At 69.9% G+C, this 181243-nt stretch carries 168 protein-coding genes and 4 pseudogenes; 71 read left to right on the top strand and 101 right to left on the bottom strand.

The features are described from left to right. Positions 1–122: 122 nt before the first annotated feature. The 3 genes from ABT186_RS07015 to ABT186_RS07005 form a co-directional block, all read right to left on the bottom strand. Positions 123–560 carry a hypothetical protein gene (locus tag ABT186_RS07015; protein ID WP_351923942.1) on the bottom strand — a complete coding sequence of 146 codons (438 nt, stop codon included), beginning with the start codon at positions 558–560 and terminating at the stop codon, positions 123–125. Between the two features lie 214 nt (positions 561–774). After that, on the bottom strand, positions 775–2343 hold the full coding sequence (locus tag ABT186_RS07010) for a recombinase family protein (RefSeq protein WP_351923940.1): 1569 nt from the start codon (positions 2341–2343) through the stop codon (positions 775–777). A 306-nt stretch (positions 2344–2649) separates the two neighbouring features. Continuing rightward, a complete protein-coding gene (locus tag ABT186_RS07005) occupies positions 2650–5274 on the bottom strand; it encodes a helix-turn-helix transcriptional regulator (protein ID WP_351923938.1) in 2625 nt (874 codons plus the stop codon). Between the two features lie 129 nt (positions 5275–5403). Between ABT186_RS07005 and ABT186_RS07000 the strand changes: the two genes are divergently transcribed. From ABT186_RS07000 to ABT186_RS06980, 5 genes are all read left to right on the top strand, one after another. Then, entirely contained in the window at positions 5404–5880 is a 477-nt protein-coding gene (locus tag ABT186_RS07000) for a DUF6294 family protein (protein ID WP_351232285.1), read from the top strand. A 127-nt stretch (positions 5881–6007) separates the two neighbouring features. Further along, on the top strand, positions 6008–7420 hold the full coding sequence (locus ABT186_RS06995) for a class II fumarate hydratase (protein ID WP_351923936.1): 1413 nt from the start codon (positions 6008–6010) through the stop codon (positions 7418–7420). Between the two features lie 84 nt (positions 7421–7504). Then, on the top strand, positions 7505–8197 hold the full coding sequence (fomD, locus tag ABT186_RS06990; RefSeq protein WP_351232283.1) for a cytidylyl-2-hydroxypropylphosphonate hydrolase: 693 nt from the start codon (positions 7505–7507) through the stop codon (positions 8195–8197). 277 nt (positions 8198–8474) lie between these two features. Further along, the gene (locus ABT186_RS06985) at positions 8475–10595 is read left to right on the top strand and encodes a SpoIIE family protein phosphatase (RefSeq protein ID WP_351232281.1); all 2121 of its coding nucleotides are present in this window, start codon (positions 8475–8477) and stop codon (positions 10593–10595) included. Between the two features lie 147 nt (positions 10596–10742). Beyond that, the gene (locus tag ABT186_RS06980) at positions 10743–12206 is read left to right on the top strand and encodes a catalase (protein ID WP_351232279.1); all 1464 of its coding nucleotides are present in this window, start codon (positions 10743–10745) and stop codon (positions 12204–12206) included. Between the two features lie 59 nt (positions 12207–12265). Here ABT186_RS06980 and ABT186_RS06975 read toward each other — a convergent pair whose 3' ends face one another. After that, positions 12266–14644, bottom strand: coding sequence for a transglycosylase domain-containing protein (locus tag ABT186_RS06975; RefSeq protein WP_351232277.1), 2379 nt, complete (start codon positions 14642–14644; stop codon positions 12266–12268). 238 nt (positions 14645–14882) lie between these two features. Between ABT186_RS06975 and ABT186_RS06970 the strand changes: the two genes are divergently transcribed. From ABT186_RS06970 to ABT186_RS06950, 5 genes are all read left to right on the top strand, one after another. Then, positions 14883–15818, top strand: a complete 936-nt coding sequence (locus ABT186_RS06970; protein WP_351232275.1) for an SPFH domain-containing protein — start codon at positions 14883–14885, stop codon at positions 15816–15818. Further along, the gene (locus ABT186_RS06965) at positions 15815–16063 is read left to right on the top strand and encodes a type II toxin-antitoxin system antitoxin (protein ID WP_351232273.1); all 249 of its coding nucleotides are present in this window, start codon (positions 15815–15817) and stop codon (positions 16061–16063) included. Before ABT186_RS06970 ends, ABT186_RS06965 begins: the two co-directional genes overlap by 4 nt. Before the next feature lie 535 nt (positions 16064–16598). After that, entirely contained in the window at positions 16599–17123 is a 525-nt protein-coding gene (locus tag ABT186_RS06960; RefSeq protein WP_351232271.1) for a PadR family transcriptional regulator, read from the top strand. Next, positions 17120–17809, top strand: coding sequence for an ABC transporter ATP-binding protein (locus ABT186_RS06955; RefSeq protein ID WP_351232269.1), 690 nt, complete (start codon positions 17120–17122; stop codon positions 17807–17809). The genes ABT186_RS06960 and ABT186_RS06955 overlap by 4 nt, the downstream gene beginning before the upstream one ends. 140 nt (positions 17810–17949) lie before the next feature. Next, the gene (locus ABT186_RS06950) at positions 17950–20247 is read left to right on the top strand and encodes an ABC transporter permease (protein WP_351923934.1); all 2298 of its coding nucleotides are present in this window, start codon (positions 17950–17952) and stop codon (positions 20245–20247) included. 56 nt (positions 20248–20303) lie between these two features. Here the strand turns inward: ABT186_RS06950 and ABT186_RS06945 are convergent, their stop codons facing one another. From ABT186_RS06945 to ABT186_RS06930, 4 genes and pseudogenes are all read right to left on the bottom strand, one after another. Continuing rightward, complete coding sequence (locus ABT186_RS06945) at positions 20304–20732, bottom strand: hypothetical protein (protein WP_351232266.1); 429 nt, start codon at positions 20730–20732, stop codon at positions 20304–20306. Between the two features lie 4 nt (positions 20733–20736). Next, positions 20737–21123 carry a roadblock/LC7 domain-containing protein gene (locus tag ABT186_RS06940; RefSeq protein ID WP_351232264.1) on the bottom strand — a complete coding sequence of 129 codons (387 nt, stop codon included), beginning with the start codon at positions 21121–21123 and terminating at the stop codon, positions 20737–20739. A gap of 97 nt (positions 21124–21220) precedes the next feature. Continuing rightward, positions 21221–22090, bottom strand: a complete 870-nt coding sequence (locus tag ABT186_RS06935; RefSeq protein ID WP_351923932.1) for a MarR family transcriptional regulator — start codon at positions 22088–22090, stop codon at positions 21221–21223. A 218-nt stretch (positions 22091–22308) separates the two neighbouring features. Beyond that, positions 22309–22563: pseudogene (locus tag ABT186_RS06930) on the bottom strand (LysR family transcriptional regulator); the annotation flags it as partial. Between the two features lie 102 nt (positions 22564–22665). Here ABT186_RS06930 and ABT186_RS06925 point away from each other — a divergent pair. Together ABT186_RS06925 and ABT186_RS06920 are read left to right on the top strand one after the other, a co-directional pair. Next, a complete protein-coding gene (locus ABT186_RS06925; RefSeq protein ID WP_351232260.1) occupies positions 22666–23220 on the top strand; it encodes a peroxiredoxin in 555 nt (184 codons plus the stop codon). 3 nt (positions 23221–23223) lie between these two features. After that, positions 23224–23757, top strand: a complete 534-nt coding sequence (locus ABT186_RS06920; RefSeq protein WP_351232258.1) for an alkyl hydroperoxide reductase — start codon at positions 23224–23226, stop codon at positions 23755–23757. 21 nt (positions 23758–23778) lie between these two features. On the opposite strand, the gene ABT186_RS06915 is transcribed toward ABT186_RS06920, so the two are convergent. The 4 genes from ABT186_RS06915 to ABT186_RS06900 all read right to left on the bottom strand — a co-directional run bounded on the left by ABT186_RS06915 (position 23779) and on the right by ABT186_RS06900 (position 28892). Beyond that, a complete protein-coding gene (locus tag ABT186_RS06915) occupies positions 23779–25083 on the bottom strand; it encodes an AI-2E family transporter (protein WP_351923930.1) in 1305 nt (434 codons plus the stop codon). A 230-nt stretch (positions 25084–25313) separates the two neighbouring features. After that, positions 25314–26003: an aggregation-promoting factor C-terminal-like domain-containing protein gene (locus ABT186_RS06910; RefSeq protein ID WP_351221884.1), complete on the bottom strand. Its 690-nt coding sequence runs from the start codon at positions 26001–26003 to the stop codon at positions 25314–25316. Positions 26004–26416: 413 nt separating this feature from the next. Then, positions 26417–27742, bottom strand: a complete 1326-nt coding sequence (phoH2, locus tag ABT186_RS06905; RefSeq protein WP_351221885.1) for an RNA 5'-3' helicase PhoH2 — start codon at positions 27740–27742, stop codon at positions 26417–26419. A 376-nt stretch (positions 27743–28118) separates the two neighbouring features. Continuing rightward, on the bottom strand, positions 28119–28892 hold the full coding sequence (locus ABT186_RS06900; protein ID WP_351923928.1) for an isoprenyl transferase: 774 nt from the start codon (positions 28890–28892) through the stop codon (positions 28119–28121). Positions 28893–29377: 485 nt separating this feature from the next. On the opposite strand from ABT186_RS06900, the gene ABT186_RS06895 reads away from it, so the two are divergent. After that, a complete protein-coding gene (locus tag ABT186_RS06895; RefSeq protein WP_351221887.1) occupies positions 29378–29713 on the top strand; it encodes a DUF192 domain-containing protein in 336 nt (111 codons plus the stop codon). A gap of 206 nt (positions 29714–29919) precedes the next feature. Here ABT186_RS06895 and ABT186_RS06890 read toward each other — a convergent pair whose 3' ends face one another. From ABT186_RS06890 to ABT186_RS06805, 18 genes are all read right to left on the bottom strand, one after another. Continuing rightward, on the bottom strand, positions 29920–30690 hold the full coding sequence (locus ABT186_RS06890) for a class I SAM-dependent methyltransferase (RefSeq protein ID WP_351221888.1): 771 nt from the start codon (positions 30688–30690) through the stop codon (positions 29920–29922). A 108-nt stretch (positions 30691–30798) separates the two neighbouring features. Continuing rightward, the gene (locus ABT186_RS06885) at positions 30799–31671 is read right to left on the bottom strand and encodes an LLM class flavin-dependent oxidoreductase (protein ID WP_351221889.1); all 873 of its coding nucleotides are present in this window, start codon (positions 31669–31671) and stop codon (positions 30799–30801) included. Positions 31672–31711: 40 nt separating this feature from the next. Then, on the bottom strand, positions 31712–32287 hold the full coding sequence (locus ABT186_RS06880; protein ID WP_351221890.1) for a dihydrofolate reductase family protein: 576 nt from the start codon (positions 32285–32287) through the stop codon (positions 31712–31714). 113 nt (positions 32288–32400) lie between these two features. Continuing rightward, positions 32401–34185: an ABC transporter ATP-binding protein gene (locus ABT186_RS06875; protein ID WP_351923926.1), complete on the bottom strand. Its 1785-nt coding sequence runs from the start codon at positions 34183–34185 to the stop codon at positions 32401–32403. 118 nt (positions 34186–34303) lie between these two features. Next, a complete protein-coding gene (locus ABT186_RS06870; protein ID WP_351221892.1) occupies positions 34304–34432 on the bottom strand; it encodes a hypothetical protein in 129 nt (42 codons plus the stop codon). Positions 34433–34607: 175 nt separating this feature from the next. Next, positions 34608–35252, bottom strand: a complete 645-nt coding sequence (locus ABT186_RS06865; RefSeq protein WP_351923924.1) for an OmpA family protein — start codon at positions 35250–35252, stop codon at positions 34608–34610. A gap of 5 nt (positions 35253–35257) precedes the next feature. Continuing rightward, the gene (locus ABT186_RS06860) at positions 35258–35851 is read right to left on the bottom strand and encodes a hypothetical protein (RefSeq protein WP_351923922.1); all 594 of its coding nucleotides are present in this window, start codon (positions 35849–35851) and stop codon (positions 35258–35260) included. A gap of 16 nt (positions 35852–35867) precedes the next feature. Next, on the bottom strand, positions 35868–36440 hold the full coding sequence (locus tag ABT186_RS06855) for a pilus assembly protein TadG-related protein (RefSeq protein WP_351923920.1): 573 nt from the start codon (positions 36438–36440) through the stop codon (positions 35868–35870). A gap of 32 nt (positions 36441–36472) precedes the next feature. Further along, positions 36473–36679 (bottom strand): hypothetical protein, encoded by a 207-nt coding sequence (locus ABT186_RS06850; protein WP_351923958.1) that lies wholly within the window; start codon positions 36677–36679, stop codon positions 36473–36475. 120 nt (positions 36680–36799) lie between these two features. Next, entirely contained in the window at positions 36800–37606 is an 807-nt protein-coding gene (locus tag ABT186_RS06845; protein ID WP_351923918.1) for a response regulator, read from the bottom strand. Then, entirely contained in the window at positions 37599–38927 is a 1329-nt protein-coding gene (locus ABT186_RS06840; protein ID WP_502973147.1) for a sensor histidine kinase, read from the bottom strand. The genes ABT186_RS06845 and ABT186_RS06840 overlap by 8 nt, the downstream gene beginning before the upstream one ends. After that, the gene (locus tag ABT186_RS06835; protein WP_351923914.1) at positions 38927–39817 is read right to left on the bottom strand and encodes a DUF5936 domain-containing protein; all 891 of its coding nucleotides are present in this window, start codon (positions 39815–39817) and stop codon (positions 38927–38929) included. Before ABT186_RS06835 ends, ABT186_RS06840 begins: the two co-directional genes overlap by 1 nt. A gap of 13 nt (positions 39818–39830) precedes the next feature. Continuing rightward, positions 39831–40778, bottom strand: coding sequence for a type II secretion system F family protein (locus ABT186_RS06830; RefSeq protein ID WP_351221898.1), 948 nt, complete (start codon positions 40776–40778; stop codon positions 39831–39833). A 25-nt stretch (positions 40779–40803) separates the two neighbouring features. Beyond that, positions 40804–42144, bottom strand: coding sequence for a TadA family conjugal transfer-associated ATPase (locus ABT186_RS06825; RefSeq protein WP_351221899.1), 1341 nt, complete (start codon positions 42142–42144; stop codon positions 40804–40806). 34 nt (positions 42145–42178) lie between these two features. Next, positions 42179–42568, bottom strand: coding sequence for a TadE family protein (locus ABT186_RS06820; protein WP_351923912.1), 390 nt, complete (start codon positions 42566–42568; stop codon positions 42179–42181). Continuing rightward, a complete protein-coding gene (locus ABT186_RS06815; protein ID WP_351923910.1) occupies positions 42565–44178 on the bottom strand; it encodes a CpaE/TadZ family protein in 1614 nt (537 codons plus the stop codon). Before ABT186_RS06815 ends, ABT186_RS06820 begins: the two co-directional genes overlap by 4 nt. 429 nt (positions 44179–44607) lie before the next feature. Then, the gene (gene cpaB, locus ABT186_RS06810) at positions 44608–45321 is read right to left on the bottom strand and encodes a Flp pilus assembly protein CpaB (RefSeq protein WP_351221902.1); all 714 of its coding nucleotides are present in this window, start codon (positions 45319–45321) and stop codon (positions 44608–44610) included. Positions 45322–45422: 101 nt separating this feature from the next. After that, positions 45423–46283: a hypothetical protein gene (locus tag ABT186_RS06805; protein ID WP_351221903.1), complete on the bottom strand. Its 861-nt coding sequence runs from the start codon at positions 46281–46283 to the stop codon at positions 45423–45425. A gap of 347 nt (positions 46284–46630) precedes the next feature. On the opposite strand from ABT186_RS06805, the gene ABT186_RS06800 reads away from it, so the two are divergent. After that, positions 46631–48316 (top strand): chitinase, encoded by a 1686-nt coding sequence (locus tag ABT186_RS06800; protein ID WP_351923954.1) that lies wholly within the window; start codon positions 46631–46633, stop codon positions 48314–48316. Positions 48317–48423: 107 nt separating this feature from the next. Here the strand turns inward: ABT186_RS06800 and ABT186_RS06795 are convergent, their stop codons facing one another. Continuing rightward, positions 48424–48825 carry a hypothetical protein gene (locus tag ABT186_RS06795; RefSeq protein WP_351923908.1) on the bottom strand — a complete coding sequence of 134 codons (402 nt, stop codon included), beginning with the start codon at positions 48823–48825 and terminating at the stop codon, positions 48424–48426. 159 nt (positions 48826–48984) lie between these two features. Between ABT186_RS06795 and ABT186_RS06790 the strand changes: the two genes are divergently transcribed. The 3 genes from ABT186_RS06790 (at position 48985) to ABT186_RS06780 (ending at position 52441) form a co-directional block, all read left to right on the top strand. Then, positions 48985–49500 (top strand): SigE family RNA polymerase sigma factor, encoded by a 516-nt coding sequence (locus tag ABT186_RS06790; protein ID WP_351923906.1) that lies wholly within the window; start codon positions 48985–48987, stop codon positions 49498–49500. Positions 49501–49596: 96 nt separating this feature from the next. Then, on the top strand, positions 49597–50856 hold the full coding sequence (locus ABT186_RS06785) for a hypothetical protein (RefSeq protein ID WP_351221906.1): 1260 nt from the start codon (positions 49597–49599) through the stop codon (positions 50854–50856). Between the two features lie 223 nt (positions 50857–51079). Continuing rightward, the gene (locus ABT186_RS06780; protein WP_351923904.1) at positions 51080–52441 is read left to right on the top strand and encodes a M14 family metallopeptidase; all 1362 of its coding nucleotides are present in this window, start codon (positions 51080–51082) and stop codon (positions 52439–52441) included. Positions 52442–52450: 9 nt separating this feature from the next. Here ABT186_RS06780 and ABT186_RS06775 read toward each other — a convergent pair whose 3' ends face one another. From ABT186_RS06775 to ABT186_RS06760, 4 genes are all read right to left on the bottom strand, one after another. After that, positions 52451–52999 (bottom strand): hypothetical protein, encoded by a 549-nt coding sequence (locus ABT186_RS06775; RefSeq protein ID WP_351923902.1) that lies wholly within the window; start codon positions 52997–52999, stop codon positions 52451–52453. A gap of 199 nt (positions 53000–53198) precedes the next feature. Beyond that, positions 53199–53609: a RidA family protein gene (locus tag ABT186_RS06770; RefSeq protein WP_351221909.1), complete on the bottom strand. Its 411-nt coding sequence runs from the start codon at positions 53607–53609 to the stop codon at positions 53199–53201. Between the two features lie 16 nt (positions 53610–53625). Further along, on the bottom strand, positions 53626–54387 hold the full coding sequence (locus ABT186_RS06765) for an IclR family transcriptional regulator (RefSeq protein WP_351923900.1): 762 nt from the start codon (positions 54385–54387) through the stop codon (positions 53626–53628). Further along, positions 54384–55418: a sugar kinase gene (locus ABT186_RS06760; RefSeq protein ID WP_351923898.1), complete on the bottom strand. Its 1035-nt coding sequence runs from the start codon at positions 55416–55418 to the stop codon at positions 54384–54386. The genes ABT186_RS06765 and ABT186_RS06760 overlap by 4 nt, the downstream gene beginning before the upstream one ends. 168 nt (positions 55419–55586) lie before the next feature. On the opposite strand from ABT186_RS06760, the gene ABT186_RS06755 reads away from it, so the two are divergent. Further along, on the top strand, positions 55587–56852 hold the full coding sequence (locus ABT186_RS06755) for an alanine racemase (RefSeq protein ID WP_351923896.1): 1266 nt from the start codon (positions 55587–55589) through the stop codon (positions 56850–56852). 9 nt (positions 56853–56861) lie between these two features. Then, positions 56862–58505, top strand: coding sequence for an N-acyl-D-amino-acid deacylase family protein (locus tag ABT186_RS06750; RefSeq protein ID WP_351923895.1), 1644 nt, complete (start codon positions 56862–56864; stop codon positions 58503–58505). Positions 58506–58523: 18 nt separating this feature from the next. On the opposite strand, the gene ABT186_RS06745 is transcribed toward ABT186_RS06750, so the two are convergent. After that, positions 58524–59393 carry a S1 family peptidase gene (locus ABT186_RS06745; RefSeq protein ID WP_351923893.1) on the bottom strand — a complete coding sequence of 290 codons (870 nt, stop codon included), beginning with the start codon at positions 59391–59393 and terminating at the stop codon, positions 58524–58526. A 152-nt stretch (positions 59394–59545) separates the two neighbouring features. Next, the gene (locus ABT186_RS06740) at positions 59546–60235 is read right to left on the bottom strand and encodes a hypothetical protein (RefSeq protein WP_351923891.1); all 690 of its coding nucleotides are present in this window, start codon (positions 60233–60235) and stop codon (positions 59546–59548) included. A gap of 126 nt (positions 60236–60361) precedes the next feature. Between ABT186_RS06740 and ABT186_RS06735 the strand changes: the two genes are divergently transcribed. Together ABT186_RS06735 and ABT186_RS06730 are read left to right on the top strand one after the other, a co-directional pair. After that, positions 60362–61573 carry a pyridoxal phosphate-dependent aminotransferase gene (locus ABT186_RS06735; protein ID WP_351221916.1) on the top strand — a complete coding sequence of 404 codons (1212 nt, stop codon included), beginning with the start codon at positions 60362–60364 and terminating at the stop codon, positions 61571–61573. A 103-nt stretch (positions 61574–61676) separates the two neighbouring features. Then, a complete protein-coding gene (locus ABT186_RS06730; protein WP_351221917.1) occupies positions 61677–62171 on the top strand; it encodes an SCO4983 family protein in 495 nt (164 codons plus the stop codon). Between the two features lie 159 nt (positions 62172–62330). Here ABT186_RS06730 and ABT186_RS06725 read toward each other — a convergent pair whose 3' ends face one another. The 8 genes from ABT186_RS06725 to ABT186_RS06690 all read right to left on the bottom strand — a co-directional run bounded on the left by ABT186_RS06725 (position 62331) and on the right by ABT186_RS06690 (position 70429). Further along, entirely contained in the window at positions 62331–62702 is a 372-nt protein-coding gene (locus ABT186_RS06725; RefSeq protein WP_351221918.1) for a hypothetical protein, read from the bottom strand. A 366-nt stretch (positions 62703–63068) separates the two neighbouring features. Further along, positions 63069–64232 carry a hypothetical protein gene (locus ABT186_RS06720; RefSeq protein ID WP_351221919.1) on the bottom strand — a complete coding sequence of 388 codons (1164 nt, stop codon included), beginning with the start codon at positions 64230–64232 and terminating at the stop codon, positions 63069–63071. After that, entirely contained in the window at positions 64229–65035 is an 807-nt protein-coding gene (locus ABT186_RS06715) for a PP2C family serine/threonine-protein phosphatase (protein WP_351923889.1), read from the bottom strand. The genes ABT186_RS06720 and ABT186_RS06715 overlap by 4 nt, the downstream gene beginning before the upstream one ends. 23 nt (positions 65036–65058) lie before the next feature. Continuing rightward, a complete protein-coding gene (locus tag ABT186_RS06710; protein ID WP_351923887.1) occupies positions 65059–65820 on the bottom strand; it encodes a vWA domain-containing protein in 762 nt (253 codons plus the stop codon). Positions 65821–65844: 24 nt separating this feature from the next. Then, positions 65845–66801 carry a hypothetical protein gene (locus tag ABT186_RS06705; RefSeq protein WP_351923885.1) on the bottom strand — a complete coding sequence of 319 codons (957 nt, stop codon included), beginning with the start codon at positions 66799–66801 and terminating at the stop codon, positions 65845–65847. A 115-nt stretch (positions 66802–66916) separates the two neighbouring features. After that, positions 66917–67366 carry a hypothetical protein gene (locus ABT186_RS06700; RefSeq protein WP_351221923.1) on the bottom strand — a complete coding sequence of 150 codons (450 nt, stop codon included), beginning with the start codon at positions 67364–67366 and terminating at the stop codon, positions 66917–66919. Further along, positions 67359–68348, bottom strand: coding sequence for a serine/threonine-protein kinase (locus ABT186_RS06695; protein ID WP_351221924.1), 990 nt, complete (start codon positions 68346–68348; stop codon positions 67359–67361). The genes ABT186_RS06700 and ABT186_RS06695 overlap by 8 nt, the downstream gene beginning before the upstream one ends. Positions 68349–68605: 257 nt before the next feature. Beyond that, on the bottom strand, positions 68606–70429 hold the full coding sequence (locus ABT186_RS06690; protein ID WP_351923883.1) for a phosphoenolpyruvate carboxykinase (GTP): 1824 nt from the start codon (positions 70427–70429) through the stop codon (positions 68606–68608). Positions 70430–70736: 307 nt separating this feature from the next. Here ABT186_RS06690 and trhA point away from each other — a divergent pair, with 307 nt between their 5' ends. The 4 genes from trhA to ABT186_RS06670 all read left to right on the top strand — a co-directional run bounded on the left by trhA (position 70737) and on the right by ABT186_RS06670 (position 74589). Continuing rightward, positions 70737–71450: a PAQR family membrane homeostasis protein TrhA gene (trhA, locus tag ABT186_RS06685; protein WP_351221926.1), complete on the top strand. Its 714-nt coding sequence runs from the start codon at positions 70737–70739 to the stop codon at positions 71448–71450. A gap of 160 nt (positions 71451–71610) precedes the next feature. Further along, the gene (locus ABT186_RS06680; RefSeq protein WP_351923881.1) at positions 71611–73176 is read left to right on the top strand and encodes an MFS transporter; all 1566 of its coding nucleotides are present in this window, start codon (positions 71611–71613) and stop codon (positions 73174–73176) included. Beyond that, positions 73173–73835 carry a TetR/AcrR family transcriptional regulator gene (locus ABT186_RS06675; RefSeq protein WP_351923879.1) on the top strand — a complete coding sequence of 221 codons (663 nt, stop codon included), beginning with the start codon at positions 73173–73175 and terminating at the stop codon, positions 73833–73835. The genes ABT186_RS06680 and ABT186_RS06675 overlap by 4 nt, the downstream gene beginning before the upstream one ends. Positions 73836–73860: 25 nt before the next feature. Continuing rightward, positions 73861–74589 (top strand): Mut7-C RNAse domain-containing protein, encoded by a 729-nt coding sequence (locus tag ABT186_RS06670; protein WP_351221929.1) that lies wholly within the window; start codon positions 73861–73863, stop codon positions 74587–74589. Here ABT186_RS06670 and ABT186_RS06665 read toward each other — a convergent pair. The 6 genes from ABT186_RS06665 to ABT186_RS06640 form a co-directional block, all read right to left on the bottom strand. After that, the gene (locus ABT186_RS06665) at positions 74586–77015 is read right to left on the bottom strand and encodes a galactose oxidase family protein (RefSeq protein WP_351923877.1); all 2430 of its coding nucleotides are present in this window, start codon (positions 77013–77015) and stop codon (positions 74586–74588) included. The two genes, ABT186_RS06670 and ABT186_RS06665, sit on opposite strands and share 4 nt — an antisense overlap. An 85-nt stretch (positions 77016–77100) precedes the next feature. Then, positions 77101–78270 carry a glycosyltransferase gene (locus ABT186_RS06660; protein ID WP_351221931.1) on the bottom strand — a complete coding sequence of 390 codons (1170 nt, stop codon included), beginning with the start codon at positions 78268–78270 and terminating at the stop codon, positions 77101–77103. Then, positions 78267–79907, bottom strand: a complete 1641-nt coding sequence (locus ABT186_RS06655; protein WP_351923875.1) for an ArnT family glycosyltransferase — start codon at positions 79905–79907, stop codon at positions 78267–78269. The genes ABT186_RS06660 and ABT186_RS06655 overlap by 4 nt, the downstream gene beginning before the upstream one ends. Next, on the bottom strand, positions 79904–81181 hold the full coding sequence (locus tag ABT186_RS06650; protein WP_351221933.1) for a glycosyltransferase: 1278 nt from the start codon (positions 81179–81181) through the stop codon (positions 79904–79906). Before ABT186_RS06650 ends, ABT186_RS06655 begins: the two co-directional genes overlap by 4 nt. Before the next feature lie 202 nt (positions 81182–81383). Then, positions 81384–83411 (bottom strand): thioredoxin domain-containing protein, encoded by a 2028-nt coding sequence (locus ABT186_RS06645; protein WP_351221934.1) that lies wholly within the window; start codon positions 83409–83411, stop codon positions 81384–81386. After that, the gene (locus ABT186_RS06640; RefSeq protein ID WP_502973146.1) at positions 83392–83913 is read right to left on the bottom strand and encodes a winged helix-turn-helix domain-containing protein; all 522 of its coding nucleotides are present in this window, start codon (positions 83911–83913) and stop codon (positions 83392–83394) included. The genes ABT186_RS06645 and ABT186_RS06640 overlap by 20 nt, the downstream gene beginning before the upstream one ends. 26 nt (positions 83914–83939) lie before the next feature. Between ABT186_RS06640 and ABT186_RS06635 the strand changes: the two genes are divergently transcribed. After that, positions 83940–84173: a hypothetical protein gene (locus tag ABT186_RS06635; protein ID WP_351923956.1), complete on the top strand. Its 234-nt coding sequence runs from the start codon at positions 83940–83942 to the stop codon at positions 84171–84173. 24 nt (positions 84174–84197) lie between these two features. Here ABT186_RS06635 and ABT186_RS06630 read toward each other — a convergent pair whose 3' ends face one another. Beyond that, a complete protein-coding gene (locus tag ABT186_RS06630) occupies positions 84198–84845 on the bottom strand; it encodes a hypothetical protein (RefSeq protein ID WP_351221936.1) in 648 nt (215 codons plus the stop codon). Between the two features lie 193 nt (positions 84846–85038). On the opposite strand from ABT186_RS06630, the pseudogene ABT186_RS06625 reads away from it, so the two are divergent. Beyond that, positions 85039–88219: pseudogene (locus tag ABT186_RS06625) on the top strand (tetratricopeptide repeat protein). Between the two features lie 109 nt (positions 88220–88328). Here ABT186_RS06625 and ABT186_RS06620 read toward each other — a convergent pair. Both ABT186_RS06620 and mca read right to left on the bottom strand, forming a co-directional pair. After that, complete coding sequence (locus ABT186_RS06620) at positions 88329–88592, bottom strand: hypothetical protein (RefSeq protein WP_351221938.1); 264 nt, start codon at positions 88590–88592, stop codon at positions 88329–88331. A 6-nt stretch (positions 88593–88598) separates the two neighbouring features. After that, positions 88599–89477 carry a mycothiol conjugate amidase Mca gene (gene mca, locus ABT186_RS06615; protein WP_351221939.1) on the bottom strand — a complete coding sequence of 293 codons (879 nt, stop codon included), beginning with the start codon at positions 89475–89477 and terminating at the stop codon, positions 88599–88601. 155 nt (positions 89478–89632) lie between these two features. On the opposite strand from mca, the gene ABT186_RS06610 reads away from it, so the two are divergent. Both ABT186_RS06610 and greA read left to right on the top strand, forming a co-directional pair. Beyond that, entirely contained in the window at positions 89633–90031 is a 399-nt protein-coding gene (locus ABT186_RS06610) for a DUF4307 domain-containing protein (RefSeq protein ID WP_351221940.1), read from the top strand. A gap of 168 nt (positions 90032–90199) precedes the next feature. Then, complete coding sequence (gene greA / locus ABT186_RS06605; RefSeq protein ID WP_351221941.1) at positions 90200–90697, top strand: transcription elongation factor GreA; 498 nt, start codon at positions 90200–90202, stop codon at positions 90695–90697. Positions 90698–90777: 80 nt separating this feature from the next. Here the strand turns inward: greA and ABT186_RS06600 are convergent, their stop codons facing one another. From ABT186_RS06600 to ilvA, 3 genes are all read right to left on the bottom strand, one after another. Further along, complete coding sequence (locus ABT186_RS06600) at positions 90778–91635, bottom strand: ABC transporter permease (RefSeq protein ID WP_351923873.1); 858 nt, start codon at positions 91633–91635, stop codon at positions 90778–90780. Further along, complete coding sequence (locus tag ABT186_RS06595) at positions 91632–92642, bottom strand: ATP-binding cassette domain-containing protein (protein ID WP_351221943.1); 1011 nt, start codon at positions 92640–92642, stop codon at positions 91632–91634. Before ABT186_RS06595 ends, ABT186_RS06600 begins: the two co-directional genes overlap by 4 nt. Before the next feature lie 288 nt (positions 92643–92930). Continuing rightward, entirely contained in the window at positions 92931–94160 is a 1230-nt protein-coding gene (gene ilvA / locus ABT186_RS06590) for a threonine ammonia-lyase (protein ID WP_351923871.1), read from the bottom strand. Between the two features lie 163 nt (positions 94161–94323). On the opposite strand from ilvA, the gene ABT186_RS06585 reads away from it, so the two are divergent. From ABT186_RS06585 to ABT186_RS06575, 3 genes are all read left to right on the top strand, one after another. Next, positions 94324–94830 (top strand): MarR family winged helix-turn-helix transcriptional regulator, encoded by a 507-nt coding sequence (locus ABT186_RS06585; RefSeq protein ID WP_351221970.1) that lies wholly within the window; start codon positions 94324–94326, stop codon positions 94828–94830. 446 nt (positions 94831–95276) lie between these two features. Further along, positions 95277–95780, top strand: a complete 504-nt coding sequence (locus tag ABT186_RS06580; protein ID WP_351923869.1) for a sigma factor-like helix-turn-helix DNA-binding protein — start codon at positions 95277–95279, stop codon at positions 95778–95780. A 52-nt stretch (positions 95781–95832) separates the two neighbouring features. Then, complete coding sequence (locus ABT186_RS06575) at positions 95833–96081, top strand: hypothetical protein (RefSeq protein ID WP_351221946.1); 249 nt, start codon at positions 95833–95835, stop codon at positions 96079–96081. Positions 96082–96091: 10 nt separating this feature from the next. Here ABT186_RS06575 and ABT186_RS06570 read toward each other — a convergent pair whose 3' ends face one another. Then, the gene (locus tag ABT186_RS06570; RefSeq protein WP_351221947.1) at positions 96092–97246 is read right to left on the bottom strand and encodes a cystathionine gamma-synthase; all 1155 of its coding nucleotides are present in this window, start codon (positions 97244–97246) and stop codon (positions 96092–96094) included. A 176-nt stretch (positions 97247–97422) separates the two neighbouring features. Between ABT186_RS06570 and ABT186_RS06565 the strand changes: the two genes are divergently transcribed. From ABT186_RS06565 to ABT186_RS06550, 4 genes are all read left to right on the top strand, one after another. Continuing rightward, positions 97423–98541: a hypothetical protein gene (locus ABT186_RS06565; RefSeq protein WP_351923867.1), complete on the top strand. Its 1119-nt coding sequence runs from the start codon at positions 97423–97425 to the stop codon at positions 98539–98541. A gap of 147 nt (positions 98542–98688) precedes the next feature. Further along, on the top strand, positions 98689–98838 hold the full coding sequence (locus tag ABT186_RS06560) for a hypothetical protein (protein WP_351221949.1): 150 nt from the start codon (positions 98689–98691) through the stop codon (positions 98836–98838). A 7-nt stretch (positions 98839–98845) separates the two neighbouring features. Further along, the gene (locus ABT186_RS06555) at positions 98846–99766 is read left to right on the top strand and encodes an MBL fold metallo-hydrolase (RefSeq protein WP_351221950.1); all 921 of its coding nucleotides are present in this window, start codon (positions 98846–98848) and stop codon (positions 99764–99766) included. Positions 99767–99930: 164 nt separating this feature from the next. After that, on the top strand, positions 99931–101148 hold the full coding sequence (locus tag ABT186_RS06550; protein ID WP_351923865.1) for a PP2C family protein-serine/threonine phosphatase: 1218 nt from the start codon (positions 99931–99933) through the stop codon (positions 101146–101148). Positions 101149–101560: 412 nt separating this feature from the next. Here ABT186_RS06550 and ABT186_RS06545 read toward each other — a convergent pair whose 3' ends face one another. Beyond that, entirely contained in the window at positions 101561–103720 is a 2160-nt protein-coding gene (locus ABT186_RS06545) for a protein kinase domain-containing protein (protein ID WP_351923952.1), read from the bottom strand. 340 nt (positions 103721–104060) lie between these two features. Further along, positions 104061–104540: a hypothetical protein gene (locus ABT186_RS06540; RefSeq protein WP_351923862.1), complete on the bottom strand. Its 480-nt coding sequence runs from the start codon at positions 104538–104540 to the stop codon at positions 104061–104063. Between the two features lie 91 nt (positions 104541–104631). Here ABT186_RS06540 and ABT186_RS06535 point away from each other — a divergent pair, with 91 nt between their 5' ends. Further along, positions 104632–105051, top strand: a complete 420-nt coding sequence (locus ABT186_RS06535) for a MerR family transcriptional regulator (RefSeq protein WP_351221953.1) — start codon at positions 104632–104634, stop codon at positions 105049–105051. Between the two features lie 813 nt (positions 105052–105864). Here the strand turns inward: ABT186_RS06535 and ABT186_RS06530 are convergent. The 4 genes from ABT186_RS06530 to tgmA all read right to left on the bottom strand — a co-directional run bounded on the left by ABT186_RS06530 (position 105865) and on the right by tgmA (position 108683). Then, positions 105865–106215: a hypothetical protein gene (locus tag ABT186_RS06530; RefSeq protein WP_351221954.1), complete on the bottom strand. Its 351-nt coding sequence runs from the start codon at positions 106213–106215 to the stop codon at positions 105865–105867. A gap of 188 nt (positions 106216–106403) precedes the next feature. Then, the gene (locus ABT186_RS06525; RefSeq protein WP_351221955.1) at positions 106404–107279 is read right to left on the bottom strand and encodes a YhjD/YihY/BrkB family envelope integrity protein; all 876 of its coding nucleotides are present in this window, start codon (positions 107277–107279) and stop codon (positions 106404–106406) included. 241 nt (positions 107280–107520) lie between these two features. Further along, entirely contained in the window at positions 107521–108477 is a 957-nt protein-coding gene (locus ABT186_RS06520) for an MvdC/MvdD family ATP grasp protein (protein WP_351221956.1), read from the bottom strand. 14 nt (positions 108478–108491) lie between these two features. After that, positions 108492–108683 (bottom strand): putative ATP-grasp-modified RiPP, encoded by a 192-nt coding sequence (gene tgmA, locus ABT186_RS06515; RefSeq protein WP_351221957.1) that lies wholly within the window; start codon positions 108681–108683, stop codon positions 108492–108494. Between the two features lie 299 nt (positions 108684–108982). Here tgmA and ABT186_RS06510 point away from each other — a divergent pair, with 299 nt between their 5' ends. The 5 genes and pseudogenes from ABT186_RS06510 to msrA all read left to right on the top strand — a co-directional run bounded on the left by ABT186_RS06510 (position 108983) and on the right by msrA (position 112036). Then, a complete protein-coding gene (locus tag ABT186_RS06510) occupies positions 108983–110089 on the top strand; it encodes a serine hydrolase domain-containing protein (RefSeq protein WP_351923860.1) in 1107 nt (368 codons plus the stop codon). 5 nt (positions 110090–110094) lie between these two features. After that, positions 110095–110205 (top strand): annotated as a pseudogene (locus ABT186_RS06505) (class I SAM-dependent methyltransferase); the annotation flags it as partial. A 163-nt stretch (positions 110206–110368) separates the two neighbouring features. After that, on the top strand, positions 110369–110542 hold the full coding sequence (locus ABT186_RS06500; RefSeq protein ID WP_351221959.1) for a hypothetical protein: 174 nt from the start codon (positions 110369–110371) through the stop codon (positions 110540–110542). A 24-nt stretch (positions 110543–110566) separates the two neighbouring features. Next, complete coding sequence (locus ABT186_RS06495) at positions 110567–111289, top strand: DUF2637 domain-containing protein (protein WP_351221960.1); 723 nt, start codon at positions 110567–110569, stop codon at positions 111287–111289. A gap of 126 nt (positions 111290–111415) precedes the next feature. Then, on the top strand, positions 111416–112036 hold the full coding sequence (gene msrA / locus ABT186_RS06490; RefSeq protein ID WP_351923858.1) for a peptide-methionine (S)-S-oxide reductase MsrA: 621 nt from the start codon (positions 111416–111418) through the stop codon (positions 112034–112036). A gap of 164 nt (positions 112037–112200) precedes the next feature. Here msrA and ABT186_RS06485 read toward each other — a convergent pair whose 3' ends face one another. The 3 genes from ABT186_RS06485 to ABT186_RS06475 form a co-directional block, all read right to left on the bottom strand. After that, entirely contained in the window at positions 112201–113937 is a 1737-nt protein-coding gene (locus tag ABT186_RS06485) for a S8 family serine peptidase (protein ID WP_351221962.1), read from the bottom strand. Positions 113938–114078: 141 nt separating this feature from the next. Further along, positions 114079–114516 carry a hypothetical protein gene (locus tag ABT186_RS06480; protein ID WP_351221963.1) on the bottom strand — a complete coding sequence of 146 codons (438 nt, stop codon included), beginning with the start codon at positions 114514–114516 and terminating at the stop codon, positions 114079–114081. 355 nt (positions 114517–114871) lie between these two features. Further along, on the bottom strand, positions 114872–115258 hold the full coding sequence (locus ABT186_RS06475) for a VOC family protein (RefSeq protein ID WP_351221964.1): 387 nt from the start codon (positions 115256–115258) through the stop codon (positions 114872–114874). 100 nt (positions 115259–115358) lie between these two features. On the opposite strand from ABT186_RS06475, the gene ABT186_RS06470 reads away from it, so the two are divergent. After that, positions 115359–115778 (top strand): hypothetical protein, encoded by a 420-nt coding sequence (locus ABT186_RS06470; RefSeq protein WP_351221965.1) that lies wholly within the window; start codon positions 115359–115361, stop codon positions 115776–115778. A gap of 59 nt (positions 115779–115837) precedes the next feature. Here the strand turns inward: ABT186_RS06470 and ABT186_RS06465 are convergent, their stop codons facing one another. Further along, the gene (locus tag ABT186_RS06465) at positions 115838–116878 is read right to left on the bottom strand and encodes an NAD(P)-dependent alcohol dehydrogenase (protein WP_351221966.1); all 1041 of its coding nucleotides are present in this window, start codon (positions 116876–116878) and stop codon (positions 115838–115840) included. 170 nt (positions 116879–117048) lie between these two features. On the opposite strand from ABT186_RS06465, the gene ABT186_RS06460 reads away from it, so the two are divergent. After that, on the top strand, positions 117049–117972 hold the full coding sequence (locus ABT186_RS06460; protein WP_351221967.1) for a helix-turn-helix domain-containing protein: 924 nt from the start codon (positions 117049–117051) through the stop codon (positions 117970–117972). Positions 117973–118098: 126 nt separating this feature from the next. Here ABT186_RS06460 and ABT186_RS06455 read toward each other — a convergent pair whose 3' ends face one another. The 5 genes from ABT186_RS06455 to ABT186_RS06435 form a co-directional block, all read right to left on the bottom strand. Then, positions 118099–121365 (bottom strand): S8 family peptidase, encoded by a 3267-nt coding sequence (locus ABT186_RS06455; protein ID WP_351923856.1) that lies wholly within the window; start codon positions 121363–121365, stop codon positions 118099–118101. A gap of 222 nt (positions 121366–121587) precedes the next feature. Next, positions 121588–122271, bottom strand: a complete 684-nt coding sequence (locus tag ABT186_RS06450) for an ABC transporter ATP-binding protein (RefSeq protein WP_351234498.1) — start codon at positions 122269–122271, stop codon at positions 121588–121590. 121 nt (positions 122272–122392) lie between these two features. Further along, positions 122393–123880, bottom strand: a complete 1488-nt coding sequence (locus ABT186_RS06445; RefSeq protein ID WP_351923854.1) for an ABC transporter permease — start codon at positions 123878–123880, stop codon at positions 122393–122395. 213 nt (positions 123881–124093) lie between these two features. Continuing rightward, positions 124094–125365 carry a L,D-transpeptidase gene (locus ABT186_RS06440; protein WP_351234502.1) on the bottom strand — a complete coding sequence of 424 codons (1272 nt, stop codon included), beginning with the start codon at positions 125363–125365 and terminating at the stop codon, positions 124094–124096. 224 nt (positions 125366–125589) lie between these two features. After that, positions 125590–125943, bottom strand: coding sequence for a hypothetical protein (locus ABT186_RS06435; RefSeq protein WP_351234504.1), 354 nt, complete (start codon positions 125941–125943; stop codon positions 125590–125592). Positions 125944–126053: 110 nt separating this feature from the next. Here ABT186_RS06435 and ABT186_RS06430 point away from each other — a divergent pair, with 110 nt between their 5' ends. Next, the gene (locus ABT186_RS06430; protein WP_351234506.1) at positions 126054–126371 is read left to right on the top strand and encodes a hypothetical protein; all 318 of its coding nucleotides are present in this window, start codon (positions 126054–126056) and stop codon (positions 126369–126371) included. A 66-nt stretch (positions 126372–126437) separates the two neighbouring features. Here the strand turns inward: ABT186_RS06430 and hutH are convergent, their stop codons facing one another. From hutH to ABT186_RS06415, 3 genes are all read right to left on the bottom strand, one after another. After that, entirely contained in the window at positions 126438–127976 is a 1539-nt protein-coding gene (gene hutH, locus ABT186_RS06425; protein ID WP_351234520.1) for a histidine ammonia-lyase, read from the bottom strand. A gap of 176 nt (positions 127977–128152) precedes the next feature. Continuing rightward, positions 128153–129295, bottom strand: a complete 1143-nt coding sequence (locus ABT186_RS06420; RefSeq protein ID WP_351234508.1) for a GGDEF domain-containing protein — start codon at positions 129293–129295, stop codon at positions 128153–128155. A gap of 146 nt (positions 129296–129441) precedes the next feature. Next, the gene (locus ABT186_RS06415) at positions 129442–130257 is read right to left on the bottom strand and encodes an enoyl-CoA hydratase/isomerase family protein (protein ID WP_351234510.1); all 816 of its coding nucleotides are present in this window, start codon (positions 130255–130257) and stop codon (positions 129442–129444) included. A 230-nt stretch (positions 130258–130487) separates the two neighbouring features. Between ABT186_RS06415 and ABT186_RS06410 the strand changes: the two genes are divergently transcribed. After that, complete coding sequence (locus ABT186_RS06410; protein WP_351923852.1) at positions 130488–131075, top strand: hypothetical protein; 588 nt, start codon at positions 130488–130490, stop codon at positions 131073–131075. A 93-nt stretch (positions 131076–131168) separates the two neighbouring features. Here the strand turns inward: ABT186_RS06410 and ABT186_RS06405 are convergent, their stop codons facing one another. Together ABT186_RS06405 and ABT186_RS06400 are read right to left on the bottom strand one after the other, a co-directional pair. Continuing rightward, positions 131169–132311, bottom strand: coding sequence for an adenylate/guanylate cyclase domain-containing protein (locus ABT186_RS06405; RefSeq protein WP_351234514.1), 1143 nt, complete (start codon positions 132309–132311; stop codon positions 131169–131171). A gap of 161 nt (positions 132312–132472) precedes the next feature. Beyond that, a complete protein-coding gene (locus tag ABT186_RS06400; RefSeq protein WP_351923950.1) occupies positions 132473–133369 on the bottom strand; it encodes a biotin--[acetyl-CoA-carboxylase] ligase in 897 nt (298 codons plus the stop codon). Positions 133370–133753: 384 nt separating this feature from the next. Here ABT186_RS06400 and ABT186_RS06395 point away from each other — a divergent pair, with 384 nt between their 5' ends. From ABT186_RS06395 to ABT186_RS06380, 4 genes are all read left to right on the top strand, one after another. After that, a complete protein-coding gene (locus ABT186_RS06395) occupies positions 133754–135346 on the top strand; it encodes an acyl-CoA carboxylase subunit beta (RefSeq protein ID WP_351234516.1) in 1593 nt (530 codons plus the stop codon). Between the two features lie 9 nt (positions 135347–135355). Continuing rightward, complete coding sequence (locus ABT186_RS06390; RefSeq protein WP_351234518.1) at positions 135356–135565, top strand: acyl-CoA carboxylase epsilon subunit; 210 nt, start codon at positions 135356–135358, stop codon at positions 135563–135565. Between the two features lie 1325 nt (positions 135566–136890). Then, complete coding sequence (mmpB, locus tag ABT186_RS06385; protein WP_351923850.1) at positions 136891–137019, top strand: morphogenic membrane protein MmpB; 129 nt, start codon at positions 136891–136893, stop codon at positions 137017–137019. Between the two features lie 22 nt (positions 137020–137041). Beyond that, the gene (locus ABT186_RS06380) at positions 137042–137659 is read left to right on the top strand and encodes a Maf family protein (protein WP_351923848.1); all 618 of its coding nucleotides are present in this window, start codon (positions 137042–137044) and stop codon (positions 137657–137659) included. A gap of 38 nt (positions 137660–137697) precedes the next feature. On the opposite strand, the gene ABT186_RS06375 is transcribed toward ABT186_RS06380, so the two are convergent. Beyond that, positions 137698–138228, bottom strand: a complete 531-nt coding sequence (locus ABT186_RS06375; RefSeq protein ID WP_351235931.1) for a hypothetical protein — start codon at positions 138226–138228, stop codon at positions 137698–137700. 364 nt (positions 138229–138592) lie between these two features. On the opposite strand from ABT186_RS06375, the gene ABT186_RS06370 reads away from it, so the two are divergent. Beyond that, positions 138593–140365 carry an acetyl/propionyl/methylcrotonyl-CoA carboxylase subunit alpha gene (locus ABT186_RS06370; protein ID WP_351235929.1) on the top strand — a complete coding sequence of 591 codons (1773 nt, stop codon included), beginning with the start codon at positions 138593–138595 and terminating at the stop codon, positions 140363–140365. A gap of 427 nt (positions 140366–140792) precedes the next feature. Here ABT186_RS06370 and ABT186_RS06365 read toward each other — a convergent pair whose 3' ends face one another. Further along, a complete protein-coding gene (locus ABT186_RS06365; RefSeq protein ID WP_351235927.1) occupies positions 140793–141758 on the bottom strand; it encodes a DeoR/GlpR family DNA-binding transcription regulator in 966 nt (321 codons plus the stop codon). Positions 141759–141936: 178 nt separating this feature from the next. Further along, positions 141937–143385: an NAD(P)H-quinone dehydrogenase gene (locus tag ABT186_RS06360; RefSeq protein ID WP_351235925.1), complete on the bottom strand. Its 1449-nt coding sequence runs from the start codon at positions 143383–143385 to the stop codon at positions 141937–141939. A gap of 96 nt (positions 143386–143481) precedes the next feature. On the opposite strand from ABT186_RS06360, the gene ABT186_RS06355 reads away from it, so the two are divergent. From ABT186_RS06355 to ABT186_RS06340, 4 genes are all read left to right on the top strand, one after another. Beyond that, positions 143482–143919, top strand: coding sequence for a gamma-glutamylcyclotransferase family protein (locus tag ABT186_RS06355; RefSeq protein WP_351235923.1), 438 nt, complete (start codon positions 143482–143484; stop codon positions 143917–143919). Positions 143920–143974: 55 nt separating this feature from the next. Continuing rightward, positions 143975–144259 carry a type II toxin-antitoxin system RelE family toxin gene (locus ABT186_RS06350; RefSeq protein ID WP_351235921.1) on the top strand — a complete coding sequence of 95 codons (285 nt, stop codon included), beginning with the start codon at positions 143975–143977 and terminating at the stop codon, positions 144257–144259. Positions 144260–144358: 99 nt separating this feature from the next. After that, on the top strand, positions 144359–145183 hold the full coding sequence (locus tag ABT186_RS06345; RefSeq protein WP_351235919.1) for a purine-nucleoside phosphorylase: 825 nt from the start codon (positions 144359–144361) through the stop codon (positions 145181–145183). Between the two features lie 243 nt (positions 145184–145426). Further along, positions 145427–147058 (top strand): phospho-sugar mutase, encoded by a 1632-nt coding sequence (locus tag ABT186_RS06340; RefSeq protein WP_351235917.1) that lies wholly within the window; start codon positions 145427–145429, stop codon positions 147056–147058. 155 nt (positions 147059–147213) lie between these two features. On the opposite strand, the pseudogene ABT186_RS06335 reads toward ABT186_RS06340, so the two are convergent. From ABT186_RS06335 to ABT186_RS06325, 3 genes and pseudogenes are all read right to left on the bottom strand, one after another. Beyond that, positions 147214–147560: pseudogene (locus ABT186_RS06335) on the bottom strand (hypothetical protein). 80 nt (positions 147561–147640) lie between these two features. Next, positions 147641–148483 (bottom strand): helix-turn-helix domain-containing protein, encoded by an 843-nt coding sequence (locus ABT186_RS06330; protein ID WP_351923846.1) that lies wholly within the window; start codon positions 148481–148483, stop codon positions 147641–147643. Between the two features lie 273 nt (positions 148484–148756). Continuing rightward, a complete protein-coding gene (locus tag ABT186_RS06325; protein ID WP_351224849.1) occupies positions 148757–149188 on the bottom strand; it encodes an ATP-binding protein in 432 nt (143 codons plus the stop codon). Between the two features lie 164 nt (positions 149189–149352). Between ABT186_RS06325 and ABT186_RS06320 the strand changes: the two genes are divergently transcribed. Together ABT186_RS06320 and ABT186_RS06315 are read left to right on the top strand one after the other, a co-directional pair. Further along, positions 149353–150228 (top strand): helix-turn-helix domain-containing protein, encoded by an 876-nt coding sequence (locus ABT186_RS06320; protein WP_351923948.1) that lies wholly within the window; start codon positions 149353–149355, stop codon positions 150226–150228. After that, positions 150225–150431 (top strand): DUF397 domain-containing protein, encoded by a 207-nt coding sequence (locus ABT186_RS06315; RefSeq protein WP_351224847.1) that lies wholly within the window; start codon positions 150225–150227, stop codon positions 150429–150431. Before ABT186_RS06320 ends, ABT186_RS06315 begins: the two co-directional genes overlap by 4 nt. Positions 150432–150504: 73 nt before the next feature. Here the strand turns inward: ABT186_RS06315 and ABT186_RS06310 are convergent, their stop codons facing one another. After that, a complete protein-coding gene (locus tag ABT186_RS06310; protein WP_351224845.1) occupies positions 150505–151170 on the bottom strand; it encodes a PH domain-containing protein in 666 nt (221 codons plus the stop codon). A 137-nt stretch (positions 151171–151307) separates the two neighbouring features. Here ABT186_RS06310 and deoC point away from each other — a divergent pair, with 137 nt between their 5' ends. From deoC to ABT186_RS06295, 3 genes are read left to right on the top strand one after another with little or no spacing between them, the layout of a single operon-like run. Further along, a complete protein-coding gene (gene deoC, locus ABT186_RS06305) occupies positions 151308–152264 on the top strand; it encodes a deoxyribose-phosphate aldolase (RefSeq protein ID WP_351923946.1) in 957 nt (318 codons plus the stop codon). A gap of 12 nt (positions 152265–152276) precedes the next feature. Beyond that, positions 152277–153722: an aldehyde dehydrogenase family protein gene (locus ABT186_RS06300; protein ID WP_351224843.1), complete on the top strand. Its 1446-nt coding sequence runs from the start codon at positions 152277–152279 to the stop codon at positions 153720–153722. Further along, positions 153715–154647: an aldehyde dehydrogenase family protein gene (locus ABT186_RS06295; protein ID WP_351923844.1), complete on the top strand. Its 933-nt coding sequence runs from the start codon at positions 153715–153717 to the stop codon at positions 154645–154647. Before ABT186_RS06300 ends, ABT186_RS06295 begins: the two co-directional genes overlap by 8 nt. 93 nt (positions 154648–154740) lie before the next feature. Here the strand turns inward: ABT186_RS06295 and ABT186_RS06290 are convergent, their stop codons facing one another. Then, entirely contained in the window at positions 154741–155142 is a 402-nt protein-coding gene (locus ABT186_RS06290; protein ID WP_351224839.1) for a hypothetical protein, read from the bottom strand. A 128-nt stretch (positions 155143–155270) separates the two neighbouring features. Between ABT186_RS06290 and ABT186_RS06285 the strand changes: the two genes are divergently transcribed. Beyond that, positions 155271–155906 (top strand): uridine kinase family protein, encoded by a 636-nt coding sequence (locus tag ABT186_RS06285; protein ID WP_502973145.1) that lies wholly within the window; start codon positions 155271–155273, stop codon positions 155904–155906. 257 nt (positions 155907–156163) lie between these two features. Here ABT186_RS06285 and ABT186_RS06280 read toward each other — a convergent pair whose 3' ends face one another. Next, positions 156164–156916: a SigE family RNA polymerase sigma factor gene (locus ABT186_RS06280; RefSeq protein ID WP_351224837.1), complete on the bottom strand. Its 753-nt coding sequence runs from the start codon at positions 156914–156916 to the stop codon at positions 156164–156166. Between the two features lie 261 nt (positions 156917–157177). On the opposite strand from ABT186_RS06280, the gene afsQ1 reads away from it, so the two are divergent. The 5 genes from afsQ1 to ABT186_RS06255 all read left to right on the top strand — a co-directional run bounded on the left by afsQ1 (position 157178) and on the right by ABT186_RS06255 (position 161167). Then, positions 157178–157855: a two-component system response regulator AfsQ1 gene (afsQ1, locus tag ABT186_RS06275; protein WP_121887427.1), complete on the top strand. Its 678-nt coding sequence runs from the start codon at positions 157178–157180 to the stop codon at positions 157853–157855. Further along, positions 157852–159417, top strand: coding sequence for an ATP-binding protein (locus ABT186_RS06270; RefSeq protein ID WP_351224835.1), 1566 nt, complete (start codon positions 157852–157854; stop codon positions 159415–159417). Before afsQ1 ends, ABT186_RS06270 begins: the two co-directional genes overlap by 4 nt. Next, positions 159414–160028: a hypothetical protein gene (locus ABT186_RS06265; RefSeq protein WP_351224833.1), complete on the top strand. Its 615-nt coding sequence runs from the start codon at positions 159414–159416 to the stop codon at positions 160026–160028. Before ABT186_RS06270 ends, ABT186_RS06265 begins: the two co-directional genes overlap by 4 nt. 305 nt (positions 160029–160333) lie before the next feature. After that, positions 160334–160885: a VanZ family protein gene (locus ABT186_RS06260; RefSeq protein WP_351923842.1), complete on the top strand. Its 552-nt coding sequence runs from the start codon at positions 160334–160336 to the stop codon at positions 160883–160885. Positions 160886–160960: 75 nt separating this feature from the next. After that, a complete protein-coding gene (locus ABT186_RS06255; RefSeq protein ID WP_351923840.1) occupies positions 160961–161167 on the top strand; it encodes a PspC domain-containing protein in 207 nt (68 codons plus the stop codon). A gap of 86 nt (positions 161168–161253) precedes the next feature. Here the strand turns inward: ABT186_RS06255 and ABT186_RS06250 are convergent, their stop codons facing one another. Together ABT186_RS06250 and ABT186_RS06245 are read right to left on the bottom strand one after the other, a co-directional pair. Then, positions 161254–161604 (bottom strand): ATP-binding protein, encoded by a 351-nt coding sequence (locus ABT186_RS06250; RefSeq protein ID WP_351224827.1) that lies wholly within the window; start codon positions 161602–161604, stop codon positions 161254–161256. A gap of 128 nt (positions 161605–161732) precedes the next feature. Continuing rightward, positions 161733–162887 (bottom strand): adenosine deaminase, encoded by a 1155-nt coding sequence (locus ABT186_RS06245; protein ID WP_351224825.1) that lies wholly within the window; start codon positions 162885–162887, stop codon positions 161733–161735. A 113-nt stretch (positions 162888–163000) separates the two neighbouring features. On the opposite strand from ABT186_RS06245, the gene ABT186_RS06240 reads away from it, so the two are divergent. Continuing rightward, positions 163001–163762, top strand: a complete 762-nt coding sequence (locus tag ABT186_RS06240; RefSeq protein ID WP_351224823.1) for an alpha/beta hydrolase — start codon at positions 163001–163003, stop codon at positions 163760–163762. A gap of 124 nt (positions 163763–163886) precedes the next feature. Here ABT186_RS06240 and ABT186_RS06235 read toward each other — a convergent pair whose 3' ends face one another. Beyond that, complete coding sequence (locus ABT186_RS06235) at positions 163887–164849, bottom strand: LysR family transcriptional regulator (RefSeq protein WP_351224821.1); 963 nt, start codon at positions 164847–164849, stop codon at positions 163887–163889. A 63-nt stretch (positions 164850–164912) separates the two neighbouring features. Here ABT186_RS06235 and ABT186_RS06230 point away from each other — a divergent pair, with 63 nt between their 5' ends. From ABT186_RS06230 to ABT186_RS06220, 3 genes are all read left to right on the top strand, one after another. Next, positions 164913–166178: an MFS transporter gene (locus tag ABT186_RS06230; protein ID WP_351224819.1), complete on the top strand. Its 1266-nt coding sequence runs from the start codon at positions 164913–164915 to the stop codon at positions 166176–166178. 102 nt (positions 166179–166280) lie between these two features. Continuing rightward, positions 166281–167429, top strand: coding sequence for a DNA polymerase III subunit beta (dnaN, locus tag ABT186_RS06225; protein WP_351923838.1), 1149 nt, complete (start codon positions 166281–166283; stop codon positions 167427–167429). A gap of 108 nt (positions 167430–167537) precedes the next feature. Next, positions 167538–168545, top strand: coding sequence for a sigma-70 family RNA polymerase sigma factor (locus ABT186_RS06220; RefSeq protein ID WP_351923836.1), 1008 nt, complete (start codon positions 167538–167540; stop codon positions 168543–168545). Here the strand turns inward: ABT186_RS06220 and ABT186_RS06215 are convergent. From ABT186_RS06215 to ABT186_RS06175, 9 genes are all read right to left on the bottom strand, one after another. Further along, positions 168438–168824, bottom strand: coding sequence for an STAS domain-containing protein (locus ABT186_RS06215; RefSeq protein ID WP_351923834.1), 387 nt, complete (start codon positions 168822–168824; stop codon positions 168438–168440). The two genes, ABT186_RS06220 and ABT186_RS06215, sit on opposite strands and share 108 nt — an antisense overlap. Before the next feature lie 20 nt (positions 168825–168844). Continuing rightward, positions 168845–169420 carry a Uma2 family endonuclease gene (locus tag ABT186_RS06210; protein WP_351224811.1) on the bottom strand — a complete coding sequence of 192 codons (576 nt, stop codon included), beginning with the start codon at positions 169418–169420 and terminating at the stop codon, positions 168845–168847. 96 nt (positions 169421–169516) lie between these two features. Further along, positions 169517–170794, bottom strand: coding sequence for a thymidine phosphorylase (locus tag ABT186_RS06205; protein WP_351923832.1), 1278 nt, complete (start codon positions 170792–170794; stop codon positions 169517–169519). Positions 170795–170876: 82 nt separating this feature from the next. Continuing rightward, on the bottom strand, positions 170877–171281 hold the full coding sequence (locus ABT186_RS06200; protein ID WP_351224807.1) for a cytidine deaminase: 405 nt from the start codon (positions 171279–171281) through the stop codon (positions 170877–170879). Next, on the bottom strand, positions 171278–172564 hold the full coding sequence (locus ABT186_RS06195; RefSeq protein ID WP_351224805.1) for an ABC transporter permease: 1287 nt from the start codon (positions 172562–172564) through the stop codon (positions 171278–171280). The genes ABT186_RS06200 and ABT186_RS06195 overlap by 4 nt, the downstream gene beginning before the upstream one ends. Next, entirely contained in the window at positions 172564–173691 is a 1128-nt protein-coding gene (locus tag ABT186_RS06190) for an ABC transporter permease (protein ID WP_351224803.1), read from the bottom strand. Before ABT186_RS06190 ends, ABT186_RS06195 begins: the two co-directional genes overlap by 1 nt. Then, the gene (locus ABT186_RS06185; RefSeq protein WP_351224857.1) at positions 173688–175214 is read right to left on the bottom strand and encodes an ABC transporter ATP-binding protein; all 1527 of its coding nucleotides are present in this window, start codon (positions 175212–175214) and stop codon (positions 173688–173690) included. Before ABT186_RS06185 ends, ABT186_RS06190 begins: the two co-directional genes overlap by 4 nt. Before the next feature lie 199 nt (positions 175215–175413). After that, positions 175414–176481: a BMP family lipoprotein gene (locus ABT186_RS06180; protein ID WP_351224801.1), complete on the bottom strand. Its 1068-nt coding sequence runs from the start codon at positions 176479–176481 to the stop codon at positions 175414–175416. Positions 176482–176757: 276 nt separating this feature from the next. Further along, positions 176758–177981 (bottom strand): amidohydrolase, encoded by a 1224-nt coding sequence (locus ABT186_RS06175; protein WP_351224799.1) that lies wholly within the window; start codon positions 177979–177981, stop codon positions 176758–176760. A 420-nt stretch (positions 177982–178401) separates the two neighbouring features. Between ABT186_RS06175 and ABT186_RS06170 the strand changes: the two genes are divergently transcribed. Next, on the top strand, positions 178402–179067 hold the full coding sequence (locus ABT186_RS06170) for a class I SAM-dependent DNA methyltransferase (protein ID WP_351923830.1): 666 nt from the start codon (positions 178402–178404) through the stop codon (positions 179065–179067). Positions 179068–179349: 282 nt separating this feature from the next. On the opposite strand, the gene ABT186_RS06165 is transcribed toward ABT186_RS06170, so the two are convergent. Together ABT186_RS06165 and ABT186_RS06160 are read right to left on the bottom strand one after the other, a co-directional pair. Further along, positions 179350–180132: a phosphate ABC transporter ATP-binding protein gene (locus ABT186_RS06165; RefSeq protein WP_351923944.1), complete on the bottom strand. Its 783-nt coding sequence runs from the start codon at positions 180130–180132 to the stop codon at positions 179350–179352. A gap of 114 nt (positions 180133–180246) precedes the next feature. Continuing rightward, positions 180247–181062 (bottom strand): sortase, encoded by an 816-nt coding sequence (locus ABT186_RS06160; protein ID WP_351923828.1) that lies wholly within the window; start codon positions 181060–181062, stop codon positions 180247–180249. Positions 181063–181243 lie beyond the last annotated feature (181 nt).

The raw sequence follows: 181243 nt of genomic DNA, 5'->3' as shown, positions 1-181243 counted from the left end.
ACCTGGACCCTAGACAAGTCCCATCGTTGCAGGTCAGGAGCACTCTTCGCGTTTCTGATCACCCACTGGACGCCCCGCCGTGTGAAAGCGCGAGGCTAAGGCCATAAGTCGCCGAGGGCCGTTCAGGCAGCCTCGGTGAACCATTCCCGGTCATCGATCCAGCCCAGGCACTCCGAGGAACGGTCACCCGCCAGGAGGCGGAACGTCGTCTTCGCCCCGCGCTTGCTCCCAACCGTCTCGACTTCGAGCCATCCGGCATCGATCAGGGCCTTCACTCCACGCTCGGTATAGCGGCGAAGGTTCCGGGCCCGGTCGCGTACGCCGACAGCATCGGCAAGCGAACACCACGGAACAGTCACCTCGGATTCGTCGCCGCAGAGGCGGGCTATCTGCCGGGCCACGGCCTGACCGCTACGTGGCACGCATAGAACCGCGTCGACATACCACAGGGCGGCTTGCCCGGTCGGGGGAGCCGTCTCGGCCGCAAGGGCGAACCCGCGCTTTCGCAGCTTCACTCTGCGCCCGGCGATAGCGTCCGCGTACTGTTCGGCAAAGGTCATCGGTCAGGTTTCCTTTCGGGGGATGCGGGAACAGAAAAGGCCCCGGTTATCCGGGGCCGCTGTGCGGTCTTCTATGCCTAGGTTTTAACCTGCCAGGGGTGGCGGAATCAAGGAAGAGCGTTTAAACGGTCAGGGGGCCGAGCGTGGGCATGGAAAGGCCCCCGAAGCGTTTACACGCGACGGGGGCAAGGGTTGGGAGCGTGGGCGGCCCCACCTACTTCCGCTTATAAGCCATCTGCTTCGGCAGAATGTATTCCGCTTCCGGCTCGATCAACCAGTATCCCTCGGGAACTTGAAGCCCGGTTTCCTTGGCGATCTCGGCAAGCTCAGCCATCTTGCAGACGACTCGTCGGCTCCCGTCTTCCGTGGCCCCCACCGTCACAGTTATGCCGTGCCGTTGCAGGAACACACGCTTCTGTTCGTCATCCTTAGTCGTCCACTCTTCGGAGTAAGTCCGACCCGTCTCCTTCCAGGCCGGGGCATCCTCGGCAGTCTTGATTTCCTCCCTCAAGCGTTCAACCTTGGCCGACTGGAATTCGTGTTGCCCCCAGTAGCGTTCAACCTGAACGTCGGTCTTGAACCGTCCAGCTAGGTAATCGGCTTCCAGTCGGTCTAGCGTCGCTTCGGCCTCGGCAAGCTCGACCTTGGCCTGACTGATCGAATTACCGGCCCGCTCCATAACCGGGAGCGGGCCGAGAGTGAACTTCACGAAAGTCCCAACGGCCATGTCTAGGTCATCGCGGCGAATGCGGCCAGGGTTTGAGCACGTTCCGGTGTTGACGTTGTTGCAGGCGTAGTAGTGATGCACGCGGCCGTTCGGCTTCGTCTTCTTGTTGGACGACATCCGGGCGCCGCATCCCTGGCAGGCAGCCACACCGCCCAGCATCGACCGTGAAGGGGTGGACCGTCTAACCGGACGATCACTCTTGAGGGCAGCCACGAATTCTGACCACTCGGCAAAATCCATCAACGGATCATCAGTGATCCGAACGTTCTCGCCGTTTTCGTCTACGACGTTCTCGCCCTTGTACGTGTAGATGCCGGCCACCGTGGGATTCATAGCTATGGCGCGAATCGCGTTGGCAGTCCAGGCAACGCCCCTCGGATCTTCCCCCTTCACGATTCGAAGATGATCCCGCCAAGTGAGAACACCACGCTTATTCAGATCAAGTGCGATCTTGTACGACGACCAGTCGCCCTTTAGTCGCTCGACAATCTCTCGGAACAGTTCCGCATACGTGTGGTCCTGAACGAGCTTCTTTCCGCCGCCTTCCTGCCGTTCGAAGCGGTACCCGTACGGCTCGACGCCACCGATCCAAACGCCCTTGGCCTTGCGGGCGGCCGAGCCAGAAAGCGCGCGGGCGCGAATGGTGTCCAACTCGCCTTCGGCAAAGGCGGCGATGATCTGAGCGAACATCTTGCCCATGGGGGTGGACATGTCGATGCCCTCGGTCACGGACACGATGGACTTCCCGTGCTTCTGGCACCACTCGAAGACCTCGGCGAAGTGGCCCGCCTTCCTGCTGAGGCGGTCGAGCTTCCAGACGGCCAACACGTCCCACTCGTCGGCCCGCTCGTTGAACCAAGGACCGAGGCCCGGTCGCTTGAAGGGGTGCATCGCACCGGACACGTCCAGGTCTTCCGCCCAGCCCGCAATGCGACCGTCCACGGTGGGGCCAGCAGTCCAGTGCTCTACGGCCTGCCGCTGCTTCTCGGGACTGGTGGTGTCGTCCTTGAGGATGGACAGGCGGACAGCGCCCAGGACCCTCGGATGCTTGATCATGGCGGCGATCGTACGAGGGTCCACGCAAGATGAACAAGTTGAACGACTTCTTCCAGGACCCGGCACCGCAGCCGACGTTCACTTCGATCCCCGTGCGTGGGCCGGGGCTGGCGTAGGGCCTCCGGTGCGGCGGGGGACGGCGGCCTGCGGCGGAGCCGCTGTGGATGCTGCGCCCCCGCCGCCCCTGCCCTTCCCGTCCCAGGGGCTCCGCCCCTGGACCCCGCTTCCGCCTGAACGGCCTGTCCTCAGACGCCGGACGGGCTGACCAGTGCCGTCGGACGGACAAGTCGGCCGAGAAGCGCGGGATCAGCCGTCCAGCAGCAGTGCGGCCAGCTCCCTCCTGTTCGTGATGCCGAGCTTGTTGCCGATCCGGTAGAGGTGGCCCTCCACCGTTCGTACGGAGACGATCAACCGGTCGGCGATCTGCTGGTTGGTCAGGCCACGGGCCACCAGGACGGCTATCTCGCGCTCCCGCCGGGTCAGCGGCACGGGCCGGGCCGCCTCCAGCAGCGCGGGCGTACGGACCCCCTGGCACTCCTGAGCGAGCCGGTGGGCCCGGGCGGCAGCGGCGTGGGCCGGGGCTCGCTCTCCGCGGCGCAGATGCGTGCTCGCGGACTGCGCGGCGGCATCCGCGGCCGCCAACAGGTCGCCCGTCTCCTCCCATTGGGCCGAGACGGCGCGCAGCCCCTCGCCGTTTCCGGTGCTCAGCGCGGCCGCATGGGCGGCGGCAGCCCGCACCCGGGGACCGTCGACCCGGCCGGCCAGCTCGGCCAGCCGCCCGGCGACCGAGGCGTCCCCCAGGCAGACCGCGGTCTGCAGGGCCAGCACCTCGTGCGCGTACTGGCCGCGCCGGGCCGCGCCGTCGGCTCCCTCGTGGGCCAGGGTGATCGCGTCGCTGAGCGCCCCCTCGACTGCGGTCACCCACGCCCTCACGAGGGCGAGTTCGGGATCGAGGACGGCGAACGACGGGCTCCGCTCGGCCTCCAGTTCGGCCAGGGAACCTCGGGCACCGGGCAGGTCACCGGCGAGGGCCAGGGCGCGGGTGAGCGACAGCAGGCAGAAGTACACGAACCCGCCGGCGTTGCCGTGTTCCCGCAGGCCCACGAGCGACTCCCGGAGCCGGCGCGTGGCGTCGGCCACCCGGCCCCGCGCGAGTTCGGCATCGCCCATGATGAAACCGCTGAGTTCGTTGCCGAACTCCTGGTCCTTGACCTCTTCCCGGAACGCGGCCGCGAGGTCCTCCGCGTCCTGCAGGTAACCCGCCAGGCTGAGCCCCATCGTCTGGGCCATGGTCAACGGCGCGCGCAGAAATCCGAGTTGACTTGACCGCGCCGCTGCCTCGTGGCCGCGGGCGGCGGCCGGGGCCAGGTCGTCGGCGCGGCCCGTCACTCCCAGAGCGGCCACCAGCGCGACCGAGGCCAGGATGACCGGCTCGTCCGGCAGATCCGGCGCGTCCAGTGCCGTGGTGGCGCACTCGACGGCGCGAGCCAGTCGCCCCTGGGTCGCTTCGAGGTAGGCGCGCAGCGCGGTCAGCTGGAGCCTGAAGCCGTCCTCCTCGACGCGCGCCTCCGCTTCGTCCAGCACGGCTTCCGCCTCGGCGGGCCCGCTCGTCACATAGGCCAGCGCCGGCACCCTGACCAGAGTCGCCCGTACGAGTTCGGCATCCGTGACGGCCATGGCCGTCAGGACGGCCAGCTCGTCCTTGACGTCCTCGTGGCGGGTGGTTGCGGCGAGGGCGGTCGTGACCAGCAGCTGTGCCTCGAACCCGGCACCCGCGGCGACCGCCGCCCCGGCCAGCCGTTCGACCAGCGGCATGTCCATGAGAAGCGCGGCGTGTGCGGCCGCCTCGGTGAAAAGCGCCGGATCCGGCGGCAGGTCCGAGTCCACGGCGAGCACGGCCCGGCGCAGCGTGTTGTCACCGTGGTGTTCGGGGTGGTCGGCCAGCGCCATCGCCATCCGGCCGCGCAGCCGGCGCGCGCGCAGAGTGCCGAGGGCCACGCGGCGCGCCTCGCCGTACAGGGGGTGGGCGAGCCCGGCCCATAGGGTGTCTCCCGCCTGTTCCACTGTCACCAGCCCCCGCGCCTCGGCCTCCTCGATCGCCGCCGCGTCCGCCAGTTGGGCGAGAAGCGCGATGTCGAAGGGCTCACCGAGCGCGAGCAGATCCACCACATCCCGTACGGGGCCGGAGAGTTCGCCCATGCGCGTCGCGACCAGGTCCACCAGCACCGGTGAGACGGACGGCGTCCCGGACCACCGCCAGGTCCCCCGCACACAGCGCAGGTTGCGCGCCTCCAGTTCGCTCTCGACCACATGGCGCAGGATCAGAGCGTTGCCCCGGGTCAGTTTCCACAGCCGGCCGGCGGTGGTGCTGTCCACGGGCCCGCCGAGAACCGCTTCGAGCACGGCGGCGGTCTGAGGTTCGGACAGCGGCTGCACTTCCAGCCGTTCCAGGTGTCCGTCCTTCCACAGTGCTGTCACGGCGTCCGGGGCCGGGCGGCCGGCCCGCACCGTGATCACGACCGCAGCCGCCTGCCGCAGCACCAACTGGTGCACCAGCAGTGCGGAGAGGTCGTCGAGCAGATGCGCGTCGTCCACCGCGACCACCGCTCCCGCGGGGCCCGCGCCGTGGAGCAGCGCGTCCAGGGTCCGGTTCAGCGTCCAGGAGGCGTCCCCGCCGCCGGGTTCGGTCCACGCGGCGAAGGCCCCCAGCGGCAGTGCCCTCGCCGAAGCCGTGCCCGTCGCCCATCTGGTGACGGCCCCGCGTCGCACGGCCGCGGCGACCGCTTCCCGGGCGAGCCGGGTCTTGCCCACCCCGGCCGCTCCGGAGAGCAGCACGCCGCGCGTGCCACGACCGCTTTGCCCCGCCCTGTCGATGAATCGCAGTTCTTCCGTACGGCCGGTCAACGGCCATTCCCGCCCCAGTTCCCCCACACCAGGATCCTACAAACCCGGACATCCATCACGAAACCCAATTCGAGTAGCCAACTACTCGTGACCGCCCGTACCGGCGCCGTGATCCTGGTCCAGCACCCCCACCAACGGTGACGAAAGGAACATTCAGTGAGCAACATCCGGAGCACCGGCGGGATACGTCGGTCCCGCAAGCTCGTGGCCACCGCCGTGGCCACCGCCGCCCTGACCGCCGGCGCCCTGGTCCCCACTGTGGGAACGGCCGACGCCACGGTCCGTGCGGCGGCCTCGAAGTCCTTCACGTGGGGCACCCTGCGCAGCGGCGACTGCACCATGTTCTCGGGTGCGAGGTGGACCGTGTACCCGGACGGTACGGCCTACTTCCGGGCCACCGTCACCAGTAGTCACAACAACGACGCCTGGCTGATGCGAGTACGTCTGAAGGACGGGAACGGAGCCGTTCTCACGGCTCTGCGCAACGCGCGCATACAGGACCCGGCGAGCCCGACCAAGTTCGTGAAGAACCTGCCCGACCGCACCCAGCGGTACGTGTGGACGGCGAAGGGCACCTTCGACCCCGGCTGGTACGACGAAATCCAGCGCATGTCCCTCGTCAACAGCTGCTGACCGGGGCCCACGGGAACGCGCCGTCGAGGTTGCCGCGACAACGGCAGCAGTACGTCTGATCCTGGAACGGGAGTACGGGAATAGTCCTCGCACATCACGTGCTCCTGTTCCAGGAGGTATGACGACGATGACCACAACGGCCGGCGCAGACGGCAGCGGGCGATACCGCATCGAGCACGACTCCATGGGCGAGGTCCAGGTCCCCGTCGACGCCAAGTGGCGGGCCCAGACCCAGCGGGCCGTCGAGAACTTCCCCGTCTCCGGTCAGCGGATCGAGCGCGCCCACATCGAGGCGCTCGCGCGGATCAAGGGTGCCGCCGCCAAGGTCAACGCGGAGCTCGGCGTGCTCGACAAGGACGTTGCCGACGCCATCCAGGAGGCGGCCGCCGAGGTGGCCGAGGGGCGGTGGGACGAGCACTTTCCCGTGGATGTGTTCCAGACCGGGTCGGGCACCTCGTCCAACATGAACACCAACGAGGTCATCGCCACCCTCGCCGGTGAGCGGCTCGGGCGCGACGTGCATCCGAACGACCACGTGAACGCCTCACAGTCGTCCAACGACGTCTTCCCGTCGTCGATTCACATCGCCGCCACCGCCGCCGTCACCCACGACCTCGTCCCTACCCTCGAACACCTCGCCGCCTCTCTCGAACGCAAGGCCGACGAGTTCGCCGATGTGGTGAAGTCGGGGCGCACTCACCTCATGGACGCCACGCCTGTGACGCTCGGGCAGGAGTTCGGCGGGTACGCCGCCCAGGTGCGCCACGGCGTCGAGCGGCTGAGCGCCTCGCTGCCGCGGCTCGCCGAACTGCCGCTGGGCGGAACCGCCGTCGGAACGGGGATCAACACTCCGCCCGGCTTCTCCGCCGCGGTCATCGCCGAGGTCGCCCGGGCCACCGGGCTGCCGCTCACCGAGGCCCGCAACCACTTCGAGGCCCAGGGCGCACGGGACGGGATCGTCGAGACGAGTGGGCAGCTCAGGACCATCGCCGTCGGACTGACCAAGATCTCCAACGACCTCCGGTGGATGGCCTCCGGACCCCGGACCGGACTCGCCGAGATCAGCCTTCCCGACCTGCAGCCCGGCTCCTCGATCATGCCCGGCAAGGTCAATCCCGTCATCCCCGAAGCCGTTCTCATGGTCGCCGCGCAGGTCATCGGGAACGACGCGACCATCGCCACCGCCGGCGCCTCCGGCAACTTCGAGCTCAATGTGATGCTGCCGGTGATCGCGAAGAACGTGCTCGAGTCCATCCGGTTGCTCGCCAACGTGTCACGGCTGCTGGCCGACCGCACCATCGACGGCATCGTCGCCCACCGCGAACGCGCCCGTGAATACGCCGAGTCGTCGCCCTCCGTCGTCACTCCGCTCAACAAGTACATCGGATACGAGGAAGCCGCCAAGGTCGCCAAGAAGGCGCTCGCCGAGCGAAGGACCATCCGTCAAGTCGTCCTGGAATCCGGGTATGTGGAGCGCGGAGACCTCACGCTCGAACAGCTCGACGAGGCGCTTGATGTCCTGCGGATGACGCATCCGTAACGTCTCGTGACATGTCACCCGCCCGTGGGGCGAACCGTGACCGGCACCGCAGCGTCGTATGCCTGGGGCACCTAATATCTGTGCATGGCAGACGGTGGAGCGGTGAGACGAATGGAAGCGGACGGGTCGACGACACACTGGGAGCCGGGGGAACGGATCCTCTGGCGGTACCGGGAGAACGCCGGTGAGCGCTTCCACATCGCCCGCCCCGTCACCGTCGTACGCGACGACTCCGATCTGCTCGCCGTGTGGATGGCGCCGGGCACCCAGTGTGTGAAGCCCGTCCTCGCCGACGGCACGCCGCTGCACGCCGAGCCGCTGGAGTCCCGCTACACCAAGCCGCGGGCCGTGCAGCTGGACCGCTGGTTCGGCACCGGGGTGCTCAAGCTGGCGCGGCCCGGCGAGCCCTGGTCGGTGTGGCTGTTCTGGGAACAGGGCTGGCGGTTCAAGAACTGGTACGTCAATCTGGAGGCGCCACTGGTCCGCTGGGCCGGCGGGGTCGACTCCGAGGACTACTTTCTGGACATCTGCGTCTACCCGGACCGCAGTTGGGGCTGGCGCGACGAGGACGAGTTCGCGCAGGCCCAGCGGGACGGCCTGATGGACCATCGGCTCGCCGACCGGGTACGGGAGGCGGGGCGGTCCGCGGTGGAGGTGATCGACGCCTGGGGGCCACCGTTCTCGGACGGCTGGCAGCACTGGCGCCCGGATCCCTCCTGGGTGGTGCCGCCGCTGCCGGACGACTGGGACCGTACCCCTGCGTACGTGACCTCATGAGACCCTTGTTGCGCCCCCGCGGTACAACCGTAGGATCGTCCTCCGCAAGGGCACACAGCAGCAGCAACTCCCGCACTATGGGCTGAGCTTGACCGAACGTCACCGAGGGGCGGCAGGACGTGAGCGAGGGGTACGAGGGCCACACCGGGACGGCTACCGGACAGCCGGCCGGTGGATCATGGACTGACCGCGCGGGAATTCCGTTCCTGGGGCACGTATTCCGGGTATCGGCTTCTCGGCGGGACGAACTGCACGCACGGCGCGCAGCCCCGGACGGATGGATTCGACACGCGTGACGGAGCACCCGACCTCCCACGAACGCCCCCAGCAGGGCGTCGGCCCCGCGGACCCCCGCGGGGCGCTCCTGCGTACCCCGGAGCCCATGCCCACCCCGCCGCCGGCCACGGCCTTACCGGCACAGACCCGGGCGGGCGACGCACCCACCGGACCGGCCTCGACGCCGCCGTACGCCAAGCAGGGAGCCTCCGGCAACCAGGGCGGCACGCCCACGTCGCCGCCCGCGACCGGCGGCAGCGAGCACTCCCAGCCCGCCGCCGACGAGCCCGACGCACACCGGCCGCGCCCCGCTCCCGAGGTCATCCCGGCCCAGCCGGGCACCGACCAGGACCGCGCCGCCGTCCTGCCCGGCGGCAAGGACCGGCGCACCGGTCAGACGCCGCCGAGCGGCCCCATGCCCATGCGGCGCGACGGGGACCGGCTGCGCTTCGTGGGCGCCGCGACCCGGCGGATCGCCCGTGGCATCGATCTCGACGAGATCGTGATGGGCCTGTGCCGGGCCACCGTGCCGACGTTCTCGGACGCGATCCTCGTCTATCTGCGCGACCCGCTGCCCGTGGGCGACGAGCGGCCCACCGGGCCCCTGGTGCTGCGGCTGCGGCGCACCGACCGCATCCCGCAGGACCGGGACCTGGAGGACGGGATCCTGCCGGTGCCGGTGCCGGAGAACTCCGGCCTCGCGGCGCTGAGCAACGATCTGTGCGAGGTGCGGCCCGGCGGTGCCCTCGCCGAGGTGCTGCGCGGGGTGCGGCCCGTGTTCGCGGACGCGCCCGCCGCCCGCGCCGCGCTGCCCGAGCTGCTCGGCGACGAGCTCCCGATTCCCGCGGGCCAGCGCGCGATCCTCGCCCCGCTGCGCGGCCGCCGCCGGGTCATCGGCGCCGCGCTGTTCCTGCGCCGCCCGGAGCGCATGGCGTTCGAGCCGGACGATCTGCTGGTCGCCGCACAGCTCGCCACGCACAGCGCGCTGGGCATCGACAAGGCGGTGCTGTACGGCCGCGAGGCGTACATCGCCGACGAGCTGCAGCGGACGATGCTGCCCGAGACCCTGCCGAACCCGACGGGCGTACGACTGGCGTCCCGCTATCTGCCGGCCGCCGAGACCGCGCGGGTCGGCGGCGACTGGTACGACGCCATTCCGCTGCCGGGCAGCCGGGTGGCGCTGGTGGTCGGTGACGTCATGGGGCACTCCATGACCTCCGCCGCGATCATGGGGCAGCTGAGGACGACGGCCCAGACGCTCGCCGGGCTCGACCTGCCGCCGCAGGAGGTGCTGCACCACCTCGACGAGCAGGCCCAGCGACTCGGCACCGACCGCATGGCGACCTGCCTGTACGCGGTGTACGACCCGGTCTCGCACCGGATCACCATCGCCAACGCCGGCCATCCCCCGCCGGTCCTGCTGCACCTGGGCGGCCGGGCCGAGGTGCTGCGGGTACCGGCCGGCGCCCCCATCGGCGTGGGCGGCGTGGACTTCGAGGCGGTCGAGCTGGACGCGCCCGCCGGGGCCACGCTCCTGCTCTACACCGACGGTCTCGTCGAGTCCCGGCTTCGGGACGTGTGGACCGGTATAGAACAACTGCGGGAGAAGCTCGCCGCGACCGCCCAGCTCACCGGCGCCGACCATCCGCCGCCACTGGAGGCGCTGTGCGACGAGGTGCTCGACATGCTCGGCCCCGGCGACCGCGACGACGACATCGCGCTGCTCGCCGCGCGCTTCGACGGGATCGCGCCGAGCGATGTCGCGTACTGGTTCCTGGAGCCCGAGGACGCGGCCCCGGGCCGGGCCCGGCGCCTGGCCCGCCGGGCGCTGGCCCGCTGGGGCATGGAGGAGCTGACGGACTCGGTGGAGCTGCTGGTCAGCGAGGTGGTGACCAATGCCGTGCGCTATGCGTCACGGCCCATCACGCTGCGCCTGCTGCGCACCGATGTGCTGCGCTGCGAGGTCGGCGACGACGTGCCTCAGCTGCCGCGCCTGAGGCAGGCGCGGGCCACGGACGAGGGTGGCCGCGGACTCTATCTGGTGAACCGGCTGGCCCGACGCTGGGGTGCGACCCGGCTGAGCACCGGAAAGGTGGTCTGGTTCGAGCTGAACCGGGGCTGACGCCGTCAGGGGTCGGCCCCGGGCTCGGACGAGCACCTGAATTGGACCCCGTCCAAAAGTTGCCGACATCCCGTGGGCGGAGTTGACTGCTGGGGTGGGCGAAGCGACCCGACCGACACCCTCGAGTCTCGACGGGAGGACGCTCTCGTGACCCAGGCACCCCAGCAGATTCCGTTCACCACAAGCAACTCGGGCATCCCGGTGGAGAGCGATGAGCACTCGCTGACCGTCGGCCCCAACGGCCCGATCCTGCTCCAGGATCACTACCTGATCGAGAAGATGGCCCAGTTCAACCGGGAGCGGGTCCCCGAGCGGGTGGTGCACGCCAAGGGCAGTGGTGCATACGGATTCTTCGAAGTCACCAACGACGTCAGCCAGTTCACCAAGGCCGACCTCTTCCAGCCGGGCAGGCGCACCGAGATGCTGGCGCGCTTCTCGACGGTGGCCGGTGAACAGGGCTCCCCGGACACCTGGCGCGACCCGCGTGGTTTCGCGCTGAAGTTCTACACGGAATACGGCAACTACGACCTGGTAGGCAACAACACGCCGATCTTCTTCGTCCGTGACCCGCAGAAGTTCCAGGACTTCATCCGCTCGCAGAAGCGCCGCCCCGACAACGGGCTGCGCGACAACGACATGCAGTGGGACTTCTGGACCCTCTCCCCCGAGTCCGCGCACATGGTGACGTGGCTCATGGGAGATCGCGGCATTCCGAAGACGTACCGCAACATGAACGGGTACTCCTCGCACACCTACATGTGGGTCAACGGCGGCGGCGAGAGGTTCTGGGTCAAGTACCACATCAAGACCGATCAGGGCATCGACTTCCTCACCCAGGAGGACGCCGACCGCCTGGCCGGCGAGGACGCCGATCTGCACCGCCGCGACCTCTTCCGGGCGATCGACCGCGGCGAGCACCCGTCCTGGACGATGTACGTCCAGGTGATGCCGTTCGACGACGCGCCGGACTACCGGTTCAACCCGTTCGACCTGACCAAGGTGTGGCCGCACGGCGACTACCCGCTGATCGAGGTCGGCCGGATGACCCTCGACAAGAACCCGGAGGACTACTTCATCCACATCGAGCAGGCCGCGTTCGAGCCGTCCAACATGGTGCCGGGCATCGGGCCGTCCCCGGACAAGATGCTGCTGGGCAGGCTGTTCTCGTACCCGGACACGCACCGCTACCGCATCGGCCCGAACTACGCCCAGCTGCCGCCCAACCGGCCGCGTTCGCGGGTGTCCTCGTACGCGAAGGACGGCCCGATGCGCTACGAGCCCGCTCGCACCGGTGCCCCGTACGCGCCCAACTCCTACGGCGGTCCGGCGGCGGCCACCGACCGGTTCGGTGACATCGCGGGCTGGCAGACGGCGGGCGAGATGGTCCGCGAGGCGTACAAGCTGCACCCCGAGGACGACGACTTCGGCCAGCCGGGCACGATGGTCCGCCAGGTGCTGGACGACGCGGCCCGTGACCGGCTGGTCTCCAACGTCAGCGGCCACCTGCTGAACGGCGTCACCCGCCCCGTTGTCGACCGCGCGCTGCAGTACTGGCGCAACATCGACAAGGAGATCGGCGACCGCATCGCCCACAAGGTCAACGGCGGCTGATGAAGTGAACGCAGAAACGCGAAGAGCGCCCGGTGGCCGGTCCACCGGGCGCTCTCGCGCTACTGCGGGTTGTTCGGATTGAGCGGGTTCTGTGGCGGCGTCGTCGTGGTGTCCGGCGGCGTCGTCGTGGTGTCGGGCGGCGTCGTCGTGGTGTCCGGCGGCGTCGTCGGCGGCTTGCTGGTCGGAGGCTGGGACGTCGGCGGCTTGGTCGTCGGCTTGTTCGACGCGGTCGGCGACGACGACGGCGAGGAGGTCGGCGACTTGGAGATCGTCGGCGACACGCTCGGCTGGACCGCCGCACCCTGCGTGGTCTCCAGGTCGAACTTGGTGACGCTGCCCATCGCGTCGAAGGTGTACGCGGCCCAGATCTGTGCCGGGTAGCCACCGCCGTTGATACGGCCGCTGCCCGGGATGAGGCCCGTGGCACCCGTCAGGCTGACCTGGGTGTGCTTCTGCGCGTCCTCGCCGAACAGGCCGACCGAGGTGACCATGCTCGGCGTGTAGCCGGTGAACCAGGCCGACTTGTTGCTGTCGGACGTACCCGTCTTGCCGGCGACCTGCTGGCCGTCGCGGGCAGGGTTGTCCGCCACCGATGTCTTGGCCGTACCGTCGTCGACCACGCCGGTCAGCACCGAGGTCACCGTGTCGGCGGCCTCGCGGCTGATCACCTGGTCGCCGATCGGGTTCGGGAGATTGACCGTGTGATCCGTGTGCTCGGCCGATTTGAGGATCGCCGGGGTGACCTTCCTGCCGTGGTTGTCGAGGGTCGCGTAGACGCCCGCCATCTCCAGCGGGCTGGCGCCCATGGTGCCGAGGGTCTGCGCGGGCACGGCCGGCAGGCCCTTGGTGTCCATGCCGAGCGCGTTCGCGACCTTCAGCACGTTGGACATGCCCACGTCGACGCCCATCTGCGCGAAGACCGAGTTGACGGACTGGTTCATCGCCGTCTGGACGGGGATGTTGCCGTAGTCCTGTTTGTCCTCGTTCGGCGGGGAGAAGGGGATGTCGCTGCCCTTGACCGGGCGGCCGCTCGTGCCGTCGTACATCGTGTTCGCGTCGATGGCCCGGCCGTCCTGCGTCTTGGCATGCTCGTCCAGGGCGGCCGCGAAGATCAGCGGCTTGAAGGTGGAGGCGGGCTGGTAGTCGCGGCGGGTCGCGTTGTTCACAAAGTGCTTGATGTAGTTCTGGCCGCCGTAGAGCGCGAGGACCTTGCCCGTCTTCGGATCGACGGAGGCGGCACCGGCCTGGACGTCACCGTCGACGGAACGCTTCTTCGGGTTCAGCTTGCTGGTCAGCTTGTCCTTGACGGCCTGCTCCAGCTGGGCCTGCTTCTTCTTGTCGATGTTGACCGTGATGGTCCAGCCGCCCTGCTTCACCAGGGCCTCGGCGTCACCGAGGGAGGAGGCGGTGCCCTGGGCCACGAGCTGCTTCTCCAGCGCCGCGTTGGCCGCGTCCACCAGGTAGCCGGTCTGTCCCTCCATACCCGGTGCCGGCTTGGGCGCCTTCGGGACCTCGAACTTCATGGCCTGGCGTTTGCTCGCGTCCAGCCAGTGCTGGCCGACCATGTTGTCCAGGACGTAGTTCCAGCGGGCCTGGGCCAGCTGCTTGCCGGTGGGCGTGGCGATCGCCCAGTCGTACTGGCTCGGCGCCTGGAGCAGGGCGGCCAGGTAGGCGCCCTCCTCGACCGTGAGGTTCTTGGCGTCCTTGCGGTAGTACGCCTGCGCCGCGGCCTGGATGCCGTAGGCGCCGCGGCCGTAGTAGCTGGTGTTGATGTAGCCCCGGAGGATGTAGTCCTTGGACTTCTTACGGTCCAGCTTCAGCGAGATGATCAGCTCTTTGAGCTTGCGCGTGACGGTCTGGTTCTGCGTCAGGTAGTAGTTCTTGACGTACTGCTGGGTGATCGTCGAACCACCCTGCGCGCCCTTGCCGGAGAGGGTGTTGAGGATGCCGCGGGCCGTGCCCTTCAGGTCGACACCGGCGTCCTGGTAGAAGGTCTTGTTCTCGGCGGCGACGAACGTGCGCTGGACGTCCTTGGGGACCTCGGTGAGGTCGACGTTCTCACGGTTGACGTCGCCGGTGCGGGCGAGGACCGAGCCGTCGCTGTACTTGTAGACGTTGCTCTGCAGCTTGGCCGCCGCGTTCCCCGCCGGTATGGGGGTCATCATGTACAGCACGACGAACGCGCCCATACCCAGCAGCACGAAGCCGAACATCGTGCCGAGGATCTTCTTCCAGGTGAAGAGCCGGCGTATGAAGCTCTTGTCGTTCTTACCGTTCTTGGCGCTCCTGGCGGCGCGGGCGCGCGCGGCGGCCCGGCCGCCGGCCGGCGCGGGGCCAGTGGTGGCGACCGACGGGGAGGCCGTCGTTCCGGACGAGCGCTTGGGCGCCGCGCGGCGGCCACCGCGCTGCCGCGCTCGTCTCTCTTCCGCTCGTCCCATCGCTCGATCCGCTCCGCTTCGTTCTCGTGTGCCACACAGGTTCGTCGCTCAGGTCAGCTCAGAAAGCTAACACCGCGCGGTATGACAAAGAGGCGTCGATCATGCCTTTTGCGGGCGTGAGATCCAGCACCCGCCTCATCGGAACCGACGATCAGGAGGAGCGAATGGTTGTTCCCTGCGGTAAAGTGATATCACTTAGCTAGACTCAAGCTATGAGACGAAACGGGGGACACCACCCATGTCGACACACGAAGCTTCCGCCACGGCCGACATACCCGAGATGCCGAAGCCGCGGGTACGGGAGTTCCCGGCGCACAGCATCGGCGGGGGACTCGCGCTGGTGCTCGGACTGGCCGGCCTTGCGCTGGGCGTCTGCCTGGTCGTCGCGGGCTCGACGGTCACCGCGACCGGAACCAAGGCCGCGCTGATCGTCGTCGGCGTACTGATCGGCCTCGCGGCGTTCATCGCGATGTGCGGCCTGAACACGGTGGCGCCGGGCGAGGCCCGCGTCGTCCAGCTCTTCGGGCGCTACCGAGGCACGATCCGGCAGGACGGGCTGCGCTGGGTGAACCCCTTCACCTCGCGTACGAAGATCTCGACGCGGGTCCGCAACCACGAGACCGCCGTCCTCAAGGTCAACGACGCCTACGGAAACCCGATCGAGCTGGCCGCGGTGGTGGTCTGGAGGGTCGAGGACACCGCACAGGCGACGTTCGAGGTGGACGACTTCCTGGAGTTCGTCGCCACGCAGACCGAGGCGGCCGTGCGGCACATCGCCATCGAGTACCCGTACGACGCCCACGACGAGGGCGGGCTCTCGCTGCGCGGCAACGCCGAGGAGATCACCGAGAAGCTCGCGGTCGAGCTGCACGCGCGCGTGGAGGCCGCAGGGGTGCAGATCATCGAGTCGCGCTTCACGCATCTCGCGTACGCCCCGGAGATCGCGTCGGCGATGCTCCAGCGGCAGCAGGCCGGCGCGGTGGTGGCCGCGCGGCGGCAGATCGTCGACGGTGCGGTGGGGATGGTCGAGGCGGCGCTCGCCCGGATCGCCGAGCGGGACGTCGTCGAGCTGGACGAGGAACGGAAGGCGGCGATGGTGTCGAACCTGATGGTGGTGCTGTGCGGGGACCGGGCGCCGCAGCCGGTACTGAACACGGGGTCCCTTTACCAGTGACGGCTCCCTCCGGAGGCTCGGGCCCCCAGCGTCGGCCGCAGCAGCGCAAGCAGGTGCTGCTGCGGCTGGACCCTTTGGTGTACGAGGCGCTCGCGCGCTGGGCCGGCGACGAACTGCGCTCGGCCAACGCCCAGATCGAGTTCCTGTTGCGCCGCGCCCTGGCGGAGGCGGGCCGCCTGCCCGGCGGCACAAAGCCGATCCCCCGCCGGGGACGCCCACCGGCCTCGGGCGAGCCGGAGACATAGGGGGCCACGCGGGGCTGCACCCCGGCACCCCTGCCCCTGCCCCTGCCCCTGCCCCTGGGAACTGTCGCTGCCAAGTTCCCGCGCCGGGCCGCCACACCCTCACGAAAGCGGGCCGCCCGCCCGGGGCGCCCACCGACTTCGGACGAGCCGAAGACATGGGCACCGCCTCGGGTTCCCTGGAGGGGGCTGCGTCCCCTGGTCCAGGTCGCCGCTTGGTCCAAGTCCCCGCTCCGCCACGCCCTGACGAAGGCAGGCCGCCCACCCGGCCACACAAAGCCGCCCCCGCCTTGGGGAACTGTCGCCGCCCAACCCCACCCGGACCAGGGTCCCGGTCCTCCCCGCCCCCGCAAGACCGCCCCCACCCGGGGCGCCCACCGACTTGGGACGAGCCGGAGGCATGGGCACCGCCCGAGGGCTGCGAATCCGTGTAGCAGAACCGTGACAATCGGCCTCCACCTGCGAAAACGCGACCCTCCTCCAGATCTATACATGCCACGTATACGTACGGTGTATACGCCCTGTGTACAGTGCTCCCATGTCCATCGGTCACACCCTCCTAGGACTCCTGGAGTCCGGGCCCCGTCACGGTTACGACCTGAAGCGGGCCTTCGACGAGAAGTTCGGTCATGACCGGCCGCTGCACTATGGCCAGGTCTACTCGACGATGTCCCGGCTGCTGAAGAACGGGCTCGTCGAAGTCGACGGGATCGAGGCGGGCGGCGGGCCCGAGCGGAAGCGGTACGCCATCACCGAGGCCGGGATCACCGACGTACAGCGGTGGCTCGCGACCCCGGAGAAGCCCGAGCCGTATCTGCAGTCGACGCTCTACACCAAGGTCGTCCTCGCCCTGCTCACGCACCGCAACGCGGCCGACATCCTCGACACGCAACGCGCCGAGCATCTGCGGATGATGCGGATCCTGACCGACCGCAAGCGCAGGGGCGATCTGGCCGACCAGCTGATCTGCGACCACGCCCTGTTCCACCTCGAGGCCGACCTGCGCTGGCTGGAGCTGACCGCCGCGCGTCTCGACAAGCTCGCCGAGGCGGTGGCCGAGTGACGCCTCCTCCCGGTTCCCTGCTCGCCGCGACGGACCTGCGCAAGGTGTACGGGGCGACCGTGGCCCTCGACAGCGCCGAGTTCTCGATCCACCCCGGCGAGGTCGTCGCCGTGATGGGCCCCTCCGGCTCCGGCAAGTCGACGCTGCTGCACTGTCTCGCCGGGATCGTCACGCCCGACTCCGGCTCGATCATCTACAACGGGCGCGAGATGGCGACCATGAACGACGCCGAGCGCAGCGCGCTGCGGCGCTCCGAGTTCGGGTTCGTCTTCCAGTTCGGGCAGCTCGTGCCGGAACTGACCTGTGTCGAGAACGTGGCCCTTCCGCTGCGGCTGAACGGAACGTCCCGCAAGGAGGCCGAGCGGACCGCCCTGGCCTGGATGGCGCGGCTGGAGGTCGACGACCTGGCGAAGAAGCGGCCGGGTGAGATATCCGGCGGTCAGGGGCAGCGGGTCGCCGTCGCCCGCGCCCTGGTCACGAGCCCGCGTGTGCTGTTCGCCGACGAGCCCACCGGCGCCCTCGACTCCCTCAACGGCGAGCGTGTGATGGAACTGCTCACCGAGGCCGCCCGCTCCACCAACGCGGCCGTCGTGCTGGTCACGCACGAGGCACGGGTGGCCGCCTACTCCGACCGCGAGATCGTGGTACGGGACGGGAAGTCCCGGGACATGGAGCGCGTCGTATGAAAGCGCGATGGGGGCGCCTGTCTGCTCATGGGGGTCCCCCCGCTCATGGGGGTCCCCCCGCTCATGGGGGTCCCCCCGCTCGAGCGAAGTCGAGAGTGGGGGAGGAGTCGAGAGCTTGGGGGAGGTCCAGGGATCTGGCCATGGGGGTCCGGTTCGCCTTCGCCGGCGGACGCGAGGGGTGGGTCCGGGTCCTGCTGACGGCCGTCGGCGTCGGTCTGGGCGTGGCGCTGCTGCTGCTCACCACCGCGATACCGAACGCGCTGGCGGTGCGGCACGACCGCGAACGCGCGCGCCTGGACTTCACGTACAGCCAGACGCACCTGCGCAAGGCCGACAACACCCTGGTGATCGCCGACGTCGACACGACCTACCACCGCAAGGACGTCCGCGGGCGGCTGATGCAGCCCGAGGGCGTGAAGGCGCCGCTGCCTCCGGGGCTGGCCAAGTTCCCGGCACCCGGCGACATGGTCGTCTCCCCCGCGCTGAAGGAACTGCTCGCGTCGGCGGACGGGAAGCTGCTGCGGGAGCGGCTGCCGTACCGGATCGTCGGGACCATCGGCGAGACCGGGCTGATCGGCTCGGCCGAACTCTCCTACTACGCGGGCGCCGACGGGCTCGCGGCGAAGATCAGCAGCCCGGACATAGCCCGGATCAACAGCTTCGGGGATCCGCACCCGACGCCCGACAAGACGGATCCGGTGCTGGTCCTCCTGTCGCTCGTCGTCTTCGTGGTGCTGCTGACGCCGGTCGCCGTGTTCATCGCCGCCGCCGTGCGGTTCGGCGGCGAGCGGCGCGACCGCAGGCTCGCGGCGCTCCGCCTGGTCGGCTCCGACAGCGCGATGACCCGGCGGATCGCGGCTGGTGAGGCGCTCGCGGGGGCCCTGCTCGGCCTGGTCCTCGGCACGGCCTTCTTCCTGATCGGCCGTCAGATCGCGGGCTCCGTGGAGATCCTCGACGTCAGCGTCTTCCCCAGCTATCTCAACCCCTCGCCCGCCCTCGCCGTGCTCGTCGCGGTCGCGGTGCCGGCGGCCGCGGTGTTTGTCACGCTGTTCGCGCTGCGCGGGGTCGTCATCGAGCCGCTCGGCGTGGTGCGTACGGCGCGGCCCTCGCGGCGCCGGCTGTGGTGGCGGCTGCTGCTGCCGCTGGCCGGACTCGCCATGCTCTACCCGATGATCGGGCAGGGGCGGACCCATGGGGCGTTCAACCAGTACCTGGTCAGCGGTGGCGTCATCCTGCTGCTCATCGGCGTGACCGCGCTGCTGCCGTGGATCGTCGAGACGGTCGTCGCCCGGCTCGGCTCCGGCGGTGTCGCCTGGCAACTGGCCGTGCGCAGGCTGCAGTTGAGCAGCGGCACCGCGGCCCGCATGGTCAACGGCATCGCGGTGGCGGTGGCCGGGGCGATCGCGCTGCAGATGCTGTTCGCCGGGGTCGAGAGCGACTACACCAAGCCGTCGAAGAACGACCTTTCGCGGGCGCAGCTCGGGGTGAACCTGCCGAGGGGGGTGCCGGTCGACGCGATCGCCGGGAAGTTCGCCGCGACCAAGGGAGTGCGGAAGGTCACGGCAATCTCCGAAGCCGGCCTGGGCGACAGGCGCAAGGAGCCGAAAAGTGTGATGGACCTCAATATCGGCGACTGCGCCGCCCTGCGCGAGATGGCGACGCTGCCCTCGTGCCGCGACGGTGACGTCTTCGTCGTCTCGGGAGGCGAGTACGACACCGACACACCGAAGGTGGGCAGGCCGGGCCGGACGCTGTACATCGATCCGTCCTACGAAGACTCGCCCGGCAGCGAGATCGCCTGGACCGTCCCGCAGACCGTGAAGCAGGCCCGGTCGATCAAGGACCCGACGGGCACGATGCGCGGTGGTGTCCTGATGACCAGGGGCGCCGTCCCCACGCGGGCGGCCGGGCTGGTCCGGGGGATGATCTACCTGTCGGTCGACCAGTCCGTGCCGAACGTGCTCGAGTACGTGCGGAACACGGCGGCCCGGACCGACTGGCGGGCGTACGTCAACATGTGGACGTCCGTCGAGCAGTCCAAGAAGTACACCTCGATCCGCACGGGCCTGTTCGTCGGCGCCACCTGCGTACTGGCGCTGATCGGGGCGAGCATGCTGGTCTCGCAGCTGGAGCAGCTGCGCGAGCGCAAGAAGCTGCTGTCGTCGCTGGTCGCCTTCGGTACGCGGCGCCGCACCCTGAGTATGTCGGTGCTGTGGCAGACGGCGATCCCGATCGCGCTGGGTCTGGCGCTGGCCGCGGTGGTGGGGCTGATGCTGGGCACGGTACTGCTGAAGATGACGGGCCAGACGGTGAGCGTGGACTGGCCGGGCGTGCTGGTGATGACCGGCATCGGCGCCGGGATCGTGCTGGCGGTGACGCTGCTGAGCCTTCCGCCGCTGCTGCGGCTGATGCGACCGGACGGTCTGCGTACGGAGTGACCGGCGGCCGGGCACACGGGCCCCTCCCCCTGCGACCGGGAGGGGCCCGTGCGCGTTCACAGGCTGTATTCCTTCACCACCCGGCGGACCTGGGCGAAGAGCATGCCGACGTTCACGGACTTGCGGCAGACGACCACCGCGACGACGTCCTGCTGCTCGTTCATACGCACGAACAGATGGGTGAGGTTATCGCTGTTGACGAGGATCTCCTGGAAGAAGTGGCCGTCGCTGGTGATCCCCCGGCGTTCCTTGAACACGTCCTCGATCATCACGACCGTACGTCCCTGGAACAGATCGAGGGTCGCTCCCGCCAGCAGATCGAGGACCTCGGGCGGGTGGTTCTCCACGGTCTCGTAGGACAGCAGCATCCCCGTCGACATGTCGACCACGCCCGCGGCGACGCAGTCGGGGGCGTCGGTACGGAGGGACTTGACCAGGCCCATCACCTGGTCGGAAAAACCGGGAGTCATACGCTTCGTCGCCATCCCTTCACACTCCCTCGGGTGTCTTGTCGGTGAGGATCGAGCCGATGCGGTCGAGGGCGGGTCGCGTCTCCCGGTGCAGCCGGTCCACGTCCATCCCCTCGTCGCCCAGTACGACCATCAGTGCTGTGTCGCCGACCGCGTAGAACGCGGCGCAGCCGTGGCTGCCGTAGGCGACCGTGCCGTGCAGGGTGCCGCGGGCCGTCGCCTCGGTGGTGCGCCGGGCGACGCCGAGGCCGGCCGCCGCGAGGGCGGCAAGTCCCTCCGGGTCGATACCGCTCGCCGTGTCGGCCGCGATGAGCATTCCGTCGGCCGCGGCGACCGCGGTGTCCGTAATTCCTGTCACCTGCTCGCGCAGGCCGCGCATTTCGAGTGCCAGTGCTTTGTGATCCATGTACTCAACTCCCCTGCGAATGGTCCGTCACTGATCGCATGTGTTCGTCTTTCATCTGTCTCGCGGTTGTCATGTCTTCGTTGTCATGTCGTCGTTGTCATTTCGCGGTTCCGCTCCGCAGCCGGAAGAACCCTTTCCAACTCGCCCCGTGCTTTTCGGAGGCGAGAGTCTCGGTGATGCCGCTGGCGCCGGGCGTGCGGCGCGGCAGGGCGGGGGCCGGGCCCGGGGGTAGGGGTGGAAGTGGGGTTGGGGATGCCGCCACGACCGCCCGCTCCGCCGTCGGTGGGGTCCGGCGACGCAGGCCCTCCGGCGGCATGCGGAGCTGTATCCGGACCGCCGGCGCGGCCCACTCGACGCACTCGAGAAAGCCCGCGCCCAGCAGACGGGCCATCTCGACGGTGACCGGGTAGACCGCGCGCCCGGTACGGAAGGCGATGTCCCGGGCGGTGCGCCGGCCATCGGACTGGATGAGCAACTCCCTCTGTAACTCACCGAATTGAGTGACGTCGACCTCGATGGCGGGCACCGGGCGCTCGCGGTCCGGCCGTACCGGATGCGGCATGACGTCCAGCGCGGCCAGCTTGCGCGCCGCCTGCTGCAGCAGCCGCGTGGCGCCCTCTCCGACGACGAGCGCGTCGGGGGGCTCGGCAGGGTCTTCCAGTTCCACGCAGCCGTCGACGCACCCGGCGACCATCGCGAACACCGCGTCCTGCATCGCCATCATGCGGACCACCCTGAGCTCGGCCGCCCCGGCGCCCGACCGGCCCGAACGCATGAGCAGCGTTCCTGGACCGGGGGCGCCGGGGCTCGCGACGGCGACCACGAGACCGTCGCGCAGATGGACGACTCCCCCGGGCTGCCCGGAAACCCGGAGCCCGCCGTCGCCCTTTTCACGCGCGTACTGCGTCACCGCGCGCGACAGCAGGTCGTATCCGGCCCGCCCAAGGGAATCCCGTATGCCCGCCACATCTCCCCTTGGAATGTCGCACACACGCCTGACGCGTCACGCTGAGGAAGTATGTGTATCAGCTCGGGCACATATTCCAGCGAAATTCGCACTACCTGACGGAAGTTGAATTTCTCTCGCCGTTCGAGGTGCGTAATCGGACACCTGAATGACCGAGTGTGCGTGCGTGGTTGCCCGGATGCTCAGTCGCCGCGGCCCAGCACCCGTACGGGCAAGGGCCGCAGCGCCCCGGTGAAGGGGACCCGCACGGCTTCGGCCTCCTCCATGAGCGCGCCGACCTCCGCCGGCACCGCCTTGGCCCGTACGGCGAGGCGCTCACCGGCGGGCGAGAGGAGCACCTTGCGGGTGGTGCGCTCCCGCAAGGTGACGCCTAGGACCTCCTCCAGGGCGGAGACGGCACCCGACAGCGCGGGCCGGCTCATGCCGGTCGCGGCGGCGGCGTCGCGGAAGTGAAGGTGCCCGGCGACGGCGGCCGGCTATTTCCCGAATCAATGCACCCTGTGCCAGGATCCTGATCGTCCAACCCATGAGAAACACCTTGCTTTCCCGGTGTTTCTGTGCTGTAAGGAGCGCGTGTGCTCACCGTCGGTGACAAGTTCCCCGAGTTCGAACTGACCGCCTGTGTCTCGCTGGAGAAGGGCAAGGAGTTCGAGGAGATCAACCACAAGACCTACGAGGGCAAGTGGAAGATCGTCTTTGCATGGCCCAAGGACTTCACCTTCGTGTGCCCGACCGAGATCGCGGCCTTCGGCAGGCTGAACGACGAGTTCGCCGACCGTGACGCCCAGATCCTCGGCTTCTCCGGCGACTCCGAGTTTGTGCACCACGCCTGGCGCAAGGACCACGACGATCTGCGCGACCTGCCGTTCCCGATGATGGCCGACTCGAAGCACGAGCTGATGCGCGACCTCGGCATCGAGGACGAGGACGGCTTCGCCAAGCGCGCGGTCTTCATCGTCGACCAGAACAACGAGATCCAGTTCTCCATGGTGACCGCGGGTTCGGTGGGCCGTAACCCGAAGGAGGTCCTCCGGGTCCTGGACGCTCTCCAGACGGACGAGCTCTGCCCCTGCAACTGGGCCAAGGGCGACGAGACCCTCGACCCGGTCAAGCTGCTGGCCGGTGAGTGAGCGATGTCCCTCGACTCCCTCAAGTCCGCCCTGCCGGACTACGCCAAGGACCTGAAGCTCAATCTGGGCTCGGTGATCGGCAACTCCGACCTTTCTGCGCAGCAGCTGTGGGGCACGGTGCTGGCGACCGCGATCGCGTCGCGTTCCCCGATCGTGCTGCGCGAGCTGGCTCCGGAGGCGAAGGCGAGCCTCACGCCGGAGGCGTACACCGCGGCGAAGTCCGCAGCCGCCGTCATGGCGATGAACAACGTCTTCTACCGCACGCGCCATCTGCTCTCGGACCACGAGTACGGCACCCTGCGTGCGGGCCTGCGGATGAACGTCATCGGCAACCCCGGGGTCGACAAGGTCGACTTCGAACTGTGGTCGTTCGCGGTGTCCGCGATCAACGGCTGCGGGCTGTGCCTGGACTCGCACGAGCAGGTGCTGCGGAAGGCCGGGGTCGACCGTGAGGTGATCCAGGAGGCGTTCAAGATCGCCTCTGTGGTCCAGGCGGTCGGTGTCACGCTGGAAGCCGAGGCTGTTCTGGCCGAGTGACCCGGTTGTCGGGGGCCCCGCTCACTCCTGGTGGGCGGGGTCTTCCGTGTTCTCCTCGACGGCCTCGTCCGCGACCTCCGGAGGGGCCTGGCGCTGCTGGACCTCCAGCGAGTACTGCCGTAGATAGCCGACCACGGTGTTCGTCACCGCCACCAGGGGTACGGCCACCACCGCGCCGCCGATGCCCGCCACCATGCCGCCGGCCGCCACCGTCAGGACCACGGCCAGCGGGTGGACGCGGACCGCGCGGCCCAGGATGAACGGCTGCAGGACGTGGCCCTCGATCTGCTGGACCGCGAGCACCACGACCAGGGTCATGACCGCCGTGAAGACACCCTGCGTCACCAGCGCCACGATGACCGCCAGCGCGCCGGAGGCGACGGCGCCCACCAGGGGGATGAAGGAGAACAGGAAGATGAAGACGGCCAGCGGGACGGCCATCGGCACGTTGAGGAAATAGATGCCGATGCCGATGAAGATCGCGTCGATGAGGGCGACCAGGACCGTGCCCCGGACGTAGGCGGTCAGCGTGCGCCAGGCGCGCGGACCGGCGCCGGCCACGCCCGGGCGGGCTGCGCCGGGCACCAGCTTCAGGAACCACTGCCAGATGCGTTCGCCGTCGTAGAGCAGGAAAAGCGTCGAGAAGAACACCAGCAGGATGCCGGTCAGGGCCTCGACGATGACCTGAACGCCCTCCAGGCCCGCGGAGGTTATCTGGTCGGTGTTCGCCCCGATCGCCTCGCGGAGGTTCTTGGCGATCTGGTTGATCTGCTTGTCGGTGACGTGGAACGGGCTCTTCAGCAGCCAGTTGCGCAGGTCGTCGATGCCGTTCTGGATCTGCGTGGAGAGCGCGTCGATGTTCTCCATGACCTGCCAGGTCACGAACCAGCCGAGCAGGCCCAACAGGACGAAGCCCAGGATCACGGTGAGCGCGGTGGCCGGACCGCGCGGCACGCCATGACGTTTCAGCCGGGCGACCAAGGGCTGGAGCAGTGCGGTCATCAACAGCGCGATGACGAAGGCGAAGACCACCAGCTGGACGGCGCTGATCACCCGCATCAGCACCCAGACCGTGCCGGCGAGGACGAGCAGCCGCCAGCCCGCCTCGGCCGCGACCCGTACGCCCCACGGCACGGCCTCGACGGGATGGGGGCGTTCCTGTGCGGGGGGCGCGTACACCGCCGGCGGCGGGACGCTGTCCGCCACCGGGGGCGGCTCGGGCTCGGCGTGCTCCTTCTCGACCTCGGCGCGGCGTTCGTCCAACCGATCCCCCATCTCGGTCAGTCCGGCGCCGATCCGGGAAAGCCACCCTGGCACTTGCGACATGATCCGTCCTCTTCCCCCGTGTCCCCGGGTGATCCCCACCACTCCCCCCTGGAGTCGTCGGATCCGACCGTACATGCCGGGCGCCTGGGGCCGTTAGGGCCTGTTCTGAGTTCCCCGTCGTCCGCGCGGAGCGCGGGCGGGGCACTCAGAACAGGCCCTGAGCGGCCGAAGCCCCTCACCCAAAGACGGTGAGGGGCTTCGTGAGGTTGAGCGGCCGGAACGGCGTCGGCTCAGTAGTTGCCGTGGGCCTGCCAGTACCCCCAGGCATCACAAGGGCTGCCGTAGCGCTCGTTCATGTAGCTGAGGCCCCACTTGATCTGCGTGGCCGGGTTGGTCTGCCAGTCGGCACCCGCGGACGCCATCTTGTCGCCGGGCAGGGCCTGGACAAGACCGTAGGCGCCCGAGGAGGGGTTGGTCGCCTTGTAGTTCCAGGTGGACTCACGAGTCACGATGTTGCTGAAGCACTGGAACTGGTCGGACGGCACGATCTGGCGGGCGATCGCCTGGATCTGCGCGACGGTGTACGAGGGCTGGAGCGAGAAGGTGGTGGACGTGTCGCGCGTGGAACGGGTGGCCGCAGCCTCCGCGTCCGCGCGTTCCTTCGCGGCCTTCTCGGCAGCCGCCTTCTTGGCGACAGCGGTCTCGGCGGCAGCCTTGCGGGCCGCCTCCTCGGCGTCCTTCTTGGCGCTCGCGTCGGCCTGGATGGCCTGGGCGTCGGCCTGCTGCGTCAGGGAAGCGGTCTGCACCTGCGCCTGCTGCCCTGCGGGTATGTCCGCAAGGAGCGTCGAGTCGCTTGCCGTTGCCTCGGCGTCGTTCCCGGGCTGCCCGGTGTTGCCCGAGGCAACACCAGTGACGGCGCCGACAGCGGTGACCGCCGTGGCCGAGGCCACTGCGAATCCCCGGACCGAAATCCGGCTCACACGGTTTCCTTCCAGCATCGCCCGCTTCGGTGACCCTGGCGGACGCAATCGTGCCCCTGACGCTGGCCTCCCAACTGCGGGGTCACGGGAGGCACGGGCCCGGTGGGCAACTCCCTGACGGGAGCGCCGCGTGGTGCTCGGGCGGCATACGACGGCTCTATGGAGTTCTGATGCTTCTGTTGTGCCGTACCGCTGGGGGTACAGGTGTGTCGTATGCGGGGCCTGACAGGAGTGAGACTCTGCCGTAACCCGACGCCGGGTGGCAATTCTGAGTTGCGTGTGAAAGCTCACATCCCGTTTGGCCTACGGGATTCCGAGAAACGCCCACACGCGAAGGCGCCGCCCGGCTAGGCTCTAGGCCTTTGCCGGGCGGCGCCAACCAACGAGTAACTACCTCAGGTTGAGCACTCGGGTCAGATCTGCCCCTCTTCGAGCATTTCGGTCACAAGCGCAGCGATCTGGGACCTCTCGGACCGTGTGAGCGTGACATGAGCGAAGAGCGGATGACCCTTCAGCTTCTCCACGACGGCGACGACTCCGTCGTACCGGCCCACCCGCAGGTTGTCCCGCTGGGCCACGTCATGGGTCAGAACCACCCGTGAATTGGCGCCGATCCGGGACAGAACGGTCAGCAGGACGTTCCTCTCGAGCGACTGGGCCTCATCCACGATCACGAACGCGTCATGGAGCGAGCGGCCGCGGATGTGGGTGAGCGGGAGGACCTCCAGCATTCCGCGGGCGGTGACCTCTTCGATGACCTCGCGGCTGGTGACCGCGGACAGCGTGTCGAAGACCGCCTGGGCCCAGGGGCTCATCTTCTCGGCCTCGGTGCCGGGCAGATAGCCGAGTTCCTGCCCGCCGACCGCGTACAGCGGCCGGAAGACCATGACCTTCTGATGCTGCCTGCGCTCCAGCACCGCCTCCAGGCCCGCGCACAGGGCCAGCGCCGACTTGCCGGTGCCGGCCCGGCCGCCCATCGACATGATCCCGACGTCGGGGTCGAGCAGCAGGTCGAGGGCGATGCGCTGCTCGGCGCTTCGGCCCTTGATGCCGAACGCCTCCCGGTCGCCGCGCACCAGACGGACGTTGCCCTCCGCCGTGACCCGGCCCAGCGCCTTGCCCCGCTCCGACTGGATCGTCAGTCCGGTGTGCACGGGGAGACCGGCAGCCTCGGGGACGTACGCGTGTCCCTCTTCGAAGAGGATGTCCACCTGCTCGCCCGACAGGGTCAGTTCGGACATTCCGGTCCAGCCGGAGGAGTCCGTGATGGCCAGCTCCGCGCGGTACTCCTCGGCGAGGAGGCCGACCGAGGACGCTTTGATCCTCAGCGGCAGGTCCTTCGAGACGACGGTGACGTCGAACCCCTCCGCCTGCAGGTTGCGGGCGACCGCGAGGATGCGGGAGTCGTTGTCCCCCAGGCGGTAGCCGGTGGGCAGCACGCTGGGGTCCGAGTGGTTGAGCTCGACCCGGAGGGTCCCGCCGAGGTCCCCGATCGGAATGGGGGCGTCGAGGCGGCCGTACCGCACCCGGTAGTCGTCGAGCAGACGCAGGGCCTGCCGGGCGAAGTAACCGAGTTCGGGATGGTGCCGCTTGGCCTCCAGCTCCGTGACCACGACGATCGGGAGCACTACCTCGTGCTCGTCGAAACGGCTCATGGCGTTCGGGTCGGCCAGCAGGACGCTGGTGTCGAGAACATAGGTGCGCCGGTCTGGCTTGTGGCGCTTTGTGCTGGTCACCACGGAAGGACGTACCCCCTCGGATGAGGTCGGGGAGCGACGGAGTGGAGTGCCGGGTTGGGCTGGGCGGGAGATATCCCGACCGGTCGACGGCCGCGATGCACGGGCCGAGAACCGGCCCTCCACTGCTTCTTCCGTGCCGAAACCGCACGGTCGGGCTGGTGCAAAGGGCCTCCCGGGCGGACGGCCCCGAGCCGTCCGCTGAGATACGACACCCGTGGTTCGGGTGTCGACCTGCTTGGCTTATGCCCTCGAACATGCGCCGCCATGCCACGGCGTACGACGGCGCCCCGGTGAACTCCTTGTTACTTCTACCCCCGAGAGGGTGATAACACGGGTCACGGCGAGAGAGTGCCGAGCCCCCGTGACAAGGGGTTTTTCAGCCTCCGTAGCGGCGGTGTCGCGCCGCGTAGTCGCGCAGGGCGCGCAGGAAGTCGACCTTGCGGAAGGCCGGCCAGAAGACCTCACAGAAGTAGTACTCCGAATGAGCGGTCTGCCACAGCATGAAACCGGACAGACGCTGCTCACCGCTGGTACGGATCACCAGGTCGGGGTCGGGCTGGTCACTGGTGTAGAGGTGCCTGCCGATCAGGTCGACGTCGACGGAGTCCGCGAGGTCCTCCATCGAGGTGCCCTTCTCCTGGGCATCGAGAAGCATCGAACGCACGGCGTCGGCGATCTCCTGGCGGCCGCCGTAGCCGATGGCGACGTTGACGAGTATCCCCTTGACGTGTGCGGTGGTCTCCTCGGCGTCCTTGAGGACGGACTGCATCTGCGAGGGCAGCAGGTCGAGCGCGCCCACGTGGTGCACACGCCAGCGGCCGTCGGCGGCGAGCGAGCGGACGACGTCCTCGATGATCCCGAGGAGCGGGACCAGCTCCTCCTTCGGCCGGTCGAAGTTGTCCGTCGACAGCAGCCAGAGCGTGACGACCTCGACGTCCGTCTCGTCGCACCAGCCGAGGAACTCCTCGATCTTGTCGGCCCCGGCCCGGTGGCCCTGCGCGGTGGTCGAGCCCGCCGCCTTCGCCCAGCGACGGTTGCCGTCCATGATGACGCCGATGTGCTTGGGCACCTGAGCGTGGTCCAGGTGGCCCTCCACCCGGCGTGCGTACACCCTGACCAGCAGGCTGCGCAGCTTGTCGCGCAGGTTCACGTGATTGTCAGCCCCTCCGTGCGGATCAGACGGGTGCAGGCATGCGCGATCCCCGTCAGATGGCGGCCCCCGGAGGCGAAGCCTACCCCCGCACTCCCAAGGCGCCGCCCATGGCCCGGCGTTCCAGAACGCTACCCCGAAGAGGCAAAGGGAGGGGAAAGGAAACGGGCCGGTCCGTGGGGGGGAGACGGACCGGCCCGAGGGGGGGTTTCCACCATAACCCTTCGTAAGTGATGCTGCGTGCATTGCCGCGCCACAACTACTCTCCGGAGTCACCCGACGACACGGCGATGACTCCGGAAGCGCCCATTCAGGGCGTGATCATGGCTGATTCACTGCGGATTCCAAGGAGATCCGGCCGAATCCTGTGGGATCCAAGGGATGTGCACCTCGTTGTGGGGCGATTGGCGACACGCCCGGGCGTACCCCCGGTGGGTGACCCGCGGCTTCACCGCTCACTTGACGCCGTCGCTAACTTCGCAGTCATGGCCATGCTCATGACGGCGGGAACGCCCGGCCCGGTGCCGCTGGAGGTCGCCCGGTCGGCACGGGCCCGACGGCGCGGACTGCTCGGACGCGACGGGATCGAGGGGGCGCTGCTGCTGAGCCCGGCGAACTCGGTGCACACCCTGGGGATGCGGTTCGCGATCGACGTCGCCTATCTCGACCGGGCGATGCGGGTGATGGCGGTACGGACGATGCGGCCGGGGCGGATCGGCCTGCCGCGCCCCCGCGCGCGCCACGTACTGGAGGCGGAGGCCGGGGCGCTGGCGCGGTGGGGGATACGGCCCGGAGTGCGGGTCGTCCTGGAGGAGGCCTGATGGCGGTCCGGGCGGTGAGCCGGGCACCGCGCAGCGCGGTGAGCCGGGCATCGCGCAGCCCCCTCCTCTGCGCGATGCCGACCGCGCAGCTTTGCTCACGCGAATTACCTTGGTCTGAACTTACGTGAGCCACGGACACGAAACGATCCGTCCGCGATAACGATGTGGAAACCCCGTGCGTGCCAAGGCCGGTGGGAGGGCGTACGTCACGTGCGCGGCTTGCGGGCCTCGATCAGGAAGCGGGTGCTGTGGGCGACGAAGGGTCCCTCGGATTCGATCCGCCGGTGCAGGGAACGGAGTTGAGGCTCGTACCGCTCGACGGTGAAGTCCGGGACCATCCAGATCACCTTGCGCAGAAAGTGGACGACGGCGCCGATGTCGTGGAACTCCATGCGCAGCCGGGCCTCCCGGAGGTCGGTGACCTGCAGTCCGGCCGCTTCGGCCTCGGCCCGCGCCCGCCCGGGGTCGCGCCCGGTGCGGACCTCGTGCGGCTGCGGCCCGAGGAAGTACTCGACGACCTCGAAGGCGCTCGCCGGGCCGACCTGCTGGGAGAAGTACGTGCCGCCGGGGCGCAGGACGCGGGCGATCTCGGTCCAGTACGTGCGCACCGGGTGCCGGCTGGTGACGAGGTCGAAGGCGGCGTCCGCGAACGGCAGCGGCGCATCCTCCGGCGAGGCGACCACCACGGCGCCGCGCGGGTGGAGCAGTTCGGTGGCCTTGGCGACGTTCGGCGGCCGGCCCTCGGTGGCGACGGTGAGCGGCGGAAGCATCGCGGCGGAGGCCAGGACCTCCCCTCCCCCGGTCTGGACGTCGAGCGCGGCGGACGCGTGCGCGAGCCGCTCGGCCATCGACCGAGCGTACCCCCACGAGGGCCGTTCCTCCGTGGCCCGGCCCTCGAACCAGGAGAAGTCCCAGCCGTCGACGGAGGCGTCGACGGCTTCGCGGACGAGGTCTTCGAAGGTACGGCGGGCGGTCATGCGGAGAGCTTCCCAGCGGCGGCACGGGGACGCGACCGAATTGGCGGCCGTCGGCAGCCGGTTGCCGGTTGCCGGTTGCCGGTTGCCGACGCCCCCTCGGCCCGGGCGCTACGGCACCAGGGGCCGTACCTCGTCGGCCACGAACCGGATGAACGCCTCCGGGTCCGGCTCGTCCGCGGTCGGCTGGAGGATCACGGTGTCGGCGCCCGCGTCGGCGAGCCGGTGGACGGCCTTGGCGACCGTACCCGCGTCACCGGCCACTCCGTGCTCGGGCAACGGGTCCTCCCCGTTGGCCTCGATCTCGGCGCGCAGCCGGGCGGCGGCGTCCGGGCCGGTGGCGGTGTGCAGATAGACGACGACGTGGTGGGGGTCGGGGCGACCGGCCGCCGCCCGCCCCTCGTCGATGAGCCCACGGGCCCGTCGTACGCCCTCGGGAGCCGTGGCCGCGGTCAGGATCGTGCCGTCCGCCGCCTCGCCCGAAAGGCGCAGCGAGCGCGGTCCGGTGGCGCCGGCGAGGACGCGGACCGCCTCCGCGGGCGGCCAGTCCAGTGCGACGCCGTCCAGTTTCACGTACCGCCCGTCGGTGGTGACGCGCTCGCCGCGGAGCAGGGCCCGCAGCGCGTCGAGGTACTCGCGCAGCAGCGTCACGGGCGACTCGGCGCGCGCTCCGACCTGCCCCATCCAGCTCTGGACGCCGTGACCGACGCCGAGAATCGCCCGGCCGGGGAACAGCCGCTCCAGCGTGGCCGCCTCCATCGCGGTGACCGCGACGTTGCGCAACGGCACCGGCAGCAGTCCGACGCCCACGCGCAGCCGCTCGGTCCAGGCGAGCGCGGCGGACGCGGCGGAGATCCCCCCTTCCAGGAAGCAGTCCTCCCACAGCCACAGCTCCTCGAGGCCCGACTCGTCCGCGAGCCGCGCGATCGTGCGCAGCCGCTCCGGAGGCAGTTGGGGCCGGAACACAGCACCGAGACCAGTCATGCGGCCTTCCTACCCAGGGGCCCCGGACGGGACAACCGATTTACCGGCCGCCGGACTGCGGGCGTTCGTAGTGCAGGAGGACGACCCCGTTGCCGAACCGGTGGGAGTCGATCAGTCGCAGCGAGGTCAGTGTGTCGGTCTCGGGGAAGAGGGGCTTGCCGCGGCCGATGAGGACCGGATGGACGTATACCCGGAACTCGTCGACGAGGTCGTGCCTCAGGAACTCGGCGGCGAGGTCGGCCCCGCCGAGCGCGAGGTCGCCGCCCTCCTGCGCCTTGAGCGCGAGGACGTCCTCGACGACGACGTCCCGGACGATGGTGGTGTGCCAGTCGGCGTGCTGCAGGGTCCGGGAGAACACGACCTTCGGCATGTTCCGCCAGATCTGCGCGAACTCGACCATGGGTCCCGCGAGGTGCGGATCGACGTCGGCGGTGGGCCAGAAACGGGCCATGAGCTGGTAGGTCACGCGCCCGTTGAGGAAGGCGCCCATGTTCTGCAGGACGTCATTGAAGTGCTGGTGCAGTTCGTCGTCGACCTGGTGCCAGTCGATCTCGCGGTTCGGGCCCTCGATGAAGCCGTCGAGAGACACCGACATCATCAGGACGATCTTCCTCATCGCGCACCTCGCCGACGTCGGTCCCTGCCCCCGCCGCCCACGGTACTCACGCGGAGCCGCCCGCGACCCCGTTGCCACGCCGCCCGCCGGGGGAACCGCGGGATTCGGCCTGCTCAGGCCGCTTCGACCGCGGCCTCCGACTGCGGACCGGGAACCACTACCGTGACGGCACCCTCGGCCAGGTGCAGGACCAGATCGGCCTGAGCCGTCAGGCGCAAGTCGTGGGTGATGAGGAACGTGGTGCGGCCTGTCGTGAGACGGCGCAGGGGCGCCATGATGCGGGCGGTGGAGGCATCGTCGAGGCCCGTGCTGGGCTCGTCGAGGATCAGCACGGGTGCGGTGCGCAGCATGGCCCGGGCCAGGGCGATCCTGCGGCGCTGGCCGCCGGAGAGTTGGCCGCCGCGCTTGCCGACGGGGGTGTCGTAGCCCTCGGCCAGGCCGCTGATGAACTCATGGGCGTCGGCTGCGGCGGCAGCGGCGAGCACCTCCTCCTCGGAGGCGTCGGGACGGCCGTAGATGATGTTGTCCCGGACCGTGCCGTCGAACAGCATGCTGTCCTGGGGCAGCAGGGTGATGTGCCGGCGCAGTTCGTCCACGTCGAGCTCCGAGATGTCCCGGCCGTCGAGCAGGATGCGACCCTGTGAGGGCTCGTGGAAGCGGAGCAGCAGCTTGCCGAAGGTGGACTTGCCGGCGCCGCTGGGGCCGGTGACCGCCACCAGCAGGCCGGGGGCGATGTCCAGGTCGACCTGGTGGAGCACGGTGCGCGAACTGCCGGGATAGCAGAAGCCGACCCCCTGGAAGGTGACGGCACCGCGGACCGGCTCGGCGAGCGGCGGCGCGTCCGGCCGGAGCTCGGGTTCGGCGACGGGGCGCGTGCGCAGCACTTCCAGCAGGCGTTCCGATGCGGCGGTGGCGGAGGACGCATTGACCAGGAGTTCACCCAGCTCCTGCAGCCGTGGATGGAGGTAGCCGAGGTAGGCGGCGAAGGAGAGCAGGCCGCCGACGCTGAGGTGGTGCTCGGAGATCTGCCATGCTCCGGCGCCGAGGACAGCCAGCACAGTGAGGGTTTCGATCAGTTCGCCGAGCGGCCCGTACAGCGAATGGAGCCTGATCTGCCGCAGGCCCGCGCGCATCCAGGTGCGCCCCTCGCGGTGGAGTTTGCTGCGCTCCGCCTGCTGTCTGCCGTACGCCTGCACCAGGGGCATGTTGGCCAGACTCTCCTCCAGTACGGTGGCGAGCCGGCCGTTGCTGTCGCGTTCCGCGCGGGTGGCGGTACGCATCAGGGTGCCGAACACCCGGGCGCCGATCCAGATCACCGGCGCGAGGACCAGGGTGATCAGCGCCAGCTGCCAGCTGGTCCAGAAGGCGGCGACCGCGAAGACGAGGGCGCCGACGGCGGAGGTGATCAGCTCGACGGGTGCGGAGGCCACCAGCGTTTCCACGGCTTCGATGTCACCGGTGAGGCGGGAGACCAGATCGCCCGTGCCGTATCGGTCCAAGGAGTCCGGCGGCAGCTGCTGGAGGTGCTGGAAGACCCGGTCACGCAGCCCGAGCAGGAAGTGTTCGCTGGTCCAGCCCGCGAGATAGCTGCCTGCGGAGGAAGCCACCGCACCCGCCGCGGCGAGCCCCAGCCACAGGGCGGCAGGCCCCCAGAAGGCGCCCAGGTCGCCGGGGGCCAGTACGTCGTCCGTCAGGACGCCGACGATGCCGATGGCGGCCGTGTCGCACCCCGCGGAAACCACCAGCAGCAGGGCGGACGCCAGAACGGCGACACGGTTCACGCGTACCAGCGGCCAGAACTTCCGGAACGCGGCGGAGGGCGATATGCGGGCGTGGCGTATCCGGGCGCGGGTGCCGGCATCGGCCACGGGGGTGGTTATCTGTGCGGCGGTACTCATGGGTGGCCGATGCTCCCTGGGCGCAGCCCGGTCAAAGGGTGCGCCGGAATCCGTCCGCTCCCGGCTTTGCGGACGGTGCGGACGGATCCCGGCGCGGGATGGCTTTTTGCCGGTCCTCTTACTTGGCGGCCTTCTTGTGCTTGCGGTGGTGCTTCTTGTGGTGGTTCTTCTTGTGGCCTTCCTTGGCGGCGCAGCCGGCTTCCTTCTTCTTCGCCTTCTTGCCCAGCATGATCTTGTCGAATGCCATGGGTTACGGCTCCTTTCTCGTGGCCCGTCACCGGGGCTGTCCTGCTTGTTGCCGATGAATACGAGAAAGGGGCACAGTCCGTTCAAAGGAATTCAGGTTTAATTTTAAAGATCTCCCTCTTACTGAATTCCTACGCAATTGAGGAGATCCCTTTGTTCTGCTTTTAGAAAGCGCATCACCCCGCGGAGATGCCCGAGCCCGCACCGTGCGACGACCCGCCCCTCGGGAACGACACCTCCACACGGCGGTTCTTGCGGCGGCCCTCCTCCGTGGAATTGTCGGCGATCGGGTAGTCCTCGCTGTAGCCGCGCACCTCGAAGGTGATGTTCCCGCCGAGCGTCGCGGCCAGCTGGTCGTGCACGGCCTCCGCGCGCTGTTTGGAGAGGACCAGGCCGTGGGCGTACGTGCCCAGATTGTCGGTGAAGCCGAAAACGCGGATGCTTGTGGCGTTCTGCTTCTTGATCTCGTCCGCGATGGCGTCGATACGGGAACGGGCCTCCGGGTTCAGCTTGGCGCTGTCCTTGGAGAACAACACCTCCGCCTGGAGCGCGAACGTGACGCTCGCGTTGGTGTCCGACCGCCGCTCCTCACCGCCGAGGTCCTCCACGACGGACTTGATGTCCAGCACCTTGGCGGGCGCGAGGGTGGCCCCGTCGGCGAGCTTCAGCCCGGGGCTCTTGGGGTCGACGGACGGAGGTGGGGAGGTGGCGACGGTGCCGGGCGGTGCGCTGGGGTTGTCGTCGGCGATGGCCTGGGGGCCGGTGGCGAGAGTGAGGGCGGTGAGGAGCGAGAGGGTGGCGGCGGTGGGGGTGAGACGCATGGGGCTCACCCCTGTGAGAGGTTGATGGGGGCGGGGGGCATGGAGCCGACCTGGAAGTCGACCTTGGTGGTGCCTTCGGGCGGGGCGGGGAACTGGGCGAACCAGTCGGCCGACTTCCCCGCGGCCACGCCGCCACCGTCGAACTTGGTACAGAGGCAGCGCCCCTGGGTGTCCCGCAGGACGAGGTACTTCTTCTTGCCCGTGCTGTCGATCAGGGCAGCCCCGGCCAAGGAGGCGCCGTTCCTGCTCAACTCGCGCTCGTCGCCCCGCCAGTTCGACGCGATCCAGAACTGGCCGCCGTTATTGGTGACCGTGCCGCTTACGGTCACGAAGCCGCCCTGGTCGCGGACCGCGGAGGTCACCGAGAGCGTGATGTCACCGCTCTTCACCTCCACAAGCACCTTGTCCGCAGGGGGTGCGGAGGACTGCTGACTCCCACTGCCGCCGGCCCCCGCAGTGGACTTGGCGGAAGAGTTCGTGGCGCTGGGTTTCCCGCCACCGCCTCCACCGCCACACCCGGCCACCGTGAGGAGCAGCCCGGTCGTGATCGCCACTGCGGACAGCGCCCTGCGGCCCTTCATGGTGCGCCGAAGAAACATCTGTACGGCTTTCCTCTCACTCGGCCAGATGCACAGAGAACAGCACGGACGCGTCAGGAAGGTCGTCCGAATGGAAATCTTCGGGATTGATGTCGACGGACCGGCCGTCGCAGTCGAGCCGCACGGGCTTCTTCGGATCGGCGTCCTGGGCGAAGGTGCAGCGCGGCTGGATCACCGCGGTGGCCTCGGCCTTGGCGTGCCGCGTCTCCGTGCCCGGGATGATGGAGTTCCCGACCGTGTAGCGCGTCTCGATCGCCACCCGGTATCCGGGATAGCCGTTCACCGTTGTGGGGTCGACGCCCTGCACGGTCGAGTCGTTCGCGGCGGCGAGCCGTTCGGCTGCCGCTGGGGCTCCCGCGCCCTTGAAGAGATCGCCCTTCAACCAGTTCAGCCACTTGTCGTCATGGCCGCCGACGGCGTCTGCCAGACCGGTCATCAGCTCGTCGCGCGAGTCCTGCGCAGCCGCCAACGCAGCAGCGTCCGCCGCGGATTGAGCTCCATTGCGGGCGGACGCTGCTTGAGCGAAGGCGAAAAAGGCGAACGCGACGAACAGCAGGATCCCCGTCAGCCAGATGTAGAGGGGGAGCATCTGCCCTCGGTCGTCGCGAAGCCTCGGCGGTGTCAGCCGCCGCCGGTGACCGACATGACGGCGTTCCGGATCGCCCCGGAGATCAGCCCGTCCAGGCCGATCTGGTCGATCAACGTGAAGATCCCGGCGATGATGATCATCAAGCCGGCGTACTCCACGAACCCGGCCCCCGCATCCCGCCCGTCCCCCCGCATCCGGGACACCACGGTCCGCCCCCACACACCGACCCTCTGCCTCACCCTGGTCACCACGGCCCCTGCCCTCCCGCCCGATGCGGCCAAGCCCAACCCATGCACCGTACGTGAAAGCGCCTTCACTCCGAGTGGGTCCAGGGGCCCAACTTCCGCGCGGCCGGCCGGTCATCGGCTCCACCCCTCCCGCGCCGTGCCCAGCCAGTGGGCGATCGCTTCGCTCCGCGAAGAACTGTGCAGCTTTGCGAAGATGCGATTGATGTGGTTCTTGACCGTCTTCTCGCTGATGAAGCAGGCGGCGGCGATCTGCCGGTTGTTCATACCGGACGCGATGAGATCCATGACCTCCACCTCCCTTGAACTCAGACCGAAGTCCAGCCACCTCACGGCACGGCGCCGAGGACCCCCCGCACGGGCTGCCCGAGCCTTCGACGAATGTGCCACAACTGGTTGCAGGTGCGAAGCGCTTTCCTTCTGTTCGTACGAAACACCGAGCGAAGACGAGACATTGGGACCAGTGGGACCAGTGGGACCAGTGGGAGACGAGGCAGGGAGGGAAGAGGCGGACACGGCCGACGAGACCGTCGCGCGTCCATCCCGCATGCCCCGTACCGCTGTGATCAGTTCGGCCGCCGTGAACTCGCCGTGCACCAGATAGCCGCAGGCCCCGAGGCTCAGCGCCTGCGCCACCACCTCGGCTTCCCGGCTGTACGTCAGCATCATCACGGGGGCCACGCGGGCCAGTTCGGGCAGCGCCGTCAGGCCGTCCGTGCCGGGCATGCGGACGTCCAGGAGGACGACGTCCGGGCGGTGGTGGGCGGCGCAGTCGAGCGCCTGTGCGCCGTCCGCCGCCTCCGCCACCACCTCGATGTCACGGTGGACGGACAGCAGGGCGGCCAGGCCGGCCCGTACGACCGGGTTGTCGTCGACCACGAGGACACGCAGGGGCGGGCCGGGAAGTGCCTGTTCAGGCATGTGCGGCCTCCTCTTGGGGGCTGTGGGGAGCGGTTGTGGAGCGGGGGACGTACAGATCGATCTCGGCGCCGCCCAGCGGTGAGCGGCCCAGGCGGAGACGGCCGCCCAGAGATGCGGCGCGCTCCGCCATGCCGAGCAGACCGAAGTGGCCGGTTTTCGCCAGGTCCTCGGGCCTGGCGGTCGAGGGCAGGCCGACACCGTTGTCCTCGATCCGTAGCCCGAAGGCCGTGTCGCCGACGACGTCGGCGTCGTCGTCGGCGGCGGCGGCGGCGAGGGTGATCCGTACACGGGTCGCGTGGGCGTGGCGGTGCGTGTTCTCCAGTGCCTCCGAGGCGATGGCCAGGACGTGGTGTGCCGTCGCGTACGGCAGGAGCAGCGGGGCGTCCGGCTTCCTCAGGTCGGCCTCCACCCCGGTACGCCCCGCGAACTCCCGTACCTGGACACCGAGTTCGGCCGTCACATCCAGGTTCGCCGACGTGAAGTCCGTACGCCGGCGCAGGTCCGACAACAGGTCGCGGGACTCCGCCGCCGCCCGGCGCGCCGCATCGGCCACCAGGGTCGCCTGGCGCCTGAGCGTCTCGGGATCGCCATGGTCCGCCGAGGCCGCGAGGGCCTCGGCCGCCAGGGCCATACCGTGCAGCGTCTTCGCCACCGAGTCGTGCATCTCCCGGGCCAGCCGGGCGCGTTCGGACTCGACGGCCTCCGCCGCCGCGAGGCGGGAATTCGCCTCCGACAGCGCCTCGCTGGCCGCGCCGAAGCGGAACATCAGGTTGCGCAGGGTCACGCCGATGATGCCCGCGGCGACACAGAACCCGGCGATGAGGAGGGTGCTGACACCGGCGCCGGGGCGGTGCGCCCAGGCCCGGAACACCGCCAGCACGACCGCCAGTTGGAGACCGGTGATTACACCGGCGCCCCGCCAGCCGTAGAGCAGACCGGAGAGCAGGGGGGTGCAGACCGTGGCGTACGCGAGCGGAGAGGCGGGGGACGCGGTGAGGAGCAGGGTGGCCACGAAGAGGAGATCCAGCGCCATCAGGGTGGGATGGGCGAGGAGACGGGGGCCCACCCGCTCCCAGTCGCGCAGCACGGCGTACGAGGCCATGACACCGAGGACGGCTGCCGCAAGGGCCGCGTAGCGGGCTGCGCCGTCCGGGGCATGGGCCAGGGCGAAGGGCGCGCCGATCACCACCATGGCGAGCCGCACGGCGACCGTCTGGCGGCACAGGGCCTGGAGCGCGCTCAGCTGGAGGCGGACGCTGGCGGGCGGCGGGGCGTCGTCCTCGAGGTACCCGGGAGTGGGCCGACCGGCACGGCTGCTCATCATCGGCCCAGGATCGATCCGAAGTTCGTCCCCGAGCCCAGGAACATGCCCGTGGCGATCAGGATCATCGTCGCGGGGAGCATGAACACCAGGGTGACCAGCGTGGCCTTGGGGATGGTCTTCGCGGCGCGGCGGCGGGCGTTCTGGGCGTCCGTACGCCGCATGTCCGTGGCCAGCAGGATCAGGGTCTCGGCGATCGGGGAGCCCAGCTCCTCCCCCTGCTGAAGGGCCGAGACGAACTGGGCGACCTGCTCGGAGGAGTTGCGCCTGCGGAGTTCGTCGAAGGCCTGGCGGCGGCTCACGCCCATGTCCATCTGGCGCAGGGTGATGCGCAGTTCGTCCGCCCAGGGGCCCTCGTACTTCTCCGCGACGCGGTCCAGGGCCTGGCGGAAGCCGAGGCCCGCCGAGACGACGACCGCGAGGACGTCGAGGAAGTCCGGCAGGGTGCGGTCGATGACGTCCTTGCGTTCCCGGATGGCCTGCCAGATCAGGGCGTCGGCGGCCAGCAACCCGAAGGCGAACGTGGCCACGGAGAAGATCAGCTGACCATTCGTCAGGAAGATCAGACCCATGACGAGGCCGAAGGTGCCGTACACCGCCCGGCGCGCGGCGTATCTGTTGAGGGTGAGACCACCCGGGTTGCCCGCCATGTCGATACGGCGGCGCTTGGCGTCGACGCGGCGCGGGCCCATCAGGCGCAGGACGAGCGGGGCGAAGCGCATTCCGAGGCGGTCGATCGCCGAACCCGCCGTGGAGACCCGGCCGGCGCCGACCTCCAGGGCGAGCGCCAGGTCGCTCGGCAGTTTCGCGTCCGCGCGGATCATACGGATGCCCAGGAGGGTCCCGGCGACCGAAACCGCCGTCAGCAGGGCCAGGAGCAAGGGCAGCATCGCGGTCTCCCCCTCACACTTCGATCTTGCCGAGTCGGCGGATGACGAAGAAGCCGACCGCGTAGAGGCCCAGGGAGAGGAGGACCAGTCCCTGGCCGAGCGGGGAGCCGGTGACACGCTCCAGCGCACCCTTGTTCGAGGAGTTGACCAGAATCAGGGAGCCCAGGCCGAGCATCGGCACCGTGAACGCCGTCGCGTTGACCTCGGAGAGCATGGTGCGGACCTCGCGCCGTGTCTCCTTGCGGTCCTCCAGGGTCTGGGTGAGGTTGCGCAGTGAACTCACCACCGAGCCGCCCGCCTTGTTGGCCAGGACGAGCGTGGTGACCAGGACGATCAGCTCCCGGGACGGCAGGCGTTCGGCCAGTTCGTCGAGGGTGTCGTCCACCGAACGGCCCAGCGTCAACTGGTCGGCGACCCGGGCGAGTTCCTCGCCGGCCGGGGCCTCCAGCTCCTCCGCCGCCATGGCGAGGGCGGTGCGCAGGGCGAGTCCGGCGGCGGTGGCGTTGGCCAGGAGGCGGGCCACGTCCGGGAGCTGGTTGATGAAGGCCTCGATGCGTTTCTGCCGCTGCCAGTTGAGGAAGATGACCGCGCTCCACACCGCGACCAGCGCGGCGATCGGGCCGAAGAACGGGGCCAGCGTCGACGCCGCGATCAGCCACAGCGCGACGACGACGGCGCTGACGTAGGTGAAGAACTCCCCCGCCGTCAGATCCAGTCCGGTCGCCGAGAGGCGCAGTTGGATGGTGCGGCCCAGACGGGTGCGGCGCAGCCGCCGGTCGATGCTCGTGAAACGCCGTATCCGGCCCGCCGCCGTACGGATCGGGCTCGCTTGGGCGCCGGAGAGCCGGTCGACGAGCGCCTGGCGCTGGGCGCGGCCGGAAACGTAGCTGTGCACGCCGGCGACGGCGAGCGTGCCGGTGAGGACGGTGGCGCCGAGGGCGAGGAGGGCGGGGTCGTTCATGGCTCGCTCCTCTCGTGAACGGGGATCATCCGATGGCCTGCCTCGTGTTGAGTACGTCGATGGCCTCCGCGACGCCGAAGGCCGGCGGGAGCGGTTCACCCGCGCCGTACAGCTTCTCCGCGACCGGGCGCGGCAGCGGGAGGTGCTCGAAACGGCCGCGGACGATCCGGTCGGGGCCGAGGGGCTGGGGGACGAAACGGGACACGGTGGTGATCCGGAACTGGTCCCGGCCGTGCGACACGACGAGGGCGACCTCCACGACCTTGCGGGAGCCGTCGGCGTACCGGGCGAGCTGGACGACCACGTCCACCGCGGAGTTGATCTGGTCCTTGAGCGCCTCGAAGGGGATCATCACCTCGGACATGGAGCCGAGGGTCTGCAGCCGCATCAGCGCGTCCTCGGCGGAGTTGGCGTGGACGGTCGCCAGCGATCCGTCGTGGCCGGTCGACATCGCCTGGAGCATGTCGAGGGTCTCGCCGCCGCGGACCTCACCGACGATGATGCGGTCGGGGCGCATCCGGAGGCTGTTGCGGACCAGGTCGCGGATGGTGATCCGGCCCTTGCCCTCGACGTTCGGCGGGCGGGACTCCAGGCGGATCACATGCTCCTGCTGGAGCTGGAGCTCGGCGGAGTCCTCGATGGTGATGATGCGCTCGTGGGACGGGATGAGCCCGGACAGGGCGTTGAGCAGGGTCGTCTTCCCGGAGCCCGTACCGCCGCTGACGATGAGGTTGAAGCGGGCGCGGACGAAGGCGGCGAGCAGCATCAGCATCTGCTCGTCGAGCGAGCCGAGGCCGATGAGTTCGGGCAACGTGTACGCGCGCGGGAAGCGGCGGATGGTGAGGGTGGGGCCGGTCAGCGCGAGCGGCGGGATGATGACGTTGACGCGTTCGCCGGTGGGGAGGCGGGCATCGACCATCGGGTTCGACTCGTCGACGCGCCGGTTGACGGTCGAGACGATCCGCTCGATCGTCTGCATCAGCTGCTCGGTGGAGGCGAAGCGGAGCGGAAGCTGTTCCACACGGCCCGCCCGCTCCACGAAGATCGAGTCCGGGCCGTTCACCATGATTTCGGTGATCGACGCGTCCGCGAGAAGTGGTTCGAGGACGCCGAGTCCGAGGGCCTCGTCGACGACCCGGCGGATCAGCTGGGAGCGCTCGGCGGAGGAGAGGACCGGCCCTTCCCGGCTGATGATGTGGCCGAGGACGCGTTCCAGACGGACCCGGCGTTCGGCCGTCGCGAGGCCGGACATCTCGGCGAGGTCGATCTCTTCGAGGAGCTTGGCGCGGTAGACCGCGACGAGATGTCCGTCCTCGCGGGCGGCTCCGCCGTCGTCGGGGGCGGCGATACGGGAGCGGAGGCTCATGTCGGTCGTCAGCTCCTCTCTGTTCGTGAGGGGTTCAGTGGTCGGAGGGCATGGTGGCGTGGCGGGTGACGTCCCAGCCGCGGAAGAGGGGGATGACGGCGGGGACGTGGACGGTGACGGTGGCGGTCGTGGTGTCGGGGCCCTTGGGGGCGTTCACCTGGGGGCTGAGCCAGCCGCTGACGGCCGCCGCACCCGCTGCCGCCCCGTCGCCGTTCTGGGAGGCGACGCGGGCTGCGGCCCGGGCGGCGGTGCCGGCCTGGTTGATGCCATAGCCGATGAGGCCGAGCTGGATGGCGGCCATGCCGATCACGAGAAGGATGGGCAGGAAACCGGCGAACTCCAGCATGGAGACGCCGCGGTCGTTCCAGCGACGGGCCCACCTTCGGGGCGGGGCCGCCTCACGGCGACGGAGAAGAGCCCTCATTGACCGTTCCCCTCCAGCGCGGCCCCCGCCGAGCCGTTCACCGACCAGCCGGGGTTGACGCCCGGGAAGAACAGCGGGACGTTCGCCGTGACCGTCGCCTTCATCACCGAACCCGCCGGGGTGCAGCTGATGTCGGCGCCCTTCCACGCACCCGGCAGATGCGCGGCACCCGCCGACCGGCACGCCCCCGCCACATCGCCCTGTACGGCGTACGCCGCCGTGGCCGCCCGCGCCGCCTCGTCCGCCGCGTTGCCCGCCAGCGAGTAGGTGTAGCCGTACAGCGCGCACTCCCACAGGAGCGCCATCACGACCAGCAGGAGCGGGAACATCCCGGCGAACTCCAGGGTCACCGCGCCCCGGTCGCCGCCCTTGCGCCACAGGGTCAGCGCTCCCCGGTCCGACGACACCTTCCGCCGCCGCCCGCCGCCGCCCTCCTGCACCGCCACCAGACCGAGTTCGCCCGCCAGCGCCCACAGCGCCTGTTTCACCGTGGAGCGGGCGTCGAGGTCCTGGAGGCGCCCGGCGTCCACGACCGACTGGAGTTCCTTGAAGGCGGCCGGGACCGCTGCGCGGGCCACCTTCGTACCGGTGACGCGTTCGACGAGGGCGGGCTGGATCTCCGTACCGCGCGAGAGACGGTTGACGACCGTGAGCGTCTCCTCGGCCTTGCGGATCTGGAGCCGGTCCCAGAGGCGGACCATGCGTTTGGCGGCTCGGACGGCGACCACGTCCGGGGTGACCACCAGCAGCGCGTGATCGGCGACCTCGACGGCGGCGGCGGTCGCGGAGTTCATCTGGGAGCCGCAGTCGACGATCACCACGTCGTGGCGGGAACGAAGCGTGCCCAGGACCTGGCGGGCCACCCGGTCGGTGACCTCCTCGCCGCGTTCGCCCTCGGCGGGGGCGAGCAGGAGTCCGATGCCGCTGTCGTGGGTGTAGACCGCGTCCTGGAGGACGCGGGGGTTGATGTCCGTGATCCCGGCGAGGTCGGCGACAGAGCGCCGGAACTGCACGTCCAGGTACGAGGCGACGTCGCCGGACTGCAGATCGAGGTCGACCAGGGCGACCGTACGGCCCGAGGCGCGTGCCGCGAGCGCCAGCTGGACCGCCGCGACCGTCGCGCCGACGCCGCCCTTCGCACCGGACACCGTGACCAGGGTGCCGCCGGGGCCGGCGTACAGCTCGGGGGTGCCGCTGCTCAGATGGCGCCGCATACCGGCCGACCAGGCGGCGGCGGCCTGGACGCGTTCGGCGAGGGCGTCGTAGCCGAGGGGCAGGGTGACGATGCCGCGGGCGCCGGAGTCCATCGCCGCGGTGAGTACGCCCGTGCTGGTGTCGGCGGTGATCAGGACGACCCCGACCGCCGGGAACCGCATCACCAGATCGCGGATCAGGTCGAGCGCGGGAACCGGCCCGATCCGCTCATGCACGACCACGACCTCGGGCAGCTCGTCGAGGGACTCTCCGGCCAGGCGCGCCAGCGTGTCGAGCAGGGCCGTGGAGTCGTGGACCGGAGGCGCCGGCTCGGCGTCGGCGAGCCGGCTGAGCAGGGTGGTGAGCGCGCGGGCGGAGTCGAGGTCGGAGACGGCGGGGAGGATGCGGATGGTCATCGGCGGGACTCCGTAGGGGCGGAGACGGCGGAGACCGTGGGGGCGGGCTCGGCGGAGGCGGTCACCCCGGGGGCGCACACCGCGGGGGCGCACACCGCGGGGGCGCACACCGCGGGGGCGCACACCGCGGGGGCGGTCACCGCAGGGACGAAGCCGGCGGCGAAGGCCCTCGTGGGGATGACACCCCGGCGGGAGCAATCAGCGCCGACGAACCCCGCAGGAACGGACCCCCGACGGAAACAACCGGCAGCAACGAACCCCGCAGGGACCGACCCCCGACGGAAACAACCGGCAGCAACGAACCCCGCAGGGACCGACCCCCGACGGAAACAACCGGCAGCGACGAACCCGGTGGGGGCGCCCCCAGCGGGCACGGCCCCCCTGGGAACAGGCCCGCTGTGGGCCGGAACGGACCTCATGCGTGGCCTCCTACTTGTCCTGGTCGAGGGTGTAGGTGCGGTCGCCCGGGGCGATCACGGTCTGGGAGCCGCCCGCGACCAGCGCGAGCCGGACGTGTTCGGCGAACGACTCGGCGTACGCGACCCGTTGGGCGTCCGCCGTGTCGAGCGCGAAGGTGATGGGGACGGCCTCGGTGGCGGTGCGGCGGCGGTCGTCGCTCGACTGCCCCGGATCCAGCGCGGTGAGCTTTCCGACGTCGAGGACGCGGGCGTTGGTCACGATGACCTTGGACTCGTCCTTGCTCTTGTCGTTCGCGGCCTTGAAGGTGGCGTAGATGTTGACCCGCGACCCGGGGTCGATCTTTCCGGCGACACCGGTCGACGCATCGATCATGATCGCGATCTCCTGCTGTCCCGGCTGGAGTTCGGGCCGGTCGACGATCATGTCGGTCTGGAGCAGCGACCCCTGCTCCAGCTTGGTCACCGCGATCTTGCCCCGGATCTGGCTGAGACTGGTGACGGCGGTGGCGGACAGCCATCGTCTGGGCATGGAGATCTTCTGGAACTGGTCGGCCGTGAGCTCCTTGTAGGGCGCGATGTCGCTCTTGAGCCGGTACGCCGTGACCTCGGGGCCGACCTTCGAGTTCACGTCGCGGATCACCGACAGCACTCCGGCGAACGCGCCGACGGCGGCGAGGGCCGAGAGGACCAGCAGGATGACGCCGCGGCGCTGGCGTGAGTTCATAAGCGCGGACAACCTCGATCGGAGCGTGGGGACGGCGGGTCGGGCGGTCGAGCGGGCTAGCCGTGGGCTTGGTCGTTTGCTGTGGAGTTGTACGTACGGGCCTACGTGCCGCCTCGGGGCAGGGCACGGACGGTGGCGGACGGCTGCTGTTCGGGGGGCGGTGGCAGGGGCGCGGCACAGAACCCGCAACGGTCACCGATGAGTTCGAGACCGCACCAGTGGCACACCTCGCGTCGTACGGACGAGACGAGTTGATACAGCACGGACACGTCGTGCAGGCCCGCCGCGAACTCGACGAGCCGGTTGGTGCCCCACCAGCGCGCGGACTCCTCCGGCAGAGGCACCGTCGCGACGCCCTGCACGGCCCAGGCGGGCGCGAGTGAGGCGGTGACCCAGTCCGAGGGCGGCTGCCCGGAGGCGACGAGCATCCGGGTGCCGAACTCGGGGCCCGGTAACTCCTCCTGCGCGACGCGTACGAGCTGCGGACGCGGATTGGCGAGTACGGCGAACTGAGCGCTCGGCACCCAGGACTTGGCGTGGGACGAAAGTGGGACGGCGACCCGGTCGAGCTTGGCGACCGAGCCGAGGAGGGCCCCGGCGTAGATGTAGTGGGCGAGCAGGCGGGCGGAGGACGCCAGCACCCCCGGACTGAAGTCGCAGACGGAGAGTTGTCGTAACTGCTGTGCCAGCAGGGCGAGTCCCAGCGGTGGCAGGTCGATGCCGAGCAGCGCGATGCGGTCGCTCTCCAGGACGGAACGGACGGTACGCAGGCGCTGTACGGCCGGGTCGTCCCCGTCCGCGGGATGCAGGGCGATGACATACCCGTGCTGCTCGATCAGCGCGTGCATCCCGTTGAGGGACTGTTCGAGCGTGGGCTGCGGCTGGACGGCGGCGGGCGGGGTCTGCCGGTCGAGCGGCGGCAGCACCAGATCGGAACTGGTGACGGCTATCGCGGTCGGCACGGCTGCACACCACCCCGTTCACTGCGGCGGGGTGGTCGACCACCGCCCCAGTTGGCCCCTGTGACGTCCAATTGCATCGTCCTGCAACAGCACCATATCCACGGCATGCCCGGCTCAACACAGAATCCGGAAGATCATCTCACCGAAGGTGCGGACATGATCGACACAGAGTAGGGGCATATGCCTCAACTCGACCCGGATGTAAGGCCGTTGGCGCTGCCAGAGGTCTTGACAAGCCAATTGGTCTGGACCAAATTCGTTTCACCAGGCGGTGGCCACCGTTCCGCAATGCCCTCCTGCCCTTTCCTCTCCCCACATCGGAGGCTGAAGTGGACCGTGTACCAGGCATGCTCCGCCGCAGACGGACACTGGCCGGGGCCGCCGTCGCCGCGCTCGCCCTCTCCTTCCTGAGCGCCGGCCATGCGTCGGCCGCGGACGTGAACAACGTCAAGAACGCCGGCTTCGAGTCGGGCCTGAACAACTGGACCTGTTCGGCGGGCAGCGGCACGACGGTGTCGTCCCCGGTGCACGGCGGCGCGGCCGCGCTGAAGGCGACCCCGGCGGGCCAGGACTACGCCCAGTGCGCACAGACGGTCGCGGTCACGCCCAACTCGACGTACACGCTGAGCGCGTGGGTGCAGGGCGGATACGCCTTCCTGGGCGCGACGGGCACGGGCACGACGGATGTGTCGACGTGGACACCGGACTCGACGAGCTGGAAGCAACTGTCGACGACCTTCACCACCGGCGCCTCGACGACATCGGTGACGGTGTACCTGCACGGCTGGTACGGCCAGGCGGCGTACTACGCGGACGACGTGTCGGTGTACGGCCCGGACGGGGGCGGTGGCGGCGACCCGGCACCGACGGTGCCCGCGGCCCCGACGGGCCTGTCGGTCGCTTCCACGACGTCCTCGTCGGTGTCCCTGTCCTGGACCGCGGCATCGGGCGCGACGGGCTACAACGTGTACCGGTCCGGCACGAAGGTGGCGTCCGTGACGGGCACATCGGCGACGGTGACGGGCCTGTCCCCGTCGACGTCGTACTCCTTCCAGGTGACGGCGACGAACGCGGCGGGTGAGTCGCCGAAGTCCTCGACGGTGACGGCGACGACTTCGGCCTCCGGCGGGGGCGGCGGAGGCGGATCGCTCCCGAAGCACGCGGTGACGGGCTACTGGCAGAACTTCAACAACGGCGCGACGGTCCAGAAGATCTCGGACGTCCCGTCGCAGTACGACATCATCGCGGTGGCGTTCGCGGACGCGACGACCACGCCGGGCGCGGTGTCCTTCACCCTCGATTCGTCCGGTCTGGGCGGCTACACGGTGGACCAGTTCAAGGCGGACATCGCTGCCAGGCACGCGGCCGGGAAGAAGGTCGTCATCTCGGTCGGCGGCCAGAACGGCACGGTCTCGGTGAGCGACTCGACGTCGGCGGCGAACTTCGCGAACTCGGTGTACTCGCTGATGCAGACGTACGGCTTCGACGGCGTCGACATCGACCTGGAGAACGGGCTGAACGCGACCTACATGACGCAGGCGCTGCGCCAACTGTCCACGAAGGCGGGCTCGTCACTGATCATCACGATGGCCCCGCAGACCATCGACATGCAGTCGACGTCGAACGCGTACTTCCAGACGGCGCTGAACATCAAGGACATCCTGACGGTCGTCAACACCCAGTACTACAACAGCGGTTCGATGCTGGGCTGCGACGGCAAGGTCTACAGCCAGGGCTCGGTGGACTTCCTGACGGCTCTGGCCTGCATCCAGCTCGAAGGCGGCCTGTCCCCGTCCCAGGTGGGCCTGGGCGTCCCGGCCTCGACGAGCGCGGCGGGCAGCGGGTACGTGTCACCGACGGTGGTGAACAACGCCCTGGACTGCCTGACGAGGACCACGAACTGCGGCTCGTTCAAGCCGTCGAGTACGTACCCGGACCTGCGGGGCGCGATGACGTGGTCGACCAACTGGGATGCGGCGGCGGGGAATGCGTGGTCGAACGCCGTGGGGCCGCATGTGCATGCGCTGCCGTAGGCGGGGCGTGAGCTGACCTGGATGCGGTGCCGCCGCGTGATCGAGCGAGGCGGCACCGCGCATCCGTCATCCGCGGTCGGGCGCCCGGCCTCCGGCTCTGCCGCGGGTCAGCCCATCGGGCGGTAGTGCCCCAGCACCGCCGCCAGTTGGCCGAACCACTCCTGCAGTCCCTCCCGGCGCTTCGCGTCCACCACGCACTCGTACACCCTGCCGTCGACGTGCACCACCCCCACCATCAGCAGCGTCCTGCCGTTGGGGCTCTCGCGATAGTGGACGCTGCGGATCACCGGCCACGGGAAGTCCGCCGTCATGCCGAGCATTTCGAAGGAGACGCCCGCCGCGTCCACCACGACCGAGTTGTGGCGGTCGGCGGCCAGGAAGTCCGGTCCGGGCGGAACTTGGAGGGCCGGGGCCGGAAATGACGGGTACGGCGCGTAGGCCGGTGGTGGCGGGCCGAAACCCGGCGGACCCGCCTGCGGTGGCTGGTGGCCGTACCCCGGCTGCTGCATCGTCCTCGTTCCCCTCGTGTCCCGTCCCGCTCGCACGGCGAGTCGTGGATGATCAGTATCCCGGGCCCCGAATCGTGTTGAAACATTCCCGGGGGTCCACCGCATCAATGAAGTGAGGGCGGTACAGAGGGACCGGTGAAACGGGGAATCGGGGGACGTATGAGACTACGGCGCAGCGACGGATACCCGGAGTTCGCCTCCGCGCGCGCCGGGCATCTGTACCGGTCCGCCTGTCTGCTGACCGGTGGCGACACCCACCTCGCCGAGGACCTCGTCCAGGAGACCCTCGGCCGGGTGTATCTGCGCTGGGGCCGTATCTCCCGCGTCGACAACCCCGCCGGGTACGCCCAGACCGTCCTCACCCGTACGTTCCTCGCCCATCAGCGGCGCCACAGCAGCCGCAGGGAACGCACCACCGATGTGCTCCCCGACGTCCCCGATCCGGAGACGTCGGGCGACACCCCGCTGCGGCTCACCCTCGTCGAGGCGCTCGGGCGGCTGTCCGCCAAGGACCGTGCCGTGGTCGTCCTGCGGTACTGGGAGGACCGCAGCATCGAGGAGACCGCTGCCGCGATGAACACCAGCTCGGCCGCCGTACGCACCCGCTGCGTCCGCGCACTCGCCCGGCTGCGCGCCCTGCTCGGCGACGCCCTCAGTGAGTACGCGAGACCCTGACCCACCTCCGGGATCCCCGGGATTTCCGGGGATCCCGGGTCACCCCGCCCAACCGGCCACGACCACCACCCAATCCGCAGAAACGGCGGTTTTGCCATGCCCGTTGAAGAGCACGACCCCTTCGAGGACCGGTTCGCCGCAGCCCTGCGTCACGCCGGCGGTACCTTCGAGAGCCACCAGCTGGACCTGGCCGCCCGCGGCGAGACGCGGGGCCGCAGACTCCGCCACCGCCGGGCCGCCATCGCGGGGGGCGTGACCGGGGTCGCACTCGTCGGGCTGGGCGGGACGCTCGTCCTGCCCGGCGTCCAGGCGGACGGCGGACGGCGGCACTCCGTGGCCGGCAGCACGTCGGCCCCGTCGACCGTGGCCGCCTCGTCCTCGCGGCCGTCCGCCGTGACCGGCGACGATCTCGTCCGCACCCTGAAGAAGCTGCTTCCCAAGGGGAAGTTCAGCAACGAAGAGGGGCGGGGAACAGGCGACCTGCTGACGCCGTACGCCCGGGTCGTGTACGACGACGGCAAGGGAAAGTCCGCCGTCTCCGTCTCGGTGGACCACGTCAGGCCCGGCAGCAGCCAGGCCCGCGAGACCACCGCATGCCCCGACAAGGTGTTCATTCCGTACGACGCCTGCACTGCGAGCACGCTCGCCGACGGATCGACGCTCATGGTTCTCCAGGGGTACGAGTATCCGGACCGCCGCGTCGACACAAAGCTGTGGACCGCCGAACTCGTCACTCCGAAGGGGCAGCACATCAGCGTCCAGGAGTGGAACGCCGCCGCCGAGAAGGACGCGCCCATCAGCCGAGAGCTGCCTCCCCTCTCCCCCGCCCAGCTGAAGACGCTCGTCACCGCGCCTGAGTGGCGTGCTGTCGCCGACGCCATCCCCGTGGCTCCGGGCACGCCGACGGCCGAGCCGAGCGTGTCGGGGGCTGTCCCCGGCGGTTCGGCGTCGTCCACCCTCGCCTCCCTCCTGCCGAAGGGGGTCAAGGTCGTCTCCAAGGGGGTCGCGGACCCCGGTTTCGGGTACGTCGTCCTCGACGACGGCAAGGGTGCGAGCATGGTCCAGGTCAACGTCCAGGCGGACATGTCCGACGTCGCGGGCCAGCTCTTCGGATCCGGCTCCAGGACCCTGCCCGACGGCACCAAGGTCGCCACGCACCAGGGGCCCGGCGAGAAGGGCGGCCAGGGAGTCGTCATGTGGACCGTCGACACCATGCGCACCGACGGTCGCCGTGTGGTGATCAGCGCCTTCAACTCCGGCACCCAGCACACCGCCGCGACCCGTACGGCCCCCGCGCTCACCTTGAAGCAGATGGAGGCCATCGCCACCAGCGCGAAGTGGTGGACCCACGGCTGAGGCCACGCCGAGCACCCGGGCCCCGGGGCTGGTCGCACCCCCCGGGGCCCGAACCACGTACTGACCGGTTCTCGCCCCGGACCCTTTGCCGACTCTTGACCTGGTCATGCCATTTCCGCACCATGAGCGTCGCGATACCCGCACGTACGTCGCTGAACGAACCACCCCCGGCTCCACCCCACATCCGGCGACCCCGGAACCCCTGGAGAAACGAGGAGACTTCATGCGACTTCGCATACGCGGTTCTGGTGCCCGTGGCGGCAGACGCACCGCCGCCCTCGCCGCCCTGCTGGCGCTCGCCCTCGCGGCGCCCGTGTCCGCGACCACCGGCGCCGTGGCGAACGGTGCATCCGATGCCCGGAAGGCGGCGCCCTCGTCCGACGACGTCCGCCAGTACGAGATCCACCAGAGCACGACTCCGGTGACCCGTACGGCGATTCAGCAGACCGGCGTGACGGTCGACGAGGCGGACGAGGAGACGGTCGTCGTCTCCGGCCGCGCGGACCAGGTCAAGAAGCTGCGGGCGCTCGGCTACGAGGTCAGCCCGCTCGGCGCCGCCCCGGACCGCTCGGGCGGCGCGGACGGCCTACGGCTCTTCGATTTCCCCCCGGCGGACTCGAAATACCACAACTACGCCGAGATGAACGCGGAGATCGACCAGCGGCTCGCGGCCTACCCGAACATCATGAGCAAGCAGGTGATCGGCAAGTCGTACCAGGGCCGGGACATCGTCGCCATCAAGGTCAGCGACAACGTGGCGACCGACGAGAACGAGCCCGAGGTGCTGTTCACGTTCCATCAGCACGCGCGTGAGCACCTGACCGTGGAAATGGCGCTGTACCTGCTGCGCGAGCTGGGCGCCGGATACGGCAGCGACCCCCGGATCACCAACATCGTCAACAGCCGCGAGATCTGGATCGTCCCGGACCTCAACCCGGACGGCGGCGAGTACGACATCGCGACCGGCTCGTACCGCTCGTGGCGCAAGAACCGCCAGCCCAACTCCGGTTCGTCGTACGTCGGTACGGACCTGAACCGGAACTGGAACTACAAGTGGGGCTGCTGCGGGGGTTCGTCAGGGTCCACGTCGTCGGAGACGTACCGGGGCGCGTCCGCCGAGTCGGCGCCCGAGGTGAAGGTGGTCTCGGACTTCGTGCGCAGCCGGGTCGTCGGCGGGAAGCAGCAGATCAAGGCGGGCATCGACTTCCACACGTACAGCGAACTGGTGCTGTGGCCCTTCGGGTACACGACCGCCGACACCGCGACCGGAATGACGGCGGACGACGCCGCGGCCTTCAAGGCCGTGGGCCAAAAGATGGCCGCGAGCAACGGCTACACGCCCGAGCAGTCGAGCGACCTGTACATCACGGACGGTTCGATCGACGACTACCTCTGGGGTGTGCACAAGATCTTCGACTACACCTTCGAGATGTATCCGACGTCCAGTGCGGGCGGCGGCTTCTACCCGCCCGACGAGGTCATCGAGCGGGAGACGTCGCGGAACCGGGACGCGGTGTTGCAGTTGCTGGAGAACGCCGACTGCATGTACCGGTCCATCGGCAAGGAGGCGCAGTACTGCAGCTGACGGCGCAGATCAGTCGTCGTCCTTCTCGGGGGCGGCGGGTTCTTCCTCGCCGTCCTCGAAGTAGGCGTCCAGGACCTCGTCCAGTTGCGCCTCCCACTCGCTGAAGCGCGCGCGGGAGTCGGCCTCGACCTCGATGGGGTACCAACGGCGGTCCGGCGTGTGCACGGTCACCGTGAACCGCTTCCCGAAACGCGCGGTCTCCGTCTCCACGGCCCCGACCTCGTCCCAGCGGAACTCGCACTCCTGGTCGTCCAGGCTCAGTCGTACGCCGCTGTGGTCCGCGACGATCCTCGCGCGGCGGTCGGAGGCCTCGAAGACGGGGCCGTCGGGGGCGGACTCCTTCTCGGGCTCCTCCTCGGGCTCCTCGGCCTTCTCCCGGGGCTCCTCGGCGGACTTCTCCTCGGAGGCGGCCTCCTGCTTCACCGCCTCGGGCCCGGTGTCCTCCGGCTTCGCGTCCTCCGGTTCGCCGGACACGGGTGAGATGAGCCCGGGGATGAAGGCCGGGTCGATCCCGGCGCCCTCCAGGGGCTGGCTGCTCGAACCAATGCGCTGCTCCACAGCGGGCAGTATGGTCCAAGATCCTGTGCCGGACACAGTCGGCCCCACCATCGTTATACGAATCTTCGCTCCACCGCGACATGGCGACGCGGCTGTACGGCGGCGGGGGGAACGCGGCAGGGCGCCCCGGGGTGGAGACAGGGGCGCCGTGCCGTTTCCGGCGTACGGAGTGCGGGAGCGGTGGCGGGGTGACGCCGGGTCAGCCGAGTACGGCCAGCGCGTCGATCTCGATGAGGAGGCCGGCCGGGAGACCCACGTAGACGGTGGTCCGGGCGGCGGGGGGCTGGGTGAGGCCCTGCTCCTCGAAATAGTTGTTGTAGATCTCGTTCATCTCGGCGAAGTGATCCACGTCGGTCAGATAGACGCGGATCATCATCACGTCGTCCCAGTCGGCGCCGCCCTCCTCCAGGATCGCCTTGACGTTGGCGAGGGTCTGAAGGGTCTGCTCGCGCAGGGTCGGGCCCGCAGGCGTGGGCGGCCTGCCCTCCTCGGCGGGCAGGAAGCCGACCTGTCCGGCGACCTGGAGGATGTTCCCCTTCTTCACACCGTGCGAGAACTTGGCGGGGGGCGTGGTGTGGGTCTTCGGGGTCAGAGCGATCTTGTCCGTCATACTGCGTCCTTGTCGGTCATGCGGTGTCCTTCGCCGGTGCGTTGCCGGAGTACTCCCGGCTGATGGCGTCCGCGGTACGGCGTACCAGGGGGAGCAGGGTCAGGAGTTCGTCGGCGGTGACGACGACGTTGGGCGCGGAGACCGACATGGCCGCGACGGCCCGTCCGTCGGCGCCGCGGATGGGGGCGGCGACGCAGTTGATGGACTCCTCGTGGCCGCCGAGGTCGGTGGCCCAGCCCTGGTCGCGTACGCGTGCCAGTTCCTTCAGGTAGGCGGCGGCGTTCGGTGTCGAACGGGCCGTGTGGAGGGGGTAGTCGAGCTTCTCCGCGACGGCCCGGCGCTCGGGTTCCGGCAGGTCGGCGAGGAGGAGCTTGGCGACGGCGGCGACGGTGATGGCCACCGGCTTCCCGATCCGGGAGTACATCCGCACCGGGTAGCGGCTCTCCACCTTGTCGATGTAGAGGACCTCGTTCTCCTCGTACACGGCGAGGTGGACGGTGTGACCGCACTCCTCGTTGAGCCGGACCAGGTGGGGGTGGGCGATCTCGCGGACGTCGAGGTTCTCCACGGCCTGCTGGGCGAGGGCGAAGAGGCGGGCGCCGAGGCGGTAGCGCTGGTCGGACTGGCGGTAGACCAGTCCGTGCTCGTGCAGGGTGCGCAGGAGGCGGAGCGCGGTGGACTTGTGCACGCCGAGCCGGTCGGCGACCTGCCCGAGATCGGCGGGTCCCTCGGCGAGCAGCGGCAGGATGCTCAGCGCCCGGTCGACGGTCTGGCTCATGGCGTACGTACCTCCTCATCGGCCCGCGCGTCGGCTTCGGTCCAGCCTGGGCCGAGTCGAAGTGTCTCCCACTCGTGGTCGTCCAGTGCGGCCATGCGGTCGGCGTGGTCGCGGGCCGGCGGGGCGGCGAGGTCCCCGGGGACGGTGAGCGCGGCGGCGGCCATGAGGTGGCCATGGCGGAGGCGGTCGCGGACGGGCAGCCCGCGCAGGGTGGCGGAGAGGAAACCGGCGGCGAACGCGTCCCCGGCGCCGACGGCGGCGACGACGTCGACACGCAGGGCGGGAACGACGGTGGCGGTGCCGTCGGCGTCCTCCAGTCCATCGGTGTCCTGGTCGAACGCGACGGCCCCGCCCCTGCCCTGCTTGACGACCACGAGCTCCGGTTCGCGCAGCTCGCCCGCGATGGCGCCCGCTCCGTGCAGCCCCCAGGCGGCCCGTGCCTCGTCGGCGCCGACGAAGACGATGTCGGCGCGGCGCGCGAGGTCGAGCAGGACGCGCGGGCCGTCGGCGTCGCGCCACAGACCCGGCCGGTAGTTGACGTCGAAGGAGACGAGCGGCCGTCCCGGCCGGGGCTCGGTCAGTTCCCACATGAGGTCGAGACAGTCGCCGGACAGCGCGGCCGTGATCCCGGACAGATGCAGGACGCGGCCGGCCCGCACCGCGTCCAGGTCCACGTTCCCCACCGCCATCGCCGACGCCGCCGACCCGGCCCGGTAGTACGCCACCTCGTGGGCGTCGGTCGCCCGGTCCCCCGCCGTGCGGAAGTAGATCCCGGTCGGGCGCGCCGGATCCCGCCGTACGGACGCGACGTCGACCCCGTACGCCCCGATCGCCTCGACGAGATGGTCGCCGAAGCCGTCTGCACCGACCCGGCCGACCCACCGCACGGAGTGCCCCACGGCGGCGAGCACGCACGCCACGTTGGACTCCGCGCCGCCGATCCCCCGCTCGAAGGACGGCACGTCGGCGAGCCGCCCGGGCCGCGACGGCAGGAACGTGACCATGGACTCCCCGAGCGCGACGACGTCCACGACGGCGGGGGCAGCGACCGAACCGTAAGTAGCACCGAGAATGATGACTCCTGTCGATATCCGAGCGGCGACAGCTCCGTTGACCCGATGTCGGCGAGATGCTAGACACCATTCAGCACCATACGCAATAGACGTTGCATATGTTGCAACACCTGACAGGGAGGCTCCATGAGCACCGAAGCGCTCGCCCGCCTGGCCGAGGAACGCGTCGACCACCGCTTCAAGGGCCTCCCGCCGGACGCCGAGGGCCTGACGCTCGCCGAACTGACGGCCCAGCGCCGCAACCTCTTCACCGGCGGCTTCACCACCCCGGTCCTCGCCCTCTCCGCCGAGCGACTGGACCACAACCTCAGGCTCATGGAGACGTACGCCGCCCGGCACGGCCTGGCCTTCGCGCCGCACGGCAAGACCTCCATGGCCCCGCAGCTCTTCCACCGTCAGATTCAGCACGGCGCATGGGGCATCACGCTCGCGATGCCGCACCAGGTGCGGGTGGCGCGGGCGTTCGGGATCCAGCGGATCTTCCTGGCCAACGAGCTGGTGGACGCTGCGGCCCTGCGCCGGCTCGCCGCCGAGCTGGCTGCCGACCCGGACTTCCGCCTCGTCTGCTACGTCGACTCCGTACGCGGGGTGGAGTTGATGGACGCCGCTCTCAAGGGGGCCGCCCGCCCGGTGGACGTGGTTGTCGAGCTGGGCGCGGGCGAGGGAGCCCGCACCGGCGTGCGCACAGAGGCGGATGCCACCGCGGTCGCCGACGCGGTGGCGGGCGCAGGGACGCTGCGCCTGGTGGGCGTGGCGGGTTACGAGGCCCAGGTCCCCGGGGCCTCCCCTGAGCGGGTGCGGGCCTGGCTGCGCCGGCTGGTCGGGATCGCCGCCGAGTTCGACAAGGCGGGACGGTTCGCGGGGGCGGACGAGATCGTGCTGAGCGCCGGCGGGAGCGAGTGGTTCGACGCGGTCGCCGACGTCTTCGCCGGTATCCCCGAACTCTCGCTGCCGGTGCTGAAGTTGCTGCGCTCGGGGGCCTACGTCTCGCACGACGACGTCCACTACCGCAGGCTGACGCCGTTCAACCGGGTGCCCGAGGAGGGCGCGCTGGAGTCCGCGTTCCGGCTGTGGGCCCAGGTGGTGTCGCGTCCGTCCGCTGAACAGGCGTTCGTCAACGCGGGGAAGCGGGATGCCGCCCACGACCTCGATCTGCCCGTCGCCCAGGTGGTACGCCGGGACGGTACCGAGCGCCCGGCGGCCGGGATCGAGGTGACGGCCCTGTCCGACCAGCACATCTGGCTGCGCACGACCCCGGAGGCTGACGTCGAGGTCGGCGACTGGATCGGCATGGGTCTGTCCCATCCATGCACGTCCTTCGACAAGTGGCAGCTCATCCCGGTGGCCGAGGCGGACGGCACGGTCGTCGACTACATCCGCACCTTCTTCTAGGAGGCCGCCGTGGATCTCGTCGATCTCGCCGATCTCGCCGATCTCGCCGATCTCGTCATCCGGGACGCGGACGTCGTCGACGGCAGCGCCGCCCCCTCCTACCGCGCCGATGTGGCGATCAAGAACGGCACGATCGTCTCGATCGTCAAGGAGGCCGCGGCGGCGGGCTGCCAACGCCCCAGGGCCGTACGGGAGCTGGACGCCGAGGGTCTCGTCCTCTCCCCCGGCTTCATCGACATGCACGCCCACAGCGATCTCGCCCTTCTGCGCGACCCGGACCACAGCGCCAAGGCCGCGCAGGGCGTGACGCTCGAAGTCATCGGGCAGGACGGGCTGTCGTACGCCCCGGTCGACGACCGCACGCTCGCCGAGGTGCGGCGTGCCATCACCGGCTGGAACGGGTACGGCGACGACGCCGACTTCACCTGGCGGTCCGTGGGCGAGTACCTGGACCGTCTCGACGAGGGCATCGCGGTCAACGCGGCATATCTGATCCCGCAGGGCACGGTCCGGATGCTGGCCGTCGGCTGGAAGGACCGGGAGGCCACGCCCGAGGAGCTGGAGCGGATGCGCCGGCTGGTCGCCGAGGGGATGGAGCAGGGCGCGGTCGGCATGTCGTCCGGGCTCACCTACACGCCCGGCATGTACGCCAAGGACGCCGAACTCACCGAACTGTGCCGGGTGGTGGCCTCCTACGGCGGCTACTACTGCCCCCACCACCGCTCCTACGGGGCGGGCGCCCTGGAGGCGTACGAGGAGATGGTGGCCCTGACCCGCGAGGCCGGCTGCGCGCTGCATCTGGCGCACGCCACCATGAACTTCGGCGTCAACAAGGGCCGCGCCCCCGAGCTGCTGTGCCTGCTCGACGAGGCGCTGACGGCGGGCGCGGACATCACGCTGGACACGTACCCCTACACCCCGGGCTGTACGACGCTGGCCGCGATGCTGCCGAGCTGGGCGAGCGAGGGCGGTCCGCAGGAGATCCTCCAGCGGCTCGGCGACGACGCGGTGGCCGAGCGGATCCGGCACGACTTGGAGGTCGTCGGCTCCGACGGCTGCCACGGCGTCCCCATCGAGTGGGACACCGTCGAGATCTCGGGGGTGAGCGACCCGGGGCTCGCGTCGTACGTCGGCAGGACGGTGCGGGAGTCGGCGGACCTGCGCGGCGAGTCCCCGTGGGCGACCGCCCGCCGACTGCTGGTCGAGGACCGGCTGGGCTCGACGATCCTGCAGCATGTGGGCCACGAGGAGAACGTGCGGGCGATCATGCGGCACCGGGTCCACACCGGCGGCTCCGACGGCATCCTCCAGGGCACGAAACCGCACCCGCGCGCGTTCGGCACGTTCCCGCAGTATCTCGGCCGGTATGTGCGGGAGTTGGGGGTGCTGTCGCTGGAGGAGTGCGTGGCGCATCTGAGCGGCCGCCCCGCGGCGCGGCTGCGGCTGCCGGACCGCGGGCTGGTCCGCGAGGGGTACCGCGCCGACCTGGTGCTCTTCGACCCGGCGACGGTCGCGGCGGGCGCCACCTTCGAGCGACCGCGCACGCTGCCGACGGGTATCCCGTACGTCCTGATCGACGGCCGTTTCGTGATCGAGGACGGGCGGCGGACGGACGTGCTGGCGGGGCGGGCGGTACGCAGGACTCCCCTGTGACCGCCCGCCCGGCGCCTGCTACGGCTTGGGCAGGACGCAGCCGCTCGCGCTCAGGTCGAGCTTGTTTCCGGTCCCGAAGCACGCCGGGATCTGGTAGGTCTCCTCGGCGTAGTTGATGCCCTGACGGACGGTCACGTTGCCGCTCGCGTCGACCTCGCAGGGGTTGTTCTCGGTGCAGCGCTCGCCGTCCTCGTTACCGGTGTTGTTGACGGCGACGACCTTGCCGGTGGTGTTGTCGATGACGGGCGAGCCCGACGTGCCGCCGATGGTGTTGCAGGCGGAGGTGTAGCGGACCGAGTCCTTCCAGGTCCAGTCGCCCTCGTTCAGCCGGTAGACGAACCCGTCGATGTTGCAGCTGTAGATCCGCTTCCAGTACCCGGAGACGACCTTGATGGCTGTGCCTGCGACCGGGTGCGTGTCGGAGACGGTGAGCGCGCTGATGCCGTACGAGCTCTTGATCTGCGCATAGGTGCGGGTGAGCTGGTAGATCGTGATGTCCGTGTCGGTCATGGTCGAGTAGGCGACCTTGCTCGCGCGGAGTGTGCCGACCCTCGTGCCGGCCGAGTTGAGCAGGCCGAAGCTGCGGCTGGAGGACTGGTCGACGATGACCTCACCGGGCTCCGGGAAGCCGGTCTCCAGGCAGTGGCCGTTGGTGAGCACGAGCGCCGGGTCGGTGTCCGCGGAGTTCGGGAAGCGGATGACGGAGCCGGAGCAGTTGCTGAGCGAGACGGTCCCGGCGAAGTCGACGGCCTGGATCGTCGCCGTCCTGGAAGCCGTGGTCGTCGTCCTGGAAGCCGTGGTCGCGGGCTGGGGAGCCGCGACCGCCGGTGCCGCACCGGCTCCGGTGATCACCAGAGCGAAGAGCGCGGCAACGAGAGGCTTTCTCATGTGGGGGGTCCCCTCTTGATGAGGTTGCGATGACGTGGACGGCCGGAGGTCTTCCGGCCATCACCTGTTTTTGTCATGCGCATTGTGAGTGGAGGGGCGTGTGGGAGCAAGGAGTTGTTTTCGGCCGCGCCGGAACTCCCCGCGCGCCTCCGTTACTTGGGCCGCTTGCTGTGCCCACGTCCAGGCTTGCCGTCGGAGTTGCCCGGCACGGACGCGCTCGTGGCTTCCGAGGGATAGGCGGAGGGGGGCCGGGCAGTGGACGGGGTCGCCGAGGTCGCGCTCTGCGCCGGGGAAGCGCTCTGCGCACCGCCCGCCGTGGGGGACGCCCCGGTGCCGGTGGCCGGATCGACGGCGGCGGACGGCTCCGTGGAGGCCGGGGCCGAATCCGTGGACGCCGCCTTCGGCCCTGCTGACCCCGGCGCGCCGCCCGGTGCGCCGGAGGAACCGGAACCGAAGGCCCCGGCGAGTGCGACGGCAATGCCCACCGCACCGAGCGCACCGACCGCGACGGCCGCACCACGAGGTATCCGGAAGCGGTGCGGCGCGGGCCGGGCCCGGCGGCGCGATCCGCCCTCCGGTCGCGACGCCGAGGGACCGGGACCACCCGGGACCGGGGGCAGCTGCTGCGTCTCGTCGTAGGCGTTCTGCCAGCCGTGGGCGGCCGCGGGGTCGGCGTACTGCTCGTACTCGGGCGTCGCCTCGGCGTACGGGCGGTAGACGTTCGGCGGCCCCTGGGACGGGCCGCTCCCCTGATGCACTCCATCGGCGGTATGTGCGCCTGTCGCGTTGTTCGCGGCATTCGCGCCGTACGCCCCGTCGCCGGGCTGCTGCTCCCATGACATGGCCGCGAATTCTAGGGGCGACAGGGACGCGTGATGCAGTTACCGGCGATAACGGATCAAACGGCTCGGTCTCACGTGGTGGAAAACACGCCGCGCGATGCGTTACGTGGCCGTAAGCTCACGGATATGCAGGTGATCCAGTCCACGAAGCTCGCCAACGTCTGCTACGAGATCCGGGGCCCGGTTCTCGAGGAGGCGATGCGGCTGGAGGCAGCGGGTCACCGCATCCTCAAGCTCAACACCGGCAACCCGGCCGCCTTCGGCTTCGAGTGCCCGCCCGAGATCCTCGAGGACATCCTCCGCAATGTCTCGACGGCCCACGGCTACGGCGACGCGAAGGGCCTGCTCGCCGCGCGCCGGGCCGTCGTGATGCACAACCAGACCCTCGGCATCGAGACGGACGTCGAGCACGTCTTCATCGGCAACGGCGTTTCCGAGCTGATCGTGATGGCCATGCAGGGCCTGCTGGACGACGGCGACGAGGTGCTCGTACCGGCGCCGGACTACCCCCTGTGGACGGCGGCGGTGTCGCTGTCGGGCGGCACGGCCGTGCACTACCGCTGCGACGAGCAGTCGGACTGGATGCCCGACCTCGCGGACATAGAGCGGAAGGTCACCGACCGCACCAAGGCGATCGTCATCATCAACCCGAACAACCCGACGGGCGCGGTGTACGACGCGACGGTGCTGAGGGGCCTGACGGACATCGCGCGCCGGCACAACCTGCTCGTCTGCTCCGACGAGATCTACGACAAGATCCTCTACGACGGCGCGACGCACACGCCCACGGCGGCGGTGGCCCCGGACCTGCTGACCCTCACCTTCAACGGCATGTCGAAGGCGTACCGGGTGGCGGGATACCGGGTCGGCTGGATGTCGGTCTCGGGCCCCCGGGCGCACGCAGAGTCGTACATCGAGGGACTGACGATCCTCGCCAACATGCGGCTGTGCGCGAACATGCCGGGCCAGCACGGTGTGGTGGCGGCGCTCAGCGGCCGCCAGTCGATCAACGACCTGGTGCTGCCGGGCGGGCGGCTGAAGGAGCAGCGGGACGCGGCGTACGAGCTCCTGACCCAGATCCCGGGTGTGACGTGCGTGAAGCCCAAAGGCGCGCTGTACCTCTTCCCCCGCCTCGATCCGAACGTCTTCAAGATCAAGGACGACCGGCAGATGGTCCTGGACCTGCTGCGACGCGAGAAGATCATGGTCGTGCAGGGTACGGGCTTCAACTGGCCGGAACCCGATCACTTCCGTGTGGTGACGCTGCCGACGGTGGCGGACCTGACGTCTGCCGTCACACGGATCGGGAACTTCCTGGACGGATACAGCCAGCCCTGACGCTCACCCCTGTGTGATCGGCGCACGTGTTTCCCGATCCGGCTCAACTTTAGACGAAATCCAAGCTAGGATGGCTTCCTGTCAGAGCACAGGAGTCCATCCCATGTACGAACCGATCCGCACCAAGTCGGTCCACACGGTGGCCGGCACCACTCCCGACTTCCCGCACCGTTCGCGCGAGGAGGAGCTGGACATCCAGCTCGCGGGCCATCTGGCGGCGCTGCTCGCGGTGACGGACGAGTTGCGTGCACTGGAGCCCTCCGCGGAGCTGGACAGGGCGGCCGAGCGGCTCGTTCAGCAGGTGACGCGGCTGCGATGGGGGTCCCCCCTGCTCATGGGGGTCCCCCCGCTCGAGCGGAGCCGAGAGTGGGGGAGCAGCCGAGAGCTTGGGGAAGGCGCATCGCCGGTCCGTGCGGCGCCGACCGCGCGCGACCACGAACCGCATGCCGCGGAGCTCCACCGACGCGCCCACGCGCTGGCGGGCCGCGCCCTGGTGGTGGCGGCGTCCCGCGCGGACACGGCGGCGGCGATCCTGTCGGCGCAGTGCATGGACGCACACGCGGCGGCGACGTCCGCGGAGCTGAGCCCCGCCGGCTGACACCCACCCGAGCCGCACGCAGCGGCTCCCTCATACGGCCCCGGTCCGCGTGCACCCGCAGCGACGCGCGGACCGGGCGCCACAGCACTGCGGGCGCGGGCGAAACGCAAACGGTGCCCGCGAGACCGAAGCCCCGAGGCACCGTCGCTCATTCCATCTCTACTCACAGAGCACGTAGGCGGTGATCGGACCGGTCTGGCCCAACTCCAGGGTGGCCACCCACGCGTTGGCGGTGCCGAAGGGGCCGGGTACGGCGGTCGGCCGGTTCTCGCTGACGCCGAAGCTGGTGGTGGTCTGGTATCCACCGCCGGTGGCGACATCACCGGGGTCGCACACGGCAGTCGCCGTGGTGTCTCCGGAGACGGACCGAACGTAATGGTTGTCGTGGTGCGGCATCCCGAGGCCGCTCAGCACCACCGCCGCGGTGCCGTCGTCGGAACCGCGGATCGAGTCCGCGACGGCCGCCGTGCTCGGCACAATGTTGAGCGCTACGGCGAGCGCGCCCGCGGTCACCAGCCCGGCGGTGTTCATACGTGAACTTCGGATCGTTCTACGACTCACTTGAGAACCTTCCTCATGGACTTGGAGGGATCGGACCGCAAGCGCGCGCACTCGGTGCGCTTCTTTTCTTTCGCGTGCGTCTCATGTCGCCTCCGACTGTGGACAGCACGATCATCTACTCTCCGTGATCAAATGGTTACGATCGTGTCCATGTCCCAGGCGAAGATCACCTGAGGAGCCCCATTGGCATACGATCCGCACCTGGTCGCAGGTGGAGCAGGCCGGGGCGGAAGCCGACCTCGGGTTCGTCGGGTCGGCCGGCGACGCGAACTCCCGTTCCCGGGCGGCCGTTTCGTCGCCGAGGGCTGCTCCGGGGGCGGTCCGGCCGAGGCCGGGCTAGACGCCCACCCTCGCCACGATCAACACGATCAGCAGCAGCACGATCACCACGCCCGCCACCTGCGCCGGCCCGAACCGGCGGCCCGACCGCCCGGCGGGCGGAGCCGGTGAGGCCACGACGGGAACGTGCGGCGGGTTGAAGACGTCGTGACCGACGAGCGCGGCCCGCACGCACCAGGGGCAGGTCGGCAGATGGGCGCCGTAGGCGTGCAGTGGCCGGTTCTGGCACACCCGTACCTGTCGGCGTTCCTGGTCCAGGGCGCGCAGCCAGTCCTGGGCCTGGGGACGGGCGGCAGGGGTGTGGACTCCGGGGCCGAAGGCGGCGCGGGCCAGGGTGAGCAGGCCGGGCGGCAGCACGGAGGGGTCGAGGGTGCCGCGCGGGATGGTGACCAGCTCCGGGCGGACGACATAGGAGACGCTGGCGGCGATGTTGTCCTTGACCGTCGACTCGGAGGCGCTGTCGTGCGGGACGCCCCCGAAGGGGTGGTTGCCGGCGGTCAGCAGCTGGTAGATCAGCACGGCGAGCGCGAAGTCGTCGCTGGCCCGGGTGGCCGCCCCGCCCGCCTGCCGCTCCGGCGAGGAGTAGTCGGTGGTGTGCATCAGGCATGGGAAGGTCTCGCCGGTGACCGGGTCGGTGAAGGCGATGGAGTCGCAGTCGAGGAAGGTGACGAAGCCATTGGCGTCGACGACGACGTTGCTGCTGGAGAAGTCACCGATGACGAGGTCGTCGTAGTGCATGCGGGCGGTCATGAAGGCGAGGTTCCAGGCGACGCCGAGCAGGAAGCGCCAGTCGGCCCGGTCCTGGAAGAGCCTCAGCCTCTGGGAGCGGGTGAACAGGCCGATCAGCTGGACGTGGTGGGGCTCGCCGAAGCGGCGCATGGCGTAGCCCAGGAACCCGCCCTCGGGTCCGCGGGCGAGCGCAGTGGGCCAGGCCAGCTCGGGCGGCTGGTTGGCATCGGTGGGGCGGGCGGCGAGCGGGGACATGGTCAGCATCCGGGTCAGCCGCCGCTCCTGGTCGGGTCCGGGCCGCTCGCGGTAGAGCTTGACCACGATCGTGTCGTCGCCCTCGACCGGGAAGACGGCTGCCTGGCCGCCGCCCTTGAGCGGGAGCTCGGCGAGCCTGACGGGCTTTCCGTCCAGGTACACCGTGCGGCCGCTCATGGCGCCACCGTGCGCACGGCCCGCAGCAGGGTCTTGTCGTCGGCGTTCAGGCTGGTCAGACGGTCCGAGCGGAGCAATGCGGCCAGGCTCTCGTGCGCGCTGTCGGACACCGGTCCCGGGGTGTCGAGGGAGCGGAAGACGGCGTCGGCGAAGGAGGCGTTGGGCAGTTGCGTGCCGCTGCCCGAGCGGGACAGCGCCGCCTGGGCGAGCCCGTCGGTGGACAGCAGCACCCCGTCGACGCCCTCGTCGGACACGCAGTCGGTGTGCGTCCAGCGTGCCGCGTCCGGCGAGGTGAGGAACACCGTCTCGTTGCTGTACTCGCTGGCGGCAGCCGGCTGTGGCAGCAGGTGGAACTGCCGTTCGCCGTCCTCCGTACCGGCTCGTACGACGACGAAGCCGTCGCCGACGCTCAAGTGGCCGAGCCAGCCGGGGGCGAGGACCACGACTGTCAGCGTGGTCGCGAAGTCGCCGGCGGCGGCACCGGTCTGGTCCAGGAACACCTTGGTGACGTCGTGGAAGGCATCGGTGAGCAGGTCGTGGACGGCCTCCCCCGGCTCGCATTCCGCGGCCGCGGCCGCCCGGCGCCCGAAGTGCTCGGCGGCCAGGTCGACCGCGAGCCGCGCGCCCTCGTCGGAGCGCGGTCGGCTGCCCGCCCCGTCCGCGACCGCGAGCACCGCCACCACCCCCGACACCGTGTAGGCGCAGGCGTCCTGGCAGGGCTGCCCGGCGCGGCGGTGCCGGTAGCCCTCGACGCTCAGGCCGTGGATCCGCCACGGCGGCTCGCCCTCGCCCTTGCCGCTCATGACCGCACCGTCCTGGCCACGACTCAGCTCTCCCAGGCCGGACGCTGCGTCTTGAACTGGCTGAAGATCTTCTCGAAGACCTCGTCGCCCGCGCCCTTCTGCTCGGCGTTCGCGCTGGCCGACATCATCTGGAGCAGTTCGCGGAACGGGAATCCCTGGATCCGGGCGTTGAACTTCGGCGCGAACGCCCGCAGCACCTGCTCGCCCCGGTCGGTGATGCCGCCCACCCCGATCGCGTACAGCCGGAAGCGGCGGGCGCGCTGCTCCTCGTCGAGAACGGGCAGCAGCCGGTGCCAGGAGTCGGTGAAGTGGCCGGTGCCGTCGGTCGGGAGGCCGTCGGTGACCAGGCAGATCTGCGGTCGGTAGTACTGCAGCCCGGAGGCGCGCAGCTCGGCCTTGCGGGCGGCGACGATATGCATCGACAGCTCGAGGGCCTCCGTCATCAGGGTCACTCCGGACGCGGTGAGGCGGGGCGCCTGGAAGGCGTGGGCGGGCACGAAGGGGCTCACCCGGGAGCGCGGGGCCAGGAGTTGGGGGCCGCGCCAGGCGCCGACACCCTGTCCGCCGAAGGTGATCACGGCGACCTCGACGCTGTAGCTGAGGGAGACGTCGTCGTGCAGTTCGCGCGTCCACTCGGCGAGGGCGTCGTTGAGGGTCTGGATCGGCAGGCCCGCCATGGAGCTGGAGGTGTCGAGACACAGCACCAGCGGCAGCCGCTGCGCGTTGTTCTCGAACTCGATGTCGGCGTACTCCGCCGGCACCGTGGGCGGGTATTCGCTGGGCATGGGCGTCTCCTGGTGAACAAGGTGTCACGAGTTGCTGCGGGCGTGCCGTCCGGCGGCGGGCGGAAAGGCGTACAGGACGTCGGTGTCGGGCAGGCGGCCGTCGGTGACGTCGACGACGGAGCCCGGCGCGGGCGGCCGCTGCCCGGGCTCGGCCCACACCGCCCGGTACAGGACGCGGTCGAGCTCCACGTATCCCTGCGGATGCAGGGCGGTACGGACCACGGCGGTCCGTGCCGGTCCGCTCCGGGGGCCGACCCGGCGACCGTACGACCGCGCCGGCGCCGTCCGCAGCAGGGCGGTCGTCTCGTCGGCCCCTGCGGATGTCGCGGCGGCGGACACCGCCCCGACGCCGGGTGCGGCGGGGGCGCGGGAGCGGCGGACGGCGAAGAGCAGGACGAGGAGGAGGACGGTGAGCAGACCGGTCAGGGCGAGCAGGAGGATCCTGGTGGTGTCGGACCAGGAGCTTTCGGAGGGCGGTCCCCCTACGGCGTAGGTGTACCGGGTGAGGTCGATGACGCCGTCGTTCTTGCCGATCAGGTCACGGCCGGTCATCGCGCCCTTGTGTTTGGTCGCATCGAGCAGGTCGCACAGCGCGTCGCAGACCCCCTTGAGTTCCGTCAGCGTCTGCGGATCGAGGCGGTCGATGCGGGCGTCCGGGTCGACGAGCCGGCGGCCCGCCAGCACGAGCAGTGCCGTACCTCCCTGGCCGGTGGAGGCACCGGCCGACACCTGGACCACCAGGTTGCCGCGATGGTTCTTCGCGCCGTCGATGGCGGCCGTGCGGTCCTGCTTGCTTCCGTCGAACTGCAGTTGCCGGTTCAGGGTGACGGTGACGGGGCCGTCGTCGAGCGACCGGGCCCAGCACCGGAGCCTGTCGGGGAGCGTCCCCGCACACGGCTCGTCCGCACCGGCCGCCGCTCCCGCGGACACGACGGCGATCAGCATCCCGAGCAGCACGGTGACGAGAAAGGAACGCCTCATGGCCAAACCCCCGTGGCCGGAAAGCCACGCCCCCCGCGGCCTTTCAGGCACGCGCCATTGTGGCGGCAAACAGCCCTGGCCCGAAAGGGGTCGAGGCCCCTCACGCGCGTCACTTCTACAACTGGAAAACCTGGTGGCATCGGGTGAACATCTGCCGCGCCCGTTCCACCCAGTCACCGGCCAGCACATCGAAGTCGGCCTGGGTGATCCGGCAGGTCAGAGGGAGATCGCAGACCCCGGCCAGGCAGGGCTGCGGCCCCCGGACATCCCACACCGAGAGCATGGGGTTCAGCTGTTCGGTATTCCACGCGTTCGAGGCTGCGGCGGCAACGGCCAATTGGTCCTGGCGCAGATAATGGCCGTCCGTGACAAAGGCGACCAGGAGCCTTTTCGTGGTCATGAAACGCACCGTGAGCACGCGCCCCGACGCCTTGAGATCGAATTGCAGGGAAACCGAATCGTTCTCGCTGACGGTGAGGTAATTCCGCCGCGCTCCCCAGCTGTGCACCAGCTGCCGCCAGTGCGTGCCGATGTTGTAGTCCCGGCCGGGGTGGGTCTCAGGCATCGCCACGGGCCACCGCCTGAGCGACCATCGCGTCGGTCAACCCGGCGTCGAGCAGGGCCTGGGCGTGCAACAGCAGACAGGAGGGCACGGACACGCTCGTACCGGCACCACGGCGGCGGTCGGCCAGCTCGCTGATGCGGACCTCGATCGTGCGGGCCACGGCGGGCGGCGGCCAGGACGCGGCACGCGGGGCCTGCTCCACCAACTCGGCCAGCAGCTCCCCGAGTCGGGGCCGGTCCTCGGGCCGCTTGGCCAGGCAGCGCGCGATCAGCGGGCGCAGCCCGGGAGGTACGCCGTTCAGATCCGGTTCGCCGTGCACGACCTGGTAGCGGACCGACTCGCCCGTGCCGTGCGGCGGGCGGCCGGTGAGCGCGTACGTCAGGACGCCGCCGAGGGAGAACACGTCGCTGGGCGGGCCGACCGGCGCCCCCGTCATCTGCTCCGGCGACATGAACGGCGGGGTGCCGACGACGATGCCGGTGCGGGTGAGGCGGGGCGCCCCGTCGACGCGGGAGATACCGAAGTCGATGACCCGGGGTCCGTCGGCGGCCAGCAGGACGTTGGACGGCTTGAGGTCGCGGTGCACCACCTTGGCGGCGTGGATCGCCTGCAGCGCCTCGACCAGGAATGCGCCGAGCCGGCGCACCTGGGGCTCGGACAGCGGCCCGTCGGCGCGGACGGCCTCGCCCAGCGAGGGGCCGGGCACGTACATCGTGGCCAGCCAGGGCAGTTCGGCCTCCGTGTCGGCGTCGACCACCGCCGCGGTGTAGGCGCCGCTCACCACGCGGGCGGCGGCGACCTCACGGGCGAAGCGCTCCCGGAACTCGGGCTCGGCCGCCAGTTCGGGGCGGACCACCTTCACCGCCACCTCGCGCCCGGCGGGCGAGCGGCCGAGATAGACCCAGCCCATGCCGCCGGAGCCGAGCCGCCCGACGATCCGGTACGGCCCCACCTTCAGGGGATCGCTGACCGGTGTGCGCACCCCGCTCACCTCATTTCGGGGTTCGGTGCAGGTTGCCCCGAGTGTCCCGCGAAATCCGGTCCGGGGCGGAGGTGATGCGCGAAATGGGAGCCGGGACTACGCGCGGGAGCGGAGGGTGGGGCGCACGCAACAGGCCCGGGGCCCCGCACTCCGTTGTGCGTGGCCCCGGGCCTGTTCGTCGTGCTGTCACCGCGGCCGGCCTTCGTGACGACATCGCTGGTCAGGGCATGCCGGACCGGCCGCGGAGTTCTCGGGGCTCAGCCCAGGCGCTGCATCAGCGCGCGGTACTCGTCCCACAGCTCCTTCGGCGTGTGGTCACCGAAGGTGTTGAGGTGCTCGGGGATCAGGGCCGCCTCCTCGCGCCACACGTCCTTGTCGACGGTGAGCAGGAAGTCCAGGTCGGACTCGGACAGCTCCAGGCCCTTCGTGTCCAGGGCCGCCTTCGCCGGCAGGATGCCGATCGGGGTCTCGACGCCCTCGGCCTTGCCCTCCAGGCGCTCCACGATCCACTTCAGGACGCGGCTGTTCTCGCCGAAGCCCGGCCAGACGAACTTGCCCTCGTCGTTCTTGCGGAACCAGTTGACGTAGTAGATCTTCGGCAGCTTGGACTGGTCCTTGTCCTTGGCGACCTCGACCCAGTGGGCCATGTAGTCGCCCATGTTGTAGCCGCAGAAGGGCAGCATCGCGAACGGGTCGCGGCGCAGCTCGCCGACCTTGCCCTCGGCCGCGGCGGTCTTCTCGGAGGCGACGTTCGCGCCGAGGAAGACGCCGTGGTTCCAGTCGAAGGACTCGGTCACCAGCGGCACCGCGCTGGCGCGGCGGCCACCGAAGAGGATCGCCGAGATCGGCACGCCCTTCGGGTCCTCCCACTCCGGCGCGATGATCGGGCACTGCGAGGCCGGGACGGTGAAGCGGGCGTTGGGGTGGGCGGCCGGGGTCTCGGACGCCGGCGTCCAGTCGTTGCCCTTCCAGTCGGTGAGGTGGGCCGGAGTCTCCTCCGTCATGCCCTCCCACCAGATGTCGTTGTCGTCGGTCAGCGCGACGTTGGTGAAGACGGAGTTGCCCCACAGCGTCTTCATCGCATTGGCGTTGGTGTGCTCACCGGTGCCGGGCGCGACGCCGAAGAAGCCGGCCTCGGGGTTGATCGCGTACAGGCGGCCGTCCTGGCCGAACCGCATCCACGCGATGTCGTCGCCGATCGTCTCGACCGTCCAGCCGGAGATCGTCGGCTCCAGCATGGCGAGGTTCGTCTTGCCACAGGCGCTCGGGAAGGCGGCGGCGACGTACTTGGACTCGCCCTGCGGGGGCGTGAGTTTGAGGATCAGCATGTGCTCGGCGAGCCAGCCCTCGTCGCGCGCCATCACGGAGGCGATGCGCAGGGCGTAGCACTTCTTGCCGAGCAGGGCGTTGCCGCCGTAGCCGGAGCCGTACGACCAGATCTCGCGGGTCTCGGGGAAGTGCGAGATGTACTTGGTCTGGTTGCAGGGCCAGGGGACGTCCTCCTGGCCGGGCTCCAGCGGGGCGCCCAGTGAGTGGACGGCCTTGACGAAGAAGCCCTCCGTGCCGAGTTCGTCGAGGACCGCCTGGCCCATGCGCGTCATCGTGCGCATGGAGACGGCGACGTACGCGGAGTCGGTGATCTCCACACCGATCGCGGAGAGCGGCGAGCCGAGCGGGCCCATGCAGAAGGGCACGACGTACATCGTGCGGCCGCGCATGGAGCCGCGGAACAGGCCCTGCTCGCCCTGGAAGATCTCCCGCATCTCCGCGGGGGCCTTCCAGTGGTTGGTCGGGCCGGCGTCCTTCTCCTGCTCGGAGCAGATGAATGTCCGGTCCTCGACCCGGGCGACATCGGTCGGGTCGGAGGCTGCGTAGTAGGAGTTGGGGCGCTTGATCGGGTCGAGCTTCTTGAAGGTGCCCTTGCGGACAAGCTCCTCGCAAAGGCGCTCGTATTCTGCCTCGGATCCGTCACACCAGACCACGCTGTCCGGCTGCGTCAGTTCGGCGATCTCGTTGACCCACGAGATCAGGTCCTTGTGCTGGGTGGGGACGGTTGAGGGAGCCGCGATGTCGCGCGCCACGATTGCTCCTAGAAGAGGGATTTTTTGTTGACTGCCCCGTGGGGGCTGCGACCCGGATGCTTCGTAGCCGCTCATCCGGTGCCGACTGCACTCATTTGATCATCCGACGTGATTGCCCATCTGTCCAGAGGAGCGCACACCTGAGCAAAGTGAGGATCGCCACGCGTCTCCGCGTTTCTTTGCGTGCACGTAAGCTTCAGCCGAAGGTTTTTTGCGGTGCCACCGTCCCCGCACAGGCCGGACAGCCCGGGTGATATCGGTCGCACTTTGATCCGTAACTTACGGTTCCGTAGGTACCATGCCGCGCATGACTGCGTCCGTCCCCGACGCGCCCACGGACTCGCCGGCAGCAGGCCGCGGTCCCGTCGCGCCCTCCGCACCCCACCCCATCAAGCCGAAACTCCGCGGCTGGCTGCACCTCGGGATGTTCCCGGCCGTACTCGTCGCGGGCCTGGTCCTCACAGCCCTCGCGAACTCGACCCGCGGGCGGATCGCCTGCGGCATCTACGTTCTGACGGCCTGTCTGCTCTTCGGCGTCAGCGCGCTCTACCACCGCGGCAACTGGAGTCCGCGCATGGACGGCGTGCTGCGCAGACTCGACCACGCGAACATCTTCCTGATCATCGCGGGCACGTACACCCCGCTGACACTGCTGCTTCTGCCGGGCGCGAAGGGGCAGTGGCTGCTGTGGGGCATCTGGGGCGCGGCCGCGGCCGGCATCGTCTTCCGGGTCTTCTGGGTCGGCGCCCCCCGCTGGCTCTACACGCCCTGCTACATCGCGATGGGCTGGGCGGCCGTCTTCTTCCTCCCGGACTTCATGCACACGGGCGGGATCGCGGTCCTGGTGCTCGTCATCGTCGGCGGACTGCTCTACAGCGCCGGCGGCGTCATCTACGGCATCAAGCGACCGAATCCGTCACCGCGTTGGTTCGGCTTCCACGAGGTCTTCCACTCCTTCACCCTCGCGGCGTTCGTCGTGCACTACGTGGGGATCTCCCTGGTGGCTTACCAGCACGGATAGCCCTTCCTCATCAGGCTGTTCCCCCAAGGCCGCGGCTTTCGAGCCGCGGCCTTTCGTCATGTCCGGGGCCGGCCGGCCCCGGGGCGTGAACCCCTCCCTCCACTTCTCGGGAGTCACTGGCTATTGACTGTCTACATCTTTTGAGAGTTACTCTCATTTCATGGTTACCGTCACTCAAGACGAAGATGCGCGGCGCGACTCCCGCCGCTGGTGGGCCCTCGGTGCCCTGGTCGCGAGCATGCTCGTGCTCGGTTTCGACATGACGATCCTCAACGTGGCGCTGCCGACGATGGCCCGGGACCTCGGCGCCTCCACCGGTCAGCAGCAGTGGATGGCGGACGCGTACGTCGTCGTCTTCGCCTCGCTGATGCTCCCGGCGGGCCTGCTCGGCGACCGGTTCGGACGCCGCCGGATGCTGATCACGGGCCTCGCGGTGTTCCTGGCCGGTTCGCTCGTGGGTGCGCTGGTCGACGACGTGACGCCGGTGATCCTCGCCCGCGCGGTCATGGGCGTCGGCGGAGCGCTGGTGATGCCGCTCGCGATGGCCGTGCTGCCCTCGCTGTTCGGTCCCGACGAGCGCACCAAGGCGGTCGGCGCCGTCTCGGCGGCGTCCGCGCTGGGCCTGCCCCTCGGGCCGATCATCGGCGGCTGGCTGCTGGATCACTTCTGGTGGGGCTCGGTCTTCCTGATCAACGTGCCGATGGCCGCGATCGGCATCACCGCCTGCGTCTTCCTGCTGCCCGAGACCCGCGACCCCGCCTCCCCCAAGGTCGACGCCGTCTCCACGGCGCTCACCGCGGCCGGGCTCGGCATCCTGATCTACGCGATCATCGAGGCCCCCGACCGCGGCTGGGGCGACCCGCTGATCCTGGGCTTCTTCGCCGCCTCCGCGGTGCTCATCGCGCTGCTCGTCGGCCGGGAACGCCGCATCGTCCGCCCGATGCTGGACCTCTCCCTGCTCACCCAGCGGGGCTTCCTGCTCAACACGCTCGCCGCGACCCTCGTGATGTTCGTACTGTCCGGACTGATGTTCGTGCTGCCGCAGTATCTGCAGGCGGTGCTCGGACACGACGCGTTCGCCACCGGGGTGCGGATGCTGCCGATGATGGGCGGGCTGCTGGTCGCAGCGCGCGGTGCGGCGCCGGTCGTCGCGAAGTTCGGGCCGCGCGCGGTGATCAGCTCGGGGCTCGTGGTCCTCGCCTTCGCCGCGCTCCTCGGCAGCCGTACGGGCGTCCACGACGGATACGGCTTCACCGCGCTGTGGCTGTCGATCGCGGGCGCCGGCTTCGGTTTCGCGGTGGTCCCGGCGATGGACACGGCGCTCGGCGCACTGCCCAGGGACCGGGCGGGCAGCGGCTCCGGGCTGCTGATGACGGTCCGCCAGGTGGGCAGCGCCATCGGTATCGCCCTGCTGGGCTCGCTGCTGGCGAGCGCGTACTCCGGCAGGCTCGACACCTCCGCCCTTCCGCACTCGGCCGCGCAGACCGCCTCCGACTCGGTGGTCGGCGCGCATGTGGTCGCCGCACAGCTCGGCGACCGGGCGCTCGCCGCCTCCGCGAACGCCGCGTACGTCCACGGCATGGGCCTGGTATTGCTGGTCAGCGGTATCGCGGCGCTGGTCACGGCCTTGCTCGCCGCGGCCCTCCTGCCGAACCCGGGAGCCGTTCGAACCCTGCACGAGGAGAACCCCGACGTGGTCTCCGCCCCGGAGAATGCCCGACAATGACCACCATGGCCGCCAGCACCGCAAACAGCTCGACCCCCGCCGCCGAACCCCGTCTGGGGCTCCGCGAGCGGAAGAAGATCAAGACTCGTATGGCGATCCGCAAGGCGACGTACCGGCTGGTCCAGGAGCAGGGGTACGACGCCACCACCATCGAGCAGATCGCGGAGGCGGCCGAGGTCTCCCCCTCCACGGTGTTCCGGTACTTCCCCACCAAGGAGGACATCGTCGTCACCGACGAGTACGACCCGATCCTGGAGGAGGAACTGCGCGCGCGGCCCGCGGACGAGCCACTGATGCGGTCATTGCGGCACGTGGTGGCCACCGCCGTCGAACGGGCCATGTCGGGCGAGTACGAGACGCCCGAGGAGATGCGACTGCGCGGGCGCCTCATGGTCGAGGTGCCCGCGGTCCGCTCCCGTATGAACGACAACATGTCCGTGTCCGGTCAGATGCTGTGCCGGGTGGTGGCCGAGCGCACCGGGTACGACCCCGACGGCCTGGAGGTGCGCGTGTACTGCATGGGTGTCGTCGGCGCGCTGATGGAGGCCTCCCGGTACTGGGCGGAGCACGAGCAGCAGGGGGACCTCGGTGAGTACGTCGCCCGTACGCTGGACGTACTGGAGCACGGTCTCGAGCGGCGGAAATCCGAGGCCTCCTGAGGCGTCCCCGTGCCATCCTGACCAGGTGAACGGACCGGAGATCCACGTCGACTTCGCCCCCGAGCTGGGGCTCTTCGTCCCGCACGGGCGGCGCGGGCGCGCCACGAAAGTCGTCACCGACGGAGCTTCCACGCTCGGCCATGTCGTCGAGTCGCTGGGTGTGCCGCTGACCGAGGTCGGGGTGCTCCTCGTGGACGGCCGTGCCTCGGCCTTCTCCCATGTGCCCACCGCCGGCGAATCCGTCGAGGTACGCCCCGTCGAGCGCCCCCAGCAGGTGCCCGGCCCGCTCCGTTTCCTCCTCGACGTCCACCTCGGCACCCTGGCCCGACGGCTGCGGCTGCTCGGCGTGGACACGGCCTACGAGTCCACGGACATCGGCGACGCCGCGCTCGCCGCCCGCTCGGCGGCCGAGCAGCGCGTGATGCTCAGCCGCGACCGGGGCCTGCTGCGCCGCCGCGAGCTGTGGGCGGGCGCGTTCGTCTACAGCACCCGGCCGGAGGACCAACTCCGGGACGTGCTCGCCCGGTTCGCGCCCGATCTGCGGCCGTGGACGCGGTGCACGGCCTGCAACGGACTGCTGAAGGACGCCACGAAGGAAGAGGTCGCCGACCAGCTCGAACACGGCACCAGGCGCTCGTACGACGTCTTCGCACAGTGCCGTGAGTGCGGCCGCGCGTACTGGAAGGGCGCGCACCACGAACAGCTCGAGGCCATCGTGGAGCGCGCCCTGACCGAGTTCCCGAGCCGGGCCTAGCGCTTCTTCTTCACATCACCGTTCCCGCACGCGATCCCGTCCTTGTTCGGATCGAGGCCGAGCGGATCGTCCTTGCCGTTGACCTTCAGACGGCCGTAGTTGTTCTGCTTCAGCCAGGTACAGCGAGCGGCCGTCGTCTTCTTGACCTCCGGCGGGAACACCGTCGGCACGCACACGTTGGCCGAGCCGTAGTGCCGGTCACAGCCCGAGATCGTGGTGCTGACCTTCTGCGAGGTGCGCTTGGCGCCCGCGCCGGTGGTCGTGCCCTCCAGGGAGTCGGCGAAGGAGTGGACGTGGGCCGTGGCCGTGGTCGCGGAGAGCGCCGCCGGGCCCTGCAGATGGACCCACTGCGCCACCGACGGGACCCCGTTCGCGTCGACCGCGAAGAGCATGTACCAGCCGGGCGGGGCCAGGTTGGGGTTGCTCGTCACATTCAGGTCGACGTTGTTGCCGTTCACCGACAACGGCAGGTCCACGAACCGCTGGTTGGGGTCCGAGGAGTGGGTGACCGCCGCAGGACGGATCAGCTCCGCCTTCGCGATGGGCCGGTCGACCGTGATGCGCTGCGTGGTGCCGTACGTCCACTGGTTGTTGATCACCGAGGTGATCGTCGGGCGGGGGCCCTTGAACAGGTACGGCGGGGAGTAGATCGACACGTTGTGGTTCCACGTGCCGTTGCCCGGGTTGTCGCCGGTCGCCATGATGCGGCCGTCCGGCAGCAGGAACGCGGAGGAGTGGTAGCCGCGGGACTCGGGGTCGGCGGCCACCGGGTCGAAGGTGGAGGTGTTCGGGTCGAAGATCGACGCCTCGTATACGGGGTTGGCACGGTTGTGCAGACCGCCGCCCGTCTCCAGCACCTTGCCGTCCGGCATGAGCACCGCGGAGACGTACATCTTGCCCTGGTTGCCGGTCTCGGCGACCGGCCCGTTGCCGAGGTCGACCGCTCCCTGCGGGAGCGGCGGCCCGGCCACGTACTGCGGGCTGGCCTGCTTGAGGTCGATGATGTCCGTCAGGCGGTTGGCATCGGGGTTGGATTCGATGTTGCCGCCGCCGATGGTGAGAACCTTCTGGTCCTGGGCCGGAGGCAGCAGCACGCTCGCCGACTGGTCGCGCTCGTCCTTGTTCTGCAGGCCCGGGATCTGGGTGATCGTGTTCGCGTTGTAGTCGTAGACGGCCGAGCCGGTCCCCGGGATGTTGTTGCCGAAGACATGGCTGCCCGAGTAGAAGAGGCGGCCGTCCTGCATCAGGATCATCGACGGGTACAGACCCCAGTACGACCAGGTCTGGTTGACCTTCCACAGCGGCTGCCACTGCTGGTCCTTGTCCGACCAGTACTCGGTGGTCACCGAGCCCGTGGAGTCCTCGCGCAGCCCGCCGAAGGAGATCACGTCACCGTTGCCGAGTTCGGTCGCCGACGGGTACCAGTGGCCGTCGTTGAGGTCGTTCGTCTTGGTGTACGTCTCGGTCGCCGGGTCGAAGATGTACGAGTCCTTGAACCCCTCGTAGCCGTGACCGCCCGGGACCGGGTACGCCTTGTTGCCGCTCAGCACGAGCACGCGCCCGTCCTGGAGCTGGACGTGCCCGGAGCAGAACATGTCCTTCGGGGTCGGGATCACCTTGTACGAGCCGTTGGAGGGGTCGTAGACCGCGCTCGTGAACGTGCCCGCGTTGAAGTTCTCCTCGCTGTTGCCGGAGCCGGCGATCAGCAGCACCTTGCCGTTGTTGAGGACGACGGAGTGCATGGAGCGGACCGGGTTCTGCGTGGGCAGGACCTCCCAGCTGCCGTTCGCGCACTGCTGCGCGGTCCCCGTGCACTGGGCGGGCGGCAGCGGGTCGGGGACCTGGTCCATGGTGTAGTCGTCGGTGGTGACGGACCCCGTGCCGTACACCGAGACACCCCAGGTGATCATGTCCGTCCCGGCCGGGACCTCGGGCGTACGGACGCTCGCCTGGGCCCAGTCCGCGCTCATGTCGAGCGTCTTGAGGTCGGTCCAGTACTGCCACCCCGCGGTCGTGTCGTGCCGGAAGAGGGTGACCGCGGTGTCCGGGGTCGTCGACTTGTACCAGACGCCGAGGTCGTACTGCTTGCCCGGCGTCACCACGGGCGCGCAGTCGGCGGACTCGGTGATGAGCGCCTTGCGGTCGCCGTCGACACGGCGGGTCAGCTCGACCTTCATGGCCTTGCTTCCCGTATGGGCGTCGCTGGTGGTGGTGAAGGTGAAGTCGTTGTCACCCCAGCCCGACTTCTCCCAGCAGTACGGCATCCCGCCGGTGCCGTCGGTCTCGAATCCGGGGTTCTTGACGAGGTTGGCGGCGGAGGCGGGCTGCGGCGAGGTGAGGAGCAGGCCCGCGGTCAGGCCGGTCACAGCCAGCAGGGCGGTTCTGCGTCTGTGGAATATGCGGAATCTGTGGACGACGGTCTTCACATGGATCTCCTTGCTGTACGACTCCCGCCCGCGGCGCGGTTCATCTGCCGGCCTCCGGGGCGCTCCGGTCGGTGTCGGGAGCCCCTCAGGCCCTGCGACCCCGGCGCGGCAGATAGACCAGCGCTTCGGTCCCCACGAAGCGCAGAACGAACGTCATCACCAGCGCCAGCGCGGTGGCGGGCAGTGCGCCCATCCCGAACTCGTGCACCAGCAGTGCGATCAGCGGGATGCGCAGCACCAGATCGGCGTTGGCGAGGAGCGCGAACCGGCCCACCCGGTCCCACCAGTGGCGGTGCCGACGGCGCTCGCGGAACAGCAGATGCTCGATGAGCAGGAAGTTCCAGGCCACACCGAACTGGTTGGCGAGGATCTCCGCCGGGACGTAGTGCAGGCCGAGCTTGGTCAGGGCCCACAGGCCCGCCAGGTTCGGTACGAAGCCGGTCGCGCCGATCAGTCCGAAGACCACCATCCGCGCGACGGGCGAGGCGGTGCGCAGCCCGACCAGATGGCGCAGAAAGCGGAAGCCCTCCTGCGCGGTCGACTTGGACTCGCCCGCGAACCGGTCCTGGAAGACGAACGGCACCTCGGTGACCTGGCGCGGTCTGCTGCGCACGGCCAGTTCGAGCAGGATCTTGTAGCCGAGCGGCTGGAGGATCTCCGCGGTGACCGCGCTGCGGCGGATGGCGAAGAATCCGCTCATGGGGTCGCTGATGCCACGCAGTCTGCGCGGGAAGAGGGTCTTGGTCAGCCAGGTCGCGCCACGCGAGACGGCGATGCGGTAGCCGCCCGCGAGCCCGGCGCGGCTGCCGCCCTTGATGTAGCGGGAGGCGACGACGAGACCGGCGTTCGCGCGCTCGCCGGTGCCGACCAACTCCGGTACCAGGGACGGCGGATGCTGCAGATCCCCGTCCATGACGACGATCCATTCGGAGCTCGCCGCCTTCATGCCCTCGACGACCGCGCCGCCGAGCCCGCCCACCGGTTCGTCGCGGTGCAGCACGGTGACCGGGAACGGGCAGTCCTGCGCCGCCTGGAAGATCACCTCCGGGGTGTCGTCCGTGGAGTCGTCGACGAAGACGACCTCGCAGGGCACCCGCGCAGGCACCGACTCCGTGATCCGGTGCAGCAGCTCCCGGACGTTCCCGGACTCGTTGAAGGTCGGCACGACGATGGTGACGGCCCCCGGCTCGGACACCTCCGCCGCACGTACCGCCGGATCGCCGAGCTCCCCGGGGACGGTGGATTCATGGCTCATCGGGCGCCTCCGCCGGTCTGGATCTGCCGGATCTCGATCCGGTCTGCGCCGGTGCCGAAGGTGGCGACCGGTGTGGAGTGCTTGATCGCCGCCCTGACGTTCGGCAGGTTGACCGCATCGCGCCGTACCGTCGGGGAGGCGACCACATAGTCGAGGTCGCGCCAGCCGCGCGGCATCGTCTTCGTCACGGCGGGGTCGAGGTCGGCCTTGTAGAACCAGATGACGCCGAGCCCGGGCCGGTACCCGGCGTGCACGAGGTCGAGCCAGAGCGCGTCGTCGACGAGCACCCGGGTGTCCTTCGGGTCCTTCACCTCGCTGGTGAGCCAGTGCGAGGCGGCCCGGTAGGGGGCGTTGGCGTCGGCGGTGACGGCGGTGCGGTCGCCGTCGTACCAGCGGGGCACCACGTACGCCCCGGCGGCGGCCACGAGGAGCGCCGCCACGGCGTACCGTCCCCGGGTGACGTACGGCCTCTCGGTCCTGCCCCGCCACCTGTGCAGCACCATGTGGACGATGCTCGCGGCGGCGCCGGCCAGGACGAGCCCGAGGAACGGCAGGGCCTGGATGACGTACATCGCAGGCAGATAGCCGCTCGGCCGCATGGCGACCAGGGTGAGGATCGCCACCGCGAGCGCGGGTCCGGCGAGCGCCCGTGCGGTGACCGACCAGCGCCAGGTGACGAGGACCAGCAGTGCTCCGGCGACGCCGCCGATCGGCAGGACACGGTCGTAGTAGAGCCAGGAGTGCAGCACTCCGTACGAGCCGGAGCCGGGGTCGAGGATGAATCCGGAGCCGGCCCTGCTCATCTGGTAGGAGATCCCGTCCCACAGGGAGACATGGCCCGCGCCCGGCAGCAGCTCGCCCTTCAGCAGGGCGAAGAGCGGATAGGACATGCCGATCAGGACGCATGCCGTGACCGCGCCGGTGAGCGCGAACTTCCGTGTGTCGCGGTGGCTGTGGCGCCACATGGTCAGGAAGACGGCGGGCAGGACGACGAGCATCGTCTCCTTGGTCAGGACACCCGCCGCGGCCGCGAGGCCCGCCCCGAAGTGGTGCCAGAGGTGGCGGCTCGGGGATGCGGCCAGGGTGAACGCGAGGAGCGTCCACATCACGGCGATGTTGTCCAGGAAGATCTCCCGCTGGAGGACCACCGAGAGCGGGGAGAGCCCGAACAGGACCATCGCGAGCCCGGCGGCCCAGGCAGGCAGCAGCAGGCGGCGGGCGAGGACGTAGACGAGGACCGCGCTCACCGCGCTGATGAGCAGCATCGCGACCCGCATCGTGCCGACCGTCATCAGTCCGGCGTCGATGTGGGCGGGGATCCAGGTCAGCAGAGCTATCTGGATCCAGCCGAACGGCGGGTGGTCGTACCAGTACGTGTAGTGGGCGAGCCCGTGGCCGTTCTGCACGGCCCACGCCTGGGCCAGATAGGTGCCCTCGTCGTCGCTGAGGGTCGGGTAGTCGGAGATGTTCCAGCCCTGCACCGTGAGGATCGCCGCGAGGAGCACTCCGCACAGTGCCAGATCGGGACGAGAGCTACGGAAACGGAACACCGGACGGGGGGCGGGGACGCTGATGGGGACACGTGTGTCCTGCGCGGGGACCTTGGTCTCGGTCGCCGCGGGAAGGGTGGTGGTCACGCAGGAACGTCCTCTCGGGACTCGCGGATCACGCCGTCCGCGCCAAGATGCGCGCCGACGTGGCTGGTCAGCTCCCAGTCGTTGCGGCCGCGCTGCTCGCGCCAGACGGCACGGACGGCGGCGCCCGCGAGGAGCACCTGGTAGAAGGGGCCGCCCACGATGAGCTTCACGTAGTGGATGAATCGGATCCGCAGCCCGTACTGCTTGCCGAAGTCGTGCAGCCCCACGACCTCGAAGACGAAGGTGACCGCGGCGGTGACGAGCGGAAGGAAGGTGAGGAAGGCGACGCCGACCGGCACGTCCAGAAAGAGGGCGACGGCGGCGTTGAGCGGGATGATGACGCCCGAGAAGGCCTGCAGGAACGGCGTCATGAGCGTGTAGCGGGCGAGCAGCCGCTGCCCGAAGCCGGGGAGCTGCTTCCAGTCCTTCTTGCGGTAGACCTGCAGGAAGCCCTGGTTCCAGCGGGTGCGCTGCTTGAGCAGCGACATCAGCGAGCCGGGGGTCTCCTCCCGGGTCACCATGTCGGAGTCGTAGGCGACGACGACCTTCTTGCCGGCGCTGGACAGCCGCACGCCCAGATCACAGTCCTCGGCAAGGCAGTTGGGGTCCCATCCGTCGGCCTGCCGCAGGACGTCCGTCCGTACGAAGACGGTGTTGCCCCCGAGCGGGATGAACCCCTTCTGCGCGTGCAGGTGCAGCCGGGAACGGAACCAGAAGAAGTACTCCAGGCAGTTGCGCAGGCTGTACCAGCTGGAATGGAAGTTGATGAGCTGTACCCCGCCCTGGACGACGTCCGCGCCGGTGGTGCGGAAGGCGTGGTCGACGTGGGCCAACAGCTCCGGATGGACCTGGTCCTCGGCGTCGAAGACCCCGACGACATCGCCGCGGCAGTGCGGCAGTGCCGTGTTCATGGCCTTCGGCTTGTTCTTCTTCTCGTGGTGGTCGACGACGACGCGGACGCGTTCGTCGCGGGCCTCGGCCCTCCGGGCGACCTCGGTGGTCTCCGGGTCGTCGTGCCCCACGATGACGATGATCTCGAAGTCGGTGTGCGTGGACTCCAGCAGCCGCTGGATCGTGTGGTCCAGTACGGCCTGTTCATGCCGTGCCGGCAGCAGCAGCGAGAACGACAGATGCTCGGCACCGTCCGGGCTGCTGAACCGGGTGGAGGCGAGCACCTCGGGCGTGCGCCACGCGTGCATCTGCCACCACAGGGTGAAGGCCGCCATCCAGAACAAAGCCAGCGAAACGGCCGCGATTAAGGCAGACGTCAGCAAAAGATCCCCCCAGATCCCCAAAACCCCTGTCGCGACAGTGAGTTACTTCTGTCGCGTCACCGTGGAGAGACTAGGAGGGAACTGTGAAGCCAGGGAGCTCCTCAGATAAATAGCTTGTTTCGGAACGGTAGGTCGTCAACCGGGATCTATCCGAACACACACCCAATTGCACTATCTGGAACGGATCGTTCCATGATGCGTTTTACCTGCTCAGCGCCCCGCGAAGCCGCTCCGAGTCGGTGGTCGGGGCATCACAGGTGAAGTTACGGCAGACGTACGCCGTCGGTTCACCGTTGACAAGATTTCGGTCAACAAGGAGCGGCAGCTCATCACTCTCCGGGGTACCCACGGCCACGACCGCGCCCGGGGCGGTGCCCAGAAGTGCCGTGCGGTGCAGGGACCTTGTGGCCGGATCGTCCAGAGCAGGTCCGACGATCGCGACCTCGCGAGGCCCGTCCAGGAACGCCTCGGCGACGGCGAGCCCCCAGCCGATGAAGCGGGGCACGCGCGGCCCGAGCGCCCTGACGACGCCCAACGCCCTTTCCGCCACGGTGCGATGGGGTTCGGAGCCGGTCTGCGCGGCGTACGACAGGAGGGCACCCGCGGCGGCGGTCCAGCCGGACGGGGTGGCGTTGTCGGTGGGATCCTGGGGGCGGCGGATGAGCTTCTCGGCGTCGGCGGCGGTGTCGTACAGCGCTCCGCTCTCGTCGGTGAACTGCACGAGCACGTGATCGAGCAGGAAACCGGCGAACTCCAGCCAGACACCCTCGCCGGTGACGGAGGCGAGGGCGAGGAAGCCCTCTGCGACATCGGCATAGTCCTCCAACACACCCGCGTTGGCGCCCGCCTGCCCGTCCTTCGACGTACGGGCGAGCCGGGCGTGCTCGTCCATGTGCAGCCGTACGAGGAGGTCGGCGGCGCCGATCGCGGCGTCCACGAGGTCGGGGCGGTCGAAGTACGCGCCGGTCTCGGCGAGGGCCGCGACGGCCAGGCCGTTCCAGGCGGCCACCACCTTGTCGTCGCGGCCGGGGGCGGGGCGTTCCGCTCGCGTGCGCAGCAGGCGCTCACGGATGGACGCCACCTTCTCGGCATCGAACACACCCTCGTGCTGCGGGAGTTGCAGAACGGAGGAGCCGTGCTCGAAGGTCCCGTCCTCGGTCACGCCGAAGTAGGAGGCGGCGAGTTCGGCGTCGTCCGCGCCAAGGGCTTCCGTCAGCTGCTGCGGCGTCCACACGTAGTACGCGCCTTCTACGTGCTTCCCGGTCCCGTCGTCACTGTCGGCGTCGATGGCGGAGGCGAACCCGCCCTCGGCGGTACGGAGTTCACGCACCATGAAGTCAGCCGTCTCCAGGGCGACTCGACGGGCAAGCTCGGAGCCTGTGGCGCGCCAGAGGTGGGCATAGATGCGGCACAAAAGGGAATTATCATAGAGCATCTTCTCAAAATGTGGCACGCCCCAGTCCCGGTCGACGGAATACCGAGCAAACCCACCTCCGAGTTGGTCGTAGATCCCACCGCGCGCCATGCGCTCGCAAGTGTCCTGAGCCATCTGGAGGGCACCCTCGGAGCCAGTCCGGGCGTGATGGCGGAGGAGGAACTCGATGACCATGGACGGCGGGAACTTCGGCGCCCCGCCGAAACCGCCGCGCTGCGGGTCGTACTCGCGGGTGAGGCCGAGGAGGGCCTGGCTGAGCTCCTGCTCGCCGGGGGCCTGCGCGGCGCCGTAGCCGATCTCGCGCCCGGCGAGATCGCGGACGATCTTCCCCGCGACCTCCGCCACCTCGTCCCGGCGCTCGGCCCAGGCATGGCGGACGCCTTCGAGGACCTGACGGAAGGACGGCATGCCGTGGCGGGGGGCGGGCGGGAAGTACGTCCCGAAGTAGAAGGGCTCTGCGTCCGGGGTGAGGAAGACGGTCATGGGCCAGCCGCCCTGGCCGGTGGCGGCTTGTACCGCCTCCATGTACACCGCGTCCACGTCCGGTCGCTCTTCGCGGTCGACCTTGACGCTGACGAAGTGCTCATTCAGGTAGGCGGCGATGGATTCGTCCTCGAATGACTCGGAAGCCATGACATGACACCAATGGCAGCTCGCATAGCCGACGCTCAGCAGTACGGGAACGTTGCGCCGCCGCGCCTCCTGGAATGCCTCGCCAGACCAGGGCCACCAGTCGACCGGGTTGTCGGCGTGCTGGAGCAGGTACGGGGACGTCTCATGGGCCAGTCGGTTCACTCCCCCACTCTCCCACGGGGTCGGGCACCGCGTAGAACCGCAGATTGACCTGGCGCGCTCCTTCGGGGGCATCCTCGCGCTCGTGGCCGTACCGGTCCACGAGGGCCTGGTACTCGCGCACGAAGTCCACCAGCTCCTCCCTGGTCATCCAGGTACCGGCCCGCATGATCTGGGCCCAGCCCTCGGCGCCCCGGTACTCCCCGTGGGCGCGGCGGAAGAGGTCGGTGTCCACCTCGATCTTCGGGAGGGCGAGGTGCTCCGCGACCGCGTACTCCTCGGGGGGCATCGTGGCCGGGTCGGGTGTGGTGTGACGGAAGGGCAGGGCCCGCCACCACCGCTCACGGCCGCCGGACTTCTCGGGGATCTCCTCGATGAGGCGCTGCTCGGCGAGCTTGCGCAGGCGGTAGCTGGTCGTTCCCGAGCTCTCGCCGAGGACCTTGGCGAGCACGGTCGAGTTCGCCTCCGCGTGTGTGCCCAGGTACTCGAGGATGCGGCGACGCAGCGGGTTGCCGAGGCGTCCTGCTGGCAGTGGGCTGCGCGGCCACGGCCCTGCTCGGCTTCCGCGGCCATATGTACGCACGCCTGACAGCTTCGGCGACGGCCGCGATCGCGGTCATCGACGCGTGGTTCGACATAACCACCTCGTCGTCGAGCAGGGCCCTCGCCCAGGCTGTGGCCTGCGCGGCGGCGGAGGCGACGCCGGTGGGGGGCTGCGTGTTCCTGGCGGTGTCGAAATGGCTGCCGGGGGCGGGGGCGGGGTGACGGGACCGGACGGCCCGGCGCGCCTCACGCGGCAGGAGTGTCCCAGACGGTGACCTCGAACTTCACCGTGGCGCCAACCGCGCCCGGGGTCGCCGTGATGACCTTCAGGTAGGCGGTGCGGCCTTCACCGGTCGTCAGACAGAAGCGGGAGCCCGCAGGCGCCTCGGCGGTGTACGTACCGTTGCTCCGGACGGCCTCGGCACACTGCGCCTCGGTGGGCGCGGAGGAGGACGCGGGCAGTGGGGCGAGCGTGTTGGCGCTGTCCGGAGTGCCCAGGTCCGGGGCGCCCGTGGTCGCGCCGATCCGGAGGTCCGCGCCCTTGATGTCATCCGCGACGACCGGCCCGCTCGAGTCGAGCTCGACCGCCGGACCTCCGTGGCTCATGTCGGCCTGGAAGACGACCGGCCCATAGCGGACGCGGGCGGCGGGCGCGGCCGAGGCTCCCGGTGCGGGGGAGGAAGCCGCCGTCGTGGCCTGGGCCGCCGTGGAACCCCCGGCAGCCGGGGGCTGCCCTGCGGCGCCCCGGGAGCCGGCCCCGCCCGCCCCGCTCACCAGGATCGAGACGATGATCCCCGCCACCGGTATGACAATGCCGACCACCCACCAGGCCCAGCGCGGCTGCTGCGGCATCCCGGGTGAAGCGCCGTGTCCGGCGCCGATGTCCGAACTCATGACCGTCCCCCTCGGTTGACTTGATCACGATAGACAAGGAAGGAGGGATACGTCACTCACGCCCTCGTACCGCGTCCCTCCCAACATCCCCCCGCCACAAGGGAAGTGCCGCTCACCGGTAGCGCTCTCGCGCTCGCGTCCTGCTCGAAGGACACTGAAGAGCCAAGTAGTTGACGCCGGAGGGGGACGTGACATGCGGGACAGCCACCGGGCGGAGGCCGAGCGGCTGTTGGCACGGGCCGTGGAGGAGGAGGTGCGCCGCTCTGGCGGCCGTACCGACGGCGCCGTACTCCTGTCGCGGGCGCGCGCGGCGCTCGACGCCATGGCGCAGACAGCGGCGGAGGAGTACGAGGCGTACACGCGCGCCCTCGACGAGACGGAAGCGGGCAGGCTGACCTTCGGTCAGCGGTATGCGCAGGAAGGTGCCGGAACTGCGCTTCTGGTGGCGGCAGTTGCCGCAGTCGCGGCCTGCGTAGCGGACCTCGCACTGGGCACGGGCACGGGCACGGCACTCGGCGCCGGTGCCACCGCCGGGGTCGTGGGCGCCGCGGCCACGGTGGTGAAGGTGACCGCGTCCCATCTGCCGGCGGCCAGCCGGCGGGCCGGCGCCCTCGGCCAGCCCGGCGGACCCGAACAGCTGCGACTGCAGTGGCTGACCGCCCTCGAGGTGCGGGGCATCCGCCCCTTCCTCGACCAGCAGCGGGTGATCGCCTCCACCACCCCCAAGAAGAGCTCGCCCCAGCTGCGCCGCACCGACAAGAGCGCGGCGGCCCGCAGGCGCACGGTGCTTGAGCAGTCGTTCGGTCAACTGGGGCACCCGGTAGGCCCGTTCGCGGGCAGACGGCGGGAGCTGGCCCGTATCCAGCAGTGGGTCCAGGCGGCCCGCGCGAGTACGGAGACCAGGCCGTCGGTGGTCGTTCTGCACGGCGCGCCGGGCTCCGGGCGCACCACGCTCGCGATCCGCGCCGCGCACGAGGTGAAGGACCACTTCCGCGGCGCGTGCGTCGTGAACCTGCGCGGTGACAGCGCCGAGGAGCCCCCGCTGTCCACCCGCGACGCCCTGCTCCATCTGCTCAACCGGCTCGGTGCGCCCCGCGAACAGCTCCTGTTCCGCGAGCGCTCCGCACCGGACCAGCAGGTCAAGCGGCTGAGCGAGCTGTACCACCAGCAGCTGACGGGGCTTGCGGTCACGATCGTGCTGGACGACGCCTCGGACCCCGAGCAGGTCCGCACCCTCATCCCCGAGCGCTCCGAGAGCCTCGTCCTCGTCACCGCCCGCGAGCCCCTCGACCTGCCCGCGGATGCCGGCGTGGGTGCACCACCTCCCGGTCGACCCGCTGGACGCGGCGGGCGCGGAGGAGTTGCTGAACGCTGCGGCCCAGGACCACTCGGCGCCGTACGACGCGGAGGCCGCCGACCGCACCAGGGAGCTGTGCGGCGGACTGCCGCTGGCGCTGCGCATCGCGGGCTCGTCCCTCGGTCCGCGCACCCCGCGGCAACTGGCCGCGGACCTCGGCGCGTACGGCCCGGTGGAGCCGGTGGAACGCGCCCTGTGGCTGCGCTACACGGACCAGTCGGAGGCCGCGCGGCGCCTGCTGCGGCGGCTCGCGCTGGCGGGCCGGACCTCACTGGGCGCGGCCGCCGCGGCGGCCCTGCTGGCCACGGACGAGCAGGAGGCGACGCGGTATCTGCAGACGCTGTCCCGTGCGGGACTGATCGACCACGTACGCGGCAGCCGCTATCGCCTGCACGACGTCGTCCGGGCCTTCGCCCGGGGCCGTCTGCTGGACGAGGAGGAGCCGGCCGAGCGCACGGCCGCCCAGGAACGCCTGATCGTGAACTACGCGGAGCTGGCGGACTCGGTGCTGCGCCTGGTGGACGGGAACATGTCGACCCGCTCGGACCGCTTCGGTCCGCACGGATTCACCTCCCTGGACGCGGCCCTGCGCTGGCTGGACGACGAGTCGAGCTTCATCACCGCCGCCCTGCGGCATGCGGAGGGCGTCGACCAGGCCGCCGTGCTGAACCTCCTGGGCGCCCTGTGCGACTACTGTCTGCTGCGCGGCGACCTCTACCGACTGGGCGAGATAAGCGAGCTGACGCAGGCCGTCGACCAGGGCCTGCTGATGCGCTCGGTGCAGTGGCGTACGGGCATCGCGGCCCGCCAGCTGGGCGAGCTGGACAAGGCGCGGACGACGCTGGCCTCGGTGGTGGACCTGTACTTCGAGGCGCACCACGACGCGGGCGCGGCCAGGGCGCTGTGTTCCCTTGGCATCACCCTCCACCACCAGGGCAACCTCACCGAGGCGGCGGCCAGGCTCCAGGAGGCGCTGGACCTCCAGGCCGCTCCGGAGCTGGCGGCGGACCGCGCGTGGACCATGCACGCGCTGGCCGCGGTGGAGCGGGACCGGGCACGGCCGGCCCGGGCGCTGGACCTGCTCACCCGCGCCCTGGTCCTGCACCGGGAGAACGACTCGGTGCACGGGGAGGCGTGGACCCGTTTCCACTCGGGCCAGCTGGCGCTGCGCATGGGCGACGTGCAGCGCGCCATGGCGGAACTGCGCGAGGCCCACGGCCTCTACACCCGGACACAGGACGCCCGCGGCGAGGCGTGGGCCTCGACCGAACTGGCCCGCGCCCACCTGGTCTCCGGCGACCTGCTCGCGGCGCTGGACGAACTGACCGTCGCGGCGATGCGCCACCACGAGAACGAGGACGCGCGGGGCGAGGCCTGGACCGTCTACTACTTGGGCCTGGTCACCGAGGAGCACGGCAGGCTGGGCGAGGCGGTCCACAATCTGGAACGCTCCCGCACGATGTTCTCGCGCATGCGGGACGTGTACGGCCTGGCCTGCGCCCGTCACCACCTGGCGCGTGTGACCCGCGACCAGAAGGCGGCCCAGACGGGATCGCTCCGCAACTCCGGCTTCGCCCGCCAGCTGCTGGTGGATGCGAAGGCGGACTTCCAGCGCATCGGAGTGCCCCACGGCGAGGCGTGGACCTGCCTTGAACTGGCGGTGGTGGACGCGGGCAACACCCGCACCCAGCAGGCGCTGGCGCTGTGCGACGAGGCGATCGGCCTGTTCACCTCGTACGGCGACCGCAGAGGCGAGGACTGGGCCAGATTCCTGCGCTGCACCCTCCTGCCCTACGCCTCACCGGGAGGGTCGGAAGTGGGCACCGCGGTGGCCCAGGAGGAACTCGCCCAGCTGTCCCGCGCAAACCACCTGGCGAGGGACGAGAAGCTGGACGACTGCGTGGGGGCGTACCAGCTGCTGCTGGAGCGGGGCGTGAACCTGGAGGGCGGCTGGCAGGCCTGGAACCTGGGCATGGTGCCGGGACGGCGCGCACGTGAGGTGATGGGGGTGGGGTGACGGCCGGGAGCTGACGGGCACGCCCCGAACGGGGCCACGCCCGGCACCGGTCGTGCGCGGCCCCCGTGAAGGCGGCCCCGGGGAAGCGGCCCCCGGAAAGGGGGGACGCTCAGCCCTGCTGGGCCTTGGGCGCCCTCTTGGCCGTACCCGAGCCCTTCTTGGCGGCGCCCTCGTCGGAGGCGCCGCCGTCCTCCTCGAAGTCCACCTTGCCCATGTGCTTGCTCATGGACTTCATCAGGCCCCACACCGCCAGGGCCATCACCGCGAAGACGATGAAGCCGAGGACGCCGGGGGTGACCTTGTTCTGATCGACCTCGGCCAGCGGCACGAGGTGCGTCACGGTCAGGCTCACGCTTGCGCTCATGTCAGGCATTGTCCCTCAGGACCAGCGGATGCCTGCAAAGAGGTCGTCCTCCGGGAGGGAGGTGTCCACGAGGGACTTCGCAAGCTCGTACTCCTCCGTCGGCCAGACCTCCTTCTGGAGCTCCATCGGGACACGGAACCAGCCGCCGTCGGGGTCGATCTGCGTCGCGTGCGCGATCAGTGCCTTGTCGCGGATCTCGAAGAAGTCCGCGCACGGGATGTGGGTGGTCAGCGTGCGCTCGGCGCGCTCGAACTCGTCCCACCGCTTCAGCCAGTCCCCGTACGGCGACTCCAGACCGCGCTCCAGCATCGCGTTGTGCAGCGCCTCGGTGCGCGGCCGGTTGAAGCCCTGGTTGTAGTACAGCTTCTGCGGCTGCCACGCCGGGCCGAACTCCGCCTCCGGGTACTTCTCGGTGTCCGCCGCGCCCTCGAACGCCACCATCGAGATCTTGTGGGTCATGATGTGGTCGGGGTGCGGGTACCCGCCGTTCTCGTCGTAGGTGGTGATCACCTGCGGACGGAACGCGCGGATCTTGCGGACCAGCTCGCCGGCCGCCTTGTCGACGTCCTCCAGGGCGAAGCAGCCGTCGGGCAGCGGGGGCAGCGGGTCGCCCTCCGGCAGACCGGAGTCGACGAAGCCGAGCCACTCCTGCTTGACGCCGAGGATCTCCCTGGCCTCGTCCATCTCCTTCTTGCGTACCTCGTGGATGTGCTCCTCGATGTACTTGTCGCCCTGGAGCTTCGGGTTGAGGATGGAGCCGCGTTCCCCGCCTGTGCAGGTCACCACCAGCACGTCCACCCCCTCGGACACGTACTTCGCCATGGTGGCCGCGCCCTTGCTCGACTCGTCGTCGGGGTGCGCGTGAACGGCCATCAGTCGCAGTTGGTCAGTCAAGACTCGATCCTCAGTAAGTCGGCAAGTCGGCGCCCGGTGTGATTCGGCGCTTCGGGCGGCTTCTATAGTGACCGAATCGGGGGGTGAAAAATTCCGGGTCCGGTCCCTGGACGTCCCTTTCGGGACCTCCGTCCGGCCCTGCCGAGAGGACGATCATGAGTACGGCGAGCATGCGGTTGCCCGAGGGCCGTTACGGCCGCTCAGCCGACGAACGCACCGACCGCACGCTCAAGATCGCCGGCAGTGTGCTGGGGGCGTTGCTGCTCGTCGTGGTCGGCTGGTTCGCGTACCACTATGTCGCACAGAACAAGATCAGCGGCGAGGTCATCACCTTCGAAGCCTCGCACGACGCAGTCAAGATCCATCTGGAAGTGCGCAAGGACGCGAAAGCCACCGGCTACTGCACCCTGCGCTCCCAGGCGGCGGACGGCTCCGAGGTGGGCCGCGCGGACTTCCGGTTCGGCGGACACGCCACGCGTATCGACAGAGTCGTCACGCTGCGTACCACCGCCCCGGGCACCACGGCGGAGCTGCTCGGCTGCCACGCGGACTGACGTCACTCTTGTCACGTACTCCCTGACCTGCGTTGACGAAAATCTGATGGCTTATGTCCTCCCCCTTCTGCCTCTGAATTGTTAGGCTCGTGGTTTCGCCCACCCGTGAAAGAACATTCTTCTGGGTAGGGCGATGCTTTGTATTCCCAGTACCGACGAGGAGCACCTGTGACCCAGACCAGCGAGAACGTCACCTGGCTGACCCAGGAGGCGTACAACCAGCTCAAGGCCGAGCTGGAGTACCTGTCTGGTCCTGCGCGCACGGAGATCGCCGCCAAGATCGCCGCCGCGCGCGAGGAGGGCGACCTGCGCGAGAACGGCGGGTACCACGCGGCCAAGGAAGAGCAGGGCAAGCAGGAGCTCCGCGTGCGCCAGCTGACCCAGCTCCTGGAGAACGCCAAGGTCGGCGAGGCCCCGGCGGCCAACGGTGCGGTGGCGCCCGGCATGGTCGTCACGATCGCCTTCGACGGTGACGAGGACGACACGCTGACGTTCCTGCTCGCTTCCCGCGAGTACGCGAGCGCCGACATCGAGACGTACTCCCCCCAGTCCCCGCTGGGCTCCGGCGTGACCGGCAAGAAGGTCGGCGAGGACGCCGAGTACGAGCTGCCGAACGGCAAGAAGGCCACGGTGAAGATCCTCAAGGCCGAGCCCTACCAGGGCTGAGCCTCCGCCTCACCTTCAGCACGCCCCCGGTGCCCCGGCGGCACCGGGGGCATCGTCATGCCCATCCGGCCCCGGTCGCGTCATGCCGTCGCCGAGCGGTACTTCCGTACCGCCAGCGTCCGGAATATCGCGATGATCAGGACCGAGTAGATCAGCGAGGCCCAGACGGGGTGAGCCATGGGCCAGGCGTCCGACGGCGACACCCCCGGGTTGCCGAACAGCGTGCGGCAGGCCTGCACGGTGGCGCTGAACGGGTTCCACTCGGCGATGTGCCTCAGCCAGGGCGTCATATGGCCGGTGTCCACGAAGGCGTTCGAGATGAACGTGACCGGGAACAGCCAGATCAGTCCGCCCGAGGTGGCCGCCTCCGGTGTACGCACGGACAGGCCGATCAGCGCGCCGATCCAGGTGAACGCGTACCCCGTCAGGAGCAGCAGCCCGAAGGCGGCCAGCACCTTTCCCGCGTTGGTGCCCGCGTCGGAGCCCACGCGCCAGCCGACCAGCAGGGCGACGATCGCGAGGACCAGCAGCGTCAGCGCGGTCTGCACGAGGTCCGCCAGAGTCCGCCCGGTGAGCACCGCACCCCGGGCCATGGGCAGGGAGCGGAAGCGGTCGATGAGCCCCTTGTGCATGTCGTCGGCAATGCCCGCGCCGGCGCCCGCCGTGGCGAACGTGACGGTCTGGGCGAAGATGCCGGCCATCAGGAAGTTGCGGTAGTCGGTGGAGCTGGTACTGCCGCCGATCTGCATCGAGCCGCCGAAGACGTAGCTGAACAGCACGACGAACATGATCGGCTGGATCAGCCCGAAGATCACCATCTCGGGGATCCGGGTCATGCGGATCAGATTCCGCTGGGCGACGACCAGTGAGTCACGGACGGACTGGCTGACGGGGTTCGCGGGCGCCGCGACGGGCGCGGCGTCGGTGACGACACTCACTTGGCGGTCTCCTTCGTGCGCTTGCGGGCCCTGGGGTCCGCGGCCGCGCCGTTGTCCTCGGGCTTCTCCTCGGCGACATGGCCGGTCAGGGACAGGAAGACGTCGTCCAGGGTGGGCCGGCGCAGTCCGATGTCGTCTATCTCGATACCGCGGGTGTCCAGCTCGCGGATGACCTCGGCGAGGAGCTTGGCGCCACCGGTGACGGGGACGGTCAGTTTGCGGGTGTGCTCCTCGACGGTGGTGTCCCCCTTGCCGAAGCCGCTGAGGACCCCGGCGGCAGCTGTGATGTGCTCGCGCGCGTGGACGACGACTTCGACTCGCTCGCCGCCTGTGCGCGCCTTGAGCTGGTCGGAGGTGCCGCGGGCGATGACGCGGCCGTGGTCGACGACACAGATGTCGTGCGCCAGGTGGTCGGCCTCTTCGAGGTACTGGGTGGTCAGGAGCAGCGTCGTACCGCCAGAGACGAGCTGTTTGATGACGTCCCACAGCTGCTGGCGGTTGCGCGGGTCGAGGCCGGTCGTCGGCTCGTCCATGAACATCACGGGCGGCCGGACCACCAGCGCGGCCGCCAGGTCGAGGCGGCGGCGCATACCGCCGGAGTACGTCTTCGTGGGGCGGTCGGCGGCGTCCGTGAGGTGGAACTGCTCCAGCAGCTCGACTGCCCGCTGCTTCGCCGCCTTCGCCCTCATCTGGTAGAGCCGGCCCACCATCTGGAGGTTCTCGCGGCCGGTCAGATACTCGTCGACCGCGGCGAACTGCCCGGACAGGCCGACCGAGCGCCGCACGGCGTCGGGGTGCTTGAGCACGTCGATCCCGGCGACGACCGCCGTGCCGCTGTCGGGGCGCAGCAGGGTCGTCAGGCAGCGCACCGCGGTGGTCTTGCCCGCACCGTTGGGCCCGAGGAGGCCGAGCACGGTGCCCTCCGGGACGTCGAGGTCGACGCCGTCCAGAGCCCTTACGTCGCCGAAGGTCTTCACCAGGCCTTCGGCGTAGATGGCGCCTGGCATATGGGTCTCCACGTCATTGGGGATGGGACAAAGAGGGTAGTTTCCGGTTTTCGTTCGTTCGAGGAGTTTTCGCACATTCGACGGCATACGGGATTTCGTAAACCGCGGCGAACGCCCGCGGCACGGGCGGGCGTGACGAGATGACGAGATACAGGGCGAGATGCAGGACGAGCAGATGCAGAGCAGCGAACTGTACACACCATAACGCGATGTATCGCGTCTCTCAATAGTTTTCCACAGGGGTGTTACACAGGGGGTGTGACAACGGCCCCGGGCCCGGTCCCGACCTCAGTCGATGACCGTGTAACCCGCCTCCCGCAGCGCCTGGCCGACCTCCGCGCAGTGCTCCGGGCCCTTCGTCTCCAGGTGCAGCTCGACCTCGGCCTCCGCGAGCCCGAGCCGTGGGTCGGTCCGTACGTGACTCACGTCGAGGACGTTGGCGTCGACCACGGTCAACACCCCGAGGAGCGTCGCGAGGGCGCCCGGGCGGTCGGTCAGCCGCAGCCGCACCGCGAGATAGCGGCCCTGCGCGGCCATGCCGTGCCGCAGGATGCGCTGCATCAGCACCGGGTCGACGTTTCCGCCGGACAGCACGGCGACCACCGGGCCCTCGAAGTCGCCCGGATCGCTCAGCAGCGCCGCGACCGGGCTCGCGCCGGCCGGCTCGACGACCAGCTTGGCCCGCTCCAGACAGAGCAGGAGCGCGGCGGACAACGCGTCCTCGGACACCGTACGGACCTCGTCGACCAGGTCCTGGACGATGCGGAACGGCACGTCGCCGGGCCGCCCCACCTTGATGCCGTCGGCCATCGTGGCCGGGTTCCGGACCGGCACCGGACGCCCGGCCGCCAGCGAGGGCGGATACGCGGCCGCACCCTCCGCCTGCACCCCGACCACCCGCACGTCGGGGCGCAGCGCCTTCACCGCGGTCGCGATACCCGCGATCAGCCCGCCGCCGCCGACGCCCACGATGATCGTGCCCACCTCGGGGCACTGCTCCAGGATCTCGAGACCGACCGTTCCCTGGCCCGCAATGATGTCCGGGTGGTCGAAGGGGTGGATGAACACCGCGCCCGTCCCGGCCGCGTACTCCTGCGCGGCGGCCAGCGTTTCGTCCACCACCTGTCCGTACAGCCGTACGTCTGCGCCGTACTCCCGGGTCGCGCTGATCTTCGGGAGCGGGGCGCCCTTCGGCATGAAGACCGTGGAGTGCACACCGAGCAGCGCCGACGCGAGGGCGACGCCCTGCGCGTGGTTGCCCGCGCTCGCGGCGACGACGCCCGCGGCGCGTTCCTCGGGCAGCAGCCCCGCGATGCGCACGTACGCGCCGCGCAGCTTGAACGAGCCGGTCCGCTGGAGGTTCTCGCACTTGAAGTGCACCGGCGCACCGACCAGCTGGGACAGATGCCTGCTGCCTTCCATGGCGGTGACACGTGCGACGCCCGAGAGCATCTTCTGGGCGCCCCGTACGTCGTCCAGCGTCACCGGCGGCAGGGAGTCGGCCGTGCTGTAGCTCATGACCACCAGTCTCGCAGTTCACGCCCGTCCACAGCGGGTGTGACCAAGGCGCGGGACGGGTTTGCGCAGCGCCGGTACGACCCGCGCCCCGGCCGCGTACTCTGTCCCCCAATCAGCTCCCCACGCATGAAGTGAGCCCCCGGCCATGCCCACAACACCTGAAATGTCGATGGACATGACGACCGTCGGTGACACCGGTCTTCTGGACACGCTGCAGCACGAGGTCGCGGTGTTCGCGCGCCGTGCCGAACAGACTCGGCTCGGCGGGGTCGGGCAGGTGCGCAACTCCATGGACCGCGCCGCGTACCTGCTGCTCAACCGCCTCGACAAGGAAGGCCCGATGGGCGTCAAGGCCCTCGCCGCAAGCATGGGGATCGACTCGTCGACGGTCACCCGGCAGGTCGCCCCGCTGGTCGACACCGGTCTCGTCAAGCGCACCTCTCACCCGGAGGACGGGCGCGCGGTGGTGCTCCAGCTCTCTCCGCGCGGGCAGTCCCGCCTGGAGGAAGTCCGTTCGTCCAGGCGGCAGTTGATGGCCGAGCTGACGCACGACTGGACGCCGGAGGAGCGCGAGGCGTTCTGCACGCTGCTCACGCGGTTCAATGTCGCCCTCTCCGCACGGCAGGCCGCGCAGGGGGTTCCAGGGGCGGAGTCACAGCCGACGTCCTGAGGTGCGGGCGCGTCGTGCGTCATGACCTTGGCCGCCGTACGTCATGACCTTGGCCGTCGTGCGTCGTGACTTGGCCGTCGTGCGTCGTGACCTGGCCGTCGTGCGTCGTGACCTGGCCGTCGTGCGTCGTGACCTGGCCGTCGTGCGTCGTGACCTGGCCGTCGTGCGTCGTGACCTTGACCGCCGTAACTCATGACCCCGGCAGTCGCACGTCGACAGTCGCACGTTGTCACGTCGGCAGTCGCATGTCGTGACGGTGGGCACGCGCGCGTGCCGTCGTTCCCCGGCTCTTGACCCGGGGGGTTCGGCCGGTCTCATATGAGACCAGGTCCCCGTCGTACGCGATCCGGCCTGCCGTACACACCCCCCTTGTCGTGCGTGCGCGGCGCCGCCCGTACGCGGCGGGGTCCCGTTCCCCTCAGGGTCGCCCTCAGGCGGGAGGCGCGGTGCGAGAACGGCATGCGTCCCAAGGCGCCCGCCGGGCCCGCGAGTTCGAGGCGTTCGTCGCGGGCGCGGCCGGGCGGCTGCTGCATGCCGCCACACTGCTCACCGCGGAGGCCCCCGACGACAACCCGCGCGCGCGGCACCTGCTGACGCTGGCCCTCGCCGAAACGTACGCCTCCTGGGACCGGCTGCGCGGCGAGGACCCCTACGACCGGGCCCGCCAGCATCTGGCCACCCGCTTCGCGCGCGGGGCGTGGCACCAGTACGGGGCGCTCGGCCGGCACCGGCCGGACTCGGGGAGCGTGCTCGCGGACCTGTCGCCCCAGGAGCGGCTGATCCTCGTCCTCAGGCTGTACGAGGGTGTCGCCGAGGAACAGACGGCGGCGCTGCTGGGTCTGCCCGCAGAGCGGGTACGGGCGATCTGCACCCGGGCGATGGCTACGGTGCTGCACCCGCCTCGGGGGGCGGCACCGGCGGTGCCGGTCCCGAAGGTGGCGCCGTCGTGAGGGGGCCGTACGGGAGCGGCCTCCAGAAGCCGTACGGGAACGGAGTGGGCCGGTGAACATGCCCGAGCGGGAGGCAGCCGTGCGGCGGATGCTGGAGCGGACGCCGCCCCAGGTGCCGCCCGACCTGTACCCGGAGGTGGTGCGGCGCGGCAGCCGTATCCTGCGCCGCCGGACGGCAGGCCGCCGCCTGCTGTGGCTGGTGCTGCTTGTCGCCGCCCTCACGTTCGTGATCTGGGCGTCGATCGCGCGCCCGTGGGTGGAGCCGCCGTCGACGACGACTCCACCGGTCAGCAACTGGTGAGACCAGGCTGCTAGCCGAGGGCCTGCTGCAGGTCCTCCAGAAGGTCGTCCAGGTTCTCAATGCCCACGGAGAGCCGGACGAGGTCGCCGGGGACCTCCAGGGCCGAGCCGACCACGGACGCGTGCGTCATCCGCCCGGGGTGCTCGATCAGGGACTCCACACCGCCCAGGGACTCGCCGAGCGTGAACACCTTCGCGCGGTTGCAGACCTCGACGGCCGCCTCCTCGCCGCCCGCGACCTGGAAGGAGACCATGCCGCCGAACGACTTCATCTGCTTCGCGGCGACCTCGTGACCAGGGTGCTCCGGCAGGCCCGGGTACAGAACGCGCGTCACGCGCGCGTGCCGCGTGAGCATGTCGGCGACCCTCGTGGCGTTCTCGCTGTGCCGGTCCATGCGGACGGCAAGCGTCTTGGCACCGCGCAGCACCAGCCAGGAATCGAAGGGACCGGCGACCGCGCCCATCGCGTTCTGGTGGTAGGCCAGCTGCTCGCCGAGCTCCGGGTCGTTCACGATCAGCGCACCGCCCACCACGTCGGAGTGGCCGCCCATGTACTTCGTCAGGGAGTGCACGACGACGTCCGCGCCGAGCGAGAGCGGCTGCTGCAGGTAGGGGGTCGCGAACGTGTTGTCGACGACGAGCCTGGCGCCCGCCTCACGGGCGATCTGGGCGATGGCGGCGATGTCCGTGATGCCGAGCAGCGGGTTGGAGGGGGTCTCCACCCACACGGCCTTGGTCTTCGGGGTGATCGCGGCTTGTACGGCGGACGGATCGCTGGTGTCGGCGACCGACCATTCCACACCCCATCGCGAGACGACCTTGGCGAAGAGGCGGAACGTACCGCCGTACGCGTCGTTCGGGATGACCACGTGGTCGCCGGGGCTGAGCAGCGTACGCAACAGGCAGTCCTCGGCCGCCAGTCCGGACGCGAACGCGAGGCCACGGCGGCCGCCCTCGAGGGCTGCGAGGTTCTCCTCCAGGGCGGTCCTGGTGGGGTTGGCGCTGCGGCTGTATTCGTAGCCGCCGCGCAGCCCGCCGACGCCGTCCTGCTTGTAGGTGGAAACCTGGTAGATCGGCGGGACGACCGCACCCGTGAGGGGGTCGGCGGTGTTCCCCGCGTGAATCGCGAGGGTTTCGAAATGCTGACTGATGTGCCTGTCACTCATGGGCACCGAGCGTAGTGCGCCCGCGGCGAGGCTGACGGCGCGCGAGGCCGGGGTGCGGGGGGAGTGAGCGGGCACGTGGGGAGAAGGGACCGGGTGAACGGAGTGCCCCGGTGGGTTTTCCACAGGCCCGGCGACCGGGTTGGCCAAGTGTCGGACCCGTCTGGTTCGCTTGAGCCATGGAGATTCTTTGGGTCCTGATGGCGCTGGCCATGTTCAGCATGGTCCTGCTGCCCGTCCTCAGGCGCAGGCGCGCGGGCATCCAGCTGGTCTCGCCGGGCGACCCGGACGCCGCGGACCCGGCGAACTACGGCTTCCTGCGCCAGGAGGAACTCGACGTCCGGATGCCCGGCCCGGACCAGGATCTCCTGGACGTCCTGGACGTGGTGCAGCGCACGCAGGACTATCGCGCGGCCGCACAGCTCCTGGTCGGCACCGAGAAGGAGGGCGAGACGCGCTGGCAGCGTGTGCAGGCCTTCGCGGGCGCCGCCTCCCTGGAGCTGCAGCAGCGGCCGGGCGGGGTGAGCGAGACGCCGGGCGGTCAGTGGCTGCGGGTGTGGCGGGCCGAGGCCCCCAAGGACCCGGGCGGTGCCGCCGTGCACGCGGAGTTCCTCGTCCAGCAGGCGTGGCGAACGTCCACACCGGGGACGGACGATTTCCGGATCATCATGGAGGAGGCGAAGGCCGCCTGCGCTGAAGCGGCCCTGCTGGCCCCCGGCGACCCGATCCCGTACATCATCGAGCTCTCGGTGGCCCGCGGACTCGCCTACCCTCAGCCGGAGTTCGAGCGGCTGTGGCTGACGATCGTGGACCGCGCTCCGGCCCATATGGGGGCGCACCTCGCGGCGCTGCACTACTGGTGCGAGAAGTGGCACGGCTCGCGGGAGCTGGCGTACTCCTTCGCGGAAGCCGCCGCGAGCCGCGCCCCGCAGGGCTCGCTCCTGGCCGCGATGCCCCTGTTCGCGGTCTTCGAGCACCTCCCCGAGGTGAACCTGGTCCGCAGCTTCTACCAGAGCGAGGTCGTGACCAAGGCGATCCACGGCGCGCTCTTCGCGGTGCAGTCCGCCCGCCCCGACGACCCGATGCTGGCGCACGTCCGCCATCTCCTGGTGTTCTTCCTGGTCCGCAGCGAGCGCTGGGCGGAGGCGATGGCCCAGCTGGTCCATGTCGACGGCCACGTGGGCGCGCTCCCCTGGACTCTGACCTCCGACCCGGCTGGGGACTACGCGATATTCCGCGCGCTGGCCGTGGCGGGGTACGAGGCGAACGGGGGAAGCCCGGCAACACTGCTGCACTGAGGACGGACGCCGCGGCCGCGGAGGGGTGCGGTGCGTGCCCGGGACGGCGATCGAGGCATCGTGCCCGCGGTCGCCCGCCGCGGGACGCGGCACAGGGCGGGACACCTGCCGGTCTCCCCCCTCACACCGAACCTTGCGGAGGCAACGATGACGGACAGCGCCGGCCCCGTGGGGTTGTGGTGCTCGCAGCCACCACCGGTGCGCCCGGAGCCGTGGCCCGACGTACAGCCGCAGACCAGCCACGTCTGCCTCGAACGTCCGCAGCTCGTCCTGGTCCAGCTGCGTGGGTGGAGGTGACAGCGCCGTGAGATTGCTGTTCGGTCGTCCGAGTCTGCGCCCCTACCACATGTACATGCAGCGTTCGGTGCTCACTCCTGATGGTCTGACCGCGCGCTTCCTGGGAACCACTTCGCTGTTGCTCTCCGATGGGGACACCACATTGCTCTGTGACGGATTCGTCACCAGGCCCGGGTTGTTGCGCGTCTTGCTGGGCCGGATCAGACCTGATCGGGCGCTGGTCAGGGATGCGATCGAGCGGTCGGATGCCCACTCACTCGCGGCGGTGTTCTGCGCGCATACTCACTACGACCACGCTCTCGACGCTCCGGTGTGGTGTCTGGAGACGGGTGCTGATCTGGTCGGTTCGGAGTCAACGGCCAATGTTGGACGCGGTGTGGGTGTGCCCGAGTCATCACTGAAGGTGGTCCGGGGCGGCGACGTGCTCACCTACGGTCGGTTCGAGTTGACCTTCCTGGACTCCGTGCACAGCCCCGGCGACCACTACCCGGGTACCGTCGACAAACCACTGGTCCCGCCCGCTCGGACGCGGGCTTGGAAGACCGGCACGGCTTTCTCCGTGCACGTTTCCCACCCGCGGGGCAGTGTGCTGCTGCACGCCAGTGCGAATCACCGGCCTGGAATGCTCGCCGACTACCAGGCTGACGTGGTCTACCTTGGCGTAGGGATTCTCGGCAAACAGTCGCCCGAGTTCGTGCACACGTACTGGGATGAGGTCGTGGGCGCGACCGGCGCACGCCGGGTCGTCCTGGTGCACTGGGACGATTTCTTCATCAGTCTGGACCGCCCGCTGCGGCCGATGCGCTACTTCGCCGACCGGTTCGATACGACCCTGGACCAACTGCTGCCTTTGGCCCGCAGAGACGGTGTCGATGTAGTGCTCCCGACTGTCCGGAAGCCCACCGACCCGCTTGCTGGGCTGACCTGAGCGGTGATCTTGATGGCGGACCCGCTGATCACGTGGCCGGCGTATCAGCCGGCGTATCAGGTGTGCCCGCTCGAGCTCAGCTGTCCGCCATGGCCGCCGTTCTCTCCCTCGCAAAGGGCTGACGTGAGGGAGGACGGGATCGGTGTGAAACGGGCAGGGAAGGGGTGATCCCCGTGTCGGACCCACCGCACGCCTGCTCCGGTCCCGACACTGCCGTCGACGAGAATCTACTGGAAGATCTGATCATCGAGGCGCAGACGGCCCTGCCGGTCGAACTGCCCGCCCCGGTGAAACGCTGCGCCTCGGCGCTTGGCCTGGGCACCGCGCTGATCTACCTCGTCGACCTGCAACAACGGCTGCTCATCCCACTCGATGAGGAGTTGGATCCGCTGCCGGTGAGCCGCTCGTCCGGCGGCTGGGCGTACCGAACGGTCTCCCCGCACGTGGCCGAGGCCGACGGCGGCCTGATCGTCTGGATGCCTCTGGTCGACGGTGCGGAGCGGCTGGGCGTGCTGGAGGTGCGTACCGTCACCCTCGACGGGACACGGATGCGCCGCACCCGGATGCTGGCCCATCTGTTCGCCATGCTGATCACCTCCAAGCGCGCCTACAGCGACTGGCTCGCCGCCCGCACCCGCACCGCGACCATGCGGTTGCCCGCCGAGATGCTGCGGGCCTTCCTGCCACCCCCCACCATCGGCAGCAGCAGGTGCGTCTCGACCGCGGTCCTGGAACCGGCGTACGGCATCGCCGGCGACGCCTTCGACCACTCGGTGGTCAAGAACATCCTGCACACCATGATCCTCGACGCCATGGGTCACGATCTGACCGCCGGCCTGACCACGTCGGTCGCCATGGCGGCGGCGCGCAACGCCCGCCGCTGCGGTGGCGACCTGGCCGACGTCGTCAGCGCCGTCGACCAGGCGCTCGCCCAGTGGCTGCCCGACCACTTCTGCACAGGCGTGCTGTGCCGGCTCGACGCCGAGGCCGGAGTGCTGCGCCGGGTCAATTGCGGTCACCCCCCACCGCTGCTGATCCGCGCCGAGCGGGTGCTCGCCGGGGCACTGGACACCCCCCCGCAGCCGCCGATCGGCCTCGCCGGCGCACTCGCCCCGGCAGCCCGGCAGGTCCACGAGACGACGCTCGAACCGGGCGATTGCGTCCTGCTCTACACCGACGGTGTCGTGGAGGCTCGCGCCGCCGACGGTGCGGAGTTCGGCCTCGACCGGTTCACCGACTTCATCATCCGCTCCAACGCCGCCGGCCAGCGCCCGGCTGAGGTGCTGCGGCTGCTCATCCACGCCATCCTCGATTACCAGCGCAACCAGCTGCGGGACGACGTGACCATCCTGCTGTTCGAATGGCGCCCGCAGTACCGGTGACGCGGTACTGCGCACAGGTAAGGGAGCGGTGCGGGGCAAGATCGGATGAGAGGGGACAGCAGCCGACGCGGCACTGGGCCGCACTGTCCAAACGGGCGCCATTCGCGGGCGGACGAGTGGACGGTGTCCATCAACGACGTGACTCCACCTGCCCACGAGATCCACACGCTCGTCAGCAGCGGCGACCTGGACTCCGCGACCCGACTGCTGCCCAAGAAGCGGCCAGGCGGGGCATCCGTGCCGGCGGCGACTTGTCGCAGGTACAAATCGTAAGACTGCGACGTGTCATGGACGAGCACCCTCCCGGCCGTATGCCAGTACCTGAGAGGAAGAACCTCACGGAACCTGGCGATGTCCTCGGCCGACGCTTCAACAACAGCGCCGGGCGCGGGCATCGTACGTTGCGCCTGGGTCAGACAGGGGGCAGGCCGAAGACATTCCCCGCGGTGCAGGCGACGATGCAGTTGCCTCCATCAGCCAGTTCCCAGATGCCTTTGGTTGTCGAGATCTGGCTGGTGCGAAAGTTCCAGACTGTTTTCCCCGTACGGCGGTCCAGTGCGTAAATGCCGCTGGTTTGATCGCCGCTGGCGACGTACACGGCGGTGTCGGTCACCACCAGGTCGTTGCCGTTGGCTCCTCCGTCGATGCTCCTGGACCAGATTTGCCGTCCATCGGAGGCGTCAAGAGCGCGTACGCCACGGTCGCTGTCGCCGATGTACAGCACGCCACCCTTGACCCGTGGGGCGCTGAAGAATCCCTCTGAGCTGTGGCTGAGCTTCGTCCACTTCTTTGTTCCCGTAGCGAGATCACAGGCGACGACGTGTTGGTCGGTGGCGAATACCGTGCCGTTGTCCACTGCCGGAAGGATGTAGTTTCCCGACCGCCCGAAAGGCACGGACCAGGCTTTGCTGCCGTCGGCTGTATTGCGGACGTTCAATGCGTTGGTGCCGTCGTCGGTATGGACGAGATAGCTGCCTGCCACGGTCCCCAAGGCAACTGTGACCGGGCCCTTTCCGTCAGGAACCACACGCCAGCGTTCGCGCCTGGTACTGATGTCGATGCTCAGCAGCACCGTACGGCGCTTGCCAGGCCCCGGGTCGGGACCGTCGATGGTGGGACTGCCTGAGCCGAAGGCGTAGATGGCCTTGTCATCGGCAGCAACGAATGCGGAGATGCCGACCAGATTCGAAGGCAGGGGCCATTGCCACGTCGGCCTGCCGGTGGACGGGTCCACCCGGATGACGTGTCCCTTCTGGTCCAGGGCGACGAAGGCATTCGCGTCCACGAACATGGGGATCAGACCCGTCGTGTGACCGAAGGTGCCTGAGCCCGACCACTTGCGTCGGCCCGTGGCCACGGCAAGGCCGAGCGGCTGGAGCTGCGGCAGGATCACCGTGCTTCCGGAGGCGGCCACGAGCGAGTTCTTCGGGTCGCCGGCGGTGTATGCCCAGAGCGCCGGTGCCACACCACCCGGCCATTGTGTACGCCGTGGAGTCGCTGTGCCGCTGTTCGTCGGGGTGGGCTTCGGCGCCGGCTTGTCGCCATCCCTCATCGCAATGGCGGCTCCGGCACCCGCAAGGCCCACCGTCCCGACCGTGGCCGCGACCGCCAGGAACCGCCGTCGCGAAGGACTTCCTCCAGCGGACTTGAGGCTCGCCGGGCCGCCCGACGGAGGGACGACCTGTGTCGGCGTATACGACTGCCGAGCCGGTGGGGTCGAGCCCTCCGGCGGCGTGTCCAGGTCGAGGATCCGAGCGGCGTGCTGGGCGATCGTCGACGCCACCTGTGTCGGCAGCCAGGCACCCGCTACGACCGAGAACCCGAGGCGTGCAACGCCCTCGGCGATCTGCTCGGGCGTCGGGCGCCGGCCCGGATCCTTTGCAAGACATGCGGCGACCAGCGCCTGCAACGCCTCGGGCACTTTGCTCAAATCGGGCTGCTCGTGCACCACTTGGTAGAGCAGCGATGCCGGAGCGCCCATCCCGAACGGCATCTGCCCGGAGGCGGAGTACGCGAGGACGACGCCGAGAGAGAAGACGTCGCCCTCCGGCCCGACCGCCTTCCCCATGGCCTGCTCCGGCGACATGAAACCGGGAGAACCCACCACGACTCCGGTACTGGTGAGGCGCTCGCCGTCGATGGCCCGGGCGATACCGAAATCAATCACCCGCGGCCCATCCGCAGTCAGGAGGATGTTGGACGGCTTGAGATCCCGGTGCACCAAACCCGCTCCGTGGATGCCGCGCAGTGCCTCGGCCAATCCGCCGGCCAGCGCCCACACGCTTGTCTCCGGCAACGGCCCATGCTGGGCAACCACGTCCTCCAGAGATGGTCCGAGCACGTACACCGTGGCCAGCCAGGGAAGTTGTCCTTCGGTGTCCGCGTCCACCACCGGAGCGGTATACGGCCCGGAGACGGCCCGCGCCACCTCCACTTCCTGCCTGAACCGCCGTCGGAATTCCCCGTCCTCGGCCAAGTCGGCCCGTACGACCTTCACCGCGACGGTACGCCCACCTCCGCTGCGCGCGAGATAGACACGGCCCATGCCACCTGCCCCGAGCCGCCCGATCATCCGGTACGCCCCGAGCACACTCGGATCTTCCGGCCGCAACGGCTCCACCAGCCAGCCCCCGTCTCAAGCACCACGAGCGTTCGACATACGCCCGCATGATCATGGATCCCGCAGCTTAGCCAACACACTCGCCGGAGGATTCGGCAGTCTCCGCGTGCCGAGGTCAAGCCAAGTGATCAGTGCACTGAGCCCAGGCGCCTGACGAGGGCGGCCCTGGCACGGCAACCCGCACGATGCTGCAGCCGGTGGTCTCCTCGCAGCGGACGGCAGTCGACCGCCGGCGGGAACGGGAAGACGGACACGCCCACCGGTGAACGGCACGGGTGGGCGTGCCCCCACGTCACCGACTCGCTGTGCCGAGCGGGCGTTCGTCGGTCGGGCCTGCATCGTTGACTGCCAGGTTTGCGTTTCGGGCCCATCTCCACGGCACAAGCTGGAGGACGCCGAACGCCACCTCGGCACCGAAGAACAGCCACAGGAGCCGCGACACACCGTGGGCCAGTGCGTACGCCTGCCACGTCGCGAACAGGGTACGTGCGATGCCGTCGAACAGTCCGTGCTCCGGCAGCGGCCTGACGATGCGCAGAACGGCCCAGACAACCACCACCGAGCCCATCAGATTGGCGAACAGGACCTGCCACGGGTCGAGTTCGGGCAGAGCTCCAAGACCGAGCGCGTTGCCGCACGACGACAGCGCGCCGTGCACCAGGGCATAGGTCCACGGAGTTGCGAATCCGGCCGTGACGGCCAGGTCGTACCAGGCGCTCGCGCGTACGACGCGCAGGTAGGCGGGGTGCGCGGGGATGCGAAGACGGCTCACGATGAGGCTCCTGCTGGTCTCGTGGCAGCGATGCCTCACGCTAAACAGTGGAGTACGCTCCAAGGTCAAGCCCGGTATCCGATGGAGGGGCATGCGCATCGGCGAGCTTGCCGCGCAGGCAGGCATGACCAGAGACACGATCCGGTTCTACGAGAAGGTCGGCCTTGTCGAAGGTCGGCGTCTGCCCAACGGGTATCGCGACTTCCCGCCCGAGACGGTGGCCTGGCTGCAGTACATCCGCACCGCGCAGGCACTCGGTTTCTCCCTGGCGGAGATCGCGCGGAACGGCGAGAAATTGCGCGAAGCACCGGACACCGCGGAAGCGCTGTCCGCGCTCTTCGAGGAGAAGATTCAGGTCATCGACACCCGTATCGCCGAATTGGCCACTCTGCGGGCCGACCTGGCGACTCGTGCGGGCACTGGATGCCCACTGCGGGCGGCCGACCGGCCCGCCGGAGCGGACGTTGGAAGCGACGCTGTTCCGACCAGTATGTGGCAACCGACGCAATAGTCGACTGAACGGGTTTGCCGATCACCAAGGACACGCACGGGAATGATCGACGGTCGGCCTCCGCGACGTGACCCCACTCGCCCACGCGGTTCACGCCCTCGGCAGCGGTGGTGACCTGGACCCTGCCGCCCGACTGCTGCCCCAGGAACGCCCGCGAGCCGATACCGCGTCGGCGTGCGCCGATGGTGGCCGTCCCGGTCCAGGGCCTGTCGTCACATTCCCGTCGTCGCCCGAAGGGCGGCCCCGCGGCGTCTGGTGCGTGCTCTCGGCGTGCCGGGCAGAAGTCCTCGTACTGGACGTACTTGGGCTTTCCCGGTCGTAGGCGGTGGTGCGCTGTGAGCACCGGAACGGCTATCGAGTGGACCGAGGTTCTCTGCGCCGGCAGCCTCCGGCGCAACTGCCTTCCCGCAGCAATGTCCATCACTGCGCGTGATCTTTCCGGGGGCGGCGTTGAGAACCACGACGAAGATCGAGTGGACGCGCGGCGACGACGGCGCTGCCGGAGCGACCTGGAATCCGGTGACCGGTGATGTGCATGGCTTCCATCAGGCCGGCGGAGTGCGTGGCCAGCCAGGATTACTCTCCATGTACAGTGGTAGCGCATTGTGACATGGCGGTGCGGCAGGCGCGCCTGCCACCACGTCGCGTGATCAGCCCGGCGCCTGCCCTACGGCGTCGGCCCCGCCGGCAGGTCAGCGGACCGGAGTCATGCGCCGCGGCCGGGGTGCTGCCGGGGCATGGTGGGCACGCCCCGATCCGCCCTGCCCGTCGCGGCGGTGCGGTGGGCCTGAGCGCGCTTGCTCCGCAGGAACATCAGAGTGAGGTCGAGTCCTCCGACCTCGCCGCGCCGGCCTTCGTCGGTCGCTCACCGGCGGCGGGCCGGCAGATCGCAAGTCCGCGCACCCAGGGGGTGCAGTCGCTGCCGGTCGGGTTCGGGCCGGCGTACTCGCGGCGCTCGGTGACGCGGCCTCGGGCGTCCTTGATGGTCAGCGTGCCCGAGCCGCCCTTGGCTGCGGTGACCGCGATCTGGTCGCCCTGGCCGTTGGTCTCGATGCGCCACCATTCTTGGCCGTTGACGCGGTGGACGGAGTCCGTGGGGCGTCCGGCGCCGTCGTCGGTGAGGACACGGCGCCGCTCTCGTTGGTGATCTTGCGGATGCGCCACTTGATGTAGCGGAGGGTGTCGCCGCCTTCGACGTGGTTGGGCAGCTGAATGCCGTCGAAGCTGACGGTGGGCAGGCTGACGTCGGTGTTGCCGGGGGGCGCAGAATGCGTCAATCGCCCGACCGTGACGGGAAGGGGGAGCACCCACGTCGATACAGCGTTCATGGGCCTCACGACTCCGGACAGGCCCTAGGGGCGATCCGAGTCCTGGGACCGGTGTTGTGAGCCGTGTTCCCGTGCGGTGCGCCAACGGGACCGGGTCTGTTCTACGAGGCCATCCCACTGGCGGCGTACCTCGTTGTCGGAAGGACGGTGGCCCTGACGGATCCGGGTGAGCTCGTCCCGTACCTCCCGCCCCAGTGCCGCCGATGCGACGATGACGAGCATGGCACTGAAGAGGGCCGAGATCATTGCGAAGACGACACCGACCGATCCATAGCGCGAGGCGGAGGTGTTGAAGTGATGCGGCAGGTAGACGCTCGCGCCCACCGAATAGACCGCCGTCAGCACGGCCGCGATGACGCCGAACGGGAGCAGGCCCCGCCAGGTGACCCGCTTGGCCGACAGAAGCCGGCCGCTCCAGACGAGGAAGACGGCGGTCAGCGGTACCTCGCACACCGTGGCCGCCAGACGTAGCCGTCCACCACCGAGGACCGCGTGGAGCCACCCGGTGACCGCCATGTAGCCGCCGAGAGACAGGATCCACCACAAGCCGTTACGTGTGTTGCGGACGCCCAGGGGCTTGAGCTCCCAGGTCTGCTCGATCAGCCGCTGGGAGGCTCGTGCGAAGCTCAGCATGGAGATCGTCAGAAACACGGCCCCGAGGACACCCACGCTCGCACTGGTGCCTTCGGCAGGGGAGAAGAGGGACTTGACTGCCTCGGCGCCTTGTCCGGTGAGGTCGTAGCGCCTGATGATCCGCTCCGCGGCGTCGTAGCTCACGAAATTGCCCAGGACGGCACTGCTGAGAATCAGGAGTGGGACCAGTGCGGTCAGAGCGCTGGATGCCAGCGCCATCGAGCGGTCGAAGCCCACGATCTTCTGGAACCGGTTGATGACCCGCAACGCGAAGGCGGGACGCAGCCAGAACGTCAGCGTTCTGACGAGGCGCTCGAGACTGATCCCCGACGTCCTGCCCTCCGAGAAAATCGGGAACTCTGTGGCGAAGCGAGCCTAACGGAGGGGCACGGGTCTGAAGAACGGCGACACGGGAAGCAGGGTGGCGGCCGAACAGCTGTCTGTCTCCTCGTCCCATCCCTGAGTACGGCAGGCACGCACGCTTCGGCTGAAAGGCCGGGTGGCCGCCTCACCAGGGGCTCTCGCGAACGTGGCGATCCGCCTTTCGCCGGGACAGCCACAGGGCGACCGCTTCCGAGACCGGCAGTCCGGTCTCCAGTTCGACGAAGCCGAACTGGCCGCCCTGATTGCACTCCAGGAACCACCAGATGCCGTCCTCGTCCTCGGCGAAGTCGAAGGCGGCGTACGCCAGTCCGGCAAGGGCGACGTACTCATGCACCGACGTGCCGATGCGCTCCGGTACCGGGATCGCCTCCCAGGCGTGCTCGGTGTCGCCGTAGCGGCCGTCGACCTGGCCGGGCTCGGCAATCTTCCGCGCGGCGAACATCCGGGTGCCGACACAGGTCAGACGAATGTCGGCGCGCTTGGGTATGTAACGCTGCAGCAGCGCGGGGCCGGCCGCGACGGCGGAGAAGTCCGCGTCGGGTCCGATCAGGGTGGTGGGCAGGGCCAGCGCGGGGTCACCGGGCGGCGGCCCCGAGGCGGACTTCACCACCACGTCCCGGTGCTCCTCGGCGAACTGCTGTGCCAGGCGTGGGGCCGTGGTGAAGACGGTCGGTGGTACGGCGAAGCCGCTGCGGTGAGCGATCTTCAACTGCCATGGCTTCAGGCGGGCCCGGTCGGCGTTGCGCGGATGGTTCATCCATCGTGTCGAGGCGGAGAAGAGCATGCCGAACAGCGCCTGACGGGTCTCGGCGGTCAGCCACGGCGAGGGGTGTGCGGCATGCGCCGCCGGTTCGCCGGGCCTGCGTACCCATACGGAGCGCAGGCCTCCCATGCTGAGCACATGTCCGTTCACCGACAGGTGCCCGTCGAAGTCGCCGTGGGCGTAGTACGCGGACAACACGACCTTGTCCGGAAGGTCGGCGGGGTCCAGCCGCATGACGGGTGTCCCCATCTCGTGCAGCTTGGCCACCACCATGTCGGCGGTCACGTCCTCCTCGGACGTGAGGATCAGTACGGTCATTCGGTTACGGGTCGTCAGTCGTCGAAGTGCGTCTGGGAACCGGCGGTGGATGTGGTCGTGCCGACCGCCAGCAGCAGGTCCGGGTCACTGACGGCCGGGCGGCCGTCGGGAAGCACGTTCAACTGACGCGACTCGTCGAAGTGGTACGGCGTCACCACGGCCGGAATCCCCTTGGGGAGAGCGTAGTTGAGGGTGAACGGTCGCACTCGAAACCTCCACGGGTGCACATGGCCTGCATGCGGTTAAGCGCCATTGCGTAAGGAATTCATCACGTTCTGTCATGCCGCGGTGAAGGCCATCACTTGTACACGACATCATTCGCATCGCCTGCACCAATGGCATCGCTGTTCTCACCTTCCCCACAAGTCACACATCGAATGGAGCGTCAGAACTGTCACAGAGGTACGAACGGTGACCGCTCCCTCACTCCCGGGGGGAGTCCAACAGGCGCGCCGACCGGGAAATTCGGTTGCCTCTGGCGGACCCGTGCGCGCTAATACCCCGCATGGCCTACATTCAGGGCTCATACGATGATCTGTTCACCGCAGTGCCCAGTGCGCTGGCCGGATTGCTGGACGACGGAGACGCGGGCGCCTCGGTTGCGGTCTTCGTGGACGGCGAGCCGGTGGTGGACGTCTGGGGTGGGTTCGCCGACGCGGACCGCACGATCCCGTGGCAGCGGGACACGATCACCAACGTGTGGTCCGTCACCAAGACGATGACGGCGCTGTGCGCACTGACCCTGGCCGACCGCGGCGAGCTCGACCTGGCCGCACCGGTCGGCCGGTACTGGCCCGAGTTCACCAGGGCGGGCAAGGAGAAGGTGCTGGTGCGGCATCTGCTCGCCCACACTGCAGGACTGCCCGACTGGGACGGGGCGGTCGAGGAACTCCACGACTGGCCGTCCGCCACGGCACGTCTGGCCGCGCAGGCTCCGCAATGGGAACCGGGAAGCACGGCCGGATACCACTCGCTCACCCAGGGGTTTCTGGTGGGCGAGGTCGTACGCCGGATCACCGGCCGGAGCCTGGGCGCGTTCTTCGCTGAGGAAGTGGCCGCACCGCTGGGTGCCGACTTCCACATCGGACTGCCCGCCGAGCACGACCACCGGGTGGCGCTCACGGTCCCGCCGTCGTCCCGGGACGAGGACTACGCCGCGAGCGCGCCCGGCAGCGGCACGTCCCCCGCCGCCGCCACCGCCATACGGGTCCGTGACGGGAACAGTGCGGCCTGGCGTCGTGCGGAGATCCCCGCCGCGAGCGGATTCGGCAACGCCCACTCGGTCGCCCTCGTGCAGTCGGTGATGGCCTGCGGAGGGGCGGTGCGTGGGGTGCGGCTGCTGTCGCAGGCAGGCTGTGACTTGGCACGGGAGGAGCAGTTCCACGGAGAGGACCGACTTCTGGGCATGCCGGTCCGTTACGGCCTGGGCTACGGGCTGTTCGGCAACACCTTCGGGTGGGGTGGTTGGGGCGGCTCCTTGGTCGTGATCGATCCCGACGGCCGTATGGCGGTGGCGTACGTGACGAACCAGATGCGCGAACCCGCAGACGACAACCGGGGACTGGAGATCGTGATGGCCGCCTACGACGGGCTCAAGGGTCTGCGGGCTTGATCCAACTCGACCTTGGTTGCGGCGGCGGGGAGTGGCTGCTGCGCGCCCTGGCCACGCACCCGGAGCTGCGCGCCGAGGGCGTCGACGTCTCCGAGAACGCCCTGGAACAGGCCCGATTACTCAGAGCAGCATGAAATGCTATTCACCGAATGATGGTTTGCACGCATATTCATAATTACTCCGAACGCGTACTGTCATCTGACTGCCGGAACGATTCTTCATGGAATCATTCCCCCGAATGCAGGATAGCCACCGCGCCGTGGCGCTCGTTAGGTGATCGTGACTTGGAACGAACCAGAAGATCAGATCTCGGCCGGAAGCAGCGCCTCCTGGCACGAGCCGGCAGGGGGCGACGTGCTTGTCAAGGGCTGTTCGGACATTCTTGAAGATTTCCTCAAGGCCATCGGTGAGATGGAACGTGATTACCTGCGCGCGCTAGACGGAACGTCCTGACCGAGGGCCGCGGAGGAGCAGAGAATGGACAGGCTGCAAGGCGAGCCAAGCCTCTACGACATTCAGTTCGCCCTCAGGACCGACTACGACACGCTGGGGCAGCATTCCTACCATGCTGATCCGCTCGAGGCGCATCACGTCTGGAGCGCCCCCGGTCCGGACATCGCGCCGAACGGCTGGGATCCGGACGAAGAGCTGGCCCAGATGCTGTCCACCGTGACCAGCGCGGATCCCGTTCCGACCACGCTGGACGGGCATCATCGCCACCGGAGCGACCGCCGACGGCCCCGGCCGGGATCCCACATCCTCGACAGCGGCCACAAAGTCACCCCTGTCACGATCCTGGTCGCCACCATCGCCGCGTGCGCTGTGGCCATGCTCGGTTGGTCCATCGCTTATTCGTACAATCAGCTGCGCGCCATCGCTTCGACCGTACTTCCGGCGCCACTGGCGCAATGGTGGCCGCTGACGGTCTACGGCCCCTGGTTCGTGGCGGCGCTGTCCGTCCTGCGGGCGGCGTTTCAGCACCGCACCGCCCGGCGATCCTGGGGTGTTCTCCTGGTCGCCTCCGCCACAGCGGTCGTCCTGTGCGTCAGCCACTCATCACATTCTCTGCTCTCGATGGTGATCGTCGGAATTCCGCCGATCACCGCACTTGTATGTTTCCGGGAGCTCGTCGGCCAGGTTTCGTCCAAGTACCGCCCCCGGCATGCCGCACACAGCAAAGACCAGTCCAGCGGCGGCTGACACGAAGACCTGAGTGACGCCCCGTGGCGGGCCGGTGCTCCCGGGTGGCATGGTCATGAGGCGGAGTGTCATGACCGTTCGCGAAGGGGGTCTGTCGTGTTGTACGCGCGGAGTCGGGCGGTGCGCATGCCCACGCGGGAGGAGGCTCCGCCGGGGCGGGCGGCGCTTGCGTACGAGGTACCGAAAACGCATGCGGTGCTCGGCACCGCGTTGCAGGGCCCTTACCCCGAGGGTTTCGAGGTCATGAACTTCGCCCTCGGGTGCTTCTGGGGAGCCGAGCGGCGGTTCTGGGAAGTTCCGGGCGTGTGGACGACCCTGACCGGGTTTCAGGGCGGGTTCACGCCGTTCCCCGTCGACGACGAGGTGCGGACGGGGCGCACCGGGCACGCGGAGACCGTGCGCGTCGTGTTCGATCCGGCGAAGGTCTCCTGTCCCGACCTGCTGAGGGTGTTCTGGGAGGGGCACGACCCCACACAGGGCTTCCGGCAGGGCAATGACGTCGGCACCCATGTCCGTTCGGTCCTCTTCACCCACTCCCCCGCGCAGCGCGAGGCGGCCGAGCGCACCCGCGCCCGCTACCAGGAGGCCCTCGCCTCCTTCGGGCACGGCACGATCACCACGGAGATCATGCCGGCCGACGCACACCCCTTCTATCCTGCGCGCGCCCACCATCAGCAGTACCTGCACAGGAATCCGGCCGGCTACTGCGGGCTCGGCGGTACGGGGATCACGCTGCGCACGCCCTGACGCACATCCGAACGGCACCCGCCCCTTGGGGCGGGTGCCGTTGTTCGGGTATGGCGTGTGGATCATCCCAACCGGCCATGGCTGGGCCCAACCGGCCATGGACGGGCCGAACCGGCCCGTCCCAATCCGGCCATGTACGCGCCCAACCCCGGCCATGTACGGGCCTAACCGGCCATGGACGGGGCGAACACCGAAAAGGCCGGGGCGAGTTGTACTCCGGGGGCCAGGCCCAGGGCGACGAGTGCGTCGGGCAGGCCGCGTCCGACGCGCGTCGCCTCCACCGTCGCCGGGGTGGCCAGTTGGCGGCAGCTGGAGGCGATGATCTCGAACAAGTGCTGAACGCGGCCAGGTCCGCGAGGCAGCAGCTGGCCGTGGAACTCCTCATGGTGAGCCAGAACCAGGGCGGCGAGGCCGGCGACATGGGCCGAGGCCGTGCCGGTGCCGTCGAGGGCCGCGTATCCGCCCTGCGGCGCGCACGACAGGACCGCAACGCCGGGGGCCGCCGCGTCGACCCCGGGGCCGTAGCAGCTGAACGGCGCGGCGAACAGGCCTTCCGGTGTCAACTGCGCCCCTGAATGGGTGGCTTGGGAGGTGTCCTGCGGGTACGAGCCGAAGACGCCGAGCGCGCCCACGGTGAACACGGTGGGCAGCGAGCCCGGGAAGGCGACCGGTCCGCCGGTGTCCCCCGCCGGGGCGACACAGGCGACGCCCGCCGCGTTGGCATCGGCGAGCTTGCGCGAGACCAGCGCCGACGAGTACGGGGACGCAACCCCGATATGGGCGACGTCGACCTCGCGTTCGATGCAGTGGTCCAGGGCGGCGATCAGATCGCTGAAGTGCCCGTCCGGCATCACCTGACAGACCTCGATCTCGGCGTCGACCGCGATGCCGATGACGCCCTTGCCGGTGTCCGCCCCGGCGATGATGCCCGCCGCATGGGTGCCGGTGCCCACCGGGTCATGGGCCCAGCCCTCGTCCGAGCCGCGCACGAGGTCGACCCCGGAGCGCACCCGCTCCTTCAGATCGGGGTGCTCGGCGCTGACGCCCGTACCGATGACCGCGATCCTGACCCCGAAGGCGCGGAACGTGGGGGGCAGCCGGTCCAGCCGCATGGCCTGCTGGCCCCAGCCGTACTGCTGCCGCCGCTCCAGCTCGGGGTACACCTTGGCCAGCGGAGTGAGGGTGACGAGGTTCTCCTGGGTCGCCGACAGATCGGGGCGGCGGATCCAGCGGTCCGTGTAACCGCCCGCGGGGCGGACGTACAGGGACTGAATGGACTCCGCGGTCTCCGTCGCCAGGGTGACGGTGGCCGTTCCGTCGGCGCCGGTGACGCCCTGGCTCGGCCAGGTCGACCCGATCAGGAAAACGCCCGCGCCGGCCAGCGGTTCGCCGTCCGGGCCGCAGACACGCAACGAGATCTCCACGGGCTCTTCCAGCGGTACGACCAGCCCCGGATCGCGGAGCGGCAGGATCCCCGCGGTCCGCGTGGCGGCGGGTCCGGTTCCGGACAGCGGCAGGTCCGGTTCGATGTGCACGTGCAGCGACCGCATCGCCGGCACCTGGGCCTCGGCCGCCTCGACGACCGCGATGTCCGGGCAGGAGGGGCGCACCCCGGCCGACTGGAGCTTCTCCGACGGCTGGAGCCTGCGGACCACTCTGACCTCGGGCATCCGGTCCAGCCGGTCACACACCGCGTCCATGCTCAGTTCGGGCACTCCCGGCGGGAGCAGATGCTGCGGCAGCGGCGTGACCATGTACCGCTCGCGGCGCGGCTGCACCGTGATCGGTGACTGCGCGCCCTTCCTGCGTGCCCCCGGCTCCTTGCCCTCGGGTCCCGGCCCACCCGCCCCCGCGCCCTCGGTCCCGCTCTCGCGGTTGTTTCCGGGCCTTTCCTTGACCATTGCGTCCACCTTCACCACGCCTACGTCGGTCGTTGGTCGTAACTGTGCGCCTGATCCGGCGACGGGCGGCTTGCGCTTCCACGGTGATGCGGTGTGCCCGGGAGGACTCCCGGGGCACACCGCATCGCGCGCCGCCAGGGGTCAGCCGATACCGAAGGGCTGACCCATCTGGCCGAAGCCGAATCCGGGCTGCTGCTGGTACTGCGGGAACTGCTGGCCGAACTGCTGGCCGAACCCGCCGCCCCACTGCTGACCCTGCTGGCTCTGCTGGACGAGGTGCGCGATCGTGATCGGCAGCGCCTGCTGCACGGCCTGCTCCACAGCGGACCTTACGCCCTGACGCAGCGTGTGCTGGAGCGCGACGGCCACGTACGGGTGCGCCTGGTGGGCCAGGCCCTGCTGCTGGAGCTGCTGCTGGACCTGCTGCAGCTGCTGCAGCGTCTGCTGCATGCGCTGTGCGATCTGCTGGCTCGCCTGCTGACAGGCCTGCTGGATCGTCTGCTGGACGACCTGCGCGATCGGCCCCTGGGGAGTACCGATCTGCTGGCCGAACTGCTGGAGGGGTTGGGTACCGGTCATGACCGACATGAATGCTCCATTCGATGCCATGGGAAAGCCGACATAGGGGTCTACGTAGGCTTTGTCGGGAGAAGTCCGACGCCATGAAGCTAAGTTGGCCCCGCAGCGGCCGCAATCGGAAGGCACCCTCCGGACGGCCGTCACCCCGGGCGACCCCGCCCGGAGGCCGGGTTCCGCTCCCAGGGGATCGCTCCGCCGACCAGGTGAACGTCCTCGGCGGCAGCGGCGGGCCCCGCCGTGACGAGCGGCCCCGGACCCCCGCCACCGCCACCGCCACCGCCACCGCCCATGAAACAACTACCCGGCGGACCAAGGCAGTTCGCCGTTCACGGGAGTTGGATGGTCACGGGAGTTCTCAGTCGTCACCGCTCCCGTACGGCCTGGTGAGAATCTCCAGCTTGTGGCCGTTCGGGTCGTCGAAGTACGCCCCGCGGCCGCCGTCGTTGTGGTTGATCTCGCCGGGGCGGTGGTGGTACGGGTCCGCCCAGTACGTCAGGCCCGCCGCGCGGATGCGGGCGAAGATCGCGTCGAAGTCGTTCTCGGAGACCAGAAACGCGTAGTGCTGCGGTGTGATCTCGCCGGACGTCTCCATGTAGTCCAGAGTCACGCCGTTCGTGATCTGCACCGGGGTGAACGGGCCGAACCGCGGTGCCACCTCCAGGCCCAGCAGATCCGCGAGGAAACGCGCGGAAGTCTCCTTGTCATGCGCTGCGACGATCGTGTGGTTGAGCTCGACGGACATCGGTCGGCCTCCTGTCCTCTGGATGCCCATGACCACTTTCCACGCTAGGCAGCCGAGACCGGGCGGGGAACCCTGCCGGGGGCGCCAGGCGTCTCGGACCGTGATCACCTACGGGATCGGGGGACGGGACATGGCCATGGCCGACAGCGACAGACAGGTGACACCGGCCTCGAGGCACCCGCGGGCGGCGGCCCTCGCCTCGGCCCTGCTGCTCGGGCTGGGCGCGCTCTGTGTCTACGGCTACGGCGTCGCCGAGCACCACCACTGGGCCGCCGAGACGGCCCGGTGCGGCACGGTCCTGCCGATCAGCCGGGTGATGTGGGCGACCGCCTACGCGGGGCCGCTGTTCACCCTCGCCGCCGTCGTCCTTTCCGCACGGGCGCTGCGCCGGTCGACCGGGCGCGTGTGGCCGGCGGCCCTCGTCTTCACGCTCTCGCTCCTGCTGTTCCTCTACCAGGTGCTGGGAGTGTGGTTCATGTACCACCCCGCCGTCCCCGATGTCGGGATCAGCTGCGCGTAGTCACCGAAACACAACGCGAGGCGGCCGCAAGGCCGCCTCGCGTCATCGTCACCGGATCCTCAGATGGTGGCCGTGTCGATCACGAACCGGTACCGCACATCGCTGTTCAGCACCCGCTCGTAGGCCTCGTTGATCTCGGAGGCGCTGATCAGTTCGATCTCGGAGCCGATGCCGTGCTCCGCACAGAAGTCGAGCATCTCCTGGGTCTCACGGATCCCGCCGATCATGGAGCCGGCGAGGGTCTTGCGGCCGCCGATCACCGAGAACAGGTTGAGCGAGATGGGCTCCTCGGGCGCACCCACGTTCACCAGCGCGCCGTCCACCTTCAGCAGCGACAGCAACGCGCCGAAGTCCATCGGCGCCGACACGGTCGAAACGATCAGGTCGAAGGTGCCGCGCAGCTCCTCGAAGGTCTTCGGGTCGCTGGTGGCGTAGTAGTGGTCGGCGCCCAGCTTCAGCCCGTCGTCCTTCTTGCGCAGGGACTGCGAGAGCACGGTCACCTCGGCGCCGAGCGCGTGCGCGATCTTGACGCCCATGTGGCCGAGGCCGCCCAGGCCGACGATCGCGACCTTCTTGCCGGGGCCGGCGTTCCAATGCCGCAGCGGGGAGTACGTGGTGATGCCGGCGCACAGCAGCGGGGCGGCGACGTCCAGGGAGAGTCCGTCCGGGATACGGACGACGAAGTTCTCGTCGACGACGATCTTCTCGGAGTAGCCGCCGTAGGTGGGCTCGCCGTCCTTGCCGATGGCGTTGTAGGTGCCCACGCCGCCCTTGAGGCAGTACTGCTCCAGGCCGGCCTGGCAGTTCTCGCACTCACGGCAGGAGTCAACCATGCAGCCGACGCCCACGCGGTCGCCGACCTGGTACTTGGTGACACCGGAGCCGACCGCGGAGACGACGCCCGCGATCTCGTGGCCCGGAACCATCGGGAAGATCGCCTCGCCCCAGCCCTCGCGGGCCTGGTGGATGTCCGAGTGGCAGATGCCGGCGAACTTGATGTCGATCAGGACGTCGAACTCGCCGACCTCCCGGCGCTCGATCGTGGTGCGCTCGAGCGGAGCCTTGGCGGCGGGTGCGGCGTAAGCAGCAACAGTGGTCATGCCGGGGGTTCTCCTAGAGGGGGTCGCGTGGCCGGCTGTCTTGCGCCGGGCACGGCATCCAGCCTGCCGTAGGGCACCGGGCTCACCCAGACCACGGCTCTGCCTACGTCCAGCGTTCCTACCACTGGCGGGGTCAGGCTCACCGTCCTACGACCAGGAATACTGGACGTATGGACGAACAGCCCGACTCCGTGCAGGCGCCCGCCGAGGGAGCCGGTCAGGCCCTGGACCGGCGTGCCGAGCTCAGCGAGTTCCTGCGCACCCGGCGGGCCCGGCTCAAGCCCGAGGACGTGGGCCTGCCGACGTTCGGGCGGCACCGGCGGGTGCCGGGGCTGCGGCGCGAGGAGCTGGCACAGCTGGCCGGGGTGTCCGTGGCGTACTACACGCGTCTGGAGCAGGGCAACGGACGGAACGTGTCCGCGGAGGTACTCGACGCAATCGCCCGTGCGCTGCGGCTGAGCGAGGCCGAGCACGCGCATCTGACGCATCTCGCCAAGCCGAAGGCGCACAAGAAGAAGCCGTCGGCGCGGGTGCAACAGGTGAGGTCCTCGCTGCGGCAGTTGCTGGACTCCTTCGACGGCGTCCCGGCGTACATCGTGGGGCGGCACGCGGACATCCTGGCCTGGAACCGCATGGCCGCGGCCGTCTTCGGGGACTGGGCGGAGCTGCCTCAGCAGGAGCGGAACTGGGCGCGTATGGCGTTCCTGCGGCCGGAGTACCACGATCTGTTCGTCGACTGGGAGCAGAAGGCGATCGACATCGTGTGTCAGCTGCGGTACCAGGCGGGATGCCACCCGGACGATCCGCGGCTGTCGGCGCTGGTCGGGGAGCTGTCGGTGAAGAGCGAGGAGTTCCGCCGGCTGTGGGCGACGCACGACGTCAAGGAGAAGAGCCACGGGCTGAAGCTGCTGCGGCATCCACTGGTGGGCGATCTCGCACTGCAGTTTGAGTCGTTCAGGTTGCCGGACGACGGTGAGCTGGCCCTGGTGACGTACCACGCCGAGCCGGAGTCCGCGTCGGCTCAGGCGCTGCGGCTGCTGGCGAGCTGGGGTACGGACGCGACCCGCGCGGGCACGACCGCTCCCCGGCCCTGAGCCTGAGCCGACCGCTGCTCGGGAACGCGGTACCTGACGTACTCGACGATGTGAGCGGTCATGGGCTCACGGAAACACGGACGGCCCGCCGGAAGCTTCACTTCCGGCGGGCCGTCCGCTATCGGCTCACTTGCCGTAGAACGCGTTGTAGATCGAGATCGTCGACTTGTTGCCCTTCTTGTCGGCGATCTTGGCGTGGAACGAGAGACCCTCGCCCTTCGCCGGGTTCTTGTAGGTGACCGTGCCGTTCCTGACCGTCAGCTGGGTCCATGTCGTGCCGTAGTCGTACGACACCCACACCGCCAGCGACTGGAGGTTGCGGCCCGCGGCCGAGCCCTCGACGGTGACGGGGATCGTGACCTTCTTGCCGGCCTCGACGCGGCTGTCCAGACCGGTGCTCGCGCCGAAGTGGACCGACGAGGTGGGCAGCCTGGCCTCGTCCACCTTCTTCGACGTGAAGGTCCAGCTCGCGTCGATGCGGGTGGAGGCGGCGGCGACCTTCACGCTGCGGATGACCGAGGTCGTCAGCTTGTACGAGGCCTCGCCCGAGGGGACCTTGAAGGGCTTGAGGCCGAACAGCGGGTCGTCGTTCGAGCCGACCTTGCTGCCGTTGCGGTACAGCGTCGTCTTCACCGACATGAAGGCGGAGGATCCGGCGTGCGTCTGGCTGTCCGCGAACAGCGGCAGATAGCCGTAGATCTCGTTGCCCACGCGGAAGATGCCGAACTCGGAGCTGATGTGCGGCCCGAACACGGCCGTGTTGAAGGTCTTGGTGTAACTCTTGCCCGCCTTGAAGGTCCCCGGGTTGCCCAGCGTGTAGTACGCCTCGGGGACCGGGAGGCCCTGCGCGTCCTTCTTGCCCGAGTACTGCGAGAGGTCGAGCCCCCACCGGGCCTGCTCCCCGGTCGACACGTACAGCGTGCGCGTGCTGCGCAGCTTCTGCTCGATCGGGCTGTTGAAGCCCATGTCGTCCGGCAATTCGGCGTAGGCGCCGACCCCTCCGGTCTTACCGCTCGACGGGGAGCCGAGGTTCACCTTCAGCGTGGCCAGTTCGCCCGCCTTGTAGTGGCGGACGTGCGCGCCTTCGAGCTTCTTGACGTGGGCGCCGGTGAACACGTCGTACTCCGCCGCGTCACCCTTGCTCCACTGTCCGAACCAGCTCTGCCAGAGCCCGGAGGACACCGCGGGGCCGACGTGTGCCACCCGCAGGTCCTGGAAGGACGGCACGAGGAGGCTGTTGCCGGTACCCGTCGAATCGTCCGTGTACGTGATCGTCGCCGACACCGGCTTGGCCGTGGCGTCCGGCACCGTGATGTCGGCTGCCTTGGCCTTGGTCAGGTCGAGGGTGACTGTGGTGTTCCTGGTGACGCTCAGCTTGGGCTGGACCAGCCAGTCGGCGCCGCCCTCGATGGAGGCCGGGTCCTTCACCGAGATGGAGTCGAGCAGATAGGTGCCCTTGGGGACCCGCATGGTCACGGTGGTCGCGGGGCTCTGGGAGAGGTACTCCCGGCCGTCGCCCGTGTTCGAGATGTCCGCCAGGGTGGTGAGGTGGACAGGTGTCTGCCCGTCACGGTTGACGTACTTGAGGGTGACGTCGTACGACTCCGCCTCGCGCTCCACGGCCGCGGCCGTCCGCACGGTCTGTCCGCCGCCCGTCGCCGTCACATACGCCGAGTACGCGCCGTTCAGGCTGCCGCCCAGCTTGCTGTCGGCAGTGACGTCGACCGACGCCGTGCCGCCCGCCGGGACGGTGACCTTCTTCGCGCCGAGCGAGAAGAAGCCGGCCGGCGCCGCCTGGCCCTTGGGGTTGGTGGCCGTCAGTGCGAGCGACAGGGTGACCGCGGTCTTGCCGCGATTGCGGTACGTCAGCTTCTTGGTGACCGGCTTGTCGTCGGTGTGCGGCCACTGCGCGATGCCGAAGCTCACCGACGACGGGTCGGCGAGAACGGTCTGCTTGATCGCCCGGTCCACGGCGATCCGGCCCGCGCCCTGCTGGAACGGGGTGTACTTGCCGCCCTTCGCGGAGCCCGTCAGAGCGGACTTCAGCTCGGCGAAGGTCCAGTCGGGGTGCTCCTGCTTGAGGATGGCGGCGGCGCCCGCGACATGCGGGGTCGCCATCGACGTACCCGAGATGGTCAGGTAGCCGGCCGGCTTCTCGCCGACCTCGTTGTCGATGAGGCTGCCCGGGGCCGCGGCGGCGGTGATGTCCACGCCGGGCGCGGTGACGTCGGGCTTGATGGCACCGTCGAGGCCGGGGCCGCGGCTGGAGAACGACGCCAGCTTGTCGTTGTCGTCGACGGCCCCGACGGTGAGCGCGTCGGCCGCGCTGCCCGGGGAGCCGATGGTCCGGTCGCCCGCCTCGCCTTCGTTGCCCGCGGCGATGGCGAAGAGGATGCCCTTCTGCTCGGAGAGCTTGTTCACCTCCGCCTCGAGCGGGTCGATCTCGGGCGTGTCGGTGCCGCCCAGGCTGAGGTTGACGATGTCGGCGCCCTGCTGGGCGGCCCACTCCATGCCCGCGAGGATGCCGGAGTCGTCGCCGTACCCGTCGTCGTCCAGGACCTTGCCGCTGAGGATCTTCGCCCCCGGCGCGACGCCCTTGTACTTGCCGTGCGACTTCGCGCCGGTGCCTGCCGCGATGGACGCCACGTGCGTACCGTGCCCGACCTTGTCGTCGGCGGTGGCGGCGGTGGAGAAGTTCTTGGCCTCGATCACCTGGCCCTTGAGGTCCGGGTGGCTCGCGTCGACGCCGGTGTCCAGGACGGCGATCTTGACACCCTTGCCGTCGTACCCCGCGGCCCAGGCCGTGGGGGCACCGATCTGCGGCACCGACTTGTCGAGGCTGGCCTTGCGGACGCCGTCGAGCCAGACGTGCGCGATGCCGGAGGCGGGGGCGTCGCCGTTGGTGACCGCCTTCCACAGCTCGTTCGCGTCCCGCTGGGGCGTCTGCACCGCGTCCGCGTTCAGGGACTTGAGGCTCTGGCGGATCGTGCCCGCCTCGCGGACGTCGGTCTTCGCGGCGCTCGCCGTGCCCTCGTAGCCGACGATGACCTTCAGGCCGTTCTTCTGGTCCTTGCGGATGCGCGCCGAGTTGAGTTCGGTGACGTCGAACAGCCGCCGGTCGAGCTTCCCGGAGGCGATCATGGCGGCCGCGTCGACCGGCACCACATAGGTGTGGCCATGGGCCTTGCGGACCTGCACCGGAACGTTTTCGCGGCCCTTGGCGCGCTCCAGGCCGACGACACGGCCCTTGGTGTCGACGACGACGCGGTCACCGGTGATCAGCGTGATGCGGTGCTTGGCAGTGAGACCGGCGCCGGCCGGGGCCGACGCGGTCTCGGGTTTCGCCGATGCCGGGCTGGTCATGCCCGCCGCCAACGCAACGGCGGCCGCCATGGCAACGGTCGCCGCGCATGCTCTTTTCACTTGTCTGCGCAAGATCCCCCCTGGAGGCGAAGTACCGGGTGAATCCCCATACACCCGGCCGGGGGCAGTCCCGAACACATGCACGTCAACCCCCCGGGCCAGTCAGTATGCCGGGGGGTGATCAACGACCTCAATAGAGGTGTGGATAACGAGTTGAGGCGCCCCGTCAGCTCCCGGCTTCGCCGAGGAGATCTACGACGCGGCGTTCTCCTTGACGGTGATCTTCCCCTTGCGGATGGTCGCGAGCCGCGGGGCCTTCTTCGCGATCGACGAGTCGTGGGTGACCATGATGAAGGTCAGCCCGTGCTCCTTCCACATGCGTTCGAGTACGTCCATGATCTCGTCGCGCATCGACTCGTCGAGGTTTCCGGTGGGTTCGTCGGCGAGCAGTACCTTCGGCTGCTTCACCAGCGCGCGGGCGATCGCGACACGCTGCTGCTGACCGCCCGACATCTCGCCCGGCAGATGCCCGAGCCGCTCACCGAGGCCGACGGACCTCAGCGCCTCGGCGGCCCGTTCCCGCCGCTCCTTCACCTTCACGCCGAGCGGGACGAGGGCGGTCTCGACGTTCTCCTGCGCGGTGAGCGTCGGGATCAGGTTGAAGGACTGGAAGACGAAGCCGATGTTCTCGCTGCGCACCTTGGTGAGCCTGGCCTCGGAGAGCCTGGCGAGGTCGGTGCCGTCGAGTTCGACCTGGCCGGAGGTCGGCTTGTCCAGTCCGCCGAGCATCTGCAGCAGCGTGGACTTGCCGCCGCCGGTGGGGCCCTGGATGACCAGCCGGTCACCGTCGCCGATGGTGAGGTCGACGCCGTCGAGGGCGTTGATGGTCTCCTTGCCCCGCGTGTAGCGCTTGGTGACGCCTCTGAGTTCGTACATGGGTGCAACTCCTGGGATGCGTAAGGGGGGTGGGGCCTGCCGTCACGACAGGCCCCGGGGTTGCGCGAGAGGGCCGGACCGCGCGAGAGGGCCGGACCGCGCGAGAGGTTCCAGGCCGCTGCTACTCGACGCGGCGCAGGGCGTCTGCCGGGCGCAGCCGGGAGGCGCGCCAGCCGCCGAAGGCACCGGCGATCAGACCGCCGGCCACGGCGAGGGCGACCGCGAGGGCGATGGTGGTGAGGCTGACCGGCGCGGTGAGCGCAACCTCCAGGGTCTTCGCGGCACCTCGGCCGGGGCCACCGAAGCCACCGCCCCCGCCACCGCCACCGCCACCGAAGCCACCGCCCCCGCCGCCGAAGCCTCCGCCTCCACCGCCTCCGAGTTGCGCCTGAAGCGTCGGGCTGATCGCGGTGATGGCGTACGCGCCCGCCAGGCCGAGCGCGATGCCGAGGGCACCTCCGACCAGTCCGTTGACGACGGCCTCACCGACCACCTGGCGGGTCACCCGGCCCGACTTCCAGCCCAGCGCCTTGAGCGTGCCGAATTCACGGACCCGGCGGGAGACGGCGGAGGACGTGAGGAGGCCGGCGACGAGGAACGCGGCCACGAGCACCACGATGGACAGCCACTTGCCCACGTTGGTGGCGAGGCTCGAGGCGGTGGACAGCGAACCGGAGACGGTCTTGGCGAGGTCAGCGGAGGTGGTGACCGTGGTCCCCGAGATGTTCTTCTGGATGGCCGTCTTGACGCTGTCGATCTGCTGCGAGTCGGTCGTCTTGACGTAGATCGTGGTGACCTTGTCCTTCGAGTCGGCGAGCGTCTGTGCCTGCTGCAGCGGGATGTAGAGGTTGGCCGCCGAGTCACCGCTGTCGGCCGTGGCGATGCCGATGACCGTGAACTTGACGCTCTTGATGGTGACGGTGCTGCCGGCCTTGAGCTGCTTCTCCTTGGCGTACGCCGAGTCCGCGACGACGACCTTGGCGTCGGTCTCCGAGGTCTTGAAGGTACGGCCGCTGGTGATCTTCGAGGAGGTCAGCGGGCCGAGGGCGGGCTTGGTGACGTCGGTGCCGTAGACGGAGTAGTTGTTGACGTCGAAGTTGGCGCCGCCGCCCTCGACGCGGCCCTGGGGCTGTCCGGTGGGGGCACCGCCCCGGCCACCGCCCTGCCCGCCGTTGTTCTGGTCCTGCCGGAACTGGCCCTGTGTGAACTGGCCGCTGATCTTGATGACCCGGAGGCTGAGCCCGCCCACGGCGTCCGAGACGCCGCTCTGCGAGCCGACCTTGGTGACCGTGCTGCTTGCCAGGGTCTGGAAGCCCTGGACCATGACGCGGTCGCTGCTCTGCGTCTCGTTGGAGTCGTTGCTGCGGGCGCCGAAGTTGAAGCGCGGCCCACCGGAGCCGTCCGCCGTGGGGGTGGCCGCCTTGGTGACGGTCATGTCGGTGCCGAGGCCGTACAGCGACTGCAGAACCTTGTCCTGCGCCTTCCCCATCCCGGAGGACACGGAGTTGACCACGATGACCAGAGCGATGCCCAGCGCAAGCCCGGAGGCGACGACGAGGGCCGCCTTTCTCCGGCGGCGCAGTTCGCGCCTCAGGTAGGTGAAGAACATGGCCGCAAGCTAGGGACACACCCTGATGAACCCATAAGCCGGACATAAAAGAACGATGAGAAGCCTGTGCCGGGCCTCGGTCCCGCCGTGAGAAGGCCCCTGAGAAGGCCCCTGAGACTGTGCGGACCTGTGAGAACACCGAGGCGCCCGCCTCCCCCTGAGGGGGCGGCGGGCGCCTCGGTGAAGTGGTGGGGACTCGCGGGGCCTTCGGCGTCAGACCGCCGAACCCGCCTTCCACTGGGCCCAGTCCATGTTCCAGCCGTTGAGGCCGTTGTCCGGGGCGACCGTCTTGTCGCCGGTGTTGGAGACGACCACGACGTCACCGACGATCGAGTGGCTGTAGAACCATGCGGCCGGCATGCTCGGGTCGCCCGCGCCCTTCTGGTCCTGCAGGCCGACGCAGCCGTGGCTGGTGTTGACGCTGCCGAAGACGGAGGGCGAGCCCCAGTAGTTGCCGTGGATGAAGGTGCCGGACGTGGTCAGGCGCATGGCGTGCGGCACGTCCTTGATGTCGTACTCGCCCTTGCCGTCGGAGTCCTTGAAACCGACCGTCGCGCCGTTCATCCGGGTCTGGGTGAACTTCTCCGAGATCACCATCTGGCCCTGGTACGTGGTGTGCTCGGGCGCGCCGGCGGAGATCGGGATGGTCTTGACGACCTTGCCGTCCTGGGTGACCTTCATCTCCTTGGTCTTCGCGTCGACGTACGAGACCTGGTTGCGGCCGATCTTGAAGGTGACCGTCTTCTGCTGCACGCCGTACACGCCGCTCGTGCCCTCGACGCCGTCGAGGTTGAGCTTCAGCGTGACGGTGGAGCCTTCCTTCCAGTACTGCTCGGGACGGAAGTCGAGCCGGTTGGCGCCGAACCAGTGCCCGACGACCTCCTGGCCGCTGCTGGAGGTGACGGTGATCCCCTTCTGGACGGCGGCCTTGTTGGTGATGGCCTTGTCGAAGTTGATCGAGACGGGCATGCCGACGCCGACGGTGGAGCCGTCCTCCGGCGTGAAGCTGCCTATGAAGGAGTGGGCCGGGGCGACCGTCGTGAACGAGGCGTTCTCGTGGGCTTCGCGACCGGCGGAGTCCTTGGCGGTCGCGGCGACCTTGTAGGTCGTGGCCCGCTCCAGCTGGTTGGTGGGCGCCCAGCTCTTCTTGTCGGCGGATATCTGCCCGGCGACAGGGGTTCCGGACGCGGTGGTCATGGTGACGCTGCTGAGCGTGCCCTTGGCGACCGTGACCTTGGCGGCGTTGTGGATGGAGGCGTTGTCGGAACCGTCGGCCGGCGTGATCTTGATCTGTGCCTCGGAGGTCTTCTTGGCGGCCGCCTCGTCGACCTTGGCCTGCGAGGTGGAGTCACCACCGCCGCTGCCACCGGCCTTGCTGCCTCCGCTGCACGCAGAGAGCACCAGCACACCGCCGAGCAGAGCGGACGCGGCCATCAGGCCCTTGCGCCGCTTGCTGTCCGTTATTACACGCACACGCTTCTCCATCGTTGCCGAATCATCCCCAAAACCCCGTGAGCCCCCGTAAGAACAAACAACGCTACGGTCGGCTCGCCCGGTTCCACACCCAATGGATGTGTGGGGCACACCACGTCGGTCCGACGGGTGCCCAGGAGGCCTGCGCGTCCCGCGGGACGCCAGGGAACGCCTCTTGAGACGACGGAACCCCGGGCGCCGGTTGCCGCCCGGGGTCACGATTTTCCCAAGGCACGTCAGCCGAGTACGACCTCCTCGTCGTCCTCGCCATCATCGGCCTCATCATCCTGGTCGAGGGCCCATTCCGGCGAATCGGGGTCGTAGTCGATCAGCTCGCTGCTCCAGGAGGCCTGGGCGAGTTCGACGCCCGGCACCTCGTTGACCAGGTCGGACGGGTCGACGAGATATGCGAGGGCCTCGGCAGTGTCTTCCGTCACCGCGCTCGCGGTGTAGGCCCGCTCGGCGTCGGGCATGTCCGGGTCGTCCTCGATGTGGCGCAGCGCGCCCTTGGTGACTGCGTCGGTGTCGACGACCTCGACGACCAGCTCCACACGAAGCCGGACAAACCGTGATGTCTCAGGAGTACTCATGGCGGGCAGCGTACGGCCCGAGGGGTGCGCGACTTTCCCACGACCCGCGCCTTTCACTAGCATCGCCCCACACGGCCAATTCGCAAGCGCCACAGGGGGATCGGAATTTCGTGTCCGCCGCACGTCGATCGTCGTCCACCGCACGCCGGACGCTGCTGACCGCCACCGCCGCGGGGACCCTGCTCGGGGCCCTGTGGTTCGTCCCGTCCGCCAACGCGACACAGGAGGCACCCGAGCAGCACACGTCGACGTCCACACAGGCGTCCACGGACGGAAGCGCCACCACGGACTCCGCGGGGACGGGCACCCAACTGGCCGACACGGGAAGCGTGGACACGACGCCCTACGTAGTGGGCGGCACCCTCTTCCTCTGCCTGGGCGCAGGATTCGTGACGTACTCGGTGCGCAGAGAACGCATGGATTCTTGAATCGCTCGACGTTTCCTTGAGGGGCCCCGTCCCACGACAGGGCCCCGAACGTCGTACCCGACCGCCTTACTGCAGCGCCCCGGTGACCGTCTCCACCGCCGCGACCAGCTGCCCGTCGCGCACGAAGGCGTCCGCGGCGGCCAGGTCGGGCGCCAGGAAGCGGTCCGGGCCCGGTCCCTCTGCGCCCGCCTTGCGCAGGGACGTGATCGCCGCCTGGCTCGCGGGGGCCGGGGTCAGGCCCTCGCGCAGTTCGATCGCGCGGGTCGCCGCGTACAGCTCGACCGCCAGCACCCGGGTCAGGTTGTCCACCGCCGTGCGCAGCTTGCGGGCGGCCGACCAGCCCATCGAGACATGGTCCTCCTGCATCGCGGAGGACGGGATCGAGTCGGCGGAGGCCGGGACGGCCAGCCGCTTCATCTCGCTCACCAGCGCCGCCTGCGTGTACTGAGCGATCATCAGACCCGAGTCGACGCCCGCGTCGTCCGCCAGGAACGGCGGCAGACCGTGCGAGCGGTTCTTGTCGAGCAGACGGTCGGTGCGGCGCTCCGCGATGGACGCCAGGTCCGCCGCCGCGATCGCCAGGAAGTCCAGGACGTACGCCACCGGCGCACCGTGGAAGTTGCCGTTGGACTCGACACGGCCGTCGGGCAGGACCACCGGGTTGTCGACGGCCGAGGCCAGCTCGCGCTCGGCGACCAGACGGGCGTGCGCCAGCGTGTCCCGTCCGGCGCCCGCGACCTGCGGGGCGCACCGCACCGAGTAGGCGTCCTGGACGCGCGGGGCGTCGTCCTGGTGATGGCCCGTCAGGCCCGACCCCTTCAGCACGGCCAGCATGTTGGCGGCCGATGCACCCTGTCCGGGGTGCGGGCGGATGGCGTGCAGCTCCGGCGCGAGGACCTTGTCCGTGCCCAGCAGCGCCTCCAGCGAGAGAGCCGCCGTGATGTCGGCCGACTTGTACAGCTTCTCCAGGTCCGCGAGGGCCATGATCAGCATGCCGAGCATGCCGTCGGTGCCGTTGAGGAGCGCGAGGCCCTCCTTCTCGCGCAGCTCGACGGGGTCGATGCCGTGCTCGGCGAGGAGTTCGCCGGCGGGTCGTACGACACCGTCGGGACCCTCGGCCTCGCCTTCGCCCATGAGCGTCAGCGCACAGTGGGACAGCGGCGCGAGGTCGCCGGAGCAGCCGAGCGAGCCGTACTCGTGCACGACCGGGGTGATGCCGGCGTTGAGGATGTCGGCCATGGTCTGCGCCACCTCGGGGCGGACGCCGGTGTGCCCCGAGCAGACGGTCTTCAACCGCAGGAACATCAGGGCGCGGACGACCTCCCGCTCGACCCGCGGGCCCATTCCGGCCGCGTGCGAACGGACGATGTTGCGCTGCAGCTGGGTGCGAAGCTCCTGGCTGATGTGCCGGGTCGCCAGCGCGCCGAACCCGGTGCTGACCCCGTAGACGGGATCCGGCTTCGCCGCCAGCGCGTCCACGATGCCGCGGGCCGCCGCGAGGGCCGTCAGGGCCTCCTCGGAGAGCTCGATCCGGGCGTCTGCGCGCGCCACGGCGAGAACGTCGGACGCGGTCACCCCGGACGTCCCCACCACCACAGTGTGCATATCCATATTCAGGAGCGTACGCAGTGAATTCGATGATGTCACTAGTGGGGTGCCGGGTTGCCCCTTACCCGGGTGAGCAAAATCAGCCCGTCCGGGGATTGAGGACGAGGCCGTACAGGCGGAAAGCGCGGGTCCGGGGGCGCAGCCCCCGGCACGGCAGGGCAGCCAAGCCGTGCTCAGAGCCTTCGGCCACGGAACCGACGGCGCTCCCCCGCGGCAGGCGGGGGCGCGTCGGCCAGACGCAGGACCGGGTCGTCGGGCCCCTCCCGCCCCGCGACCACCGGCTTCGCCGCCCGCAGGGCCTTGGCGCGGTACTGGGCCGCGTCCGCGAGCCGGAACAGACGGCGGGCCGAGCGCACCGGACCGATCGGGTCCTGGGTCGAGGCGACCCCGCAGGCGACACCGTCGCCGAGCTCCAACTCGGCCGCGCGGCGGCAGACTTCGTCGGCGATCCGGACGACCTCGTCGGACGGCGGGCCGACGGCGAGGAGACAGAACTCGTCGCCACCGAGCCGGGCGACGAGGGCGCCCGGCAGCATGGCACCGCACAGCGAGAGGACCGACCCGAAGCGTTCCAGCAGCCGGTCGCCCATGGCGTGCCCCTGTGTGTCGTTGACCCGTTTGAGCCCGTTGAGGTCGCAGACGACGAGCGAGACCGCGACCCCGTCGCCGCGGTGCCGTTCGACGGCCTCGTCGAGGCGTACGTCGACGGCGCGGCGGTTGGCGAGGCCGGTGAGGGCGTCGGTGAAGGCGAGCCGGCGGGCCTCCTCCAGACGTTCGGTCTGGGCGATACCGGCGGCGACGACCGAGGCGAGGACGGTGGCGAAGTCGGCGTCGGCCGCGCCGAAGAGGGGGGCGCCGGCCCGGCGGGCGACGTACAGCTCCCCCCAGGCACGGCCGTGCAGCACCACGGGGGCGACCACGCAGCAGCCGCGCCCGCGCCGGCGCAGGGCGGCAACACGCTGATGGCAGTACCCGGCCTCCCCCGTGGCCGACCCGTCCGCGGTCTCCACCCATGCGCTGGGCCCGCCGCCGCCCGCCCAGCGTTCGTGCAGGAACTCCGTGATCTCCGGGAACTGATGCACCGGATACGCCTCGTGCTCCGGGAACTCCTCCTCGTCGGGCGCACGGTCCCCCACATTGACGAGGACCCGCAGCCGACCGCGCTCGCGCTCCCACACCGAGAGCGCGGCGAAGTTCCCGGCGAGCGCCCGGCAGGCGCCGAGCGCGGCGGCCCGCCAGGACTCCCGGGGGTTGTGCGCCGCTGCCATGCCCTGGGCCAGCGCCACCACGGCCCTCAGCCGACTGTCCTCACCCATCACTCCAGGCTAGGGACGATCAGGACAATATGAGACATTGGTGCGGCGATCAGGGGTGTGGGCCGCAGAGGAGCGCGGAACACCGCGGAATGCCGGGCCGCGCGCGGCCACGCGCGACGGCGAACCGGGGCACGGACACACCGCGGTCACTCGCCCGGCCACTGCGGGCTGCGCTTCTCGTTGAAGGCCGCCACTCCCTCCGCACGGTCCCCCGAGAACGCCACCGACCGCCACGCCGCGTCCTCGACCTCGAGACCGGCCCGCAGATCGAGCCCGTGCCCCAGCCGCAGGGCGCGCTTCGCTGCGCGCAGGCCCACCGGGGAGTTCGCGGCGATACGGGCCGCGAGGGCGAGCGCCTCCTCCCGGTCCCGGCCCTCCGGTACGAGCTCGTCGACCAGACCCAACTCCCGCGCCTCGGCCGCCTCCAGGCGCCGCGCCGTGAAGATCAGCTCGGCCGCGCGCGCCGCACCCACCCGGCGGGGCAGCAGCTGCGTACCGCCGCCTCCGGGGATCACCCCGACGGACACCTCCGGCAGCCCGACCACCGCCGTGCGGTCCGCCACGATCAGGTCGCAGGACAGGGCCAGCTCGAAGCCGCCGCCCAGCGCGAATCCGTGCACGGCGGCGATCGTCGGCATCGGCAGCTCCAGGACGCCGGTGTACGCGGCGCGCGCGACCGGCCGCTGGCGCACGAGGTCGGCGTCCGTGAAGGAGTTCCGCTCCTTCAGGTCCGCGCCCACGCAGAAAGCCCGCTCGTGCGTCGACGTCAGCACCGTCACCCGCGCGTCCCGGTCGGCGGCGAGGTGCTCGCACGCCGCGGCGATCGAGCGCGCCATCTCCGTGGACACCGCGTTCATCGCCTTGGGCCGGTCGAGCGCCAGCTCCGCGACGTACCCGTGCCGCCGTACGACCACGAACTCGCCGAACCGCCGCTCGTCCCGCTCGTCCCCCTGCTCCGCCATGACACCCTCCCGGTTAACGCGGGTTAACTACCGACGCCCCGATCATCGCAGCCGAAGCGGCCCTGCGAAAGCAGCCGCGAGTCTTCCGCGAGTGCGGGCCACTTAAGGCCGCCCGTCCCCGTTCGGGTGACATTCGGTCCGTCTCCGCAGCACCCACCCCCAATCGGCACATAACCTGCGCACCGCCGGAGCGCATCGGGGGAGCGCGGGCACATCGGGGAGGGATGGGTATGACGAGCGAAACGACCACCACCGAGATCACGACAACGGTGCACGGCGCCTCCCGCCCCCTCCGGTTGCGGCCGGTCGGCCGGCACCGCAAGCCCCGTCGTCGGCGTATGGTCCTCGCCGTCGGCGGGTTCGCGCTCGCCGCCGGGGCGCTGAGCCTCGTGCACATCGCGCCCGAGTCGGTGACGGGGGGAGGCGGGACCGCGGAGGCCGAGCCCCGGATCGACCCCACCGACACGGCGGCCACGGTCGCAACGGTGCCGTCCACGCATGCCGCGTACCGCTCCACGACCGCCATCGCAAAGGAGGCGAGTGGAATCCTGGCCGCGACGGCCACCGCGAGCCCGCCCGCGCCTCCGTCCGCGCCGTCGTCCGCGTCGGCCCCGCGCGTCACCGACCCCGCAACCGGCATCCCGGAAGCGCCGTCGACGCCGACGGCCTCCCGCACACCCGCTCCCCCGGCGGCCGCGGCGCCCACCGCACCGCGGCCCACGACGTCCCCGACCGAGCCCGCGCACACGCCGACCCCGGCACCGAACCCACCGGGTCTGTGCGTACCGCTCGTCGGACTGTGCGTCAACGGGCTGTAGGGGCGCGGCGGTTGAGGGGGACTGAGCTTCCCCCGGCCGGGTTGAACCCGCCCGGGAGTGCAGCCCCCAGATACGGGAGCCGCGGCCCACGGACTACGACGACGCCCCGTCCCGCCGCGCCAGCAGCCACGGTTCGATCACACCGAGGCCGCGCACCGGGCGCTGCCACATCGGCTGGAGCGCGAAGCGGTACGTGGGCGGCTCCTCGCCCTCCTTCTCCGCGGCGGCCGCGGCCTCGGCGGCCTCCGTCTCGGAGGCGGGCGCGTCGCCCGAGCGGATCAACTCCTCCGCGAAGGCGCCGTCGACCAGGACCGCGTCCCGGGGAGCTATCGAGGTGAGCCGGCTCGCCAGGTTCACCGTCGTGCCGAAGACATCGCCCATCCGGGTGGTCACCGTGCCGAAGGCGATACCCACGCGCAGTTCCGGCATGGTCTCGTCGTGCGCCATCGTCTCGATGAGGCGGAGCGCGATCTCCGCGGCCGTACCGGCGTCGTCCGCCGCGTACAGCACCTCGTCGCCGAGCGTCTTGATGAGCCGGCCGCCGTGCGCGGCCACCAGGTCGGCCGCGGTCGTCTCGAACGCCTCGACGAGTTCGCCGAGTTCCTCCTCCTCCATGCGGCGCGTCAGCCGCGTGAAGCCCACGAGGTCCGCGAAGCCGACGGCGAGTCGGCGGTCGACCATCTCCTCGTCGTCCCCCGCCTGGACGACCCGGCCGGTCGCCGCGGCGAGCTGGCGCCGCCAGACATAGACGATGAACTCCTCCAGCTCGGGCAGGAGCAGCTCGACCAGGGGGTAGGTCACCTCGGTGCGGGTCATACCGGGCTCGGGGGGCTCGGTGAGACCCTCCAGGAAGGAGTCGATCTGCCACTCGGCCAGCCGGGCGGTGGTCTGCCCGGTCGAACGGGCCACCTGCACCGCCATCGCCTCGCTCAGCAGGCCGGCCTCGACCAGACCGGCGAGTCGGCGCAGGGCCAGGACGTCTGCCTCCGTGAGCGCCTTGGCCTGCCCGATGTCCGCGAAGCCCATCGCCCGCCAGAATCGGGACGCCAGTTCCATGGAGACGCCCGCGCTACGGGCCGCCTGGAAGGGGGTGTAGCGGCGCTCCGCCCCCAGGATCAGCTGCTCCAGGCGGAGCGCGAGGGGGTTCTCCTCGGGCTCTTGGTGTGCGTCCCGCCCCGGCTCACCGTCGGGGGCGGGATGTACGCCCGTGCCCGAGCCCGTGTCGTCGACGGTCACGCGTGCTGCCCTTCCGATCTGCCGCGGTCAGGTATCGACCGCGGTCAACTCTACGGCAGGTGTGCGGTAGCTCACTCCTGCAGGAGCCGTCGACGGCAGGTCAATCGGAGCTCCCGGCTCCGGGTGAGCAGGGGGGAATCCCCATGACGGGCCGATTTCGGCTATGCCGGTCGCAGATGCACGATGTCGCCCGCGCCCACCGGCTCCTGCACCCCGTCCTCCGTCGCCAGTACCAGCCGGCCGTCGCCGTCGACCGCCACCGCCTCCCCTGTGATGGACCGGTCTCCGGGCAGTTCGGCGCGTACGAGGCGGCCCAGGGTCGCACTGCCCGCCGCGTACGTCTCCTGGAGGCCGCTCGCCGCCGGGTCGCCGCCCGCGGTGCGCCACCGGCCGTACCACTCCTCCAACGAGCGCAGGACCGCCCGCAGGAGCGTGTCGCGGTCCGTGGTGCGGGCGCCCGCGAGGGCCAGGGAGCCCGCCGTGGGCACCGGCAGCTCGTCCTCACGGAGGGTGACGTTGATGCCGATCCCGATCACGACCGTGTCCTGTCCGGCCGGGCCCGCACGCTCGGCGAGGATCCCGCCGGCCTTGCGCTCCTCGCCGCCCACGGTGACCAGGAGGTCGTTGGGCCACTTGAGTGCCGTGTCGACGCCCGCGGCCCGTGCGAGCCCGGTCGCGACGGCGACCCCGGCGAGCAGCGGCAGCCACCCCCAGCGGGCCACGGGCACCTCGGCCGGCTCCAGCAGGACCGAGAAGAACAGGCCCGAGCGGGGCGGGGCCGTCCAGGTGCGGTCGAGGCGCCCGCGTCCGGCGTTCTGCTCCTCGGCGACCAGGACGGCGCCCTCGGCGGCCTGCCCGGCCGCCGCGCGGGCGACCAGGTCGGTGTTGGTGGACCCGGTGCGCTGCACCAGGTCGATCCCGGTCCACAGCCCGCCCTCCCGCACCAGCGCCCGCCGCAGCGCTGCGGCGTTCAGGGGTGGGCGGTCGAGGTCGGACCAGCGGTCCGACCTCGGCTCACGACCCCCGTTGGGCGGGTTACCTTGTTCATCCGGCGGCATCTTCATGCAAGCCACCCTAGGTTTGACATCCTCCATCCCGCAGCCGGGATGGATTCCAGCCCGCGAGGGCTGAGGTTCACGGGCGCTCGACCACTCTCGTGGTGTCACCCCTCCGGCGTGTCCCGCCGCGACGCCGCGATCGTAGGCGCGGCTGCAGCCTCCGCGCTGCTACTTCTGGAGATCTCACTCCTCCGCTGTGAACTCGCTCCTCCGCTGTGAAGAGGAAAGGAGTGTGGTAAACGCCGCACTGCTGATCGGTAGGCACGCCACTACGCTACGGATGAGTAACCGTACTTACTTCTGAGCAGACACCTAGTACTTCTGAGCAATCCCCCAGCACCTCACCCTCACGTCCCCACTGAGCAGGCAGGGAGCCGCATCCCGATGTCCGAGCCGGAAGAGATCGACATTCACACCACCGCGGGCAAGCTGGCGGACCTCCAGCGCCGCGTCCAGGAGGCGACGCACGCGGGCTCGGAGCGCGCCGTCGAGAAGCAGCACGCCAAAGGCAAGCTGACGGCCCGTGAGCGGATCGAGCTGCTGCTGGACGAGGGCTCGTTCGTCGAGCTGGACGAGTTCGCCCGGCACCGGTCCACCAATTTCGGGCTGGAGAAGAACCGCCCGTACGGGGACGGCGTCGTGACTGGTTACGGCACCGTCGACGGCCGCCCGGTCGCGGTGTTCTCGCAGGACTTCACGGTCTTCGGCGGGGCGCTGGGCGAGGTCTACGGCCAGAAGATCGTCAAGGTGATGGACTTCGCGCTGAAGACGGGCTGTCCGGTCATCGGCATCAACGACTCCGGCGGCGCCCGGATCCAGGAGGGCGTCGCGTCGCTGGGCGCGTACGGCGAGATCTTCCGCCGCAACACCCACGCCTCCGGAGTGATTCCGCAGATCAGCCTGGTCGTCGGCCCGTGCGCGGGCGGTGCGGTGTACTCGCCCGCGATCACCGACTTCACGGTCATGGTCGACCAGACCTCGCACATGTTCATCACCGGCCCGGACGTGATCAAGACCGTCACCGGTGAGGACGTCGGCTTCGAGGAGCTGGGCGGCGCGCGCACCCACAACTCCACCTCGGGTGTGGCGCACCACATGGCCGGGGACGAGAAGGACGCCATCGAGTACGTCAAGCAGCTGCTGTCGTACCTGCCGTCCAACAACCTGTCCGAGCCCCCGGTCTTCCCGGAGGAGGCGGACCTGGCGGTCACCGACGAGGACCGCGAGCTGGATGTGCTGGTGCCGGACAGCGCGAACCAGCCGTACGACATGCATACGGTGATCGAACACATCCTGGACGACGCCGAGTTCTTCGAGACGCAGCCGCTGTTCGCACCGAACATCCTCACCGGGTTCGGCCGGGTGGAGGGCCACCCCGTCGGGATCGTCGCCAACCAGCCCATGCAGTTCGCGGGCTGCCTCGACATCGACGCGTCCGAGAAGGCCGCGCGGTTCGTGCGGACCTGCGACGCCTTCAACATCCCGGTGATCACGTTCGTGGACGTGCCCGGATTCCTCCCCGGCGTGGGCCAGGAGCACGAGGGCATCATCCGGCGCGGCGCCAAGCTGATCTACGCGTACGCCGAGGCGACCGTCCCGCTGATCACGGTGATCACGCGGAAGGCGTTCGGCGGGGCGTACGACGTCATGGGCTCCAAGCACCTGGGCGCGGACCTGAACCTGGCCTGGCCCACCGCGCAGATCGCCGTCATGGGCGCGCAGGGCGCGGTCAACATCCTGCACCGCCGCACCATCGCCGAGGCCGAGGCGGCCGGGGAGGCGGAGGCGACCCGGGCCCGGCTGATCCAGGAGTACGAGGACACCCTCCTCAACCCCTACATCGCGGCCGAGCGGGGCTACATCGACGCGGTGATCATGCCGTCCGACACCCGCCGCCATGTCGTCCGCGGCCTGCGCCAGTTGCGCACCAAGCGGGAGTCCCTGCCGCCGAAGAAGCACGGCAACATCCCCCTGTAAGGAGACGCTGTGACGATCAAGGTCGTACGGGGCAACCCGACCCCGGAGGAGCTGGCCGCCGCACTGGCGGTGGTACGCGCCCGCGCCGCGGCGGCAGCCTCCATACCGCCCGGCGCGGCACGCCCCCGGGACTCCTGGGCCGACCCGTCCCGCATCGCCGCCCATCGGCTGCCCCAACCGGGCCCGACGGCATGGGGCCGCACGTACTGGCCCGGCTAGGCACACCAGCGCAGCGAACGGGGCCGGCCCGAGCCGTCCGGGACCGGCCCCTTCGCCCCGCGGAGCGCCGCTCCGCGGCCTGACCGGTTCCTTGAACGCGGGACCGGCTGCTCCGCCGCCCGGCCGGGTCCACCAAAGCCCGACCGGCCTCGACGCCGACCGGCGACTTCGACGTCTCGGAAGCCCGACTGACGAGTCCGCCGCCGCCCGAACGGCGACGCCGCCACTGACCGGCATTCACGGCGGCGCTTGCTCGGCAATTGCGACGATCAACCGGACCGGCGTGATCGCCGGGGGACCGACGATTCCGCTGCACGACCGGTGTCTTCAACATCTGGCCGGGCTCTCCGCGACCTGACCGGCTTCTTCGACGCCAACCGGGCTGCTTCTGCACCCGCCCAGGCCTTCCACGTCTCCGACGCCCGGCGGCGACTTCGACGTCTCCGCCGCGGGACCGGCAAAACCGCCCGGAGACCGGCATCTGCGCAGCTCAGTCAACATTCACGACAGATAACCGGCATCTCCGTTGCCCGACCGACGACTCCGCCGCAGAACCGGAAATTTCGACACCCGACCGGACTCCCCGCGACCTCACCGCCTCTTCGCGGCCGACCTGCCTCTACTCCGAGACCTGACCAGGCCTTCGACGTCTCCGCCGCCTGACCGGCAAGACCGGACGAAGACCGGCATCTGCGCAGGTTCATCAGCATTCCCGACAATCAACTGGCATCCCCGCCGCTAGAGCGACCACCCCGCCGCAGAACCGGATTCTTCGACACCCGACCGGACTCCCCGCGACCTCACCGGCCTCCTCGACACCGACCGGCAGCTTCGGCACCCGACCAGGCCCCCGACGTCCCCGCCGCTCGACGGCGACTTCGACATCCCGCCCGCCGACCGGCCACACCGCCCCTGGACCGACATTCCCGCAGTTTTATCAGCAATCACGACAATCAAGCGGCATCCCCGCCACGAGACCGACCACCCCGCCGCAGAACCGGATTCTTCGACACCCGACCGGACTCCCCGCGACCTCACCGCCTCTTCGCCGCCGACCTGCCCCTACTCCGACACCTGACCAGGCCTTCGACGTCTCCGCCGCCTGACCGGCAACACCGGCCGAAGACCGGCATCTGCGCAGGTTCATCAGCATTCCCGACAATCAACTGGCATCCCCGCCGCAAGAGCGACCACCCCGCCGCAGAACCGGATTCTTCGACATCCGACCGAGTGCTTCGGCCCTCAATGGGGCCGCGGAACCGTTCGGCCAAGTTGAGTACGCGTACTCAGGCGCCCGCGCACGTCATCGACGCACGATCGAAGGCATGCTGTGGTCCGACCCCGAGAACGAGCCGCCGAAAGAACTCCGCGACATGCAGGAGATGTTGCGGCGGCTGGGGGTCCTCATGGCGCTGGCGATGCTGCTGGCGATGATCGTCATCGGCATCCGATGAGGGGCGCCGATACGCTGAGCGCATGACCGATCAGCCGCGTCGCCGTCTCGTGCTCGCATCCCAGTCCCCCGCCCGGCTCGGACTGCTCCGGCAGGCCGGACTCGACCCCGAGGTCATGGTGAGCGGGGTCGACGAGGACGCGATCACCGCCCCCACCCCCGCCGAGCTCGCGCTCGCCCTGGCCGAGGCGAAGGCCTCCGTGGTGGCTGCGAAGCCCGAGGTCATGGGTGCGCTGGTGATCGGCTGCGACTCCGTGCTCGACCTGGACGGCGAGGCCCTCGGCAAGCCCGCGGACGCGGAGGAGGCGACAGCCCGCTGGAAGTCGATGCGCGGCCGGGCGGGCACGCTCCAGACCGGGCACTGCGTCTACGACACGGTCAGCGGCCGGTACGCGTCCGGGACGGCGTCCACCGTGGTCCGCTTCGGCGAGCCGACGGACGAGGAGATCGCCGCGTACGTCGCCTCCGGCGAACCCCTCTACGTGGCCGGGGCGTTCACGCTCGACGGCCGCTCGGCGCCCTTCATCGACGGCATCGACGGCGACCACGGCAACGTCATCGGCATCTCCCTGCCGCTCGTCCGCCGACTGCTGGCCGAACTGGGCGTCGGTATCACAGAGTTGTGGGCGCCGGAGAATTGAGCGACACCGGCCGGGGGCGACCGGTGTGAGACAGGCGTTCAGGGGGTGACCGGTGCGGGGCCGCCGTTCTCCGGGGTCTCACCCCTCTCCGGGGCCGACGGGGCCGGCGGGGCCTGCTTCACCGTCGCGTCGCCGCCCTCGGGGCCGTCGTCCACGGGCGGCGCGCCGGCCGGGCCCTCCTGGTCGTCGTACGTCATGAGGGTGAGCAGGATCAGCCCGAACACCACCATCATGAACGCGAACGCGCCCCAGCCGACCAGGCCGACCGTGAAGGCACCCAGCAGACCGTGGACCACGGCGGCGCTGATCAGGAGGATGCGCCAGATACCGGACGGGGAGCGGTCGCGCACGGCGACCAGCAGGGCGGCGAGCGCGCACAGCGCGAAGTAGAGACCGAAGACGACACCGCCCGCCTTCGACGACACGGACATCGCGTCCGGGTCGAGTCCGGCCAGGGACATGTTCTGCCGGTCGACGACCACTCCGAGGAACCAGTTCACCAGTGCGATACCGAACGCCTCCGCGAGGAGGATGATCGCGACGATCCATGCCACCGGTCTGCGGACCACCGGGTCCCCACCCACTTTCGAGCGCGTTGCGTGTTACCTCAAGTACGTTCGAGACATCGCGAACGCTACTAACGGGTAAACCTCCGGACAAGAGGTCTGGCAGCGGCAAAGATTGATTGGGCCATTAGTAGGGACTGCACAAAGAAACACGACCGGCGGCAGGACTACTTCATAGAGACCTTGACCACATCGGAGGGCTAGGGTTTTCCGGTGGATTCCCATGTACGGCGGTGCGACAAGGGATTTCGCAGGTTGAGTGAGCCTGGTTTCACGCTCCGTGTGGGCAAGCTCACCACTGGGGACGGGTCGAAACGTCGTGTCGGCAGTCCCTAAACTCGGCTTGTTTCAAGGAGAGGGAGCCATCGTGCGCAAGGTGTTGATCGCCAACCGTGGCGAAATCGCTGTCCGTGTCGCCCGGGCCTGTCGTGACGCCGGGATCGCGAGCGTGGCCGTGTACGCCGACCCGGACCGGGACGCCCTGCACGTCCGCGCGGCGGACGAGGCGTTCGCCCTGGGCGGTGACACCCCCGCCACCAGCTACCTGGACATCGACAAGGTGTTGCAGGCAGCCAAGGACTCGGGAGCGGACGCGATCCACCCCGGTTACGGCTTCCTCTCCGAGAACGCGCACTTCGCCCAGGCCGTCCTGGACGCCGGGCTGATCTGGATCGGCCCGCCGCCGCAGGCCATCCGCGACCTCGGTGACAAGGTCGCCGCCCGGCACATCGCCCAGCGCGCCGGCGCCCCGCTGGTCGCCGGCACCCCCGACCCGGTCTCCGGCGCCGACGAGGTCGTCGCCTTCGCCCAGGAGCACGGCCTGCCGATCGCCATCAAGGCCGCCTTCGGCGGCGGCGGTCGCGGTCTTAAGGTCGCCCGCACCCTCGAAGAGGTCCCCGAGCTGTACGAGTCGGCCGTCCGGGAGGCGGTCGCCGCCTTCGGCCGCGGCGAGTGCTTCGTCGAGCGCTACCTCGACAAGCCCCGCCACGTGGAGACCCAGTGCCTGGCCGACTCCCACGGCAACGTGGTCGTCGTCTCCACCCGTGACTGCTCCCTCCAGCGCCGCCACCAGAAACTCGTTGAGGAGGCCCCCGCGCCATTCCTGAGCGAGGCACAGGTCGCCGAGCTGTACTCCGCTTCGAAGGCCATCCTCAAGGAAGCCGGATACGTCGGCGCCGGCACCGTCGAGTTCCTGGTCGGCAACGACGGCACGATCTCCTTCCTGGAGGTCAACACCCGCCTCCAGGTCGAGCACCCGGTCACCGAGGAAGTCGCCGGCATCGACCTGGTCCGCGAGATGTTCCGCATCGCCGACGGCGAGGAACTCGGCTACGGCGACCCCGAACTGCGCGGCCACTCCTTCGAGTTCCGTATCAACGGCGAGGACCCCGGCCGCAACTTCCTCCCGGCCCCCGGCACGGTCACCCGGTTCGCCCCGCCGTCCGGCCCGGGCGTACGACTGGACGCCGGTGTGGAGTCCGGTTCGGTCATCGGCCCGGCGTGGGACTCGCTGCTGGCCAAGCTGATCGTGACCGGCCGCACCCGCAAGGAGGCCCTGCAGCGGGCCGCCCGCGCCCTGGAGGAGTTCCAGGTCGAGGGCATGGCCACCGCGGTCCCGTTCCACCGCGCGGTCGTCAAGGACCCGGCCTTCGCACCCGAACTGACCGGCTCGACCGACCCGTTCACGGTCCACACCCGCTGGATCGAGACCGAGTTCGTCAACGAGATCAAGCCGTTCGCGGCCCCCGCCGAGGCGGAGGCCGAGGAGGAGCCGGGCCGCGAGACGGTCGTCGTCGAGGTCGGCGGCAAGCGTCTGGAGGTCTCGCTGCCCGCGTCGCTGGGCATGTCGCTGGCCCGTACGGGACTTGCGGCGGGCGCCAAGCCGAAGCGGCGCGCGGCCAAGAAGTCCGGCCCGGTCGCCTCCGGCGACACCCTCGCCTCCCCGATGCAGGGCACCATCGTCAAGGTCGCCGTCGAGGAGGGCCAGGAGGTCAAGGAGGGCGACCTGGTCGTCGTCCTGGAAGCCATGAAGATGGAGCAGCCGCTGAACGCGCACAAGGCGGGCACCATCAAGGGCCTCAGCGCGGAGGTCGGCGCGTCCATCACCTCCGGCGCCGCGATCTGCGAGATCAAGGACTGACGCGCGCGTACGTAGGTACATAGTTAAGTAGGTATGTAGGTACGTAGGTAGTCAGAAGCGCCTGGCGGACCGGAGCAGTCGGTCGTCCGCCGGGCGCTTCTTCTGCTGCCGACCATGCGGTGGTCCGAGGCGCTGGGCGCGGAGAAGTGCGCAGATAAAGTGCGCAGACAAGAGGCCGTGGGCGCCTCGAGAGGGGCGGCGGGGCGGTCCGAGGAGCGGTCGGCCTCCGCTGTCGCGGGGCACGAGACACGGGTTCCGGGGCAGGGGGCACGGATCGCCTACGACCGTCAGGTGTCCATTTCCGGCGGGTGCCTACGACCGCCAGATGCCCATTTCCGGCGGGTGCCTACGACCGCCAGGTACTCACTACCGGCTGGTGCCCGCGGGGCCGGGCACCGGTCGACCGTCGACGCCGAGTGCGGTGGGCCTAGCGGCGACGCAGGTCCGCGACTCGTGCGCGCTCCCCCGTGGGCGGTTCCCCGAGGACCGTCGCGCTGCGCAACTGCGGGCCGGCGCCCGGGACCTGGCTGCGGCGTGGACCCGGGAGGGGCACGTCCCGGCGCGGCTGCCGCCCCGCCGGGGCCGCATCGCCTCCCGCCGCCGCGCCGCCCGCCGCCCCGGCCACCGCGATCTGCACGCCCTGATCGGCCAGGGCCTGCAGTTCGGTGGCCGCGCGGTCGTCGTGCGCGGGCGGCTCGTCCGTCACCAGCCGGGTGATCACGTCGGTCGGCACGGTCTGGAACATCGTGTCCGTACCGAGCTTGGTGTGGTCGGCGAGGACGACGACCTCCGCGGCCGCCTGCACCAACGCCCGGTCGACGGACGCCGACAGCATGTTGGACGTGGACAGCCCCCGCTCGGCGGTGAGCCCGCTTCCGGAGAGGAAGGCCCTGGAGACCCTGAGGCCCTGGAGCGACTGTTCGGCACCGCTGCCGACGAGGGCATAGTTGGAGCCGCGCAGAGTGCCGCCGGTCATCACGACCTCGACGCGGTTGGCGTGGGCCAACGCCTGAGCCACCAACAGGGAGTTGGTGACGACGGTCAGCCCGGGCACCCGTGCGAGCCGGCGTGCCAGCTCCTGCGTGGTGGTGCCCGCCCCGACCACGATGGCCTCGCCCTCTTCGACGAGACCCGCGGCGAGGTCGGCGATGGCCGTCTTCTCGGCGGTCGCGAGATGTGACTTCTGCGGAAAGCCGGACTCCCGCGTGAACCCGCCCGGCAATACCGCACCGCCGTGCCGGCGGTCGAGGAGTCCTTCTGCCTCCAGTGCGCGCACGTCCCGCCGTACGGTCACTTCGGAGGTCTGGACGACGCGGGCGAGCTCACGGAGCGACACGGCCCCGTTCGCACGCACCATTTCGAGGATCAATTGGCGACGTTCTGCAGCGAACACGAAACTGACAGTAACCCCAACGACCGTCTGGTTTCAGCAGTTTGCGCCGAATAACAGAAGTTGTTCGCACGGCAGGGCGGAAAGTGGTATAGGCGCCTACTCCCGGCGCCTATGCCGTGCGCATCGTCGGCGACTCCCCGTGATCGCCGTACACCCGCCCCTGACCGGGCGCGGGCCGTCAGACCTCGCCCGTGGCCTTCCGGGTGTGCAACTGCCGTGCCACCTCGGCGATCGAGCCCGACAGAGAGGGGTACACGGTGAAGGCGTTCGCGATCTGTTCGACCGTCAGATTGTTGTCGACCGCGATCGAGATGGGGTGGATCAGTTCCGATGCGCGCGGCGACACGACCACACCGCCGACGACGATGCCCGTGCCCGGACGGCAGAAGAGCTTCACGAAGCCGTCGCGGATGCCCTGCATCTTGGCGCGCGGGTTGCGCAGCAGCGGCAGCTTGACGACCCGGGCGTCGATCTTGCCCGCGTCCACGTCGGCCTGGGTGTAGCCGACGGTGGCGATCTCGGGGTCCGTGAAGACGTTCGAGGAGACGGTCTTCAGGTTGAGCGGGGCCACCGCGTCGCCCAGGAAGTGGTACATGGCGATACGGCCCTGCATGGCGGCGACGGACGCGAGGGCGAAGACGCCGGTGACGTCACCGGCGGCGTACACGCCCGGGGCCGTGGTCCTGGAGACCTTGTCGGTCCAGATGTGCCCGGACTCCCGGAGCCTGACCCCGGCCTCCTCCAGGCCCATCCCGCTGCTGTTCGGAATGGCGCCGACGGCCATGAGGCAGTGCGAGCCGGTGATGACGCGGCCGTCGGCGAGGGTGACCTCCACCTTGTCGCCGACCCGCTTGGCCGACTCGGCGCGGGAGCGGGCCATGACGTTCATGCCGCGGCGGCGGAAGACGTCCTCGAGGACGGCGGCGGCGTCGGGGTCCTCGCCGGGCAGCACGCGGTCGCGGGAGGAGACGAGGGTGACCTTGGAGCCGAGGGCCTGGTAGGCGCCGGCGAACTCGGCACCGGTGACACCGGAACCGACCACTATGAGCTCCTCGGGCAGCTCGTCGAGGTCGTAGACCTGGGTCCAGTTGAGGATCCGCTCGCCGTCGGGCTGGGCGTCGGGCAGCTCGCGCGGGTGACCACCGGTGGCGATGAGCACGGCGTCGGCGGTGAGGGTCTCCTCGCTGCCGTCCGCGGCCCGTACGACGACCTTGCGCGACCCGTCCAGTGCCTGCATGCCCTCCAGCCGGCCGCGGCCGCGCATGACCCGGGCGCCGGCGCGTGTGACGGACGCGGTGATGTCGTGGGACTGGGCGAGAGCGAGCCGCTTCACCCGTCGGTTGACCTTCCCGAGGTCGACCCCGACCACGCGGGCGGCCTGCTCCAGGGGAGGTGTGTCGTCGGCAACGATGATGCCGAGCTCTTCGTACGACGAATCGAAGGTGGTCATCACCTCGGCCGTCGCGATGAGCGTCTTCGACGGCACGCAGTCGGTGAGCACCGACGCCCCGCCCAGACCGTCGCAGTCGACGACGGTCACCTCCGCGCCGAGCTGCGCGGCCACCAGCGCCGCTTCGTATCCGCCGGGTCCGCCACCGATGATCACGATCCGAGTCACGTACCCCATTGTCCCGCACGATTCGGGTGGCTCTCCTCCGGGGGCCGGGCGGTGGTGCAGCTGTTACAGAAGAGACGGACGGGGTGCTGTCGTACCCTCGACTCCATGTCGCTCTATGCCGCGTACGCCGGCAACCTCGACGCCCGGCTGATGACCCGCCGCGCTCCGCACTCGCCGCTGCGCGCCACCGGCTGGCTCAATGGCTGGCGGCTGACCTTCGGGGGTGAGCACATGGGCTGGGAGGGCGCCCTCGCGACTCTCGTCGAGGACCCGGTCTCCCAGGTCTTCGTCGCGCTGTACGACATCGCCCCGATGGACGAGGACTCCATGGACCGCTGGGAAAGCGTGGGGCTCGACGTCTACCGCCGTATGCGCGTCCGCGTCCACACCCTGGACGGCGAGGAGCCGGCCTGGACCTACGTCCTGAACGGTTACGAGGGCGGCCTCCCCTCCGCGCGCTACCTGGGCGAGATCGCGGACGCGGCGGAGTCGGCCGGGGCACCACACGATTACGTGATGGAGCTGCGCAAGCGGCCCTGCTGAGGGTGCGCGGTCCCTAAACTCCATGGGGACCGGACGCATGAACGGAAGAGGCGCAATGACCGGCACGCGTACGTACCAGGTCTTCTACACCGAGCAGGCCGCCACGGCACGCGACCGGCTCGACGACCGGCAGCGTGCCGCGTTCGACAAGGGAATCGCCGTACTGGCGCGCGACCCCTTCCTCCCGGCATCCCGCGCCATAAGCTCCACGGGCGACGACCGCACGGTCCGGCTCACCCAGAACATCCTGGTGGAGTACACGATCAGCCTGGGCCGACTGCTGGTCTTCATCGTCGAGGTCTTCAACGACAAGGACATCGTCATCACGGACGAGGACTGATCGCCCCCCGTTTTTCGTCGGAAACGACAAGACAACGATCGCATTGCCGTGAGCTCCCTCATCTACGCGCGTAGGCCGAGACCGGCTACTCTCATGCGCGTGAACGCATCTCTTCTTCCGGACGACATCCAGGGCGACCCCTACGCCGCCGCCGACGCCGCCGCCGCGCGCCTGCGCGAGCTGACCGGTGCCGAGACCCACGACGTCGCCCTCGTGATGGGCTCCGGCTGGGCTCCGGCCGTCGACGCCCTCGGCGAGGCCGAGGCCGAGTTCCAGGTCACCGAGCTGCCCGGCTTCCCGCCGCCGGCCGTGGAGGGGCACGGCGGCAAGATCCGCTCGTACAGGATCGGCGACAAGCGCGCACTGGTCTTCCTGGGCCGTACGCACTACTACGAGGGCCGTGGCGTCGCCGCGGTGGCGCACGGCGTCCGCACCGCCGTCGCCGCCGGCGCCAAGACGATCGTCCTCACCAACGGCTGCGGCGGTCTGCGCGAGACCATGCGCCCCGGTCAGCCGGTCCTGATCAGCGACCACATCAACCTGACCGCGACCTCCCCGATCGTCGGCGCCAACTTCGTCGACCTCACCGACCTGTACTCCCCGCGCCTGCGCGCCCTGTGCAAGGAGATCGACCCCTCTCTCGAGGAGGGCGTCTACGCGCAGTTCACCGGCCCGCACTACGAGACCCCGGCGGAGATCCGCATGGCCCGCGTCATCGGCGCGGACCTGGTCGGCATGTCCACGGTCCTGGAGGCGATCGCCGCGCGCGAGGCCGGTGCCGAGGTCCTGGGCATCTCCCTGGTCACGAACCTGGCCGCCGGTATGACGGGCGAGCCGCTGAACCACGAGGAGGTCCTCCAGGCGGGCCGCGACAGCGCCACGCGGATGGGGGCCCTGCTGGCCCAGGTCCTGCACCGGCTGTAGGGCACCGCCGCCGGGGTGACCGCCTCTGGGGCCGAGCCCCCGCCCGGCCCGGGCCGAAGCTGTCGACCGGACATGGAAGTAGTGCCGGACGGCCCCAGTGGTGCTGGACTGTACGCCAACGACGATGCGCCGCACGCCCCCGTGCCCGCAGCCGCCCAGCGCGGGCCGGGAACGGGGCGGGGGGTGTCCGCCCACCGAACGGGCGACGCTCCCCACCAACACACAACGAGAGGTTGACCCGACGTGCACGACGAACTCATCGCACGGGCCAAGGCGTGGCTGGCCGAGGACCCCGACGCGGACACCCGTGAGGAACTCGCCAAGCTCATCGATGCCGAGGACCACGCCGAGCTCGCCGCACGCTTCAGCGGCACCCTCCAGTTCGGCACCGCCGGCCTCCGCGGCGAACTCGGCGCGGGCCCCATGCGTATGAACCGCGCCGTGGTCATCCGTGCCGCCGCGGGCCTCGCCGCGTACCTGAAGAAGAAGGGCCGGACCGACGGCCCCGTCGTCATCGGCTACGACGCCCGCCACAAGTCGGCCGACTTCGCCCGGGACACCGCGGCGGTCATGACGGGCGCGGGTCTGCGTGCGGCCGTCCTTCCGCGTCCCCTCCCCACCCCCGTCCTCGCCTTCGCCATACGGCACCTCGGCGCGGTCGCCGGCGTGGAGGTCACCGCGAGCCACAACCCGCCGCGCGACAACGGCTACAAGGTCTACCTCGGCGACGGATCCCAGATCGTGCCGCCTGCCGACGCCGAGATCGCGGCCGAGATCGACGCGATCACCTCGCTCGACGCGATCCCCCGCCCGGACGGCGGCTGGGACACGCTCGACGACAGCGTCCTCGACGCCTACCTCGCCCGTACGGACGCAGTACTCGCCCCGGACTCCCCCCGCACCGCGCGCACCGTCTACACCGCGATGCACGGCGTGGGCAAGGACGTCGTCCTCGCCGCCTTCGCCCGGGCCGGCTTCCCGGCCCCTGTCCTGGTCACCGAGCAGGCCGAACCGGACCCGGACTTCCCGACCGTCGCCTTCCCCAACCCGGAAGAACCGGGTGCCATGGACCTGGCCTTCGCCAAGGCCCGCGAGACGGACCCCGACCTCATCGTCGCCAACGACCCCGACGCCGACCGCTGTGCCGTGGCGGTCAAGGACGGGGGCGACTGGCGCATGCTGCGAGGCGACGAGGTCGGCGCGCTGCTCGCCGCCCACCTGGTAGGACGCGGCGCGCGCGGCACCTTCGCCGAGTCGATCGTCTCCTCCTCCCTCCTCGGCCGCATCGCCGAGAAGGCGGGCCTCCCGTACGAGGAGACCCTCACCGGCTTCAAGTGGATCGCCCGCGTCGAGGGCCTGCGCTACGGCTACGAGGAGGCGCTCGGCTACTGCGTCGACCCGGACGGCGTACGCGACAAGGACGGCATCACGGCCGCACTCCTGGTCACCGAGCTCGCCTCCGGCCTCAAGGAGCAGAACCGCACGCTCCTCGACCTCCTGGACGACCTCGCGGTCGAGCACGGCCTGCACGCCACCGACCAGCTCTCGGTCCGCGTCGAGGACCTGTCGGTCATCGCGAACGCGATGCGCCGCCTGCGCGAGCAGCCCCCGACCGGCCTCGCGGGCCTGCCCATCACCAGGTCCGAGGACCTCACCAAGGGCACGGACAGGCTGCCGCCCACGGACGGCCTGCGCTACACGCTCGACGGCGCCCGGGTGATCGTCCGCCCCAGCGGCACGGAACCGAAGCTGAAGTGCTACCTGGAGGTCGTGGTCCCGGTCGCGGGCCACGCGGACCTTCCGGCGGCGCGCGCCGAGGCGGCCGACCTTCTGACGTCGATCAAGCGGGACCTGTCGGCTGCCGCCGGCATCTGATCAGCACCCGGCCCGCGGCTCCTGCAGCCGCGGGCACGGCGGCTCCCTTACGGCAGCAGTTCAGAAGCCCGCCCTTCGTTCCACCTCGCCGAGGAAGTCGGCGGGCGCGGTGCGGGCGGCTTCCTCCGCGCCGAAGGCGTACTCCCACTTCCAGCTCACTCGCTGACTGCCTTCATGGCTTCGTCCAGGACGGCGTTCAGCTCTCGCAGTGCTTCCTGCGCAACGGTCGAGTCCTCGTGTTCCAGATCGCCCTTCGCGCGGGTGTAACGAGCGGACAGGTCGGGGCGGCGAGCGATCTCGATGTCCCGGGCCCACATCAGGACCCAGCTGCGCACCGGGCTCAGGACTGCCACTCGACGGCCTTGGCGAACGCTTCGTCCTTTGTCGCCTGCATCTCCTCCAGCCGGGTCGGGTCGACGACAGCCAGGGCCGCGCGCAGGGCGTCGGGAGTCTGTGCGGGACGGGGGACCAGCTCGCGTCCGTGATCGGCCTGAGTGCTCATGTCGTCCTCCAGAGAGTGCCCCGGCCAGCGTATCCGGCTGAGACTGCGGTGAAGTTGGATCACGAACGCGGCGGATTCCATCAGGCGACTTCCAGAAGATCGGATCGGCAGTCCCGGCAGCGGCCGGGGACGGGAGCGCGAAAGGCTCGGTCGCAGCCGTCACAGGTCTGCAGGGGATGGCGACGAGGTGCCGTCGGCCCGGGCGAGGCCGTGGGCGGGGGCATGTGGGTGGTCAGGCGGTGGGCAAGGAAGGCGGCCGGGTGGCGCAGTGGCTCTGCGGGGAGGTTCGCGGTCAGGGCGTTGCGTACGGCTTCGGGCCTGGCACCGCGATCCAGCCAGGTCGTGACGGCGGGGGCGAGGCAGCGCACGTCTCGTTCGGAAAGCAGGAGACGGGGATCGTCGTGGCGGAGCGAGGCGAGGAGGGCGCTCGCGGTGCGGTGCTGAGGAAGGTTGGCGAGCGGGGGCTTGGGTTCGGCCGGAACCGGGGGCTGTTGCTGTGTGGCGAGCGGGGGCTCTGAGCCGCCCTCTCCATCCTCGTCGAGGAGTGCGGGCGAGGGACCGTCCGGGATGGGGGTGGTGCCGGACGGTTGGTTGTACGACACCGTGTGCGTGACGATGCGGCCGTTCGGAAGACGCTCGCGGGTGCGAGCGAGGTAGCCGTGCTCCTCCAGCTCCCGCAGGGCCGCGGCGATCCGGACCTCGCCTTCCGGGAAGCGGGCGGCGAGCGTCTTGATGTCGACGCGGGAGCCCGCGGGCAGCGACTGGATGTGGGCGGCGAGGCCGATCGCGGTGAGGCTCAGCTCGCGGTGCTGGACGAGGTGGTTGCCGATCACCGTGTAGTGGGCCGTGTGACGGACGTTGACGTGCGTGACGCCGGTGGGGGTGATTCGGCCGGGAACGGCCGTCTGGGCGTGCGCGGGCACGCTAGGGTTTTGAGCATCCATCGGGAAGGTGTCTTCTTCCTAGGTGGTCAGGCCCTCGCACTGGGATGCCAGTCCCGGCGGGGGCCGTCGTATGTGTGCGGTTACCCGCTGTGGTCGCCGCGACATATGCCCGCCAACCGGTCCGGAAGCCAGCCGAGTTCGCCAACCTCACCCGTCCGGGTGATGGACTCCGAGGGGATGGCCGGTCGGGTTGGGTTGGGTAATTTCCCCTGGTCATTTGGTGTTTTATGTCGCGCCCGCCCGAGTCACCACTCACCGGTTCGCGACGGACCGCGGCACGGTCAGCTCGGCCCAGACCGTCTTGCGTGGATGCGGCCCCGGGGCCACGCCCCATCGGTCGGCAAGCGCGTCGACGAGGACCAGCCCTCGGCCGGACTCGGCGTCGAGGGGCGGGCGCCGGCGCTCGGGGAGGCGGTCTCCCCGGGTGTCGGTGACCTCGATCCGGAGGGTGTCGGCGACGACGTAGAGGGTGAGCCGGAAATCGCGGCCGGGGACACGGCCGTGCGTGATGGCGTTGGCGGCCAGCTCGGCCACGACCTGGCTCGCCCGGTCCAAGGGCAGCCCCCAGGAGCGGAGTTGCTCGGCGGCGAGCAGACGGGCGAGCCGGGCTCCGCGCGGCGTGGGGGACAACTGCAGGCTGAAGTTGCGGATCGCGGTGCCGAGTTCGGCGGATTTCTGGTTCACGTCACTCAGCGTGGCGCTCCGCACCTACCGTGAACAGTGACGACGCTGATACGTACGGTGACTGTCCGGCACTTGTCCGGTGCTGTCCGGGCTTGTCGGAGCGGAGCGTACGGGTACGGGGCGTTGCGGCACGACGGTACGACGGCACGATGGAGGGGCGCGGGATGACGGTCGACGGCGAGGCGGTACGGCTCAAGACCGAGGCGGACGAGCCGGGCTGGGAAGTGGATCCCGACGACGAGTGGGGGCTGGCGGTCATCGCGACCGTCGGACGGCAGCTGAAGTTACGCCGGGAGGCGGTGGGGATGCGGGCCGCCGACTTCGGCGTCACCGTCGGGTACGGCGAGGACATGGTCTACAAGATCGAGGGCGGGAAGCGGATCCCGCGGCCCGAGTATCTGGACAGGGCGGACGAGGTGTTGGGGGCGGGTGGGTTGCTCGCCGCTATGAAGGAGGACGTGAAGAAGGTCCGCTATCCCAAGAAGGTGCGGGACCTGGCGAAGCTGGAGGACAAGGCGGTCGAGATCGGGGTGTACGTGTGCAGCAGCATCCCTGGCCTGTTGCAGACGCCTGAGCACGCGCGAGCCCTGCTGGAATCGTGGCAGCCCGCTTATTCACACGAGGACCTGGAGAGGCGAGTGGCCGCCCGCATGGCCCGGCAGTCCATCTACGAGCGATCGCCCGCCCCCGCTCTTGGTTTCGTCCTGGAAGAGGCGACGCTGCACCGCAAGGTCGGAGGCACAATGGTGCGGCGACAGCAGTTCGAACGTCTGCAGGAGGTGGGGCACCTGCACAATGTCACGCTTCAAGTGATGCCGTTGGACAGTTCGCCGCATCCCGGCATGAGCGGCAGGATCGAGTTGCTCAAGTTCGAGGACGGTACGGCTGTAGGTCGTTCCGACGGTGCTTTCAACGGCCGACCGGTTTCGGACCTGAGGGAGCTGCGGGTTCTTGAGCTGCGGTATGGCACCATCCGGGCTCAGGCTCTTCCCCCCGGGGAGTCGCTGGCCCTCATCGAGCAACTGCCGGGAGAAACATGATCCGCAAGTCCACTGCCGGTGACGCCTCCGACCTGGCGTGGTTCAAGAGCAGCTACAGCGACGGCCCCGACGGCGACTCTTGCGTCGAGATCGCGATAGCGCACCGCATCATCCACGTCCGCGACTCCAAGAACCAGCAGGGCCCCCGGCTCACTCTGTCCCCCACGGCGTGGTCCGCCTTCCTCCCGTACGCCGGGAAGTGACCGCAGAGGCCGCCCGCTACTTCGCCGGTGTCGTGCCTCCGCGGCCAGAGTAGGCGGGCGGCCCGGAGTCCCCTCAGCCCACCGCCAGCAAGATCGCCAGCACGACCGCCCCGGCCGCCGCCGGCCCCAGCACCTCGTACGCCCAGCGGACGGTCGGCTCGCCCTGGGCGCGCTCGGACTTCTCGTGGGTCTCGGCCAGCTCGCGCAGGTCGTCCATGATCTGGTCGGTGTGGGCGCGGGCGGGCCCGGCGGCCGGGACGGACGCGAGCGCGTCCGTGTGGCTTCGCTCGCCCGCGCGGGTGGCCTGCGCGGCGGACCGGCTCTGCTGCCTGGCCGCCCTCTTGCGGGCGCGCAGCGAGACGGGCACCGCCCACAACTGGTACTTGGTGCCGGAGGTGGTGACGACCTCGTTCGAGTAGCCGGAGCGGAGCGCGGCGACCGAGCTCCAGGGCAGCACGATCACCCGGAACGGGTTGCGGATGCGCAGCCGCTCGTCGTTCGCGTACACGGCTGGACGCAGGGTGAAGGCGGTCACCAGCGGGATGACCAGGATCAGCCCGGCGAGCGCCAGCCAGGGGGCGCGGCCGTGACCCGAGACCAGTGCGTCGATGCCGAGCCAGAGCGCGAGTGCGAGCAGCATCACACCGGACGCGATGCCGGCGGATGACCGGTAGACCCGGTCCCGGAACTCGGGTCCCGAGTGGTCCGGCGCGGGCGACTGGTGATCGGGGGTCGTCATGGTCCCGATTCTGCACGACGGGGACGACCGGTCCCGTAGCCGGTACGCGACCGTGGCCCGCGCGGCGACGGTGACGCACCCGAGCCCTCCTGGGGGTGTACAGCTGCTACGCGCGTAGATATGCTCGGCTGGTGACCATGCCCACCCATGCCCCAGCACACTCGCTCTCAGACGTCACCGCGTCCGACAGCACGCTGCGCCGCTTCCTCCACGGGCTGCCCGGCGTCGACGCGGTCGGCCTGGAGGCGCGCGCCGCCTCTCTCGGCACCCGTTCCATCAAGACCACCGCGAAGGCGTACGCCATCGACCTCGCCATCTCGATGGTCGACCTGACGACGCTGGAAGGCGCGGACACCCCGGGCAAGGTCCGGGCGCTCGGCGCCAAGGCGGTCCACCCCGACCCGACGGACCGTACGACCCCCACGACCGCGGCCGTCTGCGTCTACCCCGACATGGTGGCCGTCGCCAAGGAGGCCGTCGCGGGATCCGGCGTGAAGGTCGCCTCCGTCGCCACCGCCTTCCCCGCGGGCCGCGCCGCGCTCGACGTGAAGCTGGCCGACGTGCGCGAGGCCGTGGCCGCGGGCGCGGACGAGATCGACATGGTCATCGACCGCGGGGCGTTCCTCGCGGGCAACTACATGAAGGTGTACGACGAGATCATCGCCGTGAAGGAGGCCTGCGGGACGTCCGCCCGTCTGAAGGTCATCTTCGAGACCGGTGAGCTGTCGACGTACGACAACATCCGGCGGGCCTCCTGGCTCGGCATGCTCGCCGGTGCCGACTTCATCAAGACCTCGACCGGCAAGGTCGCGGTGAACGCCACGCCCGCCAACACCCTCCTCATGCTGGAGGCCGTGCGCGACTTCCGGACGCAGACCGGCGTCCAGGTCGGTGTGAAGCCGGCCGGCGGCATCCGGACCAGCAAGGACGCGATCAAGTTCCTCGTCCTGGTCAACGAGACCGCCGGCGAGGACTGGCTGGACAACCACTGGTTCCGCTTCGGCGCCTCCTCGCTCCTGAACGACCTGCTGATGCAGCGTCAGAAGCTGGCCACCGGCCGCTACTCCGGCCCCGACTACGTGACGGTGGACTGAGACCCCATGAACATGAAAATGCAGACATCCGCATTCGAGTACGCACCGGCACCCGAGTCCCGCTCCGTCGTCGACATCGCCCCTTCGTACGGCCTGTTCATCGACGGCGAGTTCAGCGAGGCGGCCGACGGCAAGGTCTTCAAGACGGTCAGCCCGTCCACCGAGGAGGTCCTCTCCGAGGTCGCCCAGGCCGGTGAGGCTGACGTCGACCGCGCGGTGAAGGCCGCCCGCAAGGCGTTCGAGAAGTGGTCGGCGCTGCCCGGCTCCGAGCGCGCCAAGTACCTGTTCCGCATCGCCCGCATCATCCAGGAGCGCAGCCGTGAGCTGGCGGTCCTGGAGACGCTGGACAACGGCAAGCCCATCAAGGAGACCCGCGACGCCGACCTCCCCCTGGTCGCCGCGCACTTCTTCTACTACGCGGGCTGGGCCGACAAGCTCGACCACGCCGGGTTCGGCGCGAACCCGCGGCCCCTCGGCGTCGCGGGCCAGGTCATCCCCTGGAACTTCCCGCTCCTGATGCTGGCGTGGAAGATCGCCCCGGCGCTCGCCACCGGCAACACGGTGGTGCTCAAGCCCGCCGAGACCACGCCCCTCTCCGCCCTGTTCTTCGCGGACATCTGCCGTCAGGCCGGCCTTCCCAAGGGCGTCGTCAACATCCTTCCCGGATACGGCGACACGGGCGCCGCTCTCGTCGCGCACCCGGATGTGAACAAGGTCGCCTTCACCGGCTCCACGGCTGTCGGCAAGGAGATCGCCCGCACGGTCGCCGGCACCCGCAAGAAGCTCACCCTCGAACTGGGCGGCAAGGGCGCCAACATCGTCTTCGACGACGCCCCGATCGACCAGGCCGTCGAGGGCATCGTGAACGGCATCTTCTTCAACCAGGGCCAGGTCTGCTGCGCGGGCAGCCGTCTGCTGGTTCAGGAGTCGATCCAGGACGAGCTGCTGGAGTCCCTGAAGCGGAGGCTCTCCACCCTCCGTCTCGGCGACCCCCTCGACAAGAACACGGACATCGGCGCGATCAACTCCGCCGAGCAGCTGGCCCGGATCACCGCCCTCGCCGAGCAGGGCGAGGCCGAGGGTGCCGAGCGCTGGTCGCCCGCCTGTGAACTTCCCGCGTCCGGCTACTGGTTCGCCCCGACGCTCTTCACGAACGTCACCCAGGCGCACACCATCGCCCGCGACGAGATCTTCGGCCCGGTGCTGTCCGTCCTGACCTTCCGCACGCCCGAAGAGGCCGTCGCCAAGGCCAACAACACCCAGTACGGCCTGTCCGCCGGCATCTGGACGGAGAAGGGCTCCCGGATCCTGGCCGTCGCGAACAAGCTGCGCGCCGGCGTCGTCTGGTCCAACACGTTCAACAAGTTCGACCCGACCTCGCCCTTCGGCGGCTACAAGGAGTCGGGCTTCGGCCGCGAGGGCGGCCGCCACGGCCTGGAGGCATACCTCGATGTCTGAGAAGTCCGAGAAGACCGAGAAGGCCGAGAAGGCCGAGAAGACCGAGCAGCGGCTCAGCGTCTTCAAGACCTACAAGCTGTACGTGGGCGGGAAGTTCCCGCGTTCCGAGAGCGGCCGGGTGTACGAGGTGACCGACTCAAAGGGCAGCTGGCTGGCCAACGCTCCGCAGTCCTCGCGCAAGGACGCCCGTGACGCCGTTGTCGCGGCCCGCAAGGCGTTCGGCGCCTGGTCCGGCGCGACCGCGTACAACCGCGGCCAGATCCTCTACCGCATCGCCGAGATGCTGGAGGGCCGGCGCGACCAGTTCGTGCGCGAGGTCGCCGACGCCGAGGGCCTGTCGAAGGCGAAGGCGGCCGCGGTCGTCGACGCGGCGATCGACCGCTGGGTCTGGTACGCGGGCTGGACCGACAAGATCGCCCAGGTGGTCGGCGGCGGCAACCCGGTCGCGGGCCCCTACTTCAACCTCTCCACCCCCGAGCCGACGGGCGTGGTCGCCGTACTGGCGCCGCAGGAGTCGTCCTTCCTCGGCCTGGTCTCGGTGATCGCCCCGGTGATCGCGACCGGCAACACGGCCGTCGTGATCGCGAGCGAGAAGTCCCCGCTCCCCGCCCTGTCCCTGGGCGAGGTGCTGGCCACCTCCGACCTGCCGGGCGGTGTCGTCAACATCCTCTCCGGCCGTACGGCGGAGATCGCGACGCCCCTGGCCGCGCACCAGGACGTCAACGCGATCGATCTGGCGGGTGCCGACGAGGTCCTGGCCAAGGAACTGGAGATCGCGGCGGCGGACAACCTCAAGCGCGTTCTTCGTCCACAGCCTGTGGATTACTCCGCGACGCCGGGCACCGAGCGTCTGACGGCCTTCCTGGAGACGAAGACGGTCTGGCACCCGACGGGGTCGCTGGGCGCGTCCGGCTCCTCGTACTGAGGGCCTGAGGCCGCCGCGGACCGGAGAGCCGCGCATCCCCGCCGTCCCGGGGAAGCGCGGCTCTCTGCCATACGGCCGCCCGCCGCAGGAGGGTCAGCGCACCGCCTTGAGCACTCCGCCGAGCACCGGCACACCGCCGAACGACTTCGCCTCGGCCACCGGCCGGGTCAGCGCCTGTGACGACAGCGGCTTGAAGTCGGCGAGCTGGGTGACGACACCGTTGTCCAGCGGGTCGGTGCCCGTGCCCGCCAGCGGGTTGGGCTTGAGGCCCGCGATCGTCCCGGTGACGTACCGCAGGTTCCCCGTCAGCGCCTGCAGCCCCGCCCCGGGGTCGACCTTGCCGAGCGACGCGGGCCGGGTGTTCAGCACGTCGAGGGCCGGGGCGGTGTCCGCCGACGCCGTGGCCGCGCCCGCCCCCACTGCGGCGCCCGCGGTGGCGAGGAGGACGAGGGCGCGCCGAGCGGTGGGAGTACGGGGGGAGGCATGTCGTGCCATGACTACTGTCACCTTCTGATTGCGCCGGGTAAGGGAATGAGCACTCAGGGTAGTTGAGGTGTGATGTCCGCTCCAAGGTCGACCCGCGGGGTCGGCGAGGTGGCCGCAATGCGTCAGACTGGTGTCTCGTGAGTCTCCATCCCCCGGCCCCCGGCCGCGTCGTGCTGCTCTGTGGACCCTCCGGCTCCGGCAAGTCCCTCGTCGCCGCCCGCTCCGGCCTGCCCGTGCTGCGGCTCGACGACTTCTACAAGGAGGGCGACGACCCGACCCTGCCGCTGGTGGAGGGGAGTTCGGACATCGACTGGGACCACCCGCAGTCATGGGACGCGGACGTCGCGGTCGCGGCCATAGCCGAACTGTGCGCCAAGGGCCGTACGACGGTGCCGGTGTACGACATCGCGCAGAGCGTGCGGACGGGCGAGGAGACGCTGCACATCGACCGTACGCCGGTGTTCATCGCGGAGGGCATCTTCGCCGCGGAGATCGTGGAGCGCTGCCGCGAACTGGGGATCCTTGCCGACGCGCTGTGTCTGTCGCGCGGGCCCTTCACCACGTTCCGACGCCGATTCGTACGCGACCTGAAGGAGGGCCGCAAGTCGGTCCCGTTCCTGCTGCGCCGCGGCTGGCGGCTGATGCGCGCCGAGCGGTCGATCGTCGCCCGTCAGACGGCCCTGGGCGCGTACCCCTGCGACCGGGACGAGGCGCTGGGGCGGCTGGGGGCAGCGGCCGCGGGCCGGCGGACATCGGTGACCACGGCCGCGTAGGCACCGTACGCCATCTCCGTACGCGCAATCTCCGTACGCAATACCTGTACGCAATCCCCGTACAACAAGAAACGGGACTGGATGGACCCCCCGGCCCTCCAGTCCCGCTCCCTTGTGCACCCCCGTGCTTCCCCCGTGGTGGTGCTTCCCCCGTGGTCCCCCGTGACCCCGTTGTTCCCCCGTGATCCCCCCGGTACCGCTCCCCCGTTTCCCCCGTTGTCCCCCGTGGTGGTGCTCCCCCGTGTCCCCCCGGTCCCTCAGGCGACGAGCTCCCCGAAGGACTCCTCCTCGTCACGGCCGAAGCTGAGGACCTCGTCCTCGCGCAGCCGGCGGAGCGACCGCCAGATGCTGGACTTCACCGTGCCGACACTGATGTCGAGGATCTCCGCGATCTCCGGGTCCGTGCGGCCCTCGTAGTAGCGCAGGACCAGCATGGTGCGCTGGAGTTCCGGCAGCCGGGCGAGCGCCTGCCACAGGACGGCGCGCAGTTCGGTGCCGCGCATCGCGTCCGTGTCGCCGACGGTCTCCGGCAGCTCCTCGGTCGGGTATTCGTTCAGCTTGCGGCGGCGCCACGCGCTGATGTGCAGATTGGTCATCGTCCGCCGCAGGTAGCCCCCCACCGCGGCCTTGTCGCTGATCCGGTCCCACGCCCGGTACGTCGAGAACAGTGCGCTCTGCAGCAGGTCCTCGGCCTCGAAGCGGTCACCGGTCAGGTGGTAGGCGGTTGCGTACAGGGAGGCGCGGCGCTCCTCGACGTAGGCGGTGAACTCCGCCTCCGTCGCCGAGCGACGCTCCCCCGAGGCCTCCCCGTACGCGGCTCCCCCGTGAGCTTCCCCCGCCTTGCTTCCCCCCGTGAAAGCGTCAACCACCGTCATGTACGCGGTGTGCTGACGCCCGGTGCCGCGAGCGCACCCCCGCCCGCTCACGACACCGGACTTCTCGGTGTTCCGGGTGACGTCGTGCAGACGCGTGACAACCGCGCTCGTGCTGGTGCTCTGCAGCGTGTTCATCTCGCGCCCCCCGTCGTGGAGTCCCGGTCTTTTGTGCGGCCTTGCTTGTGTCGAAAAGACTGCCCGGGCCACTTCATGGCCGTGTCCGCCGACTGTCACAGACCTGTCACAGGGGTCGTCCGCAGCCGCAGCACAGCTTGGTCACAGAGAAGAGTCGTACGGCTACGCAGGTGCACCGTGGTCGACTCTTCGTACCGGTGAGATGTGTGGGAGCGCTCCAACAGTCGAAAGACCGCCATGGCATGGGCCAGAATGACCCCCGTGCCTTCCCTGTTGCTGATCGAGGACGACGACGCCATCCGAACGGCCCTGGAGCTCTCTTTGACGCGCCAGGGACACCGTGTGGCCACCGCTGCCACCGGCGAGGACGGTCTCAAACTGCTGCGCGAGCAGCGGCCGGATCTGATCGTGCTGGACGTGATGCTGCCAGGCATCGACGGGTTCGAGGTGTGCCGGCGCATCCGCCGCACCGACCAGCTGCCGATCATCCTGCTGACCGCACGCAGCGACGACATCGACGTCGTGGTCGGACTGGAGTCGGGTGCGGACGACTACGTCGTCAAGCCCGTGCAGGGGCGGGTGCTCGACGCCCGGATCCGGGCCGTGCTGCGCCGCGGCGAACGCGAGGCCAGCGACTCGGCGACGTTCGGCAGCCTCGTCATCGACCGGTCGGCGATGACGGTCACCAAGAACGGCGAGGACCTGCAGCTCACCCCGACCGAGCTGCGGCTGCTCCTGGAGCTGAGCCGGCGGCCCGGGCAGGCGCTGTCCCGGCAGCAGCTGCTGCGGCTGGTGTGGGAGCACGACTACCTGGGCGACTCACGGCTCGTCGACGCGTGCGTACAGCGGTTGCGCGCGAAGGTCGAGGACGTTCCGTCGTCCCCCACGCTGATCCGTACGGTCCGTGGGGTCGGATACCGGCTGGACGCTCCTCAGTGACCGATCCGCAAGGGGGGCTCCGCGGCTGGGCCGCGGCTCGCAAGACCGGACTGTCACGGCTCCGTTTCACGAGTCTCAGGCTGCGCCTGGTGGTGGTGTTCGGGCTCGTCGCGCTGACCGCCGCCGTCTCGGCGTCCGGCATCGCGTACTGGCTCAACCGCGAGGCGGTGCTCACCCGCACCCAGGACGCGGTGCTGCGCGACTTCCAGCAGGAGATGCAGAACCGGGCGAGTTCACTTCCGCTGCACCCGACGCAGGACGAACTGCAGCACACCGCCGGGCAGATGGCGAACAGCAGCCAGCGCTTCAGCGTGCTGCTGGTCGCCCAGGACGAGCACGGCACAACCGTGACCGGCAACTCGGACCTGGACACCTTCACGCTGGGGGACGTGCCGAAGTCCCTGCAGAAGGCGGTGAACAAGCAGCAGGGGGTTTCGTCGGCCAACAAGTACGCCTACCACCTGTACTGGCAGCGGATCGTCGAGCACGGCAACCCCTACCTGGTCGGCGGCGCGAAGGTGATCGGCGGCGGCGCGACCGGCTACATGCTCAAGTCCCTGGAGCCGGAGGCCAAGGACCTCAACTCGCTCGCCTGGTCCCTCGGTATCGCCACGGGACTGGCCCTCATCGGCTCTGCACTGCTCGCGCAGGCCGCCGCCACGACCGTGCTGAAGCCGGTGCACCGCCTGGGCATCGCCGCCCGGCGCCTGGGCGAGGGCAAGCTGGACACCCGGCTGCGCGTGTCCGGCACCGACGAACTGGCCGAGCTGTCACGGACGTTCAACCGCGCGGCCGAGTCCCTGGAGAAGACCGTCGCGGACATGAGCGCCCGCGAGGAGGCCTCCCGCCGCTTCGTCGCCGACATGTCCCACGAGCTGCGGACCCCCCTCACGGCCATCACCGCCGTCACCGAGGTGCTGGAGGAGGAACTCGACGCGGAGACGGGCGGCATCGACCCGATGATCGAGCCGGCCGTGCGGCTGGTGGTCAGCGAGACCCGCCGGCTGAACGACCTGGTCGAGAATCTGATGGAGGTCACCCGCTTCGACGCAGGCACGGCCCGGCTGGTCCTGGACGACGTGGACATCGCCGACCAGATCACCGCATGCATCGACGCCCGTGCCTGGCTGGACGCCGTGGAGCTGGACGCCGAGCGCGGCATCATGGCCCACCTCGACCCGCGCCGCCTCGACGTGATCCTGGCGAACCTGATCGGCAACGCGCTCAAGCACGGCGGTTCGCCCGTAAGAGTCTCGGTGCGCGAGGAGGGCGAGGAGCTGGTGATCGGGGTGCGGGACCACGGCCCCGGCATCCCCGAGGACGTCCTGCCGCACGTTTTCGACCGCTTCTACAAGGCGAGTGCCTCGCGTCCGCGATCCGAGGGCAGCGGCCTCGGTCTGTCCATCGCGATGGAGAACGCGCACATCCACGGCGGCGAGATCACGGCCGCCAACTCTGCGGGAGGCGGAGCAGTGTTCACGCTGCGCCTGCCGCGTGACGCGTCGGCGCTGATCGCGGAAGAGACGCGGAACGGGAACGGCTCCGAGGGGAACGCCCGATGACGATACGAGGCGGACGCCCCTGGCTCGCCGTTCCGCTGCTGGCCGCGCTGATGGCCGGCTGCGGCATCCGCTCCACCCAGGTGCCGACGGACTTCGGGCCCGCACCGTCCCGGATGCCCTGTGCGCTGTCGGGCGCGAACATGCCCCAGCAGGCGGGCCGGGGCATACCGGTCCAGGTGTTCCTGCTGTGCGCCGCGCAGCTGGTGACGGTGGACCGTGCGGTACGCATACCCGACGGCGCGGTCGAGGCGGAGCGCCGGGTGCTGGTGGCGCAGGGACTGCTCGACCAGCTCGCCGCGAAGCCGTCGGCCGCGGAGAAGCAGGCCGGATACACGACGGACGTGACCGACGTCATCAAGGTGAGCGGACCGCGCGGCAGGGACCCCGAGGACACGTTCCGGCTGGGCACGCCCCTGCAGGACCTGACCTCGTACGCCCTCGCGCAGATCGTCTGCACGTTCGCCGACTCCGAGGCGACCGCCGCCGACGACGGGACCGTCGTGCTCGGCGGCCCGGACGACCGACCGCTGCGCCGCTACCAGTGCACGACCGAGGTGCGCTCCCGCCCGGGCAGCACACAACCGCCGTCGACCGAGGTGTCCGGGGGCTGAACCGAAGCGGCGCGGCCCCGCGGCTGAACCGAAGCGGCGCGGCCCCGCGGCTGAACCGAGGGGCGCCCCGGCGGGTGAGCCGAAGGGGCGCGCCTGTGTCGAGAGGCCATGGGGGCACCTCCCTGCTCGAGCAGAGTCGAGAGCTTTCGGGAGCGCGGAGGCCCGAAGGGCTGAGCACGGTCGGACTCTCGACACAGGCTTTTGCGCCCTGGATCGGACTCTCGACACAGGCTTTGCGCCCTGGAGGCGAATCGAGCCTCAAAAGGAGGGGAACCGGAGCCGCCGGGACCGGCGTCTAGGGGGGCGTGCAGCGTCAAGGCTCAAACGGCGGCAGTGCCGCGATCCGCTTCCGTGTGGCAGGGGGTGTCCTCCTTGTCGCACACCTCGCGCTCGTCGCCTGGATCACGCTGCGCCCGTTGGACGTGCCCTGGGTGAGGCCCGCCAATCTGCATCCGTTCGCCGGCATCAGAGCCGATCTCGCGCTGGGCTGGCCGGAGGCCGCCCGCCGCATCGGCGAGGGGCTCGTCCTGCTCGCGCCGCTCGGCGTGCTGCTGCCCATGGCGGGCGGCCGGCTCGTCGTCTCGCCGCTCGCCTCGCTGACACGTACGGTCGCCACGGGCACCCTGATCTCCCTGGGCATCGAGTTGCTGCAGACAGGGGTGCCCGGTCAGGTGGCGGACATCGACGCGGTACTGCTCAACACGGTCGGGGTGGCACTGGCGCATCTCCTGGTCGTACCCGCGGCCCGGTTCCGGCTCCGCCGCAGGGCCGAGTCCCGGCGGCGGTCCGACCTTCCTCGGGAGGAACCGGCTCAGGGGCGGACCCCGACGATTCCCAGGGTCGGGATAGCTCCATAGAGTGACGCTTCGCCCGCTTCGTCCCCGTAGCGTTGAACACATCGACATTGCCTACGGTTCGCGAAGGAGCCAACGATGACCGCCCTTGCCCGCCCCACCCACGGACGGATGATCGGCGGAGTGTGCGCAGCGCTGGCACGGCGCTTCGGCACCTCCGCGACCACGATGCGTGTGATCTTCCTGCTGTCGTGTCTGCTCCCGGGCCCGCAGTTCCTGCTCTACATAGCGTTGTGGATCCTGTTCCCGTCGGAGGACAAGGCGGCGTCCGGCACGGCCTGGTGACGGCCGCGCCCCGGCACCGCCGGACGCCAACACGCCGATGGGCGCCCCGGGTCGGGGCGCCCATCGGCGTCGTGCGGCGAGTCGCGTCAGCCCAGCGGGACTCCGTTCACCGGCAGACCGTGGGTGGGCAGCCCCTTGATCGGCAGTCCGCCGAGCAGCCCGGTGGCGGGCGCGGCAGGACTGTCGGAGATGATCTTCCCGGCGGCGGGCTGGGCGGCGGCCACCGCCCCGCCGAGCGCGCTCTGCCCCTGGCCGAGCGCCTCGCTCGCGCCGGGCACCACTGCGCTGAGGTTGCCCGTCGGCAGGGTCTGGGTGACGGTGTCCAGCCCGGCGACGTCCGGCACGGCCGGGGCCGCACTCGCGATGCCCGCGCCCGCGGCGGCGAAGGCGGCACCGAGAACGGCGACGCCGAGGGTCTTGGCAGCAGACTGCTTCATGATGAATGCGTCCTTGGATCCGATGACGGGTGTACGCGGTCCGAAACCGTAAACACGCGAAAGCGGGCTCCGCAAACATCCCGAAGCGGCCGGATTATTGCTCCCCGGCCGCCTCGAAAACGGGCCGATCAGTCCTCGGACGGCGCGGAACCGCTGGTGGAGGCGGTCTGCTGGAACAGCCATTCGGACTTCAACTCGGCATAGCCGGGCTTGATGACGTCATTGATCATCGCCAGTCGTTCATCGAAAGGAATGAATGCTGACTTCATAGCATTGACCGAGAACCACTGGAGGTCGTCGAGCGTGTAACCGAATGCCTCGACCAGGTGGTCGAATTCCCGGCTCATGCTCGTCCCCGACATCAGCCTGTTGTCCGTGTTCACCGTGGCACGGAAGTGCATCCGCCGCAGCAGCCCGATGGGATGGTCGGCATACGAGTCGGCGGCGCCGGTCTGGAGGTTGGAGCTGGGGCACAGCTCCAGCGGGATGCGCTTGTCGCGCACGTACGAGGCGAGGCGTCCCAGCTTCACCGAGCCGTCCTCCAGGACCTGGATGTCGTCGATGATGCGCACCCCGTGTCCCAGCCGGTCGGCGCCGCACCACTGAAGTGCCTGCCAGATGGACGGCAGCCCGAAGGCCTCGCCTGCGTGGATGGTGAAGTGGTTGTTCTCCCGCTTGAGAAACTCGAAGGCATCGAGGTGCCGGGTGGGCGGGTAACCGGCCTCGGCACCGGCGATGTCGAAGCCCACTACGCCCAAGTCGCGGTAGCGGTTGGCCAGTTCGGCGATCTCCAGGGCGCGGGCCGCGTGCCGCATGGCGGTGAGCAGCGCGCCGATGCGGATGCGGTGGCCGTTCTCCCGGGCCCGCCGCTCGCCCTGCCGGAAGCCCTCGTTGACGGCCTCGACGACCTCCTCCAGGCTGAGCCCGCCCTCCAGGTGCTGCTCGGGCGCGTACCGCACCTCGGCGTAGACGACCCCGTCCTCGGCGAGGTCCTCGGCGCACTCGGAAGCCACCCGGACGAGCGCCTCGCGGGTCTGCATCACTCCGACGGTGTGGGAGAAGGTCTCCAGGTACCGTTCCAGGGAACCGGAGTCGGCGGCCTCGCGGAACCAGACGCCGAGCTTGTCCGGATCGGTCTCGGGAAGATGCTCGTAGCCCGTCTCGCGGGCGAGTTCGACGATGGTGCCCGGACGCAGGCCACCGTCGAGGTGATCGTGCAGCAGGACCTTGGGTGCCCGGCGGATCTGGTCCCAGCTCGGGGTGTTCTGGTGCTGGCTCGTCATTTCCGCACCATAGCCCCTACGCGCGTAGAGCTTCAGGTGCGACGAGACGTCGATACCCAAAGGTGATCCACCGGCCAGGTTTCGTACACCGTCGATTCTGACACTGTTCTGTCATGGCACACCAAGCGACGCCGGTTCGCACGGCCCGGCTGGGGAGGGTGGTCGGCACGGAGCCGGCAGCGGTGAGCGGCGCGGTGCTGCTGCTCCCGGGCGGCGACGAGGTCTCCGCCCGCAGACCGTCCCCTCTGATGGCGACCGCCTCGGTCCGCGCGCTCGGCCGCCGGCTGGCGCGGGCGGGTCAGGGCGAGGGTCTGGCCACCCACGTGGTGCACTACCGCTACCGGGGCTGGAACGGCAGCGAGGCGCATCTGGCGCAGGACGCCACGTGGGGCGCCGAGGAGGTCGTACGACGCTACGGGGACGTGCCGGTCTGCCTCGTCGGCGTGGGCATGGGTGGCCGGGCGGCGCTGCACGCGGCCGGGCACACGGCCGTCAACTCCGTCCTGGCGCTGGCCCCCTGGCTGCCCGAGGAGGACATGGCGGCCTCACCCGAACCGGTGAAGCAGCTCACGGGGCGGCGGGTGCTGATCGTGCACGGCACGAACGACGAGCGGACGGACCCTGAGCTGTCGTTCCGCCTGGCGGCGCGCGCGAAGAAGGCGAACCGCGACATCTGCCGCTTCGAAGTGCACGCCGACGGGCACGGGTTGCACCAGTACCGGTCCGAAGTGCACGCGCTGGCCGAGGACTTCGTGATGGGCACGTTGTTCGGGCGGGCCTTTTCCCGCCCGGTGCAGGACGCACTGGCGGCTCCGCCGCCGTTGGGGTTGCGGATGCCGTTGGCCGCCGGCTTCGGGCGGTCGTTGCGACGTTGACCTGGGTGTGAACCTGCGGGTACGTCGTGGCCGGGCGCGCAGCCGCACCCCTTTCGGGGCGCGGGGCTGCGACGGTGTGCGGTTCCGTCGCGTGGGCGCAACCAGCCACAGACAGCCCGCACCCTCAATCCGGCAGAAGCCGCCCCCTCCTCGACAACAGAAACCTCTTGAAGGCCGCCACCGGCGGCGTGTCGACGTGCCCCTCCAGCCACGCGACGCCGATCTCCCGCGCCGCCCGCGGCGCGGTCACCGTCAGCTCCACGACCCCCGGCCGGGGCACCGCAGGCGGCGGCAGCAACGCAACGCCGAGCCCCGCCGCGACCAGGCCCCGCAGGGTCTCGGCCTCCTCCCCCTCGAAGGCGATCCGCGGTTTGAACCCGGCCTCCCGGCACAGGTCGTCCGTGATGCGGCGCATCCCATAGCCCGCTTCGAGGGTCACGAAGGTCTCGTCGGCCGCCTCGGCGAGGCGGATGCGGCGGCGGCTCGCGAGCCGGTGGTCCGCGGGCACGACGAGCCGCAGCTTCTGTTCGTCGAGACGGCGGGCGACCAGGTCGGGGGCGTCGGGCACCGGCGAGGTCAGGCACAGGTCCAGCTCACCGGCGCGCAGCTTCTCCAGCATCGCCTCGCCGTAGTTCTGGACGAGGCTGAAGCGGACGCGGGGATGGTCGGCGCGGAAGGCGTGGATCAGGCCGGGCACGGTCTCCGCGCCCATCGTGTGCAGAAAGCCGAAGGCGACCTTGCCGGTGGCCGGGTCGGCGTCCGCGCGCACCTCCTCGGCGGCCCGCTCGATCTCCGCGAGGGCTCGCTCGACGGAGGCGAGGAACGTACGGCCGGCCGGGGTGAGCGAGACCGTGCGGCCCCGGCGGGCGAACAGTTCGACGCCCAGGTCCTGTTCGAGCCGGACGAGCGCGCGGGACAGCGTGGACTGCGGGACCTGCATCTCCTGCGCGGCGCGCGTGACGTGCTCGGTACGGGCGACGCCCGCGAAGTACGCCAGGCGCGGTGCGAGCATCGCGACGATGTCTTCTCCGTCACTTGTGTCACTGGACGATGACAGGTGAGCGTCTGACCTCTGCTGATGCACCATGGGAACGATTATGGGGTTTCCGTGCATTGGACGGATGAGTATCGGGGTCCGTACGTTCGAAGCATGCCTGCTGCCGATACCGGGGCGTCCACCATCGTGGGCGCCGTCACCGTCCCCGTCGCCGACTCCCGTATGACCCCGGGTGGGCCCGGCTACCGCCGGATGAGCCTCGCCCTCTTCCTGGCGGGCGTCGCCACCTTCGCCCTCCTCTACTCCACGCAGGCCCTGCTGCCGCTCGTCTCCTCCGGCTTCGGGGTGACGGCGAGCGCGGCGAGCTGGACGGTGTCGGGCGCGACGGGCGCCCTGGCGCTGTTCGTCCTCCCCATGAGCGCGCTCTCCGAGCGCTTCGGCCGTCGTACGGTGATGACGGCGTCGCTGGCCGTCGCGGTGACGGTCGGCCTGCTGGTCCCCTTCGCCCCGTCGCTGGGCACGCTGATCGCGCTGCGGGCCGTCCAGGGCGCGGCTCTGGCCGGGCTGCCCGCGTCGGCGACCGCCTACCTGGCGGAGGAGGTCCGCCCCAAGGCCCTGATCACGGCGATCGGCCTGTTCGTGGCCGGTAACAGCGTCGGCGGGATGAGCGGCCGGGTCATCACCGGCTGGGTCGCACAGGAGTGGGGCTGGCGGGTCGCCGTGGGCACCATCGGCGCGATCGCGGTCGCCTGCGCGGTGGCCTTCCGCCTCCTGCTCCCGGCGCCGAAGCACTTCAAGGCGGGCTCGCTGCGCCCGCGCGTCCTGGCCCGCACGGTCCGCGACCACCTCGCCGATCCGCTGCTGCGCCGGCTGTACGCCATCGGCGCGCTGTTCATGATGGTCTTCGGCGGCGTGTACACGGTGATCGGCTACCGACTGACGGACGAGCCGTTCGGGCTGCCGCAGGGCATCATCGGTTCGATCTTCCTGGTGTACCTGGTGGGTACGGTGTCGGCGTCGGCGGCGGGCCGGCTGGTGGGCCGTCTGGGCCGCCGCGGGGCGCTGTACCTGGCGGGCGGCACGACGACGACCGGTCTGCTGCTGTCCCTGGCCGCCTCCCTGCCACTGGTCCTGCTGGGCCTGGTCCTGATCACGGCGGGCTTCTTCGCGGGCCACGCGGTGGCGTCGTCGGCGGTCAGCCACACGGCGAAGCAGGGCCGCGCCCAGGCCTCGGCCCTCTACCAGTCCTCGTACTACATCGGCTCCAGCACCGGCAGCACGCTCGGCGCGGTGGCCTTCCACGCGGGCGGCTGGGCCGGGACGGTGGGCATGGGCCTGCTGGCGGTGCTGGGCGTCGTGACGATCACGGTGCTGGGGTCGAGGGCGGCCCGGGCCGAACGGCGGCTCGCGACGGCCTGAGCCCGGACTCGGGCCCGAGGCGCGTTCCCCCTGGTCGGCGCCGGTTGTCAGTGGCCGCGTATAGCGTCCGAGCGACAACCGGTCCGAGCAGGGGGTTAGTTGATGGAGTTCCGGGTCGACCGCGCAGTGCTCGCCGAGGCCGTGGGGTGGGCGGGCCGTGTGCTGCCCGCGCGGACGCCGGTGCCGGTGCTGGGCGGACTGCTGCTGGAGGCGGCGGCGGGCCGGCTGACCGTGTCGGGGTTCGACTTCGAGACGGCCGCGCGCATCGAGACCGAGGCGGAGACGGCCGTGGACGGGCAGGTGCTGGTCCCCGGGCGCAGGCTGCTGGACATCTGCCGGGTGCTGCCGGACGGTCCGGTGAGCTGCGCGCTGGAGGGGACGCGGTTCACGGTGGAGGCGGGCGGCACGCGGTTCGGGCTGTCGACGCTGCCGCGGGAGGAGTACCCGGCGCTGCCGGTGCCGCCCGAGCCCTACGGAAGCGTGGATGCCGGCGCGTTCGCGACCGCCGTGGCCCAGGTCGCGGTGGCTGCGGGCCGTGACGACACTCTTCCCGTGCTCACCGGTGTGCAGCTGTGCCTGGAGGGCGACACGATGACGCTCTCCGCCTCGGACCGCTACCGGTACGCCGTACGGCGGCTGGGCTGGAAGCCGGAGGCGGCGGGCGCGGACGGCACGGTGGAGGTCCTGCTGCCCGCGCGTCGCCTGCACGACGTCGCGCGGTCGCTGGCCCGCTGCGATCGGGTGGGCATCGCACTGGCCCCGGGGCACGGGGGTCTGATCGGCTTCGACGGCGGTGGGATGCGGGCGGTGGTGCGGCTGCTGGAGGGGCGGCTGCCGCGGTACGGATCGCTGTTCGACATGGCGGGGGCCGCGGTCGCCGAAGTGGAGTGCGGGGTCATGGCGGAGGCCGTGCGGAGGGTGGCGGTGGTGGCGGAGGCGAACAGCCCGGTACGGCTGGACTTCGCGGCCGGCGGATCCGTACAGCTGCGGGCCGGAGAGGGGGACGACGTCGCCGCGCAGCGGCTGCCCGCCGCACTGGACGGTGCGGAAGAGGCCTCCGTGGCCTTCAACCCGGGGTATCTGCTGGACGCGCTGAACTCCTTCGAGGCGCCGCGGGTGCGCATGCAGCTGCTGGGCACGGGGCAGCGGGCACTGCTCACGGGAGTGGCGGCCGACGGCTCCGGCGGCGCGGGCGATGCGTCGCAAGGGACCCACCAGCATCTGCTCATGACGGTGAGGCAACTGCTCTGAGCTGGGCTTTCCCGCGCTCCAGGGGCCGTTGTCAGTGGGCTGCGGTAGCTTCCGAAGTGCTGGGGCGCGACGGTGCGCGACAGGAACGGCCCGTGGGGTGGGTGGACCATGAGTGACGGCACGGCGACAGTGGACGACCTCGACGTCCGGCTGGAGAAGCACCGGGTCGAGCTGACCGGGTACTGCTACCGGATGCTCGGCTCCTCCTTCGAGGCCGAGGACGCGGTGCAGGACACGATGGTCCGCGCCTGGCGGAGCTACGAGAAGTTCGAGGGCCGCTCCTCCCTCCGCTCGTGGCTGTACCGGATCGCGACGAACGTCTGCCTGGACATGCTGAGCGCGGGCAACAGGCGCGCCCGCCCGATGGACCTGACCGGCTCCACCCCGCTCGCCCGGGCAGCCCTGTCCCCGCGCCCCGACAGCACCTGGCTGGAACCGATGCCGGACGCCCGTGTGCTGCCGACGACGAGCGACCCTGCGGAGGCGGCGGTCGCCAAGGAGTCGGTCCGGCTGGCCTTCATGGCGGCCCTTCAGCAACTGCCGCCCAAGCAGCGCGCGGTGCTCATCCTGCGCGAGGTGCTGGCCTGGAAGGCGAGCGAGGTCGCCGAGCTGCTCGACACCTCGGTCGCCTCGGTCAACAGCGCGCTGCAGCGTGCGCGCGCGACGCTGGCGGACAGGAGCGGGGAGGGCGCCGACGCCGCCGTCTCCGACCCCCTCGACGAGGAGCAGCAGAAACTCCTGGAGCGCTACATGGCGGCCTTCGAGGGGTACGACATGGCGGCGCTGACGGCCCTGCTGCACGAGGACGCGGTGATGACGATGCCGCCGTTCGACCTGTGGCTGCGCGGCACACGGGACATCACCGGGTTCATGACGACGCTCGGCTCCGCCTGTGAAGGCTCGCGCCTGGTGCCGGTCGAGGTCAACGGCCTGCCGGGCTTCGCCCAGTACAAGCCGGACCCGGACACGGGCGGCTTCACGGCCTGGTCGGTTCAGGTCCTGGAGATATCAGGGTCCCGGCTCTCCGGGTTCCACTTCTTCCTGGACACCAAGCGCTGGTTCCCGCTGTTCGGCCTGCCCCTCCAGCTCGACGGGGACGCCGACGAGGTCGAGTAGGGCACGGAGGGCGGGGGACGGATCGCGCAGCCGGATCCGTCCACCGGCGCGCCGGGCGGCGAGCTGGAGCCGGGCCAGCACGTCGACGGTGCGGATCTGCACGGGCCGCAGTGCACGCACGTCACAGATGACGACACCGGCCCCGGTGTCCTCCAACAGCGCCCGCACGTCGTCACCGAGCCTCGTCACGTCGTTCCGCGTGACGGGGCCGGCCAGTACGAGTACGGGGGGTGTCTTGGGGTCCACGGTGGGTAGACCGGACGGGGCCTCGCAACTCATCGGAGGCTTGTGCTCAAGACTCAGGGGATGGGAAACGTGCTGGTATCCAGATCGAGGTTGAAGGGCGCTGGCAGAGTGAACTTCTCGCCGTACTCGACCGAGGCCAGAACACGGTAGGTGCCGCTCTCCGGTTCGCCGTAGAGCGTTGCCGTGGGGCGACCGCTGTGCCAGGGGTCCAGGAGGAGGTAAAGCGGTACACCGGCCCGGGCGTAGCCATGGGCCTTCTTAATGCGGTCGTGGTTGGCGTTGCTCCGGGAGGTGACCTCGACAACCAACTCGGCTTCGCTTGCTGACACAAGGTCGCGCCCTCGCACTGAGTCCACAGGAATCACTGCCAGATCGGGGATGAAAATGTCCTGGTCGGCAGGTAGTTCAAGCCCCAACGTCTGGAAGATCTCCCACGACTCCGGAAGCTGGGTATACAGCCGCCGCTGCAGGAGAGCTGCCGTGATGTTGTGGTCTCCGGAGGGTGGAGGCGACACGGTGACGACCCCTTCGATGATCTCCACCTTGCTGCCCTCGGGAGCGTCCGTCTCCTCCCAGACACGGACAATCTCGTCCCAGCCCGACTCGGGCTCGGCGCTGAGTGCGCTCATGGCGGTTCTCCAATCGGTGCGTCACCGATCCCAGCATGCCGAACGGGACCGGCACAGGTCCACCGATCCCGTTCACCCGAAAGAGAAAAGCCCAGGTCAGGCGATACGTTCCAGCACGACGGGCGTAGCCGCGAACTCCGTCCCCGCTGCCGCGACGTCGTACGAGCCCTCGATCGCCTGCAGCGCGTACTCGAAGCGCTCCGGGGTGTCCGTGTGCAGGGTGAGGAGGGGCTGGCCCTCGGTCACCGTGTCGCCCGGCTTGGCGTGCATCTCGATGCCCGCGCCCGCCTGCACCGGGTCCTCCTTGCGGGCGCGCCCGGCGCCGAGGCGCCAGGCGGCGACACCGATGTCGTAGGCGTCCAGACGGGTCAGAACGCCCGACGACGGGGCCTTGATCACGTGCTGCTCACGGGACGTGGGCAGCGGAGCGTCCGGGTCGCCGCCCTGCGCCGCGATCATCCGGCGCCAGACGTCCATCGCGGAGCCGTCGGCCAGGGCCTTCGCGGGGTCCGCGTCCTTCACACCGGCCGCTTCCAGCATCTCGCGGGCCAGCGCGATCGTCAGGTCCACCACGTCGGCCGGGCCGCCGCCCGCGAGGACCTCGACCGACTCGCGGACCTCCAGCGCGTTGCCCGCGGTCAGACCCAGCGGGGTCGACATGTCCGTCAGCAGCGCGACCGTCTTCACACCGTGGTCCGTGCCAAGGCCGACCATCGTCCGCGCCAGTTCCCGCGCGTCGTCGATCGTCTTCATGAAGGCGCCCGAGCCGACCTTCACGTCCAGGACCAGGGAGCCCGTGCCCTCGGCGATCTTCTTCGACATGATGGAAGAGGCGATCAGGGGGATCGCCTCCACCGTGCCCGTGACGTCACGGAGCGCGTAGAGCTTCTTGTCGGCGGGCGCCAGGCCGTCGCCCGCCGCGCAGATCACCGCGCCGGTCGTGTCGAGAACGTGCAGCATCTCCTCGTTCGACAGCAGCGCGCGCCAGCCGGGGATCGACTCCAGCTTGTCCAGCGTGCCGCCGGTGTGGCCGAGGCCGCGGCCCGACAGCTGCGGGACCGCCACACCGCAGGCGGCGACCAGCGGGGCCAGCGGAAGCGTGATCTTGTCGCCGACACCGCCCGTCGAGTGCTTGTCGGCCGTCGGGCGGGACAGCGACGAGAAGTCCATGCGCTCGCCCGACGCGATCATCGCCGCCGTCCACCGGGCGATCTCACGGCGGTTCATGCCGTTGAGCAGGATGGCCATCGCGAGCGCGGACATCTGCTCGTCGGCGACCTCGCCCCGCGTGTACGCGTCGATGACCCAGTCGATCTGCTCGTCGCTCAGCTCACCGCGGTCCCGCTTGGTGCGAATGACGGAGATGGCGTCCATGGCCATGGTTTCCTTCCGGAGTTCCGAAGGTGTGCGGCCCCTCCGCGTCACAGGGGACGGACATGGAGGGGCCGCACGGGAGTTACTTGCTGAGATGGTCCGGCCCGAAGGCCTGCGGCAGCATCTCGGAGAGCGGCAGGATCCCCGCCGGGGTCTCCAGCAGCAGATCGGGACCGCCGAACTCGTACAGCAGCTGGCGGCAGCGACCGCACGGGACGAGGATCTCGCCCTTGCCGTCCACGCACGTGAAGTGCGTCAGCCGTCCGCCCCCGGTGTTCTGCAAATGCGAGATCAGTCCGCACTCGGCGCACAGGCCGAGGCCGTACGAGGCGTTCTCGACGTTGCAGCCGGTGACGGTCCGCCCGTCGTCGACCAGGGCCGCGACACCGACCGGGTAGCCCGAGTAGGGGGCGTACGCGCGGGACATCGCCGCGCGCGCCTCGGCGCGCAGCGCCTCCCAGTCGAACTCGGCGGCCGGGGTGGTCACTTGCCCTGTCCCTTCCGGTATCGCATGCCGTCGGCCTTGGGCATCCGCAGGCGCTGTGCGGACAGCGACAGCACGAGCAGGGTGACGACGTACGGGGTGGCGCCGACGAAGTCGCTCGGGACCTGGTCCGTGAGCAGGTACCAGACCAGGACGAGCCCGGCCATGACGGCGCTGATGACACCCTGCCACATGGCCTTGCGGTACAGCTTCCAGCCGGCCAGCGCCGCGAGGAGGATGACCAGCAGGAGGAGCAGGGCGTGCACGGTCACGCCGCCGTTGCGCAGCTGGAGTGCGTCGGAGTAGCCGAACAGGCCGGCACCCATGGCCAGTCCGCCGGGCCGCCAGTTGCCGAAGATCATGGCCGCGAGGCCGATGTAGCCGCGCCCGCCGGTCTGGCCCTCCAGGTAGGTGTGCGAGGTGACCAGCGCGAGGAAGGCACCGCCGAGGCCGGCAAGACCGCCGGAGACGGCCACGGCCGCGTACTTGTACTTGTAGACGTTGACGCCGAGCGACTCCGCGGCGGTCGGGTTCTCGCCGCAGGAGCGCAGTCGCAGACCGAAGGGGGTGCGCCACAGCAGCCACCAGCTGCCGACGAACAGCACCGCGGCCAGGATCGTCACCACGGACAGGTCGGTGACCAGACCGCCGATGATGCCCGCGAGGTCGGAGATCAGGAACCAGTGGTGCTTCTCGATCGACGCGAGCGCGTCGGAGAGGCCGGGCACGGTGACGTTCGGCAGTGAGTCCACGGGCGGGGACTGCTTGGGGTTGCCGCCCGCGTTCGCCGCCTTGCCGCCTGCGAAGAACAGCTTGGCGAGGTACTGGGTGGTACCGAGCGCGAGGAGGTTGATCGCGACACCGGAGACGATGTGGTCGACGCCGAAGGTGACGGTCGCGACGGCGTGCACCAGGCCGCCGAGGACACCGAAGCCGATACCGCACAGCAGGCCCAGCCAGGGGCTGGACTGCCAGCCGATCCAGCCGGCACCGAAGGTGCCGAGGATCATCATGCCCTCGAGGCCGATGTTGACCACGCCGGACCGCTCGGACCACAGACCCGCGAGACCGGCGAGGCCGATCGGCACGGCGAGCCCCAGCGCGGCGCCGACCTGTCCGGCGGAGTCGAGCTGGTTGGAGCCGGTGATCATGCGGACCGCGGCCACGAGCAGCAGGGCGCCGGCGACGATCACGAGGATCTGGCCGAGCGACCGGCCCGAAGCCTTGGCGGCGGTGTCCGCCCTGGGTGCCGCGGGCGGCGGCGTGTCGGTCATCGTGGCAGTCATCACGCCACCTCCTGCTTCATCGTCGGGGCGGCGGCCTGGGCGGCGAGCTCGGCGCCGACCCGGTGCTGCTGGCGCTTGAGGCCGTAGCGGCGTACGACCTCGTAGGCGATCACGACACACAGGACGATGACGCCCTGGATGACGCCGAGGATCTCCTTGTCGTACCCCTGGAACTCCAGGTGGTTGGTGGTGCGCTCCAGGAAGCCCCACAGGAGGGCGCCGAGCGCGATGCCGATCGGGTGGTTGCGGCCGAGCAGCGCGATGGCGATGCCGGTGAAGCCGATGCCGACCGGGAAGTCATTGCTGAACTGGTGGCTGTCGTTGAGCAGGGTCGGCATGCCGATGAGTCCGGCCACCGCACCCGAGATGATCATGCTGGTGGCGATCATCTTCTTCACCCCGACACCGCTCGCGGCCGCGGCGGTCTCGGACTGGCCGACGGTGCGCAGGTCGAAGCCGAACCGGGTGCGGCCGAGCACGAACCAGTACGCGACGCCGACGATCACGGCGATGAAGATGAAGCCCCACAGCAGGCCGGCCGGGCCGGTGTCGATGGTGAAGAAGTACGACGACGACGGCAGCGGCTTGGTCGAGACGACCGTACCGCCCTGTTGGAGCTCGGCCAGCTTTCCGGGCTGGAGCAGGTAGGCGATGATCGCGGTGGCGATCGAGTTCAGCATGATCGTCGAGATGACCTCGCTGACCCCTCGCGTCACCTTGAGGATGCCTGCGATGGCCGCCCAGAGGGCGCCGGTCGCCATGGCGCAGATGATGATCAGCGGGATGGCGATCCAGCCGGGCACGGTGAGCGCCCCGCCGAGGACGGCTGCTATGAACGCGGCGAGCCGGTACTGGCCGTCGACACCGATGTTGAACAGGTTCATGCGGAAGCCGATGGCCACCGCGACACCCGCCAGGTAGTACGTCGTCGCCTTGTTCAGGATGTAGACCTGGCTGTCACTGGCGAAGCCGTAGGTCACCATGTCGCTGAAGGCGGCGCCGGGGTTCTTGCCGGTCGCGAGGATCACCAGGGTGGTGACGACGAGCGCGGCGACGACCGCCAGCAACGGCGCCGCGATCCCGAGGAGCAGCCGCTGCTTGTCGATCCGTGAGATCAGCTTGTTCATCGCTCGTCGTCCTCTGTGTGCTCCAGGTGGCCGGAGGCCGCACCCGTCATGGCGGAGCCCAGCTCCTCGGGGGTGATCGTGGCAGGGTCGGCGTCGGCGACCAGGCGGCCGCGGTACATCACCCGCAGGGTGTCGGAGAGCCCGATCAGCTCGTCCAGGTCGGCGGAGATCAGCAGCACGGCCAGGCCCTGGCGGCGCGCCTCACGGATGTGGTCCCAGATCGCGGCCTGCGCGCCGACGTCCACCCCGCGGGTGGGGTGGGCGGCGATCAGCAGCTTGGGGTCATGGCTCATCTCGCGGCCGACGATCAGCTTCTGCTGGTTGCCGCCGGACAGCGAGGCCGCGGTCACGTCGATGCCGGGCGTGCGGACGTCGTACGCCTGCACTATCCGCTCGGTGTCGGCGCGGGCCCCCTTGATGTCGAGCAGCGCGCCGCGCGAGTTGGGCCGCTCGGAGACATGGCCGAGTATGCGGTTCTCCCACAGCGGCGCCTCCAGGAGCAGGCCGTGGCGGTGGCGGTCCTCGGGGATGTAGCCGACACCGGCCTCGCGGCGGTTGCGGGTCGGGGCGTGGGAGATGTCGGTGCCGTCGAGCGTGATCACGCCGGCGTCCGGCCGGCGCATGCCCATGATCGCCTCGACCAGCTCGGACTGGCCGTTGCCCTCCACACCGGCGATGCCGAGGACCTCGCCCTTGTGGATGGTGAAGGAGATCTCGTCCAGGATGATCCGCTCGACGCCGTCGAGGTCCGTCTGCGCGAGGTGCAGGCCGTCCAGCTTGAGCATCGGGACGTCCGTGACGGTGGACTCCTCGGTCTCCGGCGTCGGCAGTTCGCTGCCGACCATCAGCTCGGCGAGCTGCCGGGAGGTGGTGCCCCGCGGCTCGACCGTGCCGACGGTGGTGCCGCGCCGTATGACGGTGATCTCGTCGGCGACGGAGAGCACCTCGCCCAGCTTGTGGGAGATGAAGATGACGGTGAGGCCCTCGGCCTTCAGGTCGCGCAGGTTGTCGAAGAGGGCGTCGACCTCCTGCGGCACGAGGACGGCGGTGGGCTCGTCCAGGATGAGGGTCTTGGCGCCTCGGTAGAGGACCTTGAGGATCTCCACGCGCTGGCGGTCGGCGACGCCGAGCTCCTCCACCAGGACGTCCGGGCGGACGTTCAGGCCGTACGCGTCGGAGATCTCCTTGATCTTGGCGCGGGCCTTGCCCCCGATGCCGTACAGCTTCTCCGCGCCGAGGACGACGTTCTCGAGGACGGTGAGGTTGTCGGCGAGCATGAAGTGCTGGTGCACCATGCCGATGCCGCGGGCGATGGCGTCGGCGGGGTTGTGGAAGACGACCTGTTCGCCGTTGACCGTGATGGTGCCCTCGTCCGGCTGCTGCATGCCGTAGAGGATCTTCATCAGGGTGGACTTGCCGGCGCCGTTCTCACCGCACAGGGCGTGTACGGTGCCCGTACGGACCGTGATGTCGATATCGCGGTTGGCGACGACGCCAGGGAAACGCTTGGTGATGCCGCGCAGTTCGACGGCAGCGGGAGGGCTGGACGCGTTGATGGCGCACTCTCCTCGGGGAAAGGGGCTGCGTGGGGAGGGCAGGCGTCGGCGACGCTAGCGCGGCAACTCCGTGCTACACGCGTAGAGTTGACACATTGTTATGGCTCGGCGCGGGGCGACGGAAGGCGCCCCCACGCCGAGCCGGGGTCCGACGGGACCCATCAGGTCACGGGGTGGTCTTGACCTTGATCGAGCCGGCGACGATCTTCTGCTTCGCCGCGTCCAGCTTGGCCTGGATGTCGGTGATGAAGCCACCGCTGGTGGCCAGCGAGACACCGTTCTTGGCGAGCGAGTAGGTGTTGGTGCCGGTCAGCGGCTTGCCGTCGTGGACGGACTTGATGAAGTCGTAGACACCGACGTCGACGTTCTTGACCATCGAGGTCAGGATCGAGTTCTTGTACTTGGCCAGACCCGGGATGTTGTACTGGTCGGAGTCCACGCCGATGGCCCAGGCGCCCTTGGCGCCGCTGACGGCCTCGATCGCGCCGTTGCCGGAGGAGCCGGCCGCCGAGTAGATGACGTCGGCGCCGTTGTCGAGCATGCCCTGCGCGGCCTCCTTGCCCTTGTCGGGGCTGGCGAAGCCGGAGAAGTCGGAGCCGTGGCTCAGGTACTGGGTGTCGACCTTGATCTTCGGGTTGGTGTCCTTGACACCCTGGACGTAGCCCGCCTCGAACTTCTTGATCAGCGGGACGTCGACACCGCCGATAAAGCCGACGTGGTCCTTCTTGGTCTTCAGCGCGGCGGCGACACCGGCCAGGTAGGAGCCCTGCTCCTCGGTGAACGTGATGCTGTCGACGTTCTTGGCGTCCACGACCGAGTCGACGAGGCCGAAGCTGGTCTTCGGGTACTTCGCGGCGATCTTGGTCACGGCCGGAGCGTAGGAGAAACCGACGGCGACGATCGGGTTGTAGCCCGCGTCCGCGAGGTCCGACAGGCGCTGCTCGCGGTCGGCCTCGGTGTCGGAGGTCTTGGCGGTCAGCTCCTTGATGTCACCGCTGAACTCGCTCTTGGCCTTGTCGGCACCACGCGCGGCGGAGTCGTTGAAGGAACGGTCACCGCGGCCGCCGACGTCGTAGGCGAGACCGATCTTGACGCCCTTGCCGCCCCCGGACGAGGAGGAAGAGGACGACGACGAGCTGCTGCTGTCGGAGGACGTGCTGCCACAGGCTGTGGCAGTCAGTGCGAGGGCTGCGGTGGCGGCACACGCAGCGGAAAACTTGGCTACCCGGCGCACGGGAAGGCTCCTTCACCTGACCTGAGCGCCATGTCGGCGCTTGATGTGAGCACCGAGCCGGCGCTCGAGCCAAGACGCCCCGTCGGCGTCGGCTTCGCGGAATCGTAACGCGCGTAGATGTCATAAAAACACCTCTCGCGAAGCCGTTATCGATTCGAGGCAAACACCGTCTGAACTCGGTGTCCGGGCCCTCGTCGCACACTGTTGCCAACACAGCACAAATGGCTTACGGGCATATTGCGGCGGACGGTGGAACGGCCCCGCAGGGCCGCCGGCTCACCTCTGCTCCGCGTCCAGCAGCGCCGCCGCCGTGAACAGCTCCACGCCGACCGTGATGGCGTACTCGTCCGCGTCGAAGTCGCCCTGGTGGAGGTCGCGCACGGTGCGCTCGCCGGGGCGGCGGACACCGAGGCGGGCCAGGGCGCCCGGCACGTGCTCCAGGTACCAGGAGAAGTCCTCGCCGCCGAGGCTCTGTTCGGTGTCCTCGATGGAGTGGGCACCACGGCGGGCGGTCATGGCGTCGCGCAGCAGGTCGGTGACCGTGGCGTCGTTCACGACGGGCGGCACCCCGCGGATGTAGTTGATCTCGGACTTCGCCTTGTACATGTTCGCGATCTCGTCGATCGCCGCGTGCACGACGTCGGGCGCCTGCCGCCAGGCGTCGAGGTCCAGGCAGCGTACGGTCCCGGAGAGCTCGGCGTGCTGGGGGATGACGTTGCAGGCGTGCCCGGACTCGATACGGCCCCAGGTCACCGCGAGCCCGCTGCGGGCGTCGACACGGCGGGCGACCAGTGCAGGCACATCGGTGGCGACGCGCGCGGCGGCCATGACGAGGTCGGTGGTGAGGTGGGGGCGTGCGGTATGGCCGCCCGCGCCGTCGAGTGCGACTTCGAGCCGGTCGCAGGCGGAAGTGATGGGGCCGTGACGCAGCCCGATGCGCCCCGCGTCGACCTTGGGGTCGCAGTGCACGCCGATGATCCGCCCGACCCCGTCGAGGACACCGGACTCGATGGCGTCGGTGGCGCCGCCCGGCAGGACCTCCTCGGCGGGCTGGAAGATCAGCCGTACCGGCTGCGGCAGCCGCCCCTGGCGGTGCAGCTCGGCCAGCACGAGCCCGGCGCCGAGGACGACCGAGGTGTGCACGTCGTGGCCACAGGCGTGGGCGCGGTCGGGCACGGTCGAGCGGTAGGCGCAGTCGGTCTTGGTGTCGGGGATGGGCAGCGCGTCGATGTCGGCGCGCAGCGCGAGCACGGGACGTACGCCGTCCCGGTCGCCGATGTCACAGAAGAGCCCGGTGCCGGTGTCGAGCACGCGCGGAGCGAGTCCCGCCTGCTCCAGGCGGGCCTTGATCGCAGCGGTCGTACGGAACTCCTGGTTGCCGAGCTCCGGGTGCATGTGCAGGTCGCGGCGGAAGGCGACGAGTTCGGCGCGCAGCGCCTCGGGCAGCACGCCGGGGAGCACTGCTTCCCCTGAATGATCGGCCTCGGACTCTCGGGACATCAGTTGGTTCACCCTTTGAAGGGTAGGGCGAGCGGGCGGCCGGCCTACCCACGATCAACAAAACTTCAGCCCGTCGGGGCAGAAAACCTGGCCGCGCGCCGCATAGCCGGCGGAGGAGATGGGTACACTCGCCCGGCTTTCCGGACGAACGGGGTCCCAGGGTTCGTCTGTGGGTCCGTCGGGGTGACCGCGGAGCCGTTCCGGCGCCGTCGTGGGCGCCCGGTGATCCCTGCACGGGACCACTCCCGTGTCCGGGCGTCCCGTCCGGGGCAAACACTCGGAGGGCCCGAGCGATTCCCGTCCCCCACGGATACCACAGTGGCCCGCCTCCCGGCCGCCGGAAGGGCTCCACATGGCCGGTGGATGAACCTTGCGAAGCCACCGCCGTGCCGTGCGCCCCCGCCGGTAGTGTGCGCCACCGTGAACGCCCAGGAACCGGACTTCATACACACCACGCGCGCGTCGTACGACGCCATGGCCTCCGACTACGCCGCACACCTTCCCGACGCCCTGGCGACCCGCCCCCTGGACCGCGCCCTGGTCACGGCCTTCGGCGACCTGGTACGGGCGAACGGGCCCGCCCCCGTGGCCGACCTCGGCTGCGGCCACGGCCATGTCACTGCCCGCCTGCACGACCTCGGCGTTCCGGTGTTCGGGGTGGACGTCTCCCCCCGCATGGTGGCCCTCGCCCGGCGTACCCACCCCGAACTGCGCTTCCATGTGGGAACGATGACGGCCCTGGACCTGCCACCGGAGACGCTGGGCGGCATCGCGGCGCTGTACTCGATCACCCACGTGCCGGAGGAGCACCTGACCACGGTGTTCGCCGAGTTCCACCGCGTCCTGGCCCCCGGCGGCCACGCCCTCGTGGCGTTCGAAACGGGCGACGACGACGAGGTGCGGGTGACGGAGCGCTTCGGGCACGAGATGGCCCTCGACCACTACTTCCACGCCCCGGACACGATCATGGCCCACCTCATGAAGGCGGGCCTGTCCGTCCACGCGCGCACGTTCCTGGAACCGGACGCGGACGGGACACGGCAGCGTGCGTTCCTGCTGGCCCGCAAGCAGGGCGACGGGGACTGAGGACGGCAGCCGCTCGGGCTCGTCGGGCACCGGCGGCCCGTACTGGGCCCGGGGACCGCCCAGCCGGCCGACGACGAGCGCCGGCCATTCGCGGCGTCCGGCACGATTCATCGGCCCCCGTACCGGGCGCGGCGGCGAGGGCTCAGCCGGACACATGGGAATCACCCGCCGGCCGGACGCCGACGGGCCATGCGCACTGCCATGGTCGATGACTCCCCCGGCGGGGCATCGGGGCGCCATCCACCGGTCTGCCACCGGGAGACGGACCCCCGAAAAAGCCCGTCAGCCGAAGCGGCCCTCCACGTAGTCGGCGGTGCGGGGGTCCGACGGGGTGGAGAACATCGCCGTGGTGGGGCCGTGTTCCACGATGGCGCCAGGGGTGTTCTGTTCGGCCAGGAAGAAGGCGCACTGGTCGGAGACACGGGCAGCCTGCTGCATATTGTGCGTGACGATCACGATGGTGACCTCGTGGGCCAGTTCGCGGATGGTCTCCTCGATACGGCGGGTGGAGGTGGGGTCCAGCGCCGAGCAGGGTTCGTCCATCAGCAGGACCTGGGGACGTACGGCGAGGGAGCGGGCGATGCACAGGCGCTGCTGCTGTCCGCCGGAGAGTGCGCCGCCGGGCTGGCGGAGGCGGTCCCTGACCTCCTTCCACAGCCCCGCCTTGGCCAGGCACTCCGCCACCAGGTCGTCCTTGTCGTCGCCGTTCATCCGGGTGCCGGTCAGTTTCAGGCCGGACGTGACGTTGTCGTAGATCGACATCGCGGGGAACGGGTTCGGTTTCTGGAAGACCATGCCGATCTTCCGCCGCGCCTCGGTCAGCCGTTGCCCGGGGGCGTAGATGTCCTGGCCGTCGACCAGGACCTCGCCGGCCAGTGAGGCGGACGGGACGAGTTCGTGCATGCGGTTGAGAATCCGCAGGAACGTCGACTTGCCGCAGCCGGAGGGGCCGATGAGGGCCGTGACCAGGCCGGCCGGCATGGTCAGTGACACGCGGTCGAGGACTTTGTGGTCTCCGAACCAGGCCGAGATCCGACGGGCTTCCAGAGACGCTCCGTTCACCATCCCGGTCGCTTCGACCGGGGGAAGGGGCAGCGTGGTCTCGGTCTGGGTTGTCTGGTCGGTCACGGCTTGTCCTTCATCAGCAGCAGCGGTGGGGAACTCGGTCACGGCAGGGGGTCACAGCAGGTTGGGCAGGAGCAGCAGCGCCTGGTCGGCGACCGCCAGGCCCAGCACGCCCAGCAGTGGGACGCCGACCACCCAGGTGTGCGGCCGGCCCCATCGGGTGTGCGCCCAGGCGAGGGCCGCGGCGGCCAGGACGAGGCCCTGGCCCCACAGCACGAGCGGCAGCCAGGCCGTCTGCTGGGTGGCCATCGGCTTCTCTTCCTCCGGCAGGGCGCCGGGTACGACGGCGGGCGACGGGGTGGGCTGGACGTTCGAGACCAGGTCGGCGTCCACCCGCAGGATGCCCCGGGGCATGAACGGGGTGCCGTCGCCCGTGATGAGGGTGAGCCGGCCGCGGCCCTCGGCAGGCGCGGGCGGCTGGGGGTCGCCGGCCCGGCGCGGCCCGATGACCCGGTACGTGTGCTTGCCCTGTCCCGTGGTCACGGTGAACGTCTCGCCCGTATTCAGCTCCCCCAGCCGCCGGAAGGGTCCGCCGTACGTCGCCTGACGGCCCATGATGACGCTGACCCCCGACTGGCCCGGCAGGGGCGTGTCCCGGCGGTGGCCCGGGCCGCGGGCCAGGTCCTCGGCCGTGGTGCCCTCGCGGACCACCTCGCGCAGGTGGAGCGCGGGGATCTCCAGGATCGCCACGGGCTCACCGGGCCGCGGCGCCCGGCTGCCGCCCGCGGACTGCCCCACCGGGGCGACCCCGTTGGCCAGGGCGGAGCGGAAGGAGGCGTAGTCGACCTGCCGGTCGCGGGCGTGCCGCAGATCGCTGACCAACCCGGCGTCGGCGACGAAGCCGAGCAGCAGCGCGGCCAGGATGCTCAACGCGGCACTGGCGATCCGCAGTCCGGGGCCGGCGGCCGGGCGCGCCGGACGAATGGGGCGTGGGGGCCGGGCCCGGGCCGGCCCGGCGGCCCCCACCGGGTCGGGGGCCCGGGGCCCCGCCCGGGGGGCGGTCCGGGGCCGCAACACCAACACACCCCCACCGTGGGGGCGGGGCCCGAGG

This window comes from Streptomyces sp. NPDC001634, assembly GCF_040298185.1.
Classification (GTDB): domain Bacteria; phylum Actinomycetota; class Actinomycetes; order Streptomycetales; family Streptomycetaceae; genus Streptomyces.
Note: the sequence above shows the minus strand (reverse complement) of the source record. Positions and strands in the feature narration are given on the sequence as shown.

Coding starts and splice junctions, on each gene's coding strand:
- ABT186_RS07015 (WP_351923942.1), bottom strand. CDS start 560: ATGACCTTTGCCGAACAGTACGCGGACGCTATCGCCGGGCGCAGAGTG.
- ABT186_RS07010 (WP_351923940.1), bottom strand. CDS start 2,343: ATGATCAAGCATCCGAGGGTCCTGGGCGCTGTCCGCCTGTCCATCCTC.
- ABT186_RS06995 (WP_351923936.1), top strand. CDS start 6,008: ATGACCACAACGGCCGGCGCAGACGGCAGCGGGCGATACCGCATCGAG.
- fomD (WP_351232283.1), top strand. CDS start 7,505: ATGGCAGACGGTGGAGCGGTGAGACGAATGGAAGCGGACGGGTCGACG.
- ABT186_RS06985 (WP_351232281.1), top strand. CDS start 8,475: ATGGATTCGACACGCGTGACGGAGCACCCGACCTCCCACGAACGCCCC.
- ABT186_RS06975 (WP_351232277.1), bottom strand. CDS start 14,644: ATGGGACGAGCGGAAGAGAGACGAGCGCGGCAGCGCGGTGGCCGCCGC.
- ABT186_RS06970 (WP_351232275.1), top strand. CDS start 14,883: ATGTCGACACACGAAGCTTCCGCCACGGCCGACATACCCGAGATGCCG.
- ABT186_RS06960 (WP_351232271.1), top strand. CDS start 16,599: ATGTCCATCGGTCACACCCTCCTAGGACTCCTGGAGTCCGGGCCCCGT.
- ABT186_RS06950 (WP_351923934.1), top strand. CDS start 17,950: ATGGGGGTCCGGTTCGCCTTCGCCGGCGGACGCGAGGGGTGGGTCCGG.
- ABT186_RS06945 (WP_351232266.1), bottom strand. CDS start 20,732: ATGGCGACGAAGCGTATGACTCCCGGTTTTTCCGACCAGGTGATGGGC.
- ABT186_RS06940 (WP_351232264.1), bottom strand. CDS start 21,123: ATGGATCACAAAGCACTGGCACTCGAAATGCGCGGCCTGCGCGAGCAG.
- ABT186_RS06920 (WP_351232258.1), top strand. CDS start 23,224: ATGTCCCTCGACTCCCTCAAGTCCGCCCTGCCGGACTACGCCAAGGAC.
- ABT186_RS06915 (WP_351923930.1), bottom strand. CDS start 25,083: ATGTCGCAAGTGCCAGGGTGGCTTTCCCGGATCGGCGCCGGACTGACC.
- ABT186_RS06895 (WP_351221887.1), top strand. CDS start 29,378: ATGGCCATGCTCATGACGGCGGGAACGCCCGGCCCGGTGCCGCTGGAG.
- ABT186_RS06890 (WP_351221888.1), bottom strand. CDS start 30,690: ATGACCGCCCGCCGTACCTTCGAAGACCTCGTCCGCGAAGCCGTCGAC.
- ABT186_RS06885 (WP_351221889.1), bottom strand. CDS start 31,671: ATGACTGGTCTCGGTGCTGTGTTCCGGCCCCAACTGCCTCCGGAGCGG.
- ABT186_RS06880 (WP_351221890.1), bottom strand. CDS start 32,287: ATGAGGAAGATCGTCCTGATGATGTCGGTGTCTCTCGACGGCTTCATC.
- ABT186_RS06875 (WP_351923926.1), bottom strand. CDS start 34,185: ATGAGTACCGCCGCACAGATAACCACCCCCGTGGCCGATGCCGGCACC.
- ABT186_RS06870 (WP_351221892.1), bottom strand. CDS start 34,432: ATGGCATTCGACAAGATCATGCTGGGCAAGAAGGCGAAGAAGAAGGAA.
- ABT186_RS06865 (WP_351923924.1), bottom strand. CDS start 35,252: ATGCGTCTCACCCCCACCGCCGCCACCCTCTCGCTCCTCACCGCCCTC.
- ABT186_RS06860 (WP_351923922.1), bottom strand. CDS start 35,851: ATGTTTCTTCGGCGCACCATGAAGGGCCGCAGGGCGCTGTCCGCAGTG.
- ABT186_RS06855 (WP_351923920.1), bottom strand. CDS start 36,440: ATGCTCCCCCTCTACATCTGGCTGACGGGGATCCTGCTGTTCGTCGCG.
- ABT186_RS06845 (WP_351923918.1), bottom strand. CDS start 37,606: ATGCCTGAACAGGCACTTCCCGGCCCGCCCCTGCGTGTCCTCGTGGTC.
- ABT186_RS06840 (WP_502973147.1), bottom strand. CDS start 38,927: ATGAGCAGCCGTGCCGGTCGGCCCACTCCCGGGTACCTCGAGGACGAC.
- ABT186_RS06835 (WP_351923914.1), bottom strand. CDS start 39,817: ATGCTGCCCTTGCTCCTGGCCCTGCTGACGGCGGTTTCGGTCGCCGGG.
- ABT186_RS06830 (WP_351221898.1), bottom strand. CDS start 40,778: ATGAACGACCCCGCCCTCCTCGCCCTCGGCGCCACCGTCCTCACCGGC.
- ABT186_RS06825 (WP_351221899.1), bottom strand. CDS start 42,144: ATGAGCCTCCGCTCCCGTATCGCCGCCCCCGACGACGGCGGAGCCGCC.
- ABT186_RS06820 (WP_351923912.1), bottom strand. CDS start 42,568: ATGAGGGCTCTTCTCCGTCGCCGTGAGGCGGCCCCGCCCCGAAGGTGG.
- ABT186_RS06815 (WP_351923910.1), bottom strand. CDS start 44,178: ATGACCATCCGCATCCTCCCCGCCGTCTCCGACCTCGACTCCGCCCGC.
- cpaB (WP_351221902.1), bottom strand. CDS start 45,321: ATGAACTCACGCCAGCGCCGCGGCGTCATCCTGCTGGTCCTCTCGGCC.
- ABT186_RS06800 (WP_351923954.1), top strand. CDS start 46,631: ATGCTCCGCCGCAGACGGACACTGGCCGGGGCCGCCGTCGCCGCGCTC.
- ABT186_RS06795 (WP_351923908.1), bottom strand. CDS start 48,825: ATGCAGCAGCCGGGGTACGGCCACCAGCCACCGCAGGCGGGTCCGCCG.
- ABT186_RS06790 (WP_351923906.1), top strand. CDS start 48,985: ATGAGACTACGGCGCAGCGACGGATACCCGGAGTTCGCCTCCGCGCGC.
- ABT186_RS06785 (WP_351221906.1), top strand. CDS start 49,597: ATGCCCGTTGAAGAGCACGACCCCTTCGAGGACCGGTTCGCCGCAGCC.
- ABT186_RS06780 (WP_351923904.1), top strand. CDS start 51,080: ATGCGACTTCGCATACGCGGTTCTGGTGCCCGTGGCGGCAGACGCACC.
- ABT186_RS06770 (WP_351221909.1), bottom strand. CDS start 53,609: ATGACGGACAAGATCGCTCTGACCCCGAAGACCCACACCACGCCCCCC.
- ABT186_RS06765 (WP_351923900.1), bottom strand. CDS start 54,387: ATGAGCCAGACCGTCGACCGGGCGCTGAGCATCCTGCCGCTGCTCGCC.
- ABT186_RS06755 (WP_351923896.1), top strand. CDS start 55,587: ATGAGCACCGAAGCGCTCGCCCGCCTGGCCGAGGAACGCGTCGACCAC.
- ABT186_RS06745 (WP_351923893.1), bottom strand. CDS start 59,393: ATGAGAAAGCCTCTCGTTGCCGCGCTCTTCGCTCTGGTGATCACCGGA.
- ABT186_RS06740 (WP_351923891.1), bottom strand. CDS start 60,235: ATGTCATGGGAGCAGCAGCCCGGCGACGGGGCGTACGGCGCGAATGCC.
- ABT186_RS06735 (WP_351221916.1), top strand. CDS start 60,362: ATGCAGGTGATCCAGTCCACGAAGCTCGCCAACGTCTGCTACGAGATC.
- ABT186_RS06730 (WP_351221917.1), top strand. CDS start 61,677: ATGTACGAACCGATCCGCACCAAGTCGGTCCACACGGTGGCCGGCACC.
- ABT186_RS06725 (WP_351221918.1), bottom strand. CDS start 62,702: ATGAACACCGCCGGGCTGGTGACCGCGGGCGCGCTCGCCGTAGCGCTC.
- ABT186_RS06720 (WP_351221919.1), bottom strand. CDS start 64,232: ATGAGCGGCCGCACGGTGTACCTGGACGGAAAGCCCGTCAGGCTCGCC.
- ABT186_RS06715 (WP_351923889.1), bottom strand. CDS start 65,035: ATGAGCGGCAAGGGCGAGGGCGAGCCGCCGTGGCGGATCCACGGCCTG.
- ABT186_RS06710 (WP_351923887.1), bottom strand. CDS start 65,820: ATGCCCAGCGAATACCCGCCCACGGTGCCGGCGGAGTACGCCGACATC.
- ABT186_RS06705 (WP_351923885.1), bottom strand. CDS start 66,801: ATGAGGCGTTCCTTTCTCGTCACCGTGCTGCTCGGGATGCTGATCGCC.
- ABT186_RS06700 (WP_351221923.1), bottom strand. CDS start 67,366: ATGCCTGAGACCCACCCCGGCCGGGACTACAACATCGGCACGCACTGG.
- trhA (WP_351221926.1), top strand. CDS start 70,737: ATGACTGCGTCCGTCCCCGACGCGCCCACGGACTCGCCGGCAGCAGGC.
- ABT186_RS06680 (WP_351923881.1), top strand. CDS start 71,611: ATGGTTACCGTCACTCAAGACGAAGATGCGCGGCGCGACTCCCGCCGC.
- ABT186_RS06675 (WP_351923879.1), top strand. CDS start 73,173: ATGACCACCATGGCCGCCAGCACCGCAAACAGCTCGACCCCCGCCGCC.
- ABT186_RS06660 (WP_351221931.1), bottom strand. CDS start 78,270: ATGAGCCATGAATCCACCGTCCCCGGGGAGCTCGGCGATCCGGCGGTA.
- ABT186_RS06630 (WP_351221936.1), bottom strand. CDS start 84,845: ATGAGTTCGGACATCGGCGCCGGACACGGCGCTTCACCCGGGATGCCG.
- ABT186_RS06620 (WP_351221938.1), bottom strand. CDS start 88,592: ATGCCTGACATGAGCGCAAGCGTGAGCCTGACCGTGACGCACCTCGTG.
- ABT186_RS06610 (WP_351221940.1), top strand. CDS start 89,633: ATGAGTACGGCGAGCATGCGGTTGCCCGAGGGCCGTTACGGCCGCTCA.
- ABT186_RS06595 (WP_351221943.1), bottom strand. CDS start 92,642: ATGCCAGGCGCCATCTACGCCGAAGGCCTGGTGAAGACCTTCGGCGAC.
- ilvA (WP_351923871.1), bottom strand. CDS start 94,160: ATGAGCTACAGCACGGCCGACTCCCTGCCGCCGGTGACGCTGGACGAC.
- ABT186_RS06585 (WP_351221970.1), top strand. CDS start 94,324: ATGTCGATGGACATGACGACCGTCGGTGACACCGGTCTTCTGGACACG.
- ABT186_RS06570 (WP_351221947.1), bottom strand. CDS start 97,246: ATGAGTGACAGGCACATCAGTCAGCATTTCGAAACCCTCGCGATTCAC.
- ABT186_RS06565 (WP_351923867.1), top strand. CDS start 97,423: ATGGAGATTCTTTGGGTCCTGATGGCGCTGGCCATGTTCAGCATGGTC.
- ABT186_RS06560 (WP_351221949.1), top strand. CDS start 98,689: ATGACGGACAGCGCCGGCCCCGTGGGGTTGTGGTGCTCGCAGCCACCA.
- ABT186_RS06545 (WP_351923952.1), bottom strand. CDS start 103,720: ATGATCGGGCGGCTCGGGGCAGGTGGCATGGGCCGTGTCTATCTCGCG.
- ABT186_RS06535 (WP_351221953.1), top strand. CDS start 104,632: ATGCGCATCGGCGAGCTTGCCGCGCAGGCAGGCATGACCAGAGACACG.
- ABT186_RS06520 (WP_351221956.1), bottom strand. CDS start 108,477: ATGACCGTACTGATCCTCACGTCCGAGGAGGACGTGACCGCCGACATG.
- ABT186_RS06510 (WP_351923860.1), top strand. CDS start 108,983: ATGGCCTACATTCAGGGCTCATACGATGATCTGTTCACCGCAGTGCCC.
- ABT186_RS06495 (WP_351221960.1), top strand. CDS start 110,567: ATGGACAGGCTGCAAGGCGAGCCAAGCCTCTACGACATTCAGTTCGCC.
- msrA (WP_351923858.1), top strand. CDS start 111,416: ATGCCCACGCGGGAGGAGGCTCCGCCGGGGCGGGCGGCGCTTGCGTAC.
- ABT186_RS06485 (WP_351221962.1), bottom strand. CDS start 113,937: ATGGTCAAGGAAAGGCCCGGAAACAACCGCGAGAGCGGGACCGAGGGC.
- ABT186_RS06480 (WP_351221963.1), bottom strand. CDS start 114,516: ATGACCGGTACCCAACCCCTCCAGCAGTTCGGCCAGCAGATCGGTACT.
- ABT186_RS06475 (WP_351221964.1), bottom strand. CDS start 115,258: ATGTCCGTCGAGCTCAACCACACGATCGTCGCAGCGCATGACAAGGAG.
- ABT186_RS06465 (WP_351221966.1), bottom strand. CDS start 116,878: ATGACCACTGTTGCTGCTTACGCCGCACCCGCCGCCAAGGCTCCGCTC.
- ABT186_RS06460 (WP_351221967.1), top strand. CDS start 117,049: ATGGACGAACAGCCCGACTCCGTGCAGGCGCCCGCCGAGGGAGCCGGT.
- ABT186_RS06455 (WP_351923856.1), bottom strand. CDS start 121,365: ATGGCGGCCGCCGTTGCGTTGGCGGCGGGCATGACCAGCCCGGCATCG.
- ABT186_RS06450 (WP_351234498.1), bottom strand. CDS start 122,271: ATGTACGAACTCAGAGGCGTCACCAAGCGCTACACGCGGGGCAAGGAG.
- ABT186_RS06445 (WP_351923854.1), bottom strand. CDS start 123,880: ATGTTCTTCACCTACCTGAGGCGCGAACTGCGCCGCCGGAGAAAGGCG.
- ABT186_RS06440 (WP_351234502.1), bottom strand. CDS start 125,365: ATGGAGAAGCGTGTGCGTGTAATAACGGACAGCAAGCGGCGCAAGGGC.
- ABT186_RS06435 (WP_351234504.1), bottom strand. CDS start 125,943: ATGAGTACTCCTGAGACATCACGGTTTGTCCGGCTTCGTGTGGAGCTG.
- hutH (WP_351234520.1), bottom strand. CDS start 127,976: ATGCACACTGTGGTGGTGGGGACGTCCGGGGTGACCGCGTCCGACGTT.
- ABT186_RS06420 (WP_351234508.1), bottom strand. CDS start 129,295: ATGGGTGAGGACAGTCGGCTGAGGGCCGTGGTGGCGCTGGCCCAGGGC.
- ABT186_RS06415 (WP_351234510.1), bottom strand. CDS start 130,257: ATGGCGGAGCAGGGGGACGAGCGGGACGAGCGGCGGTTCGGCGAGTTC.
- ABT186_RS06410 (WP_351923852.1), top strand. CDS start 130,488: ATGACGAGCGAAACGACCACCACCGAGATCACGACAACGGTGCACGGC.
- ABT186_RS06400 (WP_351923950.1), bottom strand. CDS start 133,369: ATGCCGCCGGATGAACAAGGTAACCCGCCCAACGGGGGTCGTGAGCCG.
- ABT186_RS06395 (WP_351234516.1), top strand. CDS start 133,754: ATGTCCGAGCCGGAAGAGATCGACATTCACACCACCGCGGGCAAGCTG.
- mmpB (WP_351923850.1), top strand. CDS start 136,891: ATGCTGTGGTCCGACCCCGAGAACGAGCCGCCGAAAGAACTCCGCGAC.
- ABT186_RS06380 (WP_351923848.1), top strand. CDS start 137,042: ATGACCGATCAGCCGCGTCGCCGTCTCGTGCTCGCATCCCAGTCCCCC.
- ABT186_RS06360 (WP_351235925.1), bottom strand. CDS start 143,385: ATGGGGTACGTGACTCGGATCGTGATCATCGGTGGCGGACCCGGCGGA.
- ABT186_RS06355 (WP_351235923.1), top strand. CDS start 143,482: ATGTCGCTCTATGCCGCGTACGCCGGCAACCTCGACGCCCGGCTGATG.
- ABT186_RS06350 (WP_351235921.1), top strand. CDS start 143,975: ATGACCGGCACGCGTACGTACCAGGTCTTCTACACCGAGCAGGCCGCC.
- ABT186_RS06320 (WP_351923948.1), top strand. CDS start 149,353: ATGACGGTCGACGGCGAGGCGGTACGGCTCAAGACCGAGGCGGACGAG.
- ABT186_RS06315 (WP_351224847.1), top strand. CDS start 150,225: ATGATCCGCAAGTCCACTGCCGGTGACGCCTCCGACCTGGCGTGGTTC.
- ABT186_RS06310 (WP_351224845.1), bottom strand. CDS start 151,170: ATGACGACCCCCGATCACCAGTCGCCCGCGCCGGACCACTCGGGACCC.
- deoC (WP_351923946.1), top strand. CDS start 151,308: ATGCCCACCCATGCCCCAGCACACTCGCTCTCAGACGTCACCGCGTCC.
- ABT186_RS06300 (WP_351224843.1), top strand. CDS start 152,277: ATGAAAATGCAGACATCCGCATTCGAGTACGCACCGGCACCCGAGTCC.
- ABT186_RS06295 (WP_351923844.1), top strand. CDS start 153,715: ATGTCTGAGAAGTCCGAGAAGACCGAGAAGGCCGAGAAGGCCGAGAAG.
- ABT186_RS06290 (WP_351224839.1), bottom strand. CDS start 155,142: ATGGCACGACATGCCTCCCCCCGTACTCCCACCGCTCGGCGCGCCCTC.
- ABT186_RS06280 (WP_351224837.1), bottom strand. CDS start 156,916: ATGAACACGCTGCAGAGCACCAGCACGAGCGCGGTTGTCACGCGTCTG.
- ABT186_RS06265 (WP_351224833.1), top strand. CDS start 159,414: ATGACGATACGAGGCGGACGCCCCTGGCTCGCCGTTCCGCTGCTGGCC.
- ABT186_RS06255 (WP_351923840.1), top strand. CDS start 160,961: ATGACCGCCCTTGCCCGCCCCACCCACGGACGGATGATCGGCGGAGTG.
- ABT186_RS06250 (WP_351224827.1), bottom strand. CDS start 161,604: ATGAAGCAGTCTGCTGCCAAGACCCTCGGCGTCGCCGTTCTCGGTGCC.
- ABT186_RS06245 (WP_351224825.1), bottom strand. CDS start 162,887: ATGACGAGCCAGCACCAGAACACCCCGAGCTGGGACCAGATCCGCCGG.
- ABT186_RS06240 (WP_351224823.1), top strand. CDS start 163,001: ATGGCACACCAAGCGACGCCGGTTCGCACGGCCCGGCTGGGGAGGGTG.
- ABT186_RS06235 (WP_351224821.1), bottom strand. CDS start 164,849: ATGGTGCATCAGCAGAGGTCAGACGCTCACCTGTCATCGTCCAGTGAC.
- ABT186_RS06230 (WP_351224819.1), top strand. CDS start 164,913: ATGCCTGCTGCCGATACCGGGGCGTCCACCATCGTGGGCGCCGTCACC.
- dnaN (WP_351923838.1), top strand. CDS start 166,281: ATGGAGTTCCGGGTCGACCGCGCAGTGCTCGCCGAGGCCGTGGGGTGG.
- ABT186_RS06220 (WP_351923836.1), top strand. CDS start 167,538: ATGAGTGACGGCACGGCGACAGTGGACGACCTCGACGTCCGGCTGGAG.
- ABT186_RS06215 (WP_351923834.1), bottom strand. CDS start 168,824: ATGAGTTGCGAGGCCCCGTCCGGTCTACCCACCGTGGACCCCAAGACA.
- ABT186_RS06210 (WP_351224811.1), bottom strand. CDS start 169,420: ATGAGCGCACTCAGCGCCGAGCCCGAGTCGGGCTGGGACGAGATTGTC.
- ABT186_RS06205 (WP_351923832.1), bottom strand. CDS start 170,794: ATGGACGCCATCTCCGTCATTCGCACCAAGCGGGACCGCGGTGAGCTG.
- ABT186_RS06195 (WP_351224805.1), bottom strand. CDS start 172,564: ATGACTGCCACGATGACCGACACGCCGCCGCCCGCGGCACCCAGGGCG.
- ABT186_RS06190 (WP_351224803.1), bottom strand. CDS start 173,691: ATGAACAAGCTGATCTCACGGATCGACAAGCAGCGGCTGCTCCTCGGG.
- ABT186_RS06175 (WP_351224799.1), bottom strand. CDS start 177,981: ATGTCCCGAGAGTCCGAGGCCGATCATTCAGGGGAAGCAGTGCTCCCC.
- ABT186_RS06165 (WP_351923944.1), bottom strand. CDS start 180,132: ATGGTGAACGGAGCGTCTCTGGAAGCCCGTCGGATCTCGGCCTGGTTC.